The sequence below is a fragment of the Dysgonomonas termitidis genome (genome assembly GCF_054657735.1).
In genome coordinates, this window is the sequence record NZ_BAAHYD010000002.1 from 288358 (window position 1) to 519043 (window position 230686).

A 230686-nucleotide genomic window follows, 5' to 3' on the forward strand; every position below is an offset into this window, starting at 1 on the left:
CGTTTTTAGCTTTTGAATATTAACCGTTAAAAGAATCCATATCAAAACACAGAAAAACAGATACCGGAATAAAAAGAACAGTGTATAAGATATATGTTCTGAGTCTGTCTCTGATCCGGTGGAATGCCATGTGAAATTCACGATGTTCGGATATATCATGATCACAGCTAAGAATAAACTCATAACAAGTATCATTCTGCCTGATAAGAGTTTGCTTAATGAAGGAAATTTGCTTGTAAACTCCATTATTATTATATTTTACACAAATTTAGTCCATCTTTGACAAAAGTGCGGATTTCGTTTCCGTTTGAGATCACACAGGAATATTTTCTTTTATGCAATAATTCAATAATGTGATCCATATTCATAACTGTAAAAATAATCTTTTGTTTGTTTACCTGTTATACATTTACCATTCAAAGTAAAAAAAAGAGGTTAAAGACGAAAAAGCCAGATATTGACTCCGTTTTAAGGCTCCGCAACAATTTTCGTTTATTTATCATTCCTGATTTCTTTTCTTTTTCTTACTAATTAACGTCACACTGAGTAAAATCACAATTAAGCCCGCTATCTGTATCCATGTAACAATTTCTTTACCAAATGTCATCCCGATAACAACAGCTACAAAAGGATTAACATAGGCATGGGTCGCCACTTCGGTAGCCGGACGCACTTTCAATAACCAGATATAGGCGGAATATGCTAAAATGGAACCGAATATGATCAGATAGATTAATGACAGCCACGCTGAGGCCGGTACTGTGTTCAGGTCTGTTCCTGCTATATTTCCGCTGAATCCGGCACATATCCAAAACATAAGACTGGCAAAAATCATTTGCCAGGCAGAGCCGGCAAATGCATTCACTTCTTCTTCACCTGATGAACGGTATTTAGCATAAAGTGTTCCCAATGCCCATGATATGCATCCGAACAGAAGGAGTAATATTCCGTATTCACTATGGTTATTAAGGTTGCTGCTTTGGTTAAATTGCTCGAAATACAACAACGTGACGCCAAGAAAACCAATAACCATACCTGCTATTACAGCCGGATTACGGAAGTTCCTGCTCCACATAGGAGCATCCAGCGCCATAATCCAAATGGCAGTAGAACTTGCAACAATTGCCACAAGACTGCTGCTGACATATTTCTGGGCAAGCATGACCACCGCCATATCTATAAACAGTAATACAATACCACTTACAGCAGATTTCCGAATAAGTGTTTTTTTAAAAACAGGCTCACCCCGGCACCAACACCAGAATAAAAGTACCAATCCGGCAACAGTGAATCGTAAAGCTCCGAGAAGGAATGGCGAAAAGCCTTTCAGGGCTACTCCTATAAAATAGTAGGTGGAACCCCAGACTACATAAATAAGGAAATACGCAATAATAATGCTTACTGTCCTTTTACCCATTCCTTCTTGTACCTTCATTTTCCGTATACATTCCTTATCTTTTCCAAGGCTCTGATCAAATTTTCTCTTTGGGTAGCAATATTGATACGTATAAAACCCTTTCCAGCCTCTCCATACATGGTTCCTTCGTTTACCCATAGCTTTTCTTTCGCCAGCAAGGTTTCTGCAATTTCCTTAGATGTTTGTTGCAAGGCCGAGCAATCTACCCATACCAGATAAGTTGCCTCCAGATTTACTACCGGGAGATGCGGAAGATATTCTTTGAAGAATCCGGTCAGTACGGTATAGTTTTCATACAAATAGGCTTTCAGGCTTGTCAACCAGTCCTCACCATTATTATAGGCTGCAATAAGGGCTTCTACAGCAAAAGCATTAATTTCACAGACCTCGTTTATGTTGAGAGCCTTGTCTATTTTTGCCCTGATCTTCTCATCTGCAGCTACTATATTGGCAACCTGTATCCCTGCCAAATTAAATGTTTTGGTAGGAGCAATACAGGTAACGGAATTTTGCAGAAATTCTTCATTGACAGACGCAAAGGGTATATGTGTATGGCCTTCATAAACGAGGTCGCAGTGTATCTCGTCTGAAATGATAATTACATTATTGCGCAGGCATATTTCCCCGATACGTTGCAGCTCTTCCCGTTTCCAGACCCTTCCTACGGGATTGTGCGGATTGCAAAGCAGCAGCAGCTTAGCCTTTGGATCGGCAGCCTTCCGTTCCAGGTCTTCATAGTCGATGCTATAGGCCCCATCTTTATATATTAGTTCGTTCAGTTCGGCTATACATTGATTATTGCGAATGGAAGAGAAGAAACAATTATAAACAGGTGTTTGTACAATAACTTTATCGTATGGTTCTGATAAGGCTTTGATAATAGCTGATAGCGCAGGAACGACACCTGAGGTAAATAATATCCACTTTTTATCGATGGTGAAATTATGCCTTCTTTGAAACCAGGAGGTTGTTGCATCGAAATATGCCGGAGGTACTTTTGTATACCCAAAAACACCATGTTCCACGCGCTTATGCAATGCATCTATAATTTCGGGTGCCGTTTGAAAATCCATATCAGCTACCCACAGCGGAAGTATCTCTTCGTCTTTTGATGTATCCCATTTGTAGGAATTACTTCCCCTGCGAATAACTGTTTTGTCAAAATTATATTTCATTCGCTTTAGATTTTTTCTTCCAGGCTTATCTTGCAGTCACCCGGATTTTGGCAGTTTTTATCAATGATTATTTCACCAATCCCTTTTGCGTTTATACTTCCTCCTTTTGGATTTTTCACACTAAGGATATGGCCGTTTATGTCAGCTTTCAATATTGAATATTCAAAAGCTAAATCACATGTGTCTGCCATCGTACAATTCTCCATAACTAACCCTGTTGCATAACAGAGAGGCTGCGTTCCGGATATTTTACAGTTAATGAGCTTGAGATTCTTAGAATGCCACCCTAAAAATTCGCCGTTAATTTCAGAGTCATAAACCGTTACATTCTCTGTTTCCCAGAATGCGTCTTTTGTATCAAGATGCGCATTGCGAATGACTACATTCTTAGTACCTTGGAAAGAGTAATTCCCTTGCAGGTACAGGTTCTCAATGTCGATATTTTCACCGTTCATGAAAATATAATCACCTCCATGTGCCTGTACATTCCGGAGTTTTATATTCCTGCAATTCCAGATCGTTTCTCCGGCGTTCGGGAGCTTCACATTTTCAAGATATAATCCATCCACTTCACGGAACATTTTCGGAGCTTCTACAAGTGAGTTTATCATATTTACATTTTTTGAATACCATATAGCAGCCCTGCTATAGATGGTAAACAGGCAATCCTCAATGAATACATTGTCATTATGCCAAAAAGGATATTTACTCATAAACTCACACTTGTATGCTTCTATATTGTTACACTGTTTAACGGCAGATTCACCGGGATAAAATTTTATATTTACAAGACGTAAATTGTCTGTAGCAAATAATGGCCTTTCACCTTCGAAAAATGTGTTGCTGATTACTTCTTTTGTTTTTTCCATTCAAGATTTATTTATTAGTTAGTTTATTTATATATATCATTTAGATTGGGCTATAGTAGCTTATGAAACTTGTTGTTTTCTGATTTTCAAAAATTTTCCATAGGTCAGCATACGCCAGGCCCATTCCAATGGACCGAATTGTAATCCGGATAGCCACAGATGACTGTAAGTTATCTGTAAAAGGAATATTACAGCGGCGATCATCTCCACGTATATTAGTCCTAGTGTAGCTCCCAGTGCGAATCCTACTCCGTAGAAAATTATTATACCGAAAACAGATTGCATGATGTAGTTTGTGAGCGCCATTCTGCCGGGAGCTGCCATCGCTCTAAATAAGATATGCTCTTTACGGTGAATATGCCACAGACAGATGGTTGAAATGTATGCCAGGCTAAGCGGGAATACGCTGACGGTATATACAGCCGAGTGGGCGGCTAATCCCAAAGGATGCCCGTTCATCGCACTCCAGGCATAAAGCAAGGAGGCGGGCAGTCCAATAATATATCCATAAAAACGGATGGTTTTCAACAGACTTTTGTTTTTCTCCAAATTGGCATACACGCGGTTCCTTCCGATATATAAGCCAATCAAAAATAATCCCATTACTTTAAATACACGGTTTCCTTCAATAAACTCCTGCATACGGATAAAAGAGCCTGCAATATTAAATTTAAGTATATCCGCATAATTCTGTTTATCCGCGAGCCATACGGGAAAATTTGTCTCCGTTATCCCATATTTGCCATGAAAATATCCGGTTGCCTTTATGACAGGAGCGGCAAGATTCCATCCGTATATCTGTGTAAATCCATCTATAAGAACAGGAAATGCCAATAATACAACAGACCATATCAACAGCTTCTTATCCGGCATATTCCGGAATAAGGTAAGGGCAAATCCCAGAATTGCATAGAGTAAGAGGATATCCCCTGCCCAGATGAACAATAAATGGAAAAGACCGATTAATGTCAGAACAGCCATTCTCCGGTAAAATACATTCAAATTATTACGGTCGTTCCGGGTAGCATTGGAGAGTATAATCGAAAAACCGATTCCAAACAACAGGGAGAAAATGGTATAGAATTTACCGTCAACAAAAATATACAGCAGATATTTCACCGCCGTATCGATGCCGGCCGTGGGCATGGCTGAAGTTACATCCTTGCTTAGAAAGGAATAGAGCGAAAATTCAGGGTAATTGGCAATACAGATTCCAAATAATGCCATTCCTCTTAATGCATCGAGAATTACATACCTTTCTTTGGGTTTTACCGGACTGATTTCAGACATATCTTATTTTACGGTTTCTTGTATTTCAAATGTTTCATTGATCGATTAAAGAAAGACTTCTTCTACTTCTCAATCCAACTGATTATAGATTTGTCGAAAGGATTGACCTTGGGTTCCGCAAATGCTATCCAGTTACCGTTTTCATCGATCATGAATTTCTGAAAATTCCAGGTTACGCCGGCATCTTGTTTTCCGTTCCCGCTTTTTTCTGTCAACCAGGCATACAGCGGGTCGATATCTTCCCCTTTAACTGATACTTTGGCCATCATAGGAAAAGTAACGCCATAATTCAATGAACAAAATTCTTTTATTTCTTCATTGGAGCCGGGTTCCTGCGATCCGAAGTTGTTGGCAGGGAATCCGATGATAACAAATTTTTCTGGACCGTATTTCTCATACAATTCCTGTAGTTGCTTATATTGAGGAGTAAGCCCGCATTTTGAGGCAACATTTACAATGAGTACTTTTTTGCCTTTCAGGCTGGAAAGATCAAAATCTTTTCCCTCTATAGTCTTCACTTTAAAATCATAGAATGACTTATTCTGTGAAAAAACCGTTATTGACATTACCAATACCGTAATTAAGAATATTACTTTCTTCATATAAATAAACTTTGATGTTATTCTTCTATATCTATATATCACCACTTATCATAATGTATCTTCTGCACGTCAAATTTGTTTTTAGCCAGGATGCAGTTTTAATCCTTTCTCCCATGGTTTTCAAAATAGCTTTGTCCAGGATAAAATGAAAAGTACCGGAGCCAGGAATATTAACAGCTCGTTGAACCTTATCATATTATTTAAATGATTAAAAAAACGGATAGTCCTTTACTTCGCTATATTCTTTTTCTAATAAGGTTTTTTCGTCTTGGGTCAATGGATTATTCAGTATTTCATCAATATGGTCGACTGCAAACGAGAAGCTTTTAAAATCTCCGGGAGGAATAATAACGTCCGGTCCGCTCTGAAATGTATATTTGATAGCTGCTATGGCTAATTCTTTATTGGTAGCGGTATCTATAGGTTTACACCATGCTTTCGTATAGTTTGAGGCTTCCCGTTCGGCATTATCTTTCCAATGGCGATGGATAAGCGGTTTTATCGCAAGGACTCCGACTCCTTTAGTTTTCGCCTGTGTGCATAAGGCTGTGCCCATTTTATTGTGCATATTCATCATCCAGTTTACCGGAAACATAACGGTATCGAAATCATATAAATCCATAGCTTTTATGGCAACTTCTTCCGAATGTGCCGTAAAGCCAAGTTTACGGATACGGCCTTCCTGTTTTTCACGTATCATCATTTCCATAACGCCATCAGGGCCGAATGCCTGGTCGATGTCTTTTTGCGTAGACATGGCATGCATCTGATATACATCGAAATAATCAGTATGCAATAGTTTCAGCGATGCCTCAAATTCATGTTCCGCTTCCGTTTTCATCCGCCTGCCGGTCTTACAGGCAAGGTAAATATTTTTACGGTAAGGGATTAGGGAATTTCCCAGCTTCTCCTGTGCGTCTTCATAGCTGGGCGCTACATCAAAATAATTGATGCCACGGTCGACCGCCCATGAGACATAGTTGTCCGATGCAGGCTGTCCATCCCGCATCGATACAATTCCGCCGTAGACAACCGGAAAAATACTAAACCCTGTTTTACCCAGTACCTTTCTCAACCCGTCAGGGTGGGTTTTCGGTTCACTGGCCGATGCTTTAATCCCTTTCCCCATAATCCCTAAAGCGGAGAGCGCTGCCGCTTGAATAAACCTCCTTCTTTCCATCTTATAATGGTATTTTAGATTATAAAAATAATCTTTTGTTTGTTTATCTGTTATACATTGCTATTTAAAGCGAAAAAAGAAAGATTCAAAACGAAATAAACGATATTGACAGTTTTTTAAGGTTGCAAATGAGGTATATGTTAACTCTTATCACAAATATAGAAAATAATTCCTGTTATGAATCGATTTGTAGAACGTATTTACCCTGAACCCATATACTTATCGCGTAAGCAATCCTTTGTCTTATCCTTAAAATAAATTACATTTGTGCCAAATATAAGATGCTATGGATATCTTCGATCCTGTTACATTCTATTATATATTAACATTTGCCATATCGTTTACGGTTACTATACTGGGAGTAATGTTACTCGGATTGCATATTGCTCCCGATAAAGAACTTGACAATTTACGTTTTTCAAGAAACTATCTGGCTATTTCTTACTTCGTTCTGGGAATATCCGGATTTGTGAGTTTCCTCTCGCAACAAGAGACCGAAAATGAGTTGCTAATGGCATCCTGCACCCTGATTATAGCATCATATCAGGCCTTACTGTTTACTTACACCATATTGACTTTAATACAGCCTCTTTATATTAAACGCAAACAAATATTTGTTCAGTTAGGAATCATTACCTTCGTTGCTGTCCTTCTACTTCTTACTTTATTTTCCACTTCGCACTTCATATATAACCTTGTTTTTTATATAGTTGTGGTTGCATATCTTTCCCAGCTTTCTTTTTATACATATTTATTCAGGCTCAAATATAATGTGTGTTTGCGCTCGTTGGAAGAATATTACGACGAGGATGAACATATTCGCCTGAGATGGGTGAATCTTTCCTTTTATGGGGCATTAATAATTGGTGTACTCGCTTTAACATCCTTGTTTCTCAATCTTTATTTTTATATATTGTTTTCAATATTATATACAGCCTATTATGCATATATGGTCAGCCGGTTCTATAATTACCAGATAGATTTTAAATTTGCGATTCCTGTTATCAATCAAAACGAGAAAATAAGTGAAAAAATAAGTGATAAGTGTAACCCTCAATACAAGATAGAAAAAATCGAGAAGTTCAGTTTCATTTTGGATAAATGGGTAGAAGAAAAGAAATTCACCCAAAAAGATATCAGTGTTGATGAAATAGCTGAATCACTTGATGTAAACCATAGTTTTCTTCAATATTATTTCAGAACATACATGCAGACCGATTTTCGTACATGGCGTTCAGAATTGCGCGTCCGTGAAGCACAGTCTATACTCAAAGAAAATCCGGATATATCACTAGAGAAAGTACGTGAACTAGTCGGTTTTAACCACCGTGCAAATTTTCACCAGCAATTTCAAAAAATAACAGGTTTAACCCCTTCCCAATACAAACAACAGCAGAAGCCTGTTTAAATTCCATCTTTTCATAAGTTGTTTTGTTATTTTTTGAATTGTCAAACGAAAAATAACAAGCTATAAAAAGATATTTATTACAAAACAAATAGATTTGTTCTGGATATATCTCAGCCTGTACAGCAAAAGCTATGGTTGTAAATTAACATATATATATCCAGAAAGCCCGAAGCCAGAATAATCTAAAGGAAGAAGGCATGGTATACGTCAATCTGTTGGCGGCCTATTGCAACAGGGAACAAATGAAAGGCGCGATACATCAGGCTTCGCCTGAAAGAATCAGTTATTCTGCTTGAACAGTCAGACTTAACTATCGAAGAAATAGCTGAAAAGGTAGGCTTTGGGACAGTACGCACTTTTCAACGGCAGTTTATGGCCATGTACAATACTTCCCCTACAGACTATAGAAAGATAAAACAGGGGCAGACCGATATTAACTTTAATATTTAACTAATAAAAAAAGAAAACAATGAAAACAAACCAAGAACAAAATTACTCACACAAAGAAGCGAAAGAGGCTTACGAAAAACCGCAAATCGAAGTTATCGAAATGGAAATGGAAAGCAGTATCCTTGCGGGGGGCGGCGGAGACTACAATCCCGGAGGCGGAACCCCATGGTAATGAAAATTTGGAATGTGAAAATAATATCTCAATCAAAAAAATGAAAAAACTACATATTCTATTTGCTGTTAGTGCGATACTGTTTGGATCATGTAGCAATGATGAAATTATCACAGAGCAGCCCGAAAGGAAAGGCTCGGCTCCACAACTTATCGCCACTGTGGAACAAGAAAGTGTAACCACCAAATCAGGTGTAATAGAGGACAACGACTACATACTCGGCGAAAAATTCTATTGGAGCAATGGTGATGCCACCACCGTTCTTTTCAGGAGTCCGAGCATGTCTAATATTTCTCAATATAAAAAAGCGGAATATGCGGCGGAAGTTTCGGCAGGCGTACAGAGCAGCAGCACCGCATTCAATGTTGTCCAAGCTGATATTATCGACAACGGCGAATACACTGTTTATGGTTTTTTCCCTGCTTCGGCATGGAAATTTGTTGGAAATCCTATGATAAACATGCCTGCTAATCAAACTCAAAATGAGGCCAATTCAATGCATCTGGGAGCATATATGGCGATGAAAGCAACAAATAATGTAGCAGTGGATGGCGTCAGCCCCATCAATCTTAGCTACAAGCACCTTGGCTCGGTAATCCGTTTTGCCGTTTGGAACAGTTCCGATAATAATGATCTTAAGTTAGCGAATATCAATGTCAGGTTGAGTTCCGGCAAAGCTGTATTTGCTACCCAGGGCGATTTGCATATCAATGAGACTTCGCTAACCTATTATGCTCTTGATATGATGGTTCCCGCTTTGAGCCTGCAATTAACCGGTGATGCTCAAAATTTTGCAACCAAAGAGGGAAAAAACCAGTGTGAAGGCTACATGGCTGTGCTACCCACAGCCGCGAATGCGTTTGAAAGTTCAGATGACTTGATTATTGAACTATCCTTTACGGACGGAACAAATAACTATCTTACCAGTAAGACATATAATATCGGAACCGACCTCGATTTTCTTTCCAATGGCATAGAGCAGGGCAAAAGTTATTATTTCCAGCTGAAAGTGGATAACAGCGATCTTAATGCAGCAGGGACATCCTACGCCCTTGGCGACTACTGGCCTGACGATGACAACCCCGAAGGAATCGTATTCTGGGTAAAGCCCGGTAGTTTCGGCACACAAGGCAAGGTAGTAGGGCTGGGAGAAATACCCGTCCCTAACTGGATATGGGGTTTGGTCAATGATGAGCAAGCAGCCGGAGTAGCCGGCATTCGTAGCTATACAGCCGGGGTACTGGCAACAAGGAGCATGATCGCCAAATATAAGGGTAATTTGACCACCTTCGATGATGACTATCCTCCGTTCCAATATATTTATATTGTAATAAACGACAGTGACGAGAATGGCCCCTGGTATCTGCCTGCCCGTGATGAATTAAAAATGCTTTTCGCAGGGTATAGCGGCAAGGTTTATGATCCTTGGATGAGTAGCATGCCGGATTTTGATTCGGCAGAGTGTGCAGCAGCTCGCACAGCATTCAATGCAAAGATTACGGCAATAGGCGGAAAGGCTATCGGAGTAACCAACGATTTTTTTTCTGGATTTTATCTGTCTTCAACAGAAGCATCCTCAGATAGATTCTTTTATATTAATTTGCTTGATAGTAGTACCGGCACTAGTCCTAAAGGCAATGCTTGGGGTATGAATTTCCGTTGGATACGGGATTTTTAAGTGTCGAATGAATAAAGATGAAAAGCATGAATTACCAAGTAGCCGGACACAGTTTCCGGCTATCTTTTTCAAACAGTCAATTCCCGGCAAACGGGTTAGGTAACTATCATCCTTTTCTCTTGAATGAAGAGGCGGAAAGTTACCTGTTTCATCTGTCGGTAACAGATAGCTTATCAATGGCATGCGCTTATTCGGAAGTCGGCCGGTTCGATGATGACATAGCATCGACAGCTATATCCAAGTCGGAAGAAGGCAATTTCCGTTTCCGGATAGCCTATCCCGGGAACAACCATTATTGTACGATGGATGTAGATGCCTCTTTTAAAGAAGCACAAGTTCAGTTGCCCGGTGACGAACGACACCGTTTTTTCTGTCTCAATAACTGCCTGATGCTGCTCTATGCCTTTGCGGCTTCCAGTCTCGGCACATTACTGATCCATGCCTCCGTCATTAAGAACAGTAACGAAGGTTTTGTTTTTCTGGGTAAAAGCAGGACAGGGAAAAGTACGCATAGCCGCTTGTGGCTCGACCATATAGAGGGTAGCGAATTGTTGAATGACGATAATCCCGTGATTCGTATTATTGACGGTAAAGCATACATTTTCGGTTCGCCGTGGAGCGGCAAGACACCCTGCTATAAAAGCGAGTCGGTTCCGCTGCGAGGTATTATAAAACTTCGGCAAGCACCTGAAAACCAAATAGAATCGCTATCTTCATTGCAGGCATACGCTGCCGTGCTTCCATCCTGTTCATCTATGCGGTGGGAGGAGCAGGTAGCGACGGGCGTACACTGTTCCGTGGAGAAGTTGATTGCAACCGTAGGATGTTACCACTTGGATTGTCTACCCGACAGCGCTGCCGCCAGACTATGCTACAATACGATACGATGAGGACGGTAACCCTGCCCGACAAAACATTAATGTCCGAAGTTGCCGTCCTGCTTGCCGGAGGCAAACAGGTTACGCTGAAAGTGAAAGGGAACTCGATGCTGCCGTTTATCGTTGGCGGGCTCGACAGTGTGGTATTACAAAAACAAGAGAGTTATCGTCGCGGCGATGTTGTGCTGGCTGAGGTCGGACAAAGCCGGTTTGTGCTGCATCGTATTATCAGGATAGACGGCAATGTTGTTGTTTTAATGGGCGATGGCAATTTGACCGGAACAGAACAATGCGGTTTATCAGCCGTTCACGGACGGGCTATTTTTATTGTACATAATAGCAGGCCTGTCAACTGTGGCAGAGGGCGTATTTGGCGCATGCTGCTACCTGTGAGGAAATATTTATTGGCAATATACAGAAGAATATGAGAACAAAAAAAGGATTGCGCCTGCGTACCATAGGCAGGGAATATATTGTTTCGGGTGAAGGACTGGAACAGGTGGATTTCAACAAATTGATTGCGCTGAACAAATCGGCGGCATATCTCTGGCAGGAAGTCGAAGGGTACGATTTTGAAGTACAAACGCTTACCGGTTTGTTAATAGCAAAATACGATATATCAGACGAGCAGGCGCTTGCGGATGCTGCTGATGTGGCAGACAGTTGGATCAAAGCAGGAATAGCGGAAGAATGATGAATAAAACCGAACAGCAATTATTCGCCTTACTTCGTTCGGGTCTGTGGGGTAGTCCGGTAGATGCAGATCTGTTCTCTGATATTGTCGATTGGGAAGCCATGCTAAAAATGGCAGCTATGCAAACAGTCACAGGAATAGTATATGATGGTATTGATAAATTGCCAGTGGATAAGCAGCCACCTATACCTTTAATGCGTAAATTGTACCAAACCGTTATGCGTATTGAGCAAAGCCATGAACTGCTGAATAAACAACTGGCAAAGATTGTTTCCAAACTGCAGATGGAAGGTATTAATCCTGTTTTACTGAAGGGGCAGGGTGTGGCGCAAAATTATCCAAACCCATTGCGACGGCAATGTGGGGATATCGACCTGTATGTGGGTAAGGAAAATTGTGAGAAAGCGGTTGAAATTTTGCTTGGCACAGGTGCTAGTCCTGAGAATAAAACAAAAAAGAAAAGTCCCAAACATGAGAGTTTTTATTTGAGAGGAGTAACTATCGAGCTTCACTTTTTAGTGGAAAAATTACATAATCCGTTTGCAAACGCCGAATTCCAAAGATGGACGCAAAAACACCTCAGGGGGAATGAATTACAAACATGGAACCTGAATGGAGTAAATATATCCCTGCCACCTGTCAATTTCAATGCCTTATATATTTTCAACCATGCATATCATCATTTTATAGCAGGAGGTATAGGCCTTCGCCAACTATGCGATTGGGCGATATATCTCTATATTTTTCACGGGCACATAGATAGACAGGAGTTGATGAAAGACCTGAAAGCCCTTGGTTTATTAAAACCGTGGCAAGTTTTCGGCTGTATTGTTGTAGAAGAACTGGGATTACCCAAAGAAGATTTTCCTTTTTATACGGAAAAGTATAAGGGAGACTCACTGCTAGTATTAAGCAAAATTCTTCAAACGGGAAATTTCGGGTATTATAACACGGAGTATGGCAAACACCCGGCCGGATATCTGGCCGGTAAGCTACACTCGCTGTATATCAGGCAGAAATGGATAGGCGGTTGCCTTTCTATTTTTCCAAAAGAGTCATTATTGTTCTATATATATTATTGGGGTAACGGTATAAGCAATATCCTCAAAGGCAGATAAGCAGGATGGGGTTAAAGCAGCACATACACTGGCTCTGGAATGCTACTGAAGGATTACGCTTGCCTATCCTCTTCAATAGTATAACAGGCATATTGCGTGTATGCGTATCCCTGTCATTCGTATGGGTATGCAAACAGCTTATAGATATTGCCAGCCATACCACAGATGGCAGTATCGGGTATTATACAGCTTTGTTGATTGTAATTGTCGCCATAGAATTATCGCTTTCGGCATGGAATAATTACTTGGAAAACAAGAATGACATATGCCTTAAAAACAAGTTGAGGCATAAACTGTTCACGAATGCGATGTTGAGTGCTTGGAGCGGGAAAGAAGGTTTCCACAGCGGAGATATACTCAACCGTATGGAAGAGGATGTACGGCTTGTATCCGAGACATTCTGCAAAATACTTCCTTCTGTGATTGTTGCCTGCTTCCAGCTGTTTGCCGCCTTTCTTTTCCTTACCCGCCTGGATACACAAATGGCTTGGATAATGATTTTTATAATGCCTGTTTTTTTGCTGTTAAGTAAATATTATATGAAAAGAATGAGATATCTCACAAAAGATATACGAACCTCTGAGAGCCGGATACAGTCGCACATACAGGAAAAGATACAGCACAAGGTACTTATACAAACCCTCGGGCAAAATGATATGGTTATAGGTAAACTGGGATTGCTTCAAAATATACTGTATGGGCAATCCCTGAAACGCATTGGCTTCACACTCTTCTCGCGCACACTGGTTATGGCAGGTTTTGCCACAGGATATGTCATTGCATTTCTGTGGGGAGTAAACGGAATCTATGAAGGCTCGGTCCCTTTTGGGGTTATGACTGCTTTCCTGCAATTGGTAGGACAGATACAACGCCCAATGGTCGATCTTGGCGGTTACATTCCATCAATAGCACAATCTGTTGCATCGGCAGAACGGTTGAAAGAGTTAAGCGACATTCCTTTGGAAAAGCAAGGGGTACAATTAACCCTTGATGGAAGTACGGGTATTCGCATCGAAAATATTTCATTTACTTATCCCGGTGGTACCCGGCAGGTAATACAGGGTTTTTCTTTCGATTTTATTCCGGGCAGCCGCACGGCAATTATCGGTGAGACAGGTACGGGCAAAAGCACCCTTATCCGGTTGATCCTTTCCTTGCTTTACCCGCAGAAGGGGAAGATATACATATACAACCGGCAACAGGAGATAGTAATAAGTCCGCTTACCCGTTGCAATATGGTTTATGTACCGCAGGGAAATACATTGCTTAGCGGAACGATACGGGATAATCTCCTGTTGGGTAATCCGGATGCAACGGAAGAAGAATTAAGAAACGTATTAACAACCGCAGTGGCTGAGTTTGTCTATGGCCTGCCTGATGGTATAGATACCGTTTGCGGGGAAAAAGGAGCGGGGCTGAGTGAAGGACAGGCTCAATGCATCTGTATTGCCCGGGGATTGCTTCGTGCCGGCAATATACTGCTTCTGGACGAGTTTAGTTCATCACTGGACAAAGGAACGGAACAGTTGCTGATGGAAAGGCTTATCTCAAAAACGAAAGACAAAACATTAATTTTTATTACCCATCGTGAGACGGTTGCGGAGTATTGCGATTATATAATCCAACTGGGACGGAAAGAAAAATGATTTGACAGTCTCCAAAAAACAATTAAAATCCCAGACCATTTTTCTTCTCCCTTTTTTGAGCAATATTTTGATTCGGCTTTCGCTGTTTATTTTCCGTGTTATCTTCCGGCAGCCTTAGGTTGCTCCAGCTTTCCTTATATTCTGTGTCTGCTTTATTTACTTTCCAGAGGTATAGGTAAGCAAAAGTATCGCCGCCGTACCATTTGACTTTAGCTTTGGTTATATAGCCATTTTCAACCCGTATTTTATCCCGGATACGCATGTCATACTTGCCGTATTTGACAAAATCATCCGGCTTTTACCCGTGATATTTTTGCTTTCGGTTGCCTGAGTGGTTGACAGATATTTGCTAAATTTGCAGTGATTATAAAGGATAGAGGTAATGAAAGAAGAATCCATAATATCAAATTATAACAATTTTGATGAAAATAAAAGGGCGTTTGGTTCAAAAGCCGAGCAGATAGAATTTATTTATACGCAAAAACTGCTCGACCAATATATTAAGCCGTATATGTCTGTTGCTGAGTTAGGCTGCGGGACAGGTTATTATGGCTTCTATTTATCAAAGAAGTGCCAATCCTATCATGGGATTGATATAACTCCCAGACATGTTGAGCAGTTCCAAAAGAAAATCAAAGAACAAGAATTGTCATATTTAAGTGTATCTGTCGGTGATGCCACGGACTTACCTGATATTGCAGACAATACTTTTGATGTCGTTTTAGTTTTTGGGCCAATGTACCATCTCCCGAGAGAAGAAAGGATAAGAGTAATTCAGGAAAGTAAGCGCATTTGTAAGACAAATGGTCTTATAATGTTTGCATATATCAATAAAATTGGCGCATATCTGAGAGGTTGCATTGACGAAAATTTGAAAGCGAACTATCCAAACAAGAAAACGAACGAACTTGTACTCAGTCAAGGTGTTGATGATGTTTTGCCTGATGTCTTTTTCTTTACTATGCCGGAAGAGATAGAGCATGATGTCACAACAAATGGATTGACAGTCATTCAGAATGTGGGGGTGGACTTCACTTTTAACGCTTCTGATATTAATGTCATGGATGATGAAAAATATGCCGCTTGGACGGAAGTTATGGACTATATGTTCCACTGTAATTCTTGTACGGGGGTTAGCAATCACGCAGTTCTTGTATGCCGGAATCTTTTATGAACAACTTGAAATGTATGCTGTATAAACATTATATTTGTATCTTTTTTCCAGTTATCCGAGTGCTTTGAAATATGGTGCAAACCGCAGAAATTAAATAGTTTCCAAATCATTACCCATACTTTTCTTCAAAGTTATACAACTCATTGGTTATTATTGCAAAAGCCCAGTAATCTTTGTTTTTATTTACAATTATGTCCGCAGTCAATTTTTGTCTTTTTATGTCTGCACATGGAAATAAAAAAAGTCTGACTATCTACTGATAATCAGACTCTTTGTCTTTTGTTGGCTTTGCTTGTCTTTCGACATTTCCACCTTTTGGTGGGCGTTGACGGATTTATTTTTAATCAACTAACCCGTATGCTGTCAGCATATTAGCTATGTAGTATTTTTCTCTTTTCACTCGATTTTCACTTTGTTTTGAAAGTGATTATCAGAGGACTTTTCCTCCCTAAGCGATAGTGTAAAGATAGCATTTTTGTTTTTATATTTAATAATCTATTTTGAAATAGTTAAGTATGTCTTTATATTTATCTTGGGCTGTCAGGCAGGTATCAATTAAATAACCATGTGCTTTTTCCCATTCCTGCAACCCACGATAATAAAACCACTTTAAATCTTCATCAATGATAAAGGGTACAATGTTATTAGCCAGACATTCCTTAAAAATAATGAGGCGACCTACACGCCCGTTACCGTCCTGAAACGGGTGTATACATTCAAATTTGTAATGAAACTTAATTATATCTTCAATCGTCTTATCTTTTTTGGAATGATAGCTATTGAGTAATTCTTTCATCGTATTTTGGACTTCCTCGGGTGGGCATGTTTCCATTCCCCCGACCTCGTTAGGCAGTTTTTTATAATCGCCTACCCTGAACCAATCTTTTCGGCTATCCGATGTACTGGATTTAAGTATATAGTGCAATTCTTTTATAAATGATTCAGTAAGTTTTGACTTTGCTTTCTCAATAATCAGGTCGATACAACGGAAATGATTGGATGTTTCTATTATATCATCTACATTAATGGTTTCATTGGTTACTCCTATTGTATTTGTTTCAAAGATATAGCGGGTCTGTTCCTCGGTCAGCTTACTTCCTTCTATACGATTGGAATTGTAGGTTAAGTCAATTTGTGTACGATGATAGATCCCCCCTTTCAACTTCATATCCTTTTGTTCTTTAAGGATATTGAGCAAAGGATTATCACTGAATAAACTACTACTTTTCTGTGGTAAAAGGGCATCTTCTGGAATATTCCATGTTTTACCTGTTAAGAAAGCTCCTTTTATTCTTCCTGTCGCACAATAGTTGCGAATAGTTCTTTCAGGTACACCCCATTTCTGCGCAAACTGACTGACTGATAAATATTGCATAAAGTATATAAATTGCTGTTATCGGCAAATTTCACTTGAAATAAGCTTCAAATATAGCCACTTTTGCCGATATAGGCAAGAGCCTTGTTAGCAGAAAATGAATTATAAGATAATTTATCCAATAGTGAACTGAAAGAATCTCAATAAAAAATTCAATATCTAATAAAGAAATTGCGGAGATAGTGGAATAATTATTTTCCATATTTTCTAAAGGCCGTAATAATCTGATAAATGCCTACACTCACAAAGATACGAGATAGCAATACTATTAAATCAACAACCCAATTTTCTTTTAGTCCATCTAATTTTAGAATAGGATAAGTAGAGAGATATGAAATAAAATATTCAGCATTAAATCTTATTGCTTCAAATGTATCTTCAAGTGAAGCATCTGTAGTCCAATGAAATAAGGGCTCTTTCATTTGGAAATTAAGACACAAAAATGCTATTAGAGCACAAGTTAATGTGAAAAATATTCCTCTAATCCAACTGATTCCATTGTTGTTTGATAAATAATTAATGTACAATAAGATTTTGTCCCATCCCCAATTCAATTCTTTTCTATGATAGTACATCTCTTTAGACTTATAGAGTAAAGCATAATACCGATTGCCCATCTTTTCCATCGCAAGTTTTAGTTGCCGATAAGAATCTCTGAAATATAAATTATCATTAATTTTATCTTCTATTGGAACTTCATGGAAAATCCAGTGAGCGTTGCCCCCTCGTGCCAAATCTAAATTGACCCCTGAAAAAACTTTATGATTACCCCTAAATTATCCTGGTCGACGGGGTCATTTTTATTTTAGATTTACTTGTTTTTGTCTACCTTCATTTTTCTCACACTCTCACCGGTAAGTTCTATCTGATGCGCCGAGTGGACGATGCGGTCAAGAATGGCATCAGCGACTGTTGGTTCTCCTATTGCATCATACCAGTTGGCAACCGGTAATTGTGAGGTCACAATGATAGATTTGCGCTCATGACGATCTTCGATGATGTCAAGCAATATTGAACGTTCTTTAGCGTCAAGAGGAACAAGAAAGAGATCATCAAGTATAAGTAACTGACATCGTTCTATTTTCTTGAGTTCGGCCTCGAAGATCCCCTTTGTCTTTGCAACTTTTAGCGCTCCCATAAGTTTGGATGCATTGGCATAGTTAGTTCGTATTCCGTTCTTACACGCCTGATACCCAATGGCTGTTGCAATATAACTTTTGCCGGTTCCGGATGAACCGGTAATGAACAGATTCTTTCCTTGACGGATAAAGTCAAGCGACGAGAGCCGTTCTATATGGTTGCGGTCGAGACTTCGATTGATGGTATAGTCTATATTCTCAAGATAAGCCTTGTATCGAAAGCCGGCCCCTCGAATCAGGCGTTGTATGGAGGCATCCGAACGATAGTCCCATTCACGAGCCAATAGTAATGAGAGGAAGCCGTCAGCAGTCATAGACTCGGCAACGGTGGACTGCAGGCTTTCCTTAAAGGCGGCAGCCATACCATGCAGCTTCATACGGTTCATCAGATCCAGAGAAATGATATTTTGGTCTTTCTCCTGAGTAACGGGTGCGGTTTTATTATTTGTTTCCATTGTTGTTGTTAGTTTTTGTTGTTGATTTTGAGAAGTATTCACGTCCACGGATGTTCTTGTGGTGCGGAAGTGATAAGTTGGTGTCCGAGTCCTGATCAGCCTGTGGCAGAAAGTCTGCATCATCGCCCCGGTTCAGGATACCGATAACATCTTGATATCCGTAAACGCGCATCAATGAAGCACAGGCGCATGCCGCCACAAGCCTGTCCTGTCCGAAGGTCTTTTCCAAGGCTAGGATACCTCTGCATGAGCGGAAGGCCTGAGGCATATATTTCTTCTGCGATGCTACATCCTTGAGATAAAGCAAGACGATATTATCTATCTGAGTAGCTCGTTCAAAAACCTCGTCCAGATCCTTTTCGTAGCTACCATGCCTACCGGGAAGATTGTGTGCCTCCTTCCGAGTGTAGCCATAGGGAGTGTCATCACGCTGGTGGGTTGTTACCAGCCGCAGGCCATAGAAGATATCGAGAGTATCAGCATCGTAAACAATATCGACACGCTTGCCTACATATTCCTTTGGCACGCTGTAATGATGCTTCTTGAGAGTTACATAGCTATTACGCATCACGGTCACAGATTTGCGTTCCTTCATCTGATACCGCACAGAGGGTAAAGTTCGTAGATAGTCTTTTTCTACCTCTTCAAACAACTGCCTGCGAGACTGATTGCGTCCGGTAAGTTTTCTCTCGTTGAAACGACTTAGAGATTGGATAATGCAGGCATTGAGTGATTCCAAATCATGGAACATCAGACCTTCGAGATCGGTATAAACAGACTTGTACATCAGTTTTACAGCGTTCTCTACAAGGGCTTTGTCTTTTGGGTGCCTGACACGTGCCGGATATACACTACAACCATAATGCTCGGCAAAAGCGGCAAAGTCTTCGTTAATAACCGGCTCATTGCGATTGCTCCGAGTTACCGCCGACTTCAAATTGTCAGGGACGATTGCAAAGGGCACACCCTCATAGAAGTGTAGTGCATTCTCACATGCTTTTATAAGGTCTTCTTTCTTCTGCGACCAGACTGCCTCACAGTAGGTATAGTGGCTACAAGGAAGGATGGCTACAAAAACTTCAACGGATCTGACTTCGCCTGTTTGCTCATCAACAACCTCTAGACGGTCGCCCGCAAAATCAATATACAGCTGGTCTGCGGCGTAATGCTCAACGTGACCCACCGGACGTGATACAAGCCGATAACGTTGTATGTACGCGCCGAAACTTGCATGACGGAATCCACCCGGATGCTCTCGCCGGTACTCTTCATACAAAGATTTTACTGTCACTCCTTTGCGTGTAAGTCTTGCGGCATACTCAGGTAAGAGCGCCTCCAGTTCCAACTGACGCACTGAAGGGGTACGTTCCCTCTCACCGCTGCTTCCAAACATCTCCTCAAGGCGCTTCGCCGGCATGGACTGAAGCTGCTCCATTGGCATACCACTCTCTTGAAACAAACGCACATACTTGCGCACTGTGTTACGGGATAGCTCAAAGGTCGCGCTGATACCTTTTATACCCATCCCCATTGCATAGCAATGAAGAATGTTTGCTAATTTTGTTGTCATAGTAATTTTAGTTTTAACCCATCGACCAGGAGGGTAAATCTAAATTACATAAAAATCCCCTGTTGGTTTATATTCCGACAGGGGACATTTTTATTTTGGCGAAAAGGGTCAAACATATTTTGGTACATGGGGTCAATTTAGACTGGCACGAGGGGGCAACGCTCACTGGATTTTCCAGGTGGATCTTAGGTGACTATAATACGCATAAACGGATGGTACGCGACTTAGTCGTAGAATCGGGATATGCCGCTGTTTTCATAAATTATAACCCTTCGCCAGAGGCTAAATATCCACAGGCTATCAATGAAATTTATGCAGCTACCAAGTGGATATCAAAGCATGGAGGCGAAATAAATATAGACAGTAAGCGTCTGGCTCTGGTCGGAAATAGTGCCGGAGGAAATATGGCTATTGCTACCAGCTTATTGGCAAAGAAAAATAATGATTCATTTATCAAAGTTCAGATTTTATTATGGCCCGTGACAAATACTGATTTCGATACAGAATCGTACAAAATATATGGTGAACAAAGATTTTTGACTGCATCATTGATGAAATGGATGTTCGATCAGTATACAACCGATTTGAAACAATGTAAAGAGATTTACCTTTCTCCACTTTTGGCTTCTATTGATGAACTTAGGGGATTACCACCGACCATCGTACAGGTGGCAGAAAATGATATATTGAGGGATGAGGGCGAAGCGTTTGGGCGTAAACTCGATGAAGCAGGAGTCGATGTTACAACTATCCGTTACAATGGTGTAATTCATGATTTCGGGCTATTGAATGGGTTAGCAGCCTCACCCCAAACACGTTCGATGGTCATATATTCGGCAGGTATATTAAAATATTATCTCAAATAAATAAAAAATAGTTATGAAAAAAGTATTATTTGGTCTAGTAATTGGCTCTTTATCAGGGTATTTGATTCGTAAGCTGCAAGACGATGGGCAATTTGACTGTATTTATGACAATGCCAACAAATTTTTCAGGAAATCAAAGAAAGATTTAAAGAATATAACCGATATTGTTAAAAACGAAGCCGGATATTTAAAAGATCGAGTAGAGGTGAAAACTGAAAAATAAAAAAGAATGTTTTTTTCGATTCTTCCGGTAAATGAAATACGGTAAATAAAAATACCATTTAGGGAAATTATTCCTTAAATGGTATTTGCCGTATGTTTTACAAAGATTAGGAATGAAGCTAGAGACCTCTGATCTATACCCATACGATCAAATTTCATATACATATATAATAGGAATTACACATCTAACGAGTCCATAAAGGTATATAATCACACAATGGTATATCTGTAATATACCTACATAGAGCTTCCTATTGCTTTACCCTGTTATTGGATACAATAAATACTTTCATTTAATGCTTATTTACTCCATCTGTCATATTTTAATCGTTTAAACCACAATAAGGAATCTACAATGAAAAGTAGAATGAAAGGAAGCATAAGTAAAATACTTATAAATGTTTTTATCCCCAATCCATTGAATTCTCATTCGGATGTAATCTCTTAGCAGGCACAAATACCGAAAAATTTCTATAGATATAAAATGGGGTTGTGTTTGGTAGTTAAAATATTTGTTATTCGTATAAAAAAAAACAATAATTAACTATATGTCAGTATTTTACAGCAAAAAGGCAGTGATCTTTAAATACTTAGACGTATCTTTGTATTAAAGATTTGAGTTTTTATTACAAATTTCATACTTATCCTTTAATTCCGCAGATTTTTAGTTTAAAGTGCTTATTTGCCGTAATTCTCTTCTGATTATTTATTTTATAATTTTTTTACAATGAACATTTTTATCGCAGGTTTGAGTTACGATGTTAACGATGCCGATTTAAACACTCTTTTTAAGGAGTATGGAGTTATTAATTCAGCTAAAGTTATTATGGATCGTAGTACCAGCAGGTCTAAAGGCTACGGGTTTGTTGAAATGGACAACAACGAAGATGCAAATAAAGCAATTTCAAAACTGAACGGAGTTGAATATGATGGAAGAACTATCTCAGTCTCAGAAGCAAGACCTCGTCAGGAAAGAAATAACAACTCTTATGGTAACAATAGAGGAGGTTATAACAACAGATATTGACAAATATTTTACAGATTCAATATAAAAATAAGGTAGCTCAATCGGGCTACCTTATTTTATTTACTCTCGATCATATTTTTATCTTAGTAAAAAATATCTATAGAAAATAAGTTGCTGATAGATGGATTTTAGATAAGATCTTTCAGCGTAGAGATACAACATTGAACAATATGTACTCCAATATTTTGAACTCTGTTTTTTATAAGTAGAGCTGTATATTGATCTACAATACCACACTTTTTTAGGTGTAGAAACAACTATATTTCCGATCCTGATTTTTTGTTTATTTGTCAGATCAGGAGGAGTACTGGTCATAACCTAATTTAAAAAGATATAGGAAAACGTGATGAAGAAAACGCTTTTAATAGATGAGAGAGGTGATCGTCTTCCGGCGGGCCTCTCTCTACGAAATGTAATATTATGCAAACATCTTACACTCGCTATATTAAAACAGTAATTACATATATTTCGTTTAATAAATTACTGTTAATTAACCTACTAATAATTTAAACTTCTTAAAGAACGACACCTTCCTTGATTTGAATTTCTTTTATTTTACGATCAGCTTTTTGTCGGGCTTTCATTTTTGACTTTTCTGCTTTTTCGATAGCCTTGAGAGTAGATTTTTCTAATTTTTGTTGATCTTTATTGGCTCTTTTCTCTACATCATTACTTGCATCTTTTCTCGCTTTTTCAGATGATTTTTTATTGTTCTTTTCTTGTTGTTTCTTCACCTTTTCAATATTTTTTTCTTGTTGTTCCTCTGCGTTCTTAATTTCTTTTGCTTCTTTCTCCTTAATTTTAGTTATTTCAGATGATGTCTTTTCACTGATTACCACATTTTGCCCGTGAAGAAAAACAGGTAGCGATATGCCTATCAGCATAATTGTAAAAATGATAATTTTTTTCATTTGTTTTTGTTTTGAATAATATATTCCTATTATAATAAACATTTGAGAGAATTATTAGTTGGTTATTTCACAACAAATTAACGAATATTGTTTATCAGTTCTAGATTGAAGTACAAATAGTTTATAACCTTATTCAACAGAGTAATTCACTATAAATCTTTCATAAAGAAACGAGTAAAATAAAATTCATGGAAATTCATTTCAGCCGCTTACATGATAGGTGTTTAACTATTAATAACTTGTAGATAATGACAAAATATAATAATTTACTATTAGTGCTTGAAAATAATTTTACCTTTACAATACATCAGCCTTTTACTGCGAAAGATATACTCCTCTCAGAAACATTTGAGAAAAAGGAAAGATCAGATGTAGAAGGCATTAATTAATATAGTACAATGTCAATTACAAATATCCGTTTAGAAGTTATGCACTTCTTAGAAAAAAATGTAGATCATTTTATTACTCAGTTTTTGGTTCCTGTTGAAAAAATATGGCAACCGTCTGATTATCTCCCCGACTCAGAAAAAGAAACTTTTTTTGAGGATGTAAAAGAATTACGCGAACTGGCCAAAGAACTTCCTTACGACTTTTGGGTCGTATTGGTCGGGGACACCATCACCGAGGAGGCTTTGCCCACTTATGAATCGTGGCTGATGGATGTAGAAGGTATAGACAATGTAGACGGAGAAAAGCGCAACGGCTGGTCAAAGTGGATCAGGCACTGGACAGGAGAGGAAAACCGTCACGGCGATTTATTAAACAAATATCTTTATTTATCCGGCAGAGTGAATATGAGAGAGATTGAGCAGACTACACAACATCTGATCAATGACGGCTTTGATATTGGAACAGGAAGAGATCCTTACAAAAACTTTGTATACACCAGTTTTCAGGAATTGGCAACCTTCATTTCACACAATCGTGTAGCAGAAATGGCTCAAAAAATGAGTAATGATAAATTGTCGAGAATGTGTAAACGTATTGCAAGTGACGAAATGAGGCATCACCATGCTTACAGCGAATTTGTAAGGCGCATATTTGAGGTGGACCCTAGTGAAATGATGCTCGCTTTCCAGTATATGATGAAACAAAAGATTGTTATGCCCGCTCATTTCCTGAGAGAATCGAAAGAGAAAATAAGTACTGCCTTCGAACAGTTTTCAAATGCTGCACAGCGCATCGGGGTATATACTGCCACTGATTACGTAGATATTATGCAAAAACTGATAGATAAATGGCAGATAGATAAAATTTCAGGATTAACAGACGAAGCAGAACGTGCCCGTGATTTTCTGATGAAGCTTCCTGCACGTATGTCTAAAATATCAGAACGATTGGTTATTCCAGTCGATTCTTATATTTTCAAATGGGTACAACCTGCTGTGAAATAATACCATTGGACGAAGTATTGTCATTATTCGTGGCAATACAGGTGAAAGATAAACTCTTATTTAAGAAGTTATTACAGAAAGTCGAATTTGAATAAATAAAGTCAATCAAACACAGATAAGAGCATATTAAAGAATTCCATCATGTATAAATGTTAAAATACGTCGATTCGCTTATAATTGTAGTTAGCAGAATAGCGCAAAACGAAGAAGTATAATTGTTACCAACTATAAACAATGCCCAGACCCTAATCGTTATTTTTTCAAGTCATCCAATCCTTTACGATTCTTTTCTGCTCGCTTATTAGCCTTATCCGCTCGTTTCTCTTTTAGATTCTTTTGAGGAGCTTTTCTGTCTGCTCTATCTTTTCCTTTTTCTTCTTTTGACATAGTTTTTTTGTTTTAAATAGTTTTTCAAGATCAGGATTTCTTATCGAAAATATATTACATAATTAAAACTATAAGTTATATAATTAATAGTTTCAACACTTTTGATGACTTTACCTAAGAATTATGTAACTTATTGAAGATATTATGTAACACAAACACCCATAAATCAACATACCTTTTAAAATAAACAGAAGAAACAAATATGTTAGATTTTAGAAGTTATAAGAAATTCCAAAACAAAGTCAATAATAAACCTTTTTACGGTGAATTGTTTAATACAGAACAGTTGGCAGAGTATTCGAAAGCACTTGGAGAGGATCATCAGGCAACAGGGAGTACACAGAGTAATTATCTGCGAGAGCAATTAGATTATAATGATGGTGTTCTGCACGATTTCAATAATGAAATGTTAACAAGTAGCAATCGAAGTTATGTAACTCCCGCTATCGAATGGATGATCGACAATTTTTATTTAATTGAAGAGCATATTTTATTAGCCCGACATCACTACCCCAAGGAGTATAACCAAGAACTTCCTTGTCTCTTAAAAGGTGAATATAAAGGGATACCCCGTATATATTCTTCAGTCATAGAACTCATCTCCCATACGGATTCTCAGATTGATATAGAATCGCTTTCTGCTTTTTATAAGACATACCAAATAAAATCTGCCCTCAAGATAGGAGAGTTATGGGCAATTCCTATCATGTTACGGTTGGCGTTAATCGAAAATTTGCAACGTATTGCAACTCGATTACAGTTAAATACGAAACATCGAGATATAGCAAAACTGTGGGTCGACAAGTTGGAAGATACCGCTCTCAAAAAGCCCTCCAAATTGATTGAGATAGTAGCTGATATGTCCCATTCCGATATTCCGACATCCGGTTCTTTTGTATCGGAATTCAGTCAACGGTTATCGTCTCAAAATTCGACATTACAGATAGCCCGGAATTGGCTTGAACAAAAACTGGCGGAGGACGGGCTTTTTATAGACGAACTGATCTATCAGGAAAATCAAAATCAGGCAGCAAATCAATTATCTGTTAGTCATATCATAAATAGTCTCCGGTTTATAAATACAACCGACTGGAAAATATTTGTTGAAAAACAAAGTATTGTAGAGCAAATCTTACTTAAAGATCCCTCCGGAACTTATGGATCTATGGATTTTAATACTCGTGACCATTATCGACATATTATAGAATCATTAGCACAAAACAGCCTTAGATCAGAGATTGAAATCGCTCAATCTGCAATTACATTAACCCAATTGTATAAAGATACAGGCACACAACAAGCTCATGTGGGCTATTTTTTAATAGGTGATGGAAAATATTTACTCGAAAAAGAAATTGATGTAAAAAAGACTGTCTCGACAAGAATAAAAAATGTATTAAGAGGTGCTCCCTTAGCTATTTATGCCGGATCTATAGCTATATTATCTCTACTAGGATTTATCCTATTTGTTTCTGTCTTTCAATCTAAAGAAATATCAATAACACATTGGCATTTCATAATTTTATCATTTCTCTTTCTTATTTTCATTAGCCAGTTTGCAGTATTCTTCGTCAATTGGATAATTACACTTTTTGCAAAACCGGATATTCTACCTCGGCTCGATTTTTCCAAATCGATACCGATCGAATGCCGTACAATGGTTGTTATCCCAACCATCATTTCGAATGAAGAAAATATTGATAATCTTATCTCCCAATTGGAACTTCATTATCTGTCGAATAGAAATACCAATCTTCATTTTGGATTATTGACAGACTTTCCGGATGCTGCTAACGAGAAAGAGGCCTCCGATGATCTCTTGCTCAACCGGGCACGTTTGGGGATTGAAAATCTCAATAAAAAGTACAGGATTGATAACGGCACTTTGTTCTATCTATTTCACCGTCCTCGTCAACGGAATCCGAAAGAAAAAACATGGATGGGATATGAGCGAAAAAGAGGTAAGCTAATGGAATTTAATTCATTACTAAGAGGAACAGAAAACAATTGCTTCTCACGCATTGAAGGAGAACTGTCTATATTGCTAAGCTTTAAGTATGTGATAACCTTAGATGCAGACACACAATTATCGCCCGACACTGCTCATAAGCTGATAGGAACAATGGCTCACCCACTGAATCAGGCAGAACTTGATGTGAAACGCAATGTTGTAATTCGGGGTTATGGTATTCTTCAACCTCGCGTTTCGTCCAATCTTGTCAGCAGTCAATGTTCCCCTTTCTCACGCTTGTTTACAGGCGACTCGGGTATTGATATTTACACACGAACTGTATCCGATGTCTATCAGGATGTGTTTCACGAAGGTTCTTATATGGGTAAAGGTATTTATGATGTAGATGCATTTGAAACCAGCTTAAATAACCGTTTTCCTGAGAACAAAATACTTAGCCACGATTTGTTGGAATCATCCTATATCCGTTCCGGACTTGTTAGTGATATAGAAGTTTCCGAATCATTTCCTTCGGGTTATAATATGGATGCAAACCGTCGTTTTCGCTGGATACGGGGCGACTGGCAAATCTTACAATGGATATTGCCTTGCGTTCCTAATTCGGGTAAAGGTTTTTCCCGAAATCCTATTTCGAGTTTAAGCAGATGGAAAATACTTGATAATTTACGTCGAAGTATAGTCTCGCCTGCAACATTGTTATTTTTGATCGGATTTGCAACATTGTTTCCTCAAAAACTTTGGTCAGGTCTATTGTTGATTCTTCTCATTATCGCTCTTCCTTTTGTATTGGAGAATATAACCAACTCTTTACGCAAAGCAAAGGACCAATCGTGGAAACTCCATTTATGGGAGGTCTTAGAAAAAAGCATGCATCAATTTAAACAGGTTTTATTTGCATTAGTTGTTCTCCCATACGAAGCCTATCTATGTGTAAAAGCAATTATTGTCACTCTTTGGCGACTTACTATATCTCATAAACATCTGATGCAATGGCAAACCTCTGCCGATGTAGAGAGAAAAGCAGTTAATACGCTATCGGGATTCTATAATAGAATGTGGTTTTCGCCCGTAATGGCTATCTTCTGCGGAATATCGTTAGGTATGTACAACCCTATCATGCTATACGTTTCTCCGTTTTTATTTATATGGATAATTGCTCCATATATCGCTTGGCGTGCAAGTTGTCCCACAATCCCCAAAATATCTCACATAACAAATGAGCAATATCTTCTATTACACCGTATAGCCCGTAAAACCTGGCATTTTTTCGAGATATTTGTTAATGAAAAGGAGAACTGGTTAGCACCCGACAATTTTCAGGAGACACCCAATCCTGCTATTGCTTCCCGTACTTCTCCTACCAATATTGGTCTGTCGTTATTAGCCAATTTATCCGCCTTTGATTTAGGATACCTGACAGCCGGAAAGTTTGTAGAGCGAACTAAGCTGACCTTTGATACTATGACAAAACTGCAAAAACACAAGGGGCATCTGTATAATTGGTATAATACCGAAACACTTGAGCCTATGTTCCCGCTGTATGTTTCGAGTGTCGATAGTGGTAATCTGGCAGGGCATTTGCTTACACTCGCCCAAGGGCTAAGGGAATTAGAAAAAGACAATATTTACAAGCCTGTTATTTTCGAAGGGATGCTTGACACTGTACAGACAATGAGAAACATTGACTGCAAAAACAAGGCTTTAATTCTATTCGAAAAGGAATTATCTAAGTCTTTGCCCGAAACTTTAACCGCCGCGTTTGCCCTTTTAAAATCCGCAGAAGAACAAATCGAACAGATCAATAATACTTTATCATCCGACGATGCCGTACTAAACTCATGGGGTGCGGTATTAAAGAAAAACTGCAAGGAGTATGTTGACGAAATGCTTTTTCTTGCCCCTTGGCTTGCCATATCACTTCCTGTTCCTGTTGAAAGATCGGGAGAAAGTATTGCAGATAAACAGATGAATCATGTAATTTCTACACTGGAAGCTTTAGATTATGTGCCTACGTTAACACAAATAGCCAATTTAGAAGCTATCGGTATTTGTTCACAAATTCAATCTGTATTAGAGCAATTGTCCGGCAAAGATAATTTATCAGCAGATAGAGAAATAAAATACTTAACACAATGGCTGGCTTGTCTGAAGGATGCAATAAGGAATGCAAAACAAAGAATACGTATTGTCAATGTTCTGGCACAGCAAAGTGATAGTTTTGCCAAAATGGATTTTGCCTTTTTGTATGATCCAGTAAAGAAGTTATTCTCGATCGGATATAATGTCATCGAACAACGGATGGATCAAGGTTCGTACGATATGTTAGCTTCCGAAGCACGCTTGTGTAGTTATGTAGCCATAGCTCAAGGACAAATTCCGTTAGAGCATTGGTTTTCGCTCAGCAGATTACTTATTTTTTCGCAGGGCAAACCTATATTAGTCTCGTGGAGCGGTTCTATGTTCGAATACCTGATGCCACTGTTAGTTATGCCAAATTATGAGCAAACATTGCTCGACCAAACCTACAAAGGAGTAATCTATGAACAAATCGAATACGGTAAAAAATTCAATATTCCTTGGGGAATTTCAGAATCAGGATTAAATCGTACTGATACTCAATTCAATTATCAATATAAAGCTTTCGGGATACCAAGTTTGGGATTGAAGCGAGGTCTGTCAAAAGATCTGGTGATTGCACCTTATGCCACTCTTCTGGCTCTGATGGTTAATTCGCGACAAGCGTGCGAAAACTTGGAACGCCTTACTGATGACGGCTTTGAAGGCATGTATGGTTATTACGAGGCTGTGGATTATACACCATCTCATCTGCCGTTAAATGAAACAAGCATAGCTGTTCACTCCTATATGGCACATCATCAAGGTATGGGACTTGTATCGATATCCAACATAATGAAAGGAAATAAGATGCAGGAGCGTTTTATATCTTGCCCGATGATTAAGGCTTTTGAGCCTTTATTACAGGAAAAAAATCCTCATAATATAAAGATCGATGTTATATCGGATGACTCTAAATTTGAGATCGAAGGGACTAATCCGTTATTATCTAACAGTGTAAGTTATACTCGAGTTTTCGATAATAAAAACATACCACCCGAAATCAACTTGCTATCTAACGGACGTTATCAGGTAATGATAAATAACAGTGGTGGAGGCTATGGCCGATGGAATAATTTAGCTGTCACCCGTTGGCGTGAAGATGCAACCGCAGGTTGTCATGGATTATTCGTTTATTTACGCGATGTTGATACAGGAGAATACTGGTCGATCGGAAACCAACCGATACCAAGTCCTTCTGATGATTACAGCGTAAAATTCACTCAGGCTTATGCCGAATTTAAACAACAACATTCTAAATTGGAAGTAAGAACAACCATCTGTGTTTCACCCGAAGATGACATGGAACTGAGGCGAATAACCTTAACCAACCATACCAATAAGTCACGGAGAATAGAACTGACTACATACAGCGAAGTGGTTATATCGTCACAAGATGCAGATGAAGCACACCCTGCTTTCAATAACTTGTTTGTACAAACCGAATTTAATGCAGCAGCTTCGTCCATATTGTGTACCCGACGTCCCCGTTCACAGGATGAAACCCCACCATACTTACTGCATTTGCTTTTATCCGGGCAAGATCAGGAAAATGACGTTACGTGCGAAACTGACAGGGCTTCTTTTGTTGGTCGTGGACATTCATTGTCAAAGCCTTTGGCAATGAGGCAATCCGGAGCATTATCAAATAGCGAGGGTTCTGTTCTGGATCCTTGTATTGCATTGCGACGATCGATCGTTATCCCAGCCCGAAAGAGTGTAAATGTATATGTGCTACTAGGTATGTCCAACACGCATTTAGGAGCATTGTCCCTATCGGATAAATACCAGAACATCCGTATGACCGATCGTGCCTTTGAATTGGCATGGACTCACAGTCAGGTGGTTCTTTATCAACTTAATATTACCGAGACCGAAGCTCAGGTTTTTGCGAAAATGGCAGGATCTTTGGTTTATGCTAATCCTTTATTCAGGACAGATCCGAATACCATAAAAAACAACAGACGCGGACAGAGCGGATTGTGGAGTTATGGGATTTCAGGTGATATCCCGTTAGTGTTATTACGAATAAAGGATATAACAAATATAGAATTGGTACGTCAATTGATTTTGGCGCATGCTTACTGGCGGATGAAAGGTTTAGTGATCGACCTTGTTATATTGAACGAAGACACATCAGTGTATCGCCAATCGTTGTATGATGAGATAATAAACCTGATACATAGTGGAGTAGATGCTACGTTCTTAGAAAAGCAAGGTGGCATTTATGTTCGACGGATAGAGCATATGCCACATGAAGATATAGTGCTCCTTCAGTCTGTTGCCCGAATTGTAATCGATGATGAGCAAGGAACATTATTCGACCAAATGGAAGGTAAGTTAACTACGGATGTTCAAACTCCAATATTAAAACCAATACTTGCTATTGAAGACGTCAGTACAATAAAATTTGTACCCGATGATGTTATACTTTCAAATGGTGTCGGTGGATTTTCTCCCGATGGGCAGGAATATATTATTACATTAAAACCGGGAGAATCGACACCGGCTCCTTGGTGTAATGTATTGGCAAATGAACATTTTGGAACGGTGGTATCTGAGAGTGGAAGTGCTTATACTTGGGGCGAAAATGCACATGAGTTCCGTATTACATCTTGGCATAACGATACAATACTGGATTCATCGGGTGAAGCCTTTTATGTTCGCGATGAAGAAACGGGGCAGTATTGGTCACCAATGCCTTATCCCACGAGAGGAAATACCCCTTATGTCATTCGACATGGTTTTGGTTATACTGTTTTTGAACATACTGAAAACGGAATAGAATCAGAACTATGGATGTATGTAGCTTTGGACACATCCATAAAATTCACAATCTTAAAAATAAAGAATATATCGAATCGCCCTCGGAACTTATCTGTTACCGGCTATTATGAATGGGTATTGGCAGAGAGAAAATCTAAAAGCCTTTTGCATACGCAGACAGTGGTAGATATAGAAACAGGAGTGCTTTTTGCTCATAATTTTTACAACTCAGATTTTGCAGGAAAGATTGCTTTTATAGATGTCAATGAGCCCCGAACGGTGACAGGCGACCGAAAAGAATTTATTGGGCAAAATGGAAGTTTATCCGATCCGGAAGCGATGACGCATACTCGGCTATCCGGAAAAACAGGAGCAGGTATAGATACTTGTGGAGCTGTGCAAGTTATTTTTAATTTGGCAGAAGGGAAAACTAAAGAGACTCGTTTCAAGTTAGGTTTTGCTCAGAATAACGAGGAGATGAAACAGTTAGTGCGTCGTTATCGACAAATAGGATCTTCGCAACAAGCATTGGATGATGTTCGTAATTATTGGAATCGAACACTTGGAAAAGTCAAGGTAGACACTCCTGATTCTTCTGTAAATGTAATGGCTAACGGTTGGTTACTGTATCAAACATTGAGTAGTCGTATTTGGGCACGTTCAGGATTTTATCAATCAGGCGGAGCATATGGTTTCCGCGATCAGTTGCAAGATGTAATGGCTCTGGTTCATGTTGAACCTAATATAACCAGGAAACAAATACTTCGTGCAGCCGCGCATCAGTTTACGGAAGGTGATGTACAACATTGGTGGCATCCACCAATGAACCGAGGAGTACGAACACATTTTTCGGATGACTATTTGTGGTTGCCTTATGTCACATGTCAATATATTTTAGCTGTTGGAGATAATGATATTTTAGACGAAATCATATCGTTTATTGAAGGACGAGAGCTACGGGCAGACGAAGAATCATATTACGATCAACCCAATCATTCAGCCGAATCTGCATCTCTTTATGAACATTGCGTGAGGAGTATTAAGTACGGTCTTAAATTCGGCGTGCATGGTTTACCTCTCATGGGATGCGGTGATTGGAACGATGGTATGAATCTGGTAGGAAAAGAAGGAAAAGGTGAAAGCGTTTGGCTTGGTTTCTTTTTGTACGATGTATTAGTCAAGTTTTCGGATGTGGCAAGGCTTCGCAATGATGAATCTTTTGCTCAGTACTGTGTAGATCAAGCAAAAGAATTGCAAAAAAACATCAGGTTACATGCTTGGGATGGCAAATGGTATCGTCGAGCCTTTTTTGATGACGGTAGTCCTCTCGGTTCTGTCTTGAATGAAGAATGCCAGATTGACTCTATTGCTCAAAGTTGGTCAGTAATTAGTGGTGCAGGAGATAAGGAGCGTTCGGTAATGGCCATGAATGAAGTTGATATGCAGTTAGTTGAAAGAGAGGCCAAACTTATCCGACTGTTTACACCTTCATTTGATAAATTATCTCTAAATCCGGGTTATATAAAAGGATATATTCCGGGAGTCCGTGAAAACGGAGGGCAATATACTCACGCAGCCATCTGGACAGTGTTGGCTTTTGCTATGCTGGGAGAAACGGATAAAGCATGGGAACTTTTCGATTTACTGAATCCTATACAACATGGCGCCACTGCAGAAGATATTGCCATTTACAAAGTTGAGCCTTATGTGGTAGCTGCAGATGTGTACACAAACCCTCAGCATCTCGGACGAGGAGGCTGGACATGGTACACTGGTTCAGCATCATGGATGTATCGTTTGTTGACAGAAACATTGTTAGGCATCAATCGTGTGGGAGATAAACTATTTCTAACTCCCCATTTGAAGAAAGAATGGAATAGTTACAAAGTACATTATCGTTTTCAAGAGACTGTTTATCATATTACGTTCAATCGAGTCGAAGATTCTATAGAACTCTATCTTATTTTAGATGGGCAGAAGCAGAATGATTTAAACACTCTACATATGAAGAATGATTGTACAGAACATTTTGTTGAGGTTTGGATTAGGTAGTAAAACATGAAATTGTTTAGCCTCAATAAGATAGAAAAAAGCTTCTCTAAAAGGTCAAATCAAAGCCTTTGGAGGGAGCTTTTATAAGTTTTCAATATTATTCCGGCGTTTATTCTTAAGGTTCTTGTAAAAAGTAGGAGTCAATCCGGTCACTTTTTTAAATTGATAGGATAAATGGGCGAGGCTACTATAATGTAATTTATAGGAAATTTCGGTAAGGTTCAATTCATCATAAAGAATTAATTCTTTTACCTTTTCTATTTTATGTATAATAATAAAATGTTCAATAGTAACACCTTCTGCCTCCGAAAATAAATTGGCTAAATAGGTGTAGTTGTTATTTAGTTTTTCACTCAGATAGTCAGAAAAGTTTACCTTTAGTTCTTCTCTAGCGTGATGTATCAGTTCTATAATGATAGTTTTTATCTGTTCTATCTGGATTACCTTTTTATCATCCATCAATTCAAGTCCCGATTTCAATAGTATTGTCCGAAGCTGCTCTTGCTGTTCAATTGAAATTTTCTCTAAAGTTTCTATTACTCCCAACTGAACACTGGAATATTTGACTCCGATCTCATCAAGATTGGATTTCACCATCATTATGCAACGGCGACTAACCATATATTTGACATATATCTTCATAGGAGTGCTTATTTGATTGTAATATCCTGATTTATTTAGGTCTGCTTGCGCAGAAAGTTTTTTTACCCAAGTATAGATTAGGAAACATAGAACAGACCCTGATATATCTATGAATTGTGTAACATTCATATAGAACTATATAACTACATTTCCTTATTGAAGTTGTATCTTTAGGTTGAACGGTAAATAATAATAAAGAGAAAAACTATGACAACAAAATTAATACCACGCACTACCAAAGACATAGCAAAAGCAGCTTCTTCTTTGTGCTTTGGTCAGATATTTTCTTTCAATAGTGCCCTAAAGCTTTATCATTGGTATGTAACAGGGAAAGGGAGCTATTCGCAACATATGGCTTTAGACGCAGCTGTAGACAGCTTGTTAAAGGCAACAGATAGTTTGGTAGAAACTACCATTAGTATGCATGGAGATATTGAAATAGTCATTCCTGAAACTTGCATCCCTGATGATATTATCAAATACACCAAGGACTTTTATGCATACATGGAAACTCAGAGGGAATTGTTTTCCGAAGCTTTTACCCAATCCATTATCGACGATTATCAAGAAACTGTACAACGACTTCTGTATAAATTGCAGCGATTGCAATAATTATTGAAGAGAGTATGAAAAAGTGTTATCTCTATCATATTCTAAATGAGCAAAAATAGCGGGTAAGTAATTATACTTACCCGTTTAATATTATACTTCAGTTCATTTGATTAGTAACGATTCCCATTGTAGCCACCATTTCCACCACGGTTGTTGTAACCTCCGCTAGCTCGATCTGTTTTAGGACGAGCAATAGTTACAGTGATCGTCTTGCCTTCATAATCAGCATTGTTTAGCTCATTGATAGCTTTTTGCCCTTCTGCATCATTAGGCATTTCAACAAAGCCAAACCCACGTGATCTTCCGGTTTCTCTGTCTGTAATAATCTTAGTAGATTCTACTTCGCCATAGGCTGTAAATAATTCTTGTAAACTCTCGCTTGTTGTGCTAAAGTTTAGATTCGATACGTAAATGTTCATTCTTTTTATTATTAATTATTATTGGAGACATCATTATTGGTTAGACAGATCCTTACAGCATTCATCATGCCTCTTAGACCACATTCAAAATTGGATGTTACCATGATTATTTCTAAAATATCTTTGTTTATATAGGAATAGCTGTTCTGTGATTTATATTTTTGATTTATGCAATCTGATATATTTATCCACTCGGGCGTCTATTTCCTCCTGAGACAAATGGGCCGGGAGTTCGATTGTTGTCCTTTCGCTAATTATAACATGAATAACAGACCCATTTTTTTCCTTTACATTTTTCAATACAGATTCAGCCTGCTGAGTGGCCGAAGTTCTTTCAGAGCGGGTTATCTCGCCCTCTTTCCTGTTTATCGAAGAGCTTTGTTTTGCTGCCATTTTTGTTTTGTTTTAACCTGCCTTTTCTATTTTTACAAATACGAAAGTGTTGTTCAATAGCTATCATTTCATCTGTTTTTCAGAAACCAAATCTTTATATATTTGAGCTATTCGCAATAAGCGGGATGAACGATCACTTTCCGCAATAACAGGGTGATCTTTAAGTATAGTTGTAAACTTTTTTCTTAATAGAACCAATAACAAGAGGTCAGAAGATGTTTTATCTATTGTTATATTTATATTTCTTCTTGCTATATATTGGGTCACTTTGTCATATTCATATTTTGCAACATCAATCAGAGTTTCGTCTTTATCGAGAAGTTCTGAAATAATTATTTCAGGAGAATCTAATTTTAGATTTAAAAACTCATCATATAATAACCCCGCATTATTTGCAAATAGTTCTCCAACATTCAGTAATTCTCCCATTCTCACAGTAAAATCATGTACATCGACAAACTCACCTTCCTGAAGTTTCAATCTTTCATTTGTAGCTTCCAATAACCGTCGAATAGTTATATCTCCGGATTTTGTTATAAGCCCTAACTGATCGATCAAAAGTTTTTCATCTTTTGATAAATTTCCTGTTCGTGGCTTATATTGCAAGTCATGTTTAATTTCATTATATACATGCGACAACAGGCTGCAAACCTGAATTTCGCACGTCGTATTTTTTAGATTAAGATTATCGATAAAATATTCGGAAGGTAAAGCTACCTGACAGTGAGTCGCTTTATAGTATTTGCCATTATCGCCATTCTTATCTTTAACTTCAATCCTGATTTTATCATTACCCTTGCCAATAAAAATTCGCCGAATCTCCTCTACGACTTTCGGCCTGTCTGTTTCCTGATAAGTTATAATACGCACACCTGCAAGGTCACTAATTTCTTCAAAAACACTGTTTACTGATTCGTATTTTATGCTTTTCCTTAGTTTCTCGGCAAGGCTTGTCGGACCTTTTACCCGGTGCTGAACTGTTGCCCGGACAGTCAGATTCTTTTGAACAATACTCTGACATATACCGGAAACTATATCAGTCAATTTTTTATAACGATCATATTCCCTGATATATCTTTTGACGGTTTCTTCTATCAAATTATCATCCATGAGATAGAACTATTGCTGATAATGCTACTTTTTCTGCTATAGCAAATTCTTCTTTCAATTTGCACACAACTTCTTTAACGCTACTTATTTTCTGGGCCAGATGAGCATTTATTCCGGCAAAAGCATATCCTTTTTTCATATCTCCTTTTGCAGCATTAAATAATGCTTTCATAATACAGTAAGGGCTCTTCGTATAGTCACAAGTCTTTATACAATGTACAGGACAGTTTTTAGGAACTTCTAATCCTTCGGCAACACGTTTGAGAAATTCTCCTTTAATGGCACGCCCCGGCATTCCTACCGGACTGTTGATTATCGTAAGATCATCTTTCTGAGCAGTAAGATAAACCTGTTTGAAGGCTGTCGAAGCATCGCATTCGTCTGTAGTAACAAATATTGTACCCATCTGTACAGCAGATGCACCCAATTCTATAAAACGATACATATCTCCGCCTGAAGATATCCCCCCTGCTGCAATAACCGAGATCGTTTTTATTTCTTTGTATGAAGCTACCGTTTTTATAACTTCCGGAATTATTTGTTCAAGAGAATACTGCTCATCATCAAGCTGTTCTCTCTTAAATCCTAAATGTCCTCCGGCTTTTGGTCCTTCTACAACTATCGCATCCGGCAAATAACTGTAGTTGTTATACCATTTCTCACAAATTATCCTTGCGGCACGGGCTGAGGAAACAATTGGCACTAATTTAGTTTTGCTATCGGCAGTTTTATACGATGGTAAATCTAATGGAAGTCCTGCACCGGCAAATATTATATCTGCTTTTTCTGCAATGGCGGTACGTGCCATATCTGCGAAATTAGATAAGGCAACCATTATATTGACGCCAATTATACCTTTTGTTTTTTCTCTGGCTAAACGCAATTCTTCTTTCAGGCCCCAAATACTATTCTTTATGAAATTTCCGTGACCTTTATGAATGAGACCTAAACCTGCACATGATATAACACCTATACCTCCTTCATTAGCAACCGCCGATGCTAAGCCGGATAAAGATACTCCTACCCCCATTCCACCTTGGATAACCGGAAGTTTAACTTCCAGATTCCCTATAAAAAATGATTTCATCTTATTTACAAAAATGTGTTACGACAAAAGCATTACACATTCTCGTAACTGATTAATACCATAAACAAGAAAGTTGATTTTGTTGTCGATTTTGACGATGGGAAGATCCGCTAACCAGCGCGGAGCAAAACATTGAGAAGATAGATACAATAAAAACTAGATTGCTCAAGTTCTAAAGATACGAAAGAAAAACGACTTATTTATTGTTTTACAATATCTTATTAGAATATTCCTTATATTTCTTTATTTGTAACTTTAGCATAAACATTGATATATTCGATCATTTTGGCAATACTCTCAACCTAAATTTCCCCGAAAACAATAAAATTCTGAAATAATAAGGAGTCATATAAAAGGATATATTCTTATGAAAGCCAAAAAAGACACGCAGAATCCCCATTGATGCAGTAATGATTGTATAGAAAAAGCTTGTTCAAATATAACAAAATTCTTATCTATAGTTTTCAACAACTATTCAATGATAATTAGAAAAAAAGTACAGAAAAACAAACATTAGTATAAAGCATTTTATATCTTTACAAAAGATAAGTCGCTCTTTGTATAGTGAGGAAATTAAGCATATCTAAGAACCAAGCTGGTTTCTAAATCGTTACCTGTCAAGAAAAATATCTTTATAGCTTGCTTATTTTCAGACAGAAAGAATAACTCCTATGTCTTGCAGTATGGAAAGAAATCCTCTTGCTTATTCCGCACAAATTAGCAATTTCCTTCAAATAGCAGTCGAATAGATTTTATTTACTCTTTATCAAAGAGTTACGGAGAGCAAATTTTAGAGAGGTAATGACTTGGTAACGGTTCTTTTAACTGGTCTATGCACAGTTTTACACATGTCAGATAACTTTCTACAAAGGTATGTGTTTTTTTTATCTGGCAAAATAATTAGCAGATATTCCCTAAAATCAGTTCATTAAATTCTATCGTTCATTGACACTGAACAACCATAATTAATGAACATCTCTGTGTGTTGTAATTTTACATATCCATTAATTATAAGCATATTAACGTAGAATACACACTCTCTTAGACAAAATTTGTCATAGAAATATTCAGAATCGCTTGCTAAATCCATATTTGTTCAATATATTTGCATGTTCATTGACACTGAACGCACGTTATTTTTGAACAAAATCAGCCATGTATAAAAACAATGACTATATCTACGATGCAGCTTTAGCTTTGGAGCAACTAACCGGATTTCCGGTGAGTCTCGAAAGCCAAAGGAAAGAATATGATGCTATAATGCATATTGACGGGTATCAATTCTATGTAGAAGCAAAGAATGAAATTCGAAAAGAAAATGAAGCCGCTCTTATAAACTTGATGACTTCATCTGATGAGGGATCAAGTAATAAAATAATAGTAGCCAAGTATATCGCAATTGAAACAGCAAAAAAACTGAAGACATATTATATCAACTATTTAGATGCTTCTGGCAATTGCTACATAAAAAGCAATAGTTTACAAATTTATGTCTCCGGACAAAAAGTACAACGCAAACAAAAAACGAATCAAGCAAAAGCCTTCCAAGAGACTGGGATACGATTGTTATTTCATCTATTGTCTGATCCAAAGAATCTTCAACTTTCTTACAGAGAATTGGCAGAATTGGCAGAAATTTCTACGGGTTCTGTAAGTAACATAATCACAGAATTGGAAAGTCAGCATTTTATATTGAAGACAAAGAAGAAACGAATTTTAAAAAGCAAACCTGAATTACTGGAACGCTGGATCATGGCATATCACGATGTACTTCGCCCTCGTTTGGTAAAAAAACAAATGAGGTTTATCAAACCTGATAACTTGTTAGATTGGAAATCTATTAAATTAAATAATCTTGCATGCTGGGGTGCAGAACCTGGTGCGGCAATATTAACTAAGCATCTAACTCCTGAGCAATTTACCTTATACACAAATGATCAATGGCAAAATATAGGAGCTTCGATTGGGTTAGTTCCCGACAACAATGGGAAAGTTGAAATATTACAGCAATTTTGGAAGAATGAAGAGAAACAAAAGAACGAAAATGAAGCACTCATTGCCCCTCCATTATTAATTTATGCCGATTTAATGGGAAGCGGATATGGAAGAAACATAGAAACAGCTAAAATAATTTTAGAAAATGAGTTACAACATATCAAGTGATCAACTACATGACCCAATTATAAAAGAGCTCTTGACAAAGCTGCGTGAATATTTCGATTCTATTCATTCGGAATTTTATATTATTGGGGCTACTGCTAGAAATATTATCTTGTCAGCCATTCATAATCTTGAGATAAAAAGAGCGACCAGCGATTTAGATATAGCAATTGCGATACCTGATTGGAGTCAATTCGATAAGATATCTTCTGACTTAGATGCCATGGATGGATTTCATAAATCAAATAAACAGAAGCAACTTTTTTGGTACAATAAAGTATATCAACTTGATATTGTTCCTTTTGGAGAAGTAGCCAAAGAAGATCATAGCATATACTGGCCACCTGAAGAAGAATTTGCAATGTCCGTAATAGGATTTACTGAAATTGTAAAGGATGTGATTTCTGTAATTATTGATGATGAGCTAGAGGTAAATGTAGCATCCTTACCCGGTATTTTTATCTTAAAATTAGCAGCATATAAGGATCGTGGTTTTGAACTAAATAAGCATGCAGACGATATCGCTTATATTATTGCCAATTATCTCGAAATAAACGAAGAGAGAGCTGTTTCTGATCATTATGACATATATGGTGCCGAAAATTTCACAATTTTCACTTCAGGTGCAACTTTATTGGGACGAGATACAAAAAGAATCTTATCTGAAAATGCTGATGCACTCAATTATTTTATAGATATCCTGCAAACAGAAATTGATGCTGAGGAAGAAAGCATTCTTATCAACCAAATGTTAGAAACACATACAAGCTTGAAATACGACGAAGTTTTCGACGCATTACAAACTCTACTCAACGAATTGAAATAAATCATAATATGGAACAAAGTACAAACAATACCATTGAAGAGGTCGTGTTAGAAGACAATCAATTAATCTGCGTCCTCACGAATGAAGTCAAACCGGCAAAGGTTAAAGAACTAACTTTGCAATCTCTCATTTCGATGCTGAATGAGGAATATGGCTTCGACCTCTCAGATATGGAACGAGATTTTACCATTTCATACATCAACGATGAAGGTAAAAACAAACGGATAAAAGTGGATTTGGCTATGTTTGAAGCCGGGAAGGTACATAATCTTGATCACCTGATTCGTATTTGTATTGTACAAGATGATAAAGTAAAAGTCACAGACGACAAAAAAGGAGTAGTCGCTGCATTAGAAGCCACATTATCCGCTGTGGAAAATTGTGAGTTTGGCGTATGGACGAATGGAGAAGTTTTCCACTTTCTGCAAAAACATGTAGATGATTTTTATAATACGACCTATTTGGATATTGCCGATTTCCCCGGTGAAGGACAAACCATGGAGGATCTGGAAAAATGGTCGGATAAAATAGCACCTCGCAAACCAGCCAACGATTCTTTGGTAAGGACATTTAAGCGTTGCCACGATTATATTTACGGAAACGAAGGGCAAATAAAAGACGCTTTTTGGGAATTGCTCAACCTGATTTTCTGTAAAATATATGATGAGAAAAGGAAATTTATGCCTTCGAAAGATGGTATGAGCTATCGTCGAAAATTTTGGGTAGGAGTAAAAGAGCAAAACTCGAAAGAAGGACTTGAAGCTATTGCCAAACGGATAAAAGGAATTTTTGATGAACTCATGGGAGATGATCTCTTTAAAGAAGTATTTGAGGGGAATGAACGAATTGGACTTAGTGATAAAGGGTTGGCTTATGTGGCAAGCGAATTAGCGAAGTATTCTTTTTTGGATGCAACTGTAGATGTAAAGGGAACCGCTTATGAAACCATTGTTTCCAATACATTGAAACAAGCCCAAGGACAATTCTTTACACCAAGAAATATCATCAAATGTATGGTTGAAATGCTTGATCCGGAGGAGAATATGCGGGTACTGGATCCGGCTTGCGGTTCTGGAGGATTCTTGGTAATGGTACTCGACCATGTAAGAAAAAAGATTGCAGCAAGAGAAAATCCCAATTTGAAGGGTTTGTATCTGGAAGAAACTTACAATTCAAAGGAAATTAACGATTTGGTAAAAGATTATGCGGAACGAATGATTTTCGGATTTGATTTTGACCGTGATTTGAAGAAAGCTGCCCGAATGAATATGGTAATGGCAGGAGACGGTCACGCCAATATCTTTAATATCAATTCTCTTGATTATCCTAATGGCCCCAAAACAGAAGAATTGGAGAAAATAAAAGAAACGATACAACGCAGTATCCAAACAAGTTACGATAGAAATGACCCATTTGAAACAGATGATGCCCGTGAAAAATTCGATTTGATATTTACCAATCCTCCCTTTGGAGCTAAAGTTACGGTGGATAAAGAGATTTCCAAACGATACGCATTAGGACATAACTGGAGCAAAGATACTTATGGTAATTTTCAGAAAGGGAATGAAAGTAGCAGTGAGGCTCCTGAAGTGCTTTTTATTGAACAGTGTTACAATTTCCTGAAGCCGGGAGGCCGAATGGCAATCGTTTTGCCAGACGGAATATTGGGAAACCCCAATACTGAGTATGTGCGTGCTTGGATTCTGGAACGCTTTAAGTTATTGGCTTCAATAGATTTGCCGGTAGAAGCATTTTTGCCACAAGTAGGCGTACAAGCATCATTACTATTCTTGCAAAAAAAGACATCAAGAGAAAGAGATGCTGCTCAGACAAGCGAAGATTATGAAGTTTTCATGGCTATAGCCGAAGCTGTAGGGAAAGATCGTCGTGGTGTTCCTATTTATCTTCGCGACGAAGATGGAGCCGAATTATTATTTGACGGTGAAAAGAAAACGCTCATTCGAGACAATGAAGGGAAATCGAAAGTGAGAACCCGCCAAACCCTCGAAAAAAGGTTGAACGATGATTTACCTTTGATTAAGGATGCCTATTTGAAATTCGTAAAGGAACAAAAGAAATGAAAACCATAATTGCAAATAAGAGTTGGCTTGCCGAAAGCGATTTGAGGTTGGATGCATCGTTTCATTTGAGTGATGGTCGATTAACGAGTATTACCTTTAAAAAAGCCAATATAAAAACATCTCCCCTTCACGAGGTTACCCAAAGAATTTTTTATGGAGGGAGGTCTCGACGAATATATGTAAATAGAAAAGAAAATGGCATACCGTTTATTAAAGGAGCTGATATTGTAAAAGCTGATTTTTCTCCTCTAAAAATGATTTCTCGTAAACGAACCGCAAATTTGGATGAATATTTTTTAGAAGAAGGATGGACTCTTATCACTCGTTCAGGGACAATTGGCAATACAGCATATGTAAATAAAGATTTCATTCATAAAGCTGCATCTGACGATATAATAAGGGTGGTTCCAAAATCAATACCATCAGGTTTTCTTTATGCATTTCTTTCTTCAAAGTATGGACAAGCATTAATTAAACATGGGACTTATGGAGCAGTGATCCAACATATAGAACCTGAACATATTGCTAATCTACCTGTTCCAATTTTCACAACCGATAAGCAAGAAGAAATACATTCACTAATTGTTCAAGCAGCGGATTTACGGGTTGAGGCAAATCGGTTGTTAGAGGAAGCAATAACTTTATTTGAAGAAAAAATTGGAATTCATCAAGTGGTTTCATCCCATCAAACAGAGGTGCTTCAAATTAAGGAAATCAAATCTTTCTTATTAAGGTTAGATTCTCAATATCAGATAGGAATGAATAAGATTAAGAAAGAGAAAAAAACTATCGATTATAGAACTATCAAATCTCTTGCAGCAAATATAACTGTTGGAAACAGGAGTAAAAGAAATTATGTGGAAAATGGGATTCCATTTTTATCTTCTTCTGATATGATCCTATTTAATCCCAAAAGATATGCAAAACAAATTAGTATAAAGACCGGTGGAATAGAAAATCTATTAGTTAAAAGAAACTCAATATTGATATCTCGTTCAGGAACTGTAGGTAATGTTGTTTTTGTCGGGAATGATTTATCACAAACGGCAATTTCTGAGCATGCTATGAGATTAGAGATTGATTCCTTAAAAATTGATCCTGCATATATTTTTTGTTATTTATCTACACAACAGGGCCAAAGCTATATGAAATCATCAGCTTTTGGATCCGTTATAATAACTCTAAATGAAGACCTAATTGGGAATATAGAAGTTCCAATCTTAGACACGTTAACTCAGAAGAATATTTCTGATAAAATATATCAATATCAAGAAAATTTGGATTCAGCTACGATAAAAGAAAATAAAGCTATCCAACTCGTTGAAAAAGAAATAGACCAATGGCAACAGTAATACATCCCAAACACAGTTCCGGAGCAGTCAATGCAGGTGAAGACCGCTTATTGAAATATTTGGAAGTAAATCTTCCGGATGGCTACTTCGTTGTTCCTAATGTGGAATTTGCCAATGCAACTCCCCGTGGACAAGTACAATATTTGGAGTATGATTGTCTGGTTATTGCTCCTCATGCTATTTACCACATTGAAAACAAAGATTGGGGAGGACAGTTGACCGGAGACGATTCTACTTGGTACCTCAACGATAGCGAAAAATCCAATCCGCTGAAAACAGTCCGTTTCAAAACAGCGGTATTAGTAAGTAAACTCAGGCAACACAATCCCGTATGGGCAAACGCTTGGGTAGCTTCATTGTTAACGCTTTCAAATCCTCGCCAAAATAAAAGCGGATTGTATGGCGATTGTGAAAAAGCAACTTATTTGTTGAACGACAAACTCATTCAATTTATCACTTCCCCTGCTGCTGTGCGAAAACAGCCCAATGACATTGCTGATATATCTGCCGACATAAAAGATTTTGTATGCGGCACATTGAGCGAAGTTATTAATCGGGAACGGAAAGAAATTGAAGGGTATGAAATCATTGAGACTTTAGTTGTTGACAAATGCTATTCCGAATATTTGTGCAAACCCAAAGGAATGCTTACCGCCAACAAGAAACGAATAAAAGAATACATATTGGATATGGCAGGATTAAGCCCCGCTCAGGAGGAACAAAGATCCAACCAGATTAGGAATCAACAATACGCACTCAATCAAATCAAACCCTGTCCTTTTATTCTAAACGCTCAATTCAGAGTGAGTGACGATAATCGTTTTTACGAAATAACAGATTATCTGGATGAGAATTCGTTACGAGCAGAATTGCGTCGCAAGACCTTTACACAAGAAGAGAAACTCAACATTGTCTACAACTTAATTGAAGCACTCAAAGTAGCCCACGAAGCAAATGTTTATCATCGCGATCTAAATCCCGAAAACATCTACTTAACAAATGGGTATGCAGCTTTAGCCAATTTTGGAAAAGCCTATTTTGCCGATCACGGAGAAATGGGATATACAGTTGCCATAACCATCGACAGCAATAATGCTACTCCTTATCATGCCTTTGAACTGTTAGCAAAAGATGCTTCCCGAGCCAGTGATATATACTCATTGGGAGTTCTTATATACGAACTATTTACAGGGAAGCTGCCTTTTAACTCGCCTTACGAATTAAATAATTTGGGAGGAAAACTCCCCGATAGATTATTACCCACTGCAATTAATCCTTCACTTCCCGCTTGGTTAGATGAATTATGTCGCAATACCATTCTGACCAGTGACGAAGCCCGATGGGACAATGTGGAAACAGTAGAGAAATTCTTGAAGGAAGCCATTTCACAATCACAACCACCGGTACCTGCAAATCGCGCTGCAATTGTAGATTCAGAAGACCTGAAACCCGGGAAGAGGCTGAAAGAATATACCCTTTACAATGAATTAGGTAAAGGAGGTTATTCTAAAGTATTCAAAGTGAAGCACTCTTTACAGGGCGAAGAATATGCTATGAAGATATTCAATGAAAGCATTAATGCTCAAACCGTTATTGACGAATATAGTGCATTGAAAGATTTGGACAACGACCATATAGTAAAATTTAAATTCAACGGAATATTGGATAATGGTCAGTTCTATACCCTCATGGAGTATTTGGACGGAGAAAATCTGAAAAGGTATACCAAAGAAGATGTAAAACTACCACTACAAAAAGTCTATCAGGTAGCTAAAGAGATTTTGCATGCCTTAGTGTATATGCAACAACAAAAGCCTCATCCGATCATCCATCGGGATATCAAACCCCAAAACATCGTATGGGATCAAAATAAAAATCGGTTTGTATTGATAGATTTTAATGTAGCAACTGTATTGGAGGCCAATACTGATTTTGTAGGGACAAATCCTTATTTGGCACCTGACTTAATAAAAAGCAGTACCAAAGTCGACTGGGATACGAGTGCCGATACTTTTGCATTAGGAATCACCCTTTACGAATTGGTCTGCCAAAATTACCCATGGAGCAACATGCAGCCCAGAGTGGGAATTTCTCCCTATCGACCACAAGATTTCAATGCTGAAATTTCGGAGAGCTTTGCTGCATTTTTAATTAAAGCCATTGCATGTAAAAAAGAAGACCGATTTGCAACAGCTGCAGTGATGCAGGAGGCCTTGGGCGCTATAGGTGAAGAAAATTTGTTAAAAGACAGGGAAAAGCCAATTACTGATGAAGTTAACTTTATAAACAGTGATTTTGTTGATTATCTGAATTCTCTATATAGTCAAAGCCGCTATGGTAATTCCGGAACACGAGCAGGACATTCGCCAATAACTTTTGATAATCTGACTTATACTAAAACCAAATTAGATACAGAATTGGTAGAAGCAATAAATAATGGGATGTTTCGTCTGGTAATCATTACCGGAAATGCAGGTGACGGAAAAACCGCTTTTATCAAGAAAATTGAAAGTCAATCAAAAAATCTTCAACGCTTAGACAACTGCAACGGAGCAAAATTTCAATTTAACGGAATTTCTTTCCAAAGTAACTATGATGGTTCACAAGATGAAGATGATCGAAGTAACAATGAAGTATTAGCTGATTTTTTTCGTCCATTTGAATATGCCAAAGACTTCAGTTCAGTTGGAGAAGGACGAATCATAGCCATCAACGAAGGGCGTTTAGTCGATTTTCTGCAAAGTTCAGAACGATTCAAAAACCTGTATAACATCATTGATGAATATTTCTACAGGGAAGGGCATACCGAATTACCGGCAGGGTTAATGGTTATCAATTTAAATCTAAGATCAGTAACTGCAAAAAACGGACATGACAGTCTATTTCGTCAACAAGTAAAAGCATTGACACAACCAATGCTTTGGCACAAATGTGCCAATTGCGAACATGCTTCCACTTGTTTTATCAAATACAATGTAGATAGCTTGACTGACACCGCAGCCGGAGATGAAATAGTCAATCGGATGGAATGGCTGTTACGCACAGTTAGCTACAAGCGAGAATTGCATGTTACAATGCGGGATTTGCGGTCTTTCATTGCTTATATGATTAGTCGGGATTGCTCCTGTGATGATATTCCGGAATTATATCAACGATATAACAAACAACCTGAAAAATACTGGCAGTATTATTATTTCAATATTACATCTCCTTTAGGGCCTGAATCTAATGACCGCTTGATCAAATTAATGCGAGAAACAGATATTGCTCAGGTATCTATGCCATCTATCGATCGGGATTTGTATTTTGGCATTCATAGCGCCAAGAACTATCTGGATTTTGCTCAACGAACAGATGGTCTATTAGAGGCTTTCAACACCAACAAAATGTGGATCCCATCTCACGAACAAACAGATGAGATAAGATCTATCTTGAAAAGTCGCCACGAAACCTATGTGCGGCATCAATATTTTGAAGGGAAATTTAATTTCACAAAAAGACTACCCTATTATTCGTTGAAAGATTTTCATAAAATATTGACTGCCGGAGAAAATAAGTTGGAAGAAATTGAAAATGCCAAACAAGCTTTTGCAAAAGCTATGTCTATCAGTGAAGGCTGTACGAATACTGATTTTGCAAATAAGTTTCTCCTTTTAGCATCTTCCCGGGTAATTGATCCGATAAGTAAAACCTACCGCCGTTTCCCCATAGATGAATTTGAATTATTTGTGAACAAAACATCACATTTGATTAAATACATCGAATATGAAAGCGACAGTTTGATATTCAGACACAAAACAGACAAATATATTTCCTTGACCATCTCATTGGATTTATATGAAATGTTACATTTTATACAACAAGGATTTAGCCCCTCAGTCAATGATCTAAGAGGGCGCTTTGTCGAACTGCAAATATTCAAAAATTTGCTCGAAAACCGCAGCTATAAAGAAGTGATCGTAACCAAAGACAATAAATCTTTCTTTGTAATTAGTTTGGATCAACAAACAAACCAATTGACTTTGTCTTCCTTAAAAACAGCAGAAGTATGGCAATAAAATTAGATAAACAGGAAAAAAACTTTCGCAACGAATTGGTTTTTGCAGCCGATGCTAAGGCTGTAAATTTGGATCATACCCTTACTAATCTGTTCATGCTAATGCGTAATGACGGCAAACGGGTTAAAGTAAAGGTAACCAAAGAGCATACCTTTGAGACCATGCACAAATACCTTGAAAGTTTAGAAAACAGAGGAGTGATCTCGGGATTCAAAGAAAACTTCGAAGCTGCGGATTGTTGGCTGAGAAGTAATTTATTGACCTTGGTTAATAGAGGTAATATTCAGAATGAGAAAATTGCCTCTTTACGTCCTGTACACTTAGAAAATTATAGGATTAGAAATATTGCTCAGGCTCGTGATTATAATACGGCAGACCAAATATTTCTGATGCTCCGTAAACAGCCTGGCATTCTCAACAGTCTAAAAGATTATTTGAATAAAGGTTGGGATAATGCAACCAAAAACATTGCTAAAAATATAGAATTAGATGTTGACAGCGTAGGTATTCTTCATTTAATAAAATACATTGAAGTTGATCTTAAAACCTCTTCCTTACTTAAAAATGTAAGGCCGGTATTGGAGGCACAAGCAGATTTGTTATGCGATGATATTCTTCGTCTATTAGTCTACAAGGATGATATTCCCCGCAGTGTATTTATCGAATATTTGCGTACACTTATAGGTTTTCATTTGTCACTTTATACCCAAAAATTAATTCATCTTCTTCCCAAGATGATTGAAGCCGGCACTCGTAACATACAAGATGATTGGTCTATTATTGTTGATGTTACTGACAACTTAGATAGTAAAGTCTCCCTATATGCATGTGAAGACATGGAAATGACTTTAAATGCTCTTTATGAGTATGTAAAATCGACATTCGAGATTAATGCTGTATACTGGCGTTCGGAATTCTCGTCTCAACCCAACATGGATACGATAGATGATATTCTTGCTGTGTTGAAAAACAGACCGGAGAATTTTGATATGTATTATGAATCCAAATTGGATACAATCCTTCACAACATGGATGATGAAGACGACAGAAAGTCTGTTCTAAATCATATCCAATACGAAACTTCAAGCTTCGATAAATACGTACAAACATTAGTGAAAGCCAAGGGAGCATACCAATATCGCTATTATCATCAATTTATCGACAACATCTCTCAAAAAAATACCGATTATGGTTTTTTAGCAGATGGAAGAAGTCGAAGACATACCCGCAGGGCAGTCTTAGGTTCCCGACTATTGGAAACATTAGTCCAGTTATTGGTATTGGAACCTCAAGACTCAGGAGGATTTAAATCTCATTCTCTATCAATTGATGAATTAATAACAGCTTTACGCAGACGCTATGGAATCATCATCAATGGAATGTTGGAACCCCGATTTAAGGATGCTGATGTGCAAACCTTAACAGCTTTTCGTGAAAATGTAGAGGCATTTAAAAATAAACTGAGACAAATCGGCTTCTATACAGACTTAAGTGACGCGTATATTTTACAAAAAATCAGACCACGATATAATCTTGATGTATGAATATGGACTTATCAACAACATACTACAATAGGTTTCTTGCTCTTATTCTTCACGAATATGAAAATGAATTCAAATTAGCAAGACCCGGACATTGCATGAAAATAGCGGGATTAGCATTGCAAGAATTAATTCCATTGTGTCAGTCCATAAGAGATATATACCCTGATATTCAGGCTTATATTCTATCGGAGGAACAAACCGGGGAACTTTACATAAGTGCAACGAAACTGATCGAGTTTAGAAATGCACTTACATTTCCTTTGCTCGTTTTAATTCCCGCTAACAGTAAATCAACGACTGAAGATTCGTACGGAAATGCTACTTTTAAGAATTTGTCCATACAACATTTGGATGAGAAATTATTATCGGAATTAAAAAACGAAATTCCTGTTCACGCCAGAGCCTATATTTATGAACTATTCAGCTATCTTAAATTACAAGGAAGAAGAACCATTCAGTATATTCAATATTTATTATCGGTACAACTTTCAGAATGGGATTTGGCTGAAATCGGGAACTCATTATCTTGGCTGACATTAATTCCTGATGCCGGATTAACTACGAACTCCGATCAAGTTAGACAGCGACTTTCGTATAATCTTAAGTGTATTGACATTTTAGGAGATTTCTCCCGATCTATTCCTGATCGAATAGCGAGCCTTCCTATTGAAACCAATACTCTACAAAAAGAAATTGCAGGATTTCTTCGGTTAAATCCAATTGTGTCTAAATCTGATATTTGCAGGACGATTGCAGTTGAGTATCCTCAACTAAATTTTACCCGGTGGGAGATTCCTGATATTGATAAACGTTCAGATTTACGCGTCTTTGTAGATAAAATCTCCTCAAGTGATCTCAAAACTGACGAGGGTGACCTAACACTGATTATCCCCAAAGGAAAAGTCTCTAAAGTAAAAATAAGAATCTCAACAAAACCTATCCCAATTGATTTCAGTGACTTGAAATACTTTCGAATAGTATTGATGGCTATTGATGGTTGGTATCCTGTAACTGATGTAAAAAAAATCAAAGTCTCGGAAAACAAGCAAGCATATCGAGATATTACGGTGATGCTTTCTGAAAATATGTTTGAAGAAGGATCTTATTTTTTTCGCATTATTGCAGAGGATGAAAATGGGGGAATACTCAATACACAAGATAGTTTTATTCCAATTGACCAAGAAGAGCATTGGAAAATCCGACATGCTCAGAATCCTAATCTGACAAGGGATGAGTTTGAATTGGAATACAAAATTAAGTATACAAGCGACTCTGATGACTTTTACTTAAAAATTGGAACCACAGAGGACGAAGGCGATCAAGGTATTGATACTGGGATCCAGCGGAAAGATAAGTTAAATAACCTTCTTCAGGCATATTTTCGCTATCGAATTACCCAACTTCGCCAAAATGATGATCTGTCAATGCCTTTAGCAATTGATGATTCTGAAGTTTGGCTAAAAGATTCTCAATCTGCTCCGGTAAGTATTTTTCATGCAAAGTACTCAAGCTCTCATAACTATCAAATTAGCATTGCCAGTAAACTTTTGAAATTGGAGTCATGCTTGTTAAGCCATTCCCACGAATTAGGACATGTAGAGGCAATACTGAGTAAAAATCCTATTGAAAAAGGGTTTCAGTCTCTTCGCTTCATTTCGACAACCTCCATTCTCGAAATTCCACCGACATTATTAGAATTAAGAAAAAAGCTTTTTACTGAAATAAGAAACTCAGCACCCAATGAATCGGGAGTCTTTGAGACCTTTGGTTTATTTCGTCATATTGAACTTATAAAAAGTTATTTGAACGAATTGACCAATTGGAGTGAAGAACTAAAAGGCAAAATAAAGCAATCCCTAGAAAATTCAGCTAACCCAATTGAGAACTTGCCAAATCAGCTAATTGAGCTTCAAAATCTAGATTTGATGATCGTCAAGACAGAAATGCCTGATGGACAGCCAATATCTGTAAAGTTAATATCTCCTCTTCATCCGTTACGACTATATTGGTTTATAGACTTATTTGATCTATTTCAAGATTGGGAAGAAAAAACGAAAAATAACGAACAATATAAAAAGGCTTGGTACAGAAAATTAGAGAATTTATTTCTGGGAGAATTAATACCTGACATCGCCCTGCCTGTAATTGTGAATGGAACAGGATCCGACTATTTTCAATATTTAGGAGAATTGACTTTCGGTTGGGGGATTTATGCCAAATCAACAGTAAAAACTGATGATGCTTTCTCATCCATCTCACGCCAAATAAAAACATACTTATCTCTTTTGCTCAACATCTCGAACGAGTATCGGATGGATACTGATGTTAATGAAACTTTAGTTAGGAGGCATATTCAGAATTACCTGATACAGCACCCTTATACCAATAAATTAATAATAAATCTTTTTAATGCAGGAGATGCTCAGGTATTTGCAAATACGCTGGTTCAACTGGAACGCCACCCTGAATATAAAAAACTGAAATATGAGATTCGGCTCTTTGCCGATGATAAAATTATCACTCCCGGAGAAGCGTTTCAGAATTTGATAAATCCAGAATATTCTATATCCGAAGATGCTGAAGCGTTTTCTCAAGCCTCTGGAAATCGTTTATTCCCTAAATTAAGGTTTTCTATAAACAGCATCAATAGTTTTACCCAAACACCTCAAGACTATAATGCGCATATTAGTTTTTTGGTAAGTCCTTTTCCTGTGAAAACGACTCTCATTCGACCTAACCGAAAGAAAAGGTCGTTCTATTTGAACGGGTTAATAAACAAACAAATAATTGATATTACTCAAAAGTCAGATGCCATTGTATGGAATAAATATTTTGTCGCAAGGCCTCTTCAGCATTCATTAGACAAATCATCTAATAACGGAATAAAGCTATTTAGCAACATCCAACTTTTTATTGCAAATGCATTGGCTGCAGGCAATAGTGAATCAGTTCCGACTTCATCTTTAAGCTTAAATGAACCCGATAAGGTTTTATTATCCTTTATTCATGATGTTTCTGATTGGGTTGTAACATTCGATAAAAATATGGGGCCGGAAGTTTACGATCTCCCTGGTAAAAATGGAGAAGTTCCATTTTTGTTAGATTATGTTCCGGGGCAAGAAATATCCGGTATTTCATCTTATCTGACCACCCGTCCTACATCGGAAATTGTTGGTCTGTTAGGCCCTCATTTTGCCCAATTTGGAGTTGATGTCAGAACGGATGAGGAAAAGTTAACAATCCTTTTGGAAGATGTTCGAACCATCAGTAGCTCATTAATATTGCAGTTTAACTCCACTGAGAACAAAGCATTTGAGGTATTAGGAACAGCCTTTACAAAGAGAGTATTGGAAAAGAAACGCATACTCGAAAATTCGTTCCTTATTCCTGTCGACTTACATAAAGAATTATTTGATAATTTACCCGAAGAAAATAAAAGTAGAGCTGATACCCTATTGGTAAAAATCAACCCTGAAACGAGCGAAATAACATTCACTGTTATTGAAATTAAGTGTAGAAAATCATTATCTGATTCAGAAAAGGAGTCTCTAATTGAGAAAATGGAGAGCCAAATTGACAATACAATTAATGCCCTTCGGTTTCATTTTGATCCCGATTATTATTTGTCAGACGACAGACTTGATAGAGAATTGAAAACTTTAGAATTCAAGCAATTGCTCGAGTTTTATATTAATCGGTCAGCACGCTATAATCAACTTTCACAAGAAGTGCGAACTGCGTATTTAGACGTATTGGAAAATCTGGATAGAGGATATGCTATTTCATTTAAACGTTGTGGTATTATTTTTGATTTTTCAGCATCTCAGATACATAAAAAAGAAATATTTTCTGAGGATTCGATCTATTTTACTTTTGGGAAAGGCCTAATTGATGATATTTTAGACCCCAAATCAGATCTCAATACTCATCGTTTAGAGCATATCACTGAAGAAGATAATTTATTTTCTTTTTTTGGAGCTCCGGAGGTTTCTGCATTTATTCAAACTCTGGAAGTTAAACCGTATGAAGAACCAGAGCAGGATACCTCAATAGTAGTTGTTCACGAGCCGTCAATAATTGCATCTGAAAAGACAGAGAGAAAGAAAGACATTAATGAAGATACGATATTATCTACTGACAATAAAATATCATCTAATGATGCAGCAACGATTTCTATAAAAGAAGAAAATGATGTTCCTGATTATGATATATTAGTCGGTAAAACATCTCAAAGCGAACAATATGGAATTTTAGGAAAAGTTTCCTCCAATAAAAGAACTGTGGCATTGGATTTAAGCGAAACGAATACAATTAGTTTATTTGGAGTTCAGGGAGGTGGTAAAAGTTATACAATAGGAACAATTACCGAGATGGTGCTGAAACAATTTTCTAAAATCAATAAACTTCCGGCTCCACTTGCAAGCGTTATTTTTCATTATAGTGAGAGTAAGGATTATGAACCGGAATTTACTTCTATGGTAAATCCAAATGACAATGATAAAGAATTACAAAAGTTGAAAGAGGAATTTGGCGCAAATGCTAATAGTTTGAGTGATATTATTTTATTGACACCCAAAGATAAGGTAGTAGAAAGACAGCAACAATATCCCTCCATTGAGGTACGTCCTATATCATTTAACTCAAACGAATTAAATGTAAAAGATTGGATGTTCTTATTTGGAGCCATAGGGAATGATTCCGTTTATATTAAACAATTGAAGTTTATTATGAAGGGAATGCGTGAAAATATTAATCTGAAAGATTTTAGGGCTAATGTTGCCAATTCTCCATTATTATCTAATTCTCAAAAGTTGTTAGCAGAACAACGAATTCAGTTTGCCGAAGAGTATATTGATGATAGTTTTGAATTAGGTAGCCTGATACAACCCGGAAGATTGATTATTGTCGATTTAAGAAATGAATATATAGAGAAAGATGAGGCTCTTGGACTCTTCGTTGTCATGCTCAATATTATATCAAGTGTCGGCGTTAAAGAATTTAACAAGTTTATCGTATTTGATGAAGCTCACAAATACATGGATAACAAAGATCTTACAGGCAGTATAGTGACAGCAATCAGAGAAATGCGGCACAAAGGTGTCTCAATCATGATTGCCAGCCAAGATCCATTAAGCCTCCCGAATGAGATCATTGAACTAAGTAGCATCGTTCTTTTACACAAGTTCAATAGTCCGCAATGGGTAAAACACGTTCAAAAGTCTATTACTCAATTAGCATCATTAACCCCTTCCGATTTATCTTCATTGGTTCCCGGCGAAGGATATTTATGGGCAACAAAATCAACAGATAAAGGAGTGATGAATCGACCAGTAAAAATTTTCACACGCCCTCGTGTCACAAAACATGGAGGAGAAACCATTAAAGCCATTTAACTATGAAAATATATTCTTTTTCAGGAAAAGGGAAACGAGAAACAAATGAGGATATCTATGTAAACATTGAATTTGAAAAACATTCTTCTCTGCATATAATAGCAGATGGAATGGGAGGTTATTCTTTTGGCGAAATAGCGGCTCATACGGCTGTAAACTCGATCGTAAATTATCTATTAGAAAGATATCAATCTCCTGATATTGAAAAAAATATCAGGGAATCCTTAGCCATAGCTAATGACGAAATAAAAACCAAACAAAAAGAGCTACATTCGAAGTTAGGAGCTACTATTGCCGGAATCTATATCAATCAAGGGATTACATACGCTTTCTGGCTAGGAGATGTTCAGATTTATCATTTCAGAAATCAGGAGTTAATTTTTATCTCAGAAAATCATTCTTTGATCAATGAGATGAAAAAGAATGGATCTGTTTCAAGTAGAGATATCGAAAGATATGGAAATGTTGTAACCAAATCATTATCCGGGACTGTTGTGGCAGAGGCGGTTGAAGTTGTGGCACTAGAACTGAAGCAAAATGATATTATTTTCATTTGCTCCGATGGTTTATATAATTCAATCAATCCTAAATCTCTGGTGTTATTATCGGATAATGAGCTGGATGAGAAAATGAAATTAGTAGAAAATTCCATTGATGATAATTACACGTTAATAAGATTGGTAGTCTGAGTTATTATTTTAGCTCACTTAATCTACCTTTTCCTCCCCCGATTAATCTTTATATTTTTATATAAATCCGGCTTTTTCTCTACCTTTTCTTCTTTCGGCAATCTTGGGTCACCCCACGATTCCTTATATTCTGCATCGGACGTATTTTCTTTCCAAAGATGCGGATGAGCATAATTCCCGATTCCGTACCATTTGACTGTAGCATGGGTCACAAATCCAGCATCAATCCGTATTTTATCCATCAAACGCATCTCGTATTTACCGTATTTGACAAACGATTCAGGATTGTTCCGGGTATAAAAAGGCTGATTCATTTGGTCGTCAAAAAACAGGTAGGCGGAAACATTCGAGCCATCTTTTAATTGCATGTTTTCCAGATAAATATACCCGCCATCCTCCAACGTTTGCTTCTGTTCAGGAGTAAACTTGATACCCCCGACACCTACTAATTTACCCGTTTTTGGTTTATTTGTGGCTTCTTGTTCTACCTTCTTTGCTTGCATTTCTTGTGCAATTTTGTTTTTATCGAACTCTTTTTTCAGATTGGCATAACTAAATTTCCTGTCAACCTGCGAGCCTTTAAAGCTGATATCGCCTTGCCGGAATGATATTCCTTCAATCTCCCCAGTTGTCCGTTTGAGTTTAAATTCGGTCTCAATATTTGATTGGCTGAGTAGCGACTTTAAGTCATTTGGATTTTTACATTGAGGCAAAACAGCTTTGATTGCATCATAAATCTTGTACTTTACCTTATCCGGATCGTTGAGTTTCTCCCGTTTGACTTTTTCTTTTCCTTCGCCATAAGTCAATCCGTGTCTATCTTTTAGCTTCTTGCAAACCTTGATATTCCGCTTATAATCATGGTTGACAGAGATTAATTTCAGGTCGTTGTCGATACGGTTATAAACGATATGCAAGTGTGGATTATCCGTATTATTATGCCGGACAATGATGTATTGGGTGTTTTTGATTCCCATCTCCTGCATATATTCTTTAGCGAGTTGCACCATAAATTCATCGGTCAACCGTTCCTTATCTTCGGGCGAAAATGACAAGGGAATATGCCCCACAGGCTGCTTGATTTCTTTCCTGCCCGAACGTTGCATGGCAAAACTCCGAATAATATCTTTAGTCGTATCCGTCAAAACTCCTTCGGCTTCGAGTAAGGTTGCGCCCTCATGCATCACATAAGAAACGCAACCCTTGAATGATTTCCCTTTGATATTTTTAGCTATCATGGAACAGTTTTTTTATTTCATCGGCAATCATTATTACATCCGTAGCAGAACTAAAGAAGCCAGATTTATTAACCTGTTTAGCAATCTGGTTCAGGTTATTTGACATACCGGATAACTTACGTATCAAGTCAAGTTCTTCGATTGTAAAGCGGGATTTAATACCACCTTTGAGTGTCATTTCCCGGGCATATTGGGTCGGTTTCATTCCTAATTTTCCTGCTTTTTCTTTCACAGCATTAAAATCCACTTCGGTCAATTTCAGGTTAATCGAACAAGATAATTTCGCCTTTTCCTTTGCCGGGCGACCCTTTTTGGATTTATTATCTTCCTTATTTTCCATAACATTTGCATTTAGGATGATGGAAAATTCGGGGTGCAATGTAGCACCCCAGCAAGCCGTAATGGAAGCGACCATCGGGAGAAGAAGTACAGGCTTGCCCTCGTAGTCCGGCAGTTTTGCGACCATCGGGAGTGAAAACAAAAGGGCTGCGGGTGACCTCAAAACTGGCGACCTTCGGGAGTGGGTTTTGAAGTGAAAGAGAAATTCAAGGCACGCCGGATTTATCTGTAACGTGGTCACAGCCCCGCAGGGCAAGGTATGCACGGAAGGAACCGGAAAGAGCGATTAGCGAATTTCGGGTTACCCGTGCGATTACCTTGCTTCTATGACGATAAACAAAAAAAGAAGAGACAAAAGTCTTGATATTTTTTTGGTTGACGGCATCGTTAATAACTAAAGTTGGGCTTAGAACTAAGATGCCCCAACTTTGCAATACTAGGAATGTATTGCCTGTTGCTCTTCAAGGGTAGGCAGAGCAGTTAGCTGTAATAACCGGAGATGACTCTCCTGTTTTGATAATTTCAATTAATCGTTTCATCATACAGATATTTATGTTATAAACCGAGGTGTCCGGCTTGGACACAAATACAAATATATACTGTAATTATGATAGTTATGTACTAACTATACTTATGCAGACATCATTGCATAAGCTTGCATTTATTTGCGACCTATACAACTAATTCATAGTCACTTTGTCTACTTCTGTTGGTAATATGGGTAATATTACTTTGGAAATATCTATCTTAGTGGTAGATAATAATTGAAAAGTAGTCCACTATGGTAGAGTTTGTTGAAAAGTTGGATTATGACGGCAATATCCCCGAAGCCTTTCGGGAGGTACAACAATGTCTGGATAGTTTTGTAGAAGTGAACTACGAAACAATGTTGAGTATGATTTCTGAAACAAAGGTTACCGAAACTGATATTAAGCATTATCATAGCAAAGCAATTGATATTATCCGCAACAATCCTCTCTTTATGAGCATTCCCAAATATCTCCGGGATGGTCGTGAGGACTATCTTTGGTATAGCGATTTTTATGATGATATTCCCAAAGATATTTATCATACATATAGGATATTCGTAAAGCCGACAAATAAGATAACACCTGCCGATTATGCCGAGAAACTGACAAAGATAGATTTGCCCTATTTCAGAGAATTGGTAGATCTGGTCAGCCTTGAAAAGCTATGTATAAAGTATGAGAAACTATTTCCAACTCCCAAGCCGACTCCCGAACAAGACATTGTTCAGAAAGAACAGCCGGCAAAGGAAAGTACAATCGTCAAGGAATCTAAGAACAAAGTTGCCAAACGCTCCTATATCCCTAAATTGACCAACGAACAATATAAATTATTAGCCGACTGTATAGAAGCAATCAAATTGTTTCGACGAAAAGTAAAAGTTTCCGAACTAAAGAAACTTTTATCGGGAAAGCTAACCGAACCGCTACAAGTGACGAACCAAAAGTCATTGGTTTACCTTTTCGATCAACTGATGGACTCCGGCTATATCAAAGATACATGGATGTCGGTTACCGATGGCAATAAAGACTTTATATCTTTTCGCACAGAAGGTAACAAGGAAAGATACGGAGATAACACGCACTACATCAATATGACACAGCTCAATAATTGCCGCAACCGAAATAAAAAAGAGCTTATACACGGACTAGAAAACATAGACACTTTGATTGAACAAATACAGGGAGATTTGGCAGAATAGTTAAAAAATCTTATTAGCCATATTTACCCCTATATATTTCCATTACTTACCAAAATATATTGATTGACTGAATATCAGCTAATTGATATTTTCGTACAGTTTGATAATAATTATCAAACTGCTCCTTCTCACATAAGCATGTTAATCGTTATTGTCTGACAATTAGCCCCATACAACTCTCACCTGTTAGGTAAGGCTGTTAGCTAAACAGCGCAGGCATTGGGGAGGGACTATCTTGCACCCGATTTCGGAAGCCCCGATATGCAATGTCGTATATATGGTTATTCTCCGGGAGCGTATAGTTATGGGTAAATATAATAGAGCCAACCGTGTCAGGGATGTTTGAGTGGGTAAGCACATTCCTCTAAAAAATTAATAAACCGTATTTATAAACATTAAGAAATAATCATATGAAAGATGAAACAACGTTCGACGGAGCAAAGCGTAATCAATTAGAAAATGAAAGCCAAGATCAGGATAAGGGACAGGACAAAGACATATCCCAGTTTATCGGAAATGACAGCACATGAGCTTCCTCTTCTGCCAAAGCTAAGCTCTCCAAGAAAAAAGACGAGGAAGAGTATGCCCGGCGGTTCTTAGGTATACAGAAAGTCAAGGATTATACCCCGGTGTATATTGATGTTCGGATGAAAGAAAAGCTGCAAACGCTTGTTGCCTCACTGCAACACATCGCATCGGAAATAACACCGACTATTCTGTTGTCAAATATCCTTGCCGATCATTTGTTACAAAACAAAGATCTGATAACCCGTGCAGCCAACGAAGGATTGAAGCGTTCACTGGCAAGCACATTTAATAACGAAAACAATTCAAAAGACTAAAATTATGGAGATTGTATGTATAGACCTGCACGCATGGGAACTGCTGAAAAGGCAGATCGGTAAACTAACATTTGAAGTGGCTGCTTTGAAAGAATTGTATTGTTCTAATCCCCGTGACGACTGAATGGACTCGGCAGATGTCTGCCGTGCGTTAGGCATATCAAAACGCACTTTACAGACTTGGCGAAATAACGGAAGGATTCCCTTTTCGATGTTGGGAGGCAAAGTGTATTTTAAGGAGTCGGATATTGATGAGCTGCTTCAGGCTGGGCTAAAACCTAAAAATAAATAGGTATGGATAAGTTTATCAATTATGAGTCCGAAGAGTTCAAGGAACTTTTGGGACAGGTTGAGTCAGCTTTTGATGATGTTGCCGATGTAAGGGAAAAGCATTGTCCGACATTGGCAGATAAGCGTTACCTGAGTGGGGACGAAGTGATGGAATATCTCCATATCTCGCCCCGAACGCTTCAAACTCTGCGAGATAAGCGGATGATTTGTTATACGACTATCGGGGGCAAGATACTTTACCCGGAGGAAGAGCTGATAGAAGTGTTGCATCAAAACTATCGCTCTCCCGAATTACCCTTTTAGAGAAAAGTAAGATATATCTCAATTATATTTCTGAAATATGTTATCTATGCAGATTCCGAAGAGAGGGAGTTGAGTTGCTCTACGCATAAAATGAAAACAAGCATTTCTGATATCAATCAGGGATGCTTGTTTTAGTTTAATGATATGCGTCATCGTCAGGTCGGTCGTTTTCGTTGCAAGGAATAATTTTTACTTCGGCAGGGGAAACAGGTAAGTCTCGGAGCAAAAATACAACCTGTAAGGTGGAGATTTTTGTCTCCGACCTGAAAGGCTTCGGACTTGATGAGTTTGCTCTGTAAGAAGTTCCTTCCCCTGCAACAAAAGGGCTGACTTGACGATCATTATTTTCATTTTATTCCACTTTATCCCATTTTCGTATCATGTAAGTCGATGGGTTAACCGGATTGTTCTCCCTTTTCTTTCTGATAAACATAGCTTTCTGTTTTTTGCCGATACGTTTAATATTTCGATAGTCTGATTCATCTCTGTCGGTATCGAGTTGATAGGTATCGCCAATCTTATCTGTTAGCACTGCCATGTCCTTACTGATTTTATCATTGGTAATTTTGGCGTATATTTGGGTCGTGGTAATGCAAGAGTGTCCGAGCATTTGCGAAACAGTTTCTATTGGTACACCCTTTGATAAACAGACTGTTGTGGCAAACGAGTGCCTGGCTGTGTGAGTAATTTTGAGAAAAGCGAGCAAAAACAAAATGGTGAAACTATATGGTATTCGGTTGTTAGTTAGCTGTTTGACGACTATTCAAGGTCTGAATAGAAAGCGAGCAATTACAAAATATCAGGGTATTTCAGTTACCAAACCGTTATCCGCTTGTTACCGGAATACAAACAGGTAACAGAGTGTAAACCATAGCACCTCAATCTGTTTATTATCCACTGATTTGAAGCATTTTGCATAACAAAGAACGCTTATAAAACAGGTAATTTCACCAGTTAAAACATAAGCGTATGAAAGTAGAAAAATTCAAAGTGCTGCTCTACCTTAAAAAGAGTAGTTTAGACAAGTCGGGTAAAGCCCCCATCATGGGACGCATTACCGTAAACCAATCAAAGGTACAGTTCAGCAGCAAGCTATCCTGTACCCCCGCCTTGTGGAATCCCCGTGAGAGCCGGTTGGACGGCAAAAGTAATGAAGCGGTCGAAGCCAATGCCAAAATAGATAAATTACTATTGGCAGTGCACCATGCATTTGACAGCCTTGTGAAACGCAATAAGCCATTTGACGCTGAGTCAGTGAAGGTTTTATACCAGGGAAGCATGGATGCTCAAATGACCCTGCTTACCCTTCTCGACCGGCACATGGAGGGATTAAGGGCCCGTATCGGAATCGACGTTGCCCCGACCACGCTGAGTACCTATGTGTACACGCACCGTTCGCTCGGTAAGTTCATTCAAAAGAAGTTCAAGATGAAAGACATTGCCTTCGGGCAGCTGAACGAGCAATTCATCCGGGAATACCAGGATTTTGTGTTGAGCGAAGGGTATTCGATGGATACCGTCCGCCATTACCTGGCTATCCTGAAGAAAATCTGTAAGATTGCCTTTAAGGAAGGCCTATCCGAGAAATTTCATTTTGCCCATTACAAGCTGCCCAAACAGAAAGAGACTACCCCGAAAGCATTAAGCCGGGAGAGCTTTGAGAAAATACGGGATTTGGTGATTCCCCCGAACCGTCCTTCAACACGCTTCACAAGGGATCTGTTCCTGTTCGCTTGCTATACGGGCACATCCTACGCGGATGTGATCCGCATTACGGGGGAGAACCTGTATACGGATGAAGAGGGCAGCCTGTGGCTCAAATATGCAAGGAAGAAAACGGACTACCGGGCGCGTGTCAAGCTGTTGCCCGAAGCAATCGCCCTAATTGAGAAGTACAAGGACGAAAACAGGGATACCCTGTTCCCGATGCAATCGGCCGACATGGTAAAAGCGAATATGAAAGGCTTGCGGGTTCTGGCGGATATAAAAGAGCCAATGACCTACCATTCAGCAAGACATGACAACTCTTCTTACCGTCTGAAAACGAGCAAGTTGTAACATTCTTTTTTTTTGACAGGTAACGATTTAGAAACCAGCGAACCTCAACACTTTACCCCATTTTGCACAAATACAAAGAACACTTTTTGATTACAGACTACAAAAATAATCGAATATTATTTATTTGAGAAAACTATTGAATCTTTTCTTTTTACATATCTACAGATAGAGAATTTTTTTCCCGGCACAAAAAAATAAGATTCGAACAGGTCATGCAAGTTTTCTCTTAAAAAAATATTTGTGAATATTTTTTTAAGAGAACCGCAGGTTTGAACTTGTCTTGACCGTAAATGAGAATCTTTACCTTGTGCAGGGAAAAGAATTCTAATATAAAAACCATAGTAGGTAAGTGGTGGGTTGATTTGTTCTTTTTGGTTTAAAATAAAAGCTTTTAGGAAGCTCCTCCGGTTTGTGTTTTTCCTTTCTTTTGCATAAATTGTTCCACCTCTGAGGCTTTATAATATACCCTTCCGTTATTATATGTATAAAAAGGGAGTAGTTTCTTCTGACGGTACCTGGCGATAGTTCTTTTGGTAACTCCAAGAAGTTTGCACAAATCGTGATTGTCAAGGAGAGCATCTCCCTCGAAACAATCTTTGAGCTTATTCATCTGGCCAAGCGTTTTGTCTATCTTGTCAAAACGGCCTAAGATGATTCGCATCCAGTCCTCGAAACTTTTATTTTTATTATCATCCATATGGCCTATGAAAATTATTATGATGCAAAGGTCAGCAGGAAAAAGAAAACGGTTTCATTAGTTGTACCCTACTTGGGTATGATTTTTATGAAGAAATTTATTATATGCTTGATATTCAAACCAAATGGGCGTAATAATATATTGGAAGTGAAAATTGTAAGGGAAAGACGCTGGATTTAAATCTTGTAATTAGGTTAGGAAATACTCAACAATTCATAAAAAAAGGAAAAACAGGTCATGTATAACTAAGGTATTTCCATAAATCCGGAATAATCAAAATAAAAAAGAAAGCGTGGAACTTATTCCTTCCGACACAGTGGCACTGGTTACCAGAAAAACGAAAGTCATAAGTCCACGCTATACTTGCGCATAGCATGAACATTACACTTTTCATCCCGTTTTTCTTGAAAATTACCAGTTTTCTGTGCCGAGACGTTCAGTGAACGTTATGTTATATACTCATAAAGTATTCGAAAAATACTTCTGATCGTTATTATTTTTACATCTGTAAAGATAATAGATTAAAACGAAATTATTTATTATCGTCTTCATCCATTCTTCGGCTTAATGCATTGATCATACGATTCAAATATTCGGTCCTGTCAACCTTTCTTTTACGGATATCACCATATATCTGGAAAATGTTACTCATATCCACATCAAACAGATTTCCTAACTTTTTAGCCAGTACTTTGATATCTATATTGCCCAAACAGACACTTCCTAAAGAATCAATCCCATAGATTATTTCTCCTAAAGCTGTTTTCTTCTCCGTCCATTTTAACATGGAACGATCTTGAAGTGGGTCGATCTCAACATCCTCCTGCAATAACTTTGCAAGTTTAACATTAATATAGGCTGATAGTTTTTCGTTTGTAAGGATTTTAGTCATTTTAAAATCATAACATGTGGAAAAACAGCAATCCCGTTCAAAATAAGAACTGTCAAATGGCAATTGGATACACGGTCTTCTCCGCAGGAAATAAATATGGTCTAAATGTGTATTGCCCGAACGAAGGTATTGATAAAAATCAGGATTCATATCGAAGTAGAATTTAATTTGATTTTGAATCTGTTCCAAATACTCTTTTTTTCCTTCAATACTACCTGCCGGCATTCTTATCTCAATGTTATAAATCTCATTATAGTACATTAACTGGCTAAATAATTGTGGTTTAATTTCTTTAAAGAAAAGGATCTCTTCATCATTATTCTTAAAAGAATAATTGCTTACAAAAGACTTTAACTCCTCAAAAGAGCCTTCTAATCGAGGAACAATCAACTTTGACTTATGTAGCATGCTACATTCCATCTTTTCTACTTCCTGAATATTCTGAAAGATTTTATCTTTCAGGGATGAAATATAATTCTCCATGAATTCATTTTTATTAAATTAATACTAAATGACAAAAACATGGCAAATGCACAGCAACCATCACTGCCTGTTAAATACTCTTTCCCGGATTGCAAAGACAATTGGATGTTCGGAGGCTTATTTGATTTTAATAGCTAAACGAACAAACACACAAACGAGGTTGCAACAAAAGAGTATCTGAAAATACCGGGTTATTTATTTCGCAAAGAATTTGCAGGCGTTTGACAACATCAGATATATGCATAGCGTCCTATGTAAACTCTGATGCCATCATTACTATTGTCAGCTTTTGTTTTTATTATAATTGTAAATGACATACTGTTGATTTTTTATTTTTAAGTGTAAATAATAATTGAAAAGTAGTTCTCTTAGCAATGTAAATCAGCAATTGAAACTGCTAACTAGTTAAAACGCTAACAATCATTAGCATAATTATAGTCCAATCCGTTTTTCAATTGCCCGTTCTCCTGATCGATCCTGAAGCCTATTGCAATTGGTTTACGGAAATTGAATGGAGTACTCTCAACTAGTAGAATCTCTAGTCGGAATCAGTACGCTATCAACAGGTGTAATATTTTCGGCATTTATCATTAACACATGATCTGTGATAGTTCCACCACCGTCTCCTTTCAGATTAAAATATGCATGATTTGATAAGTTGACAACCGTTGGCTTGTCAGTAGAGGCTTTATAGCTGATCTTAAATTCATTATCGGGGGTTACCGTATAATTGACATGGATAGAGAGCGTTCTGGGGAAACCCTCTTCCCCATCAAGGGATATATAAGAAAAGTCAATGGAATTATCTGTAACCTTATCTACATTCCATACCCGTTGGTACAGGCCTTTCAGTCCATCATGTAAGGTTTGACCGTTGTTATTAACCGGAAGCTGATACTCTATGCTGTCCAATTTAAACCTTCCCTTTGCAATACGGTTAGCGTAACGTCCCACTATGGTTCCCCTGAAGCGATTTTGGTAGAAGTCTAATTATACCGCATCAATCCTAAGCGTGTGCCAACCCATATAACGCCAGAGCGGTCACTTTTTATACACCATGCGGCGTTTGGTTCAAGAACCAGCCCCGCAACCTTTACTTTACGCAGTATGTTTTTGTTGGTATCGGACATAAATACTCTCTGATTCATTGTAGCCGACCATAACATACCTTTGTCGTCGATCAATATGCTATTAACCCCTGACGTTACTTCCATCCCATCAGCGGTTTTGTTGTTCAACTTGGTAAATTTATCCTCAACCATATACATAATGTAAAGGCCTGCATCAGTTCCTATATACATTATATCAGACTTCCCTTCGAATAGGCTCCGGATATAGTTGTTTCCCAAAGAGAGATTTTCGTCGGGATCGTTGGAATAGACCTTGAAACTGATCCTGTCGTATATGTTTAACCCGTCTTTAGTACCCAACTACATAAATCTTCTCGAATCCTATAATATGCAATGTATGGTATTCTCCGATAATCCGTCGTCAACATCTATTTTACGAAAACGGAATTTCGGTAAATTTTGTGCATAAATGTCGCTTACAGGCCGAGTATTAACAGCAATAAGACAATAATAATTTTCTGCAAATATACCATAGGGTTTATATTCAATAGACTTATGTATATCTTTATCAATGCTTTTATTGTTTCACTTTTAAGTGGAGCAATAATGATAGTAATCAGTGAAGGGCTTTAGCCAAAACAGATTCAACTAAAATCGCATTCTATATCATATCAGTTACCCACGACTTTTAAGTCGTGGTAATTAAAATGCCTGAAATAAGGCTCTTAGAATTTTATTGTATATAAACTCTATTATAGATAAAATTTACAAGAAATCTTTACTGTCTGCTATTGAGTGGAAGAAAGCACATATCTGTATTTATTCCAAATATTTAATCAAATTCTTCGGCAGATAAAATGTATCATTCTTATCTATATAGACTACTACGGAAGGCAGTGCAATAGGCTGATTATTTAAGTACACTACCGATTTGAAGGCGGGAACAGATAGAGTCACATTCCCTTTCTTTACTTTCAATACGGGAAAATCGGCAGACTTATCTATTGTATAGTCCATACCTTTAAATACATCCGTGTGCTTTGCAAATATTTCCTGTCTCATTTCGGGTAAAGAGGTTTTCAATCCCAGTGCAGCGCACAGATACTGATTGATCTCCACATTTGTATTCATACCCACAGGTATGTCTCCATTGGGATGATAAGCTGCAAGAAATACTTCTTCTCCGGTGTGTCCTCCGGTGGTAAAGCCAAAGTAAGTATGTGAATCCATAATGTTAATAATGCTGGAACCCATATTTACGCTGTTGCTGACTTTTATATAATCTGCTTCTTTATAGTTCTTTGAACTCAACAACAGATTTAATTCTTCCTCGTTCAGATCAATATCTGTGTATTCTTTGAATATCGCTTTAAAATCTTCCGGTTTAGATTTCAGCAAGATTCTTTCCAGCCCTTCGCCTGTCTTCTTGAATTTCGATACATTCTTAAACAAGTCGTCAAGGGTTGCTTTATTATAGCTTTTCAAGTCTCTGCGACCGATAGTGAATCCACTGTTTCCATGATCGGGAAGTACTATAACTGTTGTTTCACCGTTTTTCTTTGCAAAGTCCATTACTGTAGCTACTGCTTTGTCAAAGGCGAGGTATTCTGTAATACATCCCACAGCATCATTACCATGTGCCGACCAGTCTACTTTGCTGCCCTCCACCATCAGGAAGAATCCGTTTTCGTTCTGAGACAGCCTGTCTAATGCTTTTTGGGTCATCTCCTGTAACGATGGGATTACTTCAGGGTCCCTGTCCAGATCGTACGGTAATTCCCTTTCATTGAATAATGCCCATACTTTTTCTTTTCCATTAAAAGACCTGAAAGTTTTGATGTCATCCTGAATCAGCGTGGTGCCAGTATTTTTGAAATGCTGTTTGATATCGTCTGTCAGTATGGAATTTCCCCCTCCAAACATTACATCCAGATTCTGGTATGCCATTTGAGACGCTATATATTCGTATTTGCCACGTGCGTAATAATGTGCCGAACAATCAGCAGGAGTAGCATGAGGAAACTCCACTGTTACTACCAGGCCTGTCGCTTTATTTTGTTGATATTTAGCAGCTTCTAATACAGTAGGCAAAGGCTGGTAGGCCATAGCCGGGTCTATGGGTATCAGATCGTTTTCAGGATCAGCAACCGGATAAATAGCTACATTACCGGTCTGCTGTGGCATTCCCGTCATATAACATGAGGTAGTAGGGGCAGAATCACCAATAGGTGCATTGGATGAAAATGTTTTCACCGTACCGCACAGATAAGGGTCAACAGCCAGATTATCTCCACCCAGTTTATTATAAATCTGATACCAGCGTGCAGCCGAAACAACTCCGATAGATGTTCCGTCGGGTATCATAACTATGACATTCTTTGTCGGTTTTACAGGTCTTCGATACTGCTGCTGGGCAAAGACAGTTATCGAAAATACAAAGAAGAGCAATAAGCTCACACTTACTTTTTTCATTATACTTACTTTTTTCATTTTTACTACTTTATTATTGAAGTACGGATACAACAGATATCTATGCCGGCTTTTGCATTACCGACACAGAGAATTCTAATACTAAGACACTTCGAGGCTGTATTGTTAAAGACCCGTTACTTAAGTTTACAATATTTTCACTTATAACATCCTTTGCCTGACTCTTCGGCAACACTTCTTTATATGGTGAAAGGTCTATCGTTTTTTCACTATCCGATCCGGACAGGAATACAACAACAGACTTATCATTGTATTTACGCTCATAAACATAAACACTATTATTTGTCACAAAATGCTTTAGAGTTCCTTTTGATATAGCCTCATTCCCTTTTCTCCATTGCAACAATTTGCGGAGGTAATTGAAAGCCTCATTCTGCTGTGAAGTTCTGTTAGCTGGAACGAACAGGTCTGTCTTATCATCCTGCCATCCTCCGGGAAAATCGCGACGCAGATAGCCGTCTCCTTCTCCCTTATCGGCAGCCATTAATATTTCAGTTCCGTAATATATTTGCGGGATTCCACGGGTAGTCAACAGGAATGCAAGAGCCTGTTTGTAACGGTTCAGGTTCGAAGTTTGTTCTTCGGTACTGTAAAAACGTGATGTATCATGGTTATCAAGGAAGATAAGCAATTCCATAGGATCGGCATAAACTATATCCTGAGCCAGATATTCATGTATGCGCGACAGGCCTTGTCCCCAGTCTGTGGTTTCCTGATCAAATGCGCTATTCATTATATCCTTAAGAGGGAAATCCATCACCGAACGCAGATAGGAATTTTTCGGATAAGCCAGCTTACTGTCTTTCTGCCAGAAAGCGATGCCTACATGCATAGTGATCGTATTGATCCATGTCTCACCCACAATATTAAAATCGGGATATTCCTCTGTAACTTCCCTGCACCAGCGCGACATCATATCATAATCGGAATACGGATGAGTATCCTGACGAATGCCGTCGATACCGGCATATTCTATCCACCAGATACTATTCTGGATAAGGTATTTGGCTACATGCGGATTTCGTTGGTTCAAATCGGGCATAGACTCTATAAACCAACCTTCTGCTGATCTCTTCACATCGTATGCGGAAGCATAAGGATCAAATTGAGATATAGTTTGATAAGAACTCTGCACATATCCGTCAGGGTAATTGAACCAGTCTTTAGACGGTCTGTCCTTAAAGAAAAAGTGTTCACTGCCACAGTGGTTGAAAATCATATCCATCACCACTTTTATCCCTTTAGCGTGAACCTTATCCACTAAGTCTACAAACTCCTGATTGGAACCGAAACGACGGTCTACTTTATAATAGTCCGTTGTTGCATATCCGTGATATGATTTCTCCGGCATATCATTCTCCATCACCGGATTGAACCAGATAGCGGTTACACCGAGATCGTGTATATAATCCACACGGTCGCTTATTCCTTTAAAATCTCCGCCATGACGGGCATACTGTCCGTTACGGTCTATTTTGGCCTCGTGCATCCCTGCAATTACATCATTCGATGTATCTCCGTTTGCAAAACGGTCGGGCATAATCAGATAAAATACATCCGAAGCATTGAAGCCTATCCTGTCGGATGAGCCGGCCTTACGGCCTTTAATTTCATAAGGAACTACCTTTTTGTCCTTTCCCTGTTGCAATACGATATCGAACTTTTCGGGTTGAGATGCCGATAGGTCGAAATATAGGATAAGGTAATTAGGACTCTCTAACTTTACAGTTTCTTTCAGCCTTACCGATTTTGAGGTAATACTTACGTCCGATTTAGCCACACCTTCTCCGTGTATCAATACCTGCAATTCAGAATTTTTCATCCCTGACCACCAGAAAGCGGGATCTACTGTTTTTATATCTTCGGCTTTGATCTGGATAGCTATAACCAGAAACATGATAACAACCGGCAATTTATATTTATTCATTTTCATTTTTTTTATTTTTTTCATTTTTTTTATACGAAAACAGCAACAAAGAATCCGGAACCTTATTTCCCCAAGAGGAATATTAAAGGTTTATCAATTCGTTTACTCCAAGCTGTTTTGGAATGATCCTCGCCTTCGAAATATAACGTAATCCAATTTTTTGAATCAAAATGAGCTAATTGCATTAGTTTATCCACCTCCCTTTGATAGGGAGGATAGAATGCATCAAGTCCCTGATCTCCCGTATCAAAATAGATTTTATGATTAATCGGATTCGGTATATTATTGCTCATGTATGATAAAAAAGCGGCAGGTATTTCTTTATTGTTTTTGAATATTCCAATCCAATGTGTTGATAAGCATGCAGCTCCTCCAAATACAGTCGGATATTCACAAATTGCGTACATTGAAATTAATCCGCCCATACTTGAACCCATTATAAATGTGTGTTTGGAATCGGTATACACTTCAAAATTTGAATCAATAAAAGGCTTTAATTCTGTCACAACAAACTTGAGATAATTATCCGCCAGATAGCCTTTGGGTATAAGAGAATCAAGCAATTGTTTTGTACTGTCCGGTAAAAAGGCTAATGCTTTTTCAGGAAGGTACTCCGAAGCTCTTTTCATACCATTATTGTGGATACCTATAACAATGGTATTTTTCAACTTCTCTTTTTTCAATAAATCCGACACATTTTCATCAATCTTCCACTCTTGATTGACCCATATTTTGGAGGAATCAAACAGTGATCCGCCGTCATTCATATAAATGACACTGTATTTTTCTTCCGATGGATAGCTGTCAGGTAGCCAGACATCAACCGGTCGCTTATCAACAAATTGTGATGGCATATTGATTCTTACAATTTTACCTGCTGATATATCGGGTAAATCCAATCTATTAGGAAACGATAACAACGATTGTCCATTTTGAGCAAAAATCGAAGAACAGAAAAACAGGATGAATAGTATATATATATTTCGAGATATCATATGATTAAGTAGTCAATAAAAATTAATAATATATTTTTTCAGAGCGGGAATGCTCTGGAATATTTTTAAATAATAATAAAAATATGGAGTTCTATAAGGGTATTCATATCTTTTAAATAAATCTAAGATAATATTTTAAGGTAAACCAGAATAGACCAAAGAGATTTAGACTTCGGTCTATTCTTCTTTTCTCAATATTAAAGTTAATCAATAGGCTTCACAGCTTTTAATCTTTTCATCTTGTTGTATACTTTATTTATAATCAGAGTTTTGCACCAAGTTTGGATTTGCGCTCAAATCGGATTCGGGTATCGGGAAAAGGAGATATTTATCATCCACATCTTTTCCCCTGAGTACATTTCCTTTCCATGACCAATTATAGTTCTTCGTAAACTTACCGAAGCGAATCAGATCTGTGCGGCGGACAAGTTCCGTACTCAACTCCCGCGCACGTTCATCCAACAGAAAATCAAGTGTAAGCTGATTATCATTGATAGAGCCGGAAACACCTGTTCCGTATTTTCCTGATTGATAGGCCCGGTTGCGCACTTCATTCACATAGCCTAATGCTTCCGTCCGGGTTCCTCCTCCGTTACGCAAGATAGCTTCGGCTGCCATCAGATAGGCATCAGCCGACCTGAACAGAGGGATATCGATCTCCGCGTATGCGGCAATGCCGGCAGCCTGCTCATCCTTGCGTACATTACGCCATTTAATAAAGGCATAACCATCGGTAAATACTGTGGAAAATTGTCCTGATGTTGTCGCAACCTCCTTTTGATGTCCCACTGTAAAGAACTGGGCTCTCTTATCTTTTTTCTTTGTGCCCCATACATCGTTGACATCAAAAGTCTGGTCCGAATCCTCAAATTTGTTTACAAATTCGGGGCGTACACGTACATTAGACCAGCCACCAGCACCAATTCCCGTTGTGAAATAACCATCCATGCTACCGCTGTAAAAAGCCCTAACAAAGAAATTAGCTCCAGTTTGTGTTTGCGTATTGGTTCCATCCTGTACCAAAGGCCATATTATTTCCGGAGAAGTATCATTGTCTGCCATAAAGTTATACCTGTATTCGGCAGCAAGAGGAAAGCCGGCGTCGATTACCATTTTAGCATATCTGTATGCATCCGCGTTCCTGTCGGCATTCACATAGACTTGAGCATTCAGGTATAAGCGTGAAAGGAGAAGCCATGCTGCAGCCTTATCTACACGTCCGTATTCATTCTGATGCGGATCTTTCAGTTTCAGGGAAAGGTCTGACAGCTCCGTCTCTACATAATCGAAAATCTCTCTACGGGATTTCTGCTCCGGCAGGTTTCCTACCCTGTTTTCATCCGTAACAAATGGTATGTCTCCAAACAGGTCACAAAGCACAGTGTAATAATAAGCACGGATAAAACGGGCCTCGTCGCGATAAAGAGGCAGATTGTTCTTTATCTCCGGGTCATTGGCTACTCCTCTCGATTGCAGCATATTATCGGTAGTCTGCCGTAGAAATTCGTTACAGTAGCCAATATTAGTATAGAGACGACTGTAGCACCCCCGAATAACAGCTGTATTAGGCGTCCATCCTGTAACAACACAGTCGCGCAATCCATTTGTAGCTGAAGGCATAAGGATCACATCCGTTGTCAACTCCTGCAAATAAAACAGGGCACGCAAATATCCCCCGTAACCCTCATCGAACGATGATCCCAGATCGTTGTCACCGCTAGGACCTAACTGTCCGGGGAGGATAAGGGAGGCGTAACATTTAGCCAACACTCCTTTATAATTTGCGGGATCGGCATAAAGCTTATCGGCCACAAGCTGGTTATCGTCAATCGGCAACGTATCCAAATCACCCAGACAGGATGAAAATAGAAATACCGATAATAGTATAGCTGATATGTATTTTAAAGCATTCATATTTTAAATCTCCTTTTGATTAAAAGTTTAAGTTTAAACTAAGTGTATATACTCTTGGACGCGGGTATGTATTACGGTCGATACCGGAATATATCTCAGGATCGAGTCCCGAATAACCGGTGATAATGAATACATTCTGAACCGCTCCTGACAAACGTAACGACATATCCGATTTACCCAATTTAGGGAAAGTATATCCCGCTGTAATATTATCCATTTTGAAGAAAGAGCCGTTCTCGAGAAAATAATCGGAATATAGCCGCTGGACTTCAAATCCTTTATCTCTTGTTACCCTAAGAATATTCTTGTAAGCACTTAAATCATACACCCTGCCTTTATAATCATCGGCCACAAGATGGTTATAGATATAATTACCAAACGAAGCATGGGCGTTAAAGCCTAAATCCCAGTTTTTATAGGTCACTTTGGATGAAAGGCCCATATATACTCTCGGATTCGGGGATTTGGCCTTGCGACGATATGTATCATCTGACGAAATACTTCCGTCGGCCTGTATATATTTTCCATCCAATGCGTTGCCGTCCTCGTCATATGCCTGTTGTGCCAGATAGAAAGTATATGGCGCATACCCTACAGCATGTATCTGGACTTCCTTTCCTGATGAAACAGCCCCTACTTTCACGACATATGTGTCGGAGTCTATCATATTCAACTTTGTGATTTCAGATTTATTATAAGTCAGATTCACGTTAAAGTCCCAATTCAGATCTTTCGTAGACACAGGTACGGTATTCAGAGCGAACTCAAATCCGGCATTCTTCATCGAGCCTATATTGGTGTATATTTCAGTGGACAGATTGGAACCTGCCGCAACCAATATTCTGTTCAGCAGATCTTTTGTTTTACGGTAATATACATCGATACTGCCATTGATACGCCCTTTAAAGAACCCGAAGTCGATTCCGGCATTATATGTCTCGGTACTTTCCCATTTTATGTCCGGGTCGTATCCGTCAGCCCTGTAAGTTGTATACCACCGGTCTCCAAACATATAACGGACATTGTCGTAACTTGCTGTATATGTAGACATATAGGGATAGTCGGATCCAATGTCCTGCTGGCCTGTTTGTCCGTAACTCAAACGGAGTTTGAGGTCAGACAGAGCCCTGACGTCTTTCATAAAATCCTCCTGATCGATACGCCATGCAAAAGCTGCCGAAGGGAAGTATCCCCAACGGTTGTCTTTAGAAAAACGGCTCGAAGCATCAGCCCGCAACGTTGCGGTAAACAGATATTTGGATGCAATGCTATAATTGAGCCGTCCGTAAAATGACAGAAGATAATATTCAGATTCGGAATGAGTCGGGGGAAATAACTCCTCTCCTTTATGATTCAGGTTCTCTTCATTAAATTTTGTCCAGAAATGTTGCCATCCGTAACCTCCCATCACATCTATATGGTGAATTCCGAGTTCCTTATTATAATTCCCATAAAAGTCGATTAGATAATTTCGCTTCTTCTGAATATAAGTACGATCCTGTCCCTGCCCGTCTAACTTTATAGTTACATATGTTTTCGGGGCATTATCCGGTATCAGTTCGCGACCGTCACTCTTCAGTACATCATAACCAAGATTGAGGTTGAAACGGAGATCTTCCAATCCATGCACTTTATAGTCGATGGCTGCATTACCTATACTTCTCTTTATTTTAGCCACACTGTTTCGAAGATCAAGGATAGAAACAGGATTGAGCCCCACTGGTCCCAGCGGTTTCCCTCCTGACGACAACCATATAAAATAGCCCAGTCCGTAATCACTGTTGTTTACATGTACAGGACGTGTAGGATCAAAAAATACTGCTCCAGGTACAACAGAGCTGTCAATATCCCTGTTTTTCTCATAACTGCCCTTCACATTCAGGTTAACAGTCAGATGTTTGTTGAAAAAAGACGGGCTTAATCCAAATCCTCCGGTAAAACGTTCATAATTATTCGTTTTGATTATCCCCTGTTGATTTGTATATCCCAATGAGATACGATACGGCGTATCCTTCAGGCTTCCTGTTGCGCTCAGGTTGTGCTCGTGACCGAAAGATGTCCGGTAGATCTCATCCTGCCAATCGGTATTGTCCGTACCTAAACCTGCAACAACAGAAGGAGAAGAGGCATTGTGTTCCGCTACGAATGCACGAAATTCATCTGCGTTGAGCACATCTATCTTTTTTGTGGCAGTGCCCACTGTAAAATGATTATTGTAGTTCAATTTTACGGATGAGCCGGCAGCGCCTTTTTTTGTTGTGATAATAATAACCCCGTTACTGGCACGGGAACCATATATAGCTGTAGATGAAGCATCTTTTAATACTGTAAAAGATGCGATATCATTCGGGTTTATAACACTCATGATATTGGATGAACCTTGGATAGACGAATTATCGATAGGTACTCCATCGATGACAATCAACGGATCGTTACTTGCCGACAAAGAAGAACCGCTACGGATACGGATAGTTCCTCCATCGCCGGGGGCTCCGCTCCCCGGAATAATATATACACCCGGTATTTTACCTATCAATGCGTCTTGAGCACTAATCTGGCTACCTTTATTCAATTGGTCGGGCTTAATAGCCAAGACAGCTCCCGTAGCATCGTTTTTCTTTACCCCACCATATCCAATAACGATAACTTCATCCAATAGTCCCATATCTTCCTCCAGCGTAACAGACAGAGGTGCTGCATCTTTAATTAAAATCTCACTGGGCTTAAATCCGATAAATGAAATTGTCAGTATGGCATTATCCGGTACTTTGAGGCTGAAATTTCCGTCAGCATCGGTTACTGTACCGACAGTAGTCCCTTTTACTACAACACTGGCTCCGGCAACAGGTGTTCCCTGATTATCTTTTATAACTCCTGTCACTATTTTGTCTTTTTGCTGAACAACTTCCTCTATGGATTCGTTTTTAACCTTGATAAGAATTTGTTGTCCAACGACCTGATATGTATATTCTGTATTCTGGAATATTTGTTCCAGAGTATTCTCTACTGTTGTATTTTTCACATTTACAGAAACTTTCTTATTCCTGTCCACCTGATTATCATTGAAGAAAAAAGTAAAATCGCTGTTATTTTCTAAATCTTTCAAAATATCCCATATGCTGCTGGTTTTCTTCATCGAAATCTTACCGGATTGCCCGTAAGTCGAAGCAGCAATATTACATACCGCAAGAATTAATAGCAAAGTCGTGATTTTCATAATTAGAAGTATTTTTCTTAATAGAGGGACATTATAATCCCTTTCTCTGATTTTTTTCATACTTTTATGTGTTTTTAGTATAGTTAGCAGTTGTGGCTTGGACTCCTGATACTGCTGATTAATTAAAGACTTGATTTCAATATCGGGGTTGGAGACATTGTTCTCCAACTCTTTTTTTAAGTGTCGTCGGTATACATAAGCTGATGGTATTAGTTTGGTTTTTATTGACTTATTTATTTACTACTTGATATATATCTGATAACCTGTATTTCCTGTTTTCCTGTAACGTACCGGTGTAGACTTTTTCATCATATCAAAAATTCGTTCTATGGATTCATCCCTTACTTTAAAGGTAAAACGATAATGATTAGCTACATTTTCGGGACATGATATTTTACAACCGAACCATTGTTCCAACCGTGGCAGGATCATTGCCAATGTCTCATTCTCAAAATTCAGGATATCCTGCTCATGCCAGGAGGTATATTTTGCAGCATCTACTTTTTCTACTGTCACCGATTTGTTCGCACGGTTGTATGTCATCTTCTCGTTAGGTGATAAATAAACCGGTTCTGGGTTGGCTTTCTCCGGATATGATATTTTAACTTTACCGTTCAATAGAATTGTTTCAATTTTGTTATTCCCATCATAATTGAATATCTCAAATGCAGTACCCAAGGCTACAACATCCATTTGAGGCGTATGTACGATAAAAGGCTTCTCTCTATTTTTCTTCACATCGAAAAATCCCTGCCCATACAATGTTACTTCTCTCGATTTTCCGCTGAATTGCTTGGGATAGGTCAGTTTACTCCCCGGTCCCATTTTTACCTGCGTGCTATCGGGTAATATTACGAGACTGATATCCTGGTGCCCGGAATGAACAATATAAACCTCCTCCCGAACTATCCTATCAGGTTTGAGATATGTGAAGAGTCCCAATCCGATAATTATCAGAACAGATGCGGCAACACTATATATTTTATAGAAACTGAATTTATGCCGGCCTCTTTCCGGCTGATATGCTTTTTCGATTGTATTAGCTTTGATTGTTTCCCATAGCGTCTGTTCATCAATGCCGTCGGTATCGGCACTCTCCGGCGCATCATCCCATTGCTTACTCATCTGAGTGGTAACCGAAGGCGAGTGCAACAAATCGGCCTGCTCCTTCTCTGTCAGGTCATCCTTAAATATTTTTTCCACAATTACTTTGGGATCCATATCTTCTGGTATTAGTTTCTATATATAAATACAATCGAAAAGAGAACATCCCCCATTCAACGATGAAAAAAATATGGATTATCAATTTATACGACTGTATATAAGTATATTATAAATAACAAATTCTGACGGATAAATTTTATGGCTTCACTTATCTGGCGCTCAACTGTCTTCTCAGACAGATTCAGTTGTTCTGCGATTTTCCTATATGATTTGAATTCTTTGCGGCTAAGATTAAAGATAAGACGGCGTTGCGGAGGCAGTTCATTTATCAACAAATCAATATAGCGACTTAGGTCTTTTGCATCTATTTCACCTTCTATATCGTAAGATTCTTCCATGGCCCTTAAAATGGTCATTTTATAAAAATCTTCATTGACTTTTTTACGATGTTTATTAAATATAAGGTTACGGGTTATAATAAATAATAATCCTTTAAAATTATCATTTTCTTTTATGAATTCCCGCGATTCCCAAACCTTGATGAATACTTCCTGAACAATTTCTTCGGCATAGTCTTTATCGCGCAGGTATAATTTACTAAAATCATATACCTGCCTCCAATATTGTCCGTATATTGCTGTAAAAGCTTCGGAACTTCCAAGACTTAGCTGCCTTATCAAGGATTCATCGTTTAGCATTTTTATTTTTTAAAAGTCCAAAACAATTCACCAAAATATACTTTTTTTCTGACTCAGAGCACAGTTTACCAAAGATAATTGAAGAAAAAGCACGGATTGCCTCTTATACCGCAAAACAAGTTTGTTTTATATGCAATCGTTTGCAAATATCCACTCCATCAAATTTGAGTTTACATACATCAGTAGAAACTACCCCCACAAAATAAGAATAAGATTGATAATACTAACAACTAATCCTGTTCTTTCAAAACCACTTCAAGAATATCTATCTAAGTAATGAGTTTATGATCTTTCTTTGCTCCTGAAAAAATTTATGTATATGCATTTCCCCTCCATGTGTTATCAGTATCGAATATCTCTTTAGTGAATTGATCCACTCATTGTGATTCTGACATATACTCTATAGCTCTGATATACTTTAGATAGGAAGTTCGAAGACTCTATTGTTTAGAAAGATTATATCTTGTATGACCTCATTGTGAATGATTGGTTATCTGCAGATTGATTTGTACGAAATATTCAAAGAACTAACTCTCGGTCGCAATATTAGCAAAACTAAAAAAGAGATTAAAATTTGAATGAGTAAAAATTAAATCGTATATTATTCTCTACACCCCGATCGGATTCACTTTCATGGTTTCCAGATTCAGGTATAATCCCTGATATTCGATCATCCCCAGCCGGAACATTTTCCACAGGATGTTACATCCGAGTTGAGCAAGCATCGAGTTGATGAATAAATCCTGCTTTTGCAAAGCCTCGGCGAGGGAACAGCTCGGCCCCGAATCCTCCACTTTGACGGCAGAATATTTCACATACTCGGTTATTACCTTTAACGATCCAACCGTTTGGTATTGCTTCGATTTGGGTTGCGGGATCTTTTTCTGTACCGTTCCCATGATTACCTGCCCTGTAGCCTGCGCGTTCCCGAAATCCATCCAGTAGAGCGGCGTCCTGTAATCCGTGTAATTCCCTATTTCCCGGACTGTCTTTAAGAAGTTCCACATATCCAGGCGGGATTTCACGTTATCGGTACAGGTGATGGTGATATTCGCCATATTCCCTTCCTTCGCGTCTTTGGCGACTGCCGGAAACAATCCGGGTATGGCCCGCCAGTCATTCCCGAAGAAGTTATTAATCCGGGAGATAAGGCATACCGCCTTGTTCAGTCCGAAATCGGAATAACCGAACAGCTGCCTTCCGGTATTGGCCTCTGTTACTTCATCCGGATCATAGAGCGTCACAAACAGCCCCGGATGGTTCAGCGCCCTTAATGTCACATCCAGCCTTGCCAGGCAGGTCAACACCTGCGATCCCGTACCCCCTCCTCCGATCAGGTTTACCGTCACCGGGTGCTGAGGATTTATCAGGTAATTATCCGTATAGTGTACCCTTTTCATTCCAGTATGTCTTTTAGTTTTTTATTTAGCGGTTTTAACTCATCCGTATCGAATTCCTTGTCTTCTGCCGCTTTGGTTACAAGTACGAGGTTGCTTTTAGTCGGGTTCCCTGCACCGCCGAGGTGGGAGAATTCCGTCAGCCAGAATTTCTTCTCCCAATATTCCAGTAATTCATGGAAAGCCGGGTTAACCGGCTTTTGCAGCTTTGCCGTTCCGAGGCACACACTGTTCTCCGAGGTATTGAAGAACGGGGCCCGGAACAGTTCCGTCCCTTCCGATGGTCTTATATCCTTGTAAGCATATACGGACAGGCCGCTTTCTCTGGCGATATAGACAATACCCGGCACATGGTACTCCGCGCTTTCAATACCCAGGTTCCGTACAAAATACATCATCCGTTTACACGGAGGATTCCACCAGATATATTTTTCATGCCCTTTCCGCGTATCGGCAAACAGGAAGTTTTCCGGCAATACTCCCGAGGGTATCCAGCTGTATGCCTCTGAAAAGTTCGCGGCTATATCATTCATAAAACTGTAGGTCACGGGTATTGCTTCGCCCATGGTCCCGTTTTTATCTATCTGCCTTAATTCCAGGAAATACTCGTCGTTTTTGGTATTCTCCCCCTGGTATGCGATCAGCGCAGCTTTCGGCCTGTAAAGGGATTTCAATTGTTCAGTCAGTTTATTCATAGGTTATTTTATTAAGCGATTAATGTACACAGTCTATCAAACCATTTGAAAAAGTTGTCGGGGTATCGATCCATCGAGAATAATTCAGTTGTATCGGGAGAGATCGCAAGTTGTGTCGCGGGAGATATGTCGTAAGACTCCCTCAGTTCGCTGTTCGCCCAGTCCATCATCCATTCGGTCACAAAATCATCGAGGTCGTAAACAACCCTTATCATACGCTCCATATCTACCGGATGATAGTCCCTGTCTTCATCATCCAGGGGGTCATACCCGTATGACATGATGGACGGCTTATCCTTCCCGATAAACTGCAGGCCCTCCCTGAATATCCCGGCCAGTTCCCCTTCGAATTCGTTATTGGGAACATACCTGTCCAGTGCTGCCGGCAGATTCTTATAGCAGGATTTTGAACCGATCCGCTCCATCAGTCTGTATATCTTTCCCGACTTATAGGAAGCCAGCAGCCCCGCGTTTCTTTTTCTGTCCCCGGGATCGCATTCCTGCAGGCCGTCTTCCGCCCATTCCTGTATCCATTCCACATCGAAGGCTTCATTGGTTGTCACCATGCCGTTGCTGTGCATGAACCGGTGGATAAACGAGCGGGCTATTTTCCTCAGCTTCGGATTCAGGGTCTCCGTAAACTTCACAGGCAGCCAGTAAAAGGTATAATCGCCCCAGGTATGGTATTTCCACAATACGAATTGCAGCTTATCTTCAAAGGGTTCTATATTGAGGTTAATTTCCCCTATAATACTGTCCAGCTCGTCATAGATATTCGAGATCCCTTCACCGATACTGTTCCCCGGATTATGTACCAGCGGGACTCCCATAAGCGAGGCATACCTCATTGCCGATTCCAGCAGGTAGGTGTAATTTCCTTTGGTGACATAATTAATATCCTCCCCCTGCCAGTTCCGGGTAACGGTTGCGGGCGCGATCGGGGTGAATGCCGTTTTCAGAAAAGCATTACAGCGCCGCTGGGCGCCGTAATCCGTTTTTTCCTGTTCACTCCGCTGTGAACGTCGCGTTCTGTCTGGCCTATGATATACCTGGCCAGGGAATGTAGCTGCGAGGGTTCCAACTGTTTGCATGGTTTCTTTGTTTTAGCTGTTTCCATTCGGTTAACCTTTTGTCCCGATTGTGGTTTTGAACTCATAAACCGCTTTGTCTTCCCTTATTTCCGGCCCGTGTACCGACGCGGTGGTCAGCTCCGGGTATATATTGGAATAATAGCTCATTACTGCTTCCGGGGAGTCGGAAGGGTTCGGATCACTCAGTTCAACCTGTTCCGTACCTTTCTTAAAGGCGAAGGAACGTTCCATTCCATTAACTACAAGTGGCATAGCTTATCTGTTTTGATGGTTATACATGTTATTATTTTCAGGATATCCGGGAAAATCGGGATACTGGTCGTATTCGCCTTCCCTGTGCGCCGAGTAGTCTGCGCTGACGACGAAGGCGGGTTCGGTTTCCCCGAGTTCTTCCGGTATGACCCGCCCGTTGTACGGATTATTATTGTATGCAGGCTGCCCATAGTATAGGGGTTGTCCGTTATTTCCGGGAGAATAATTCCCATTCATATGGCCGTTTGCCTGCTGTCCCACAGCTTGTTGTCCGGTGTTGTAGACAGGCGGGTTAACCTGTTGCCGGATTGGCTGTTGAACAGGTTGCGGTATGGATTGCCGGACAGGTTGTGCCTGGGTAGATTGTACCTGCTGTGCCTGTTGTTGCGGTTGTTGCGGCTCCGGCCCGAACAAACTCCCCTGGTTCATCTTCATCCGTACCGCGTTGATTTTCTCATCAACCGTTTTGAGAGCCTGCGATGCCGCGAAAGTCCGCGCCTGTTTAAGGTTTGCCAATGCTTCCGCATATTTCTGGCCGGATTCGAGTTCTGTTGCCGTTTTCATCAGCTTCTCGAATTTCTCCTTTTTCTCTTTGGCTTCTTTCGTCTCTTTATCTTTCAGCTCTTTGGCAGCTTTGGAGTTTGCCGCCGCTTTATCGGCCTGCTGTTCGAACCGGCTCATATTGGCCAGCAAACCTGCCGCTTTTTGGATCGGCGTGCAAATCGTCGGCAGGAATCCCCTGTCGAGTTCTTCGGGTGTTCCGGTGACGGTCAGCGGCACGATGTGATTTTGCGCCTCATCCTTCAACCCGTTTGTTTTCGGCATGGCCGATACCATTAACAGTCCTTCTTTTTTGCGGATGACCAGCGTGATGTCTACCGCCTGGTTCATCATTTGATTGATTTGGGTAAAAAACATAATTGTAATTTTAAAATGATTATTAATATTAAAGTCTAAAAAAAAGCCATAGCCGGATATGCTTCCACATCCGGCTACGCTTTCTTTAGCTTTTCCATCTTCGTTTTACCTGTAGTCCCTGAATAATTCCGCTATCAGCCTGTTACGGTCGGGATGGTTGATAATCTGCCGTAGCGGTTCCAGCAGCTTACCAACCCTGACGGGGCCGCTGCCGCTCCTTTCAGGCATACCGGTTTTGATTCCGGGAGTTTCTTTTACAGGAACTCTTTGCTGCGGGACGGACATACCAGCATTTATACCGTCAGCCGTGATATTATATACCTGTACATTCTTCTGTGCTTCCATATTTCCTATAATCAGATGATAATGAAACGGATGATGGCAATAAGGATAGCCAGCGCTACCAGGAAGCACACCACTTTGTATATGAAGCGGAAAATACCGGGAAAGAGGACAATGAGTATTGCCGCCCATACCGGGGATACGCCGTGGCGGTATAAATAGCTGAAGCCCAATAAGGCTATGATAAGGACGGCGCCAGCCTTTATCCATTTCTTTGCTGAAGGAAAATTGTTATTTGCATTCATATCTGTTCTTTTTTTATGGGAACTCCTTGTTGTTCCCGGTTCAGGGGCAGGCAAAGCGCAGTGTCCCCACAGGCAAGGCTTTTCGTAAAAATACCGGAGCATAGCGAGGATGATTTTTGCGAAAACCCTTCGGGGCCCGGCCTTGCCTGTGGATAAGGACACGAAGCTACATTTGCCAATGAACCGGGATAACAAGGAGTCTTTTTTCTTCCTTCACTTTTTTACCTTGGCAGCTATAAAAAAAGCACAGTTCAATACGCCCTGTGCTTTTTACCTGTTCCAAAACCGTTCTGCTTACATTTTCTTTTTACGGCTGCACCCGGACGGCTTCACAGCCTTTTTCCGGTCGTTTTTTTCAGTTTTGGGGAAGGAAAAGGTGATGTCGTACTTTTGGTCGAAAACCAGCCTGGCATCGAACGTATCTCCCTTTTTGCCCTTAAAACCCCTGATCAGCTTTGTCGATCCGGTGGATAGCAGCTCCCGGATATGGCTGTCTGAAAGTTCCCTGTTCAGGCATTTCCTGTATATAAGCAAGCCGCATTTTTCGTTGCCGCACTTAGCCTGCCTTGCATGCAGGGTTACTTTTCCTGTCCCGCATTTGGGACAGGGTATCGCATTATCTGACTGCTCCGGGAATCTCAGCGACAACACCTCTGCGGTTATCCGGCGGGTATAGGCCTCTATCGCTTCCATAAAGGTCCCGGGTGCCCCGTCCTTCGTTTCCATATCCGCGAGCGCCTTTTCCCATTGGCCTGTCATTTCCGCATCCGCTATCCGCATATCTTTGACGGCATCATAGATAAAGAGCCCTTTTTGGGTAGGCAGCAGCGATTTGCCGGAGCGTTCGAGGTATTCCCTTTTGAACAGCGTTTCTATGATTGCCGCGCGGGTTGCCGGAGTACCCAATCCCTGCCCTTTCATCGCTTCACGGAGCGCCTCGTCGGAAATGTTCTTTCCCGCGGTCTCCATCGCCGCCAGCAAGGCGGCTTCCGTATATAGCGGCTTAGGCATCGTTTTTTTCCGGGCCAGGCTATACCCGCCCGCCTTCGCGTTTTCTCCCTCTTCAAATTCAGCGGGATTTTCATCCGCGTCCTTTTCGTCTTCTTCCTTGTCCTCCGGGTAATCGAATACGTTCCGCCATCCGCGGGAAAGTACCTTTTGGGAACGGGAACGGAAGAGCAAGCCTTCGAAAGATGCTTCGATAAGGAACGATTCTTTTTCGCACTTTGGGGCAAAAGCTTCCAGCATCCGTCCGGCAATCATGTGGTACACATTCTTTTCCGCGGAGGATAATTCCTGCGGGTAATCCCCGGTTATGATAAGCGCATGGTGGTCGGTTATTTTCCTGTCATCGACGGATCTTGTTTCGGGGTGAAGCGTATCTATTCCTCCCTCAAAATGCCTGAACCTGTCCATACGCAAAACCATGCGTAATAAGGAAGGTATTTCCCGGAACACATCCTCCGGTATATAACGGGAAGATGTTCTCGGATACGAAATAAGCTTCTTCTCATACAGGCTTTGGGCTGTCTCCAGTGTCTTTTCCGCGGAGAGGCCGAGGTGAATGTTGCAATCCTTTTGCAGCGCCGTCAGGTCATATAAAAGGGGTTGTGCCTGGAAGACCGTTTTGCGCTCCACTTTTGTAATCCGTGCCGACGGGCAGGCTTTCAGGCGGGCAAACAGTTTCTCCGCCTCTTCTTTCTCTTTGAAGTCCTCCGTATAACGGAACCGGCGGCGGGCGTCCGCTTTTTCGAGCGTGACATGCAGCTGCCAATAGTCCGAGGGAATGAAGTTCCTGTTTTCCCTGTAACGGGCGCATATCATGGCAAGCACCGGGGTTTGTACCCTGCCGAGTGAATTATTACCCGTCCCGGAAGAAACGGCAAGCGCCATACTCGCGTTTAATCCGATAAGCCAATCGGCTTTCGCCCTGCAATCGGCCGCCATGTACAAGGCATCATAGTCGCTGCCTGCCTTGAGGCTTGCCATTCCTTTGGTTATGGCTTCATCGGTGAGCGAAGAGATCCACAGGCGTTTGAAGGGTTTTGTACATCCCAGGTAACGGTATATGTACTGGAAGATCAAACAACCTTCACGTCCCGCGTCCGTAGCTGCAATAATGCTGTCGCACCGGTCGAATACCTTGCCGATGACACTCAGTTGTTTTGCCGCGGCTTTGTCGGTAACCATCCCTTTGTCTGTCTTTTTGTGGCGGATAACCAGTCGGAACGGGTCCGGCAGGACGGGAAGGCTGGCGGCGGACGTCCTCGAATGCCCGTAGTGTCCGGGAAGGGCGAGCGAAACAAGGTGTCCCAGGGCCCATGTAACCATATACCCGTTTCCGCTCATGTAGCCGTCATGTTTTTCGTTTGCCCCGGCTATACGGGCAATATCCATGCCTACAGAAGGCTTTTCTGTCAATATTGCGATCATAAATTGATTTGTTAATAAGTTTAATGCTGTGTTTTAAAGTTATAACTGATGGTAACAGCTATGCCTGAACGGACAATAAACAGGTCTGTGACCTTAAAAAGAAGCCGTTTCCCGCAGCAGTTTTGGTACTGGCTGGGAAAACGGCGGGTCAGTGAATTGTTAAGCGGCGGGTTGGATGCCGGTGATTTCAAGTAAGGGGGAGTCCCCTTCGCGAACCAGTTGCAGGGTCGCGTCCATGACCACATCGATCCCCAGCAGGACAAGGCTGAGCGGTATCACATTGGTTTTATTGCCGCTCAGCAGCGTGTCAAGTTCGCCCGAGTGTTCCAGGTCGTCCTTCCTGATGCCGATTCCGGAAAGTTCTTCCCAGTTCACATCTTCCGCCTTGAAAGGCGTATTATCGGTTTTTGTTTTCATAAATTTTATTTTATAAATGAATAATGGAAATGCTTATCCTACACTCTTGCCCTGCGACTTTTTCTTGTCCTGCCCCTGGTTCTGTCCCTGATTGACCACATTGCGCTGTGAGGCGTCTTTCTTCCTTTCGGGATTCTCGTTGTAATAATCGAGCCTGCCCTGGTTGAAATTGGCTTTGACGTATTGGGAGAACTGTTTGCCGTCATAGCCTTTCATGCCCTCCACCAGCACGGCTTTGCCGTCCTGTAATTTCCCGCGTTGGGTAGCCGTCAGCGTAACGCCCCAGACCTCCGCCGGGATCTTAAACTCCTGCCGTTCGCTGAATCCGTCCGGTGTCCTGGAGTAGCTTGGGCGTCCTGTCTCAAGGTCAAGTTTGACGAAGGATGAGTATTCTTCCCCTTTGCGGTTGACCATATTTTCGAGGAATACGGGCTTGCCCTGCCTCAACTCTTCCCTGTCCTGTGGGTTAAGAGCCACTCCGTTCAGTTCTTTAGGTACGTAAATCTCCCTGGCTCCTTCGGGTGAATCGGGGTTGTAACGGGTATAGGCGGGACGCCCGCTGGCTTCGTCGAGCTTGACGAACGCCGAGAATTTCTCCCCGTCCTTGCGTACCATATCCTCTACAAAGATCGCCCTGCCGTTATTGAGGTCTTCCGTTTGTTTGGGGGAGAGTTCCACGCCGCCGAGTATCTGGCGGTTGAATACCTTGTCCGTTTCGAACCGGAACTCAATTCCCCTGCGGTCGGCATTGAACTGCACGTGGGCATTGAATTCATTCCCGTTGGCGGCGGTCATTCCTTCCAGGTAAACGGCCTTGCCTTCTTTCAGGTCGTTTTTCTCCTGTTCGGTCAGTTTTACATTCTTGATCTCATCCGGGATGTAGGCATTCTCCACTTTCATCGCCACAATTTCATTGGTCGTCTTATCCAGACTGACAAACGAGGGTGCATATTCGCCCGAGCGGAGCCTGAGTTCTACTACGCGTCCCATATTCCCTGTTTCACGCAGGTTTTTCTTGTCTTCCTCCGAAAAGACATGCCCGAAAAAGGCTTTGTCGAGTTCGGGTTGCTGGCGGATGCCGTGGATGCCGAGCACTACCGGGCCTGCCGCCGATTGCTGGAACGACAGCCTCGCGTCTGTGCGCAGCACTGCCGAACCGAAGTTCATGGTGATGGGTACTGCCTGGTTTGTCTTGTAACCGCGGAGCATCTGCTCAAGGAGCCCTTTTTCCTGGAGGAACTCCTTGGACAGCCCGAAATTTTTTAGCTGCTCCCAGTTGATCATCGCTTCATTGTAGCGTTTTCTTGGCTGCTTATCGTCAGCGGGCGGAGCCTGTTGTTCTTGTCCTTCTGTCTTTTTTGCCATCATCTCATCTTTTTTACTGTTAATACTTTGTTCATTGGCGGTATTTTTCGGCTTTATCTCGTATTTCTTGAGAAATTCAGCCACCGCGTCGGTCTGCTTTCCTTCGGCGAGGTCTTTGATCGCCTGCTTGTTCTCCGGCTTCTCCATCTCTTTCTGTTTCATGCTGAGAATCCCGAAACGGGCAGGGTCTTTCAGCTGGCTCCAAAAATTCTTAAAGAAGTTTTCCACGATATTGGAATACTTGTCTACCTTCAGGAAAGAGTTCCCGTGCTTTTTGTCGGCAGGCACGGTTTCGTATTTCCCGTCCTTGCCGAGTTTGGAGACTGCCTGCAACAGCAGTTCCATCTTATCGAGAATGAGGATAATGTCGCTCAACTGCTCATTCTCCCGGATTGGTTGTTTGGGGGTGTCGCCCCGGATGTTTCCTTCCGCCATATTTTTTGTTTTTTGACTGGTGAATAAATAAGTTTATCGTTTCAAAAATAAGCGGGATTATTATGTAAATCGTTAGTTTGCAATAAACTGGCTAATTGTTTCATCGGATGTCGTCTTGTTTCACCGTTTGGGAAAGAGGATGGTAAACGTCTCCGCGATGGCATATAGTTTGTTTGGATAAGTGCTTCTACCTTTGCATAAACAATTAAAAAATGAAACCATCTTCAAAAGGACTTCCGAACTTCAGTTTGAATTTTTCTTCCATGATGAAATTGATTTAATTATTCCGCATTACTATTAATGTAGAACGGAAGCATGCATAAGTAACTGAATAATAGTGGCATTTGTAGTGGATGGCAATTTGTGATACCGATTTGGACACATGTGGTGTTGAAGTATGGAGTGGATAGAAATGAAAAACCGCCCGGAGGCGGTTAATGTGAATTATGTATTGGTAGTATTTTTTAAATTTGTTCACGCTTGGTATATACGTACTGATTTAAATCATCTTTACTAATATCTTCCCGCTTTACGGTATAGTGTTTTAATACTTTACGTATTCTACGGTTTTTAGTCAATTCATTTATATTGGTAAATTTATTCTTTTCAATTATTTTTTTTGCTTCGACTAATTCATCTTCATTCAAAGCAGTAAACTCATTCCACCATTGTTCTGTATCGCCTCTACCTTCAAACAAAAAACGATATAAGATATATGGTTCAGGCATATAAAGAATCTTTTCAAATTCTTCTTCATCTTTACCAAAAGCCTTCTCAAAAAAACTTTGACCTTTTCCTATTTTGCCTTTTGTTGCATTCAAAACTGCCTGTACGGCTCGTATAAACTTTCTGTTCCAATGTTTACCCAAATAATCCCGATTGAATCTATCGGGGCCTGTGATGGGATGGAACTTCATTGGAAAAGAGTAGATATTTATACCTAAACCATCACATAAACTTACGTTAATTTTCAATCTTCTGTACAATTCGACAGGATGGTCTTTTTCATTATAAAGTAGATAATTTGAAAGATGGTTAATGCCATGTTCAGCAGCTAATTTAACAGCATTCGTATATTGTTTCTCCCACTTCATACTGTCAAAGGCAATACGTAAAGGATGTATTGGTATTTCACTAAGTAGTTTGATATTATCTTCATTGATTAAACGAGCATCGACACCCTGATTGAAATCAACATAACGAAGGCGTGGCAATCGTTTATTATGCTTTTGATACAACTCTGAAATAAGTGAGGCCAGTTCTAAAAGTTTTTCTTTAGTTACATTATCAAAATGTAATAAATTATGCTCTTCTAACAAATTGTAGAAATTTTGCTGGGTTTCTCCTCGTAACTTTTTAAGCAATTCAGAAATCAATTCAAATGTTCGCCTAATATAAGCCCTATCATTTATTCCATCCGACAAATTCTTTACAGCAATATCAAACTGATTAGGTTCAATATAGGTTGCCCCTTTTACAAAGCCTGCTTTTTTGATGTCGTTTATAATTTGGGGAAAACGCTCTGAAGCCAGAACATTATTGTCAAGTAATAAAAGATTACGCTTCTCTCCGTATTTTTCTGTTGTTTCTTTTATTCGTTCTGTAATGGAAATGTACTCACAATAGTTAGGTTCCAGTGTTGGAACAGCACAAAAACTACATTTACGAATACATCCACGTGTCATATAGCCATAATATGCTCCATTTTCAGGATATTTGTACTCTGTTTCTTCTAAAATAGAGTAATCTAAAGGCAATGTATCTATGATAATTTGATTTTTATCAAGTATTCCCGGCTTATCTAATAAACCTCTATGAGGAATGATATTGGTGGCTTTAACAACATCGTCAAACAAGACGGTGGCAGTAACGCCACCAACTTTCAGTTCTTTCACATTCTTGACCAACTTTTTCGCAAAGTTAATCGTGTCAATAGTAATTTTCCAATAGAATGTAAATAGTGAAGTAACATATATTCTATCGTACAAAGGCTCTTTTTCATATTGCTTTTTCCAATAAATTTTTTTATAGTCATCAAGGCAACCTATGATTAAAAATTCGTATTTGGAATTTTCTAAACAGAGAGCTTCAACATACACAGATTGCTTTGTTCTTATGTATTGGGTAATATTATCGCGTTTTTCTCGCCATGTTATAGTATGATCTATCTTATGCAATTTATCAATACATAAGTCTGTAATATCTCTCAATACTAAATCTTGCATATTGCCTTTGAAGAAAGTAACATTATCACCCAACATTCGGTGATATGTTGCTATCTTCATTAACCCAATAGGTGGATATTTATTTTTATAATTAGGCTCTATTAAGAGTATATTTCGTTTCATTTTCGTAAGTCCTCGTCGATCTTATCAATCAGGTTTTTTGCTAGTTCCTTTGATAACACATTGTCTATCACGGTAAAGATTCTCGAAAGCATTTTGCGTTCACTTTTTGGTAGCCATGTGTATTTATCAGTAACAAAATTCCCCTTCTCCTTTTTAGGTTCAACTGATATTTGTTCTGGATTGACGTTTTCAGTAGTAACAACTCTTTCAAAAATTTTTGCAGCAGGAGTGTCCGCTTGGATAGTTTTTAGTTTTATTCTTTCTAACTTTTTCTTTGCTTCTTCTGCTTTCTTCTTTTTTGCTTCAAATTCCCCGTAAATCTTTTGACGGTCTTCCTTATTATTAAAGCCTTGTTCTTCTTTCTCTGTAACGGTTTTTTCAAAATCCACCAATGCTTGTACATCTCTATTTGCACTTCTCATTGTGGAAGCATCTTGGTAAAGTCGATATAGCTCTTTTGAAAAAAAGTCACTTAAATGCTGTTCAAACTTATGGCAAGTAGTATTTTCCCCAAAATAGTCCCGTCTGGAATTGGGTAATAAATTAGGGTGAATAGCAAAGATTTCTCCCAAAAAGTAGAAATTTCCTCTTTTGGCTTCTCGATGTAACTTTGATAAAGTTGTGTTATCGCCAATTTGAATATTGTTCTTTCTTAGCCTTAGACCTGCTGCCAGATTTGCATCATCATCAATAACTCCGACATAATTTGAAATCCCATACCATCCCCAATACAATAACTCATTTTTTTCTTCACACTTAAAAAAACTCAATTCAAAAATATCATCTACTCGTTCTTTATTGCCATTTCTTCCTTTATAAATAGTAGTGGTATAGCCTTTATGTAATAAGTCACGATTCAGATATATTTTATACTCATCAAGGTCAAGATTATTTTCTCTTATGAACTCATAAATTTTTTGCCTGAAAATGAATCCTGTCGGATATCCAATAGGGGCAACCATTTTTAAATAATCCTCAACAGATTTTTTGTCTAAAAGCATATCATTTGTAACACCTTCCAGTATTACTCTGAAATAATGCTTGTCAGAACCTTCTTTTTCCTTTTCAAGTTTGGTGACTTTTTGAATTACCTCACCGGCATCTTCTTTGGAATGACGGTCATTTATAATTTCTTTTAGCAGATGTGCATCCCAAGTCATTATTGATTTAGTAGTCTCTTCTTTGAATGAGGTTTCAAAAATTAATTTTTCGCAATAGCCTAATCCTCCTAAACGTCCAATTCCGCGAAATCCCTTATCTTTTCCTCGTTCTTTTGTTGATTTTGCTATATTTTGAAGTATGGGAATAACATTTTTTTCTGCGATTCCTGTTGCATTATCATAAATTTCAATACGTCGGTTTACATCATCAATGGTAATGTGTATTTCTTCTTCGCTCTTATCCATTAATCCCTGTTCTACCGCTTTGTCAATCTGGTCGGCAGAGTTTTGTATATACTCACGATAAATAAACCGCGAATCTTCATACATTCCTAATGTAAGGGATTCGATAACGTCTTTCCCAATAACTGGTGTTGCCTTATCCATGAAACTACTTATATTTATGTATTGGTTTGGGGAACTTGATATTTAAAAGTGAGCGGAATATCGGATTTTGCAAAATATATTCACCTTGTTTTAAACGAGTGAGCATTGATTTATAAACCGATGGAACAAACTGAAAATCACCTTTGGAAATTTCAATTACATTGGTTCTTCCATATGCAAGTGTCGCACAGTTCCCTTTTACCCGTTTATGGATGTCGCTGATGAACTGTTCTGCTCCGAATAAAATTATACCCAAGGAACGTCCCCTTTCTGTTATATCAAGTAATTGTTTCAAAATAGGTGAATTTTTAGGTATCTCACTGGAAGCATACTTATTTAATTCATCAATGAAAATAACTATTTTCGAAGGAATTTCCGCTTCTTTCTTATCAGTCGCTCCTAATTTCAGGTCATAAATGGCACGCATCACATCCCCGAAAACAAAGCCTTGTGTTTCTTCATCCAGTTTGGCAATATCAATTACAAATACGTCATTCTTCTTTATTTCCTGAATTTGCTCTTTCAATCGAACTTCATGCTGGTCACAACAGCGGTTAGCAAAAAGAGATTTATTCTTTTCGTATGATTTGTTGAATAGTCGATAAAATTTGCGCCAACTCAATACGGTTATTTCTTTACCGCTGCTATCCTTGTTTCCAGTTTGAGTATGCTCGTAAAGCGTTCTTTTCAAATCTTCCCAAGATGTAATTCCATTGAATTTACCCTGACCGGTTGATATATAATTCACAATGGATTCCATTGTTTCATTTGGGTCATCAACATTAGCAAATAATAAGTCAATGCTATCCCTATCATCTTCAAATACGTATTTGTATTGGAATGCACACCCTCTCTTTATTTGGTTCTCAACATCTACTACTGCTGCGTAAGTTGTAGGGGCAATTTCCTTTGAGTAAGGATAGAAGTATTTCACATTGTCAAACGGTTTCTTTTCCAGTCCCAACAGTTTATATATAGGAGCAATTTCTTCCACTTCTTTTTTATCTGTATTCAATTCATCAATAGACAACAAATCGTGTCCTTTTACATTAAGTAGAACAAATGCAACGGATTCATCCTTTCCCGAATTTAAAACTGTATCTTGAATGGATTTCATCAGAAACATAGCATACGAGGTCTTCGCTGCCAAACCGGATATACCGGATATATTCAGATGAGCACCTTCGGGGCCGATTAAGAAATGTGAATTGAAATGAACCGGAATAGTTTTTTTGTTTTCTCCTTCATACATTTCAATATATCCCGCTGGTAATGGATTCTTTACATCTGACAAACCTAAAGCCTCTTTTATCTGGATTTCGTCTGCCAATAATACAGGTGAGCCATCAAGTACGGGAGTATAAATATTATTAGTATTTCCAACAACACGACATTTTACATAATTCATACCTATTCGTTCGGTAAGAGGCTCATGTTGAACATCGCCAAAATCATTAGAAATAAAACCTGCCAAATAACTTGGTGCATCGGTTATGTGTGATATTTCTTCGATAACGCCATACGTTATTGTATTTTCAATGTGTTTTACTACAACTACATCGAAAGGCTTTAATTGGCATTTTTTATCCGTCCAAAAATAGAAATCATCTATTGTTGTAGGATTTTTCTCTGTGGCAACAACTTTCCCTATTAATGTCATATCTTAGAATAGATTTAAAAGATGTAAATCACTTATGTACTGACTTTTTATGTATTTTTCCGTAAGGTAAATCGGATATAAGTGATTTGCCCAACGATTATCGCTTCCATAGCAAACGGGATTCCGTTCATTAATAATATTTGCCGTAATTGCATCTATTTCGTCTGTCTCCAAGCCATTTTTACTTTCTGAGCCTGTCATCAGCATCTTCTCTACCTTTAATATTCCTGAAAATGGAGTATTGGTATATTTGGTATCACGAATACGAACATACCAAATAGCAAATTTCACATCACCAAACTGGGTTCCTGGCTCATACATAAATGCCGGTGTTCGATGATATAGATCTAAATGAGCAATGGTGCTGGCATTACTTTTGTTATTTTTATCTTTAAGCAATTCAGGATTAAATTGTTTTGAAACACCAATAACGCATCGATAGTTATTTCGGATTTTAGAGATTTCTCTATAATCTCCTGTTTTCATTGGTTTGTACTGCAACGAGCCATCTTTAATGAGATAACTACATTCATTCAGTAGATTTTTAGCAGTCAGTTGTGAAACGATTTTTTTTTCACATTCAATCATTTCGTCCTGAATCTTTGCAATCCCTCTGTTCTCAAAAGTTTCACCTTCCTGCAATCCTTTTGAAATGTATGGTAAGATTTTTGAAAATTTTAAATTATATTTTGTCAGACTTGATATTTGATTAATCTTTTCAGCAAGAGAGTTAAAAAATAACTCAGGCTTGTAACCATCTGCGTGAGCATAGTCGGGTAGGGATAAAACAAGATTGTGTTCAAGTGCGGTTTTACAAAATGTTGATTTATCAATACGTTGACAACAACCCACTCCAATTTGCCCTGCTACAATTGGAAATATTTTTTTCTGATATTCAATATCATCTACTTTATAGGTTCTTCGAGAGCCATCAAGAAAAAAATTAAATAGAGGCGTGCTTCCTTCGATTTGTTTGGCTCGTTTGGTCATATCTCTCGTATTTGGCGAGTGGTCTGTTTCCCCGTATTCTTTCAAACTGATTTTCTCTCCGGGCTTGTCTTCATATGCAATTGAAGGTACTGCTACTCCATCGTGGCAAAATTTAAACGATGTGTAGCATTTTCCATTGGTTTCTTTTGCAATGAACGACAGGATTTTATCCATATCTAAACTCCTCTTATTTTCATATAAGTTATCTGATCCAAACGCCCATAAATAAGGCAGTGCGAAATTACTAATAAAATTTGATCTTCACAAACGTAAGCTATTGTATATTACGCTTGAAACAAATCTGTTAATGATATTTATCCGCTCCAACTCGTCGGCGACAATTTGCTTGGATTCAACTTTGATTCGGTCGTAATTCTCTTTTATCATTTCTTTCATTCGATGAACGCCTTGCTCATCTATAAAATTGGAGATAACGGGCATTTTCTTGTAGTCTAAAGTTTCGGCGGCTACCCGCTCGTTATCAGCAACAATCTCACAATGGAAAATCTTCTGCTCTATCCGCTCATCTAAATTATCGGCGACTGCCCCGACAAACAACCCCTGAATCAGGTTGAAAATTTTGATGGGGATATCAGGCTGTCCAGTCCTTTGAAGTAAATATCAATCACTTCGATATGGATGTTCCACTCTTTAATTACGCTGCAGAAAAACTAATAAATGCTTTTCACGATAAACAGGATACTTTAATGCTTACATAAAGTTCATAGCTTTTGTCCGACCTCTCAAATCTTCTTCTTGCATAATCAATTTGTTTTTAGTTGTTTGACAATGGATTGAAAATGCGAAAGTAGGAAGATGAAAACGTCCCGAAATCATACTTTCGGGGCGTGGCAGCTTGTAGCAGTTATCACAATGAAAATTAGCCAAGAATACTATAAATACCTTATCTTTGCAAATGTGTTAAAGTTTAGTGAATAATCAACCATGTTATAAGCATCAATAAAACTATGTATATAGAAAAATTCATCATAAAAAATTTCAGAGGAATTGCCGATTTAACCCTTTATTTTTGCAAAGGGCTAAATGTGTTAATCGGAGAGAATAACTCCAGTAAGACGGCTATTATTGATGCTTTGCGCATTTGTTTAAGTTATGGTAATCAGAAAAGGGACATTTATGTTTCGCATTCTGATTTTCATATAGACAAATCTGCCATAAACGATGCTTTAAATGATATAGAATTTCATCTGCATTTTAAGATAGAAGACCCGGCAGAAGCAGGCTGGTTCAACGACTTGTTGAGCGTTCAGGAAGATGGGACGCAGGATTTGCAATTACATTTTCGATATTATCTTGATGAAGATGAAAGAATCAGATACAAGGTATGGGGAGGAACAAATGAAGGACAGGCGATTGCACCGGAAGTTTTATTCCTCTTGTATCATGTTCATTTGGACGCATTGAGAGATGCGGAAAACCATTTGCGACCGATACGGGGGAATCGTTTGGGACAACTATATGCGAATATTCAAATCGACCCTAACACTGAAACCGATAAAGAAAAGAAAAAAGAGATTGCCAAAAAGGTTCGTGAAGCGGTCGATGGAGATGATGATTGGACGCAGCACATTGGTAAAGGAAAGGAAAAAATAAATGAACATTTGAGGGAAACGAGTTTTAGCAGCAAACAACAGCAAATTGAAATTCTATTTCTCCCATTTGATTTTAACCGTTTGGTAGATAATTTGAAAATTCAAATGCCTATCTATTCGGACGATTTACTTGCAGGAGATACGTCAAAACAAAGGCATTTTGAACTCTATCAAAATGGTCTTGGCTATAACAACCTTATCTACACAGCTACCGTCTTAGGAGACTTAAAGCAAAGGAAGGAATTAAATAAAGAATGCTACGCTGCTTTACTCATAGAAGAACCCGAAGCCCACTTACACCCGCAACTTCAAAATCTTTTCTTTAAATATCTGGATAAACTTGATACGGAACAAGGGTTTCAGATATTCATATCATCACATTCACCAACAATCACGGCAAAGTCAGATTTAAAATCCGTTGTGGTTTTACAGAATCAGGACAACAAAGTCTCAGCTCTTTCTCTTGATAAATCAGGCTTGTCAGGAGATAATCGAAAATATCTGCATAAATTCTTAGATGTTACGAAGTCCCAGCTATTCTTTTCTAATGGAGTAATTTTGGTTGAGGGTATTTCCGAATCATTGCTACTACCCATATTCAGTAAAATTATGGGGGAAGGTGGAAAATATGATATAGAAAATGTAGGAATTGAATTGGTAAACTTGAATGGAGTTGCATTTTCTCATTTCGCCAATATGTTTAACAATGATAATGATGAGAAGAATTTGAAGACCAGATGTTCACTTGTTACCGATGATGATAGAGCGGATGAATCGGACGAAATTGCATCAAGAGCAAAGACTGCCTGTGAACTTGAACGAAAGAATTTGAAAGTCTTTTTAGCAGAACGAACATTTGAATTTGAACTTTTCATCGCTGGGAATAAGGACATTTTAATAGAAATATTCAGGGAAATGCACCCTGTTGCTGCGGGTAGAATTACCGAAGATACTGACGTAAAAGTTTATGCAGCAAATTTTTTGGAAAAAGTTATTTCAAACAAAGCAAAATCGGAATTGGCGCACAGGTTGGCTGTAAAATTGGCTTCGGATGAAAATGCGAGAAATGCGTTTGTTGTACCTGCATATCTCCAAAATGCTATAAGGTATGCCACGAAAGGAGAATAATTGAATGTTTAGAACGCTATCTGATAGTCAACGGGAAATCGTCTTCAACAAATCAGGAAAGTTTATAGTAAGAGCTTGTCCGGGTAGTGGTAAAACTTATTGTGTGGGAGCTCGATTAGCTCGACTAATCCATGATTGGGAAAAGAAGAATGAGGGAATAGCCATACTTTCCTTTACTAATGTTGCATGGCAAGAAATAGAAAAAAAATGTAGCGAGAAATTTAATATCGAAAAAATTACTTATCCTCATTTTCTTGGAACTATCGACAGTTTTGTAAATAAATATATTTTTCTTCCTTTTGGGCATTTAGTTTTAGGCTGTAAGGGTAGGCCAACTTTGGTTGGTGAGCCTCATGGAACTTGGAGTGGAAAAGACTTTAGCAGTGCGCTATTTGATAATATAAGTTATGCAATTGATGGTAGCATGTATGCCATTCAAGCTGCAAAAATGAATGCCAATTGGCAGCAAAACAACTATATTACTGGTGCAAAAAAGCGTTATAACAAAGCGGGATATGCTACACAAAATGATGCAAATTTCTTTGCCATGAAACTTCTTGAAAAATATCCTCAAATCGCTAAAGCAATTGCTAATAGATTTCCTTATTTGATAGTGGATGAAGCCCAAGATACATCCGATATTCAGATGAGAATAATAGATATGCTCATAGAAAACGGATTAAGTGAAGTAATGCTTGTTGGCGACCCAGACCAAGCTATTTTTGAATGGAACGATGCAAGACCGGAATTACTTACTCAAAAATATGATGAATGGGAGAATTCTATTGTGCTGAATGAAAACAGAAGAAGCTCTCAGAATATCTGTGATTTTACCTTTGGAATTTCCTCTTTAAACGGAACGTCTGTTTCCGTAAACGAGCAAGTCCGGGAATTTACCCATCAACCTAAAGTTATTACATACAGCAATAATTTACCTCAAATTGTATCTGAATTTATTGCGGAATGCCAACAACATGGAATTAATGTTTCGAAAGAATCAACTGCAATAATCTATCGAAGTAAAAATATCATTAATGAAGTTCTTAGTATTCCTGAAATCGCTTTTGGCACTAATGTTTGGATAGATAGCCATACGCGAGAATTTGCAAGAGGAAAGTTCTTATACGATAACGGTCGTTTTAAAGATGGATTTAAAATAATAGAAAGAATTTTATTGAAGACCCTGAATGCACTATCTTATTGTTCAGAGGATGATATTAATGATGCTATTGCCCAAATGGGATTTATTGCCTATAAAAGTCAAATCCAGACTTTCATAAACTTGCTCCCTCAAACAAATATTTCTATTGGAGAATGGGTTGTCTCAACAAATAAAATTCTTAAAGAAAATAGTTGTGGTTTTGAACTGCATGTTCATAAAGACGGCCTGCGTTTTTCTTTTCCTCAATTATTCTTAAACGAAGACAAACAGATTATTGAGCAAAATTATAGATATGGAACAGTACATAGTGTAAAAGGAGAAACATTTGAAGCTGTTCTTCTAATATTAAAAACTAAGGGCATTGGTAGTGCATATAAAACATTACTCAATAAAAATATATCTATTTCGACGAGTGAAGAATTAAGAATCGCATATGTTGGCATGACTCGGCCAAGCAAAATCTTAGTTATTGCTGTCCCAAATGAGGAAAATAAAAGTGCTTGGGAAAATAGATTGGTCCGCAATTAATCGTTTCTATACTTGTTTCCCAAACCTCCGTTTTTCTTTCGCGTAGACATAGGCTGGTTATTGTCGATCCTTCAGAGGGAAGTTCCGCACTAATTGAGGCTATCTCCACAACGGCTCCTGCTGCCAACCGGCGGTGAATCCCATCGCGTTAATATCCACACCGGGATACTTACTCAGCAAATCAACTAATTTTTCCCTGAAAGTATTGTGGGGAGAAACAGAGAATAACAAATACCGTATCATACAAAGCCGGAAATATACACGTTGCACATCAACGGTTGAAGGATTGTTGAGCCAAAGGAATTGAGTGTTTTGCGGCAAGGATGTCCGAAGTGGCAAAACCCTGTTCCAAAGGCGGCTATGATGGCAACACATATTTCTTAATCCACCGATGGTCATTATCCATGATTCAAAGGCTTGCGGTTGCATTCCGAATTGCCTGGCTATTTTCTTTTTTAATCCGGCATCATTCAGGTTTTTATAAATCCGGCAAATATTACCTAAAGGTAGTATTTCGGCAAGCATCCATGCCGGAGGATATACATCGGAATACGTATTTTTGAAATGTTCGATGAAATCTTCTTTACTTTTAAGTAATTCTGAATCTATTTCGGCTATTGAACTGTTAAAATAGTTCTGATTGTAAAAATACCGGTTTTGTGTTATCCAAAAAGTATCATTGAAATGCCGGCAAGCCGTATTTACCATAATGCTTCTAACGGCGACTTCAATTTTTTCAATTTCGTTAAATACTAACAGGCGGAGTTTCCGGTCAAAACGATATAAGTTCAAAACTTGCTCAAATGTGGAACCTGTTTTATAGTTATGAGCCGTTTTAGGAAGTTGGAGCAAGGGATAAAAATAAGCGCTTAACCGGAAATAACCAATATTGGTAAGGTAGTTCCGGGCTTTAGGTTCATCGTTGATTGTCAATCCCCTTGTTCTCAAAAGAGAAACTAAATCAGGAACATCCTGATAGTGCTTAGCATATGGTATAGTCATAAATAAAAATAAAACGACCCGCCGATTTGAGCATTGTTAAGAGGCTTGGCGGGTTCTATTGCTACAAAAGTAATCATAAAAGCTCAAAAAACAACTATTATGCGAATATTTTTCAAAATTAAAGCGTTTTGGTGATTTATGCCAGCTTCCTGTATAATAACAACAAAACCTATTCCAAATGAACTATATTTAAAGTACCTTGATCTTCTGAAGGCTGAGTTGAATGAAAATATTTACCAAAAATTTACGAATTTCTGCGTTTGCTTAACTTAATTGTGGTCTACAAAGAGGAGACAAGCTAAAAAAGACTGAAGTTGAGAAAAAAGAGAAAGCCTGCCGGAGTAAAAAGGAGGGACAGGCTAACGAACCGGAAAAAATAAACAAACGAGAAAAAAAATTGCAGGGAACGGGTGGAGCCACATAACTTAAACGAATATGCAGATTCGTGAGGAGAGCAGCTTTAGTCCCCCGGCTTAGGGTTTCTTATAAGGCAGGATGCGACAGGCAAATGGAATATAGTATTATATTGTAAAGATTTTAAAATATCCGGTAAAGGTATTGCCATAATATCCCCCCTCCCGCCATTTTAATATGCGTCATCGTTTCGGCTTCGCATGCTAAGTCCCTGACCATACCCGCAACTTGAATCCTGCTTTTGGAACGTTTTTTACGGGGAAAATTTACAAGCGGAGCGTCCGGAAATTTTTCCCTAAAACCCTTCAGGGCCTGAACGTGGAAAAAGCGGGATTCAAGTTATCTTCCTTAAAGGGACTGCATGGGAAGCCAAATATGAGGTGGTCTGGTTGAAGCAGGATGGGAGTATTCTGTTTCTATAATTATGTATTTTCATGTGAAAAAACAGAACGCATGCCTGCTTGAATAATTTAGCCTTCCTCCTCTTTTTCGTTTTTCTCACCCAGCAAATGACAAAGGTCGGGGTCTTTACGGATGCGCTCCTTCTCATTCTCTATTATATTAAGGACATCCCGTTTGATTTGGTTGTAGTTCCGTTCTATCTGCTCCCTCATAATATCATTTCCGTTCTCATCCTTAAAATCATTGATAACAGGAATCTTTTTATAGGCTTTGGTTTCCGTTGCTACTTTTTCATTGTCCACGACAATCATCGCATGGAAAATTTTCTGGTCTATCTTCTCCCCGAAATTATCGGCGACCGAACCCACGAACATACCTTGTGACAGGTTGGCGATCTTGGATGCCGGAATCAGGGAATCCATCTGTGTATTGATAGAGGTGGATGTATCCTGCCTGTTGATCGAAATAGACTGCCTTTTTTGAAGAACTTTCCCGAAACGTTCCGACAGGTTCTTAGCCGTTTCCCCGACAACCTGTCCCGAAAAGATATTCCCGACCGTATTTTGAATCACCTTGCTTTCCTTGTCCCCATAGTCGCGGTTTAACTGTGAATAATCCTGGAAACCGAGGCAAACCGCCACTTTATTGCTGCGGGCGGTAGCTATCAGGTTATCCAAGCCCCGGAAATAAATAGTTGGCAACTCATCAATGATAACCGAAGATTTAAGTTGCTCCTTTTTGTTTATTAACTTCACAATACGACTATTGTACAAACCCAATGCCGCCGAATAAATATTTTGCCTGTCGGGGTTGTTACCAACACAAAGTATTTTTGGTTCTTTCGGATTGTTGATATCTAACGTAAAATCGTTACCTGTCATTACCCAATACAGTTGTGGGCTTATCATTCTGGATAAGGGAATTTTGGCACTCGCAATCTGGCCATAGGCTAAGCACCCGGCGCCTTGCCACTTTTCACGGTGGTAGGTTTCCAAGCACTCGCCTCCGAACCGTACGTACACATTCCTGCGTATACGGCTCTCCATTAATTCATTCAGTCTAATGTACCTGCGTGTATCTTGTGATGGCATTTTATACATACTGCTAACGTTTTTCGTTTACGAGCAATCATCTTAACTTCCCATTCGGATTTGCCTTTCAGGTCTTTGAGTTTACGGACGTGGTGCATTTCGAGTTCGTCGGTCGAACCGCAAAGTTCACAAACTCCGGCTTGCAGCCTCGTTATAAGTCCATTTCGACCTCCTGTTATAGCAATCGTGTTAGGAAGACTGTCATTTAGATTCACATCAGGTGTTTCGTTACGTTTGAAACCTTTGTCGTAAAATTCTCGATAAAAAGTGTGCCCCCTCTTATTGGTGTAAGGAATAGCAAATACACCTTTCTTTTTGTATTTTGCTATTATCTTTTTCTTGGAAGTACGGTATTTGCCTGCATACGTTTTATACATGCTGTACTCCATGATATTATAGAAGGAGTCGATAATACAGCTATTATTTGCGATTGAGTAATAATTGTAGAAGCCTATGATTTCCGAATTATACTGGCTAATGATTTCCAGATCATCCAGATTTCTCATATAGCTACGTCCTGTGGGCTTCCAAAACTCCGTGCCATTTTTCTTAGTGATTTTCACTGCGTTATAGGCTAATAGTTTGTTTCGCATCACTTCGGTTGTTACATAAAGAACGATCTTGTGATCGTAGCTTCTGACTAGATGCCCGTTCTTATCCCTATGGGTATCATTGGAATTGCGTACAAAGATGTCGTATCCAAGAAATTTAGCTGATTTCTGTGCATTGGTTATCAGTGTCTTTTCGTCCGACAGTTCCAACTTTAAGACATTATACAAATAATTTTTGATATCATCTTTAATTTGTTTACAGTCTTCTTTACTTCCAATAACGCTTATTAGAAAATCATCTGCATATCTCACATATTTCAGACGTTTGATATTGCTATCCATTTCATCACCAGCAGGATATTTCAGGCGTTCTTTTATTATTTCTCGTATTTGCTCATTAAGCTGTTTTCTTTGTGTTTCATCGTTTACATTTTCGAGTTTCTTTTTCAGCTTTGCTTTCTGATGTCCAAGTCTTTTGGCAATAGGATTTTCTTTTCTCCTTGTTCCCTTATCAAATCTAAGGATATATTCTTTCATGTATTTGTCAAACTTGTCTAGATAGATATTAGCCAAAATTGGGCTGATAATTCCACCTTGCGGAGTTCCACTATACGATTTGCGAAATACCCAATCCTCGATATATCCGGCATTAAGGAATTTACGGATAAGTCTTATGAACCTATCATCTGCTATGCGCTCTTTCAGCATACTAATCAGTATTTCGTGATTAATATTATCGAAGAATCCTTTAATGTCGCCCTCGATAAACCACCTTGTACCATTACACGAATTCTGAATGCTTTTTAGAGCAGTATGGCAACTCTTCTTAGGTCTGAACCCGTGAGAAGATTTCTCAAAACTACCTTCATAAATTGCTTCCAGAATAAGTCTGATTGCCTCTTGCAGAAGTTTATCATAAAATGCAGGAATGCCCAAAGGACGTTTCTTTCCATTTTTCTTTGGAATATATGTCCTTTTGGAAGGATAAGGATGATACGTTTCATCTTTTAACGTATCAATCAACTGTTTAACTTTGGATATACTAAAGCCGTCAATGGTTTTCCCATCGACACCTTTGGTCATGTTGCCTGGTTTAGCATAAATGCGCTCATAGGCAAGATAATACATTTCCTCGTTAAACAGAATCCTGTACAGCCTTTCAAACTTGTAAGTCAAGTCGCTGCTGTGTTCGGTTAGACTGTTTAATACTTTTTCCGGATTTCTCATGTCTCTCACAATTTCCTTTAATCATATTAAACTGAATTAACTGCCCCCCTTCGCCGTGCAGTTTTACCTGCGTGTACAAGGCTTTCCCTTGCTCAGACTACTACGGAGGCTCTGTTACCATGTCGGATATTCAGGGGCAGACCCCATAGCCTTACAACTGGCTTTCCGATTTAGGTAATCCCCGTTTAGGTACACAATAACATAATCTGAAATTCAGATTAGTTTGGCAGATAGATTGTCGGATACGACTTTCGTCCTTTACTATGTATGTAGTTGCGTCGTAGTAAGTTCTTTTGCTCAAAGCCCCTGCAAGGTGAGCTTGAGTACCACGATATGACGGGTTTCGATTCTTTTGAAATCGTATAACTACCTTACGTCAAAGCCTAACCATCTGACCGCTCAGACTATCGTTCAATCAATACAGACTTTATCCTCATATCTATCGTTTCATCTAGCCACTCAGTCGAGACAGGGTAGTTTGTCCACTTGTGGCGTTCCCGAGCATGCTACACTCCCCGTCGTCTTTCGTTGACGGATAAGCCGGGTGATGATAGGTTATTTTTTCAAAGAACGCGAACCTAATCTCTTGCCAAAGAGATATTTATTGAGTACCCTTACGGGCGCACCTGGAGTTGATCCTGGGCGCCTGATTGCCATGCGTCCATAAAGGGAGAAAGGTAATTTTCGAGGGCCGGATAAGAAGTGAGGATGGTGAATATATCGGCATAGGGTTTATTCAGAAATTCTATGGCATGGGGAAACGTGCAATATTTTCCTTCCTTATATATTTTAAGGTACCAGATAATAGCTGCCAGTAGGATAATCGGCGATTCGACAAAGAAGTCACCCTGTTTCTGAATCCAGCTGCGGTTCAAATTTAACATAATTGTATAGGCCGATTCATATGCGTCGCTGATGTCGGTCATAAATTCCGGTGCAATCGGGTTACAGCGGTGGGATTTATGCGGGTCATCGAAATTGATCACATAGAATTTAGGTTTTACCTCATAATTGTGCATATTCTTAAGAAGCTCGTTATAGGCAATCACCGACAAATCATCGAACTTATAGTCGTAGATATAAACGGCAAAGCCTTTGGAAATCTGCTGCCTGATAAAATTATTGACCACGGCGTAGGATTTTCCCGAGCCCGGCGTTCCTAGTACCGTTGTAGCCCTGAACGGATTAACGACGTTGATCCATCCGTCCCATGTCTTGCCCTGATAGTAAAATGTTGTCGGGAGGTTTACCGAATATTCGTTCTCTATCAGCCTGGTTTCCTGCATAAAGCTCTCGTTCTCTTCATTGAAGACGTCTTTCATGAGATCGTGCTTAAGCATCCGGCTTACCCATACGCCAGCCATCAGTAACAATATGTACCCGGTGGTAAGCGTAAGCGCATACAGTCCCATATTTACCACAGGGGGGAAAGGCAGGTGCAGTATCCACCAGTTCATGAAAAAGAATACCAACCCGGAAAGCAGGGCCGCGTATATTTTCTCCCATGTAATCTTTTCGTTCTTGACTCCTTTTGTTCCCAGGCAGCTAAGCGCAAGGAAAATGACGGCGAACATTTTTGTCAGCAGTAAATTGCTGAACAGGCCTGCCGTCTTCTGAAAGTTCAGGAGTATTTTATCGGCTACCCCGATGTTGATCCCCATACCGAGTACCGCTTCATAGCAGTACCAGTAGATATGGATTACACAAAATAAAATGGATATGGCCCGCATGAATTCCATCACTTTGGCCAATCCCCTCAAATCGTCTTCCTGTTGCATAATAAAATCAATTAGTTAATTTGAAAATGTGCCGATGTGCCAATAATGTAACAGCATATCAGCGAATTAGTTAATTTAAAAATTTACAGCTTTGGACCACGCGGCTTTTTCTTCCTGTGTTTCATCCGGTTGGTAAAGGCAATTTCTTCGTAATTGTCCCCGTGCTGTTCAAAGCTAAATATGCCGAATGCCTGCTCGATAGCCGATTCCATTTCCGAAGCAGCCGAAGGGAAGTCTCCCGCAAGGGTGTCTTTCCAAAGGTTGCCGTCCCCAGCCCGGTTAGTGAGCCGGGGCTCGTCCGAAGGCACGTTAAACAGGCTGTTGAACCGGTTGGCTGAAAATTCTTTTCCGAAGCGGGAACCGTTGTAGACCTCCTTTGAATGATGGTCGATAAATGTTACCCCGTATATGCGTCCTTCTTCATTCTCGCGGAGAACGGCATCGATACCGTATCCCTTGAGTACAGATGCAAACCTGTTCCGGTCTCCGCCGGAGCCATGCATTGCCAGGGCAACTTCATTTTTTATCCGGGGTTTCCATTTTCCGGCCCTGAACTCTTTGCTGTTATGCTTCATGCGTTTGTTCAAGCCATCATAACCGAAACTGTTTCCAACGAGTGAAGACTTGACCGGTTTGCTGACAGGCTTTCCCGTATCATCCGTAATTGAATAAACAATACCGGTGAAGGGAACACCTTCGTGTTCCCCCTTTACCTGCCTGGCTTCTATATTGAAGCACGAAAGCAAAGCGCTGTATTCCCCGAAAGTCTGGTAACGGTAGGAATTCCTCACGCTTTTAAGGATATTGGCAATCTGGGTTTTGATATCGCCTTTACCATAATCAGCCTTTTTCAGGTAAGGTTCGAGCAGTTCGTTCTTCTTATCGGCGACATTTTTAAGCCCGTACTTCTGTTCCAGGTCCCGGCAGGCTTTCATCGAACGGTTCCATTCGTAGGTGTCGGATATTTTATCACCCTTTTCATTTACACAGGTCGAAACGATATGTATATGCCTGCGTCCGGTATCTTCATGTATATATACGATGTATGGCTGGTCACCGTATCCCATGCGGTCCATATAGTCTTTAGCCAGTTCCGAAAACTGCTTGTCCGGCAGGTAATCTTCCGGCGACGGATTCAGGGAAATATGTAAAATCGGCTTTTCGGTATTCTTATTGGCAAGCAGGTAGTTTTCGAATGAAAGCATTGTTTGCTGAATGACTTTATCCGTATTCCCGGTCATATCCGTAATCATCCGGTGCCCGGAAATGACCCTTGCCGCAGCATTGTTTACCTTCTGCTGGTTGTAAATCAACGCACCGTAAAGCGAGCTTCCCCTGTTTATTTTAGCAACCATCTTTCTTCGTATTCTTTCGTTAGCGCTATGATTTGTTTGCTTAAAAGGATCAGTCCGATGGTCGCTTTTTCCAGTTTATAGAGCAAAGCGAGCGCTCTTTTTTCACTGAAATTGGTCTTCAAAGCCTTCACCGTCTGGTTATAATTGTTCCCTATCATTTGGAACTGGTGGTAGAAATTGGTCAGCCGGATGTAATAATCCATCGTCGCCTTATCCACTTTTACTATCTTGATTTCCTTTGAAAAGAGGGCATGATGGATAAAACGGCTTATATTCTCGACTCCCGATTGTTCCAGAAGGAGGCGGAATTTGTCGTTTTCTTCATCGTTCAGGTTGACTGTATACCTGTATTTCGATGGGTCCTTTTTAGGCTTCCGTCCCACCGTTTTATTTTTCCTGCTCTTATTATCGTCTGTCATACCGACAATATTTAGTTACTGATAATCATTCATACACGATTTACGACTTTGGAGTAAATCGCCCCGAGCCGAAAGGCGAGTGGCAAGTTGTTTCGCGCTGCAAGAAGTATTTCGTGCAGCAAGAAACACAACTTGCCATGTTCGCTTGAACATAAATTTGCCTGCTGCAAATTATTGGCCGCCGCGCATATCTTCCTGTTTTGTAGGGTGATTTTGCCATTGTCGTAACTGTATATCATTTCAAAAGCAAAGTTAGGCCCGATCATCTGCGTATAAAATAGATCGTATTATGTAACAAGACGACATACGGTGTCATATATCGTCAGTGAAGAAAAAAAGGGAGGTAAAAAGGAGAATTCGGCTTTTATTTGCGGCAATAATGCAAACGTGCATCAGGGCAATAACAGAATAATGCCGCAGGGCTATAAAGCAATCATGTGACGGGACAAGGATGCCGCGGGGCAGTGATATACTATTGCAGTCATGCAGGATGGTGACAGGGTAGCAGCGCTTCAACATAATAATACGATACCGCAGGAGTGCAATCATGCAATACTATGCTATCACAACAAAATAGCAAGGCACTGATGTCTTACCGCAAGAATGCAACCGTGTGACGATGCAAGGTAGTAATCGTGCTTCGATGCCATAGGGCAATAATACATTCCTGCATGACCGCTTCGATGCACGGGCGCAAGGTCACATGCCTGCAATATGATAGCAATGCTTTACTGCCATGCCACGTCATTGCATGGATGCGGCAAGGCAATGCAACAAAACAAATTATTTTTTTTACTAAAAACAATTTTAAGATGAAACAGACATTATTGGTAGCCATGTCCAACCAAAAGGGAGGCGTAGGCAAATCGACGGTAACTATCCTGCTGGCTGGTTACCTGCATTATGTGAAAGGGAAAAATGTGGCAGTCGTCGACTGCGACACGCTCCAGCACAGTATAAGCCACATGCGTAAGAGGGATATGCAGACGGTCGGGAAGACAGACGAGTACAAGCAATTGATGATGGTTCAATGGGAACATATCCGGAAAAAGGCTTATGCCGTTGTCGATTCCTCTCCTGCGGGCGCGAGGGATAAGATAGGAGAATTGCTGGAGGCCGATCCTGATCTCGATATTATCCTTGTGGACCTTCCGGGAAGCCTTTCCTCGGACGGTGTATTCAAGACCATTATCAATATGGACTATGTCCTGACGCCGATTGTAGCGGACAGGATCGTTATGCAAAGCACCATGTCGTTCGCTACGGCCGTTCTCGATTACCTGAAAGGAAAGCCCGGGATACCCCTGAAAGATTTCCTCTTTTTCTGGAATAAGGTAGACCGGCGTGCCAGTACGGAGGTATATGACGCCTACCGCGAAATAATGGAACGGCTTAACCTGAAAGTCATGGAAACGGTACTCCCCGAATCGAGGCGCTTCGATAAGGAACTATCGGTGAAAGGAAAACCATTTTTCAGGAGCACCCTTTTCCCGCCTCCCCCCAAATTGTTGAAAGGCAGTTGTATCGATGATTTAGCGGAAGAACTGTGTAAAATACTAAACTTATAACGGTATGGCAAAAAGAAAAGAAGTCGATGTGGACGAAGAGCTTATCAAGTCCATGATGACGGGAGATATTCCCCGCCTGGGCAGTGAGCCTGTAAAGGAAAAACCGGTAGATACGGAAATAGATGTTCCGGCAGGAAATATTGAAGAAGAACCGGAGAAAGAGGCCGTACAATCCAAAGCAAGGCGCAGGCGTGAGCCGAAGGATTATATGTCCCTGTTCTTAAAAAAGAATACCGGGACAAAGAGGCAGACTTATGTCAATGCGGATTTATACGATAAGATTTCAAAAATTCTCAGTATTGTCGCCAAAGACATCAGCGTCCCTAATTTTATTGATAATGTATTGGAGAACCACCTGAAAGAATACAGGGATGAGATTAACGATATGTACAGGAATAATACCGATTTATTTTTATAGTTATGACAGAGAATTATATCCATTTTACAGTCAGGCTGCTTGCATGCGGTTATATCCTGTACAGGTGCTGGATAATCGTATTTGATGAAAACTTATTCGGCATATGGGATAAAATCCCGGTCAGGCCTCCGAAGGATGCCCCGGAACCTGTTATTGCAGCGGTAACGGAAAAAGAAGTATCGGATGTAGTCGGAAAAACGGCATTTGTTTATCTGGAAGATCCTGAATTGGCGGCAAAAGTTCCCGCATATAGCGAGAAACTGGAACCATCCGGTTTTATGGGGGAAGAGCCGGAAATATCGGATGATGACGTGGAATCGGCTTTGTCTGCTTCATCTGTTACACAGGAAGAATTGGAGGAAGAACAAGAACGTTTTGAAGCGATGGATGACCTGGCTCCGGGACTCGATCCGGACTTCTCAGCCGGACTCACTTATGAAGAAATGGCAAATGCCGTAGGTGTATTGACTGTAGCCACAGACGATGAAAAGCAAATTATCGAGGCTGCAACGACTATACACCGTATCAAGGATACCGACCTCTTTGAATTCTTCACCAATCAGGTAAGCAACCTGGATAATGTGGAAAAACTAATGGGTGACTGTCTGGATGATGACGGAAAACCTTTGGCTATAAGAAAATCAAAGAGAATGACGGAAGGTATGGAATCTTTTGACATGGGAAAGTATGTGTGAACTGATTGACACAAAAGTAGTCTAATCTAATCCCCAAAGAAAAAAAAGAAAAAACCGCCTTTCTTAGATTTTTTATATCTTTTTTGGAAATCGTCTCTATCTTTTTTGCTATGCACAAATCTCTTAATTTCTTTGGCTTCCATATTGGCAGATATCAATTTCTCTGCTATTGTCATACGCAATCGTTCCCCTTTATCCCAATTATGATATCCGAGATCAGGAGTATGCTTATCTAATAACTCCCAATTAGGAGTATACAATTCAGCGTTCATTATTGTCGTATATACATAATTAAAACTAATTTCAAGAAGGATGATGGATTCTTTAATTGGAAAATTAAATGCTATTGCAACCAGAAAGAAATTAGCTTTTTCTTCTAGGGGAGACCTTCCGGAAAAGTCTATATCATTTTTTTCAATGATCTTCATCCAATGAAGAGGTGAAATCTCCAGAGTTAGACTATCGTTAGGGTTTATTAAATCTATAATGAGGAAGAATAATCTTGAACTTATTTGGTCATTATCCTTAATCCATTTTACAACCTGTTTCCTAGATTTTTCTAAAACAAGATAATAGTTATCGGGTAAATCTTTTTCATTTTCATTAACCCAATTTAATATATTTACGGCTGCATTTGGTACATAATCTACTATAAGAGAGTAATCAATTGGAATATTCTCATTCAAGAAAAGATTAAGCATCTCTTGCCAATTAATATTGAGATCTTTTATAGTTACTAAGTTTTTGAAATTCTCATATAATAATTGTTTGTTTGTATACCAATATTCTGACATAGATACAATATCAGGATTCATCATTACACAAACACTTAATAACTCTCGGTATTTACTATTCATTATTTGTAATAAATCAGGAGTTAGGTGCTTGCTTAAAAGCAACAAATATTTATGTAACTCGGTATTTGGGATTATCTCTGATTGTGTTATTGCATTTGAGAAATATTTTAAGCTATCAATCGAATTATCTGATATAAATCTAACTAATCGTTGTTCATAATTTAAATCAGTTAAATTAAATGATTTAAGATAAGGGCTGGTTAATAACCCAAATAACAATTTACCTTCATCAAAGAGATTAAGATTATTATTTCCAATTAATGAAAATTTGAGCTTTCTTGCCTCAGTTGGGGATATAAAAGACTCTCCTAGTAATTTTATAATTTCAGTTTCAGATATTTTTATATTCTTGTCTGTTAAGAGTTTGTAAAATTTACAAATGGATAGAGATTGTTGTTTACCTCTGCTTACATCTTTACTAAAATTTTGCAAAAATGCAAAATATGAAGCAGGGATTTTTTCTGATAATCTCGTTAAATATAAAATATTATCATCAATACGAAGTTCTTTATTATTTAAATTGGGAATTACTTCAAATATAGAGCTCTTTATGAATTGTCTATTATTTGATGACTTTAGAATTTGAATATCAGGATTAACATCTTCATTCAATTTTATTAATTCAGTTGTTCCCATGGTAAAAGAAAAACTATTCTTTTGATTATAAGGAAGTATATTCCATAGAGAAATAATATATTCCTCCAAATCTGTTTCTCTTGCATATTGAGCTATAATAGGCTTATCAGTTGCAAAATATGAAAAGAATATATTGTACAATGCTTGATTGAGAATAGAAGATAAAGATTGAATCTCAGGATTCATATTCACCAGTAAATTGTCTCCTATATCTAATGATTTATTGTATGACGAAAAAACTTTACCTGTATCAGGGCGTACAAATAAATTCCTTATTATATATTTGAAATTGTTTATTTTGAAAAGACTTTCGAAAGGTATTAATAATGAATGCGTCCACACGCAACCAGGACGTTTCATTTCAGGAGCATACCATGTAGTAGCTATTACATAGAATTTCTCCTCTAATAAAGGATAACCTTTTAGATAATAATCTTCAAGAGATAAATTACCAGAAATATCGCTCTGAATACGCATATATCTAGCATCTTTAACTGATAATGATATGGATGAAGCTAGTAACTCATGCCCATCTTTATATCCATGTAAGACCTGTTCAATTTTCATTTTGCTCAATAAGCCAATTTAAAGGTAAAGATATGTCATTATTCTCTCCTTCGCAATCTACAATTCTTATTCTCTCTGTTAAATCTTCGTATTCTTGAATTTGTCGCATGTCTTGATTATTTTTATAATCTCCCCCTTGAGCACTAACTCCCCATATTTTGTATTTAATACCAGAGTTTTTAAGAAACATGTGGAATAACGGACAACTCTCTTTTATATATTTTTCTGGTGTAAAGTCTTTAATCGTGTCCCAAGCAGAGACAATAACTGCAATGTTTTTTATTTTATTTCTATTTTTCAGAGCAATGATTAAATCAGTTATTATTGCTTGCGATTGTGATATTTCAAAGTTAGTTAAATTGCTTAAGTCTTGCTCTTCTACATGCGCTTCGTCAATCTCATTTGGTTTGACTACATCTCCAATATACCGATCGACTTTTAATGAATTTGGATGAATAAACAATAAAATAGAATTTGTATTCATCATTTTTTTCGATAAATTACTACTTATTGTTCTGCTATCGTAAATATCCTTATATAACTCCCCTGAAACATCGGGGAAGTTTAGTTTTAAAACTTTACTATCATCTTTTATGATATCTAATTCAATAGAATAAAATGTTCCAGTATTTGAACGTTCTATCTCTTCAAACACAGCCCATTTAGCATGAATTTCCTCTAAATATTTTCTATCAGATTGCCGAATGTTTAATTTCAAAGAATGCTTCTTTTCATTCAAAATATGCCATAGTGCAGCGATAAAAGACGTTTTACCTGAACCTGGTAACCCCACAAGAATTGTACTAATTTGCTCACTCATTATTATTTTATTTTTGAAAAGTATCGTTTTACAGATGCCTGTTCGGCTTTATTGCCCTTTATTTCAGCACTATATTCCCAATTATTTTTTTTCATTACAAATGATTCAAAAAAAGAATCAATGTCTATAGCTTCATCTAAATTTTTTCTAAAAATATTATCTCTTGTAAAATCTTGGAAGACTAGCTCAAACATAGATAATTTATCTTCGATTTGTTTCTTCATATTATCTATAAAAGTTTTATGTTTGGCATCCCCTTTGATTCGAGTGTTTATAATATCCCATTTCGTAAATATTATATGAATTTTTGTTCTGTAACTCAGCATATTTTCCTCAATAAAAATGTCTAATAGTTTTAGGCTGTTTACTTTTATGTAATTACGCTTAGACAAATCTGTGATTTGGTCGCCATCAATTAATAAAGAAAAAGAATCAGCTCTCTTTAATAAAGTAAATTCTTTGCAGAATATTGAAGATTTTAACATGTCCTTAAAATCTTCACCAGATAAGTCTGTAATTGCTAAATTGATAGTGTTATTTGGATTACATATCTCTAAATGTAGAATGTCCATTTCTCCAGATTTAGTCCTCACAAATGTGGGCTCATTATTCCCTGAAGACATTCGGCATAGTGCATCTCTTCGTTCAAAACCAGCTAACGTTAAAGATGATTTAAACTCATACTCTGCAATTGTACCCTTTTTCACCAATGGTTGATAAAGTGCATTCAATAATGTTGTTTTACCAGCATCAGGTAAACCAGCAAAAACTATTACTCTTGTCAATTTTTCTGACATTAACGATTTTAGTCCATCAGTGTCTAGTCGAAGTCCGTTATGGATAGTACTAATCTCCTCCGAATCTCCTTCTGCTAGTTCTGTACTATTTTGTTTTTCTGAAATGTTTCCCAATTCATCATCATCTTCAGAGTCGTTTTCCCCTTCATCCAGTTTTGATGTTATATCTTCGTCCTCTGTAACAGCATTCAACTTTGATAATATATCCTCAGGCATTGTTTAATAATTTATATAATAGACATTCGTTGTAAACCTCTTTAGCATAAGAGCTAATAGTTAATTCCAACTCAAAATTAACTCTAAACTGATCTTTAATTAACTTTAGAAAAGAATCTTTTTGCTCAGTATCGGCAAGTGATTTCAGTGCAGACAGAATAGGACAATATAAATTCGCAGCATCAGAAATATGAAGATTATTGAAATCTAAAGTTGCATTAACGAAATTATTAAATAGTATTTTCGTTTCAGTTACATCAATTTTACAAATCTGGTACTTCTTTTCTATTAATACATCAACTTTAGCCATGGGCAAGTTAATAGTTGTACAATCACTAAGTTCTTTACCAAATATCAAAGCTAACTCAACTTTATTACGTCCTTCATATTTTTGCTGGTCTCCTGCATAAATATCGCTAATGAGCCATCCATAGCAATTTAATTCATCTCCCAACACTTGTTGGTTTTTGTTTAATTTATTAAAGGCAGATATAACCTTTGATATTGTCTCATTAACTTCTTTTTCACTTCTCAAGTTAGAAACAGACTCTATTTCCCTATTGTTAAGTATTGTTTCAGTCAATGTACTCTTTACTTCATCAACAATACTTTTATTTAAATATTCAAGGTTCGTTGAGAACGTGAGAGTATCGAATACTAAACCAATACATACTTTATAATCTCTCCTATTCTTCAATACAACAGAATTGTATAATATTGCTCCTGCAAGAATTCTTTGCTCAGTTTCTTTACTTTCAATAGTATATATAGGACTTTTACTATCAAAATATTTTATGAACTTTGTGAGAAATTCCTCGTTCGTTTTGTTTAGCAGATAATACCGAGAACATGATAGAAGAAAATCTAATTTTTCATTTTTATAAATCTCCTCAAGAACTTCAATTCTGCTATTGAGTTTATCTTGATCTAATGATTGTTCACCTAATACCTGATACCAGCTAACTAATTTACTTTCCAGCATATTTTGTTCCTATTAAAGTTAATAATTCAACAAGTCTATTTTGTTCCCTTAAACGTTTATATATCAGATCAACTCTATCCAACATAGGCAATAGTTCATCTTCATTAGAAGTAACATTGAGCTCTTTTCCTATTTGAAGTTGTTCGAGTGGATTTTTCATGCTAAAATATTCATACCAAACTTTAGATTCATCAGTCTTTTTAATATTTTGAGACTGTTTCCTGTTATTAATTATACTTTTTCTCAAATCTGGCTCTAGTTCATATATAACTTTTTCTGCTTCTTCAAATGTACGTGTATCAATACTCCATCTTCGAGAATTTATCGCAACTTTCATTTTTTCATTTTCAATTGAAATATCAATTATGTTATATACAGGTTCATAAGGATGCTCACTTCTGGATGGCTGCATTGCTCCTGAATATATTTTAAGAATATTTTCCTTGCATTCAGTCTTAGCATTATGTTCGTGCCCAAATAATTGAATTGAAGCTCTACTATCTAGTAGTTTTTTTATCGTTTCTCCATCCTTTAACCATTGTATAGGGTGGTGACACATTGATAAATGTATTACATTTTCTTCATGGGTTGATATTAAGGCTTGAATCTCCCCAATACATAATTTTGCCATATCATGATTTGGATCATCATCAAGTTCAGGAATATATGACAGAAGTGCACTATTGATCCCCCTAATTTTTAGTTTATACACTCCGTCAATATCTAGAATTCTATCACAGCAAATATGATCATGCTCTATCTGATACTTTTTAACAAACTTATAATAGGGAATAAAAGGCAATAATAATACATCTTTATCTTCTTTTCTTAACCATGCTTTTTCTAATAAATCATCATATTTTTCAATATTCTGCTCCCTTAATACTGAACGCAATTCATTACATGCAAGACTAATTTGGCTTCTATTGACATCATGGTTTCCAGGTATTAAAAAAATGTTTTGGTTTTCACAACCTGTTTTTAGGCAAACATTGTTAATCCATTGGCTGGCATCCTCATATTCTTCATCTTTACCCGAAAATGCAATATCTCCACAGATCAAAATATGATTTATCTGTGTACTATCATCTTTCAATACTCTAGATAAATCCTGGATTATTTCGTTTTGAATTTCTCTATCCTTATCCCACCTAGCATCTTTATAATTATAAAAATGAATGTCAGAGAAATGTAGTAGTCGTAAAGGCATATTTTTATATTTTATACTCAAATCATATTTTACATTAAAATCCACATATAACCTAGCTTAAGAATCAAGGATATAAAATAAATAAGCCCAAATTTACATAGATATATTCAGCAATTAATCAGAAAGTGTAAGAAAATAATTATTTCTATCTTATAAAAAATCATACTTGACTGATTTTAAATAAATGCCTCTTAATTGAATCATATTAATATATGAGCCATAAATTGTAACTTATAGAATCTTTATTGTAATTAAGAGTCTTTATTCCTCCGATAAAATAGTTCAATCTATTTTTCATATCGATGACACGTGATGACATACGGTGTAACATATCGTCAGGGCTTTAAATCAACATTTTATACACTATATATTCGCTGCCGGATTCATTTTTTTGTATCACTTTTTAATATTTCGACAATGAAAAAAAGAGTATTGTTTTCAGCAGTATTACTGTTAAGTATGTTGGGAGTATTTGCCCAGGGCAACGGCATGCAGGGCATCACCGACGCCACCAATATGGTGACATCCTATTTCGATCCGGCCACCAAACTTATCTATGCCATCGGGGCCGTTGTAGGACTCATCGGAGGGGTAAAAGTCTACTCGAAGTTTTCGAGTGGCGACCCCGACACCTCCAAGACCGCCGCCTCGTGGTTCGGGGCGTGTATCTTCCTGATTGTAGCCGCTACAATTCTTAGATCTTTTTTCCTGTAAGGGTCACAGATCCTCTTATTAATCTTTTAATAACGAAAAAGAATGGCAGCATATTCAATCAATAAAGGAATCGGCAAGCCCGCTGAGTTTAAGGGCCTCAAATCGCAGTACCTGTTCATCTTCGCAGGCGGGCTGCTGGGCGTATTCGTAGTCTTTGTGATTATGTATATGGTCGGCATCAGCCAGTTGATCTGCATCGGGTTCGGGGTTGTTACCGCCGGGACACTGGTCTGGTGCACTTTTTACCTGAATGATAAATACGGGGAATTCGGGCTCATGAAGTTGCAGGCTATCCGTAACCATCCCCGCTATATCATCAACCGCAGGCGCATTATTCGACTTATCTCCCGTATCAAAAGAAAGGAGGATCTATGCGGAATACGCTAACAGCAGCTACATTAGAGAGCAAGTTTCCGCTACTGGCAGTAGAGCATGACTGTATCCTGAGTAAAGACGCGGATATAACGGTCGCCTACCGGATAGAACTGCCCGAACTGTTTACCGTCACCTCTCCCGAATACGAAGCGATCCACGCGGCTTGGGCAAAAGCGATAAAAGTATTGCCCAACTATTCGGTTGTCTGTAAACAAGACTGGTTTACCGAAGAGGATTACAAACCGGAGTTGCAAAAGGAAGACATCAGTTTCCTGTCCCGCAGTTTCGAGCGTCATTTCAACGAACGGCCGTTTTTGAATCACACTTGCTACCTCTTTCTGACCAAGACAACCAAAGAGCGGGCTAAACAGCAAAGCAGCTTTACAGCTCTTACCCGTGGCTTTATCGTCCCAAAGGAAATGCAGGACAGGGAAACGGCGCAAAAATTCCTGGAGTCAGTCGGGCAGTTCGAACGGATTATTAACGATTCGGGATTTATTAAACTGCATCGATTGACTACCGATGAGATTGTAGGCGGCCAATCCCCGGCCAATCCCGAAGGGACGGGAGCGGCAGGCATTATCGAAAAGTATTTTTCCTTATCGCAGAATGACACGACCTGTCTACAGGATATGGCGCTCGGTGCGGGCGAAATGAAGGTCGGGGACAAGTATCTGTGCCTGCATACCCTTTCGGATGCGGATGACCTGCCGGGCAAGGTAGAGACAGATACCCGTTATGAACGGCTATCCACGGATAGAAGCGACTGCCGTTTGTCTTTCGCAGCCCCTATCGGGGTATTGCTGACCTGTAACCATATGGTGAATCAATATATCTTTATCGATGACCATGCGGAGAACCTGAAACGTTTTGAAAGGCAGGCAAGGAATATGCACTCGCTGTCAAGGTACAGCCGTTCAAACCAGATAAACAAGCAGTGGATCGAAGAGTATCTCAATGATGCGCATAGCTTCGGCTTAACCTCCGTGCGTTGCCATGTCAACGTAATGGCATGGAGCGAGGACAAAGAAGAACTAGGCCGAATCAAAAACGATGTGGGCAGCCAGTTGGCTTTGATGGGATGCAAGCCCCGGCACAATACGGTCGATACGCCGACCTTGTTCTGGGCGGGTATTCCGGGTAACCAGGGGGATTTCCCGGGTGAAGAGAGCTTTTACACCTTTATCGAGCAGGCCTTGTGCTTCTTTGTGGAGGAAACAAACTACAAAAGTTCACCTTCTCCATTCGGTATTAAGATGGTAGACCGGGTAACAGGCAAGCCGCTCCATGTGGATATATCCGACTTGCCGATGAAGAAAGGGATTATCTCCAACCGTAACAAGTTCGTGTTGGGGCCTTCGGGTAGCGGCAAGTCCTTTTTTATGAACCATATGGTCAGACAGTATTGGGAGCAGGGCACGCATGTCGTCCTTGTCGATACGGGAAACTCTTATCAGGGCTTGTGTGAGATGATCCGCAGCAAGACCAAAGGGGAAGACGGGATTTACTTTACCTATACCGAAAAAAAGCCGATCTCGTTCAATCCGTTCTATACCGACGACGGGCAGTTCGATGTGGAGAAAAAGGACAGTTTGAGAACCTTGCTGCTGACCCTTTGGAAGAGCGAGGACGATAAGATCACCAAGACCGAATCGGGAGAACTGGGCAGCGCTGTGGATGAATATATCACAAAGATCCAGACCGATAGTAGTATTGTCCCAAGCTTCAACACTTTTTATGAGTTTATGCGGGATGAGTATAAGGCCGCGTTGAAAGAAAGGGAGATAGAGGTAAGCAAGGCTGACTTCAATATCGATAACCTGCTGACTACCCTCCGGCAATATTACCGGGGCGGGCGCTTCGACTTCCTGCTGAACTCGGACAAGGAACTGGACCTGCTGAACAAACGCTTTATCGTCTTCGAAATCGATGCTATCAAAGAGAACCGCGACCTTTTCCCGGTTGTAACGATTATCATTATGGAAGCTTTTATCAATAAGTTACGCCACCTGGAAGGCGTCCGGAAACAGTTTATATGCGAAGAGGCCTGGCTGTGACATGTAAGTCTTGTGAGTGATTGTTCAACTGGTTATTGCAGGAGTGCGATAATTTGATTGAACCTGCTGTTTCGTCAGCAGTAGCCTAGGGCACATGCGATAGTAAGTAATGAACTCGTGTGAGAGCTGTCCCGACAATGAAGCCCTTCCGAAAGGAGAAGCCTGAACCGTGAGGGAATGGCAACGAGCGTAAGCATTATATGCTCTGGGAGCTAGGCTGAATGGTATGAATAACATAATGTGAACCGTTGATAAACGTCGTCACTTCGAATGAGCCGTTAACGATGCTGGGCTCAACCCAAAAGGGACGCAGTCGGCTAACCTTCTCCACGCTAAGGTTACACGAACATAATGACTGCCGGCGGATAGACGGATTCTAACCCATTCATTTGTCACTTACAGGGAACATGGTAAGCCCGTATTTCTCCTGCCAATAGCAGGTAAGCCGACCGTAAGGAACGCCGAATGGGATGCGGGTATAGGAATGTGGAAAAAGCGAACGCTTCCCTTGTAATGAGGGAGATACGGATTGAGCCCTGCTCATGGATTGAGCAGGACAATATCATTCGGCACGAAAGTGGGCTGACTTCCACAAGGTGACTTTTTACAAGAAACTTTTAGAACTTATTTAAAGAAGAAAAGCAAATGAACGACATTAAAACATCGTGTGCATCTACTGACCAAAAGTGGGACACCTGGCTCGATATCAATTGGGACAAGTGCCAAACTTCAGTTGATAAGCTACAAGCGCGTATTGTAAAAGCTCAGAAAGAAGGCAGATACGGCAGGGTGAAAGCTTTGCAGTGGACGCTGACGCATTCGTTTTACGCCAAAGCATTGGCTGTAAAACGTGTTACATCTAATAAAGGCAGTCGAACTGCGGGAGTAGACCGTGCAACATGGTCAACTCCGAATGCTAAATTTCAGGCAATCAGTGAACTGAAAAGACGGGGGTACACTCCCCAACCGCTAAGACGGATACATATTAAAAAGAGTAACGGTAAATTAAGACCTCTTGGAATTCCTACAATGAAGGACAGGGCGATGCAAGCATTATATCTGCTTTCATTAGAACCTGTTGCCGAAACTACGGCAGACAGTAATTCTTACGGATTCCGCAAAGGAAGAAGCACATTTGATGCAAGGCAACAATGTTTCTGCGTATTATCAAAGAAAACTTCTCCCGAGTGGATTTTGGAAGGGGATATTAAAGGATGCTTCGACCATATCAGCCATGAATGGCTTATCAACAATATCCCAATGGATAAGGCGATGTTAAAGAAATGGCTCAAATGTGGCTTTGTATTCAATAAAGAACTGTTTCCGACAGAAGAAGGAACACCTCAAGGCGGAATTATTTCTCCAACTCTGGCTAATATGACCTTGGACGGATTGCAGGTAATGCTTGCAAAGAAGTATCACAAGAAGTTCGTAAACAGGACAACGACCTATTATCCCAAAGTTCATCTGGTACGCTATGCGGATGATTTTATAATCACAGGCAGGACTAAAGAAGCTTTGGAAGAAATCAAACCAATGGTGGAGGAGTTTCTTCAGGAAAGAGGGCTTACCCTCTCAGAAGAAAAGACGAGGATGACTCACATAACAGAAGGTTTTGATTTTCTGGGGTACAATATCCGTAAATACGACAATGGGAAACTTCTAATCAAACCATCGAAGGAAGGGCTAAAGAAATTCATGAAGAAAATCCGTGGAATTATAGATTCCAACAAGGGTAGCAAACAGGAATCTCTAATACGGCTCTTAAATCCAGTAATTGTTGGGTGGGTAAACTACTACAAAAGTTGTGTGGCTTCTGAAACTTTCAGTAAAGCTGATTACCTGATATTCGAAAAGTTATGGCAATGGGCAAGAAGAAGGCATCCAAAAAAAGGTAAAAATTGGGTTGCAGACAGGTATTTCACAAGAATTAGAAATAGGAACTGGTGCTTTGTGGCGAATTTCAAGAAGAAAGGGAAAGATGATAGAATCGTCCTTAAACGCCTGTATGATACAAAGATTACCTTCTATGTTAAAGTGAAAGCCGAATCGAATCCGTTTGACCCCGAATGGGATACATATTTCAAAGAGAGGGAAGAGTACAAGATGCTCAAACATCTCGATGACAAGAAGCCCTTGCTACACCTATGGAAAAAGCAGAAGGGGATATGTCCTTTATGCGGAGAACCGATTGACATAAATGATTACTGGGGAACTACTGAAAAGAAAACGACTCCAGAAAAACAGAATCATTTAGTGCATGATAGCTGCCGCAGAAAGAATGACCAATTAAAAAGATGTAACAATGAGCTGGTTTCTAGCAAATAGAAATTTTAAGTTGCTTGAGCCGTATGAAGGGAAACTTTCACGTACGGTTCTTAGAGGGGAAAGCTCCCGCAAGGGAGCTGACCTACTCGACAAAGCCTTGTCTTCTCCGAATATGGCAGCCTACCTCAAATACCTCTATAAAACCGTTCGGAAATACTTCGGGGAGGCCATTGTTGTGACGCAGGAAGTGGACGATATTATCTCATCCCCGATTGTCAAGGAAGCCATTATCAATAACTCCGACTGCAAAATTTTGCTCGACCAGCGGAAGTATATGAACAAGTTCGATTCGATACAGGCACTACTGGGTCTGACTGATAAGGAGAAAGCCCAGATACTCTCGATTAATATGTCCAATAATCCAAGCCGTATATACAAAGAAGTATGGATCGGGCTTGGCGGTATGCAGTCGGCTGTGTATGCCACGGAAGTCTCCGCGCAGGAATACCTGACGTATACGACCGAGGAAACCGAAAAACTCGAAGTGATGCGCCTGGCGGAAAAACTGGGAGGGGATATAGAGTTGGCGATTAAGCAGCTATCAGCCCCCTAATTGCCTCGCCTTCGCTTCGGCGAATTAAAAATCGACGGAATGTAATGTAGTCAACAGATGTTTCCCACAAGGGGGACTTTAGGTAAACCACGATAACAAAACGAATAATTTATTCTATTAACGTATTAAAAATTAGCTGAATATGAGAACAAAAATCTTCATATTGTGCGTAAGCTGTATGCTTATGGCAACGCAGGTCAAGGCCCAGTGGGCGGTATTTGATCCGAGCAACCTGGCCCAGAGCATCGTCAATACGACCCGCAACGTCACCCAGACAACCACGACGGCCACGAATATGGTCAAAAGTTTTCAGGAAGTTCAAAAGGTCTATAATCAGTCGAAGCAGTATTATGACGCGTTGAAAGCTGTAAACGGCTTGGTAAAGGATGCCAAAAAAGTGCAAAAAACCATCCTGATGGTAGGCGAAATATCCGATATCTATGTGCATAACTATCAGAAGATGCTGTCCGATCCCAATTACTCTGTAGAGGAACTGGGCGCCATTGCCAACGGTTATGCAAAGCTGCTGGAGCAAAGCAATGATGTGCTGAACGAACTGAAAGGAGTAGTCAATATTTCAACGCTTTCCCTCTCGGATAAAGACCGTATGGATGTGGTCAACAGTTGCCATGACTCGATGCTGGAATACCGGAACCTTGTCCGCTACTATACGAATAAGAATATCGGCGTTTCGTACCTGCGGGCCAAGAAGAAAGGAGAAACAGCCCGTGTGAACGCCTTATACGGTAATCCTTCCGAACGCTACTGGTAGAATCCCACCCCCTCCAACCTCCCCCAAAAGGGGAGGCTTATGGCTTCCTTAGAGGGTTTGGAGGAGATAGGTATTTCAATTTTTCACTTTTCACTTTTAATTTTTCATTTAAAAACATGGATTTCGATCAATTTCATCAGACACTGCGCACGCTCTATGACCAGATGATGCCCCTGTGCGGCAATATGATCGGTATCGCCAAAGGCATTGCCGGGCTGGGAGCCTTGTTCTATGTGGCATACCGTGTTTGGCAATCCCTGTCAAGGGCTGAACCGGTAGATGTATATCCTTTGCTCCGTCCCTTCGCCATCGGTTTATGCATTATGTTTTTCCCGTCCGTGGTGCTCGGAACGATCAACAGCATTATGAGCCCGGTCGTACAGGGAACCAACGGGATGCTGCAATCCGAAACGCTGGATATGAAAAAGTACGCGGAAATAAAGGACAGGCTGGAATATGAGGCTATGCGAAGGAACCCTGAGACAGCCTACTTAGTGGATAACGATATTTTTGAAGAAAGGCTGGACCAACTGGGAATTACCGATGTAGGCGAAATAGCAGGGATGTATATCGAGCGGGGTTTGTACCAGACCAAGAAATGGATACGTGAAGCTTTCCGGGAAGTATTGGAGATTGTCTTCAAGGCGGCAGCCCTGATAATCGATGTGATACGCACCTTTTTCCTGATTGTCCTTGCCATACTCGGCCCGCTGGCTTTTGCCATATCCGTCTGGGACGGCTTCCAATCGACGCTTACCCAGTGGATCACCCGCTATATCTCCGTGTACCTGTGGCTGCCTGTGTCAGACCTGTTCAGCACGATACTGGCAAGGCTGCAATCCCTGATGCTGCAATCGGATATCGAACGGATGCAGACCGACCCTAACTTTTCCCTGGACAGTTCAGATGCAATTTACATTGTCTTTCTCATCATCGGCATTGTAGGCTACTTCACAATCCCTACTGTTGCCGGATGGATTATCTCGGCAGGCGGCATGGGCAACTTCGGTAAGAATGTGAACAGTACGGCGACCAAAGGTGCTGCAATGGCAGGAGGTTTTGCCGGAGCTGCAGGCGGAAATATTGTAGGAAGATTAAAGGGAAGCGGCAATTCCGGTAGCAGTAGTAGTGGTTCTGTTGGTGGTGGCAGCCAGCCACAAGGACGGAACTATTCAACGGGGAACGAAGGACAACCCGGCTCTTCAAGGAGGACTCCTTAATAATTAGCAAATGAGCAGTTTCGGAGATTAGCAAATGTGTTTCCATTTCCGAATTTACTAATTATCAAATTTTCAAATCAGAATTTATGGAATTTAAATCATTAAAAAATATCGAATCGAGCTTTAAGCAGCTCCGTGTATTTGGCGTTGTCTTTTTGTGCCTGTGCGCTGTTGTCGCAGGTTACTCCGTCTGGAGCGCCTATGGCTTCGCGGAAGCGCAGCGGCAAAAGATCTATGTGCTGGATAACGGTAAATCGCTGATGCTCGCCCTTTCGCAGGACTTGTCGCAAAACAGGCCTGTGGAAGCCCGCGAGCATGTCAGGCGGTTCCATGAACTGTTCTTCACGCTGTCTCCCGATAAGTCGGCTATTGAAAGCAATATCCAGCGGGCATTGTTCCTTTCGGATAAATCGGCTTTCAACTACTATAAAGACCTGTCGGAGAAGGGATTTTATAACAGGATTATTTCGGGGAATATCAACCAGGCCATACAGGTCGATAGTATTTCCTGCAATCTGGATACCTATCCCTACCAGGTGAACACTTACGCAAGGCAGATGATAATCCGTGAGAGCAATATCACGGAACGCAGCCTGATAACAACCTGCAAGCTTTTGAACTCCGTCCGCTCCGATAATAACCCGCACGGGTTTACCATCGAAGGATTCGAAATCAGGGAGAATAAGGATTTAAGGGTACTGGACAGATAATAGCCCCTCTAAATCTCCCCGGAGGGGAGACTTGGCCCCTCCTTTGGAGGGGTTGGGGAGGCTAAATAGGATACAATATGAAAGAACGAATAAAAGAACTGGGCTATTGGCTTGAAGACAGGCTCAAAGGCCTCTGCGGGGAGATTACCCCTGACAAGCGGCTGACTGTGATTTTGATTATGCTCCTGGGCTTTACAATCCTTAACCTCTACTTCACATTTACGACTATCAGGAATTTTGGAAGGGAACAGGAACGGAAGGAACAATTAAAGATAGGGCATATGGAAGGACTGGAACTTGAAAAGACAAGACCGAAAGATTTGGGATTGGATTTTTTAGACTCTGATATCGATACTCCGGTTTTGGATAGTATGAATATTGAAAAGAAGAAAAATTATGGCTGATAAACCGAAACTAAGCGAAGGACAAAAGCAAAAGCTGAAGAAATATGCGGTTTACGCATTGATGGCTGTTGTCTGCGCGGGATGTATGTGGCTGATCTATTCCCCGTCGGAGAAAGACAAGGCCGGAGAGCAGGCAGGCACGGGCTTTAACGCCGATATACCCGACCCGAAGAAAGACGGTATCGTCGGCGACAAGATGAGCGCCTATGAACAGGAACAAACAGAGCAGCGGCAAAAGGAAAGGATGCAGTCCTTACAGGGTTATGCCGATATGCTGGAGAGTTCCAAAAATGAAAAGGTGACAATCGATTTGGGAAACGCGGCAAAGGAAAGCAGGCAGGTTCCGGAGAAAGAAAAAGCCCCGGTCAGCAACTCCGTTTCCGCCTATAGGGACATCAACCGGACTTTGGGTAACTTCTATGAAAAACCGAAGGACGATCCCGAAAAGGAAGAGATGAAGAAAAAGCTGGAGGAACTGGAGGCCAGGATGCAGGAAAAAGAGAATGCCAAGAGTTCGGTGGACGAACAATTAGTATTGATGGAGAAATCCTATGAGATGGCGGCCAGGTATATGCCGCAGGCACAGAATCAGCCTGAGCCTCCCTCAAACAGTCCGAATTCCCTGAAAAGCAGGATTGAGAATTACGGCAAGGAGGCTTCCTCCAAAGATGGTAAGGCAAGGGTCAGCCCCGTCCGGCAGATACAAAAGCATACCGTATCGTCACTGGCTCAGGACATAAGTAATGAAGACCTGTTCCGGATGTATGACCAGCCGCGTAATACGGGCTTTCATACAGTAAGCGGTGAAGCCGGAGTAAGCGCCAAAAACACGATTTCGGCTGTTATCTATGACGACCAGACCGTGACCGACGGGCAAACAACACGCTTGCGGTTGACAGAGCCTTTGATGGCGGGAACAACGCTTATCCCCGAAAATACCATCCTGACAGGTATCGCCAAGGTACAGGGCGAGCGGCTGGATATACTTGTCTCCTCGATAGAGCATCAGGGTACGGTTATTCCTGTGGAGATGGTTACATACGACACGGACGGTCAGAAGGGTGTCCATATCCCCGGCTCACTGGAGCTGGACGCGGCCAAAGAGATCGTCGCCAATATGGGCAACAGCGTGGGAACAAGCTTTACCATGACGCAAAGCGCGGGGGCGCAAATCACATCCGACCTGAGCAAGGGAGCCATACAGGGCATATCGGCTTATATGCAGAAAAAGATCAGGCAGGTGAAGGTAACGCTCAAGTCCGGATACAGGGTTATGCTAATGCCAAAACAGTAAACAGTCAGCAGTGAACAGTAATCAACCGGATTAACTATACTTTTTTTAACAACCCATACTTATAACTTATAACTCATCACTTATAACTCATTTATACTTATGAAGCAGTTATTTTTAACGCTTGCCTTTATAGCAGGCATCTTTATAACAATACAGGCGCAGGAAACCCCGGACAGGCAAATACCGAAATCCTCGACGGGCGACCTGTTCAACGGACTTACACGGCCTTTGACCTTTAGCCGGATGATACCGCCATACGCTTTGGAGGTGACATTCAGTAAGACGGTGCATATTATTTTCCCTTCCGCTATACGCTATGTGGATCTGGGCTCTTCCGACCTGCTGGCGGCTAAAGCCGACGGTACGGAGAATGTGCTCCGGGTGAAAGCCGCCACACAGGGTTTTAGTAAGGAAAGCAACCTCTCTGTCATTACCGAAGACGGCAGCTATTTTTCCTTTAACGTCAAGTACGCGGACGAGCCGGTAAAGCTCTCTATCGAGATGGCCGACTTTATCCGTAACAGCGAAACCGTGAACAAGCCGGACAATACCCTCGACATCCGTATAAAGGAACTGGGGCAGGAACCGCCCGCGCTTGTCCGCCTGGTCATGAAATCCATCCACAAAAACGACCGCAGGGAAATAAAGCATATCGGATCAAAACGCTTCGGTATCCAATATACGCTAAAAAGCATTTATTCGAATGGCGGGCTACTGTATTTCCATATGCAGTTGAAAAACACGACAAATGTGCCGTTTAACGTGGATTTTATCACATTCCGGATTGTGGATAAGAAGGTTGCCAAACGCACCGCCATACAGGAACAGGTGATCCGGCCGCTCAGGGACTATAATAACCTGACGGTTATCGGCAGTAAACGCACTGAACGCATAGTCTTCGCTTTGCCGCTGTTTACCCTGCCGGACGATAAGATGCTGCTGGTAGACCTGCATGAGAAGGACGGGGGACGCCATCAGCGCTTTACAGTGGATAATGCCGACCTGGTACGGGCAAAGGTGATTAACGAACTCAAAGCGGAATAGCCATGAAGCGGATAACAGTACTATTGAATATGCTGGTGTTATTCCTGCTTATGTCAGGTAACGCCCTGGCGCAACGCGCCCTGCCGGGTATGAAAGGCATACAGGTAACGGGCGGTATGGTTGACGGAGTTTACTCGTATTCTAATCAAAGCAAAGCGGGGTATTACTTCGGAGCGGCAATGGCAACCTATGCAGGTAATGGCAATAAATGGGTATTCGGCGGGGAGTATTTGAACAGGTATTACCCCTATAAGGATACTTGTATCCCTGTGGCGCAGTTTACAGCCGAAGGAGGATATTACCTGAATATTCTCTCTGATCCCTCAAAGACTTTTTTCCTTTCATTGGGCGGCTCTGCCTTGGCAGGGTATGAAACATCGAACTGGGGTAAAAAGGCTTTGCCTGACGGGGCTACGCTTATAAACAAGGACGCTTTTATCTACGGGGGAGTTGTTACGCTGGAACTGGAAACGTATTTATCCGATAGGATTGTACTACTTCTTAATGCACGGGAGCGGGCCTTGTGGGGAAACACCACAGGCCGTTTCCATATGCAGTTCGGTGCGGGAGTCAGGTTGATGATAAACTGACCTGATACAATCTATTAACTATGTAATTATAACCAATCGATTATTCATTATCAATCATTAATTATCCATTCTAAACAATTTATAATATGAGAAAAAGAATCTTTTTTATGCTGATCCTTGCGATAGCGGGGATAGCGATTACGAGCGCACAGGTGCGTATCAGCGGTAAGGCGGCTCCCAATAGTTCCGCCGTGCTGGACTTAAACCCGGACGATAAGATAAGTGAGGGTAACGCTACACTGGGGCTTGCCTTACCGAGGGTCAAGCTTAAAGGTAGCGCAAACGCCTCTCCCCTCCAGTCGCATGTAAAAGGCATTATCGTCTATAATGTGGCGACGACAGGCGATGTCGTTCCCGGACTTTACCAGAATGACGGGACAAAATGGCTACGCCAGCCTGACGCCGTATTTATGGACGAATCGCTTAAATCGCTGGCCAGACTGCTGGCGGAAAAGGACAGTATTGTAGGCAATGAAGTGTTAAATGCGACAAGCGGAGGAGGATTAATTCGGGCAGGAGCAGGGACAAATGCTTCGCCTTATACGCTCGGCATTGCTCCGGGAGGTGTTACAAACGATAAAATAGCGGACGGGGCTATTACCATCAATAAGCTGTCCAATAAAACAATCATACATCTGGGGGATAGTATCGCCTCCAATATCTACAGCACAATATTAGGTGATACCATCATTAATTATATTACTCAAAATATAGATAATTCCGTATTGATGGACAGCGTAGTAAACGCTATCAGTAATAATAACAGCTATATCAAACAATTGATAGATAATATAGCCGTCAATGAATACAACACCGTACTGGGGGATAGTATTATCAACTATATCACAAAGAATATCGGCCTGACAAACTTAGGTGACAGCATCAGCTATTATATTACGAATAATTTCAGCACGCAATTAGGCGATACCGTAATGCAGCATATTACGAACGGACTGGATGGTTCCGCCCTGATGGATAGTATCAGTTACCATGTCAGCAATAACAATGCTTATCTCAAAGAATTGATAAACAATATTGCAAGGAATGTATATAATACGACATTGGGGGATACGCTTGTCAATCATATCGCGCATAATATAACCAACACGGTATTAGGAGACAGTATCCTGCAATATATCACGAATGACATCAGGAATACAATACTTGGCGATAGTATTATTAGTTTGGTACATGAAAACGAAAGGGACGGGGTGATAGGCAATGAAGTGACTAATGCGACAACAAACGGTGGATTAACCCGCTCCGGTTCGGGTACTGCCGCATCCCCTTATACGCTGGGAATAGCCGACAGTGGTATTACATCATCCAGGCTTGCCGACAAAAGCGTTACCGTAGGAAAGGTTAATGCCACGGGTACAGCATCAGCAACAACCTTTTTACGTGGTGACGGCTCCTGGTCTGCGCCTGTGGGAGACGGACAGGGTGTAACTTCCGTTAATGGGGCAAACGGTATTACTGTCACCAACGGTACAACGACGCCTACAGTCAGTCTTCCAGCCGGAACAACGACAGGTAATGTCTTAAAATGGAATGGTACGGCCTGGGCTTCCTCTACTGATGCGGGCATAACAAGCGAATCAGACGGTGTTATAGGGAATGAAGTGACAAACGCAACGGCTAATGGCGGTTTAACCCGCTCCGGTTCAGGCACTGCTGCCGCTCCTTATACGCTGGGAATAACAGATGGAGCCATAACCACAGCCCGGCTTGCTGACAATGCCGTTACAACAGCCAAGATTACAGATAAAAGCGTTACCATAGGTAAAGTCAATGCCACAGGTACAGCATCAGCAACAACTTATCTTCGTGGAGATGGTTCCTGGTCTGCTCCTGCCGGAGATGGTCAGGGTGTCACCTCTGTCAGCGGGTCTAATGGTATTACGGTAACAAATGGTACGACAACGCCGACTGTTAGCTTACCTGCCGGAACAACTACAGGCAATGTACTCAAATGGAACGGTACAGCTTGGGCTTCCTCGGCCGATGCGGGTATAACATCCGAATCAGACGGGATTATAGGTAATGAAGTAATAAACGCAACAACGAATGGAGGATTAACAAGGGCTGGTTCAGGCACTACTACATCTCCTTATACGCTGGGAATAACAGATGGAGCCATAACCACAGCCCGGCTTGCTGACAATGCCGTTACAACAGCCAAGATTACAGATAAAAGCGTTACCATAGGTAAAGTCAATGCTACGGGCACAGCTTCCGCTACAACTTATCTTCGTGGTGACGGCACATGGTCTGCTCCTGCCGGTGACGGTCAGGGCGTCACCTCCGTCAGTGGGGCAAACGGTATTACGGTAACCAACGGAACGACAACGCCGACTGTCAGTCTGCCAGCCGGAACGACAACCGGTAATGTACTCAAATGGGATGGCACGGCTTGGGCTTCTTCTGCCGACGCGGGTCTTACATCCGAATCAGACGGTATTATCGGTAATGAGGTAACAAATGCTACGACTAATGGCGGTTTAACCCGCTCCGGTTCAGGCACTGCTGCCGCTCCTTATACGCTGGGAATAACAGATGGAGCTATAACCACAGCCCGGCTTGCTGACAATGCCGTAACAACAGCTAAGATTACAGATAAAAGCGTTACCATAGGTAAAGTCAATGCTACAGGCACAGCTTCCGCTACAACTTATCTCCGTGGCGACGGTTCTTGGTCTGCTCCTGTGGGTGACGGACAGGGTGTAACCTCCGTCAGCGGGTCTAATGGTATTACGGTAACAAATGGTACGACAACGCCGACTGTTAGCTTACCTGCCGGAACGACAAGCGGGAATGTCTTAAAGTGGAACGGTACGGCTTGGGCTTCCTCTGCTGACGCAGGTATTACAAGTGAATCAGACGGAGTTATCGGCAATGAAGTGACAAATGCGACAACGAGTGGAGGACTAACAAGGGCAGGTTCAGGCACTGCTGCCGCTCCCTATACATTGGGAATATCGGATGGAGCTATAACTACCGCCCGGCTTGCTGATAACGCCGTGACAACAGCTAAGATTACAGATAAAAGCGTTACCATAGGTAAAGTCAATGCTACGGGTACAGCTTCTTCAACAACTTTCCTTCGTGGTGACGGCGCTTGGTCTGCTCCTGCTGGAGACGGACAGGGCGTCACCTCCGTCAGCGGAGCAAACGGTATTACCGTAACTAACGGTACAACAACACCGACTGTTAGCTTACCAACCGGAACAACTACAGGCAATGTACTCAAATGGAACGGTACAGCCTGGGCTTCTTCTGCCGATGCTGGTCTTACATCCGAATCGGATGGTATTATAGGTAATGAGGTTACTAATGCAACAACGAGTGGCGGTTTGGTTCGGGCAGGTTCAGGCACAGCTACATCTCCTTATACATTAGGTATCTCAGACGGGGCTATAACCACAGCCCGGCTTGCTGACAATGCCGTTACAACAGCCAAGATTACAGATAAAAGCGTTACCATAGGTAAAGTCAATGCTACGGGTACAGCTTCTTCAACAACTTTCCTTCGTGGTGACGGCGCTTGGTCTGCTCCTGCTGGAGACGGACAGGGCGTCACCTCCGTCAGCGGAGCAAACGGTATTACCGTAACTAACGGTACAACAACACCGACTGTTAGCTTACCAACCGGAACAACTACAGGCAATGTACTCAAATGGAACGGTACAGCCTGGGCTTCTGCTGCCGATGCTGGTATTACAAGCGAATCGGATGGCATAGTAGGCAATGAGGTGACAAATGCAACAACGAGCGGAGGACTAACAAGGGCAGGTTCGGGCACTGCTGCCGCTCCCTATACATTGGGAATATCGGATGGAGCTATAACTACAGTACGAATTGCAGATAATGCTGTAACATCCGCAAAAATATCGGATGGCACAATTGCCGATGCTGATATAAGCGCAACTGCAAATATTACGGGAACGAAACTTGCCGACAAAAGTGTAGCGGTTGCAAAGGTTAATGCTACAGGTACTGCATCAGCAACAACCTATCTGAGAGGCGACGGTACATGGTCTGCCGGAGACGGCCAGGGTGTCACTTCCGTTACCGGGGCAAACGGTATTACTGTTACCAATGGCACAACGACGCCGACTATCAGCCTGCCTGCCGGAACAGCAAGCGGGAATGTACTTAAATGGAATGGTACAACCTGGGCTTCCTCTGCTGAAACTGGTATCACAACAGAGGCAGACGGGATCATAGGAAATGAAGTTGTTAACGCCACGACAGATGGCGGACTTGTGCGTGCAGGTGCGGGGACAGCCACTGACCCTTATACTTTGGGCATAGCAGACAATGCTATTACATCGGCCAGGATAGCTAACGGCACGATCAAGGCTGAAGACTTGAACGGTATGGGCGCAAGTAACAGGCAGGTACTTGCCTACAACGGTTCGGCCTGGGCTCCTTCTACAAATTATGCCTCGCCGACAACGATTACATCCGGCTCTACAGCTACAGGCAGCATCACCTCCGGCGGTTACAGCGATATATATACATGGAGCGACCTTGTACCGGGATTATATAACCTGCGCGTCAGGACAAACGGAAACGGCACGGCCAGGTTCAAGCTGGCATCGGATGTGGCCTTCGGTACTTCCGTCCTGTTCGAGATCAATGGCGATTCAGCAGACCATACGGCGGAGATCATGTTCAACTTTGTTTATACGGGCACATTAAGGCTGAAAGCGGATTGTACGGGCAACTGTCCGACCCGCCTGTTTAATTTATACCTGGCGCGGTTTTAATAAACAAAATGTATAAAGTAAAAGATATGAAACGAGGATATATTATAAAGTTTACCTGTCTGCCGCTTTTATGCTTTTGTGCAATGGCAATATCCATCCCCATACAAGCTCAGGACGTACAGACGGCATGGCATGGAAAGATCAGTATCGGGGACATTCCGGTACTGATGCATGGGGATATAGCCCTGCAATCCGACGGCGAGCTGTTTACAAACAACGGGCGGCTGAAACTCGAAGGCAGTTACTATGGCGAGCCCGGCTCCAGGGCTTACCGTTATGTTGCGGGAACAACTATTGATACCGGTATAGACGCATCCCTTTTCCTTGATGCTTCCACAGCCGGAGGCTCCACCGAAATTATCCCTGAACTGGATGAAAACTGGGACGGCTCCCCTGTAGCGCTGGTAAAGGCAAGGCAGGCTATTACAGAATCCGGCACAGATACTGATATTGACACAGGTATCGGTACAAAAAACAGCGTCTTTTATATCGAGCCTGTAATACCGGATTGCGGAGACTATTATGTGCAGTTGCTACATAAGGGGGATGAAAGCAACTCCGTCTGGTCTGTCACGGGAACTACCACTTTACCGCTTATAAAGCAGCTGCGTAACCATACCCTGCTGATAAACAACAATCCTAACGCCAATGACGGGCATAGCTTCAATTATTATAAATGGTATAAAGACGGGCGGTTATTGAAGGAAGGCTCCCATGAAGAACACGGTGGAAGTTATTACACAGGGGGAGGCAACCTCGACGCGAATGCGGTTTATATGGTCGAAGTAACGGACGCAGATGGCAAGCGTTACTTCTCCTGCCCGTACAACTATATCCCTGTCGCATTGCCTGCCAGCGTAAAGGTTTATCCGAATCCCGTCAGCAGGGATAACAGCCGGGTCTATGTGCAGGTGGGGACAAGCAATGAAAAGCTGCTTGAACACGCGGAAGTAGAGGTTTACAGCTATACGGGACGCTATTACGGTAAAGTGCAGGCTAAGGGACAGCATACGATCCCGGTAGACCTGCCGCAAACTCCCGGTGTTTATATCCTGAAGTTCAAGGCAAAGGAACTGGAAACAGGACTCAAGGCGGTGGTACAGTAATCAATGTGCTAATTTGAAAATGGGCCAATGTGCCAATTTAATTAGCAAATTAGCAGATTTGAAGATGAGCAAATGGCGCAAAGCGGTAAATTGTTTGCCGTTAGCTTATAGCTTTCGTCGCTTCGCGCTGCCAATAACTAACAGCTTTTTTTACTGAATTTAAAAACAAAAAGAAATGAAGAATATAAAAGATAGAGAAAAACGGACAGGACAGCCCAAGATACCTAAAATATGCCTGCACAGGCTGTATCCGCTGTTGCTGGCCTGCCTGATGGGATTCCAGACAGCCTGCGCCCAGACAGGGGAGAACCAGGAATGGAACGATACGGAAGCGGTAATAAGCGACAGCCTTTTATTAGCCCGGTACCTGGAGGGTGCTTATGTCCCCCATGAGCTGAACCTGTGGATGGCAGGCGGATTGTCCGCATTAAGCTACCGTCCCAATATCGGAAAGGCTCAAACAGGCACGGGATATGCCTTCGGTATCGGCTATACACGTTACATAAGCCGTAACTGGGGTGTTTCCACGGGACTGGAATATGCCTTCTACCGAGGGAACATAAGCATCCGGAACGTAAAGACTTCCTATGCAACCCATGACGCGGACAGCAATCCCATCGAATACCGTTCGCTGGTAGACCACTATAAGGAATACCAGCGTAGCGGGCTGCTGAATATCCCTATTTCCCTGATATACCGCATGGGAAAGGATAACAGGTACTATGCCTCGCTGGGCTTTAAGCTGGGCATTCCGGTTTACGGCAGGTACACGGCAAGCGGCGGTACAGTTACCACTTCCGGATACTATACGGATTATTATCAGGAAGAAATCTGGCAGGATGATTTGGGCTTCGGCACTTTTCCCGTAAGGACAATGGAGAAGCCGTTGAAGATGGGATTATCCTATACCGGGACACTGGAAGCAGGTATAAAATGGAATATCGGCATTGGTACAGACTTATATACGGGTGTCTATATAGACTATGGCTTGAATAATGTTGTCCGGGGATACGCTAAGGAGAGGTTTGTCGGGTATAATTATGAAAATCCGGCAGAGCCTCATATAAACGGCTTACCAACCTCTGTATATGGAGCCCATGACAATAGATTGTCCTTTATGGAGAAAGTATCGCCACTGGCCATAGGCATAAAGCTGAAGCTGGCCTTTGCCATCGGTAGCGGCGACCTGCTGGCCGAAAGGCGGAGGTACAGGGAAATGCGGTATTCCGGCGGATGGGACGATATATATGGTTATCCGGCAGGAAATACGGATACCGGAACAAAAGACAGGCCTGCGGAACCAATCCGGATACGGATGCAGGAACGAAAGAAGGAGCAGGAAAAGGAACAACAGCAAACACCGATTCCGGAAAAAGATTCCGCAACAGCAGACAAACCCGTCGAATCTATTACACCTGCCACAATCATAGCAGTAAAAGATACGGAAGAAACAGTTGGCAATACCCAAAACGATTCCATACTCTCCCCGACAGGTACTGTTATCACTGATACAACGGTAGAAATAAAGGGGACGGGGGAACAAACAGGTACAAAAGGGTGTGATTGCGGTCCGAACCTGCCATCCATAATAACCATAGGCGGTTACAAGCTGGGGCAAACTATTATGTCGCCTGAGCAAAAAGCCATACTGGACGGATATATCAGCTTATTGCAGGCAAACCCACAGGCGCATATCGAAATCACCGGGCATACCTGTAATATAGGAACAAGGGAAGGCAACTTCCGTGCTGGACAAAAGCGAGCGGACATGGCAAAGGACTACCTGATCAGCAAAGGCATATCATCCTTGCATATCAGTACATCCAGTAAAGGCGACACTGAGCCTGTCAGCCCGGATAACAGTGAAGAAAGCCGCAGCAGGAACCGCAGGCTGGAAGTAAGGATAAATAAATAATTTTTGACAATATAAAGTAATAACTAAAATATAAAAGAACAGCAATGAAAAATATGCTAACGAAAATAAAACGCGCCTGTGCGCTTATAATCTGGCTGGCGGCGATAATGCTGCTGGCCTGTGCCTGTAGCGGCAATCTTGATATTGTACAGGATTATGAATTCAAGGTTACTCACCTGCCTGTACCGAAAAAGATAAAGAAAGGTGAGACCATTGAAATCCGCTGCCAATTGGAGCAGGCCGGATATTATAAGGATACCGGGTATGTAATGAGATATTTCCAGACAGGAGGCCGCGGCCTTTTAAGGATGGGAAACAGTGAGCCTTTCCTGCCGAATGACCTGTATGAATTGAAAGAAGATACATTCCGCCTGTACTATACCTCACAGTCGGAAGAACAGGCTGTCATCGACATATACTTTTTTAGTTCGGAAGGCAACAGCTTCATGCTCAGTTTCAGTTTTAATAATGACAATTCGGAGGAGGAACAGCCATGATGACAATGATGATCGTATCGTATATCCTCAATTGGGTATTTATAATTTATTCACTGGCGACTGCGAAAACGGATGTAGAACTGTGGAACGAAGAAATAGAATGAGAATATATTAAAAATCAAAATTTAAAAAATTATGTTATCAGATTTTTTTAGAATAAACCTGCCGTATGGTTTGGCAAGAAATGAAAAAGGGGAATGGATGGCTTTCAACAGGGAATATAAACCGTTGGGCTTCAATACGACAGAAACATCGACAGATGCCCGTACACTGAAAGGAAACAGCAGGGAACTGCCCCTGTTCTCTTTGTTCTTCGGCTTAACAAACCGTTTTATCCAAGAAATAACGGAATATGACGAGAGCGCTGTCAACAGGGATGAACAAGGCAATATCCATCGCTTCTGGCTTTATAACGACAGTACCAATCCGATGAACCAGCCGGATAAAGATAATGAATATTGGAGTATCTATTGGAAGAAGCTGGAAAAGATAGCCCGGTTGAATGTGCATCATAACACCAGATGGTAATACGGGTTTCCTTACCGCACATCTACAATTCGGGGAGGAAATCAGGTGCCGGGCAAAAATACATTTGTTTATTTTTGCCCGGCTGCCCACTGTCTATACAGTAATTAACCGGATGATATACAAATACCAATATTTATATTGCGGGTCCAATGCGGTTTAAGGGAAAATAAGTTTTTACATTGAGATCCGTTATTCAAAAAACTTTAAATTAATTATCTATGTCGGTTGAGAATCCGAAAAACGGGTATGACGGCTATAACGCTATTGAAACAGATAAGGGCGTATTGCTGTTCTCCAGAACAAAAGGAGGTTCCAGGCTGTTTCACGACTGTATGGCTTTATTTATGGACAACCTGTACAATCCCTTATGCAACAATACTTACTTCAATATCCACTATATCGAATCGGATAATCCTTCACTGCGGGAGAAATGCGATATCCCCCTGAAGTTTCCTGATAAGCATCTGCCGTTACAATTTCCGCTCAAAGACGAATGTTTTACGGATACGGGTGTCCTGCAAGACAGCATCGGTATAAAGATAAACGGCTGGGAGCCAAACCCGGAACAAATACAACGGATCACGAATCATGTTGACGGCGTACATATTCCCGTCAGGGGGGATACCTTCCATATAAGTACGTTGCAGGAAATAGTCGACGGGATTTCATATAACAGGGTTCTGTTGAACGGAGCAATGCCGGACTTCAAATACGAAAAAGAATTTCTGGAGTTGGTAAAGAAAATGGAAGGGTGTTCCGGCGCCACGGCAAATAAACTTATGCAGGATATAAAGGAGCTGGCTTCCGGTATACTGAAACGCGATTATCCGGATATCCGGAAAGAGGCGGCAATACCGCTCAAAGAGAGACGGTATGGAGAGTATGACCATCTGAGAAAGGATGGACCGGGCTGTTATAATGCCATTGAAACGGATAATGGCGTACTGTTATTTTCCAGAACAGCGGAAGGAAAGGAACTGTTTCAAAAGAATCTGGAAACATATCTGGATAATTTTTATAATCCGGTATGCGATCATACCATTTTTAATCTCCATTATCTGGAATGTGACAGCGGCGTTTTAAGGGGGATGAGTGATCTAGCCATCAGGTTCCCGATGGTACAGCAGGCCGGGTTTCCACCTGACCGGAGCTTCTTTTTGGATAAAAGTGTATTGCAATACAGCCTGCAGGAAGCGAAATTCAGTTGGAACGCGGAACCATATGCGGCAGACGGTTTGATAAACAATATCTGGGATGGAAAACATTTACCCGTGAAATTGGATGGGGATACCTGTAATATCAGTGTCTTGAAAGAAATAGCCTCCATGGAATTTTATTATTTCACAAGTCTTTCCGGCCTTGCGGGCCATGGCATTTTGGGTATCGATCAGATGCCCGGCTTTAGATATAAAGATGATTTCAGGGAGTTGGCCGGTAAGGCATTGGATTTTTCAGGGCATATACATGAGTATAAGGTATTAGGCGCGATGCGGGATAAAGCCAATGAGATATTGAAACGTGATTATCCGGACATCAGGAAGTCTAACATGCCTTCTGTCGAAAATAAGAAACCGGTAGTCCATAAGCCGCCTCAAAATAAAAAAGGGCGTGGATTATGAATATGCGAATCAAATAATAATTGTAATTTTACAATGCTTATGAATCCTGCGAACCAATATCCTGCAATCCGGCATTGCCCGGGGAGCGATACCTTTACCACCAAGGTATTGCAGCAGATAAAATTAAAGAATCCCGAGCCGCAGATCGCGAATATTGTTTGCGGTACGGGAGAGCAAGCCTTGTTGCTGGCCGGGACATACAGGAAAGGAACCGTTACAGCTGTCGATAGGAACGGATTGTTCTTTCCATCTATCCGGGCCAAAGCAAAAGGGAGTCGTATCGGGGACAGGATAAAAACACATTTGTCCTCATATACCGATTTGCCTTTTACGGAAGAAAGCCTGGATCTACTCCTATCCGAAGGCGCCTTTGAAGAATTGGATTTTGGTAAACGCCTGTCCCTGTGGAGAAAATATATCAGGCCCGGAGGTTACCTGGCTATGTCTGAATTATGCCTGCTGACAGATAAAGAGCTTCCCGGTGAAGTGTATGATTATTTTGACAATGCCTTTCATAACCGGGAGTTGGAAAGTATAGACTATCACCTTGCCCGGATAAAAGAAGCAGGCTACAGGCTGCATACTCGTTTTACCCTGCCGGATGAATGCTGGTACGGTTATTTCGATTCAATGAAAAAGGGGATGGGCAAACAGTTTGCTTCCGCTATAGAGGAAGAACAGGAATTTTACCTGACATATAAGGACTGTTTTGCTTATGTCTATTTTGTTATGCGCAGGACTCCGCTTATCTCCGGCAATTCCGTTTATGCTACTGTCCTGGATAAGAAACAACAGGATTCCTTCCCGGATCACCCGGTTGAAAAACTATCCGGCAAAGAGTGTAACAATACTTACGCTATACGGAAAATTGGCTTACGGATAATATTGTCTACGAAAATCATGCGGAAATCCTGTCCGGACTCAGGGAAGAAGGCGGATCCTGCGATTGTGAAATCCTTGCCAATGTCTTTTATACGGTTATGGCAGATAAGGACGAATAGTATTATCTGTGATAATAGAATAAACAAGAAATCCGGCCTTTCCAATAAGTTTCGGATTTCTTATTTTTCACGAGTTCACTTATTTTCCATACTATCCAATATTTTACCTATAGGAAATATAGCCGTATAGAATTCTTCGCCTGTATATTTACCGTAAGCCTTGTAAAATCCGCTGCCGTCTTTGTACAGGACCAGCAACCCCTGTTCCAGCCGGGTTTCAGGTTTTTCGAATGATTCTTCTTCATCCTCGTTAAGCGTAACAAATTCCCATTCCTTTTCTCCTGATAATAATTCAGCTTCGTCATCTTTCGATTGGTAAAATTCCACGCTGCTATCATAGAATCTGAAAGAGATGAAACTGTCCGGAGCATTGAATGCCCCGATAGCGTCCAGTTTTTTCCTGAGTCCTTTTTTCCAGGAATCGTCACAGGTGATGACGGCAAAGTCGCAGCAATCCCACTCGCTTTGGCAATTAGCCTTTACCAGTATGTGTTTTGTCGGTTTTGATGAAAGTTCCATCGTTTTTTAGTTTTTTTAATTAAACATAGCCGCCTTACGGCAAGGCTGATTCTTTATTCTTCTGCCCGGAAATATGCCTCTGCGCCGCATGCCGGATGCTTTGATAAAGCAGATTGTAGTTCTCTTCTTTCTTTTTGAGCTTTTCCCTGAATTTAATCAGGTCTTCGTCGGTATTCTCATCAAAAAAGAGATTATTCTGCTTTTGAAAACAGAGGTATTCCTGTTCCCGTTTCTTTGCTATTGTAATCCGGGCTTTGGATGCTGCCAGCTTTGACAGGCACGAATTGAAACCCGTATTCATTCCCGTTCTTTTATCATAATAGGAATGGTAAAGCTCTATTGACTCACGAGGGTACAGGCATTGGCACCTGGCCTTCCTCCACCGGATGACCCATCCGTATTTCTCATGGAGATCCTTTGGGAGGTCGTAGCGGTGAAGGACTATGCGCTCACCGCCTTTCTTCCGGTATTCGATGGATATAATTACCCATTTGTCAATTTGGAGTTCCCGTTCAGCTTTAGCCAGTTCCCTGGCTTCTTCCATCCAGTCGCTGACATCCTCCTGCTTATGCTTTTTCATTTTGGTATTTTTTACATTTGACTTTTACTTTTGCTGCCGGCTTATATTCAAGAAGGGACCGGACGAAAGATAAGAACTCCGGCGCATCGAATCCGGACAGAAGGCGGTCGATTATATCCGGCGTGTCTTTATCCTGCTGTATCATAGTTTTTATGACTTGTTTATCAGTTCATACCGCTATAAATAAGAAGAGAGCCTTGAGGCTCCCTCCGCTTCCATATTTTCTTCATTCCCGTGTTCCAGATCCCAGGCTTTCTTCGCTTCAATCCACTCCTGCCTTTCCTTTTCGAGCAGCGCTTCCGTTTCGGGTGTATAACCGGTAAACCGGATGTATCCGCCATTCCAGCCTGTTGTTTTACAAATGATACCCGCAGCCTGGAGTTTGTCTATCCTTTTCCGGGCCATTTTCCCGCTTGAATAGTTAAGCCCCCAGAAATGATGTTCGCCACCATCGCTGTAATGGTCTTCCCCAAGTATCAACATTCCACTGTATTTTTTACTTTCAATATAGCTGAAGCGTGCTTTCCCGAGCGCCTGCCTGATCGCTTTATGGGTTGCCCCTTCGGGATGTTTGAACACCGGAGGTAATGTTCCTTTCTTCGCTTGCAGCTTTGGTATCTCTATCTTATATGGTTTTTCCCAGGTGCCGATACCCATGTTCAGGTAGAAGTTGCAATGGAAATAATCCGTCATAGCGTCGCTATCATCAAAATTATATGAATTAACAAAGCGATATACATTGTCCATTACCTCACGGGCGCGATCTGTCAGGTCCTTATCTTTTTCTATATGGTAATGGTTAAGCTGCTTTGAGCATTTGCAGGCGGATTCTTTGAAGAATGCTTCAAAGTCAGCCCTTATCAAATAAATACCGATTGAATCATAATGCTTTCTGGTTACGGAGAACTTATATCGCGGGTAAGTTTCTTTCAGCCATATATGCAATATATCCACGACTTCTTCCGGGGATTGACCTTTATAGTTGCTTCCCCGGTAGCGGTACTCATTATAGACATAATCGGTATATTCTTTTGCCGATGCTTCCGCATAATCGCTTTCGTAGCCTGTGGCTGTATCTGTGGTACCCGTGTCGTTTTTCCATACGGCAAACAGCTTCTCAAATTCCAGGTTTATCTGTTGCATTGCTTCCGTTGTGCCGCCCTTATCAGGATGGTTTTCGATCGCAAGTTTCCGGTACTGCTTTTTCAGTTCCGCAAGGCTGCTTATAGTTGTAAAATATTTCATATGATAATAATTTTGTTTTCAATTGATAGATGGGACCTGCATGGTTTTTATTATCATGGACTTTGGTGATTTGACAATAATCAGGCTTCGGTTCATGGTAATTCGTTTTTAATGATTTCAATCAAGTCCAATTCCCGTGACCGGATGAAGATACCGGACTTGCCTTCGTCGCTTTTGAATACCAGCCCGAATCCGTCATACCCATTGAGGGTGTGTGAAAAAACGGCCGTTTCTCCGGCTCTCTGATGTCCTTTCTTTATCCTGATTCTTTTGCCTTTCCAACGGGTATCTATATCTTTGAAAAAACTCATGGCTATTTTAATTTAGGGTTAAGACGCTAAGGCGTTGATAAAATACGCTATGTAGTCGCGTTCCAGTCCAAGGTTATCGCACGCTGTTTCCATATCGCTGTACCTCAGATCACCCAGATCCCTTAACTCCCGGAGGTTGCCGGTCTCATCATCAAGGTACTCCTGCGCCTGTCCGTTATCACAGCCGCATGAGTTGCAGATAGCGGAAATAATTGATTCTGTCATCATTGTATTTTATTTAAGTTGTTTTATATGTATAATCTTCCTTATCCCTGTTTTCAGGTTTCATATCAATGGGTTAATGGCTTGTTATACTTCAATGGTCAGGATATCCGTAAATACATTTATGGCTTCCCGGCTTGAATGCGATTATTTAAAATTTACCGAACCCGTAAAAGAACCGGCAGCTTTTCTCATCACACTCTGCATCGAAGGCAACCGTTTTATAATGCTGCCATGTGTGGAGGGTATAAGGCTCCATCTCCCGGATGCCGAGAAATTTCATCCGGTTCTTTTTGCAAAACTTTTTTGCTTCCGCTTCCGGATGATCTGTTTCCTTATTAAAAAAGAAAGTTTTCTTCTTATCTGCCGGAATATTGAATGTAGTGACCAATTCGTCGCTTGTCATAACTGTCGTTTAAATGATGGGGTTAAGTATGTATTTGCCAGCCTTTTGCAGGATCGAATGTAACCGCCCGGGATTCATCCGGGTTTCCATGATAGAGCAATCCTCCGTTCATCACCCGCCTGCCGGATTGGTCGTTCATTTCAAAGTAAAATGACAGGGGTGCGTGATCATAACAGAGTGTAATCACGCATTTTTGGTTTATCTCCCATTGCCTGAGCCTGTCTAAACAATCCTGCAATGTTTTATCTCCGGTTTTCTCCGCATAAGCCACTGCTTCTGCATATCTTGCTTCGCATTTGATTTCCATAATTCGTGTCTTTATTTTTTTAAGTTCATATTGCTATAAATAAGAAGGGAACCTTCCGTCACGAGTGGCCGGAAGGCTCCCTTCAATACTTATTGTCAGGAAACTAATACAGCCTCCACATCTATCACTTCTTTATCCTTAAACTGACAGAAGCTGTCGAGCGCTGATACGAACGCGACGTTCTGATGTACCAGGGATGGGATCGAGGTCTTTTCCGGCTTGTAATATTCTGTCGCTATATTGTAAAGCTCCCATGCCGAAATGGTATCGCGTCCCTTCATCTTTTTAAGCACATCTTCTGTAAACGCTGAGATTTGCGATTGATTCAACGGGTAGTTTTCCACTCCGGCCGAAAGTGTTTCATCCGGACTGTCATGGGCTACACGCAGGGCTGTAAGCAAACCGATATAGGTATATACTTCCCGCTGGTTGATGCTTGTCCCTTTCAAACGCCTTATCCGCTCACGGTCTTCGGTCATCTGGGTTTCAAATTGGCTCAGCCACCCGTCTACCGTCCTGAATAACTCTTCCGTGCCAACCTTATTTTTTCCATAATTCGAAACGATACGTTCGGCGCTCAGGATACATTGGTTATGGCAAGCCTTTACACATGGTCCGATTGCAGCCTGGATACCGTCCTGATGGTAAGTCAATACAATTGTGGTAGTTAATTCGTCAGTCTCATAATCATTGATCCGGATGGTGGTAAATATCCGCCTCAGGATATGGGCGACTACCGATTTCTCCCCGTGGGCAATTTCCTCTTTCTTCAAAACGGTAACGCCCGGAAGATGCTTGCTGTTGTTATGCGCCGCAAATATTTCTTCGACATCATAATTAAGGTTGTACTTATCACAGATGCCGATTACATTTTCAATTGCTTGGAAATGATAGAGTCCGCGAAGGGGATTGCCTTCGTAATCATCTTCCATGTGGGTACGCTTCAGTGTCGGCAGATCCATGATCTCTACTTTGTTTGTCTGGAAATCGAATGTTTCCTTTCTTGTCATTAATTCGTTCATAATTGTAATTTTTAAGATTGTTAAAAAATGATTTATATATTCTCTTTATTGTTTGAGGAAGTTTAACCGGAACCGTTACAGGATGCTAAAACATTTATGAAATATTTTATTTATTTGAGTTGGTTATTTTTCTTCCCGATTCGCTTTACACCTGCTATTTCCGTTTCCGGATGAATGCCAAAATCCCAGTCAACGTCTTTTTCGTCCAGGGTTGTATGAATATTACCACCCATTACCAGGCCGCAGTGTTTTTCAACATTTTCGCGTGCCTTTTCCCGATTCTCCGCGTTCACCCGGAATATCCCTTCAAAGACGAACCTTGTTTTTACTTCATATTGTTTCATACTGTTTGAGGTATCTGAGGTTGATTAATAATGTCCAGGGGCTTACCATAGAATGAGTCAATGACCCCATACACCTGCCTGATGGAATAATCATAGCCTTTACCGTCCTCTTCCACCCTTAGCCGGAAACGGGGATATCCGCCTGAGGCGAGGTGTAATTTCACATCGTCCCGCAATTCCATTTCCATCAGGCTGCCGCCTCCCTGCATGGAGCTGAACAGGCCGCAGGCATTGCCTTTGGGTATTATGATTCCCGGCAGGTTGAAATCCGCTTCATATAGTTTTTGCAAATCTATTGTCGCGGCATAGGTCAGCAGGTTCGCCCCGCAGCAGGAATTTTCCAGCTCTATATAAAACTGTTCATAGGAAACCTGCTCTTTTCCGTTTCTTGAACATTTGTCAGGAAATTTGCCGGTCGTTTTCTCTCCGCGCCCTGTTAATACTTCTTTCACTTTCGCCGGGTTAAGGTTCAGGGCATCGACCATATCCCCGAAGTAGGATTCCTCGTAGCTGTACCCGCCGGATGATTCCAGCCGGTGCGAGTTGATGCAATCGTAATTGGATAACAGCTCTGCACGGACAGGTATTTTACCTGTATTCCCCAGGAGGTCTTTTAGCGGATTCGAGTCGTCCCGGCTGTAGATAGCCTCTTTGATCCCTTCTACGTTCTCCTCAAAGAATTTTTCGGCTTCCCATTTCTTATAGCCCAGGTCAGCCAGGTCCTTTTTGAGGCCTTCCATAATATCCGATACCGATTCTTCCATTTGCGGGAAATACCATTCCTCCACATCTTCCAAAAGCGCGTCGCCGTTTTTTGCCTCGAGGCATTTTGCAATGGCAGCGGTTTTTTTATTAAGGTTTTCGTCATAACCGACATAGGCCAGTGAATAGCTTTCATCCATTAATCCGGTTACCATATCCATATCGATTTCTTTTTTCGTATCCATTGTTTTTTATCTTTTTAAGTGTTGTAAAATGAGAGAAGAGCAGCCTTGCGGTCACTCTTCCGTGTTTATTTCCTTTATTCGACATCCTTTTATGTGTTATTAATGAGTCGTTATATTTGCCCTTCGCCGGTCTTTGCATACCAGCGTCACATAGTGCAATTCAATCAGCTTATGCCCGAAGCATATATCCGAACCGGAACCTACCCGCTGCCATAAACTGAATGTATAGTTTGCAAACGACCAGGAGAAATGGGCGGATAACCTGCCGGATCGGTTCCTTTGCAACAGGTTCCTGTTAAACTCCACAATGTTATCCGACAGGAGTATCATATTCAGTATATCCGTAAACGCGTTCACCGCTTTCCGGCTTGTAGGGTAAACCGGCCCTAAGAATTCTATCTGCATGGCTGTATTTGTTAATCGTAATTATCATTGAATATTTCAAACGAATTGCGTTCAATATCAAAGAAGCTGCTGTTAAATATTTGATAATCAGAAGTATCATCCGGTATTTCTATCATGTCATAGTCAAATTCAGGACAGGATGTGTGGTTGTCCCGGTAATTCGTAACCAGCAGGTGAGGATCGTCCACAGCTATATCATGCCCGTGATAACTGCACCAGGCAAGGAAATGATCTGTTTCCGATTCATCCAGGCGTTCCAGCGCGTCCCTTATCTCAAAGAAATTCGGGCAGAACCATTCTTCATTTATCAATATATCCGGAATATTTTCCCATGCCGGATACCTGAACACCGGATTGTTCTCTTCCGGGAAATACGAACAGTACGCGCCAAAGAATTCACCCATATCCCCGTAATCGGATAACAGGAACCAATCGCCGGCGTGACTGCCGTTATCTGTTTCTTTCTGTGTAGTTACCACTACTTTCGCTTCGGATAGATTCATAATCCAGATAGTTTATGATTACACTTATTATGAAAGCGATTCCAGGTATCCGGCAATAATATCTCCATGACAGGGATGCGGCTTACAGAAACAGCCCAATCTTTTCCCTTTAAGGGCGTGAACTTTTTCCCTGAACTGCGGATCTGCCTGAATACGCTTATGGAAATATTCCTTATACTTTTCAAGTGTCGAACCTCTGGCTGACTTATCTTCTAACGGAAACGGATTGCCGAAATATCCGTCTTGCCCTTTTCCCGCCCTGCCGATATATACGTCATATTCATTCTGCCGTATATTCACTACTGTTGTTTTTTTCATATCATGCCTTTTTTAATGAATACTCATGTGGAAACCGTCGTTTTTCAGTCCACAGGCTTTAAAGGGCGCGGGTCCAGGCGGTGCAGGGCTTTCCGGAAAAATACCGGAGCGTAGCGAGGATGATTTTTCCCGGAAACCGCTTTAGCGGCTCCGGCCTTGCTCCGCCGTTAAGGACACGCAGGCTACCTTTGCCTGTGGGACTGAAAACGGCGGTCTTTTACATCTTCCCCTTTTTCCCGTTTATCCATCAAAAGGGGGAACCTATAATTATGAATGGGCTATCTCTTATTTTTCTATTTTTCCTTACCTTTACAGCAAGAAAAAACACAAGGAATGACAGAGCGTTTTTATGATATAAAACATTTGACGACAGGACAGCTGCGGGAGTTGTTTTCATCCTACCGGAAACAGGGTTGGATCGATTTTGAATACTGGCGGAAAATGAGGAGAACTATTAAGCCAAACATTATGGTTGTAAAACTTTAGGGGCAATCTATGAGAAATTGGACGGCTACGAGGTGATACAGACAGGAATAAAAGGAATTTATAATGTTGTCCGGAAGAAAAGTAGTTTACAGTGAGGAGCGGCAACCTCCTGTTTTTATTTATGAATGCCCTTTTTGGGATAATTGTTATCAAATAAAAAAGGTTATTTTGATAAAAAAACAACCTTTTACAACTACAGATAAGAATGGGGATTACTTTTTGGATGCATCCAGTGAGGCTTTGCGGAATTCTTTCAGTGCCTTTTCGATTGCCAAAGATGTTTTTCTGGCGCGTTGTCCGGCTGCTTTGTTTCCACTTTCCACCTGGGAACTTGCATCTTTCCCAAACTCGGCAAATAGTTGAGCTAAGTTCTCTGTTAAATTTTTCATTGTTGTTTTGTTTAAAATTCACGCAAAGATAATGTCAAGTCTTGTATTCATAAAATTTGCATGCTGCTTTTTGAAAAAAATAAGCGCCATATCCTATGATGATGGCCTGAAAATATTATTTTGTATTTATGGTTTCAACAAAATCAAGCTTGATTAAATCCCAGTATTTCCCTTTCAGACACACCGGATCCGGATCGTTTTCAGCAAAATCGAACTGTGTGAGGTTATTAATAACTTCCTGCTCGTTTTCGGCATAAGGGTAACGTTCCGTATAGAATGAAAGCATCCGGTCGATGCTGTAGCTGTTTAATAACTCATGCAAGTCCCAGAAATCTTTTTTCCGACCGTTGCGCGAGAATATATCCAGTTTCATCGCTATAATATCCTCGACATCCGTTAGCCGGATATTGTCAACTTCTTTTACGGGGCGGATAAAAGGATCCGTGTAGTATAAATCCAGCTTAATATAATTAGAAGCGGATTCTCCTATATAGTAAGATTTTCCGAATCCGACCAAATCAATTTCCGATGTCGAAACATAAGGAAATACCCTGTCCAGATAATCCTTTATAGCCTCAAAATCAATACTGCCGTATTCAGAATCCGTAAACAGGTCAATATCGACAGACTCCCTGTGGCCAAGCTGCAAGCTTAAAGCTGTGCCGCCGACCAGCCTGAACGGTTTCAATATACCGGCCTGCATCAGTTTATTTAACGATGCGAGCAGCAAAGGCGTAATCGTGTTATAGTATAGCATAATCTTATACTTTTGATAGAAACTTATTTGCCTTATCCCTGACAGAAGGCTTAATATCGGTATAAAAATTCAAAGCCTCATTTATAGTGTCTTTTCCATAGAAGCGGAAAATTTCTGCTTTTTCCTGCTCGTTTCCCCGTTCAAAAATCCGCCGGATAACCGAGCGTTTATTTTTTACCCAGTCGATATTTTCTATTCTCGTATCCCAGAACAGGGTCGGATTTATCTTTGTCAAATCCGGATGATAGTCCTTGCACTTTTTCTTTTTTAAGAGAGCAATATCATGATACACCTGTAATATCATGAAAAATCCCTCTTCAATATTCAGGGCCTGTTCTATCTTTAATGCAAGCTCAGGATTCATCCGTCTTTTTCCCTTAGTTATTGCTACTAAAGTCTGCGGATATTCATCAATAGATAAGGCAAAGCGGCTTTTGGCCATCTTTCTCTTCTTTAATTCCCGGTCAAGATAAATACCGGGATGGATACCTTTTATTAGGTCTATTATTGGATTCATAAGAATACATTTACTCGTTTTCGTTACAAAGATAATAAAAATAAACACTTCTGTTTTCTTTATTTTGTTTCTTTTTTGATTCTGTTATAATAGAAAGGGCAGGCTTAATCCTTTCTCAGTAGCCATTATTTAACACACCAGCCTCTGGCTACCCCAGCTGATATGGAATTTCCCTTCACTGTCCTGTTCGCGGGTAAGCAGGCTTTCGATTACGGACATGGTGATGTCGAACTCCTCGAATATCTCCGACTGTTCTTTTATTTCGCCTGATTTGATAAATTCGTTCAGCCGTTCCTTTGTCAGTACCAGGGCCATCAGGTTCTGCTCAATCGAGTCTTCGTAAGATACAAAATGCACCCGCGTCCGGTCTCTGGAGTCGAGCCGGATAAAGCGGAAGTAAAACTGTTCCATCTTCGGGATATTCCATTGCAGGGATTCGAGTATCACATCGTTGCAGGTCGGGATATTCGCCGAACTCTTCAGCGATTGCTGCGTACAGATAAGGATACCGTTCAGGGTATCCTCAAATTCGGTAATGATGCTTTGCCGTTTTTTGAATGTGACATCCCCCTTGATAATAAATACGGGCCTGCCGGGAAATTGTCCGGATATATATTGCCCGTACATATCCAAAGCGGCCAAAGAAGTACATCCTATAGTTACCTTGCCGGGTATCGACTTTATCATATTCCGGATATATCTTGTTTTGCCTGGATACGGATCGCCGAAGTAACCGTCTATCAGGTTGGGTACGGAACAGGCTTTAATCAATAGTTTTATTTGCCTCATCAAACGCAATCCGGCTTCCTTTTTTGTGTCCCCGGTACTGTTATAGTATAATTCGCATATCCGGCAGAATTCCTCGACAATGACGCGGTAAACCTCCCGTTCTCCATCGGCGGGAGTTACCGGATGGGTACTTACCTCATATTTCTCCCCGGCGAAGTCCCTGAACTTGCGGGTGATAATCGTTTTTCCGATCAGGTCGAACAATTCCTCTTTATTGTAGATATCCTGGTTCTGCTTTTCAATACCGAATACACTGGCCTTGCCCGGACAGAAGCAAACCTTGAACAGGTTATGTCCCTGGTATGCAGGAAAAGGTTCGCCGTAACAGTCATTGACCTTCCTGACAATATCCCCGCCTTTATCCTGGTGATAGATCCTGTCGCACCAACACATCATATTGATGGAGTTGTTATACAGCAGCTCAAACTGGCTGTATAACTCGGTGATGTGGTTCCGGGTGGTGGTTCCCGTATCGAGTATTTTGTAATTCAACCTTCGGAATATACTCAGCGCCGCTTTGGTTCGTTGTGATACCGGGTTGGTGATCTCATCCGATTCGTCGAATATCAGGCAGAATTTCCGTGAATGAAGTTTTATCAGTTTACTCAAATCCCGTTTCAATTTACCGAGCATGGATATACTGACCACGAGAAAGGTTCCTTCGGGGATGTTCCTGAAGTCCTTATAGCTTCGCAAGGTATAATACCGCTCCCTGTTCACTTTCAAAAATGTTTCCCATGTGAGATTGGTTGCTATTGCCGGGGCCAGCACGATCGCATTCCTTACTTTCCGGTATTTGAGCAGGCATTTCGCATAATGGTATACCGCCGCCGTTTTACCCGAACCCTGCTGCCAGTTCAGCAGGGAGTACCTTTTCTGGAGGATCAGGTTCAGGTCATGTTTCTGTAAATTGGTAAACCGGCAAACCTCCCGTTCCTTATTGATAAACGTCGCGTTATCCAGATAGTGTTGAATTTCGGGATCGGTATCCATTTCAGAGAATATACGGCTCTGAATCTCATATTCCCGTTGCTTCCTGCTAATCAGTTTTTCGGCTGCTTTTATCTGCTTTCTTATCCCGGGAGTATATCCGGGAGGAACCGGAAGGCTTTCCCTGCCCAGAACGAGGTCGTTTATATTGGCAAAACGGTGCTTTATCCCATCCAGCAGGCGGGGAGCATATTGCTTCAACTTGAAGCCATAACTTGTTTTAACCAAGGCGACCTCTTTACGGGGTATTACATATTGGCTGGTGATATACTTGCGGATGATGCCCAGTACTTTGGTTGTCGTCAGTTTATTTCTCTCCCATTCCCTGTACTGTTCATTGGTGCAATCCGCCGGAGGTTGCTGGTTGTGGAACTTGGCAACAAGCGCGACCGCTTTGTCATAGTGCTTTTGGAGATGCCTGTGCGTCTTCAACTCAAAGAGGTACTTATTTAACTTATATTCGAATCGCTCCAGTTCCTCCCTGTTTATCGAATGCATCTCCCTTATCAGGTTCACCTTCAGGTTGGCTTTGAGTATTTTGGCCGCATCGATCCGTTTACCCAGCTCTTCCCATGAAAGAAACTCCTCTGCATTGTACGGGGTCATTTCAATGTGCCGCGATTCACGCATAAACACCATTACCTTGGTATTGAAATTATGTACTCCGACTGAGGCAAAAGCATTGGCGTCCAGTTTGGCCTGTCCTATAAAAGAAAAATCACGGTTTACGGCCGTGACTTTTGTTTTCTCCCAAAATTCGTTTTGCAGGAAAGAGCAGGGGACGATTATCATCAGTATGCCTGCCGGATTCAGGACGGAATGGGCTTTTCCCATATAATAGAACTGGGATAGCTGCCGGTTTGTTTCCAGATTGAACGGCGGGTTTCCAATTATCATATCAAAGCGTTTATCCGGCTTGTATTGGACAATGTCGCATTTTTCGATATGGGCGTCGGGATATAAGTAACGGGCGACTGAAACAGCCTTGCCGTCGATATCGAAACCATATATATTATGTTGGTTCGGCAGATGGTTAAAGAAATTCCCCATACCGCAGCACATATCGAGTACCATATCCGATTCTCCGGGCTTTATCAATCCTGCCATATCCCTGCAAATCTCGTGCGGCGTAAAGAACTGTCCCATCTCGAATTCTTTCTTAGCTTGGGAATATTCATGATAGCTGGCAAAATCTTCCTGCTTGAGGTTATGCAGCCCGCCGACGCCTGTGTAGCAGTTGTAGATAGTTTCAGGCGGCAACTCATTCTTGCCTGTGTCGATGCAGAATAAAATCTTTTCATTGATCTCCGCCCGCCTGTCCTGCGGTATCTGTTGGGGAATTATCCGGTACATAGTGGTTCCTGTTTAAAAGTTAATCTTCATCATTTTGTAATTCAATAGTATCCAGTTTCAGTTTATAGAAACAGGCGTCTGCCTTTTTAGCATCTTTAAACTTGACGTCGATACGCCCGTTCTTGAAGAATTTCATTTCTTCGGCATTGCTTATTGACAAAGTATATGGGCTTGAGATGTCCACATTATCGTCATCGAACCGGATTATCATGGATGTGCCTCCATGCAGCGTGTTATCCGCGCCGAAGGCTATTCCGGCGCAAAGGTCTTCGAGCTCCTTCCGGTAGTTATAATGCAGTTTGTTTTTCTCCGTCCAGAAACTGTCAAAACTGATTACATCGGGAAATACGATTTTGTCTTTCTTCAGTTCGGGTTTCACCTTGCTCCAGCGGCCGGGACTTACCGCGTGAAGGAATCTCCTGATCAGTTCATCTTCCGCCGTATCCCGGAAGCTGCGTCCTCCCAGATGTTCGATTACCTGGTCCACATAGCTTTGATAAAGCGGACGGAATCCCACCGGCAGCTTCTCCTTATCTATTTCAGGGTAAGGCGCCGACACATTATATGTGTTGTTAAAATAGGCGACGATTGATTTGGCAAAAGCCAGTATGGCGTTGTAGTTCTTTTCAGCCAGTTTGTCGATGTCGTCAAACGGCTTGAATTCAAAATCCGTATAGTCCGTCCTGATAGTTTCATAACCGCGGTAGGGTTCATGTATTTTGACTTTCCCGTTGGCCAGGTAGGTCACTTTATGGCTTTCCGTGTATTTGGCGGCTTCCCCGGCAAAGATGCCGTACCAGCGGCCGATTTCATCCAGGCTGCGGTAGAGGCTTGCCTGTTGCCTTTCGCAGAATATGCGGTCTGCATCCGATATTTTCTCCTCGTTACGGATTTGAATTTTGTAGATTGAAGAAAGCAGGTCCAGTTCCGCACCTTCTGCTGCATTACGCTTTGTTTCTTTCTGTAGCATATTTATTTTTCTTTTTTTGTTAATCCGGCTTGTGGGGCCGGAGATACCCATAGCTACAGGCCGGAAAAGGCCGGGTCCAGGCGGGGCAGGGTTTTCCGGAAAAATACCGGAGCAAAGCGAGGATGATTTTTCCCGGAAACCGGAAGGCCTGACCTTGCCCCGCCGTTCAGGACACGGGAATACCTTTGCCTGTGGCTATGGGGATTTCCGGTTTTATTTGACGGAGCTTTTCCCCCTCTCAAAACCTCCTGCCCGGTGACATATGATGATAAAGGATGCAACAGGTCGTCAGCGGCATACATCCTTTTACTTTTTGTATTTTGTTTGCATCAGGAATAAATTAAAAGAGGAATGTTATGGAAATTGTAAATATCGACGCGGAACTATTTGAGAAAATGCTCTCGGCTTTTGAACGTTTTATCACCCGCATGGAAACCCTTTGCCGTTTACATGCCGGTAAGGAAGCCGGCGAATGGCTGGACAACCAGGATGTATGCCTGCTGCTTAGCATATCCCAAAGGACTTTACAGACGCTCCGGGATAACGGTGCGTTAGGCTTTAGCAAGATCAGCCGCAAAGTCTACTACAAACCGGAAGATGTGGAGAAGATTATTCCACTGGTGGATTATCTGCGAAAAGCGGCTGTTAAGAAAGGGAAGCAGATATAATCACGAAAGGAAAATGTTAATCGTACCCCAGGTATGAGTTTTAGAATATAATATAAACCGGAAAATATGGGTAATAAATTAATTACATCTGAAAATGAACGGATAAAATCATTGTTCCATTCATTGGATCGCCTCTCTTCGTCATTAGAGCGCTTGTTTTCTGCCCGGAAGCCGACATTGAACGGGGAGAGCTTTTATACGGACGAGGAATTGTCGAAAAAACTGAAGGTCAGCCGGAGCAGTTTGCAGGATTACCGCGACCAAGGGCGTATCCCGTATATCAAGCTGGCCGGTAAAATCCTTTACCGCGCTTCTGATATCGAAAAACTACTGGAAGATAATTACAGGGAGAAGTTCAGGTAATTTCCGTCTGGTAAGTATTTTGCAGGATACTATGATACTGTGAAACGGCAGGCTATTCATGTGAAGCCTGCCGTTGGTATTATAGTTTGGATATGTCATTGGTTGTCATGTGTCCCTGCTGTCTTATCCCGGCCTGCATCTGTTCCCGGAGCGTCTTTTTTCCTGCGTATCATTAACCTGTCCATATCTTCCGATATTTTCTGTTCCGTGATTTGTGCATAACCCTGTGTCGTGGAAATATTCGCATGCCCCATCATTTTGGCAAATAAAAAAGCGTATGGAAAATCATCCCGCAGAAAAGAATACATCATCGGTACAGATGAGAGTTCTTGAAGGTTATAAGGAATGTTTGAAGACAACCCCGCATTTATCATTCAAGTCATATTGTGAGGATAATAACATTAACTATGAAAGGCTCTTAGACTGGGCTCAACGCCATGGAATCTTTATAAGAGAGCTTCAAGCTGAGGCCAGATGCGAGGATTTTGTAAATGGCGATAATCCGCAAACCTTTATCCAGTTCAGGCCACAGAGTCACCCTGTCATGGCAGGTAGTGTTCTCAAAGGTATCAGCATTACCTTTCCCAATAATGTCAATCTGACCTTGCAGGAATGTACGGCAGAGAGTTTAATTTCGTTACTATCATTATATCATCCTGAAAAATAATGCTCTATGTTTGGTCTTAACGATAACACGAGGTACTTTTGTGTCAACATCCTGTGCGTATGAATAACGGGATTGACGCTCTGTTCAATCTCATCAAATCGGAATCCCCGCTTTCTCCAATGAACGGTGATATTTATATGTTCTTTGGTAAGAATAGGCAAAGCGTAAAGATATTAAAGTGGGATACCGATGGCTTCCTGTTGTATCACAAGCGCTTGGAACGGGGTAGCTTTGAACTGCCTAAAATAGATCCGGCTACAGGCTATTATGAGCTGTCCCGGGAGACTTTTAGCTTCATAATGTCAGGGGTCTCACTTGAAAGCGTACGCTTCCGTAAACGCTACAGGACACGCTTTTTATTAATTTAATGATTTGATAATCAATTAAATGAATCACATAAATACTTGCTTATGTCCATATTCCTTCGTACCTTTAAGGCATGGTAAGAAACAGGATGGAAGCTAATATTGACGGCACAATTGGAAGCAGCCAATGTGTTCAACAAGCAGTTATTAACCCAGATAGAAACGCTGTCTGCGACGATCAAGTCCATGGAGGAAACTATTGCTTCCTTACAGGAAGCCTTACTTCAGAAAGACGAATCCCTCACTAAATCGGCAAATAAAATCAGAGGCATATCCAAGCTTATATCCAATAAATCTGAAAAGCAGTCCCGAACAGGACAGGAACAGCAAACAGCTTCCGGGCAAGCCAGGCCGAAAGCAGACCTGAAAGCCCGTAAGAATAATGGTGCGAAACGGGATATGCACAATGAACTGGAAGAAGTGGTTAAAGATGTGTACCCTGATGATACGCAGTTTGATATACGGACAGCCATTTTAATAGGCATCCGTGAATCTGTCAGGTACCGGATGATCCCGGTGAAGTTCCAGAAGATAGGCTACAGGCTTCACACATATAGGCAAGACGAACGGGTCTTCTGTTGTAAAGCAAGCCGAACTCCGCTCCAAAACTCAAGTTTTGAGGGTTCCTTCATCGCCGGCATGGCACAACTCAGGTATATCTACTCAATGCCTGTTGAACGTATAGTAAGGTACTTCAATGACAACGGCTTTCATATAAATAAAGCAACAGCAAACGGATTGCTGTCAAAAACAGCCGGTATATTCGACAACCTATCAAAGCTCTTGGCCAGGCGGTACTGGAAGATAATTATATAAGCTGTAATGAGACCTATTATAAAGTGATGGCTAAGAGTGAAAATCCGGATGCGCCGAACATCAGCAAAGAATATATCCGGGCCATGTCCGCAAAGAATCTTAACCTGGCATACTACTTCTACGGGAATGGTTCAAGACAGGGCACTGTTATACATAAGAAACTGGAAAAGTACATAACATGATTTTTGCCTGTCTGAATCCTGCGGACGTTCTATTGGCCTTTCTGTTCCATCAAGCAATATATTTTCACATTGGCCTGCCGGATATTTTACCCTTAAATGATTCCTGTCGGGTAGTTCACCCAACGTTTTAAGGTTTTATCCAAAATATCAGATAAGCGATGTATCCATTGATTGCATTGGGGTTGAGTCATATCGAATAACGTTGCATGATAATCCTGTAAGGGGTTATTCTTCATATAGGATAGAATAAACAGCAATTTATCTGTTATACAGGGTAATTGACTGCTCTTTCTCCCATAAGAAACCCGTATGCGGGGCTGACCTTTTAACGTAAAATGAGAATGATATTCTTCCCAATGATACTTAAAGGTTGGCAAAAATGCTTCAAACTCCGATAAATTAAAACCCGTTAATGATAATAATTGCTTCGGATTTTTTCGAATCTTGTCGTATTTCATTTGTGATTAATGAATCGCAAAGGTATGTAAAAGAACGTCTTAATAAACTATTAAATATAAACTCTATTACAAATAAAACACATCAATTGATTTCTCCAAAAGACAAAGCTGCAAGAATATCCATATTGTACGATAAAGTATATACTTCCCCATATTTTCTAAATATATTCTTGGCATAGAAATATTTCATTAGATTTGCATATCAAACAATCTTAAAATAAGTGAATATTCAAAAAAACTTAATAGGGTAACGCCCTAAAAAAATATTTATGGTAAATACCAATAAGTATGAAAATAATTCGAAATTGTCTGATGAGGAAGATATAAAGTATATCAAATCTTTTCTTTCCGGGGATGACAAGGCTTTCTCATTCATGTATACTAAATATGTGGATGAGTTGCTTGCTTATGGAATCAGTTTAGGATTTGACCGCGAAACACTTAAAGACATCATTCAAGATGTTTTTTACAAACTATATTTCGATAAGAAAATATTAAAAAATGTTATCCGATTGAAATTTTATCTTTTCAAGATATTCAAAAATAAGTTATTCGACTTGCATCGTTCTTCTGTAAAAACAACAGCTATCTCATATTTTGAAATGTCTTTTTCCATAAAATCCACAATACTCGATTTTCTCATTGGCGAAGAAGAACGAAAGGATATAGAAAATCATATAGACCGCCTACTAAATAAAATTACCGACCGCCAACGCGATGCAATCTACCTGAGATTTATACAAGAGATGGAGTATGAAGAAATTGGAGAACTTCTAGATATGACTGCCCCCGCAGTCCGAAAATTGGTATCTAGAGCCATAAAACGAATGCGTGAATAATTTTTTTTGAAAATATTTCAAAAAAATGGGAACAAAAAATACCCAAATATGTCTTATCTTAAACTAATATATTCTATGAACAAAGAGTACATACATTATAAGACTTATGAACTTTTATGTGATGATTCTTTTTTATGTTGGAAACTTTTTTCATCAGAAGAAGATTGCATTTTATGGGAAGGATTGCTCGAAAAGAATCCCGAATTAAAAAGTGAGATCGATAAAGCAACTAAAATATTAAAGTCTGTGACATTAAACAACTATAAACTTTCCCCTGACGAAAAAGACGACATACTGCAAGCGATCAAGGAAAGAATTAATATACAAAAAAGACAAAAACGCCGACGTACCCTTTACAGCATATCGGGTATAGCCGGAGCCGCAGCTATTGCTTTATTTATTGTTTTCAATTTCTTTTACTTTAAAGAAAGTTCTGAAGAAAAGACTCTTGTAGCAGGATTGGCCGAAAAAAAACAGAATGGAAAAGATATTCTGCTTATCCTTGCTGATGATGAGGTTGTGACGTTGGAACAAAACTCAGATATACAATATAAATCTGATGGGAATATAGTTATCTCAAATGGTGATAATGAAAAGACAACAAAAGCTATTGATAAGAAACAAATCCGGTTCAATAAGTTGGTTGTTCCCAGCGGGAAAAGATCATTCCTTGTATTGGAAGATGGCACAAAAATATGGATTAATTCAGGATCTACACTAGAGTTTCCTCCGGTATTTCAAGACAATCATAGAGAGATCAGAGCAGAAGGAGAGATATATATAGAGGTGGCGAAAGACGAAAATAGGCCTTTTTATATAAACACCACTGAAATGAAAGTAAAAGTCTTAGGTACTCGTTTCAATGTTTCTGCTTATAAAGATGAATCAGCACAGTCCGTAGTCTTAGTCGAAGGAAAAGTAGCTGTAACCGCTTTCGATCAAGAAGTAGAATTGAGGCCCGATTTGAAGCTAACTGTAGCAGAAGGCAGAGTAAAGACCGAAAAAGTGAATGTTTACAATTATATAAGCTGGAAGGATGGTTTACTGCAATATTCCGGCGAATCGCTTGCTTCCATTCTTAACAAGCTATCACGCTATTATGATATACCTATCACTTATGATAAGGGGATTGAAAACATGAAGTGTGATGGTAAACTTGTCCTTTTTGATAACATTCAGGATATTATGGAAACTATACATAACACCAATCCTATAGAATATAATATAAAAGACGGACATATTACTGTTCAAAAAAAATAATCGAACCTTATTTCTAATAAAAAACGATCACACTATGAGTAATTACAAAAAGGAAATAACAACTTCTATACTAACACTAACACATTAAAAACAAAAGGAAAAACTATAGTAATAACCTTATTTTCTTAAACCAAATCATGTTTAGGGTAGGATGAAAACACATAAAATATAATTCCTTGTTATAATTATAGAAAAATTTATTATGTATCAAAAATTGTAAAGCTAACCTTATGTTTAACCAAAAATAGAGACCTTATGATAGACACCCTGGATAAATAAGTAATCGGGTAATACTGCCATATTACCCGATCTTCTTGGATTTTAAATAAACTATGAGTTATTAATTCTTTAAAATCGGTATAAATATATGAAATTAAAACATTTCAAGGAAAAGTTATATCTAAAAAACTTCTCCAAGACCTTACGTACTATGAAATTAGTTATAATATTAATGCTATTAGGAGTAAGCTCAGCCTTCTCCAATACATATTCACAAACCACACTTCTCACATTCGATGTTAGAAAAGAATCTATAAAAGAAGTAATAAATGTTATTGAAAAGAAGTCCGAATACGTTTTTTTCTTCTCCAATGATCTCAAAAAAGACATACAGAAAAAAGTCAACGTACATGCTGATGCTAAAACGTTGGACAAGATTCTTGATGATATATTTGCAGGAACAGGTCTATCGTATAAAATCAAAGATCGCCAAGTGATGGTTTTCAGAGATGACAAAAAATCCCTCAACACAACAGAATCGGCTGTAATACAGCAGAAGAAAACAGTAAAAGGAAAAATCATTGATAATCTCGGTGACGAATTACCTGGAGCTACAGTAACTGTGGAAGGTAGTACTCGCGGAGTATCGACCGACACTGACGGAACGTACAGTATAGATGTAGAGGACGAGGACAAGTTGGTATTCTCCTATTTGGGGATGGAATCTCAAACTATCCTAGTTGGTACTCAAACTGAAATAAATGTTACACTGAAAGAAAAATCTGATATGTTGAATGAAGTAACAGTAGTTGCTTTCGGTAAGCAAAAGAAGGAAAGTCTAATTTCTTCTATTCAAACAGTGAATACAAAAGATTTGAAAGTACCATCAAGTAACCTTACTACTGCTTTCGCCGGCCGGATAGCAGGACTTATTGCTTATCAGACTAGTGGAGAACCGGGACAAGACAATGCCGATTTCTTTATACGTGGTGTCACATCTTTCGGTGCAGGAAAAGTAGACCCACTTATCCTCATTGATAACGTTGAAGTCTCAAGCAATGACTTATCACGTCTACATCCCGACGATATTCAAAGTTTTGCCATCTTAAAAGATGCCACAGCTACAGCCCTATACGGTGCTCGTGGCGCAAACGGTGTAATCTTGGTAACAACTAAAGAAGGAAAAGAAGGAAAGGTAAAAATCTCTGTTCGTTTAGAAAATTCATTCTCTTCTGCCACTAAGAAAGTTGAAATGGCAGATCCTATTACATATATGAGATTGGCCAACGAAGCTGTATCCACTCGTAATCCTTTGGCTCCTATACCTTATTCAAACAGCCAGATAGACAACACCATTCGTGGAGGGAACCCGTATGTATACCCTGCTGTGGACTGGATGGATATGTTGACTAAGAGTAGCACGATGAACCAAAGAGCAAACATAAATATCTCTGGCGGGGGTAGCGTTGCCAGATATTATATTGCAGGATCATTCTCTCAAGACAATGGAGTATTGAAGGTAGATAAAAGAAATAATTTTAATAATAATATTGATTTAAAGAAATACCTTATCCGGTCTAATATCAATATAAACTTAACTTCTTCAACTGAAGCCATTGTGCGTTTACACGGTACTTTCGACGACTATACGGGACCTGTCAACGGGGGTACAGACATGTATAAGAAGATACTCCAAGTAAGTCCGGTTCGCTTTCCCGCCTATTTTGCTCCTGACGATAAATATGCTAATGTATCACACATTCTTTTCGGAGGATATCAGGGTGATCAATATATGAATCCTTATGCAGAAATGGTTAAGGGATATAAACAAGAGAGCAAGTCGGTATTGATGGCTCAAATGGAATTGAAACAAGACTTAGACAAATGGGTAAAAGGTCTTAGCGCACGCCTATTAGGAAATACCACTCGCTCGGCCGGATTTGATGTGACTCGTGCTTATTCTCCTTATTATTACGAAATTGGCAGTTATGACAGATTCACTAATAAATATACCTTAACGGAATTGAATCCGGCTGGCGGAACTGAATTCATTGATTACAATCCGGGAGAAAAAACAGTTTCAAGTTCATTTTACGGAGAAGCTTCCGTAGCATATAACAGCGACTTTGAGGAACATAATATGAGTGGTATGCTTGTAGGTATAGTCCGTAATTCACTGACTGGCAATGCTAAAACTTTATCAGAGTCTTTACAGAAAAGAAATTTAGGTATTTCCGGACGTTTTACTTATGGATATGATAGTCGTTATCTAGCAGAGTTCAACTTTGGATATAATGGTTCTGAGAAATTCGACAAAGGACACCGCTGGGGCTTTTTCCCTTCGTTTGGTATTGGATGGTCTGTCTCCAATGAATCTTTTTGGTCAGACAAGTTGAAAGAAGTGGTTAATAAACTAAAACTACGTGCAACATATGGTTTGGTAGGGAATGATGAAATCGGTGACCAACGCTTCTTCTACCTTTCTCAAGTCAATATAGGAGGAGGAGACAACTATACTACTGGATACGAATTTAATGGAATATCCCATAATGGAGTGAAGATAAATAATTACCCTAACCCTAAAATTGGATGGGAAATCGCATATAAAACTAATTTAGGATTAGAAATAGGATTACTTAACGGTAAAATTGATATTATAGCCGATATCTTTAAAGAAAAGAGGACGAATATTCTTCAACCACGTGCAGATATTCCAAGCTCTATGGGACTATGGGCAACTCCAGATGTGAATGTAGGAGAAGCAAATGGTAAAGGTATGGATATATCTGTCGATTACAATCATTCGATAAATAATGATATGTGGTTTGTAGGAAGAGCAAACTTTACTTATGCACGTTCTACTTATCGCTATTACGAAGAACCTGACTTTAGCGAAACACCTTGGAAATCTAAAATAGGACAGTCTGCTAAGCAACAATGGGGATATGTTGCAGAACGCCTCTTCATTGACGAAGCAGATATTGCAAATTCTCCACGCCAAGATTTTGGCGAATACTTACCGGGAGATATTAAATATAAAGATATTAATAGCGATGGTGTTATCAACGAAATAGACATGGTGCCTATTGGGCATCCTAATACTCCTGAAATCAATTATGGATTCGGTCTTTCATTTGGATATAAAAATTTTGATATCTCTGCTTTTTTCCAAGGATCGGCTCGTTCTTCTTTCTGGATAGATTTTAAAGCAATGTCTCCATTTGCATCATCGACAGATGAAAAATTACAAAAGACATTAGAAACTGGTCTTGCACAATTTATAACTGAAGACTATTGGTCACTTGACTCTCAAAATCCTTATGCAGGATGGCCTCGATTAGCTAATACCGTAATAGCAAACAATAATCAAAAAAACACAATGTTTATGCAAGATGGTGCTTTCTTGCGTTTCAAAAGCGCAGAAATAGGTTACGCATTACCAAACCATCTTATACACAAGCTAGGATTGAGTTCGTGCCGTGTTTATGCAAATGGAACAAATCTTTTATTGTTCAGTAATTTTAAACTCTGGGATGTGGAGATGGGAGGAAACGGATTAGGTTATCCACTTCAACGTGTAATAAATTTAGGTCTTAATATTTCATTTTAAAATAAACTTTTATGAAAAAATATATATTTAATAAGCCTCTCAAATCCATCTCTGTGGCATTATGTCTGTTTTTATTATCTTGTGCAGACTACCTTGATGTAGTACCTGACAATATTCCTGCAGTAGAGCATGCTTTTAAAAATCGCCAACAAGCTGAAGCCTTTCTTTATGGATGTTTTTCATTCTTGCCCAACTTTGGCGAAGGCGGTTCTAACCCCGCAATGTTGTCAGGTGACGAAGTATGGTACATAGATCCAGTACAGGGAATGAGTGCCAGATATTGGCATGTTGCCCGAGGTACTCAAGGAGCAAATGCACCTATCGGTGATTACTGGGCGAGCAAGCAAACCTCATACGATTTAAAAGGAGGAAAAGCTATGTTCACTGCATTGAGCGATTGTAATATTTTCTTGGAAAACATTCACAAGCCCTTTGATCTAGAAGATTATGAACGTGACAAATGGATTGCGGAGGTGACTTTTTTGAAGGCTTATTATCATTTTTGGCTTTTTCGTATGTATGGACCAATTCCTTTGATAAAAGAAAATCTGTCTATAAACTCTCCTGCAAGTGAAGTTCAGCGCTATCGCGAGCCGGTGGACGAAGTGGTTGACTATATTGTAGAGTTACTGGATGAAGCTGTTAAAGGATTGCCATTGGAAATAGTAGATGTGATGAACGAGATGGGACGACCAACCAAATCTATTGCACTGGCTGTTAAAGCTCAATTATTGACTATTGCCGCCAGCCCACTATACAATGGTAATACCGATTTTTCAGATATGGTTGATAATCGTGGAATTCAATTATTTCCACAAACATATAGTGCTGAAAAATGGGAAAGAGCAGCAACAGCTTTAGAAGAGGCTATTAAAGTTGCCCATGAGGGCGGACATGAATTGTTCGATTTCAAAACAACCAGTTATGTGGCAAAACTGAACGAAAAAACGATATTGGCTATGCAAACCAGAGGCGCTGCTACCGAGCGCTGGAACAAAGAAATTATCTGGGGAGATTCAAATTCGAATACAGATAACTTGCAGCGGGCATGCCATCCGGTGTTCGCATTTGCACATAGCAGTGGTAGCGTCCGTAAATCTTATGCTCCGCCTCTACATATTGTAGAACAATTCTACACTAAAAACGGTGTTCCTATCGAAGAGGATAAAGAATGGGTGAATGTAGATCTAATGGGGCTAAGAAAAGCTGGTGCAGAAGATAAATATTATATAAAAGAAAACTTTGAAACTATCAATCTTCATTTCGATCGTGAAGCTCGTTTTTATGGTTCTATTATATTCGATGGTGGCACACTATATGGTAATAGTAGAGTGAATGAAGACAATGACCTCTGGGTTACAGAATTGAAATATGGAAAAGTAGGGGGAGGGAATTCGCCGACCAACAGATATTCAAGTACCGGCTACTTATGTAAAAAAATGATACATTATCTTTCTTCACAATCTCAAACCAGTGACAGTTTTACTCAATATCGTTATGCTTTCCCTATCATACGGCTAGCAGACCTTTATTTGATGTATACTGAGGTTTTGAACGAAATAGGAGGACCCGGAACTAAAGCATATGAATATATTGATATCGTTAGAAAACGTACCGGACTGAAAGGTGTAGTAGAATCTTGGGAAAAGTATTCTTCCAATCCGAATAAACCAAAAACTAAAGACGGATTCAGAGAAATTATTCAACGAGAAAGGATGAATGAATTGGCATTTGAAGGTGCACGCTTTTGGGATTTGAAACGTTGGAAACTAGCCAAGGAATATATGAACCGTCCTATCAGAGGATTAAATATATTGGGAGAAACATCTCAGGATTTTTATCAGGAAACAATGGTCTATCAATTAAAATATGAGGTTAAAGACTATTTATGGCCTATAAAGCAAAGTGTTTTAATGAATAACAAAAACTTATTACAAAACCACGGCTGGTAATTTTTCTGTTTTTTTATTGTAAACAAAAAATGAAATGAAAATGAAAATACGATCTATTTTAATAGCAATATTTGCCACACTGTTTTTGTGGAATTGTGACAATGTAAAAGATTGGAGTGATCCCACAGATAGTATTCCACCGGGAATTGTCACCAATATTAATGTAACGAATATTCATGGAGGTGCTATTATAACATATAGCCTGCCGTCGGATGATGATTTACTAGCAGTAAAAGCTGTCTATACATATAGTGAAAACGGAAATAAAAGAGAGATTTTTTCAAGTGCAAATAACAATATTATAAAACTGGAGGGATATCCTGATACAGGAGAATATACTGTATTTCTATATGTATTGGATAAAAGCAAAAACGAATCTTCTCCGGTTGAAGTTAAAATTAAGCCACTTCTTCCTCCGGTAGAACAGATTAAGCAGTCTTTGAATATAAATCCTACCTTCGGAGGAATATATACTTTATGGGAAAACTTGCAACAAGATGAAATCTCATTAACGATGTATACTAAAGATGATGATGGTGAATATCAGTTCTACGATGCTTATTATTCTAAAACTCTGGTAGGAAAAACAACTTTCAGAGGATTAACTGATAAGCCCCAGGAATTTCGTTTTCAGATTCGGGATAAGTGGGGAAATCTCTCCCAACCTCTCGATACGATCCTTACACCGTTATTCGAAGAAGAGATAGTGGGACGTAATCAGTCTGGATACATCTGGCAAAGATGGGGATATACCGATAAAACATGTCTGTATAGAGGAGACTTAGCTGGTAATAATACAACAGCGAAACGTGGATTTGAACAGGTACACGATGGTGATACTTGGAATAATAGTGAGTGGTGGCATTCGAATGATAATAAGTTAAATGACTTTGTAGATTGGCCCGAACCAAATGCTTATATTCTTCCTTATTACTTTACAATTGATATGACTAAGAAAGCTTCTTATAGCCGCCTTAGGTATTGGATGCGTAGTAGAAGTCCTATATTTTCCGCTAATACTTTCATTAGTTTAGAGGTTTGGGCTACAAATAGCCCTAAACCATTGGATCAGATTGGCGATGGTAGTAAAGAACAGAATCTGATGTATTGGACCGATTGGAAAGAATTAGGTGGAACTGGAGAATGGCGAAACGACTGGATGAAACTAGCAGACTATGATCTGGTATTACCTTCAGGAGGAACCGATCCTAACTTTTTGACAAATGAAGATCATGAGTTTATAAAAGTCGGATTTGAGGTTGAATTGGATCCTCAATATGCTAATACGCCATTCCGTTACATCCGTTTTGTAATACGGAAAAACAGAGAGGCTAATTATCATACTCAATTGAGCGAGTTAAAGTTTTGGGGATCATACCAAGATTAACTTTAATTAGGTATTATACCATAGGAAACAATAATTGTTTCCTATGGTCTTCTTTTTTATTATATTTTTAAGGTTAAATAAATCATAATATAAGAAAACCATTAAATGAAATCTAGCATATCATACTTATTTATTACAATTCTACTTTTTCTTTTCAGCAATAATGTATTAGGCAAAGGATCATTAAATGACAATGAATTTGCCTATGAAAATGGATTGATGAAACAGGTGTTGTCCTTTAAGAATAATACCATTTTGGTCAAATCAGTTTATGAAAAAGCGAGTCAGACTGAGCTGATTGCAGGCAACGATACACCTTTCTTTGAATTCCAGATTAACAATAAAACTGTAACCTCTTCAATGCCTGTATGGAAATTCATAAAATACAAAGAACGAAAAATGGTTAATGATGGTGTCGAATACACCTTCTATTTTGAGGGAAAGGGGACTTATAAAGGCTTGAAATTGGAATTATACCGTCAATATTTTGAAAATTCAACCCTTATCAGAGAAAAAATACAACTACAATCAAGCAAAGGACATATTTTTACTTTGAACAAAAAAAAAGGAAAATTATACTTCGTATATCCACAATACGCTTTAAATAGCGATACCAAGACCGATGTAGAGGAAATACAGATTGCAAACTTCCTTTCGTGGAATCATATGTTCCATCCGGCTATAAAAAAACATAATGTTAAGAGTAATGAAGCGCTATTATTAAAAGGCCCGTTCTCGGTTGTTCATACTCAAAATCATAAGATCATTTCTACATACGAACATGCATCACAAGATGGTGCTGCCGGATTCAGATTGTCAGAAATTACCTCCAAGAAGAAAGGAGATGTAGATGAAAGTCAAGGAGTGGAAGGTGATGATACCGAACTTCATGACGAAAATTTCTGGTTTATTGCCCACAAACATACCAGAAACAAAAATACTCATACAGTTGCCACAGAAATGCAGAGAGGCGGATATCTTGACAATGAAACTATTCCATATGATTCTTACTATGAAACAGTTTGGAATAGCTTGAGCTTTATTGATCATAAACAACCGACAGAACCCTTGATACATGACTATCTTTTTTCAAAAATAACTGAACACCTTAAATCAAGAGATTCACATTTCTACTACAATACATGGGCTATGCAAAGGGAATCTCAAAAGCGCGGGCGCGGGCACGATTTGAGAGGTGTTCTTACAGAGGAACGAATACTTCAAGAAATTGATGCGGCTGCCGAAATGAATATCGAGCTTTTTGTCCTTGATGACGGATGGGAAGAAGAGTTAGGTTTTTGGACTCCCCATTCAAAACGTTTACCCAATGGATTAGCCCCTCTCGTTGATCGCATAAATGAGCACAATATGATTGCAGGCATTTGGCTATCCCCTATGGCAATAGACAGTCTCACAGAAAGGTACAAGAAGCATCCGGAGTGGATAATCCGCCGGTCGAATGGAAAACCAATTGTAGCACAATGGAACAGGCCTGTATTCGATATTGTAGGCCCTTTTTCAGAACTGTTTCTTGAAGATTGTAAGGCGTTAATAGATAATGGCATTCGCTTTTTTAAATGGGATGCAATGAATACATTCAACAGTTCCTTGGCGGGATTAGATCATGGAGACGACAGATATAGCAAAAAGGAAAGATTAGATAGATATAATTACCTTTTTCCGTTTTATGTAACACGCATCATGAGAGAGCTACATGAATATAACAAAGATGTAGTTGTAGAAATTGACCTGACAGAACCTGAACGTTGCGTCATAGGCTTGATGCCACTACAAGAAGGTATATTCTTTTTTATAAATAACGGAGGTTCTGCCTATGGCGATTATTCGATATACAGGACTAAATGCATGCGTACGGTTATTAACGAATATGGACATCTTTTTCCAAAAGAATTATTTACTTATGCTGTTTATCCAAACAATGTTTCTCCATATTGGGCACAACAATATAATGTAAACTCCAGTCTGATTTCGGGCCATGGTTTTTGGGGCGATTTAACTCAACTATCGAAAAGAGATAGAGTGAATATAGGGAAAACACTTAATAAGACAAAACGTGTAAGACCTTATGTAAAAGGAAAACAACTAAATTATAACTCTAAAGTAGGAGCATCCCCGGAGATATATACACAAATGGACTCAACTGCTGCGTTCGGACAAGTAATAGGTTTCAGTGCCGTACCAGTAAATTATTCCTGTACCCTGCTTGTGAATACATCTCAATTGCTGGGAGTTTTAAATTCTCCTTATACAAGTGATGCGAAAAATGTGTATCTGGAGTTCAACTTCATACAGCCAGATGATACATCAAAAGCTTTTCTGATAGGAAATATGGGAGAAAATATATCTGTAATTTCATCAACAGGGCAGTTGGACGATATACAATTGGAGAATAACCGACTAATGATTAAGACTGTATCAACTTCAACTGTGTTTATAAAATATAAAGATAAGAAACTGATAAAAGTTACTGGAGGGAGTGTGCTATCTCAAAACACAGATGAAATCACTATACGCTCGGAAGCAGGCAAGGGTCTACTCATTGCATTTGAAAATATTTTATAATGCTTTTAACTGATTATAATATAAAATGAAAAAAACATTTATTCCTTTATTCTTGGCTACCGGAACAAGCTGTCTGGCATTTTGCAGACAGGCAGAAGAAAAACAACGTCCCAATATCCTGTTCTGTATCGCAGACGACGTATCCTATCCCCACATGCGAGCATATGGAACAGCCTGGCTCAATACGCCTGGTTTCGACTGGGTATCACAGGAAGGTTTGTTGTTTCATCGCATGTACACCTGTAATGCCAAATCAGCACCTTCTCGTGCCTGTATTATTACAGGACGCAATTCCTGGCAATTGGAAGAAGCTTGTAATCACTGGGCTGATTTCCCCGCTAAATTCAAATCTTATCCCGAGGTATTGGCTGAGAACGGCTATAAGGTAGGGGCAACGGGAAAAGGCTGGGGACCCGGGTTTACCAATGACTCGTTCGGAAATCCACGGAATATGGTTGGGAAAATGTGGAATCATATCAAGTTAACACCCCCGACAAAGGGAATATCCAATATTGATTATGCGGCTAATTTTAAAGAGTTTCTCAAGAATAAACCAAGAGATCAGCCTTTCTGTTTCTGGTATGGAGCCTTAGAGCCGCATAGAGGATACGAATTCGGATCTGCTTTAAAAGCCGGAAAAAATATCAATCAGGTCGATTCCGTTCCTTCTTTTTGGCCGGATAACGAGATTGTACGCACGGACATGCTGGATTATGCGTTAGAAATAGAGCATTTTGATAAACACCTAGTTGCTATCCTTCAGGCATTGGAAGAGAAGGGAGAACTGGAAAATACAATCGTCATCGTTACAGCCGACCATGGAATGCCGTTTCCCCGTGCTAAAGGACAAGAATACGAATATTCCAATCATATCCCTTTCGCCATGATGTGGAAAAAAGGAATAACGAAAGCCAGTCGGGAGATAAAGGATCTTTTAAGTTTTATAGATCTGGCACCGACATTTTTAGCTGTCGCCGGAATACCGGAAGAAAAATCAGGGATGCAACCGATAGAAGGAAAAAGTTTTCTCGATCTATTGACAAAAGAGAACAGTAAGCCCCAAAGGGATTATGTTTTGATCGGAAAAGAAAGACACGATGTAGGACGCCCAGATGACCAAGGATATCCGATTAGGGGCATTGTAAAGGATGACTTTCTTTATCTGGCAAATTTTGAAACCAGTCGCTGGCCGGCAGGAAATCCAGAAACAGGGTATATGAATGTCGATGGCAGTCCGACAAAAACAGAAGTATTAAAAGCACGGCGGAATTCCGAAACGGAGATCTACTGGCAACTTTCTTTCGGCAAACGGCAGGAAGAAGAACTCTATAATATTTCGGAAGACCGGGAATGTATGACGAATCTGGCAGAAGATGCCAATTATAATACATTAAAAAAACAAATGCGGAGCGAACTTATGCAAAAACTGGCAGAACAAGAGGATCCAAGAATGTTTGAACAGGGTTTTATATTTGACGCATATCCTTACATGGGTACTGCCCGAAATGCATGGAATCGCATGAAAGAAGGTAAAAAGGTTCCAACGGATTGGATAAATAAATCTGATTTTGAACCAAGAGCATCTGGATTGAACGCTGATTTTTTGAATTAATATATAAATAATACTATGAAATATCTATCTGGAATAGTTTTACTCTCCCTTAGTTCGGGGATCTTTGGTGCATGCAAACAACAACAAAAAGAAAGGATAAAACAGCCTAATATCCTTTTTGTGATCAATGACGATCAGACATATATACATACAAGTTTTGCCGGAAGTAGGTTTGTTCATACTCCCGGTTTTGATAGAGTGGCAGCCAACGGAGTTTATTTTACAAATTGTTATGCCGGATCACCAGGAAGTGCACCATCACGGAGTGCATTGGTAACGGGGCGACATCATTGGCAGAATAAACAAGCAGGACAACATGCTTCATCATGGATGAAAGAATTTGTCCCGGTTGTAGACCTCCTCAAAGCGAATGGTTATCACACCGGATTTACCGGAAAAGGAGTCGATCCTTTCCGTTATGCCAGAAATGAGAGAGATTCGCTATGGAGAAAAGAGAACGCGGCGGGACATGTCTACAACAAACATCGGTACACAAAATCCAGTTTGTCGGACCCAAGAACAGCCAAGGGTATTGGTCTTGTAGACTATTTTAGCAACTTCCGTGATTTCATGCAGCAACGCAAACCGGAACAACCATTCTATTTTTGGTACGGTTCCACCGAACCTCACCGTGCTTATGAAAAAGGGTCATGGAAACGTAACGGAAAAGAACTTGCCCAAGTTGAAGTTCCCGGTTTCTTTCCCGATACAGAAGAGATAAGAGGAGATATGCTTGATTATACCGTTGAGATAGAATGGGCAGATTCTCATCTTTATAAAGTATTGAATTACCTAGACTCTATAGGTGAACTTGACAACACTATCATTATAGTAACTGCCGATAATGGTATGCCTTTTCCGCGAGCAAAAGCAAATTGCTTTGAATATGGTGTACATGTTCCTCTGGCAATCAGTTACCCAAAAGAATTTCCGAGTAAACGTCAGATAGAAGATCCGGTAGGTTTTGTGGATATTGCACCTACTATTCTTGAACTTGCAGGAGTAAAGTCTGATGGAATGCTTCCTATTTCAGGGCGAAGTATCGTGAATATTCTACGGTCGCAAAAGGAAGGGATAGTAGATGAAACCAGAAAATATGTGTTTATGGGTCGGGAACGGCATTCCTCTTCCCGATGGGAAAACCTCGGATACCCTCAGCGCGCCATACGTAGCCGGGAATATCTCTTTATCTGGAATATGAAGCCCGAACGTTGGCCTGCTGGAGCACCTCAAGCAATCAATAATAAAACAGGCCAGGTTTATCCGATGTACGGCATCGATGAAAAAGGTATCCATCATCCTGAACAGGCATTTACTGATGTCGATGATGCACCTTCAAAGTCATTCCTGATCGAGAATTATAAAGATCCTGCCATCCGTCCCTATTTTGACTTGGCGTACAATAAACGTTCTGAATTCGAATTATACAATGTGAGCAACGATCCATTCTGTTTACACAACTTAGTCGGTAATGCTAATTATATATCAGTCGAAAAAGAGCTTAAAATAGCTTTGCTGAACGAATTGGAGCGCTCAGGAGATCCTCGTATTATTGGTCCCGATAAAGAGATATTCGAAACTTATATCCGTTACAGTCCGGTCCGGCTATTTCCAGAACCGGACTGGAAAAGATAAAGATTTATTATTGATGCGAATCAGTAGTTAATATTTATTGTTTTGTTTATTAGCCCCGACTTGAAAGTCGGAGTTAATAAAATTTTGAAAGTAAAAGAATTATAACATGTAAAATCCATTGTGATAATAAAGATTAGTTAGCCGTGGGAAGCTAACTAATATCTCGAAAGCTAATTGAATATAGCTAAAAATGAGGGCGTTTCTCAACGGCTTCATTTTGTTTTTCTAAGACAAGTTAAGGTAAAATTGAACGGGGAGAGCTTTTATACGGACGAGGAATTGTCGAAAAAACTGAAGATCAGCCGGAGCAGTTTGCAGGATTACCGCGACCAAGGGCGTATCCCGTATATCAAGCTGGCCGGTAAAATCCTTTACCGCGCTTCTGATATCGAAAAACTACTGGAAGATAATTAGGGTCTGCTGAAAAACTCAGCAGACCAATTCATATTTAATTCGGTTTGCGTCCGCTATTTCCCGGTTCCGATAACTATTATTGCGTCCATCCGATTTATTAGCGATTATCTCCAACAGCAATGCTGAAAAACTAAACCATAAGTTCTGAATAAGACACGGGAGTGCCATCCCCGCCAATTTGACCAGGTTTAGCACAAGGAAGATGCAGGCAATCCATGATTCGCTTGTTTGTCGGAGTCTGGCTTTGATACGGTTTAAGCCATAACCTGTTTTGGCTTGTCCAAACTTTCCTTCTATTGGATTACGCTCTCCCGGACTTACATGAATTGACATGGGCGAAGGCCTGCCCAGTGGCTTTGCTAAAAGTTTGATGCCTTTTTCCTTGAGCATAACCCGATTGGGACGACTACAGTAAATCTGATCAGCGAGTACTTCGCGGGGGTAGCATCCGAACCGTTCACGATACTTTTCAACATAGTGCTCCATGTGACTTCCCTCGTTAAAAGCATCCCAGGAAAGTTCATCCAGAAACGAGATGCCATCAATAATGGAAACATGTATCTTGGAACCAAACTCTACCTTGGCTTGACTCTTTCCTCTGACTATGGGGCGTACATGAGGTTGATGGATGCTTACTATCCGGTCTTCCACTGTATGCGTCCTGGACTTATACATGTACAACTGTTGATCAAACAAGGTCTGGATAACATACAAATATTTCCGATCCTTCTTCTTTAAGGGAAGGTTAGGATAAGCATCCAGCAACCGATGGATAGAATTTATATTCCGCTTGAGATACCCCAATTGAATGCGAACGGAGTTTCTGATCTCTTTCTTGCTCTTTTTCTTCTTCTGGGCTGTCTTCAGATAGCGTTTGCGAGCAACCTTGCGGTAGCTACGCGGCTTTTTATCATGTAACAGATGGGTATAGAGCTGATCAATCAGGTTTTCCGATATTTCACGAGCTTCGTTGAGCAGATTCAAATCCGTTGGATAAGCAATATCCTGTGGACAAGCAGTAGCATCAAAAATGATCCGGCCTTTGTTCGCTGAGCCACCGGATAAGGAATCCTCATCAGGATCAATGCCGGAATCGTCTTTATCCGATTCTTTTTTCACAAACTCCATCCCTGTCTTCAACTGAACAATCCGCTCGTTGATCGCATTGATCGTATCTAGACCCAAGCGTTTTCGTAAATCCACAAACAGTGAAGCATCAAATGGGGCTTCATGGGTGAAGCTACAGTACCCCAGAAAGTATTGCATATAGATGTTTTCCGAAATCTGACTCACTGTCTCCCGATCATCCAAATTGCAAAGATGCTTGATCATTAGAGAACCCAAAACCACACGAGGACTCAATCCCGGTCGACCCGTTGAACTAACCCCTACATGTTTGAGGTAAAGATTGCAAATCTCATCCCAGGGAATCAAATGGGACAATACAACCCAACGGTTTCCCGGATCGAGTTGCTGATCGAATGGATTTTCAAATCCCGATAAAACCAACTGATTCGGACTCGCATAATTGGGACTAAGTGCACGACTTTTGCGCTGTTTCTTCATATATCCTTGCATTTGGAAAAAACAAATATAAGTATTTTCACTCATCCTTAACGAATTATCAGTTTATCAGCAGACCCTAAAGTAGTTACGAGTTACTTCGCCCTTCGGGCAGTTACGAGTTACAAGTAAACAAGATACAAGTAGACAAGATACGAGATATAAGTTGTTAACTGAAAAGACTGTTACTTTTGTTACTTTTTAACAGTTACGAGTTGCTTCGCCCTGCGGGCAGTTACAAGTTACAAGTTAGTTCACTGTTTACTGCTTACTGTTTACTGTTAACTGACATATCTGTTACCTTTGTTACCTTTTTGGAGAAAGATACGAGAGACAGGTTGTTAACTACTCTCTGACGAGATGCTTCGTTTCCCTCAGCATGACAGACCACGATACTGTTTACTGATGACTGTTTACTGTTAACTGATATATCTGTTACCTTTTTACGTTTTTGCGTCTTTACAAGCGGTTTTTAAATTATGGAGAAAGAATGGTAACAGGGGTTTCTTTAGAAAAGTGACAGGTGAAAAAATATGAAAAAAGTGTCAAGTTTGTCAACTTCTAATAGTTGCGAGTAGCAAGTGGACAAAATACAAGTTGTCCACTGTCATCTGAAGAACAAACTTCTTAACTACCCGATAAATAACCGGATTTATAATATATTGACTCATTTACTATCCTAATTTGCCCTATCTATACCCCATCATATTCTGTCATATATTGTATTTTTGTTAACGCGGAAATTAACAAATTTAATATATCATGAAATTATCAAGATTACTTTCGAGTACCGTTCTATGCTTACTGACATTATCGTTGGCCGGTCAGGTGGGTTTCGGTGAACCGGAGAAGATTAACTCCGGCTGGAAATTTACTTTAAATGATGTCAAAAACGGCCAGACTCCGTCATTGGATGACAAAAGATGGAAAACTGTTGACCTGCCCCATGACTGGAGTGTAAAAGGTCAGCTCAGTCCGACACTTGCCAGCGCCACAGGTTACCTGCCCGGGGGTATAGGCTGGTACCGCAAGATAATTAACGTACCCCAGTCAAAACAAGGGGAAAAAGTATACTTATACTTCGAAGGAGTGTACAATCGTAGTGAAGTGTTTATCAACGGTCAGTCGTTAGGTAAACGTCCGAATGGTTATGTTTCTTTTATGTACGATGCCACTCCCTACATTAAATACGGGGAGGATAATGTGATAGCCGTTCGCGCGGACCATAGCCAGTCGGCAGACTCCCGCTGGTACACAGGTTCGGGTATCTACCGTAATGTATGGATGGTATATGCCAATCCTCTGCATATTGCTCAATGGGGTGTATTTGCCTATCCTAAATCGGTGACGAAGAAACAAGCCATTGTATCCGTAGAGGTGGAAATAGATAATTCCACTGTGAAAGATGCAAATCTGACCATCACGAACGAGTTGTTATCGGCAGACGGGAAAGTAGTTGCAAAAGATTCGAAGAAGTTGCAAATGACAGCCGGAAACAATAAGATAGCGGCGGAACTGAAAGTAAATAATCCTCAGTTATGGGATTTGAATAACCCGAATCTGTACCAGTTAAAGACGGCAGTACTCAAAGATGGCAAAGTTATAGACCAAACCACTACCACTACAGGTATCCGCAACTATACATTCGATCCGAATAAAGGGTTTGCCCTGAATGGTGAATGGATGAAAGTAAAAGGCGTATGCATCCACCACGATGCAGGCGTATTAGGTTCGGCAGTACCAAAAGATGTATGGAAGCGCAGACTACTTACACTGAAAGAGATAGGAGTCAATGCTATCCGGACAAGTCACAACCCTCAGGCGCCGGATCTGTATAGCTTGTGCGATGAGCTTGGCTTGTTAGTGCTCAACGAAGCCTATGACGAATGGGAATTTCCTAAGCGCAAATGGCTGGAAGGCTGGAATGTAGGCACACCCGGATTTCAAGGTAATTTCGATTATTTTGGAGAATGGGGAGAAAAAGACTTGGCAGATATCGTTCGCCGCGACCGTAATCATATATCCGTATTCGCATGGAGTATCGGCAATGAAGTGGATTATCCGAACGATCCTTATTCACACCCGGTATTAGACGGAGGGGCAGCCACAGGCTTTACGCAAGCGATGTTTGGAGGATATAAGAAAGATGCGCCTGATGCCATGCGTCTGGGGGATATAGCTAAACGATTGGTAGCAGTAGTTAAGAAATACGATACATCACGCCCTACAACAGCCGGGCTGGCCGGAGTAGCCATGTCTAATCAGACGGCATATCCCGGAGCGCTGGATATTGCAGGTTATAACTATACCGAGGGTATGTATGCCAAAGATCATCAGACATATCCTGAACGGGTAATTTATGGTAGTGAAAACCGTCATGAACTAAGTGCATGGAAAGCTGCAAGGGATAATGAATATATATTCGGACAATTCCTGTGGACAGGTATAGACTATCTGGGAGAGTCGGGACGCTGGCCGTCAAGAGGCTTTTATTCGGGACTGCTAGACTTCGGAGGCTTTATCAAACCCAGAGGCTATTTCCGCCAGTCGCTTTGGTCGGATAAACCGATGGCTTACCTGGGCACCTATCCTACACCAGGAAAAGGTAGCAAAAGCCAGATGAAAGATGTATGGTCTCAATTGGATGCTGAAAATGAAGGCAATTATGAAGAGAAAACCCCGTCGATGGATGCATGGCCTATATGGAATTATCAGGAAGGACAATCTATCCGTGTAGTAAGCTACACCAATGCGGCAAAAGCCAGACTGGAACTGAACGGAAAAGAGATAGGACAGGCAAAGGATTATGATGATAATACCGGTATTATCTACTGGGATATCCCTTATCAGGCAGGTAAGCTGGAAGTTATAGGAATGGATAAGGATGGTAATGAAACAGCCCGTTACGCCATACAATCTTCCGGACAGCCATATGCACTGACTATTGTCCGATCAGAGAAAGAGATATGCAAAGACAAAGGCCTTGCCCAAATAGTTGTGCAGGTAGTGGACGGGAATGGTGTACCTGTGATGTTGTCCGACAATGAAGTTACCTGCCGTATAATCGGCCCGGCAAAACTACTGGGGCTGGAAGCCAGCAATAACGAAGATATGAGTGACTATACAGATAACAGACACCGCGTCTTTCATGGTCATATACTTGCTTATATACAGTCTACAGGTGAACAGGGAGAAGTTAAAGTCCAGTTTACTTCCCCTTGGTTGAAAACGACTGAAGAAACGATCCTGGTTAAGTAATAAAGTAGCTTATAGTAAAATCGGCGTCAGTAATCCAGTTACTGACGCCGACTTCTATCATACTTTTAATGGTTGCTTATTTAGGGATATCAATCAATTCCACTTCGAAAATGAGATTGGAGAAAGGCTTTATTGAGCCTTGTTCCCTTGCTCCATAGGCCAAATCGTAAGGGATATACAGCATCCATTTTGAACCGACAGGCATCAACTGCAATGCTTCTGTCCATCCCTTGATTACCTGGCCTACGCCAAATGTCGCAGGTTCTCCTCTGTCCAGGCTGCTGTCGAATACGGTTCCGTCAAGCAATGTCCCTTTATAGTGAACAGTCACGCGGTCTGTTGCTGCCGGTTTAGCTCCCGTGCCTTCGGTTATTATCTTATACTGCAAGCCACTGGGTAGTGTCACCACTCCGTTTACGGTCTTATTCTCTGCCATAAATCTATCGCCTTCGGCAATCTGGCTGGCATACTCGGCTTTCATGTCCTCCGCTTTCTTCGCTTCGTTTACCTCCTGAGCTTTTTGAGCGGCTTCCTGTATAATACCTTCTGCTCCTTCTATGAGCAGTTTCTCATCTTTCAGGCTATTGGAAAACGCTGAAACAAAGGCATCGATATTCAGTTTACCGGGTCCGCCTAATATTTCTTTCGAGAAATTATCGGTCATAGTCGAAAGCTGGCTGCCAATTGCCACACCCGAATTGAATGCCGATTTGCTTTTATCTTGCTTTATAGTTTGGGCAAAACCAACCAAAAACTCTTCTAAATTGGCTGTATTGGCTTTGGTCAGGGAATCCAGCTTGGAGGTCATCTCTGCCTTCAGCTTACTTTGTTTTGCGCTATCGTCTTCTTTTTCTATTCTGGATGTATAGTCGGCTCTCACCGCAGCAGTATCCGCTATGACTCCCATCTGTGACAAATAAGGTTTCAACCCGCTTTGTACCATGTTTACACCAAGAGCATAAGAGATGGTATCAGCATGTGTACTGAGGACTGGCTCTGCCGCCGCAACTTTTTTAGGGGTTGTTTTTTTCTGCGCAGGCAAACCTTCCGGGCTTAATATTGCGCACGCAACCAAAGAGAACAGTAATAATTTCTTCATATGACTAATTTTATTTGTTGATGTTCTATGTTTATAGTTTCTGAGAATGTGTATATTATATCGAGATGCAAAAGTAGTATTTTTTATCCGTCTATATCATAACTTCAACAAACTTATTGTGAAATCTTGTAAAAACTTGAAAACTAATCACTACCTTTGCGCGTCCTTAACGGCTGACTCTCTTATGTCGAATATTCTTTGGGGTGGGAGTAGGCCTGTTGAAGGGTTAATTACCACATAAGAATATTTAAAATTTTTAATGAAAACATTTGAAGAATTAGGGGTCGCAGCGAATATCCGCAAAGCGATCGAAGAAATGGGTTACGAGAATCCCATGCCCGTGCAAGAAGAAGTGATTCCATACCTGCTGGGCGAAACAAGCGACATAATTGCATTGGCGCAAACAGGAACCGGCAAAACAGCGGCTTTTGGATTACCTGTACTACAAAAAATAGAAGTAAAAGAAAACGTACCTCAGGCATTGATCCTGTGTCCTACCCGTGAATTATGCTTACAGATAGCAGGCGATCTGGCAGATTATTCAAAATATATTGACAACCTGAGAGTCCTCCCTGTATATGGCGGTTCGAGCATCGAGAGCCAGATTAAATCACTGAAAAGGGGAGTACAGATTATCGTTGCTACTCCGGGGCGTCTGATAGACCTTATCAACCGTAAAACGGTAGATTTGAAGAATATAAAATATGTAGTGCTCGATGAGGCGGACGAAATGCTGAATATGGGCTTTACGGAAAGCATCGATGAGATATTATCTAAAGTACCTGACGAAAGAGTAATGCTGCTTTTCTCGGCTACAATGCCTAAAGAGATTGCCAAGATTACCAAAAAATACATGCAGAGCCCTAAAGAAATTACGATTGGCCGTAAGAATGAAGGGTCGAACAATGTAAAGCATGTATATTATATGGTACATGCAAAGGATAAATATCTGGCGCTAAAACGTATTGCCGATTACTATCCGAATATATACGGTATCATTTTCTGCCGCACCCGCCGCGAAACACAGGAGATTGCCGACAAACTGATACAGGACGGATACAATGCCGATTCCCTGCATGGTGATCTGTCTCAGGCCCAAAGGGACTATGTAATGCAAAAATTCCGCATTCATAATATTCAGTTATTGGTTGCGACCGATGTAGCTGCCCGCGGACTGGACGTCGACAGTCTTACGCATGTTATCAATTACGGATTGCCTGACGATATAGAATCATATACCCACCGTAGCGGACGTACAGGCCGTGCAGGTAAAACAGGTACATCCATCTCTATTGTCCATGTAAAAGAGAAGGGTAAAATCAGGGAAATTGAGAAAATCATCAATAAGAAATTCGAACAGGGAGTAATTCCTTCGGGAGAAGCCATTTGTGAAAAACAATTGTTCAGCCTTGTTGACAGAATAGAGAAAGTGAAGGTGAATGAAGATGAAATATCGAACCTTCTCCCATCTGTATACAGGAAACTCGACTGGCTGGAAAAAGAAGATATTATAAAGCGTGTTGTGGCCCTTGAATTTAACCGATTGATCGATTATTATCGTGATGCGGATGAAATAGAGGCCCCTTCCGACCGCTTCTCCAAAGGAGATGATAAATCATATCCCCGTCGCAAAGACCGCGAACGTTCCGACCGGTCTTCGGGAGGTACACGTTCGGCGGAAAGAGGTTATTCACGGCTGTTTATCAATATCGGACGTACAGACAGTGTAAATCCTGCAACGCTCATGGGATTGGTAAACGATTTTGTACCCGAGAAGGTGAACATCGGACGTATCGACATCATGCAAAACTTCTCCTTCTTTGAAGTACCCGAAAAGGATGCCCAGAAAGTGATAAGCGCAATGAGCCGTCAGGAACAGAACGGCCGTCGCATATCTGTAGAAGTAGCCCAAGGTGGTGGTGGCGGAGACCGGGGAAATTCCGGGGCTTCCCGTTTCGAAAGAGGTGGCGGTTATCGTGGAAACAGCGGTTCTTCACGTTCTGATAAGGGATCGAAAAGAAGCTCGGATTTCAAATCGTCAAAACCATCGGACAAAGGACATCGTAAAGGAGGACGCAAGCCGAAGTTTTCCTGATAGAAGCCTAAGTTGACATATATATAAACGTCAGTTACTTTATTAAAATAGAATAAGTAACTGGCGTTTACTTATATTTGCTATTACTTATTCGGTAACCTCATTTCTTAAAGTTGTCTGTAACAGATAAACCCTCTTTCATTTTCTTATACCTGATCAATGCTTCGATGTAATAATAATCGGCATAATTGATAGAAGCATCCACTTCCGATTTATTAGGCCAGTGACCTACGCTGTGCAATAAGAACGAAGGTTTACTTCCCCTGCTTTGATACTTATCTGAAGATAGTTCGATTAACATTTTTGTAGCTGCAGTTTTATACTCTTCAGCTTTCACTCTGTTATCCTCCAATTGAGAGAGTTCGAGTAATGCAGAGGCGACAATGGCTGATGCTGATGCATCTTTCGGTTCATCCGGTATATCAGGTGCGTTAAAATCCCAATAGGGAACATATTCATTCTCAGGCAATCTGTTTAGATAAAGATCCGTTACTTTTTCAGCAAAGCGCAGGAACTGTTTGTCTCCCGTTTCCCTGTAAACCATTGTATAGCCGTAAATAGCCCATGCCTGCCCCCTGGCCCATAGTGTACTGTCGGCATAACCCTGATGAGTTACTCCTTTAATAAAATGGCCGTCAATGGTATCATATACTGCTACATGGAAATTGCCCCCATCTTCACGGAACTGATATTTCATAGTTGTTTCCGCATGCCTTGTCGCTATATCGTACAATCTCTTACCGCCTCCATTTCTTGCTGCCCAATACAACATTTCCAGATTTATCATATTATCCATAATTGTATTATGAGGCCAGTTATTAGGTTCCACCTCACGCGGCCATGACAGTATTGTTCCGACTCTGGGGTTGAACAAAGTAGCCAATGTGTCTGCAGCATTAAGCACAATCTGCTTATATTTTTCATTACCCGTAAGGCGGTATCCATTTCCATAACTGCAAAATATCTGGAAGCCTAAATCATGATCATAGGCCGGAAGCATTGTCAATGGTTCTAATAAATCAGTATAAAATAAAGCTGCATCGGAGTCGCTGATATTTCTGGTATTTTCATAGTTGTACCAAAGAATTCCCGGCCAGAAACCGACCGTCCACTCGCTTATATCTATAGGAACAAGTCTCCAGTGGGAGAGGCTATCCATGATATTACGGGGTATCATCTTCCGATCTCCGATTTCGGACAGCGTCTTTTGTATCTGCACATTACAATACAAAAGTTCTTTATCTACAGCTAAAGTACCTGCTATTTCTTTTTCTGAACAGGACATAAGTAACGCGGCACAGCCAAGTCCCCAAATGATTCTTTTTATTTTCATGTTTTATTGAATTTCTTATTTTTCTATCCTAAACCAGTCGACATCCATCCATGAACGTGGAGTATCCGACACTTGATTCATTATAAACATTCCAACTTTTGCTCCTATCCATTTTCCTTGCCTGGCTTGGAATGGTTCTCCTATTTCTTTATATTTCCTTCCGTCTGTACTATATGAGAAGGAGCATTTCCCACCTTCTTTGACAATTATGCGAAAATAGAATTCCGTATTTTCCAATTTGGTCTGGTAATTATACTTTATATCTGTCTCCAGATTATCCAATGATATTTTCGCCAGAATTTTTTCTCCTGTTTTTTGCTCTGCATCCGTACATCCGACTTGTTGCAGTTCATAATCATTACCTCTCTTCACCAATGCGATATATGAGTAATCCCATCCCATCATTATCAGGCCGGCTTTATCTCCTTCATTCTGAAGGACAGTTGTTACCTTCATCGTTGCTGTAAATTCAGGAGCCGAGAGTTTTTGCATCAGGAGATTGGGGATATCCCATACATTAGTAAAATTGTCAGGATAATATTGTCCGTACATACGGATATATCCATCGGCAGAAGGGAAAGCCCATCCTTGCCGGGGATTGGCGTGCCACGACCATTGTAGTCCCAGTTTTGCTGTATTGAATTCATCACTCTCTACCGGAGTTTCCACCGGATGTACTTTACCTGTATTTGGCTTTCTATAAGAGAAAACAGGTTCACCGCAATAATTTTTATCGTTTATACCCATCACAGGCCAACCATCTTTCCATGTCACAGGCTGCAGATGTATGATGCGTCCGTATGGTCCTTTGTCCTGAAAGTGGATAAACCACGATTCTCCTGTTTGTGTTTCTACCAGCCCACCCTGATGCGGACCATTTATACTGGTGTTGCCCTGGTCAAGAACTCTCTTTACCTCGTACGGGCCATATATATTTTTTGAACGGAGCGCTATCTGCCAGCCCATTGCAACACCTCCGGCAGGAGCCAGCAAATAATAGTAACCATCTTTCTTATAGAATTTCCCGCCTTCCACTGTATGATTTACTCCGTCGTTTCCGTTGAAAATCAGGGATTCTTCACCTATAACCTTTGTTCCGTCTTCATTCATTTCACATACGGTCATCACACTATTGAAACCGGCCCGGCTACCGGCCCATGCATGGGTAAGGTAGACCTTTCCATCGTCATCGAACAGAGGGCTGGGGTCTATCCTTCCTTTTCCGGGAAGTACAAGTACCGGCTTATCCCATCTGCCTAAGATATCTTTTGTCTTAACTACATATATGCCGAAATCGGGATCACCCCAGTAAATCATATACTCACCTTTATGATAGCGGATACATGGAGCCCAGATACCTTTTCCGTGCTGTACCCTGTCAAAGAAACCCGCAGGTTCCACTCCTTCCATATAGAGATCAGAGAGAGCATAGTTTATTATCTTCCAGTTCACTAAATCCTTTGAATGGAGAACAGGCAATCCCGGAACGCAATTGAAACTCGATGCGGTCATGTAAAAGTCATCGCCTGTACGAATGACATCGGGGTCGGAGTAATCTGCATAAAGAACAGGGTTCTTGTATGTCCCATTGCCTTGGTCAGATATCCATACCTGCGATTTGTAAGTTTGAGAATTGGCTATTATACAAGTGAATAAACTTATCGTCAATATTATTCCCTTCATAAAGTAATCTTTTGATAAACAGTTTTCTCCATCGCTTTTTCTTTTCCTCTCGCATTGGTTATTGTGACTGGCTTATCACAAGTAAAATAGTATTCTCCGTTTTTATATTCCAATATGGCATTTGTTTTTTTATTAGCTTCGATAGTAAAACCTCTTGCCTGTACCAGTGTTCCATTGCCTAAGAATATGATAAAGTCCTTTCCACCCTCACTTACCATTACATAAGTTGCGTTTGCAGACATATTATTATATGATACTTTTTCATCTTTTACCGACGAGAAAATATAGTCCGTCCTGCCCGGTTTACTTTTTACAATCAATCCTACAAAATCATTTGATGCAGTATCCGCTTCAAATGATTGGACAGACTCAATTGATTTTCCCCCATTTTCAGTTGTCGGTTCAAATATGGAAACAAACGGATGCGTCCAGGCCTCCCCATACTGACGGGCAGCAATAGTAAGAAAGGGCTCTTTTCCCACTTCGTAGGGAACACCATGATTCCCCCTGAAATTATCGGTTGGAGGAGCTTTGATCGAAAATACTTCTCTGTCAGGGTAGCCTTTCATCCAAAGATTCATATAGATATGATTATTATCCGGGGTCGACATCTTCCATACGGCCTGATAATCTTTATTCGTTTTTACCGATTTCTTGTCCCACATATAATCGAGGGCAAAGAGATGCCCTCCGGCAAATGCCATATCATCGCTCGGTAGTAAGTTTAATGGTTGTCCTTTGGAATCTTGAATAAATAATTCTTGTCCGAGATTATGATAGAAATAATCGTGATATTTATCTCCTTCGCGCTGTTTTCTGGAACGGAATATATCTATATAATATCCTGTTGTTTCACTGGTTCTTACAATGCTAAGGAAACGGTTTTGATCGCTGCGGCTCTCAGGTTCAAGGAAATAAGCGTCGGAATAGGTGATATCCGGATAATACCCGGTCAATTGCCCTGATTGCGGATAGCAACCAAGCAGATCGAAAGGATGATTGCTTAACATCTCAGGGTATTTGGATATGCCGTCTACCATTACCGTATTATGGGCCGGGAACTGCGAATAATATTCCAGATAGGGCGCCTGAAAATAAGACGATCCCCTTCCGGATTCAGCCCCCAGTATATAGCCCTTTCCATACAATTCCATCGAAATACCGTTTGAATGCATATGATTTCCTAAAGAGGCATACTGGGATATCATCAGCCCGTTCTCTTTATTATTATATCCGCTACGTTGAACAAACCAGCTTACATTAGGAGCATAGAATGTCTGAGTCACATAATCATCAAGTTTTCCTCTTTCGATGTTCGTATCCAGTACAAGAGGTTTACCGGTAAAGAACGAGTAAATCTGAGGCGGAAGTTTTTCCGGTTTCTCACTTTCCCGTTCTGCATCAGGATCAAAGAGCCTGTACATTTTAGTATATAAATTTTCATTCTCTTTGTCCCCATATTTCTGCGACATGCGTATCATATCGCTGAAAGCCTCTGTATTAATAGTATTGTAATGCGTGTCGCCAAATGCGGTTATCATTCCATTCGGGAACAGATATTGAGGCAGCATTCTTACAGCTTTTCCCATCACAGGAGTGTAGGGGAGAAGATTCTGATTAAATGTATTGTCATAATCCCGGATAAAATTAGTCAGGTCCTTTGTTACTCCCTGCGCGTATCCGGGACATTCGCTCCATACCCCGTTATCAGGATCATAGCCATATTCCATGAATTTGGTTAAAGACCACTGGCGGGCTGAGGATTTGTTGAGTATATAGTCGATATAATATTCCCGGCCTTTGCTGTCGGCATAAGCCTTATTATCTTCCAAGACCATTGCCACTTTCAGTATAAATTTGGCCTGATGCAGGTTCCAGTTGTTTTGAGGCACACCGTTCTTTATGGTTATATCTATCCATTTCTTGAATGTAGCCGTATACAGATCCATTTTATCCTGATGATTTGCCTTTATATAAGGATATAGGAAATCATACAGACAGGCCAGTTCATTCAATATACGTTCCTGTATCACCTCAAAAGTAGATAGTCCCACAAGTGTCTGCACATGCCCATTATTCAGATCGACAGGTTCATTACGGTAATACATACCTGTCATGTAAGTATCGAAAAGGTCGAATGCGAACTTTGCATATTTCTCATCATCAGTCAGCCAATAGATAAAAGCTGCATCTTTGCCTATACCCATTATTTGTTCATTGATACTTTCTATCCCCGAAGCGTTTGATTGTTCTCCCCATTCGAGAGGCCGCCCTTCTTTCTTTGTATTATGAAAATAAACCCCTTTGGTATCGTCCATGTAAGGAATGATATCTTCTATTTCAGGCCGGCTGTAAACCGATGCCCCTCCGCGCGAACTACCGAAACGTACTGTTGGCACAGGTGCTTTTCCATCAGCATGTGAATATACTCCACCCCGTATATATACATTGGTAGCCTTGCTCTTCCAATACATCATCAGACGGGAATAAAGCCAGTCGGGTTGTATTTGTGTATTAGCTACATATGGATCGATACGGTTCAGGATGCCCAGCTTTACCTCTTTAGCCCAGGGCTCTGTTTCAATTTGTTTTTGCACGACAGGTTTATAACCGGGTGTTGTCAGCAAACGGGGATGTGTCTGCGGCAGATTCTGAGGCAAGGGTATCTGACTATAAGACAAATGGCAAATAAGACTGGTAATAAGCAATATATATAATCTTTTCATTGTCCTCTTTATTTACAGTATCGCATTCTTTTTATATACTTTATATCTCTTCATATCTTCTTTTACTGCAGGGATTAAGTGGATTGTACAGCCCCCTTTTTCCTTTAACTGAAATTGAAGGATAGTCGTACTATCTACTATCAAACGGGTTACTTTGACTTTCGTAACAGTTTCGGCATTATCATCATCTGTATAGATACTTGCAACATATCTCTGCCCTGTTTGAAGAAAATCAAGGGGAGTATTAATCATACGTGCATCATTATTACCTATCGTACCTAAAAACCATTCTTTTCCGTTGCGACGCGCAATTGTCACATACTCCCCTATATAATCATGGATAACCTTTGTATCATCAAACGTCACCGGTATGTTGTCGAAAAATTCCAGCTCCGGAACTTCTTCTATCCGTGCAGGTGTATCGTACCAATATAGAGTTTGTAGTGGGCTGTAATATATTACGGGAAATGCGAGCTGGTGCGCATGTGTGTTCTTAATACGCGGATCGAAATAACAAACCGTATAATCGGCCGCTCCTGCAATCATTCGGGTGAAGGGCAATATTGTATTGTGTGTTGCGTCCGGGAACTCTTCATTCCCGCGGATGCCTTCCTGTGTCAGCAGATTGGGATATGTACGGCTATACCCTGTGGGACGGTATTCGTCATGGATATTTACCATCAGATTATTGTCCGCAGCTTTCTTCACCAATTCATGCAGCCATGCAGACCATCCTTGTGTCTGATACTGGACAAAGCCAAATTTAACCCCAGCCAGTCCCCATTCTTTATAAACCGGAAATATCTTATCTGCTTGGTGCTGTAATGCATGTTGATTGACATATACCCATACACCTATTCCTTTCGATTTGCCATATCTGACAACTTCTTTCATATCCAGATCCGTTACTGTCACTTCACTTGCATCTGATCTGAAATCCATAGACGGCCCGTACCATTTCCAATCGAAAAGGATATATTGCATCTTATGCCTTTCGCAGAAATCGATACAGGCTTTTGCATTGGCTGTAGTCAGGGTTGTTTCCCGCATTATTTTACCCGGTTTTACCCAGTCGGTATTTGTTATTTTATTGGATTCGTTCAGATTCAGTATGATATCGTTGTTTTCCAATAATTTTCCGATTCTCTCTGCTGCCATTACGACTCTCCAAGGTGTCCCGAATGGGGTTACCATATCGGAGATACTATAGAGCGATACCTGAACCGTATTCTTTTTATATTTCGATAGTTTGAACATGGCGCGGGCAAAGTCTACTTGCTGTGCCTCGGTAATACATGCATACAGAGAATCGGAAATCCTCATCGTCAAAGGGCGTTCACTTTCATCGTCCCAATCTGATAATGGCTTCTCATAATACGGAGCTTGTGCCCATTGCGTCCACCATGCAGTAGTCCTCTCCGGCATGGTAAATTCGGTATTTTCTGCAGTAATTTTATGATAAATAGCTTCGGGATGCATTGGAAAATAATAACGGAAAGCGATTCCTTCGTTATATGCACGCACCTCTATACTCATCTTATATTGCGATTTATCTCTGCGTGAGAAATGGATCTTAGCACCATTATAATTATCCTTTATTTCCGAACGTTCTCCATATAGGGGCTTCCATGTTTCGTTATGTGAAGAGGTTTCTACATTATCAAAGACCATCACATCGTTCCATGATTCCGGTTGTTTCCAGAACTTGGCTAGTGCACGTTCCCAGATATGATTATCGAGCCGGATATCCAGCTTTGACTCCAATATTACAGGTTGGTTATTGTAGCTGACGGTATAGAATATAGCCAGAGTTCCATCTGTATTTTTCTTCTGGTAAAGCCCGAATATATGTTTGCCGTCAGGTGAAACAACCTTTGTGCGGGTGGTTTCAATTATAGATTGAGCCGAAATTGTAGCTGCTGATAACGATATAAAAATAAGGAATATCAATAATGCTTTTTTCATGGATATTAATATATAGTTTATTGTACGTATAGATAATCCGGTTTACGATCTTTCACAAATTCTTTATAATGTTGTTTTTACCTTTGTTATTCTAATGTTATTTCATCCGTAAATTTTCCAATTCTGAAATTTCCGTCCTCAAAGCTTTTAATCCTTTTTCCATTGATTACAATATTCTCAAAACTTATATTTCCAACTCGCCGGCTATCATCATACCCTTCTATAACGGAAGGATTTTCTCCGTATCCATTGTAGTATATATTCTTGAAAGTGATATTTTCAATCCCTTTTCCCGGTCCGGTATTATATTTTTTGTTATACATTACACGTACATGAAAGAGTTGTCCCTCCTGAATATTTTCTACACGGATATCTTCGAAATGTATATTTCTTGCCAGATTATGATCCCCGACATTAATAGCCATACATCCCTGGTAATCCCTGTCGTCTTCATCATGTTCTAAAATGTCAATATTGCGAAATATTATATTTTCCATTACTTCATCTCCCGTCTCGGTATTTCCATGTGTCCCCAAATTGATAGGGTGAGCTATATCTGCCCATAATGTGGAATTTTGAACAACAATATTGCGTGAATCTCCGTAAAAATCCCATCTATGATTGTAGACGGCAATACAATCATCTGAGTTGCGCATGAATACTCCATCGACAAGGACATCTTCACAGCAGAAGAAATCGAGCCCATCACCCCATCCCTGATAGCTGAATGATTTTATATTTTGTATGGTTATATTTTTTGTCATTCCTGCTGCAAGAGAATTGTACCGGGGATTGAGAATTATTATACCGTCGACAGTTATATTTTTACAATAATCGGCACTGATACCATTGGCCGATGGTGAAAATATAATTCCCCGGCCATATATCTTGACATTTTCGGAATTACTACAGTCGATTTTGCCATTCAACACGGCACCGCCTTCCAGGAATACAGTTGTATTTGAAGCAACTTTAAATACTCCTGTAGAATCGGGTTTATGAAGACCGGCATCGAAATATATAATATCGGGGGCGTTCTTATCGGGTATCTCCTTGATGATATCGCCTGCAAACAGATGTAAATTATGTAGCCTGTCTCCGTTAAACTCTATTGATAAGTTCTGAGGCTTATCGAGCGTAAAGGTTATTGAATTGCCTTTTATCTCGGGTACGATGCCTTCTGCCAGAGGGCGGATAACTGCAGATAATAAATTGCCGTTATTTAACTGAACACTGACTTCTACTGTTCCGGAGAAATCAAAATAGACCATTGATGCACGGCTACGCGTATCCGCATCCACCATAGCATAATTTTCGAAAAGGTCGACCCATTCTTCACCCTGATGTCTCACCTTTACTGTAAAATCGTCATTATGCCATGCATAATAGAATTCCTTTGGTACAGAGTAGGTTATTATCTCTGCTATGGCAACGGAAGTACAAACAAAACAAAGTAAAATAATAATCCAAATGCTTTTTAAATTCATATTTGTTCTTTTTAGGTTACAGACCTGTTTATTAGGTTTATATGTATGCAACAATAGTTCTTTATAATTAAATATTGTCACACTAGATTTAACTCTTATTTACTTCTAATTTATTTTTAAGAACCAGAACTATTATCTATTCCGGCTATAGATAAAATAATAAAGAAAATCAATTGTAGCCTCCACATTAAGGATGGAAGCTACAATAATCCTTATTTATTATCATGCGAAAGATATATCTTTATTTGTTACCATCCCGGGTTTTGCTTTAACGCCGGATTCAATCTCATCTGATTGAGAGGAACCGGACTAAGATAGTCCCGTTGCGAATAAAGCAGATTACCAGATAAAGTTGCTATTGAACGCCCGTAATCAGGGTCGTTCACACCACTACCTTCATATACACCATGCGCCAGCGGATATTCTTCGGGATAATAAGCCGGCTGCCCATGATATACGGCGTCATTCGCTTTTGCGGTCATATATTCAGTTCCGTATACATGCCGTCCCAACTTTTGTCCTTTAAGGTTGATATGTGCTATTCCCCAACGTTTCAGGTCATCTTCACGAAACCCTTCTCCATATAATTCACAAGCCCGTTCGCGGCGAATCTCATCCAGCATGTTCATTTTTTTACATACTGTTTTACCTTGTGCATGATCCCACCATCCGGCATCCCAGACATTGGCTATCAAGGCATTTGTCAGAGGGGCTACTCCTGCTCTGGCTCTGTTCTTATTAATGGAGAAATTAAGGTCATTATCTGAAATCGTTCCTTCGCCCAGTTCTACTGCTGCTTCGGCATATATCAGGTGTACCTCGGCCAGACGAATGAGAGGGTAATCGGCAGACTCTGTATTGGTAGCCCTATTCGCTCCTTCGATGGCAAACTTACGGCTGCCATATCCATTATGCGTGCTATTTCCCCGGAGGGTAGGGACATAAATAGTATGTTTGTTGCCAAATGCAGGATCGTTCGGATTGTATGGGACTTCGGGATATGCAGGGTCGGGATAAGGTTTTCCCTGCTCTTTCAGGGCTCCGCCGTCTTCAGTCCTGCTACTCCAGTATGGACGGTCAGGCATAAATGTACTACCGATAAACCTGTAATCGCGGTTACGGAATTCATCATAAAAGCGTTCAAACCCTAAAAACTGGGGATTATTCTGTGCGTCAGTGATATTACCTGTATAGCTGACGCGTACCGGCAATCCGTTTCTACACAGGAAAGATTCACCAAACACAGCGCTGATACCCGCTGCCTGCCATGTAAATACAGTGTGTGAAAGATTGATACCACCTTTAAGAAGGTCATAGTCATACTTCTTGCTAAAGATAAACTCTTTGTTTGTTGCTTTTCCTGCCCCTTTAAAGTTTGGCATATTACCACCCTTATCATCTATATTGAGAAGATAGTAATAGCTTAAAGAGTCACACTTATTCCAAAGTTCGAAGGTTCCTGTCTCGGCTTCTGTAATGACTTCCCCGGCCAGAGTTTTAGCTTCGGTCAGCATTTGCTGAATAGATGGGTAACTTGCCGGCCTGGCATTACCGGCCCCTATGGAACTACCATCTCCATCGAGGTCGTAACCAATACCCGTAACGTATTTTTCCCAAGTTGCTTCATAAAGCAGTACCCGTGCCAAAAATGATTTTGCGGCTTCATTGCTGACTTTACCCTTATCTGCCGCGGCAATATCTTTTTCTTTAGGGAGTAAAGGAATCGCCGACTTCAGATCGGAAATGATAAAATCCGCAACTTCGTAGCGGCTGTTTCTTGCACCATAAAGAACCGGATCATTCACATCCATTACATGATCTGCGACAGGTATCCCGCCAAACTTCTGCAAGAGATAAAAATGCTGCCATGCACGGAAGAAATAGGCGGTACCAATTGCTGCGCTGATTTCCGATTTATTTCCTGCATATTCGTTGGCTTTGGTCAATAAGATATTGCAATTGCGAATATAACTATAGGGTTTATCCCATTGAAAGTTACTTTCTACGGCAGAACCGCCCCCGTTATTGCCAAGACCTGAAATATCGAGATTCTGATCCATTTTATAATATGTAGGTTTATCGTTATAATCTTTCCATCCTTCCAGATTATACAGACCGTTTGCTGCCTGCTTAAAATGATCCGGAGTAGTAAAGAAGATAGCCTCAGTTCCTTGTGACAGCGGCTCTTTATCAAGGAAATCGCTACATCCCGTCAGTAATGCCAATAACATTACCGGTGAAAATATTTTACTTATAATAGATTTCATTTGTTCAAATTTAATGATTAATTAAAATGTGATGTCTATCCCCCAGGTAAGCATGCGGTTGAAAGGAAAAGTATTATTAGATCCCTCTCCGTATTCAGGGTCATAACCGTCTTTGATCTTACTCCACTCCCAAAGGTCGTCTCCTGAAAAGTAGACCCGCAGCTTATTCAGTCCCATTTTTTTCGTTACATTCTGAGGTAGGGTATATCCTACTACTAAGGACTTTAGCCTGATATATCTGGAACTCTGAACGGTTACATCTTTGTTCGCATAATTCCAGTTGTTAAATGCATTATCCCGTGATGCAACTGTATAGCTCGTATTCGGATTTTCTTCTGTCCACATTTTCCCCATAAATGTATTATTCTGGTATGTGAAATTTGCTACCCAGGGATATGCAAAATATCCGCTTCTCAATACTGTCTGTTTTCCAACCCCCTGGAAGAATGCCTGCAAATCAATTCCTTTCCATTCTGCTCCAAGCTTGAATCCGAAATTAATACGTGGTGCCGCGTCTCCCGCATAGTAGATATCTTTTGTTGTAATAGCTCCGTCACCATCGAGATCGACCAGTTTACGAGCTCCCGGACGAAGACGGTTTGTACCGCTTTCCACCGGAGCCGGAATTATATTGCCAGCCTTGGGGCCTGTATGATCTGCATTCCAGTAATACTGATTATAGAATGCGTCGACTTCTGCCTGTGTCTGGAAAATACCATCGGTCTTATAAACATAAATCGCATCTCTCGGCATACCTACCAGACGGTTGGAGTTCTTTCCGGGATTAGGTACATTCTCACTATTTTCTAATGTAATGACCTTTGACCATGCATCAGCTATGAAGCCCCCTATATTATAAGAGACATCTCCTATCTTATCCCTCCAGTTGAGGGAAAACTCCCATCCTTTAGCCCTGAATTTACCATTGTTTGTTTTTGGTGCGGATGCTCCCAATATAGAAGGGTATGTTACAGGAATGAACATGCCGTTATTGGTCTTTACGAAATAATCGAATGAACCCGACAGACGGGATTTTAAGAATGAAAAGTCCAGTCCGGCATCGTGACTGTTAATCGTCTCCCATGTTCTCAGGTTTGAGGTCATACCACCAAGAGTCAATGACGGTTGGGATGCCACATCTGTACCAAAAAATGCATTTCCTGTATTTATTACTGCATATCGTTCGTAATTGTCGATTCCTTCAACACTTCCTGTTTTTCCGTAATTGTACCTGATTTTCAGATTAGTCAGCCATTTAAAGTCTTTCATGAAATCTTCGTTAGAAATAACCCATCCGCCGGAGACTGAATAAAAGTTCTTCCAACGCTGGTCGACAGATAATTTGGATGAGCCATCACGACGACCCAGCAGGTCTAAAAGATATTTTCCATCATAATTGTAGCTGACACGCCCCAGATATGAAACGAATCCCCACGAACTTTGCCCGCCTCCGGCTCCATTATTTGTTCCGTTTACCATCACTTCGAGGTCAACAAGATCAGAACCTGCGTATAAAGGTCCGCTATTACGCGAAGCAAGTATTTTCTTATAGTTTTCCTCTTCGGCTGTCATACCCAGCATAGCTGATATATTATGTACCTGATTGAAACTACGCGTATAGTTGATAAACCCGCCGAAAGTCACATTTTTCCATTCATATTTTTCTTCTTTTAATGAACCGGGAGATTGTCTTTTCCCTGTTTTGTTCCCTTCCCAGTCGTAATATTGGACTTCTTTCTTTAGTTCCTGAATATCTTTTTCCACCCTTTTAAACGAACCTGTTCCGGACAAGGAGAGTCCTTTTACCAATTGCGAAAGATCTAAAGTCGCTTTTATATTGGAGCGGAAAGTATTGAAGTCTGTTTTTGTCTGGCCGCCGCCTACCAGCCCTCCCACAGGATTACGCGCGCCATTGAAGGTATCATAAAATTGTCCGTATTGGTTGTAGACCGGCCAGAACCAAGGATCGTACCATCCTGCCCCCACATCGGTATTGGGTGCAGTTATATTGCGTATTTCATATGACATTCCGGTTTCTACCTTCAGCATTTTGGTTGCCTGGTAATCCATATTCAGACGCCCGCTATATTTTTTTTCCCCGTCCTCTGCAATTTTTAATTGTGAATTATTATCAGCATAACCCAGGGATGCCATATAGCTGAATTTTTCATCAGCTCCTGATATGTTTATTGAATGCTTATGCGAGAGAGACTGTCCGTACATATAATCCAGCATATTGACAGCATCGTAGCGTCCAATCTGACCATTACCTTGCTTCAAAGTAAAAACTTCTCCTTTTCTCAATGCATTGAAAAACGTTTCTCCTGTTATCGTCTCCCCAATTCCAAAGCCATCAATCGGAGTTTGAAGCGTGCCTCCGAAAGAATTGAAGATCCACCAGTCCACTCTTTTGTGAATTTCTGCAGGGTCCGTAATAGTCGGATTCTTAGCCCGTGCATCCTGGTATTGCGCTTCATAAAACATATCCAAAAATTCGAAACGGTTGGTTACTGGAGATTGAATTCCATCTATAGTTGTGCTTAGGGAACCATTATAGGTTATCTTAGCAGCCCCCTTCTTACCCCTCTTAGTAGTTACTAATATGACACCGGATGCAGAACGCGCACCATAAATAGCTGCAGAAGCGTCTTTTAGCACTGAGATATTTTCAATGTCATTTGGCTCCATCTGATTCAATTCGTCTAATGATCCGCTTACTCCATCAATGAGAACCAAAGGGCTGGACTTACCGTTGACTGAAATATCTCCACGAATTTTCATTTCCGCTCCTTCGCTGCCCGGGCGGGTAGAAGTACGTGTTACGATAAGTCCGGGTATTTCTCCCTGAAGTGCTACCGATACATTGTTTATACCACGGTCTTTAAAAACTTCATCACCGGAAATCTGGCTGATGGCACTGGTTAGAGAAGCTTTCTTCTGCGTACCGTAACCGACTACAACAACTTCGTCAAGGGTATTGGTTTCTTCAATTAATGTTATATTTATAGTACTTCTATCGTTCAGATTTACCGTTTGAGGTTCAAAGCCTATATACGAGAATTTTAATTGTGTTCTTCCTTCTGGTATATTAATGGAATAATTTCCATCGGTGTCCGTCATAGTTCCTACTGTAGTTCCCACGACACTAACACTTACTCCTGCCAGAGACTCGCCACTGGAATCGTTGACAGTTCCTTTTACCGTTTTAGTGGCTTGAGTTTGTTGAAAACTCTCTTTTACATCCATGTTCGCATACAAACCGGAATAATATGTCCCTCCCATTAATAATGCAAGGGTTAATAATAATCCTTTTTGACATGGGAATTTCGATTTTCGCTTTCTTTTCATGTGATTAGATTTAAAATGAAATTATAAACAGATTCGTTAACAAAAGTAAATGAGTATTGTGCTTTCTTATCGGAAGAAAGTACCGAAAAAGTCCGGAATAACTATTCTGGATTAAAATAGCTAAAGCCTGATTAGTGCAAAATTAATTTAAGACTCCCGAATGGCAGGCAAGATCAAAAGATTATTCACGGCTGAGGAATAATCGGTATTATAATAAGGTAAGAAGTCTATTTACTTGCTACATCTTTATCTATATAATATTATTGTTTGTGAAGGTAATCAGCGATAATCACTATTTGTATCCGTAGTATTAAAAATGAACAGAACTTAATATATATTATCAATAAATATTTAAATTTGTTGTACCTTAGTCTATACTATTCTGAGAATTTCTAAATGAAAAATAAACTATATATATTCTTTTTTATCCTGGGCTATTTTTGCAATATAGCACATGCCATTAAGCCATTCCGGAATATTAACGTCGACAATGGACTTAGTAGCAATACTATAAACTGCATATTCAAAGATAGCAATAAATATATCTGGCTGGGGCTGCCGAATGGGCTGAACCGGTTCGATGGCGTGGACATCATGTCTGTAAAACATTTTGAAAATCAATTTATAGTATCAATATCTGAAATAGACTCCGTGAACTTTTTTGTGGCATCCGATAAGGAACTTTATAGATATAACCGGAGAGAAAATACAGTCATCAGGTATCAGCAAGAAACCGATCAGAATATAAAAATAAAGAAAATACTCCCGGATAAAAGACAGAATCTACTTATAGCCACTGATAAAGGCTTATTTGTTCTGGCAAATAACAAAGTCCGGAAAATACATACCATAAGCTCCGACATTACGGATATAACTGTCGACGATAATAATATCTATTGGTTAACTACTACTTCCGGGCTGATCGGCTATAATGTAATATCGGGGAGACTTGATACATATTACTTAGTTAATAATAACGAGTCAAACAATAGTTTTTCATCCCTCTGCTTTAGTAATAATAATATCTATTTGGGATCTCAGAACAGTATATACAACTTTGATGTCAAAACAAAGACATTCAGTAAACTGACAGACCTGGATAACAATTATATCCTTAACATATATTATAAAAACAATAGATTATATGTCGGCACAAACGGGGGAGGACTTAAAATCATTTCTCTGACTGACCACACTGTAGTTTCCCTCACGCACAATCCGTCGAATCCGGAAAGTATAAGTTCGAATGCTATATATTCTTTCCTTCTCGATGGGAATTCATACTGGATTGGCACTTTTGTCGGGGGCCTTAATTACACGCCTTCTGTAAAGAATACATTTGGTATTTATAACAAAGCCGGTATATTTGATAGCCGGGGGACTAATATAAGATCGATGAACCTCAACGAGAACAGGCAAATACTGGGGACCCGGAACGGATTCATCTATTTTGCAAAGGATAAAATATATACCTTCGGCACGGAAAATACTCAAGTCCTCAAATCAAATATCATACTTTGTATATATCCGTTTAAAGATAAATACCTCATCGGCACATATGGTGGCGGGATATACCTCTTCAATCCGGACAAGCTTACTGTAGATATATTCAAAAAAGATAACATATTCGTAGACAACTCGTTCTATTCCATAACAAATGATAACGATGGCCATATCTGGTTCGGGACCTTAAATGGTTTGATCAAATATGATATAGAGGAAGACAAGTATGAAGTATTCACAACTCTCAACTCCGGATTAATCAATAAAGACATCTATTACATAACTGCCGATGCAAAAAAACGGATATGGATCGGTACTAACGAAGGCATCTGTTACTATGAGAAAGGTAAAATATATGTCCCTAAAAACATTGACTTATCTTTTATTAAGACAGTCCGTTATCTATTCTCCGACAAAGCCAGTAATATCTGGATAGGCAGTGAAAAAGAAGGGCTGATCAAAGTTTCTCCTGATATAGATTCTTTTGAGCATATCACTACCAGCGATTTTCTGCCCGATAATTATGTGTTGAGTATTATCGAAGATCAGGAGCAATACATTTGGATATGTACGCCTAAAGGAATGGTAAGATATAATCCTCAATCGGCTGACTACCGTATATTCTCTCTTTATGACGGCATCCCCTGGTATATATTCAACTCTGCTGCCCAAATGACAGACGACGGCACATTGTGGTGGGGTAATGAGAAAGGACTGGTATACCTGAATCCTAAAAATGGGCTGTCAAAGAGCAATTCGGATAGCCGGATTATTATAACTTCCGTTTACATTGATGGCAAGCTTGAAGAAGTAGGCTCCAAAACACTGCCTGTGTCTTCCGAGTGTATGAAAGTAATAAAGCTGAATTCATCTCAAAACAGCATCGGAATACATTTCTCCGACCACCTGTACACTATCCCCCAATCAGAAATCTATGAATATAAGCTTGAAGGACTGGATGACAAATGGCAACGGATTATCGGACGCAACGATTTATATATATCCAACCTCCCCAGCGGCTCTTACAAACTTCTGTTAAGAAAAGCAGGGAGCGAAGAGCCGATACAATCTATATCCATAGTCAAAACCAAATCCTACACGATTTATGTATGGCTGTTGATTATAACCGTCCTGATAGTTGCTTCGGTACTTGCTTTCAGAATGAATATACTCAAAAGCAAAAGATTGAAAGAAAAATTCATCCAGTCATCATCGAAAGTCAAGTATCAGAACATCAAGATAGAAGAAGATGAGATATCCCAGATAAAAGAAGCCCTGCTTGAATACTTCGAAGAAGAAAAGCCATATCTGAATTCCGATCTCAAACTGGAGGACGTTGCCAATGCAATACACCAGCCTAAAACAAAGGTATCCCAGGTCCTAAACCAGTATCTGCAATCTAATTTCGCCGACTTCACAAATACATACCGTATACAGGTATTTAAAGAGAAAGCAAAAGAAGGCTTAATCCAGCAATATACCCTCAGTGCTTTATCTAAAGAATGCGGGTTCAGCTCGCGTAGCTCCTTCTTCCATAGTTTTAAGAAAATTACAGGTCAAACCCCTTTGGAATATCTGAAAGAAGCCGGAATAAAAATAGATAAGCCCTGAAGTCAGAATAACAATGAAACTTTAGTCCCTGTATTAATCTCCGATTCTATTTTATATTCGATCCCGTTCTTATCCAATATACGCAACGCTATCGACAGCCCAATACCGCTCCCATGCACCTCGTTTGTGTTGCCAGCCCGATAAAAGGGCTTGCTTATATCCGCCAGCTGTCCGGAGGGAATACCTATTCCCTTATCGGCAATAGATAAACAGAGCCTGTTCTCCTCTTTATATAGATGTATTACGACATTTTCCTTAAGGGAATATTTCACTGCATTCTCTACCAGATTGAAAAGGGCAATCAGTAATTGAGTCCTGTCTTTATCTACCGACATCAACTGTTCATCCTCCGCTTGTATATCCATGTTGACCAAAATTTTAGAGTTTGGATACAGGCTTTTCGTCTTACTTATGATCTCCCATATCAGCTCATCTATCCGCATATAAGATGCCTCCTTTTCATCTTTCTTCAGGTCGGAAATGATAATAAGTGTGTCTAATATCTCTTCCATCTGCACTATCTGCTCGATGAGCTTTTCCGACAACCGCCGGTATTCTTCGGGGCTACGGTCTTTTATTGAAAATAGGTCTATATTTCCCATCATAGAAGCCAGAGGTGTCTTAAACTCGTGGGAAACATACCTCACAAAATTCTTCTGTATAATAACTGTCTCTGATATTTTTGCCAGCAGATCATTAAACGTTTCTATCAGGTTTTGCAATTCATCTTTCGTCTCAGGCGATTGTATCCTGACATTCAGATTATTTGTAGATATATTCTTTACCTGGCTTATCACATCGCTAAACGGACGATATGCGATACGGGATACCCAGCGGCTGAGCAGGACAATAGCCAGAAGACCGATAATAAAAGAAGATGTCAGTATCCACAACAGCAGATTGACCTGCTCTGTCAATCCACTTTTCAGACTTTTTGCGATAACGACAAAATCCCCCTGATTGTCTTCATAGAATATACCATAGCAAAGATATTCGTCTGTGGTAAAAGACAGATGCCTGCTAACCCGGACCCTATCGAGAATAGAAACCGGAACATCGGAAACACCTACACCGTACGCTATGTTATTGTGAATGTCATATACCTGATAATATGAATCGGTCACAATATCCTCAAATTGCGCCTTGATTTTTGCGAACTCCCTGTCATTCAGTTCATCTTCTTCAAGGTAGAACAGAGCCGATATATGGGCCGTTTTCTCAAGATTACTATAAATAGACTTCTTTGTGTTGTTGTAAAACAAGCCGTATATAAGCAGGGATATAATCGCGAAGATTATACCAAAGATAAGCGAACAATACAGGCTCAGACGATTCTTTACTTTCATATATTACCTTTATTCATAGGATTCTATCATATAACCGCGCCCTTTTATCGTTTTGATAAGTTTTGCATACCCATTTGTATCTATCTTATTCCGCAGGTAGGAAATATATACATCCACCACATTCGTATTCGTATCGTAGTTTACACCCCATACAGTATCCAGTAATTGGGTGCGGGACAATACTTTATCTTTGTTTTCCATCAGTAATTTCAATAATTTGAATTCCTGCATTGTAAGTTTAATCTCCTTCCCCGCCCTTTCCACTCTGTGCCTCTCTTTATAAAGCTTCAAATCATCGCATTCTAATATATCGGCCGGAACATCATATTTCAATCCGGCCCTACGGGTCAGTGCATTGATATGGGCGATCAGTTCCCTTAGTAAAAAGGGCTTGGTCAGATAATCATCGGCTCCACAATCTAATGCTCTTATTTTGTCCTCTGCATCTCCTAAGGCACTGATAACAAGTATAGGAGTGTTGATCTTTTTATAACGTGTGTATTGCAGCAATTCAATACCATCTATATCCGGCAACATGATATCCAGCAGAATCAGATTCCATCCTTTTTCACTGATCAGACGGCGGGCATCTACCCCATTCTCGGCAAGTACGACGGAATATCCGGTTTCTTCCAGACCTTTTAGCACAAATTCACTGATGCGGTGGTTATCTTCTATTAATAAAATCTCCATAACACATAACTTTAGAATTATAAAAGTAACGATTTTCAATTAATGCGAAACTGATATTGAATCGAAACATCCTATTGTTTTTCCTGTAAAGGGTCAAAACTTCAAAAAAGGTAACAGTTTTTTCAGTGAACAGTAAACAGTAAGCAGTAAACAGTGAACTAACTTGTAACTTGTAGGTGCCCGAAGGGCGCAGAAATAACATTCGCCGAAGCGAAGGCGAGGCAAACTCGTAACTGTTAAAAGGTAACAAAAGTAACAGATATATCAGTTAACAGTAAACAGTAAACAGTCAGCAGTTAACAACTCGTATCTTGTATCTCGTATCTTGTCTACTTGTAACTCGTAACTGCCCGCAGGGCGCAGAAATAACATTCGCCGAAGCGAAGGCGAGGCAAACTTGTAACTTTCAAAAAAAGGTGACAAAGGTAACACCTTCCCTCTTGTTACTTTTTCCGGCTTTTTAGCTATCAGCCAACAGATAATCTTTTCAAGGATCGCTTTTGTATATAGATAAAGTATTCTGCTTTCTCTAACATATTTTCCGCTTATTCGCTCTATTCTGCCACTCTGTATTTTATCAACAATGATTGGTTAGGTTTATCCAAAGTCAAAACAAACCGCGCGGCAAGCTCACTGCCGTTTACAATAACAGATTCTTTTTTATCAAGATCAGTTACTTCATATTTCTTTTCGGGCTTAATAGCCGAAAGTTTCACCGTGATATTGTTTTTTTTCGACGCTTTGCGGCGAAAAGCGACTATAACGCCGCTATCATCCGACGGACGGTTCAGTTGATATGCCAGCCAGATATTATCGAGGGTTGTATCTTCTATTCCCGTTAATGGATAATAGTCTTCGTAATAATAGGGGCGGATGTTCTGAAACTCATTTAACCGGGCTTGCATTTCGTATATCGAAAAGCTCTTATCCGTTATTTTCCAGTTGCAGGTCAGACAGGTGCTCATACTCGAACGGAACGCATACGGGTCGGTCTGTAAAATACCCGTTCCATGCAGGGGAAGGAAAAAGTTCAGTCCGTAAGTATGGCATTGATAGCCGTCGGGGTCGTCGTAATGGTAATAATCGCTTCGCCATAGAGGCGCGCTTCTCGGAATTGTCTCCATGTCGATACGTTTTCCTCCACTGGCACAATTATCTATAAACAGGTTCGGGAAACGCTTGAGCAGATAGTCCCAGAATTTATACAGATTTTCGATATGACGTATTTCTTTCATCCCGGTTCGCCCTTCTTCCTCATTTGCCGCCCAATAAATATCGGGATGCATATTAAAATCCTGGCGGTAATGATCCACTCCGTTCTCTTCTATCATATCGCCGATATATTTGCAAAGCCAGTCGCATGCTTCAGGGTTTCCCAAGTCAAACATCAGGTAAGTATCATCGTTGTGCCCGGAGATATCCAGCATCCATTCGGGATGCTCTACCGCCCATTGCGTACCCCTTATCACACGTTCGGGTTCGAACCATACCATGAATTTTGCGCCTAACTTGTGAGCTTCTTCCGAAATAGGCTTCAAACCGTTGGGGAAACGTGTGGTATCTACTGTCCAGTTGCCTACTGTGTTAGCCCAGCTTTTTCCGTGTTCCCAATCTGCGGCTCCGGTATTCCATCCGGCGTCGAGCCAGAATACTTCGGGCATTATGTTGAATTGTTTGTAACGCTTCATCATGGCTGTCGCGTATTCTTCGGTCAGACCTGAATATTCGGTATAAGGAGCAGGGTCTTTGTAGTTGAATCCTGTAGCCAGAGGGTAGGGGGCATTCTTACCGTTTATTTTGTGTGCCTTGTGGCTCAATACAAATCGGCGGAACTGATTATGCCCGTCCATCCTGTCGTCGCTGTTCCAATACATGAGTGTAATGCCCGGCGTGCGTATACTTTCTTTTCCATACAAATAGAGGTCCATTGTTTTCATCCCCGATTCTATGGATATTCTCTTCTCTTTTTCGCAGCGGATATCGGCATACCAGCTGCCGCTCCATCCTATACCTACAAATACGCCCTGCGAGGAGGCCGACTCTATATTGAATACAGGCAGATAGTCTCCTTCGGATGAACGGCCGTTGATCGGCTCCATGGATTTGCTATCACCCGGTTTTAGTATCAGTGTACGGGGATGGAAGTCATATTTGGATATATGATTTCCATCCGCGTAATGCAGGTTGAAATCTCCTCCGGTCGGATATTCCATCTCCATATCTATGGCTTTCACTTGTTTGAGGTTTTTTGAATTGGCGGCGCCCATATTTGTGAAATGGATTGTCCATTCCAACGCCTTAAAGGCCGGATATCCTTTAATTTCACATTCAACCTTCAATCCGGTTTCCGATTCTGTATAAATTGCCAGATACCGGACAACCCCCGGTTCATTACCGGGTTGTTTCTCTATGGACTGCTTCCATTTGCGGATAAACTCTTTCGATGAGATTCCGCCGTATATAAAGGAGAAAGGAGGAGTCTTCCCTTTGGCAAACAGAGTTGATACCAGATTCTCCACATTTACGGGAGCCTTTGTTATCTTAGCCGTAGTTTGTCCTCTCGAACTGATTGTTGCGCAGATAAAAATGAGGAATATAACGATTGTTTTACTGCAAATATTTTTTATCATGAAACGTTTATTTTGTACAAGAAATTTGTAATGTTTTTTATTGATTCCAATTTTTTCTATTGACTGGTTTTTCTGACAATGCTGATCAGCCACAACATATAGCACCATATGGCAGCTATGAGAATGATCGCCGATACCTGAGTCTTGAACGCATCTGTGACAACGCCGAGAACAGGAGGCAGGATAGCTCCTCCCGAAACTCCGACAATCAGCAGGGCCGATATTTCATTTGCCTTTTCGGGAATGCGCTTCAATGCCAGCGAGAATATGATCGAGAACAGGTTGGCGTAGCCCAGACCGAAAACCGCAACACAGGCCAGCGTTGCCCACAGATTGGCGTTGATGCATAGAAGGACTAATCCTGCTAAGGCTATCCACACACTGTAGATAAAGAACTTCGACTCGGAACTTTTCATTAGTAATATCCCGCCTAAGAAAGCGCCCACTGTACGGGAAAGAAAGTATATACTATTACCCATACCGGCATCTTCGACCGAAAGCCCGGCTTTTTCCATCAACAGCTTAGGGAAAGTCATGTTCATTCCTACATCGACACCCACCAGTACCAGTATCCCAATAAAAAAGGCCACGATATATTTGTCCTTGAACAGCTCGAGTGTGTTTTTTATCGAAATATTCGATTTTTCACTTCGCCTGTCTTCTATCGGGGTAAGGCTCAGCCAGATGAAAGCGAGGAGAGAAAGAGCGGCGTATATAGGGAATATCATTCTCCACCCCAGAGTAGAACCTACTACCGATGCTGCCAGAATAGGGCCGATAAAGGAACTTACCGCTTTCACAAACTGCCCCAGAGTAAGGGTCCCGGTCAACTTATCGGAGTTTACAACATCGGCTACAAGAGGATTGAGCGATACCTGTAGCAATGTGTTGCCGATCCCGATCAACCCGAACATAATAAGAACAGTAGTGAAATCGTAAGCGGCCAGTGGCAGGCACATAGCCAGCACATGGAACGCAAAACTTATCAGCACTGTCTTTTTGCGGCCTATCTTGTTCATCAGCATCCCGGTTGGGACAGATAAGACCAGAAACCAGAAAAAGCAGGACAATGATATGAGGTTCACCACGGAATCGGTAAGATGACTAAAGTCATTTTTTACATAATTTGTGGATATTCCTATAATATCTACAAATCCCATGATGAAAAAACCGAACATCACTGATAGAATTCTTATGGCGGAAGTATTATTTTTCATCCTTTACAAATTCGTTTGATTAAAGCTATCCCGGAATTAGTCCGGGATAGCTTGGAATGTTTTAATTATACTTTTAGTTGACGGTTTTTAATAGCTCTCCATAGTTACCCGTAGCGGCATTTGTCCAGTTATAGTATTCGACACGCACGCCGGCTTCGATTGCTTTCTGTACAGGGTTTACTCCTGAATTCCAAGTGCTGCTCCAACCTCCGTTTTCGGCAGTTTCTACTTTCAGTATGCGCGATTTGGATGTATTTGCCGTAAAGTCGAAAGCCAGTTTATCGCCACTCTGTCCCCATGTAGACCAGGCATATCCATTGCGTATATCGAGATACTCTATCGGACATCCTGTAGCTATGAACCGGATATCATAGTTGCTAAGCAATGAAATACCTCTCATATCTATATATGTTAATGCAGTATTGTTACTTAGGTCTATATCTCTCAACCACGGCTGGTCTTTTGTTACGAACGAAGTCAGTCCTGCATTTTTCGCCGATATGGTTGTCAGGTTGAACCATCCGGCCATATCTATCTCGCTTATATTGTTGTTGTCGCATACCAGATGCCATATATCATCGAAATATTTCAAACCGTCCAGCGATGTTATATTTTTGTTCGATATATCCAGCTTGTTAGCCAGGTTTGGTGGCAATTTGGCATTTCTGGCTTCACTGATTATAATATCATTCCCACTGAAAGCCTGAGGACAATAACCTTTCATTATAGTGCGCAGATTGGCGTCAGGCATTGCTGCCGTACCTGTATTCCCCCAATTAATTTTGTCGAATACAACTTCCCGGTCGAGACCGATTGCCGTTACCTTCACTCCCGACAAGCCGGCAGTTTTTACAGCAGTCGACCTATTGAACATATCCATGTGCCAGAACCAGATGTTGCTCACCAGTAATTGGCATTCCTGGCTGGTATCGAAGTCAAACTTGAAATTATCGAACGAACCAAAGCACATACAGTTACTGATATCCAATTTGCGGAACTTGATATTGTCCAATACAATACTAAGCAATGCCGGGCATTTACTCAGGTCAAGTTCTGTCAGAGGATTGTTGCCCATGTATAATGTCTGCAATGTTTTAGACTGTATATTCATGCTGGTAATATTGCTGCTCCATGCAAAGATGCTGACAATACCATCCATTCCTGTTAATTCGATATTACCAAGGTTATTGTCGGTAGCCCAGAGTGTTTTCAGTTTAGGGAAGTTTTCCAAACCGCTTAAGTTGGTAATTCCTTTACCCGAAACATTCAGAGTTCCGCCTTCGAATTCGAAGGCAGCCGCTACGGAAAGTTTTAAACTGTCCTGAGCGTCGAAAAGCTGTGGCCCTATTACTTTCAAAGAATTTCGCAGGTTTACATCCGCCACCCATCCTTTAGGTAACCATTGTTGCATACTGCCGAGCGATATTTCTTTGTCCCCTCTTATCAGGACTAATGAATACCCGCTTTCCTGTGCATTGAGAGGGAATAAGAACTTCAGATGGGAAGATGTCACTTCTTTTATTTCCACATCTATGTCGAAAGAATTATCAAGCGGTTTGAGCAACGGGCGCAAATGCAGGCGGTCACCGGACTGAAAACCCCGTCCTTCGATTGTCACTTCCGTACCTTGAATACCATCTTCATATTCGGGAATAACAACGCCGGATATACCGAACGATAAATCATATTCGGTCACATCATCGCAACTCCAAAAGCAAGTTAGCGAAACCAATAATATTAATAATCTAAACTTATACATCTTATTCGGTTTTAATTATTGTTTATTTTTGAACTAATATTAATACACTGGAGCGCGGAATGCTGAGTGAAGCCCTGTCTTTAATATTTATAGTTTCCGAAGATTGTATGAGATCATCCCCGGCGGGAAGACTTCCTTCAATGTATTTGTATGCAGCATATTCTCCACTTGCCTGAGATTTGCTGTTTATGATTTCTACCGGTTTATTGTGTTCCGAACCATTGGCAAAAATATACACCCATTTGTTATTTTCATTCAGAATGGCCGTTCCGGCAACAAGGTCTTCGTTCAGATCCAACGGGAATACTTCCGCGTTCTTTTTGATAAAGCGGGTCAACATGCCATATGCATAATAATGCGGTCTGACCTCATAGTCTTCTGTTATAGCGTTATAAATTTCCGGGTCGGGTTCATAAGCTTTTTTTACATATTTCCACAGGCCGAGCTGCTGCATTTCCGAATAACTGCCGTTTCTGCTATAATATTGATCTATCAGCGACCAGTAGCTTACGCCTGCTGCGCTTCCGTTAAGCAGGTTGATGGCAATGCGGGTTAACAATACTCCCCGTTCGTATTTATCAATATCCAATTGACGGGAAGACCCCGAAGTCTGATTGGAGCCGAACTCACCGATGAAGTGTTTTTTTCCGTTCGACATGGCTACATTATTTTTTTCCCAGTTAACGATGTCTGCATTCGGCGTTGTATATCCGAATATATAAGTATGGGTGTTGAACAAATCCGCTTCTGTCTGTAGAGATTCTGCACATGATTTCAGGTAATTGGGGCTGCCGTCCGTATTATCGGACAGGTTAAACCGGACTTTATCCCGGACACCCATAGCCTTAAATTTTGCATCCAAAGCCTTTGCCATAGGAGCGTATTGATCGGGATGGCTGTCGGGCTCTCCCTGCCACATTGTTCTTCCGTAATTGGCTGTATGGCTGTCGGGCTCATTGAATGGAGTTATCGCTTTCACGCATGTAAAACCTTTTGTTTCGATCAGGTATTTGACCAATACCGAAAAGTTTTCTGCAAATTCTTCATATTTGTCAGTTCCGCATACCCAGGGTGCATTCGGCCTGCTGTCGCAAAGGAAATGCTTTCCGGTCGGTGTCCCTGCTATCAGATCCATGTTCACAGGACATCCCCATAAAACAAGTGTTACTTCTCCGTCGTTCTCCTGTGCCAGTTCCAGCACTTTGTACAATGACTGCATCTCCTGAGAGTCAAATGTGAATTTACTCATATCCGCAACATTGGGATCATCGTTGTCGTTCAGCGGTTCCCACCAATGAGGCTGTACCATTACGCGGAAGTTTTGGATACCCATTTTCTTTACGCGTTCTTTCACTATATTCCAATCTTCGGCTTTAGATCCGTCCTGCGGGCGGGTTAAGTTCTGAGAGAAGAAATGCGGGTCCAGCTCGACGCCCATTCCCACCAGTTTTACACCTGTCGATTCTTTCACTTCCACCGGATAAAAATTAGATGGAATGCTGTTATAGCCTTCATCTATATTCGAGCAGGCACTTGAAATAGTTACCATGCTTAAAGTCAAACCTATAAGGAAGGTCTGTTTAAAATATTTCAGTGTTTTCATTGATTATCTTTTTTATAAAATTCAGTTATTCAAGACTTAGTTGTTTTTCTATAGCTTGAATCAAAATATGTATAACCTGAATATGTATCTCCTGTACCCGGTCGGAATAATCGGCCTTCGGCGCGGCCACCACAACATCTCCCAAAGAAGAAAGACGATTATTGCCGGTAGAGGTCAGAACCAAAACTTTCATCTTTTTCAACCGGGCGCTTTCAGCGGCTTTTACGATATTGCCCGAGTTGCCGCTGGTACTGATCGCCAATAATACATCTCCTTCGTTCCCGACTCCTTCCACATAGCGGGAATATATTTCATCGAACGAAAAATCATTCCCTACACATGTTATGTATGCCGGGTCATTTATTGCAATGGCAGGCAGGGATGTTCTGTTTTTGCGGTAGCGTCCGGTCAGTTCTTCTGCAAAATGTGTGGCATCGCAGAGTGAGCCTCCGTTTCCGCAACTGATTATCTTATTTCCGTTCGCCAACGCTTCAGACAATAGTGCGGCAGCCCGTTCGATTGTTTCTATTGTTCCCGGACTATTCCAGAATATATCAGCTTCTTTCAGTATAGCTTCAGAGCTTTCTATTATCAGATCTTTCATAAAATTGTTTTTAATCGATTAAATTGGCAGCTATGGAAAGGGCTGCATAATCTCCGATATTTTCGCCAAGGGCAGACGGAACTATCTTACAAACTTCTCTTGCACCTTCCAGCGCTTCCTTTGATATTTGTTCCAGTGCATAAGGCTCCATCATATCCTTGTTGCGGGCATATATGCTGCCGATGGCAATAAGCTCGGGATTTAGAATATCTATTAAAATAGCCAGCCCTTTTCCCAAATAAGAAGCAGATGTTTCATACACTTTCAGCGCGAGTTTGTCTCCGGCATCGGCGGCTTCAGCAACCAGCTTGGCAGTTATCATATCTAAATCTTCACGGGACGGGCACCATGAAACATGGCCTCCCCGGTTCATTTCATCTTCTGCTATGCTACGGGCCAATTGAGCAATTCCGCCTCCACTGGCATATCCTTCAAGCGAACCTTCTTTTCCATATCCAACAGGCCCGTTTTCCGTCAAACGGATATGTCCTACTTCTCCGGCATTGTCGTTTGTCCCCGAATATAAAGAGCCATTAAGAATGATTCCCGCTCCAAGTCCTGTTCCGCATGTAAGAAAGATCATATTCTCGGTTCCTTTTCCCGCACCGAATTTCCATTCGGCTAATGCACATGCATTGGCGTCATTTTGTAATCCCGCTTTTATGCCAAGTTGGTCTTCGATGATTTTCACGATGGGGATACTGTCCCAGCCCGGCAGGTTGGGCGGAGACATAACCGTCCCGGATTTGCTGTCGAGTGGTCCGCCACAGCTAATGCCTATGGCGCGGACTTTATCAGCGGTGAGATTATAGCATGCCATCATTTTTTCTGCTTCGCTTATTATACTTCTTATAGTTTCTTCAACTACAGTAGTTTCAATTCTTATTTTATCTACTATCTGTAAATCGGAACCTATTCTTTTACCGTAAACGATGGCACATTTAGTGCCTCCTATATCAATTCCTAATAAATTATCTTCCATATCACTGCTTAATGTCAGGGTACAATCCTGTCTTTTTCAATAACTTCTTATATTCTTGCAAATTGAAAGGGGCTTCCCCATATAAATAATGGTTACTATATTCCTTTTGTCCTATTTTATATTTAATGAGGAGTATTCCTTGTCCTTTTTGGAGAGGTAATGAAGTTATTTTGTTCATACTATTTGCCGATACCTCAAAGTTTCCCGTATATATTTCTTTATTGGATGCGACGTCAATTACTACTACCTGCCCTTTTTGAGCATTGCGGGTATCATTGGTAACAATCAGGGGATAAGCGTTATCGACAGGGTCGTTTATGAGTACACAAAGGTCTGTCTGTGCGTTTTTAATAAAATAGTATGCCATCTTTTTCGAGTTGTAGTAATCTACAATGGCATCTGAAATTATTGGCCATCCGTCACGCAGATTCCACCAGATTATACCGGTTTTAGGGCTGAACTTCTGCCCGCGCCATAGCTCTACAAAAAATTTCATGGCTTCGGCCTGTACGGCTTGCGATGCGAAAGCGAAATCTTCGAGCTTAGTTGGTACTTCACCAAATAGCAGATTCACCTGATTGAGCATCAAATTATTGCGGTCGAAAGTTTTTCCCTGAGATGGAAAGCGGCGTGTCGATTTTGTAACCCATTCGTCATTCCATTCTTTGTTTTTAGTCCAGGGATACACGGCATCTTCAGTCATCATTTTGTTCAAGCTTTCTACGTTAGGACATCCGTGATAACCGATTTCGCTGACAAAGCAACAGCTGGCCTTCGTGTAATACGGATCTTTATAATAACCTCGTGGTCCCCATAAATGGTTTTCCGGCAACAATTCATCACCTCCTCCGTGTTCCCATACAGCTTGGCTGTAATAAGGAGAACTTGGCAGGTAGGGACGTGTCGGGTCAAACTCGTAGAGAACGCGGGCAATAACCTCACGGGTTATGACATCCTTATTCGGGTTGATATTCAGTGGTTGCAGCGTCCAGCGCATCGCCAGGTCATTTTCATTATTGCCCGACCAAAGGATCAGGGATGCATGATTGCGAAATTTGAGCACCACAGAAGTAACCTCCTGTTCGATCATTTTAGCGAAATCGTCTCGCTGCGGATAGAATGTACAACCCATCCCAAAATCCTGCCATACGAGGATTCCGTTCTCATCACAAAGGTTAAAAAAGCCGGTATCTTCGTAAACGTTCCCACCCCAACAGCGGATCATATTGCAATTGATATCCACGGCCATATCGATCATCATATTCAAATGTAATTTGTCCCTGCTATGCAACGCGTCCATCGGTACCCAGTTGGTTCCGTGAATGAATATCGGTTCATTATTTACTATGAAACGGAATTGTCCGGGTTTACCGGGAAGATTGATATCGTCCATATCCAGTTTCACGGTGCGGATTCCGATTCTGCAATTATTAGTATCCAACTCTTTACCATCCGGACCGATCAACTGTACACTGGCATCGTAGAGGGCAGCTTCACCGTAACCTCTGGGCCACCAGAAATCGACATTATTCAGTTCGAATATGTGGCGGAAAGCCGGAGTACTTACTGTCTGCGAATTTTGATATACGACTTTCCCTTTACGGCGGAGAGTGAATTGAGCTTTGACTTTATCAAATTTGTCGAAGGGCATGATTAGTTGCACATCAGTGAAAATACGTGCAGTGTGGGCTACTGTATCTATGCTGATGGTCATCCAGTTCACATCTTTCAGGCGGGTAGGATTCAGTACCCGAAGCTCAACATCGCGCCACAATCCGGCACTGACCAGACGGGGCATAATATCCCATCCGTACATGTGCGGAGCCTTTCGGATATAAACAGCCTCCTCGGCAGGAAAATTGCCGATGCTGAATGTGCCTAGTGTATATTTCTGGGCTTCCATAACCGCCGACCTGATTATAACCTGCAGAGTGTTTTCTCCGCTTTTCAGATGGTCGGTTATATCGAATTTGTGTTCGATCAACATATTTGCAGCTTCTCCCACTTTTTCCCCGTTCAGCCATATATCGGCCAGACAGTCTATTCCTCCGAAGAACAGTTCGAGCCGTTGACCGTTTTGTATTGATGGCGCCCCGAATGTTTTTGTGTAACACCACTGATAGTTTTCATATTTTCGCAGGGCATTCACATTACTTCCTATCATCGGGTCGGGAATCAATCCGGCAGCCATCAGGTCCAGTTCTACATTTCCCGGAACAGTCGCTTCTATCGTTCCCACCTGCATATCATTGATAGTTTGCGGAGTAACAATTGCTTCGGCCGGCTGTTCCCAGTACGAAAGCTGCCATTTCCCATTCAAAGGAATGTTGCCTGAAGAGGCTGCCATATTTCCCAGATATAGGATTGCGGTTAATAGGGTTAATAATCTGTATTTAATTATAGTCATAATTATTTTTTTCTTATTCACCCGGCTGTAGCATGGCATCGTTGCTGTTCCACCCCGGTGTTTGAGTCAAGACTCCATTCGACAATGTTATTTCGGCTTCCGGAATGGGAAGGAATCCTCCTGTCTCCGGACGGAATTTTATTTTATATGTGGCATTCTGGCTATTATTTTTCAAGGTTATGCCATTCATATCGTTGACAATGGTTTCTACGTCTCCCCATCTCAATATGTCGAGCCAGCGTATGCCTTCGAATGCAAGTTCGTATTTACGTTCGTTTTTGATATTTTCCAATGTTGCCGGAACAGTTGGAAGGTCTACACGTCCACGCACACGGTCCATATATACCTGCGCTTTGGAACCACCGAGTTCCGCGCCCATTAACAGGAGATCGGCAAAACGGATTAGTACAATATCCTGAGTGCTGTTGAACTGCGGATCGTTTGGCATATTCCACAGGATAGAGCTGTAGGATACAATATTTCCTTTATCGTCGTATACATTGACCGGCATATATTTTTTTGACCAATAGCCCGTTTCATTCCATTGATATGCTTGTCCCCATTTATACTTAGTGGTGGAGCCTTCGCCTTCGTGTGTCGCGTCCGAAACATCCAGAACCGAGCCTCTTTTCCGCACATCGCCATTAGGCCATTCATTGTAGAATTTGCTGTTGACAGGCCCTTTACCCCAACCTGAGCCAAAAGGCAATAAATCTTGGTTCCCTCTGAATCCGAAGTGCAGATTTACAGTGTTCCGGCGGTCGTAATTATTGCCCTGAGCGGCGGTTGAGCATTTGATAGCAAAAATAGTTTCATAATTGTCTCCGTTCTCGCCTATCCACTTCAGGTTATTGTCCGCCGCATATTTGTAATCGGACCTTGTTTTACCGGACATTACTATCGAATATGGCCATAAGTTTCTGAAGTCGGGAAGCAGGTCATGCCCACTGTTGGCAATACAATCATCCACCCAGCCTATTACCTGATCTTTTGTTATATCTCCCATCCGGGGTTGTTTGTAGTAATTGGTGTAGAACAAGAAAATACGGGCCATCAGAGCCTGAGCGGCCCAGCGTGTGGCTAATCCGTTTTCGGTTTTAGGTATATCCTGAAATTTAGTGGCGGGTAATATCTCGATTGCACGTTTCAAATCAGCTCCCATCTGCGCATATATATCTTCAGCCGATGCCCTTGGAAAGTTCACAGGCTCGGGGCTTGTGACTAATTGTACCGGTCCGAACATGGAACACAGACGGAAGTAGGTGAAAGCACGTAAGAAGAGTACCTGACCCTCTATTTTGTTTCTGGATTCGGGAGTTGGCCATTCTATATTGTCCAGAGAACTGAGTAATAAATTTGCCCTGTAAACCGAACGCCATGTGCATTCCCAGAGGTCGGTGTACATTGTTCTGGATGTCAGTTTAAACAGGTCGATAGCATGGGCCGTAAGGTCGTCTTTTCCTCCTCCCCCCAGCATATCGTCGGCCATGAGGTTTAGAACAATGAAGGAATGCTCGGTCTCACCACCCCCCACACGGGACCCGAAAGCGTTGTAGACACCCATCAGCGCGGTATATGCCTCGTCCGGAGTTTGGGGATAGTTTGATGAGTCTTTCTGTGTTAATTGATCTGTGTCCAGGAAATCGGAACAGCTAACTATAAAAACAGAAATTAATATTATAATTATCTTTTTCATTTTGCCTTAGATTTTAAAATTTGAGATTAAGACCAAATAAGAATGTACGGGAGTTCGGGTAGAATCCATGATCTATACCGCTCATCCATCCTGTAGGGCCGGCGCCTATTTCCGGGTCGAGCCCTGTATATTTTGTCCATGTAAACAGGTTTTGCCCTGTAAGATAAAGCCGTACTTGAGAAAAGATATTTTGTTTCTTTAGTAAGGTTGCGAAATCATAACCAATGGTAAGGTCGTTCAACCGTATATAATCCCCATCGTATAAATGAAGGTCGGAAACGATATTGGTATATGCCGATTGTCCCAGTCTTGGCCATTTGTTGGAAGTGCCTTCACCATGCCAGCGGTCCAGCGGGTCATGCTGACCTCCGTATATCTGGTTACCGTACACTCCTGAAAATGATGCCCGGAAATCGAATCCCCTCCATGCACCGCCGAATGAGAAAGAGAATATCCCGTCGGGGTTAGGGTCACCGATCAATACACGGTCTTCTTCGTTGATTTCGCCATCGTCATTCTGATTCACATATCTGACGTCACCCGGTACGGCATTCGGCATAACTAACTCTCCTTTCGAATTGCGATAAGCGTCGATCTCATCCTGATTCTGGAATATACCATCGGTTTTCAGTCCCCAGAAGTAGCCGATAGGATAACCTACCTGTGCCCGATAGAATTCGGGGCTCCACGTGCCGACAGTCCGTGCACTGCCGTGAATGATTCCTTCCTCGTTAGCAATGCGGGTTACCCGGTTTTTGTTATACGCCCAGTTGACGTTTATATCATAGCTGAAATCACTGATCTGATCTCTCCATACTACAGCTAATTCTACTCCTGTATTTCTTATATCTCCACCGTTTATATCGGGCGCATTGGCTCCGTATGAACCAAGTACAGGCGCTGCTACCAGCCAGTCTTTTGTCGTCTTGCGATACCAATCGAAGTTGAATGATAATCTGTTTTTCAGTAATAAGGCATCAAAGCCGATATTTAGCTGTTCCGAGGTTTCCCATGTAATATCGGGGTTGGGCAGATTGATAGGGTATGAAGCAATCGTATAACTGTTTTTATCCACTCCCGGATAATAATAGCTGTACTCTACACTTGAATAGTCACCTGTGTTTTGTCCGCCTACCCGCATTTTTGCTACATATTGGAATGGGGAGATTGCTTGATTTCCGTTCTGCCCCCAACTTGCTCTGAGTTTGAACATATTAAGATGCTTCTTAAATGGTTCCATGAACTTCTCGTTGCTTATAACCCAGCCGGCTGAAACTGAAGGGAAAAATCCCCAGCGTTTTCCCGGAGCGAAGTTTGAAGAACCATCCGAACGTGCAATAAGGGACAGCATATAGGTCTCTTTGAAGTCGTAATTGATACGTCCGAAATATGAAAGTAATGCCGACCTACTCCAAGGCGAACCGCCCAGACGTGTCGAGGTTTCGCTTACTTTAGGTGTGTTTACAAGATAGGCATATTTGAATCCTTCGAAAATGGAGTTGGTATTAAATCCGGAAACACTTGTTCCCAACCCTCCTTTTTCTGCGCTCGTACCAGCTAATACATCGAAGTTATGTTTGTTTTCATCCAGTGAGAATTTATAGTTCAGGGTATTCTCGAACGTCATGCGGCTAAAACCCAGTGATATATCCTGACTTACTTTTGTTTCCTGGCTTGTATATTCGGGAGCCAGATTATATTGAGGTATATAAGACCGGCTTTCTTCACCATCCATCGTTAAACCGAAATTTGAGCGGAATACTAGATTCTTAATTGGTTCGATTGTTATAAATGCATTTGTATTTAACTGGTAATTCTTTTTGGTATTGTTACTGTTATAAACCAGATATGCAATCGGGTTAGGAGCATATGGGGCATATGCGATAGGTCCATGATAATTTCCATTGTCGTCATATATAGGCATAAAGGGGCTTCCTCCCATTATCATACCCAACGCGCCCAATCCTTCGGTAGATCTTCCGCTTAACGACCCGTCTTTGTTGGCATACACAAAATTGATTGTTTCTCCCATGCGTACGATGTCCCGTCCGTTTGCGGAAAAAAGAGTCTGGTCTGCATTCAGGCGAAAAGTATATCTATCCTGTTTTGTTTGTACAGGCTTGCCAAGAGTACCTTCCTGTGATGAATATGAGAAGCTGGTAAAATAGGACGATTTTTTACTTCCTCCCGATATTGTTATAGAGTGGTTTTGCGAGAATGCATTTTTGTTCTTTATCTCTTTGTACCAGTTGGTACCTTTCCATTCCCCCGATAGTATTTTGTCCCAGTGGGGAACCATCTGGGAAAAATTGATTCCGTACCCGTAAGTGTTTTTCGAATACTCATCATCCAGCATTGCCTGTGTGGTGGCATCGCTGTACCATTTATAGTCAGGAGCATTCGAAAAGCCCAGATATGTATCGTAAGCGATGCGCACTTTGTCTTCGCCTTCTCCGCGGTGTGTGGTTATCAGTACTACACCATTGGCTGCACGCGCTCCATAGATTGCAGCGGATGCCGCGTCTTTCAATACATCTATAGATTTGATATCCGCAGGATTTATATTTGATATATTTCCGGGTACACCATCTACGATGTAGAGCGGATCGGCGTTTCCGATTGTTCCCATCCCCCGGATATAAACTTTGTATGAAGATCCGGGTTCTCCGGATGTCTTGGTTATCTGCATACCCGGAGACATACTTTGCAAGGCTGTCAGTGGATTAGGCGTATGCAATTCTTTTATTCTGTTCCCGTCTACCTGTAATGTCGCACCTGTTACCAGTTTCTTCTTTTGGGTCGCATATCCGATAACAACGACTTCATCCAGCAGCGAGGTATTTTCTTCTAAAACTATTTGATATTCTTTTTCAGTTCCAATCCGTACTGTCTTGGAATTGAAACCTATATAAGATATAGTGAGCGTTTCACCTGGTTGTGCGGCAATAGTAAACAGTCCATCAAGGTCTGTAACGGTCCCTGCCTTTGTTATACTGTTTATTATTGTTGCACCAATAATAGGTTCCCCTTTTTTGTCAAAAACGGAACCTTTTATATTGCCATTTGTCGATATATTTTGAGCATGTACAATGTTTATAAACAAAAGGGACATAAACATTACCAAAAATACCTTTCGATAACAATTAAGCTTGTTTTTCATTGATGAAGATTATTTAATTTATTTTTTACTGATGTAAATTGCCTTTAATATTTTTGCATTCAGGTTACTTATACTTTCATATCCTTACCTCCTTTCATTTATTTATTTCTTAAAATTTGAACGTATGTTTGCCTCCTTCAACAGAAATCTTCTTATCCATGACTTCGATTGTGGCAGTAGTGTTGATAGGAATCTCTACTTCAAGCCGGACTTTACTTCCCTCCCGTTTCCATTCGGACCGGATAAGTCCTTTGACGGAATTATATTCTCCTTTCACCCAGTCCAACCCTTCGACAAAGTGAGGCCGGATAAGTATGTGTTTGAATCCGGGGCTGTCCGGGTCATAGTTTATGCCTGCCAATACATTGTACATCCAGGCATTAATATCTCCCAAAAACATATGGTTGATAGACGCGTCCCTGAATTCGGGGGACAGAGTCCATGTCTCGGGCATTGTATTGAATCCTTTTTTTATCCAGGCTCCCCATGATGGTTCATCTTCTTTAGAAGCCATTTGGCAGGCCATATCCGCATATCCGTATTTTGATAGCATTCTCAGTACGGTTTTGCTTCCTAATACACCGAAGTCGAGATATCCGTTGTTTTCTTTTACTATCCTGTACAAGTTGTCCGCTACGTTCTGTTCCAGTCCATCGGGTACTATTCCCAGATAAAGGGCTACAGCCAGCGACGTCTGTGATCCGTTGGCATAGATGTTTTTCTGCGAATCGAAGTATTTCTTGTTTATCAATTGTTTCAGCCTATCGGCTTTTTCTTTATAGGCCGACCCGTCACGTCCCAGTATATCAGCAAATCTGGACATATAAAGATTATCCAGGTAATAGTAACACGATGTCGTATATTCAGTCGGCGTTTGGGTTTTGTATGGTACCCAGTCTCCGATTCCATAAGTGACACAGCCGTCTTTGTCTTCACGGGCTGCCAGATATGCCAGATACTTCTGGCATGTGTCATATACTCTGCTTATACTTTGTTTGTCTCCGTAATAGTCGTATAGAGCCATTGGGACAATGAACATGGCCGCGTCCCACACCGGGCCGATCCAGTCGTCATATCCCCAACCTGAGCTTGGGATAATTCCGGAGATGCGTCCTTCCGGAGTCTGATTGTCTATTAAATCTTCGATCCATTTTTCATAAAAACGGATACCGTCGAAATTCAATAATCCGAGATCCATTGTGATATGGGCATCTGCTGTCCACCCGTTCTTCTCCCGTTGAGGACAATCTGTCGGGATACTCATTATATTTGATAAATACGACCTGTTTGCAGCTTCCCATATCCGGTTCAGTAAGTCGTTGGAGCAGCTGAAGTGTCCGGCTTTTTTCAGGTCGGAATGGAAGTTAAGCGCTGTTATATTCGTTTTATCGAGTTTTACCGGACGGTCTGAACGTACCTCCACATACTGAAATCCTTTGTATGAGAACTTAGGAGTGAAAACATGCTCCCTGCCATCAAGAATAAGGACATCTGTCTGGAAAGCCAGTCCCGGAAGCGGTTTGTAGTAGATGTCGAGATTCCGCATTTCTATACGCCCGTCAGGCTTCAGGAGTTCACCATATTGCAATTCAATTCTTGTATCTTTCTCCCCTTCTACTTTCAGTTGGCATACACCTGTCATATTCACTCCAAAATCATACACAAACACAGTGTCGCCAAAAGACTTTACCGATATTGGTTGTATATCCTTTACTTTTCTTATTACGGGTTCTGTTTCAGCAACCAGGCGCTCTGACGGAGCCTTCATTATTTTTGCCTGTGGCCACGCAGAGTCGTTGAATACAGGTTTGTCCCATCCGTCGATCTCTTTATTTGCGTCGTAGGTGTCTCCGCTATAAATATTGTTTTGCATATAAGGTCCTGACGGGGAAACTTTCCATGTGGAGTCAGATACTATGACATCTTTTGTATTGTCTGTATAAGTAATATGTAATTCACAGATCATGGAAGCGCGATTGCGCCAACGCGCTTGTTCGAAACTCCATGTTGCAACCGGGGCAAACGCATTGTAGAATCCATTGCCCAGAACGCATGTTATGGCGTTCTTGTCGGATTGTAGCAGTGAGGTTACATCATAAGTGTTGTACAGGTTGCGTTTGTTATAATGCGTGTACCCCGGTGCCAGAAATACGGATGTATCGACAGGCTTTCCATTGATCGATACGTCATAGTATCCTGCTGCACTAATATATAATCCGGCCTTTTCTATTTGTTTATTGATGTTTGCCTCAAAAGATTTCCGCAACATGGGCGCCCGCGGGTTATCTATAGCTTCGTTGTCCGATATCCATTTTGCCTGCCAGTCTGAAGACTGCATGAAGGCTGTTTCAAACTGAGCTATAGGTGATATTATTTCCTCTTTGTTTTCCTTGTCCCATGCTATAACTTTCCAGTAATAAGTGGTACTTGGTTCGAGCCTGCAACCGGAGTCTGTAGTGATAAAAGATTCTCCGGTACTGACTACTTCCGAACGCCATACGTTACCGGAAGCCTTGTCAGAAAGGGCATCCGGACTTTTAGAAACAAGGAGTCGTATGCTTCCCTGCTTGAAATCGTGGCCGGAAATTGTTTTGTAGTTCCATGTAAATCGAGGGGCAGCGGCGTCAATCCCTATAGGGTTGTACATATATTCACACCTTAAATTGTCTATTTCTACCTTTTTGCTTTGGCATGATTGTAGAGCAAGAATTAAAAGGAGACTTGCCGGCAATAAAACTGCTGCGGTTGATTTGGGTTTAAACATAGTCATTGTTATTTTATAGATTATCAACTTTAACGGTTCAGTAATAAGATCAAAAAAAGAAAGTTTCATTTTCTAATTGTCCGCAAAAGTGAGGAATCCTGACTAAGAAACTGTTTCAATGTTATTAAATTATGGTTTTATCGTGCTTTCACGTGTATTATACTTTTGGCATCTTTAGATTATATAATTAAAATATTCAGTTATGCCCCCCCTCCTTAACATTGCTTGCCACGAGTGGATTGCACTTTTTCTTTCTTTCTCAAATGAATTTTTCTATATAAATAGTCAGCATATGGCTTTATACCTTTATTCCACATGCTTTAAATGTAACTTAAACGGTTAAATAATGCAAATTTAATTCTTATTTTAATAAATCCAATAGTAAGGTTGAATTTCTTTTATAATTAACTTTTGTTAAAAATAAAACAGTCTCTTTGTATAAATCTAAAATTAGCTATAAGTATTTGATATACATATTATATGGCTAAGTAAAATGTAAGATGCGTTTGTATTGATAAGCACCGGACTCGAGTCAATCATCTCTTGTAATAGAAAAAATGGAGAATTTAATTTTAACGAGAAAGTAAAATAATCTACATTTGCAGAAATATAAATCGAATATTATATTTGTAATAACGAAAATAGAATTAATATTCTGTTATATGCCTTGAAGAAGGGCTGGAAATATTGATAACTATATGCAGGAAGAATTTAAGGTAAAGAATCGGTCGAGGCTACTATGTCTGCAAACTTGATAAAAAAGAACCGGATGATGGAGACCAGGCGGGTAATAATGATAACTCATTGCTATATTTAAATATCTAATTTACTTGCATATCGTTTGAAATAATCCAATATTTAATCGTTTAATAAAATAAAAATATTTATTTGGGTATAGGATATGAAAACCAGGGCATCCCTCAAGGATATAGCAGAAAAACTGAATTTGTCTAAAACCACAGTTTCATGGGTGTTAAACGGGCAAGCAGAAAAGAAAGGCATCAGTAAAAATACGCAAGAGGTCGTACTGAACTGCGCTAAAGAGATGAATTATCAGCCGAACTTAATTGCCCGGAGCCTCAACTTGGGTCAGACTAAGACTATTGGTCTTATTCTTCCTTCTATATCGGATTTCTTCTATTCTTCTGTAGCCAGAGAAATAGAAAATCAGGCCAACCAACATGGATATTCTCTTATGATAGCGAGTTCTGAATCTGATTTTAATAAAGAAGAGCTTGTAATACAGATGTTTAAGTCTAAAGGGGTAGATGGGATTATCATAGCTCCGACAAAACGGTCGAAGGTTGAGATTGAGCGCCTTGTATCGGAGAAATTCCCTTTGGTTACATTCGACCGCTATTTTCCTGAATTACAAACAAGTTATATTATCATTGATAATAAAGAAAGCAGCTATAAATTAACTAAGCATCTTATAAGCAAAGGTTGTAAAAATATTGCGCTTATTACAACCAACCCGCACCTTACCACAATGGGCGAAAGGAATGAGGGGTATAAACAAGCGTTGTTAGATTCCGGGATCAAGTTTAATTCTACATTGGTAGGAAATGTGGAGTACGAAGATTACGAGAATAAGATTGTAAAGATATTGGATAATATGTTTGAAAAAGTACCGGATATAGATGGCTTTTTCTTTACCACACATATTCTAGCATTGGAAGCTTTTCTTTATTTTAATAATAGGGGGATTGATTTTAACCGGCAATTTCAACTGGCGTGTATTCATGGAGTATCTTTATTTAAAATATTGGCTCCCAAGATCAATATTGCAAAAATGCCGGTTGCCGATATCGGTAAGAATGCGGTGGATATCTTACTCGGAGAGATTCGTTTGAGAAATAAACAGTTGGGAGAAAAAGGACAATACAAGATCGTTTTACCTTGCACTCTTTATTTAAATAATTAGGTTAATTGATATTATAGACGGAACTGAATTCTTTTTTTGGAGTCCGATGCTATCGGACTATTACAATCTATACATTCTTGTGTCTATTATAAAATGAATACTAACCCAATACAAGCCGGCATTGAGTTAGTATCTGATATTGGATGAGTAAATATTTTATTCAAATACTCTGGTCTGTGAGATAGTCAATGCCCAGGGTGCGACTGTAACCTGCACATTTAGGGATGAAGGCGCGTCGGAACTGAAAGGATTGCTTGTGCCTAAGCCTTTTACAATAGTTTTGATATTGTATGTATTGTTCCGTTTTACATACTGGTGGTGGTCCGAGGCACCGGATATAGTGGAATTAGTCCCTTCCAGGTTTATAATTACCGGAAAGTATGTGTATCCGTTAGCATCTACACGTCCAGGTATATTATTGATGTATTTGTTGCTTTGCTTAACTTTGGCTCTCAATACGATCATTGTAGGATATATTTTGCTTTCTACCGGTTGATTTTCGTAAAGATAGAAGTATGTACTATTATTTGATGCAGGTGAAGTTAAGAAGTTCTCAGCACCGGATAATATTGTGCTTGTTGAAGGGTATAAGTCTCCATTTCCCGAAAATCCCTGATAGTAATCGACAGGTGAAGATGATAATAGGGGATTGGTAACATTTGAATTTCGAACCGCATTCAGGATGAAAGCTGTAGGCTCTTCAAAAGTATATTCGGAACTTTGCCACTGCATATCCTCTATTTTCACCCTTGCAGCCAATCTGCTAAGGACGAATGTATGAGGTTCCAGAGAAGTTCCATCGGATGGGCTTGTAGAATAACCGATGTAATTTTTACCCGGAAGAACGGAGATTTCAATCACATCTGTTGACATTGTCAGTTGGCCGTTTTCTTTCTCATTTTTAAGATCTGATGTTATTTTCTGCAGTTCGCCAAGAGTCTTTACTGATGATACATCTCCCGCGTAGTTAGCCAGAACGAATACTTTCTTGGACCCACTTGTTACAGCGATGTTGTCCAGCTTGGTTATACTGTTGCTTTGGCTTGTAAGGCTTTTCAGAGCTTCTAGTGTCCCGTCGGCATTAAAGACGAATGCATCCAGTTTGAGTACTTTATCTTCTTGAGTAGGATTGCCTGAAGCTTTTGTTTGTGGTGTTCCTGAAATTTGTAAACTTATACTTGCTTTTTGTCCTGCGACTACAGGTACATCGCTTTTTTCTATTTTATCGCATGACACAGTGAATAGTGCAATAATAATTGCAAATAGGAATAGTCTTTTTGAATTCATTTTTAGTAGGTTTAATAGATACTTTTTTGATTTTCCTTGTGAGTTTTGAGACAATGACTTTCCAGAGATGAATGGCCGGTTCTTCTCTATTCCTTTTATTAACGGATTCGGAAAATGTTCTCTTTTATGATTTGTAAAGAGGGTTACAGTTTGTCCGCAAAAATCAATACGCTTACATTTACATTACGTCACAAAAGTAATGCGAATACTTATGCCCCATAATAAGAAAAAGGGACAAAATATCTATTAAAAGGGACAAAGATGAAAAATATCTATTTGCTTAGTAACTTTGTCATTAAGTTATGCTTGTCGCAGAACTGGAGAAGCTCTGCCATATTGGAGAAATGGAATTCAGACAGAATATTGTCTATCGATACGGTTTGATGGGCCAGGTAATATTCCAGTCCTTTCACTTTCTGAAGGACAATCCATTTATGAGGCGTGGTCCCGAATTCTGACTTGAATTTTCTCGTAAATGTTTTGGTAGTCATAAAGCAATTCTTAGCCAGGCTTTTTACCGTGCTGTTATGTGTGTAATTAGTTAGTACGCCTATCCTGAAATGATTCTGGCTAAGCAGCACCGGGGAGAAGAATGCCGCAAGAGTCTGCTTGTCATATAATGTACGCATCAGGAAGACGAACTCTTTTTTCTTGATATCATATACATACTTTGAGAATATCTTATTTCGTCTGTAATAGATAATTCCAGACAAGAAATAACGTAAGGTCTTTTTTATAAGTAATTTATTTAATTCTACCGGGTCCGGGGCGTATAGTGATACGATCTGATTCAGTAAAACCTGATCGATAAACGGCAGAAGGTTATCGGACTTTAACTCTATATATATGGTGCTTTCTTTGGTCGTACTTTTATACGGGCCGAATACTTTGGATATGAAGAACATGCTGTTATCATCGAATAGCTTATGCTCAGAATCGTCTTTTTGAATCAGTATCTTACCTTTCATAACGAAGATGATACTGTTTTCCCCGGGTATGCCTATCGTAAATTCCGTGCCATTATCTATATAGTGTACCTTAAATGAGTCGTCTTTTTCTAAAGGTAAAATATAATTTTGCTGAGAATTCTCATATTCGGTCAAGGCCTTTTCAATATTAGGAGTTCGTATGGTCATATATGTAAATTGAACGTATTTATTTCTTTAACAATCAATAAATATGGAATGTTCTGGCCCGGGAATGGGTTCGCAGGTAATTTCTGCCTTATTTGTGATATGTGTAGTGGGTTATGTGCTGATTATTAGTGATATATGAGTTTGTGCCGCCTCTTGTTCAGGCTTGTCTGTTATCTCCCATATCTTTAAATCTGGCACTGAAACTCTTTTCCTTTCGATAGTGAGACCAGTGGAGGAATAGACAAAATTATCCGGATTCTTAATTTAAAAATCCGGATAACTATCTAAATCGTAAATTTTACCGTCAACTTTTTCTTATATCCGGGATATGCTTAATATACATTCCTCAAGGCTCAATGAATCTTGTTCTCCGGTCATCATATTTTTGAGCGTTATTTTGCCTTCGTTCATTTCGTTTTCCCCGATAATGGCTACATAAGGGATTTTATTGGAATCGGCGTACGACATCTGCTTCTTCATCTTGGACTGCTCCGGATAAATCTCTGTAGATATATTTGCCCTGCGCATTTTAGTGATAAGAGGCAATATATAAGCTTCCTCCTTTTCCCCGAAGTTAACAAAGAGTACCTGCGTATTTTGGATTGAATCTTTCGGATACAGATCCAGTTGGTTCAATACATCGAAGATGCGGTCTGCGCCGAAAGAAAAACCTACGCCGGATACACCGGGCAGTCCGAATATACCGGTCAGGTTGTCGTAACGTCCTCCGCCTGTGATGCTTCCTATCTGTACATCCAGCGCCTTTACTTCTATGATCGCACCCGTATAATAATTTAATCCGCGGGCAAGGGTCAGGTCCAGTTCCAACTGGGAGCGGGTTCCTACGACCTTTAGCTTATTCAGGATAAATCCGAGTTCTTCGACACCTTTTATGCCTGTCTCTGAATCCTTGAGTACTGTTTTTAGTGTGTCAAGTTTTTCTTCATTACTACCCTGCAGCAAGATAATCGGTTGAAGCTGCTCGATGGCTTTTTGTGGGATGCCTTTCGATGCCAGTTCTTCATTTACCTTTTCCAGACCGATTTTGTCCAGTTTATCTATGGCAACTGTAATATCTGTGATCTTATCCGACTCACCTATTATTTCGGCTATGCCCGACAGTATTTTGCGGTTATTCAACTTTATACATACCCTGATGCCAAAGCGGTTGAATACTTCATCTATAATTTGTATCAGCTCCACTTCATTGATAAGCGAATCAGAACCGATAATGTCGGCATCGCACTGGAAAAATTCGCGGTAACGCCCTTTTTGCGGCCGGTCGGCGCGCCATACAGGCTGTATCTGATAACGCCTGAAAGGAAAAGTTATCTCGTTGCGGTGCATAACCACATAGCGGGCAAAGGGTACGGTAAGGTCGTAACGGAGTCCTTTCTCACTCAGTCTGGTTGCAAGACGGTTTACGTTTCTTTCCGACAATTCTTCGTCAGAAATATCTTTCAGGTAATCGCCGGAGTTCAGTATCTTAAACAAAAGCTTGTCGCCCTCTTCACCATATTTACCCAGTAATGTAGACAGGTTCTCCATTGCCGGGGTTTCTATCTGACGGAAACCATATAGTTTAAATACTTCGCGGATGGTATCGAAGATATAGTTGCGTTTCGCCATTTCTTCCGGCGAAAAATCTCTTGTTCCTTTTGGAATAGAAGGTTGTGACATAGCTTTATTGTTGATATGTATTATTAGGTTGCAAAGATAGGATTTTTTTAGTAATCAGTCATGCATCAGGATAAACGGGATTTTGTTTTTTCGAAAGAAGTTTATCTATATAATAAGCTGTTAGCTCTTTGACGTATTGATTAAAGCGGTTACGAGTTTGCCTCGCCTTCGCTTCGGCGAATGTTATTTCTGCGCCCTGCGGGCAGTTACGAGTTACAAGTTGTTAACTACTCTCTGACGAGATGCTTCGTTTCTCTCAGCATGACAAACCACGATACTGTTTACTGTTAACTGACGCAAGTGTTACCTTTTTTCCTATTGAGTGTAGATTTAGAATTTTTCTTTGTCAATCATTGTCCGGTAATATTCTACTTGTTAATCTATGTTTAATTAATGGGGTTAAATCTTTCCGTAAAGCATATTCGTTATATTTTTGTATATAGGTTGCGGTTACCTGCAAAATACCTTTAGACGAGAAAAAGAATGAAAGTCAAATACATAACAGCACTGGCTGTATCATTTACAGTTTTTTGCTCATTCGGACCGGTCACCGAAAATAAAAAAAAGACCCCGACACTTTACAAAACAGCCGACACTGTAAAGATGAACAGGTGGGTAGATTCTGTATATAACCAAATGTCGCAGGAAGAGCGTGTAGGGCAATTGTTCATGCCCGTCGTTGCAGGCGATAATACTGATGCAAACAGGAGTAGGATGCTCTCATTGGTGAACGACCAGCATGTGGGAGGCATTCTCTTTTCGAAAGGTACTCCCGTCAATCAGGCGGAGTTGACCAATCAGGCACAAGGTAGTGCGAGAATCCCCCTTATGATTTCTCTCGACGGAGAATGGGGATTATCCATGCGCTTGTCCAATACAACCCGTTTTCCCCGGAATATGATGCTGGGTGCTATACAAAACGATTCCCTGCTTTACTATTACGGGTTGGAAGTTGCCCGTCAGTGCAGATTGATGGGTATTCATGTGAATTTTGCTCCGGCTATGGATGTAAACAGTAATCCGGCAAATCCGGTTATAGGCAATCGCTCGTTTGGGGAAGATCCAGCCAATGTATCTAAACTTGGAGTGATGTATGCTAAAGGATTGGAGGCCGGAGGAGTAATGGCGGTAGCGAAGCACTTTCCGGGGCATGGCGATACCTCCACCGATTCTCATAAAGTGCTGCCTTTGATAACACATGACAAAGATCGGCTGGAAGATGTAGAATTTAAGCCGTTCAGGGAGTATATACGGAACGGCCTTTCGGGAATGATGATTGCCCACCTGAATATTCCGGCTCTGGATGACAGGAAGCAGCCGAGTTCTTTGTCGGAATCGATAGTTACCGGCCTGCTTCAGGATGAACTCGGTTTCACCGGACTAATATTTACCGACGGGTTACAGATGAAAGGGGTTTCCGGCGAAGAAAATTACTGTGTAAGGGCATTGCAGGCAGGAAATGATATATTAGTAGGGCCGCTGAACCCGGTAAAGGATTATGAATCCGTAAAAAAAGCCGTGGAAGATAAAGTTCTCAGTGAGGATCTAATAGCAGCCAGGTGTAAAAAGGTTTTGGCCTATAAATATATTTTAGGTGTGAAAGATACCAGGCCTATAGATACAAACGGTCTGGTGCAACATTTGAATACATCTCATGGCGAATGGATCAACCGGGAGTTGCACAAGGGTGCTGTTACATTGTTGAGAGATGATCGGAAGATCATCCCCCTGAAAGAACTGGATAAGCGAAAGATTGCGGCTGTTTCGATCGGGGAACGGGCGGATAATACCTTTCACAATACATTGAAGCTATACGCGGATGTAACTTGTTTTAGTGTAGCCAATGGTGACGAGCTATTAAGGCTGAAGGATAAATTAGCGTCATTCAATACACTTATCGTGTCCGTTTATAATAACAGGGGGAACGCTAATGCTGCGATCCAGTCTGTGGGCCAGGGAAAAGAGACGATTATGGCTTTCTTTGTCGTGCCTTACCGTATGTCTTCTTATACTGCCTCAGTCAAAGCCGCCGATGGAGTTGTCCTTGCTTATGAAAACTCTGATCTGGCTCAGGATTATACAGCCCAGGCGATATTTGGCGGGAATAAAGTCGATGGTAAAATACCTGTCACGGTAAAAGGACTGTTTAAAGAAGGGAAGGGTATCGATATAAAAAAGACCAGGCTTAGTTATGATATGCCTGAAGCTGCCGGGATCTCTTCCGGGCGTTTTAATAAAATAGATACAATAGTACAGGAAGGGATAAAGGCGCAGGCCTACCCCGGTTGTCAGATACTGATAGTTAAAGACGGTATCGTGATATATAGCCGCTCGTTCGGTTCGTTTGAATATAACGGTAACCGGAAGGTGACAAATGATGATATTTACGATTTGGCATCTATGACCAAGGCGACAGCTACGGTTCCGGCTATTATGAAACTATATGACGAATCGAAGATAAAGCTGAGTACGCCGGTCAGTACCTATGTGCCTGCGCTGAAAGGGACGGATAAATCACAGATAACCATTCGTCAGGCTTTGTTGCACGAGACAGGTCTTACTTCTTTCATTCCGTACTATATGGATGCCATCGACCAATCGAGTTACGATGGTAAGTTGTTCAACAGAAGTGAGACCAGGCTTTATTCCGCGTTGTTCGATACCAATACATGGGCGCGTACAGATTATAAATATAAACCGAACCTGGTATCCACATCCGAAAAAGCAGGCTTTGTCCCTCTGGCAGACGGATTGTTTATAAATAAGGCTTATAACGATACGATTATAGCGGCTATAGCCGCCTCTAAATTAAGGCCGAGGAAAACCTATTTGTATAGCTGCCTCAATTTTATGTTATTGAAGGAAGTGGTGGAAAAAGTGTCGAAGGAAGACTTGGATTCTTTTGTTCAGGATAATTTTTTTAGCAGGCTGGGGGCTGTTACATCGACCTACATTCCCCTCTGGAAATTCGACAAGAGCCGTATTGTCCCTACCGAACAAGATGATTTTCTTCGTAAGCAGTTAATTCAGGGGTATGTACACGATGAGGGAGCTGCTTTTATGGGAGGTATTTCGGGAAATGCAGGACTGTTTTCCAATGCAAATGATCTGGCTAAGTTATATCAGATGTGGCTCAATAAGGGAGAATATGGCGGGGAAGAATATTTATCGGAAAAAACCTGGCAGCTATTCACCAGGACCAAAAGTGCTACTTCGCGCCGGGGATTAGGCTTTGATAAGCCCGAAATGCGGACAAACAAATCGAGTCCTGCATCGGCAAGTGCGCCGGCAAGTGTATATGGACATACGGGATTCACGGGAACTTGTTTCTGGATAGACCCCGATAATGATTTAATTTTCATATTTTTGTCTAACAGAATAAATGACAAGCGTACACATAAACAGCTTATGAGCATGAATATCCGCCAACACATACAGGAGGAGATGTACAGGGCAATAAGGAAAGTCGGTAGCTTGTCCGAACTGACGGAATCAACTAACATAAATACTAATACTAATATTGACACTGATGACGATGACCAGACTGACGCTGAATGATGAGGTAAAACCTTTTTTCGAAACGGATGATAAAGAAATATGGGACTTAATCATTGAAAATAGAATTGATGATTTATTAGCCGCCTTACCCCGTGAAGAGGATAATGAATTAGACACGATAATAAAAGAATTATTACCGGCAGGCAAAAGTGAAACGTTAGAAACATATGACTTTATAAAAATAGGAGAAGGTAAGAACGCTCTTTTCAGGGATTTGGTACGCTTGGTGTTTGCTTTGGATATAAACGGGAACTTCGAAGAAGTCCGTCTTGGGCTGGTTGACAGGATGTTTGATGTTATACCCGCTATGGTTGAGCAGATTCAGAAGGAGTCGGCCGGATATCCAATGAGGAGGGTAGATGAAACCATTCTGGTAGAAGGTTCCACATTGCGGGCTGCCCTGATGAGTTTTGTTTACTATTATCGGCAGAAGGATGATACGGAAGCCCTGCATTTTGTAATCGTAATGCGTTCCAAAATCACGCTGGCCATTATGAGCAACTACAAAAATGTGCTGGGGCATGACATGATTGAATCGGCGCAAATAAAGGAGAAAGTAGGCGAGCGGGACGCAGCACTGAGTTTTTATAATCTGGTGAAGGAGAATCTTAAAGGAGAATTGCACTGGTTTGTAGAAAGTCCCGAAATGGGTGCCAACGAAGACGATACTGTCATGTTGCGCTCTCTACGCGAGGCGTATGCCTCTATCGACAAATTGAAGGGGACATCTGAATTTGAAAAAGTATGTGCTGTGATAGATGAAGTATTGAGCAGGGAATACGAGGAATTCGATTTTGACGATGAAGAAGAGGAGGATGACGAATAGGATAATATATCTCCTTTTATTCCTTTGCCCGCTATGGCTCTATGCACAAGGGCAAAGGGGTGTTTCCGTACTCGAAAAATATTTACAGACAAAAGAACTTGTAAATATTCACACGTTGGATACTTCAATCCGTGCGGACCTAAAGTATGCGACAACAGATAACTTTACAAAAACAATTCTCTACGATACCTTGTTTAATGTGTATGTGCATCCCGTTGCGGCAGCCAAATTGGTTAAAGCGCAGAAGTACCTGAAGGTGCTTCGTCCCGGTTTAAGTTTATTGGTTTATGATGCCGTCCGCCCATTAAGTGTACAGAAGAAAATGTACAAAGTTGTACAAGGTACGAAGTATGCTGCTTATGTGGCGAATCCGACACGCACAGGATTACATAACTACGGAATGGCTGTAGACCTGACTATCTGTGACAAAAACGGTAAACCTCTCGATATGGGAACTCCTTTCGATTTTTTCGGGCGTGCTGCCGGAATAAATAAGGAAACAGAACTGGTAGAACAGGGTGTATTGACCGGGCAGCAGGTAGAAAACAGAAAGTTGCTGCGCAAGGTAATGACACAAGCGGGTTTTTTGACTATAAGGGGCGAGTGGTGGCATTTCAATGCCGTATCGCTTGCCGAAGCCAAGCAATTATACAACGTAATAGAATAGCGGTTATGAAAAAAACTTACACAATTTTACTCATGTTATTTTTCCTGAGTGTTTTTGCATATGATGCATCCGCACAGTTTGTGGTGGCTCAGGATACGATCAGGGGGAGGATCGATTTCAGTCCTCGTTTGGGAGATCTGAATAATACGACAATCGTACCTAACGATTCCGTGTTCTACATGTTTCCTCCTGTTCCGGAGGCGGACCCATGGCGTTATGTAGATTATTACCTGCCGTCGAGGGATACTAAAAGGGGCTATATACAAGGGACTAAACTGATGCGTGTAGATGATTATGATATCGTAGAAGTGGAAAGGCTTTCTTCTCATGGAACGATCTCTTTCAAGAATGATGAGGTACGGGTTCATATTGCGGTGGTAAATGTAACGCCAAAAGACACTTTTATAAAGTCCGGCAACAATGGAGGTTATACCGTAAATGGTAAACCCGCTAAAGGAACCTCGAAGTGGGCCGCACCGAAATTGCGTTACCAGTCTATATCGGTAATGATAAAAGGGAAGAATATCGTTTTTCCTAAAAAAGTTTACGGGCATCTGTTCGAACCTGAAATTGATAATATGGTGGTATATTACAATGAGCAGAAAGATATTGTA

At 40.5% G+C, this 230686-nt stretch carries 176 protein-coding genes and 6 pseudogenes (2 of these 182 running past the window's edge); 76 read left to right on the forward strand and 106 right to left on the reverse strand.

The annotated features are described in order from the left end of the window. The 7 genes from ACYQ3L_RS05410 to ACYQ3L_RS05440 form a co-directional block, all read right to left on the reverse strand. Nucleotides 1-183, reverse strand: partial view of a sensor histidine kinase gene (locus ACYQ3L_RS05410; RefSeq protein WP_379993768.1) — the 5' end (the start) only. Its footprint begins 795 nt before the window's first position; the window shows 183 of its 978 coding nt (coding positions 1-183); it begins with the start codon at nt 181-183; its stop codon lies off the left edge, out of view. Nucleotides 184-499: 316 nt separating this feature from the next. Next, nucleotides 500-1435: an EamA family transporter gene (locus tag ACYQ3L_RS05415; RefSeq protein ID WP_379993767.1), complete on the reverse strand. Its 936-nt coding sequence runs from the start codon at nt 1433-1435 to the stop codon at nt 500-502. After that, nucleotides 1432-2592, reverse strand: a complete 1161-nt coding sequence (locus ACYQ3L_RS05420) for a MalY/PatB family protein (protein WP_379993766.1) — start codon at nt 2590-2592, stop codon at nt 1432-1434. The genes ACYQ3L_RS05415 and ACYQ3L_RS05420 overlap by 4 nt, the downstream gene beginning before the upstream one ends. 5 nt (nt 2593-2597) lie before the next feature. Beyond that, nucleotides 2598-3461, reverse strand: coding sequence for a DUF3737 family protein (locus tag ACYQ3L_RS05425; protein WP_379993765.1), 864 nt, complete (start codon nt 3459-3461; stop codon nt 2598-2600). A 60-nt stretch (nt 3462-3521) separates the two neighbouring features. Next, entirely contained in the window at nt 3522-4103 is a 582-nt protein-coding gene (locus ACYQ3L_RS05430) for a DUF418 domain-containing protein (protein ID WP_459952360.1), read from the reverse strand. 710 nt (nt 4104-4813) lie between these two features. Then, complete coding sequence (locus tag ACYQ3L_RS05435) at nt 4814-5353, reverse strand: glutathione peroxidase (RefSeq protein WP_379993763.1); 540 nt, start codon at nt 5351-5353, stop codon at nt 4814-4816. 208 nt (nt 5354-5561) lie between these two features. After that, nucleotides 5562-6533 (reverse strand): aldo/keto reductase, encoded by a 972-nt coding sequence (locus ACYQ3L_RS05440; RefSeq protein WP_379993762.1) that lies wholly within the window; start codon nt 6531-6533, stop codon nt 5562-5564. A gap of 286 nt (nt 6534-6819) precedes the next feature. On the opposite strand from ACYQ3L_RS05440, the gene ACYQ3L_RS05445 reads away from it, so the two are divergent. The 9 genes from ACYQ3L_RS05445 (at nt 6820) to ACYQ3L_RS05485 (ending at nt 14577) form a co-directional block, all read left to right on the forward strand. After that, the gene (locus ACYQ3L_RS05445) at nt 6820-7941 is read left to right on the forward strand and encodes an AraC family transcriptional regulator (protein ID WP_379993761.1); all 1122 of its coding nucleotides are present in this window, start codon (nt 6820-6822) and stop codon (nt 7939-7941) included. Between the two features lie 270 nt (nt 7942-8211). Then, nucleotides 8212-8391 (forward strand): helix-turn-helix domain-containing protein, encoded by a 180-nt coding sequence (locus tag ACYQ3L_RS05450; protein ID WP_459952466.1) that lies wholly within the window; start codon nt 8212-8214, stop codon nt 8389-8391. A gap of 19 nt (nt 8392-8410) precedes the next feature. Further along, nucleotides 8411-8563: a hypothetical protein gene (locus ACYQ3L_RS05455; RefSeq protein WP_379993760.1), complete on the forward strand. Its 153-nt coding sequence runs from the start codon at nt 8411-8413 to the stop codon at nt 8561-8563. A gap of 40 nt (nt 8564-8603) precedes the next feature. Then, a complete protein-coding gene (locus ACYQ3L_RS05460; RefSeq protein ID WP_379993759.1) occupies nt 8604-10241 on the forward strand; it encodes a hypothetical protein in 1638 nt (545 codons plus the stop codon). A gap of 26 nt (nt 10242-10267) precedes the next feature. Then, on the forward strand, nt 10268-11131 hold the full coding sequence (locus ACYQ3L_RS05465) for a hypothetical protein (protein WP_379993758.1): 864 nt from the start codon (nt 10268-10270) through the stop codon (nt 11129-11131). Beyond that, complete coding sequence (locus ACYQ3L_RS05470; protein ID WP_379993756.1) at nt 11128-11547, forward strand: S24/S26 family peptidase; 420 nt, start codon at nt 11128-11130, stop codon at nt 11545-11547. Before ACYQ3L_RS05465 ends, ACYQ3L_RS05470 begins: the two co-directional genes overlap by 4 nt. Continuing rightward, complete coding sequence (locus ACYQ3L_RS05475; protein WP_379993755.1) at nt 11544-11813, forward strand: PqqD family peptide modification chaperone; 270 nt, start codon at nt 11544-11546, stop codon at nt 11811-11813. Before ACYQ3L_RS05470 ends, ACYQ3L_RS05475 begins: the two co-directional genes overlap by 4 nt. Continuing rightward, on the forward strand, nt 11810-12931 hold the full coding sequence (locus ACYQ3L_RS05480) for a nucleotidyltransferase domain-containing protein (protein ID WP_379993753.1): 1122 nt from the start codon (nt 11810-11812) through the stop codon (nt 12929-12931). Before ACYQ3L_RS05475 ends, ACYQ3L_RS05480 begins: the two co-directional genes overlap by 4 nt. Nucleotides 12932-12936: 5 nt before the next feature. After that, nucleotides 12937-14577, forward strand: coding sequence for an ABC transporter ATP-binding protein (locus tag ACYQ3L_RS05485; RefSeq protein WP_379993751.1), 1641 nt, complete (start codon nt 12937-12939; stop codon nt 14575-14577). Nucleotides 14578-14599: 22 nt separating this feature from the next. Here the strand turns inward: ACYQ3L_RS05485 and ACYQ3L_RS05490 are convergent, their stop codons facing one another. After that, the gene (locus ACYQ3L_RS05490) at nt 14600-14839 is read right to left on the reverse strand and encodes a hypothetical protein (protein ID WP_379993749.1); all 240 of its coding nucleotides are present in this window, start codon (nt 14837-14839) and stop codon (nt 14600-14602) included. Between the two features lie 120 nt (nt 14840-14959). On the opposite strand from ACYQ3L_RS05490, the gene ACYQ3L_RS05495 reads away from it, so the two are divergent. Beyond that, on the forward strand, nt 14960-15751 hold the full coding sequence (locus ACYQ3L_RS05495; protein ID WP_379993747.1) for a class I SAM-dependent methyltransferase: 792 nt from the start codon (nt 14960-14962) through the stop codon (nt 15749-15751). A gap of 487 nt (nt 15752-16238) precedes the next feature. Here the strand turns inward: ACYQ3L_RS05495 and ACYQ3L_RS05500 are convergent, their stop codons facing one another. From ACYQ3L_RS05500 to istA, 4 genes are all read right to left on the reverse strand, one after another. Further along, nucleotides 16239-17126: a Fic family protein gene (locus tag ACYQ3L_RS05500; RefSeq protein WP_379993745.1), complete on the reverse strand. Its 888-nt coding sequence runs from the start codon at nt 17124-17126 to the stop codon at nt 16239-16241. A gap of 191 nt (nt 17127-17317) precedes the next feature. Beyond that, nucleotides 17318-17860, reverse strand: a complete 543-nt coding sequence (locus ACYQ3L_RS05505; RefSeq protein WP_459952361.1) for a hypothetical protein — start codon at nt 17858-17860, stop codon at nt 17318-17320. 77 nt (nt 17861-17937) lie between these two features. Further along, nucleotides 17938-18720 (reverse strand): IS21-like element helper ATPase IstB, encoded by a 783-nt coding sequence (gene istB / locus ACYQ3L_RS05510; RefSeq protein WP_459952321.1) that lies wholly within the window; start codon nt 18718-18720, stop codon nt 17938-17940. Next, nucleotides 18707-20290, reverse strand: a complete 1584-nt coding sequence (gene istA, locus ACYQ3L_RS05515; protein ID WP_380002093.1) for an IS21 family transposase — start codon at nt 20288-20290, stop codon at nt 18707-18709. Before istA ends, istB begins: the two co-directional genes overlap by 14 nt. A gap of 119 nt (nt 20291-20409) precedes the next feature. On the opposite strand from istA, the gene ACYQ3L_RS05520 reads away from it, so the two are divergent. From ACYQ3L_RS05520 to rbp (ACYQ3L_RS05530), 3 genes are all read left to right on the forward strand, one after another. After that, nucleotides 20410-21156, forward strand: a complete 747-nt coding sequence (locus ACYQ3L_RS05520; RefSeq protein WP_459952467.1) for an alpha/beta hydrolase — start codon at nt 20410-20412, stop codon at nt 21154-21156. Nucleotides 21157-21169: 13 nt separating this feature from the next. Further along, nucleotides 21170-21379: a hypothetical protein gene (locus ACYQ3L_RS05525; RefSeq protein WP_287612316.1), complete on the forward strand. Its 210-nt coding sequence runs from the start codon at nt 21170-21172 to the stop codon at nt 21377-21379. Nucleotides 21380-22105: 726 nt separating this feature from the next. Next, entirely contained in the window at nt 22106-22405 is a 300-nt protein-coding gene (gene rbp / locus ACYQ3L_RS05530) for an RNA-binding regulator (RefSeq protein ID WP_194225803.1), read from the forward strand. Nucleotides 22406-22920: 515 nt separating this feature from the next. Here rbp (ACYQ3L_RS05530) and ACYQ3L_RS05535 read toward each other — a convergent pair. After that, a complete protein-coding gene (locus tag ACYQ3L_RS05535; RefSeq protein WP_380001566.1) occupies nt 22921-23316 on the reverse strand; it encodes a hypothetical protein in 396 nt (131 codons plus the stop codon). A gap of 428 nt (nt 23317-23744) precedes the next feature. Between ACYQ3L_RS05535 and ACYQ3L_RS05540 the strand changes: the two genes are divergently transcribed. After that, entirely contained in the window at nt 23745-24710 is a 966-nt protein-coding gene (locus ACYQ3L_RS05540) for an acyl-ACP desaturase (protein ID WP_380001564.1), read from the forward strand. A gap of 252 nt (nt 24711-24962) precedes the next feature. Here ACYQ3L_RS05540 and ACYQ3L_RS05545 read toward each other — a convergent pair whose 3' ends face one another. Continuing rightward, nucleotides 24963-25097, reverse strand: coding sequence for a hypothetical protein (locus ACYQ3L_RS05545; protein WP_006844260.1), 135 nt, complete (start codon nt 25095-25097; stop codon nt 24963-24965). Between the two features lie 838 nt (nt 25098-25935). On the opposite strand from ACYQ3L_RS05545, the gene ACYQ3L_RS05550 reads away from it, so the two are divergent. Continuing rightward, complete coding sequence (locus ACYQ3L_RS05550; protein WP_459952362.1) at nt 25936-34002, forward strand: GH36-type glycosyl hydrolase domain-containing protein; 8067 nt, start codon at nt 25936-25938, stop codon at nt 34000-34002. A gap of 81 nt (nt 34003-34083) precedes the next feature. Here ACYQ3L_RS05550 and ACYQ3L_RS05555 read toward each other — a convergent pair whose 3' ends face one another. Further along, nucleotides 34084-34644, reverse strand: coding sequence for a helix-turn-helix domain-containing protein (locus tag ACYQ3L_RS05555; RefSeq protein WP_380001560.1), 561 nt, complete (start codon nt 34642-34644; stop codon nt 34084-34086). A 207-nt stretch (nt 34645-34851) separates the two neighbouring features. Here ACYQ3L_RS05555 and ACYQ3L_RS05560 point away from each other — a divergent pair, with 207 nt between their 5' ends. After that, a complete protein-coding gene (locus tag ACYQ3L_RS05560) occupies nt 34852-35256 on the forward strand; it encodes a DUF5856 family protein (RefSeq protein WP_380001558.1) in 405 nt (134 codons plus the stop codon). Between the two features lie 110 nt (nt 35257-35366). Here the strand turns inward: ACYQ3L_RS05560 and rbp (ACYQ3L_RS05565) are convergent, their stop codons facing one another. The 4 genes from rbp (ACYQ3L_RS05565) to ACYQ3L_RS05580 all read right to left on the reverse strand — a co-directional run bounded on the left by rbp (ACYQ3L_RS05565) (nt 35367) and on the right by ACYQ3L_RS05580 (nt 38265). After that, a complete protein-coding gene (gene rbp / locus ACYQ3L_RS05565; RefSeq protein ID WP_380001556.1) occupies nt 35367-35675 on the reverse strand; it encodes an RNA-binding regulator in 309 nt (102 codons plus the stop codon). 153 nt (nt 35676-35828) lie between these two features. After that, on the reverse strand, nt 35829-36068 hold the full coding sequence (locus tag ACYQ3L_RS05570; protein ID WP_006844264.1) for a hypothetical protein: 240 nt from the start codon (nt 36066-36068) through the stop codon (nt 35829-35831). Between the two features lie 63 nt (nt 36069-36131). Further along, complete coding sequence (locus ACYQ3L_RS05575) at nt 36132-37178, reverse strand: GTP pyrophosphokinase (RefSeq protein WP_380001554.1); 1047 nt, start codon at nt 37176-37178, stop codon at nt 36132-36134. After that, entirely contained in the window at nt 37171-38265 is a 1095-nt protein-coding gene (locus ACYQ3L_RS05580) for an NAD(P)H-dependent flavin oxidoreductase (protein ID WP_380001552.1), read from the reverse strand. Before ACYQ3L_RS05580 ends, ACYQ3L_RS05575 begins: the two co-directional genes overlap by 8 nt. Nucleotides 38266-39420: 1155 nt before the next feature. Between ACYQ3L_RS05580 and ACYQ3L_RS05585 the strand changes: the two genes are divergently transcribed. From ACYQ3L_RS05585 to ACYQ3L_RS05620, 8 genes are read left to right on the forward strand one after another with little or no spacing between them, the layout of a single operon-like run. Further along, entirely contained in the window at nt 39421-40428 is a 1008-nt protein-coding gene (locus ACYQ3L_RS05585; RefSeq protein ID WP_380001550.1) for a type IV toxin-antitoxin system AbiEi family antitoxin, read from the forward strand. After that, nucleotides 40406-41251: a nucleotidyl transferase AbiEii/AbiGii toxin family protein gene (locus ACYQ3L_RS05590; RefSeq protein ID WP_380001548.1), complete on the forward strand. Its 846-nt coding sequence runs from the start codon at nt 40406-40408 to the stop codon at nt 41249-41251. Before ACYQ3L_RS05585 ends, ACYQ3L_RS05590 begins: the two co-directional genes overlap by 23 nt. A gap of 8 nt (nt 41252-41259) precedes the next feature. Further along, complete coding sequence (gene mads2, locus ACYQ3L_RS05595; protein ID WP_380001546.1) at nt 41260-43332, forward strand: methylation-associated defense system DNA methyltransferase MAD2; 2073 nt, start codon at nt 41260-41262, stop codon at nt 43330-43332. Then, nucleotides 43329-44684 (forward strand): methylation-associated defense system restriction endonuclease subunit S MAD5, encoded by a 1356-nt coding sequence (gene mads5, locus ACYQ3L_RS05600; protein WP_380001544.1) that lies wholly within the window; start codon nt 43329-43331, stop codon nt 44682-44684. Before mads2 ends, mads5 begins: the two co-directional genes overlap by 4 nt. Next, nucleotides 44672-48742 carry a methylation-associated defense system protein kinase MAD6 gene (gene mads6 / locus ACYQ3L_RS05605; RefSeq protein WP_380001542.1) on the forward strand — a complete coding sequence of 1357 codons (4071 nt, stop codon included), beginning with the start codon at nt 44672-44674 and terminating at the stop codon, nt 48740-48742. The genes mads5 and mads6 overlap by 13 nt, the downstream gene beginning before the upstream one ends. Continuing rightward, entirely contained in the window at nt 48733-50286 is a 1554-nt protein-coding gene (mads7, locus tag ACYQ3L_RS05610) for a methylation-associated defense system protein MAD7 (protein ID WP_380001540.1), read from the forward strand. Before mads6 ends, mads7 begins: the two co-directional genes overlap by 10 nt. Continuing rightward, nucleotides 50283-55679: a methylation-associated defense system ATP-binding protein MAD8 gene (gene mads8, locus ACYQ3L_RS05615; RefSeq protein WP_380001538.1), complete on the forward strand. Its 5397-nt coding sequence runs from the start codon at nt 50283-50285 to the stop codon at nt 55677-55679. The genes mads7 and mads8 overlap by 4 nt, the downstream gene beginning before the upstream one ends. Before the next feature lie 2 nt (nt 55680-55681). Beyond that, the gene (locus tag ACYQ3L_RS05620) at nt 55682-56368 is read left to right on the forward strand and encodes a PP2C family protein-serine/threonine phosphatase (protein ID WP_380001536.1); all 687 of its coding nucleotides are present in this window, start codon (nt 55682-55684) and stop codon (nt 56366-56368) included. A gap of 23 nt (nt 56369-56391) precedes the next feature. Here ACYQ3L_RS05620 and ACYQ3L_RS05625 read toward each other — a convergent pair whose 3' ends face one another. Beyond that, nucleotides 56392-57606 carry a relaxase/mobilization nuclease domain-containing protein gene (locus tag ACYQ3L_RS05625; protein ID WP_380001534.1) on the reverse strand — a complete coding sequence of 405 codons (1215 nt, stop codon included), beginning with the start codon at nt 57604-57606 and terminating at the stop codon, nt 56392-56394. Beyond that, complete coding sequence (locus ACYQ3L_RS05630; RefSeq protein ID WP_380001532.1) at nt 57596-58072, reverse strand: MobC family plasmid mobilization relaxosome protein; 477 nt, start codon at nt 58070-58072, stop codon at nt 57596-57598. Before ACYQ3L_RS05630 ends, ACYQ3L_RS05625 begins: the two co-directional genes overlap by 11 nt. A 654-nt stretch (nt 58073-58726) precedes the next feature. Here ACYQ3L_RS05630 and ACYQ3L_RS05635 point away from each other — a divergent pair. The 4 genes and pseudogenes from ACYQ3L_RS05635 (at nt 58727) to ACYQ3L_RS05650 (ending at nt 61110) form a co-directional block, all read left to right on the forward strand. After that, the gene (locus tag ACYQ3L_RS05635; protein ID WP_380001530.1) at nt 58727-59674 is read left to right on the forward strand and encodes a hypothetical protein; all 948 of its coding nucleotides are present in this window, start codon (nt 58727-58729) and stop codon (nt 59672-59674) included. Nucleotides 59675-60240: 566 nt separating this feature from the next. Beyond that, a pseudogene (locus ACYQ3L_RS05640) lies at nt 60241-60516 on the forward strand (DUF3408 domain-containing protein); the annotation flags it as partial. A gap of 124 nt (nt 60517-60640) precedes the next feature. Beyond that, complete coding sequence (locus ACYQ3L_RS05645; protein ID WP_380001528.1) at nt 60641-60808, forward strand: helix-turn-helix domain-containing protein; 168 nt, start codon at nt 60641-60643, stop codon at nt 60806-60808. Nucleotides 60809-60810: 2 nt separating this feature from the next. Further along, nucleotides 60811-61110, forward strand: coding sequence for a helix-turn-helix domain-containing protein (locus ACYQ3L_RS05650; protein ID WP_380001526.1), 300 nt, complete (start codon nt 60811-60813; stop codon nt 61108-61110). A 352-nt stretch (nt 61111-61462) separates the two neighbouring features. Here ACYQ3L_RS05650 and ACYQ3L_RS05655 read toward each other — a convergent pair. Next, nucleotides 61463-61795: pseudogene (locus ACYQ3L_RS05655) on the reverse strand (tyrosine-type recombinase/integrase); the annotation flags it as partial. A 284-nt stretch (nt 61796-62079) separates the two neighbouring features. Here ACYQ3L_RS05655 and ACYQ3L_RS05660 point away from each other — a divergent pair. Then, the gene (locus ACYQ3L_RS05660; protein WP_380001524.1) at nt 62080-63168 is read left to right on the forward strand and encodes a phage integrase SAM-like domain-containing protein; all 1089 of its coding nucleotides are present in this window, start codon (nt 62080-62082) and stop codon (nt 63166-63168) included. Nucleotides 63169-63559: 391 nt separating this feature from the next. Here ACYQ3L_RS05660 and ACYQ3L_RS05665 read toward each other — a convergent pair whose 3' ends face one another. From ACYQ3L_RS05665 to ACYQ3L_RS05790, 26 genes are all read right to left on the reverse strand, one after another. Beyond that, the gene (locus tag ACYQ3L_RS05665; RefSeq protein ID WP_380001522.1) at nt 63560-63865 is read right to left on the reverse strand and encodes a helix-turn-helix domain-containing protein; all 306 of its coding nucleotides are present in this window, start codon (nt 63863-63865) and stop codon (nt 63560-63562) included. Nucleotides 63866-64397: 532 nt separating this feature from the next. Next, nucleotides 64398-65240 carry an RteC domain-containing protein gene (locus tag ACYQ3L_RS05670; protein ID WP_380001520.1) on the reverse strand — a complete coding sequence of 281 codons (843 nt, stop codon included), beginning with the start codon at nt 65238-65240 and terminating at the stop codon, nt 64398-64400. Nucleotides 65241-65762: 522 nt separating this feature from the next. Beyond that, nucleotides 65763-66152, reverse strand: a complete 390-nt coding sequence (locus tag ACYQ3L_RS05675; protein ID WP_488193108.1) for an aldose epimerase family protein — start codon at nt 66150-66152, stop codon at nt 65763-65765. Nucleotides 66153-66226: 74 nt separating this feature from the next. Then, complete coding sequence (locus ACYQ3L_RS05680) at nt 66227-66670, reverse strand: two-component regulator propeller domain-containing protein (RefSeq protein ID WP_380001516.1); 444 nt, start codon at nt 66668-66670, stop codon at nt 66227-66229. A gap of 459 nt (nt 66671-67129) precedes the next feature. After that, nucleotides 67130-68782, reverse strand: a complete 1653-nt coding sequence (locus tag ACYQ3L_RS05685) for an alkaline phosphatase (protein WP_380001573.1) — start codon at nt 68780-68782, stop codon at nt 67130-67132. A 58-nt stretch (nt 68783-68840) separates the two neighbouring features. Next, entirely contained in the window at nt 68841-70727 is a 1887-nt protein-coding gene (locus ACYQ3L_RS05690; RefSeq protein WP_380001571.1) for a glycoside hydrolase family 13 protein, read from the reverse strand. Nucleotides 70728-70789: 62 nt separating this feature from the next. Further along, entirely contained in the window at nt 70790-71626 is an 837-nt protein-coding gene (locus ACYQ3L_RS05695) for an alpha/beta hydrolase (RefSeq protein WP_380001514.1), read from the reverse strand. Between the two features lie 348 nt (nt 71627-71974). Further along, nucleotides 71975-73636, reverse strand: coding sequence for a RagB/SusD family nutrient uptake outer membrane protein (locus ACYQ3L_RS05700; protein WP_380001512.1), 1662 nt, complete (start codon nt 73634-73636; stop codon nt 71975-71977). A 19-nt stretch (nt 73637-73655) separates the two neighbouring features. Beyond that, the gene (locus ACYQ3L_RS05705; protein WP_380001510.1) at nt 73656-76913 is read right to left on the reverse strand and encodes a TonB-dependent receptor; all 3258 of its coding nucleotides are present in this window, start codon (nt 76911-76913) and stop codon (nt 73656-73658) included. Between the two features lie 180 nt (nt 76914-77093). Further along, nucleotides 77094-78074: a FecR family protein gene (locus ACYQ3L_RS05710; protein ID WP_380001508.1), complete on the reverse strand. Its 981-nt coding sequence runs from the start codon at nt 78072-78074 to the stop codon at nt 77094-77096. Nucleotides 78075-78160: 86 nt separating this feature from the next. Further along, nucleotides 78161-78715 (reverse strand): RNA polymerase sigma-70 factor, encoded by a 555-nt coding sequence (locus tag ACYQ3L_RS05715; RefSeq protein ID WP_380001506.1) that lies wholly within the window; start codon nt 78713-78715, stop codon nt 78161-78163. Between the two features lie 608 nt (nt 78716-79323). Next, the gene (locus ACYQ3L_RS05720) at nt 79324-80115 is read right to left on the reverse strand and encodes a PRTRC system ThiF family protein (protein ID WP_380001504.1); all 792 of its coding nucleotides are present in this window, start codon (nt 80113-80115) and stop codon (nt 79324-79326) included. Then, on the reverse strand, nt 80112-80807 hold the full coding sequence (locus ACYQ3L_RS05725; RefSeq protein ID WP_380001502.1) for a PRTRC system protein B: 696 nt from the start codon (nt 80805-80807) through the stop codon (nt 80112-80114). The genes ACYQ3L_RS05720 and ACYQ3L_RS05725 overlap by 4 nt, the downstream gene beginning before the upstream one ends. An 11-nt stretch (nt 80808-80818) precedes the next feature. Then, the gene (locus tag ACYQ3L_RS05730; RefSeq protein WP_380001500.1) at nt 80819-81898 is read right to left on the reverse strand and encodes a hypothetical protein; all 1080 of its coding nucleotides are present in this window, start codon (nt 81896-81898) and stop codon (nt 80819-80821) included. 30 nt (nt 81899-81928) lie between these two features. Beyond that, on the reverse strand, nt 81929-82150 hold the full coding sequence (locus tag ACYQ3L_RS05735; RefSeq protein WP_380001498.1) for a PRTRC system protein C: 222 nt from the start codon (nt 82148-82150) through the stop codon (nt 81929-81931). Nucleotides 82151-82153: 3 nt separating this feature from the next. Further along, nucleotides 82154-83068, reverse strand: a complete 915-nt coding sequence (locus tag ACYQ3L_RS05740; RefSeq protein WP_380001496.1) for a PRTRC system protein E — start codon at nt 83066-83068, stop codon at nt 82154-82156. Between the two features lie 105 nt (nt 83069-83173). Then, on the reverse strand, nt 83174-83413 hold the full coding sequence (locus tag ACYQ3L_RS05745; protein ID WP_380001494.1) for a hypothetical protein: 240 nt from the start codon (nt 83411-83413) through the stop codon (nt 83174-83176). Nucleotides 83414-83424: 11 nt separating this feature from the next. Beyond that, nucleotides 83425-83655 carry a hypothetical protein gene (locus ACYQ3L_RS05750; protein ID WP_380001492.1) on the reverse strand — a complete coding sequence of 77 codons (231 nt, stop codon included), beginning with the start codon at nt 83653-83655 and terminating at the stop codon, nt 83425-83427. 294 nt (nt 83656-83949) lie between these two features. Next, nucleotides 83950-86088, reverse strand: a complete 2139-nt coding sequence (locus tag ACYQ3L_RS05755) for a type IA DNA topoisomerase (RefSeq protein ID WP_380001490.1) — start codon at nt 86086-86088, stop codon at nt 83950-83952. A gap of 159 nt (nt 86089-86247) precedes the next feature. Continuing rightward, complete coding sequence (locus ACYQ3L_RS05760) at nt 86248-86505, reverse strand: DUF4099 domain-containing protein (RefSeq protein ID WP_380001488.1); 258 nt, start codon at nt 86503-86505, stop codon at nt 86248-86250. Nucleotides 86506-86538: 33 nt separating this feature from the next. Further along, the gene (locus tag ACYQ3L_RS05765; RefSeq protein ID WP_380001486.1) at nt 86539-88305 is read right to left on the reverse strand and encodes a DUF3945 domain-containing protein; all 1767 of its coding nucleotides are present in this window, start codon (nt 88303-88305) and stop codon (nt 86539-86541) included. A gap of 464 nt (nt 88306-88769) precedes the next feature. Beyond that, nucleotides 88770-90653, reverse strand: coding sequence for a radical SAM protein (locus ACYQ3L_RS05770; protein ID WP_380001485.1), 1884 nt, complete (start codon nt 90651-90653; stop codon nt 88770-88772). Further along, complete coding sequence (locus tag ACYQ3L_RS05775; protein WP_380001483.1) at nt 90650-92200, reverse strand: ATP-binding protein; 1551 nt, start codon at nt 92198-92200, stop codon at nt 90650-90652. Before ACYQ3L_RS05775 ends, ACYQ3L_RS05770 begins: the two co-directional genes overlap by 4 nt. 4 nt (nt 92201-92204) lie before the next feature. Then, nucleotides 92205-93860 carry an ATP-binding protein gene (locus ACYQ3L_RS05780; RefSeq protein WP_380001481.1) on the reverse strand — a complete coding sequence of 552 codons (1656 nt, stop codon included), beginning with the start codon at nt 93858-93860 and terminating at the stop codon, nt 92205-92207. 3 nt (nt 93861-93863) lie between these two features. After that, nucleotides 93864-95024 carry a hypothetical protein gene (locus ACYQ3L_RS05785; RefSeq protein ID WP_380001479.1) on the reverse strand — a complete coding sequence of 387 codons (1161 nt, stop codon included), beginning with the start codon at nt 95022-95024 and terminating at the stop codon, nt 93864-93866. Between the two features lie 87 nt (nt 95025-95111). Further along, the gene (locus tag ACYQ3L_RS05790) at nt 95112-95408 is read right to left on the reverse strand and encodes a hypothetical protein (RefSeq protein ID WP_380001477.1); all 297 of its coding nucleotides are present in this window, start codon (nt 95406-95408) and stop codon (nt 95112-95114) included. Between the two features lie 410 nt (nt 95409-95818). Here ACYQ3L_RS05790 and ACYQ3L_RS05795 point away from each other — a divergent pair, with 410 nt between their 5' ends. Beyond that, entirely contained in the window at nt 95819-97591 is a 1773-nt protein-coding gene (locus ACYQ3L_RS05795; RefSeq protein WP_380001475.1) for an ATP-dependent nuclease, read from the forward strand. 4 nt (nt 97592-97595) lie between these two features. Next, nucleotides 97596-99281 (forward strand): UvrD-helicase domain-containing protein, encoded by a 1686-nt coding sequence (locus tag ACYQ3L_RS05800; RefSeq protein WP_380001473.1) that lies wholly within the window; start codon nt 97596-97598, stop codon nt 99279-99281. A gap of 99 nt (nt 99282-99380) precedes the next feature. Here the strand turns inward: ACYQ3L_RS05800 and ACYQ3L_RS05805 are convergent, their stop codons facing one another. The 6 genes and pseudogenes from ACYQ3L_RS05805 to mobA all read right to left on the reverse strand — a co-directional run bounded on the left by ACYQ3L_RS05805 (nt 99381) and on the right by mobA (nt 107520). Then, complete coding sequence (locus ACYQ3L_RS05805) at nt 99381-100283, reverse strand: Abi family protein (protein WP_380001471.1); 903 nt, start codon at nt 100281-100283, stop codon at nt 99381-99383. An 884-nt stretch (nt 100284-101167) separates the two neighbouring features. Next, nucleotides 101168-102046: pseudogene (locus tag ACYQ3L_RS05810) on the reverse strand (TraM recognition domain-containing protein); the annotation flags it as partial. 107 nt (nt 102047-102153) lie between these two features. Further along, nucleotides 102154-103968 (reverse strand): reverse transcriptase domain-containing protein, encoded by a 1815-nt coding sequence (locus tag ACYQ3L_RS05815; protein ID WP_380002105.1) that lies wholly within the window; start codon nt 103966-103968, stop codon nt 102154-102156. A gap of 626 nt (nt 103969-104594) precedes the next feature. Continuing rightward, nucleotides 104595-105746: pseudogene (locus tag ACYQ3L_RS05820) on the reverse strand (YWFCY domain-containing protein); the annotation flags it as partial. 83 nt (nt 105747-105829) lie between these two features. After that, nucleotides 105830-107101: a conjugal transfer protein MobB gene (gene mobB, locus ACYQ3L_RS05825; protein ID WP_379997301.1), complete on the reverse strand. Its 1272-nt coding sequence runs from the start codon at nt 107099-107101 to the stop codon at nt 105830-105832. Beyond that, nucleotides 107086-107520 (reverse strand): conjugal transfer protein MobA, encoded by a 435-nt coding sequence (mobA, locus tag ACYQ3L_RS05830; protein ID WP_379997299.1) that lies wholly within the window; start codon nt 107518-107520, stop codon nt 107086-107088. Before mobA ends, mobB begins: the two co-directional genes overlap by 16 nt. Before the next feature lie 812 nt (nt 107521-108332). On the opposite strand from mobA, the gene ACYQ3L_RS05835 reads away from it, so the two are divergent. The 3 genes from ACYQ3L_RS05835 to ACYQ3L_RS05845 are packed head-to-tail and all read left to right on the forward strand — an operon-like array spanning nt 108333 to nt 110201. Continuing rightward, nucleotides 108333-109088, forward strand: coding sequence for a ParA family protein (locus tag ACYQ3L_RS05835; protein ID WP_379997297.1), 756 nt, complete (start codon nt 108333-108335; stop codon nt 109086-109088). 4 nt (nt 109089-109092) lie between these two features. After that, the gene (locus ACYQ3L_RS05840) at nt 109093-109506 is read left to right on the forward strand and encodes a DUF3408 domain-containing protein (protein ID WP_379997295.1); all 414 of its coding nucleotides are present in this window, start codon (nt 109093-109095) and stop codon (nt 109504-109506) included. Nucleotides 109507-109508: 2 nt separating this feature from the next. Then, nucleotides 109509-110201 carry a DUF4122 family protein gene (locus tag ACYQ3L_RS05845; protein ID WP_379997293.1) on the forward strand — a complete coding sequence of 231 codons (693 nt, stop codon included), beginning with the start codon at nt 109509-109511 and terminating at the stop codon, nt 110199-110201. A 26-nt stretch (nt 110202-110227) separates the two neighbouring features. On the opposite strand, the gene ACYQ3L_RS05850 is transcribed toward ACYQ3L_RS05845, so the two are convergent. The 5 genes from ACYQ3L_RS05850 to ACYQ3L_RS05870 are packed head-to-tail and all read right to left on the reverse strand — an operon-like array spanning nt 110228 to nt 116331. Next, nucleotides 110228-112261, reverse strand: coding sequence for a GAP1-N1 domain-containing protein (locus ACYQ3L_RS05850; RefSeq protein WP_379997291.1), 2034 nt, complete (start codon nt 112259-112261; stop codon nt 110228-110230). After that, a complete protein-coding gene (locus tag ACYQ3L_RS05855) occupies nt 112251-113081 on the reverse strand; it encodes a TRAFAC clade GTPase domain-containing protein (protein WP_379997289.1) in 831 nt (276 codons plus the stop codon). The genes ACYQ3L_RS05850 and ACYQ3L_RS05855 overlap by 11 nt, the downstream gene beginning before the upstream one ends. 2 nt (nt 113082-113083) lie before the next feature. Next, complete coding sequence (locus tag ACYQ3L_RS05860; RefSeq protein ID WP_379997287.1) at nt 113084-114094, reverse strand: TRAFAC clade GTPase domain-containing protein; 1011 nt, start codon at nt 114092-114094, stop codon at nt 113084-113086. Continuing rightward, a complete protein-coding gene (locus ACYQ3L_RS05865; protein WP_379997285.1) occupies nt 114087-115076 on the reverse strand; it encodes a hypothetical protein in 990 nt (329 codons plus the stop codon). Before ACYQ3L_RS05865 ends, ACYQ3L_RS05860 begins: the two co-directional genes overlap by 8 nt. Beyond that, a complete protein-coding gene (locus tag ACYQ3L_RS05870) occupies nt 115063-116331 on the reverse strand; it encodes a metallophosphoesterase family protein (RefSeq protein ID WP_379997283.1) in 1269 nt (422 codons plus the stop codon). The genes ACYQ3L_RS05865 and ACYQ3L_RS05870 overlap by 14 nt, the downstream gene beginning before the upstream one ends. Nucleotides 116332-116703: 372 nt before the next feature. Here ACYQ3L_RS05870 and ACYQ3L_RS05875 point away from each other — a divergent pair, with 372 nt between their 5' ends. Genes ACYQ3L_RS05875 through ACYQ3L_RS05885 form a run of 3 tightly spaced genes read left to right on the forward strand, consistent with a single transcriptional unit; the run spans nt 116704 to nt 119432 of the window. Beyond that, entirely contained in the window at nt 116704-117000 is a 297-nt protein-coding gene (locus ACYQ3L_RS05875) for a DUF4134 domain-containing protein (protein ID WP_379997281.1), read from the forward strand. Between the two features lie 42 nt (nt 117001-117042). Continuing rightward, entirely contained in the window at nt 117043-117387 is a 345-nt protein-coding gene (locus ACYQ3L_RS05880) for a DUF4133 domain-containing protein (RefSeq protein WP_379997279.1), read from the forward strand. Next, nucleotides 117372-119432, forward strand: a complete 2061-nt coding sequence (locus ACYQ3L_RS05885) for a TraG family conjugative transposon ATPase (protein ID WP_379997277.1) — start codon at nt 117372-117374, stop codon at nt 119430-119432. The genes ACYQ3L_RS05880 and ACYQ3L_RS05885 overlap by 16 nt, the downstream gene beginning before the upstream one ends. Nucleotides 119433-119817: 385 nt before the next feature. Here the strand turns inward: ACYQ3L_RS05885 and ACYQ3L_RS05890 are convergent, their stop codons facing one another. Then, nucleotides 119818-119976, reverse strand: coding sequence for a hypothetical protein (locus ACYQ3L_RS05890; RefSeq protein ID WP_379997275.1), 159 nt, complete (start codon nt 119974-119976; stop codon nt 119818-119820). Between the two features lie 101 nt (nt 119977-120077). On the opposite strand from ACYQ3L_RS05890, the gene ltrA reads away from it, so the two are divergent. The 16 genes and pseudogenes from ltrA (at nt 120078) to ACYQ3L_RS05970 (ending at nt 139915) form a co-directional block, all read left to right on the forward strand. Beyond that, nucleotides 120078-121760 carry a group II intron reverse transcriptase/maturase gene (ltrA, locus tag ACYQ3L_RS05895; protein ID WP_379997273.1) on the forward strand — a complete coding sequence of 561 codons (1683 nt, stop codon included), beginning with the start codon at nt 120078-120080 and terminating at the stop codon, nt 121758-121760. Nucleotides 121761-121848: 88 nt separating this feature from the next. After that, nucleotides 121849-122313: pseudogene (locus ACYQ3L_RS05900) on the forward strand (TraG family conjugative transposon ATPase); the annotation flags it as partial. A 142-nt stretch (nt 122314-122455) separates the two neighbouring features. Continuing rightward, entirely contained in the window at nt 122456-123085 is a 630-nt protein-coding gene (locus ACYQ3L_RS05905) for a DUF4141 domain-containing protein (protein ID WP_379997269.1), read from the forward strand. Nucleotides 123086-123201: 116 nt separating this feature from the next. Next, nucleotides 123202-124305: a conjugative transposon protein TraJ gene (gene traJ / locus ACYQ3L_RS05910; RefSeq protein ID WP_379997267.1), complete on the forward strand. Its 1104-nt coding sequence runs from the start codon at nt 123202-123204 to the stop codon at nt 124303-124305. A gap of 86 nt (nt 124306-124391) precedes the next feature. After that, a complete protein-coding gene (gene traK / locus ACYQ3L_RS05915; RefSeq protein ID WP_379997265.1) occupies nt 124392-125015 on the forward strand; it encodes a conjugative transposon protein TraK in 624 nt (207 codons plus the stop codon). A 77-nt stretch (nt 125016-125092) separates the two neighbouring features. Further along, on the forward strand, nt 125093-125419 hold the full coding sequence (locus ACYQ3L_RS05920) for a TraL conjugative transposon family protein (protein WP_379997263.1): 327 nt from the start codon (nt 125093-125095) through the stop codon (nt 125417-125419). Then, nucleotides 125412-126713, forward strand: a complete 1302-nt coding sequence (gene traM / locus ACYQ3L_RS05925; protein WP_379997262.1) for a conjugative transposon protein TraM — start codon at nt 125412-125414, stop codon at nt 126711-126713. The genes ACYQ3L_RS05920 and traM overlap by 8 nt, the downstream gene beginning before the upstream one ends. Nucleotides 126714-126812: 99 nt before the next feature. Then, a complete protein-coding gene (gene traN / locus ACYQ3L_RS05930) occupies nt 126813-127757 on the forward strand; it encodes a conjugative transposon protein TraN (RefSeq protein ID WP_379997260.1) in 945 nt (314 codons plus the stop codon). Between the two features lie 2 nt (nt 127758-127759). Further along, the gene (locus ACYQ3L_RS05935; RefSeq protein ID WP_379997258.1) at nt 127760-128347 is read left to right on the forward strand and encodes a conjugal transfer protein TraO; all 588 of its coding nucleotides are present in this window, start codon (nt 127760-127762) and stop codon (nt 128345-128347) included. An 86-nt stretch (nt 128348-128433) separates the two neighbouring features. Beyond that, nucleotides 128434-133119: a beta strand repeat-containing protein gene (locus tag ACYQ3L_RS05940; RefSeq protein ID WP_379997256.1), complete on the forward strand. Its 4686-nt coding sequence runs from the start codon at nt 128434-128436 to the stop codon at nt 133117-133119. Between the two features lie 26 nt (nt 133120-133145). Further along, nucleotides 133146-134225, forward strand: a complete 1080-nt coding sequence (locus ACYQ3L_RS05945; RefSeq protein ID WP_379997254.1) for a T9SS type A sorting domain-containing protein — start codon at nt 133146-133148, stop codon at nt 134223-134225. Between the two features lie 175 nt (nt 134226-134400). Continuing rightward, nucleotides 134401-136140, forward strand: a complete 1740-nt coding sequence (locus ACYQ3L_RS05950) for an OmpA family protein (RefSeq protein ID WP_379997252.1) — start codon at nt 134401-134403, stop codon at nt 136138-136140. 44 nt (nt 136141-136184) lie between these two features. Then, nucleotides 136185-136637: a TraQ conjugal transfer family protein gene (locus ACYQ3L_RS05955; protein ID WP_379997250.1), complete on the forward strand. Its 453-nt coding sequence runs from the start codon at nt 136185-136187 to the stop codon at nt 136635-136637. Between the two features lie 135 nt (nt 136638-136772). Then, nucleotides 136773-137165, forward strand: coding sequence for a hypothetical protein (locus ACYQ3L_RS05960; RefSeq protein WP_379997248.1), 393 nt, complete (start codon nt 136773-136775; stop codon nt 137163-137165). Nucleotides 137166-137383: 218 nt separating this feature from the next. Continuing rightward, the gene (locus ACYQ3L_RS05965; protein ID WP_379997247.1) at nt 137384-138784 is read left to right on the forward strand and encodes a DUF6047 family protein; all 1401 of its coding nucleotides are present in this window, start codon (nt 137384-137386) and stop codon (nt 138782-138784) included. A gap of 39 nt (nt 138785-138823) precedes the next feature. Further along, nucleotides 138824-139915, forward strand: coding sequence for a class I SAM-dependent methyltransferase (locus tag ACYQ3L_RS05970; protein ID WP_459952363.1), 1092 nt, complete (start codon nt 138824-138826; stop codon nt 139913-139915). Here ACYQ3L_RS05970 and ACYQ3L_RS05975 read toward each other — a convergent pair. The 20 genes from ACYQ3L_RS05975 to ACYQ3L_RS06070 all read right to left on the reverse strand — a co-directional run bounded on the left by ACYQ3L_RS05975 (nt 139861) and on the right by ACYQ3L_RS06070 (nt 153467). Continuing rightward, nucleotides 139861-140304, reverse strand: coding sequence for a hypothetical protein (locus ACYQ3L_RS05975; protein ID WP_379997245.1), 444 nt, complete (start codon nt 140302-140304; stop codon nt 139861-139863). The two genes, ACYQ3L_RS05970 and ACYQ3L_RS05975, sit on opposite strands and share 55 nt — an antisense overlap. A 34-nt stretch (nt 140305-140338) precedes the next feature. Further along, nucleotides 140339-140884 (reverse strand): fibroblast growth factor, encoded by a 546-nt coding sequence (locus ACYQ3L_RS05980; RefSeq protein ID WP_379997243.1) that lies wholly within the window; start codon nt 140882-140884, stop codon nt 140339-140341. Then, entirely contained in the window at nt 140871-141029 is a 159-nt protein-coding gene (locus ACYQ3L_RS05985; protein ID WP_379997241.1) for a hypothetical protein, read from the reverse strand. Before ACYQ3L_RS05985 ends, ACYQ3L_RS05980 begins: the two co-directional genes overlap by 14 nt. 32 nt (nt 141030-141061) lie before the next feature. Continuing rightward, nucleotides 141062-142129 (reverse strand): LPD29 domain-containing protein, encoded by a 1068-nt coding sequence (locus tag ACYQ3L_RS05990; RefSeq protein ID WP_379997239.1) that lies wholly within the window; start codon nt 142127-142129, stop codon nt 141062-141064. A gap of 92 nt (nt 142130-142221) precedes the next feature. After that, on the reverse strand, nt 142222-142440 hold the full coding sequence (locus ACYQ3L_RS05995; RefSeq protein WP_379997237.1) for a hypothetical protein: 219 nt from the start codon (nt 142438-142440) through the stop codon (nt 142222-142224). 18 nt (nt 142441-142458) lie between these two features. Beyond that, complete coding sequence (locus tag ACYQ3L_RS06000) at nt 142459-142665, reverse strand: hypothetical protein (protein ID WP_379997305.1); 207 nt, start codon at nt 142663-142665, stop codon at nt 142459-142461. 148 nt (nt 142666-142813) lie between these two features. Next, entirely contained in the window at nt 142814-143068 is a 255-nt protein-coding gene (locus ACYQ3L_RS06005) for a hypothetical protein (protein WP_379997235.1), read from the reverse strand. Between the two features lie 22 nt (nt 143069-143090). Continuing rightward, nucleotides 143091-143375, reverse strand: a complete 285-nt coding sequence (locus tag ACYQ3L_RS06010) for a DUF4120 family protein (RefSeq protein ID WP_379997233.1) — start codon at nt 143373-143375, stop codon at nt 143091-143093. A 95-nt stretch (nt 143376-143470) separates the two neighbouring features. Continuing rightward, entirely contained in the window at nt 143471-144397 is a 927-nt protein-coding gene (locus tag ACYQ3L_RS06015; RefSeq protein ID WP_379997231.1) for a DUF932 domain-containing protein, read from the reverse strand. 110 nt (nt 144398-144507) lie between these two features. Continuing rightward, nucleotides 144508-144741 (reverse strand): hypothetical protein, encoded by a 234-nt coding sequence (locus tag ACYQ3L_RS06020; RefSeq protein ID WP_379997229.1) that lies wholly within the window; start codon nt 144739-144741, stop codon nt 144508-144510. Continuing rightward, a complete protein-coding gene (locus ACYQ3L_RS06025; protein WP_379997227.1) occupies nt 144738-145688 on the reverse strand; it encodes a hypothetical protein in 951 nt (316 codons plus the stop codon). Before ACYQ3L_RS06025 ends, ACYQ3L_RS06020 begins: the two co-directional genes overlap by 4 nt. 99 nt (nt 145689-145787) lie before the next feature. Further along, the gene (locus tag ACYQ3L_RS06030; protein WP_379997225.1) at nt 145788-146093 is read right to left on the reverse strand and encodes a hypothetical protein; all 306 of its coding nucleotides are present in this window, start codon (nt 146091-146093) and stop codon (nt 145788-145790) included. Between the two features lie 11 nt (nt 146094-146104). Then, on the reverse strand, nt 146105-146596 hold the full coding sequence (locus ACYQ3L_RS06035; protein WP_379997223.1) for a hypothetical protein: 492 nt from the start codon (nt 146594-146596) through the stop codon (nt 146105-146107). A gap of 27 nt (nt 146597-146623) precedes the next feature. Further along, complete coding sequence (locus ACYQ3L_RS06040) at nt 146624-146914, reverse strand: DUF4326 domain-containing protein (RefSeq protein ID WP_379997221.1); 291 nt, start codon at nt 146912-146914, stop codon at nt 146624-146626. 698 nt (nt 146915-147612) lie between these two features. Next, entirely contained in the window at nt 147613-147789 is a 177-nt protein-coding gene (locus ACYQ3L_RS06045; RefSeq protein WP_379997219.1) for a histone H1, read from the reverse strand. Nucleotides 147790-147904: 115 nt separating this feature from the next. Then, nucleotides 147905-148546, reverse strand: a complete 642-nt coding sequence (locus ACYQ3L_RS06050) for a nucleotidyl transferase AbiEii/AbiGii toxin family protein (protein WP_379997217.1) — start codon at nt 148544-148546, stop codon at nt 147905-147907. Between the two features lie 4 nt (nt 148547-148550). Continuing rightward, a complete protein-coding gene (locus ACYQ3L_RS06055) occupies nt 148551-149063 on the reverse strand; it encodes a helix-turn-helix transcriptional regulator (RefSeq protein ID WP_379997215.1) in 513 nt (170 codons plus the stop codon). 129 nt (nt 149064-149192) lie between these two features. After that, entirely contained in the window at nt 149193-152195 is a 3003-nt protein-coding gene (locus tag ACYQ3L_RS06060) for an N-6 DNA methylase (protein ID WP_379997213.1), read from the reverse strand. 19 nt (nt 152196-152214) lie between these two features. Continuing rightward, entirely contained in the window at nt 152215-153165 is a 951-nt protein-coding gene (locus tag ACYQ3L_RS06065; protein ID WP_379997211.1) for a hypothetical protein, read from the reverse strand. Nucleotides 153166-153218: 53 nt separating this feature from the next. Then, entirely contained in the window at nt 153219-153467 is a 249-nt protein-coding gene (locus tag ACYQ3L_RS06070; RefSeq protein WP_379997209.1) for a hypothetical protein, read from the reverse strand. Between the two features lie 54 nt (nt 153468-153521). Between ACYQ3L_RS06070 and ACYQ3L_RS06075 the strand changes: the two genes are divergently transcribed. After that, nucleotides 153522-153833 (forward strand): helix-turn-helix domain-containing protein, encoded by a 312-nt coding sequence (locus tag ACYQ3L_RS06075; protein ID WP_379997207.1) that lies wholly within the window; start codon nt 153522-153524, stop codon nt 153831-153833. Nucleotides 153834-153899: 66 nt separating this feature from the next. Further along, nucleotides 153900-154196 carry a helix-turn-helix domain-containing protein gene (locus ACYQ3L_RS06080; RefSeq protein ID WP_379997205.1) on the forward strand — a complete coding sequence of 99 codons (297 nt, stop codon included), beginning with the start codon at nt 153900-153902 and terminating at the stop codon, nt 154194-154196. 95 nt (nt 154197-154291) lie between these two features. On the opposite strand, the pseudogene ACYQ3L_RS06085 reads toward ACYQ3L_RS06080, so the two are convergent. Then, a pseudogene (locus ACYQ3L_RS06085) lies at nt 154292-154459 on the reverse strand (site-specific integrase); the annotation flags it as partial. A 14-nt stretch (nt 154460-154473) separates the two neighbouring features. On the opposite strand from ACYQ3L_RS06085, the gene ACYQ3L_RS06090 reads away from it, so the two are divergent. From ACYQ3L_RS06090 to ACYQ3L_RS06105, 4 genes are all read left to right on the forward strand, one after another. After that, nucleotides 154474-154863, forward strand: coding sequence for a hypothetical protein (locus ACYQ3L_RS06090; protein ID WP_379997203.1), 390 nt, complete (start codon nt 154474-154476; stop codon nt 154861-154863). A gap of 38 nt (nt 154864-154901) precedes the next feature. Then, nucleotides 154902-155231 (forward strand): IS66 family insertion sequence element accessory protein TnpB, encoded by a 330-nt coding sequence (gene tnpB, locus ACYQ3L_RS06095; RefSeq protein ID WP_379997201.1) that lies wholly within the window; start codon nt 154902-154904, stop codon nt 155229-155231. A 99-nt stretch (nt 155232-155330) separates the two neighbouring features. Then, entirely contained in the window at nt 155331-156044 is a 714-nt protein-coding gene (locus ACYQ3L_RS06100) for a hypothetical protein (RefSeq protein WP_379997199.1), read from the forward strand. A gap of 26 nt (nt 156045-156070) precedes the next feature. Continuing rightward, nucleotides 156071-156226, forward strand: coding sequence for a hypothetical protein (locus ACYQ3L_RS06105; RefSeq protein WP_379997197.1), 156 nt, complete (start codon nt 156071-156073; stop codon nt 156224-156226). A 92-nt stretch (nt 156227-156318) separates the two neighbouring features. On the opposite strand, the gene ACYQ3L_RS06110 is transcribed toward ACYQ3L_RS06105, so the two are convergent. Then, nucleotides 156319-156684, reverse strand: coding sequence for a transposase family protein (locus ACYQ3L_RS06110; protein WP_379997195.1), 366 nt, complete (start codon nt 156682-156684; stop codon nt 156319-156321). Nucleotides 156685-156953: 269 nt separating this feature from the next. Here ACYQ3L_RS06110 and ACYQ3L_RS06115 point away from each other — a divergent pair, with 269 nt between their 5' ends. The 9 genes from ACYQ3L_RS06115 to ACYQ3L_RS06155 all read left to right on the forward strand — a co-directional run bounded on the left by ACYQ3L_RS06115 (nt 156954) and on the right by ACYQ3L_RS06155 (nt 172195). Beyond that, nucleotides 156954-157523 (forward strand): RNA polymerase sigma factor, encoded by a 570-nt coding sequence (locus ACYQ3L_RS06115; RefSeq protein ID WP_379997193.1) that lies wholly within the window; start codon nt 156954-156956, stop codon nt 157521-157523. A gap of 75 nt (nt 157524-157598) precedes the next feature. Next, on the forward strand, nt 157599-158783 hold the full coding sequence (locus ACYQ3L_RS06120; protein ID WP_379997191.1) for a FecR family protein: 1185 nt from the start codon (nt 157599-157601) through the stop codon (nt 158781-158783). Nucleotides 158784-159150: 367 nt separating this feature from the next. Then, nucleotides 159151-162612: a TonB-dependent receptor gene (locus ACYQ3L_RS06125; protein WP_379997189.1), complete on the forward strand. Its 3462-nt coding sequence runs from the start codon at nt 159151-159153 to the stop codon at nt 162610-162612. An 11-nt stretch (nt 162613-162623) separates the two neighbouring features. Next, nucleotides 162624-164564 carry a RagB/SusD family nutrient uptake outer membrane protein gene (locus tag ACYQ3L_RS06130; RefSeq protein WP_379997187.1) on the forward strand — a complete coding sequence of 647 codons (1941 nt, stop codon included), beginning with the start codon at nt 162624-162626 and terminating at the stop codon, nt 164562-164564. 40 nt (nt 164565-164604) lie between these two features. Beyond that, on the forward strand, nt 164605-165951 hold the full coding sequence (locus ACYQ3L_RS06135; RefSeq protein ID WP_379997185.1) for a DUF5126 domain-containing protein: 1347 nt from the start codon (nt 164605-164607) through the stop codon (nt 165949-165951). Between the two features lie 105 nt (nt 165952-166056). Further along, nucleotides 166057-168534, forward strand: coding sequence for an alpha-galactosidase (locus ACYQ3L_RS06140; RefSeq protein ID WP_379997183.1), 2478 nt, complete (start codon nt 166057-166059; stop codon nt 168532-168534). Nucleotides 168535-168559: 25 nt separating this feature from the next. Beyond that, the gene (locus tag ACYQ3L_RS06145) at nt 168560-170146 is read left to right on the forward strand and encodes a sulfatase family protein (protein ID WP_379997181.1); all 1587 of its coding nucleotides are present in this window, start codon (nt 168560-168562) and stop codon (nt 170144-170146) included. Nucleotides 170147-170161: 15 nt separating this feature from the next. Continuing rightward, nucleotides 170162-171781, forward strand: coding sequence for a sulfatase family protein (locus tag ACYQ3L_RS06150; protein WP_379997179.1), 1620 nt, complete (start codon nt 170162-170164; stop codon nt 171779-171781). A gap of 180 nt (nt 171782-171961) precedes the next feature. Further along, nucleotides 171962-172195, forward strand: a complete 234-nt coding sequence (locus tag ACYQ3L_RS06155; protein ID WP_379997303.1) for a helix-turn-helix domain-containing protein — start codon at nt 171962-171964, stop codon at nt 172193-172195. Between the two features lie 15 nt (nt 172196-172210). On the opposite strand, the gene ACYQ3L_RS06160 is transcribed toward ACYQ3L_RS06155, so the two are convergent. Then, a complete protein-coding gene (locus ACYQ3L_RS06160; protein ID WP_459952245.1) occupies nt 172211-173761 on the reverse strand; it encodes an IS5 family transposase in 1551 nt (516 codons plus the stop codon). Between the two features lie 759 nt (nt 173762-174520). On the opposite strand from ACYQ3L_RS06160, the gene ACYQ3L_RS06165 reads away from it, so the two are divergent. Continuing rightward, nucleotides 174521-177016, forward strand: coding sequence for a glycoside hydrolase family 2 TIM barrel-domain containing protein (locus ACYQ3L_RS06165; protein ID WP_379997709.1), 2496 nt, complete (start codon nt 174521-174523; stop codon nt 177014-177016). A gap of 76 nt (nt 177017-177092) precedes the next feature. Here the strand turns inward: ACYQ3L_RS06165 and bamJ are convergent, their stop codons facing one another. Continuing rightward, a complete protein-coding gene (gene bamJ, locus ACYQ3L_RS06170) occupies nt 177093-178115 on the reverse strand; it encodes a BamJ family beta-barrel-assembly machinery protein (RefSeq protein ID WP_379997707.1) in 1023 nt (340 codons plus the stop codon). Nucleotides 178116-178374: 259 nt separating this feature from the next. Here bamJ and ACYQ3L_RS06175 point away from each other — a divergent pair, with 259 nt between their 5' ends. Next, a complete protein-coding gene (locus tag ACYQ3L_RS06175) occupies nt 178375-180210 on the forward strand; it encodes a DEAD/DEAH box helicase (RefSeq protein ID WP_379997705.1) in 1836 nt (611 codons plus the stop codon). Between the two features lie 100 nt (nt 180211-180310). Here the strand turns inward: ACYQ3L_RS06175 and ACYQ3L_RS06180 are convergent, their stop codons facing one another. The 7 genes from ACYQ3L_RS06180 to ACYQ3L_RS06210 form a co-directional block, all read right to left on the reverse strand. Continuing rightward, on the reverse strand, nt 180311-181537 hold the full coding sequence (locus ACYQ3L_RS06180; RefSeq protein ID WP_379997715.1) for a glycoside hydrolase family 88 protein: 1227 nt from the start codon (nt 181535-181537) through the stop codon (nt 180311-180313). A 21-nt stretch (nt 181538-181558) separates the two neighbouring features. After that, nucleotides 181559-183226 (reverse strand): glycoside hydrolase family 43 protein, encoded by a 1668-nt coding sequence (locus ACYQ3L_RS06185; protein ID WP_379997703.1) that lies wholly within the window; start codon nt 183224-183226, stop codon nt 181559-181561. Then, nucleotides 183223-185952, reverse strand: a complete 2730-nt coding sequence (locus tag ACYQ3L_RS06190) for an endo-acting ulvan lysase-like protein (RefSeq protein WP_379997701.1) — start codon at nt 185950-185952, stop codon at nt 183223-183225. The genes ACYQ3L_RS06185 and ACYQ3L_RS06190 overlap by 4 nt, the downstream gene beginning before the upstream one ends. A 12-nt stretch (nt 185953-185964) precedes the next feature. After that, the gene (locus tag ACYQ3L_RS06195) at nt 185965-187917 is read right to left on the reverse strand and encodes a glycoside hydrolase family 97 protein (RefSeq protein ID WP_379997699.1); all 1953 of its coding nucleotides are present in this window, start codon (nt 187915-187917) and stop codon (nt 185965-185967) included. A gap of 86 nt (nt 187918-188003) precedes the next feature. Next, nucleotides 188004-189404: a glycosyl hydrolase family 28 protein gene (locus ACYQ3L_RS06200; RefSeq protein ID WP_379997697.1), complete on the reverse strand. Its 1401-nt coding sequence runs from the start codon at nt 189402-189404 to the stop codon at nt 188004-188006. A gap of 248 nt (nt 189405-189652) precedes the next feature. After that, nucleotides 189653-191671 carry a RagB/SusD family nutrient uptake outer membrane protein gene (locus tag ACYQ3L_RS06205; RefSeq protein WP_379997695.1) on the reverse strand — a complete coding sequence of 673 codons (2019 nt, stop codon included), beginning with the start codon at nt 191669-191671 and terminating at the stop codon, nt 189653-189655. A gap of 21 nt (nt 191672-191692) precedes the next feature. Next, nucleotides 191693-194953: a SusC/RagA family TonB-linked outer membrane protein gene (locus ACYQ3L_RS06210; protein ID WP_379997713.1), complete on the reverse strand. Its 3261-nt coding sequence runs from the start codon at nt 194951-194953 to the stop codon at nt 191693-191695. 462 nt (nt 194954-195415) lie between these two features. On the opposite strand from ACYQ3L_RS06210, the gene ACYQ3L_RS06215 reads away from it, so the two are divergent. Then, complete coding sequence (locus ACYQ3L_RS06215) at nt 195416-198133, forward strand: ligand-binding sensor domain-containing protein (RefSeq protein ID WP_379997693.1); 2718 nt, start codon at nt 195416-195418, stop codon at nt 198131-198133. A gap of 2 nt (nt 198134-198135) precedes the next feature. Here the strand turns inward: ACYQ3L_RS06215 and ACYQ3L_RS06220 are convergent, their stop codons facing one another. From ACYQ3L_RS06220 to ACYQ3L_RS06275, 12 genes are all read right to left on the reverse strand, one after another. Further along, nucleotides 198136-199479 carry a sensor histidine kinase gene (locus ACYQ3L_RS06220; RefSeq protein WP_379997691.1) on the reverse strand — a complete coding sequence of 448 codons (1344 nt, stop codon included), beginning with the start codon at nt 199477-199479 and terminating at the stop codon, nt 198136-198138. A 9-nt stretch (nt 199480-199488) separates the two neighbouring features. Next, entirely contained in the window at nt 199489-200172 is a 684-nt protein-coding gene (locus ACYQ3L_RS06225) for a response regulator transcription factor (RefSeq protein WP_379997689.1), read from the reverse strand. A 554-nt stretch (nt 200173-200726) separates the two neighbouring features. Next, entirely contained in the window at nt 200727-202802 is a 2076-nt protein-coding gene (locus ACYQ3L_RS06230) for a glycoside hydrolase family 36 protein (RefSeq protein ID WP_379997687.1), read from the reverse strand. 56 nt (nt 202803-202858) lie between these two features. After that, a complete protein-coding gene (locus ACYQ3L_RS06235; protein WP_379997685.1) occupies nt 202859-204019 on the reverse strand; it encodes an MFS transporter in 1161 nt (386 codons plus the stop codon). A 73-nt stretch (nt 204020-204092) separates the two neighbouring features. After that, a complete protein-coding gene (locus ACYQ3L_RS06240; protein ID WP_379997683.1) occupies nt 204093-205778 on the reverse strand; it encodes a leucine-rich repeat domain-containing protein in 1686 nt (561 codons plus the stop codon). A gap of 22 nt (nt 205779-205800) precedes the next feature. Beyond that, nucleotides 205801-207381, reverse strand: a complete 1581-nt coding sequence (locus ACYQ3L_RS06245; protein ID WP_379997681.1) for a glycoside hydrolase — start codon at nt 207379-207381, stop codon at nt 205801-205803. Nucleotides 207382-207406: 25 nt separating this feature from the next. Continuing rightward, the gene (locus ACYQ3L_RS06250) at nt 207407-207985 is read right to left on the reverse strand and encodes an SIS domain-containing protein (protein WP_379997679.1); all 579 of its coding nucleotides are present in this window, start codon (nt 207983-207985) and stop codon (nt 207407-207409) included. A gap of 10 nt (nt 207986-207995) precedes the next feature. Next, a complete protein-coding gene (locus tag ACYQ3L_RS06255) occupies nt 207996-208967 on the reverse strand; it encodes an ROK family protein (RefSeq protein WP_379997677.1) in 972 nt (323 codons plus the stop codon). A 1-nt stretch (nt 208968) separates the two neighbouring features. Next, on the reverse strand, nt 208969-211374 hold the full coding sequence (locus ACYQ3L_RS06260) for a glycoside hydrolase family 2 protein (RefSeq protein WP_379997675.1): 2406 nt from the start codon (nt 211372-211374) through the stop codon (nt 208969-208971). A gap of 13 nt (nt 211375-211387) precedes the next feature. Then, nucleotides 211388-213070 (reverse strand): RagB/SusD family nutrient uptake outer membrane protein, encoded by a 1683-nt coding sequence (locus ACYQ3L_RS06265; RefSeq protein ID WP_379997673.1) that lies wholly within the window; start codon nt 213068-213070, stop codon nt 211388-211390. 13 nt (nt 213071-213083) lie between these two features. Beyond that, complete coding sequence (locus ACYQ3L_RS06270) at nt 213084-216230, reverse strand: SusC/RagA family TonB-linked outer membrane protein (protein ID WP_379997671.1); 3147 nt, start codon at nt 216228-216230, stop codon at nt 213084-213086. A 109-nt stretch (nt 216231-216339) separates the two neighbouring features. Further along, on the reverse strand, nt 216340-218994 hold the full coding sequence (locus tag ACYQ3L_RS06275; protein WP_379997669.1) for a family 78 glycoside hydrolase catalytic domain: 2655 nt from the start codon (nt 218992-218994) through the stop codon (nt 216340-216342). 901 nt (nt 218995-219895) lie between these two features. Here ACYQ3L_RS06275 and ACYQ3L_RS06280 point away from each other — a divergent pair. Continuing rightward, entirely contained in the window at nt 219896-220918 is a 1023-nt protein-coding gene (locus ACYQ3L_RS06280) for a LacI family DNA-binding transcriptional regulator (protein WP_379997667.1), read from the forward strand. A 156-nt stretch (nt 220919-221074) separates the two neighbouring features. Here the strand turns inward: ACYQ3L_RS06280 and ACYQ3L_RS06285 are convergent, their stop codons facing one another. From ACYQ3L_RS06285 to hisS, 3 genes are all read right to left on the reverse strand, one after another. After that, nucleotides 221075-222205, reverse strand: a complete 1131-nt coding sequence (locus ACYQ3L_RS06285) for a fimbrial protein (protein ID WP_379997665.1) — start codon at nt 222203-222205, stop codon at nt 221075-221077. Nucleotides 222206-222477: 272 nt separating this feature from the next. Then, the gene (locus ACYQ3L_RS06290) at nt 222478-223341 is read right to left on the reverse strand and encodes a helix-turn-helix domain-containing protein (RefSeq protein WP_379997663.1); all 864 of its coding nucleotides are present in this window, start codon (nt 223339-223341) and stop codon (nt 222478-222480) included. A 315-nt stretch (nt 223342-223656) separates the two neighbouring features. After that, on the reverse strand, nt 223657-225021 hold the full coding sequence (hisS, locus tag ACYQ3L_RS06295) for a histidine--tRNA ligase (protein ID WP_379997661.1): 1365 nt from the start codon (nt 225019-225021) through the stop codon (nt 223657-223659). A 483-nt stretch (nt 225022-225504) separates the two neighbouring features. Between hisS and ACYQ3L_RS06300 the strand changes: the two genes are divergently transcribed. The 4 genes in view from ACYQ3L_RS06300 to ACYQ3L_RS06315 are tightly spaced (at most 5 nt apart) and all read left to right on the forward strand, a layout consistent with a single transcriptional unit that may run on beyond the window. After that, nucleotides 225505-228579 (forward strand): serine hydrolase domain-containing protein, encoded by a 3075-nt coding sequence (locus tag ACYQ3L_RS06300; protein ID WP_379997659.1) that lies wholly within the window; start codon nt 225505-225507, stop codon nt 228577-228579. Then, the gene (locus ACYQ3L_RS06305; RefSeq protein ID WP_459952364.1) at nt 228557-229405 is read left to right on the forward strand and encodes a hypothetical protein; all 849 of its coding nucleotides are present in this window, start codon (nt 228557-228559) and stop codon (nt 229403-229405) included. Before ACYQ3L_RS06300 ends, ACYQ3L_RS06305 begins: the two co-directional genes overlap by 23 nt. Beyond that, nucleotides 229395-230072, forward strand: coding sequence for a M15 family metallopeptidase (locus ACYQ3L_RS06310; RefSeq protein ID WP_379997655.1), 678 nt, complete (start codon nt 229395-229397; stop codon nt 230070-230072). Before ACYQ3L_RS06305 ends, ACYQ3L_RS06310 begins: the two co-directional genes overlap by 11 nt. A 5-nt stretch (nt 230073-230077) precedes the next feature. Beyond that, nucleotides 230078-230686, forward strand: the 5' portion of a protein-coding gene (locus ACYQ3L_RS06315) for a hypothetical protein (RefSeq protein WP_379997653.1). Its footprint extends 108 nt past the window's final position; only the first 609 of its 717 coding nucleotides appear in the window; it begins with the start codon at nt 230078-230080; its stop codon lies off the right edge, out of view.

Excerpts from the sequence above, each read along its gene's own strand:
- ACYQ3L_RS05415 (WP_379993767.1), bottom strand. The coding sequence starts at position 1,435 with ATGAAGGTACAAGAAGGAATGGGTAAAAGGACAGTAAGCATTATTATT.
- ACYQ3L_RS05420 (WP_379993766.1), bottom strand. The coding sequence starts at position 2,592 with ATGAAATATAATTTTGACAAAACAGTTATTCGCAGGGGAAGTAATTCC.
- ACYQ3L_RS05425 (WP_379993765.1), bottom strand. The coding sequence starts at position 3,461 with ATGGAAAAAACAAAAGAAGTAATCAGCAACACATTTTTCGAAGGTGAA.
- ACYQ3L_RS05430 (WP_459952360.1), bottom strand. The coding sequence starts at position 4,103 with ATGCAGGAGTTTATTGAAGGAAACCGTGTATTTAAAGTAATGGGATTA.
- ACYQ3L_RS05435 (WP_379993763.1), bottom strand. The coding sequence starts at position 5,353 with ATGAAGAAAGTAATATTCTTAATTACGGTATTGGTAATGTCAATAACG.
- ACYQ3L_RS05440 (WP_379993762.1), bottom strand. The coding sequence starts at position 6,533 with ATGGAAAGAAGGAGGTTTATTCAAGCGGCAGCGCTCTCCGCTTTAGGG.
- ACYQ3L_RS05445 (WP_379993761.1), top strand. The coding sequence starts at position 6,820 with ATGGATATCTTCGATCCTGTTACATTCTATTATATATTAACATTTGCC.
- ACYQ3L_RS05455 (WP_379993760.1), top strand. The coding sequence starts at position 8,411 with ATGAAAACAAACCAAGAACAAAATTACTCACACAAAGAAGCGAAAGAG.
- ACYQ3L_RS05460 (WP_379993759.1), top strand. The coding sequence starts at position 8,604 with ATGAAAAAACTACATATTCTATTTGCTGTTAGTGCGATACTGTTTGGA.
- ACYQ3L_RS05465 (WP_379993758.1), top strand. The coding sequence starts at position 10,268 with ATGAATTACCAAGTAGCCGGACACAGTTTCCGGCTATCTTTTTCAAAC.
- ACYQ3L_RS05470 (WP_379993756.1), top strand. The coding sequence starts at position 11,128 with ATGAGGACGGTAACCCTGCCCGACAAAACATTAATGTCCGAAGTTGCC.
- ACYQ3L_RS05475 (WP_379993755.1), top strand. The coding sequence starts at position 11,544 with ATGAGAACAAAAAAAGGATTGCGCCTGCGTACCATAGGCAGGGAATAT.
- ACYQ3L_RS05480 (WP_379993753.1), top strand. The coding sequence starts at position 11,810 with ATGATGAATAAAACCGAACAGCAATTATTCGCCTTACTTCGTTCGGGT.
- ACYQ3L_RS05485 (WP_379993751.1), top strand. The coding sequence starts at position 12,937 with ATGGGGTTAAAGCAGCACATACACTGGCTCTGGAATGCTACTGAAGGA.
- ACYQ3L_RS05490 (WP_379993749.1), bottom strand. The coding sequence starts at position 14,839 with ATGCGTATCCGGGATAAAATACGGGTTGAAAATGGCTATATAACCAAA.
- ACYQ3L_RS05495 (WP_379993747.1), top strand. The coding sequence starts at position 14,960 with ATGAAAGAAGAATCCATAATATCAAATTATAACAATTTTGATGAAAAT.
- ACYQ3L_RS05500 (WP_379993745.1), bottom strand. The coding sequence starts at position 17,126 with ATGCAATATTTATCAGTCAGTCAGTTTGCGCAGAAATGGGGTGTACCT.
- istB (WP_459952321.1), bottom strand. The coding sequence starts at position 18,720 with ATGGAAACAAATAATAAAACCGCACCCGTTACTCAGGAGAAAGACCAA.
- istA (WP_380002093.1), bottom strand. The coding sequence starts at position 20,290 with ATGACAACAAAATTAGCAAACATTCTTCATTGCTATGCAATGGGGATG.
- ACYQ3L_RS05525 (WP_287612316.1), top strand. The coding sequence starts at position 21,170 with ATGAAAAAAGTATTATTTGGTCTAGTAATTGGCTCTTTATCAGGGTAT.
- rbp (WP_194225803.1), top strand. The coding sequence starts at position 22,106 with ATGAACATTTTTATCGCAGGTTTGAGTTACGATGTTAACGATGCCGAT.
- ACYQ3L_RS05535 (WP_380001566.1), bottom strand. The coding sequence starts at position 23,316 with ATGAAAAAAATTATCATTTTTACAATTATGCTGATAGGCATATCGCTA.
- ACYQ3L_RS05540 (WP_380001564.1), top strand. The coding sequence starts at position 23,745 with ATGCACTTCTTAGAAAAAAATGTAGATCATTTTATTACTCAGTTTTTG.
- ACYQ3L_RS05545 (WP_006844260.1), bottom strand. The coding sequence starts at position 25,097 with ATGTCAAAAGAAGAAAAAGGAAAAGATAGAGCAGACAGAAAAGCTCCT.
- ACYQ3L_RS05555 (WP_380001560.1), bottom strand. The coding sequence starts at position 34,644 with ATGAAGATATATGTCAAATATATGGTTAGTCGCCGTTGCATAATGATG.
- ACYQ3L_RS05560 (WP_380001558.1), top strand. The coding sequence starts at position 34,852 with ATGACAACAAAATTAATACCACGCACTACCAAAGACATAGCAAAAGCA.
- rbp (WP_380001556.1), bottom strand. The coding sequence starts at position 35,675 with ATGAACATTTACGTATCGAATCTAAACTTTAGCACAACAAGCGAGAGT.
- ACYQ3L_RS05570 (WP_006844264.1), bottom strand. The coding sequence starts at position 36,068 with ATGGCAGCAAAACAAAGCTCTTCGATAAACAGGAAAGAGGGCGAGATA.
- ACYQ3L_RS05575 (WP_380001554.1), bottom strand. The coding sequence starts at position 37,178 with ATGGATGATAATTTGATAGAAGAAACCGTCAAAAGATATATCAGGGAA.
- ACYQ3L_RS05580 (WP_380001552.1), bottom strand. The coding sequence starts at position 38,265 with ATGAAATCATTTTTTATAGGGAATCTGGAAGTTAAACTTCCGGTTATC.
- ACYQ3L_RS05585 (WP_380001550.1), top strand. The coding sequence starts at position 39,421 with ATGTATAAAAACAATGACTATATCTACGATGCAGCTTTAGCTTTGGAG.
- ACYQ3L_RS05590 (WP_380001548.1), top strand. The coding sequence starts at position 40,406 with ATGAGTTACAACATATCAAGTGATCAACTACATGACCCAATTATAAAA.
- mads2 (WP_380001546.1), top strand. The coding sequence starts at position 41,260 with ATGGAACAAAGTACAAACAATACCATTGAAGAGGTCGTGTTAGAAGAC.
- mads5 (WP_380001544.1), top strand. The coding sequence starts at position 43,329 with ATGAAAACCATAATTGCAAATAAGAGTTGGCTTGCCGAAAGCGATTTG.
- mads6 (WP_380001542.1), top strand. The coding sequence starts at position 44,672 with ATGGCAACAGTAATACATCCCAAACACAGTTCCGGAGCAGTCAATGCA.
- mads7 (WP_380001540.1), top strand. The coding sequence starts at position 48,733 with ATGGCAATAAAATTAGATAAACAGGAAAAAAACTTTCGCAACGAATTG.
- mads8 (WP_380001538.1), top strand. The coding sequence starts at position 50,283 with ATGAATATGGACTTATCAACAACATACTACAATAGGTTTCTTGCTCTT.
- ACYQ3L_RS05620 (WP_380001536.1), top strand. The coding sequence starts at position 55,682 with ATGAAAATATATTCTTTTTCAGGAAAAGGGAAACGAGAAACAAATGAG.
- ACYQ3L_RS05625 (WP_380001534.1), bottom strand. The coding sequence starts at position 57,606 with ATGATAGCTAAAAATATCAAAGGGAAATCATTCAAGGGTTGCGTTTCT.
- ACYQ3L_RS05630 (WP_380001532.1), bottom strand. The coding sequence starts at position 58,072 with ATGGTCGCAAAACTGCCGGACTACGAGGGCAAGCCTGTACTTCTTCTC.
- ACYQ3L_RS05635 (WP_380001530.1), top strand. The coding sequence starts at position 58,727 with ATGGTAGAGTTTGTTGAAAAGTTGGATTATGACGGCAATATCCCCGAA.
- ACYQ3L_RS05645 (WP_380001528.1), top strand. The coding sequence starts at position 60,641 with ATGGACTCGGCAGATGTCTGCCGTGCGTTAGGCATATCAAAACGCACT.
- ACYQ3L_RS05650 (WP_380001526.1), top strand. The coding sequence starts at position 60,811 with ATGGATAAGTTTATCAATTATGAGTCCGAAGAGTTCAAGGAACTTTTG.
- ACYQ3L_RS05660 (WP_380001524.1), top strand. The coding sequence starts at position 62,080 with ATGAAAGTAGAAAAATTCAAAGTGCTGCTCTACCTTAAAAAGAGTAGT.
- ACYQ3L_RS05665 (WP_380001522.1), bottom strand. The coding sequence starts at position 63,865 with ATGGATGATAATAAAAATAAAAGTTTCGAGGACTGGATGCGAATCATC.
- ACYQ3L_RS05670 (WP_380001520.1), bottom strand. The coding sequence starts at position 65,240 with ATGGAGAATTATATTTCATCCCTGAAAGATAAAATCTTTCAGAATATT.
- ACYQ3L_RS05685 (WP_380001573.1), bottom strand. The coding sequence starts at position 68,782 with ATGAAAAAAGTAAGTGTGAGCTTATTGCTCTTCTTTGTATTTTCGATA.
- ACYQ3L_RS05690 (WP_380001571.1), bottom strand. The coding sequence starts at position 70,727 with ATGAATAAATATAAATTGCCGGTTGTTATCATGTTTCTGGTTATAGCT.
- ACYQ3L_RS05700 (WP_380001512.1), bottom strand. The coding sequence starts at position 73,636 with ATGAATGCTTTAAAATACATATCAGCTATACTATTATCGGTATTTCTA.
- ACYQ3L_RS05705 (WP_380001510.1), bottom strand. The coding sequence starts at position 76,913 with ATGAAAAAAATCAGAGAAAGGGATTATAATGTCCCTCTATTAAGAAAA.
- ACYQ3L_RS05710 (WP_380001508.1), bottom strand. The coding sequence starts at position 78,074 with ATGGATCCCAAAGTAATTGTGGAAAAAATATTTAAGGATGACCTGACA.
- ACYQ3L_RS05715 (WP_380001506.1), bottom strand. The coding sequence starts at position 78,715 with ATGCTAAACGATGAATCCTTGATAAGGCAGCTAAGTCTTGGAAGTTCC.
- ACYQ3L_RS05720 (WP_380001504.1), bottom strand. The coding sequence starts at position 80,115 with ATGAAAAGGGTACACTATACGGATAATTACCTGATAAATCCTCAGCAC.
- ACYQ3L_RS05725 (WP_380001502.1), bottom strand. The coding sequence starts at position 80,807 with ATGAATAAACTGACTGAACAATTGAAATCCCTTTACAGGCCGAAAGCT.
- ACYQ3L_RS05730 (WP_380001500.1), bottom strand. The coding sequence starts at position 81,898 with ATGCAAACAGTTGGAACCCTCGCAGCTACATTCCCTGGCCAGGTATAT.
- ACYQ3L_RS05735 (WP_380001498.1), bottom strand. The coding sequence starts at position 82,150 with ATGCCACTTGTAGTTAATGGAATGGAACGTTCCTTCGCCTTTAAGAAA.
- ACYQ3L_RS05740 (WP_380001496.1), bottom strand. The coding sequence starts at position 83,068 with ATGTTTTTTACCCAAATCAATCAAATGATGAACCAGGCGGTAGACATC.
- ACYQ3L_RS05745 (WP_380001494.1), bottom strand. The coding sequence starts at position 83,413 with ATGGAAGCACAGAAGAATGTACAGGTATATAATATCACGGCTGACGGT.
- ACYQ3L_RS05750 (WP_380001492.1), bottom strand. The coding sequence starts at position 83,655 with ATGAATGCAAATAACAATTTTCCTTCAGCAAAGAAATGGATAAAGGCT.
- ACYQ3L_RS05755 (WP_380001490.1), bottom strand. The coding sequence starts at position 86,088 with ATGATCGCAATATTGACAGAAAAGCCTTCTGTAGGCATGGATATTGCC.
- ACYQ3L_RS05760 (WP_380001488.1), bottom strand. The coding sequence starts at position 86,505 with ATGAAAACAAAAACCGATAATACGCCTTTCAAGGCGGAAGATGTGAAC.
- ACYQ3L_RS05765 (WP_380001486.1), bottom strand. The coding sequence starts at position 88,305 with ATGGCGGAAGGAAACATCCGGGGCGACACCCCCAAACAACCAATCCGG.
- ACYQ3L_RS05770 (WP_380001485.1), bottom strand. The coding sequence starts at position 90,653 with ATGAAACGAAATATACTCTTAATAGAGCCTAATTATAAAAATAAATAT.
- ACYQ3L_RS05775 (WP_380001483.1), bottom strand. The coding sequence starts at position 92,200 with ATGGATAAGGCAACACCAGTTATTGGGAAAGACGTTATCGAATCCCTT.
- ACYQ3L_RS05780 (WP_380001481.1), bottom strand. The coding sequence starts at position 93,860 with ATGACATTAATAGGGAAAGTTGTTGCCACAGAGAAAAATCCTACAACA.
- ACYQ3L_RS05785 (WP_380001479.1), bottom strand. The coding sequence starts at position 95,024 with ATGGATAAAATCCTGTCGTTCATTGCAAAAGAAACCAATGGAAAATGC.
- ACYQ3L_RS05795 (WP_380001475.1), top strand. The coding sequence starts at position 95,819 with ATGTATATAGAAAAATTCATCATAAAAAATTTCAGAGGAATTGCCGAT.
- ACYQ3L_RS05800 (WP_380001473.1), top strand. The coding sequence starts at position 97,596 with ATGTTTAGAACGCTATCTGATAGTCAACGGGAAATCGTCTTCAACAAA.
- ACYQ3L_RS05805 (WP_380001471.1), bottom strand. The coding sequence starts at position 100,283 with ATGACTATACCATATGCTAAGCACTATCAGGATGTTCCTGATTTAGTT.
- ACYQ3L_RS05815 (WP_380002105.1), bottom strand. The coding sequence starts at position 103,968 with ATGAGAAATCCGGAAAAAGTATTAAACAGTCTAACCGAACACAGCAGC.
- mobB (WP_379997301.1), bottom strand. The coding sequence starts at position 107,101 with ATGGTTGCTAAAATAAACAGGGGAAGCTCGCTTTACGGTGCGTTGATT.
- mobA (WP_379997299.1), bottom strand. The coding sequence starts at position 107,520 with ATGACAGACGATAATAAGAGCAGGAAAAATAAAACGGTGGGACGGAAG.
- ACYQ3L_RS05835 (WP_379997297.1), top strand. The coding sequence starts at position 108,333 with ATGAAACAGACATTATTGGTAGCCATGTCCAACCAAAAGGGAGGCGTA.
- ACYQ3L_RS05840 (WP_379997295.1), top strand. The coding sequence starts at position 109,093 with ATGGCAAAAAGAAAAGAAGTCGATGTGGACGAAGAGCTTATCAAGTCC.
- ACYQ3L_RS05845 (WP_379997293.1), top strand. The coding sequence starts at position 109,509 with ATGACAGAGAATTATATCCATTTTACAGTCAGGCTGCTTGCATGCGGT.
- ACYQ3L_RS05850 (WP_379997291.1), bottom strand. The coding sequence starts at position 112,261 with ATGAAAATTGAACAGGTCTTACATGGATATAAAGATGGGCATGAGTTA.
- ACYQ3L_RS05855 (WP_379997289.1), bottom strand. The coding sequence starts at position 113,081 with ATGAGTGAGCAAATTAGTACAATTCTTGTGGGGTTACCAGGTTCAGGT.
- ACYQ3L_RS05860 (WP_379997287.1), bottom strand. The coding sequence starts at position 114,094 with ATGCCTGAGGATATATTATCAAAGTTGAATGCTGTTACAGAGGACGAA.
- ACYQ3L_RS05865 (WP_379997285.1), bottom strand. The coding sequence starts at position 115,076 with ATGCTGGAAAGTAAATTAGTTAGCTGGTATCAGGTATTAGGTGAACAA.
- ACYQ3L_RS05875 (WP_379997281.1), top strand. The coding sequence starts at position 116,704 with ATGAAAAAAAGAGTATTGTTTTCAGCAGTATTACTGTTAAGTATGTTG.
- ACYQ3L_RS05880 (WP_379997279.1), top strand. The coding sequence starts at position 117,043 with ATGGCAGCATATTCAATCAATAAAGGAATCGGCAAGCCCGCTGAGTTT.
- ACYQ3L_RS05885 (WP_379997277.1), top strand. The coding sequence starts at position 117,372 with ATGCGGAATACGCTAACAGCAGCTACATTAGAGAGCAAGTTTCCGCTA.
- ACYQ3L_RS05890 (WP_379997275.1), bottom strand. The coding sequence starts at position 119,976 with ATGAGCAGGGCTCAATCCGTATCTCCCTCATTACAAGGGAAGCGTTCG.
- ltrA (WP_379997273.1), top strand. The coding sequence starts at position 120,078 with ATGAACGACATTAAAACATCGTGTGCATCTACTGACCAAAAGTGGGAC.
- ACYQ3L_RS05905 (WP_379997269.1), top strand. The coding sequence starts at position 122,456 with ATGAGAACAAAAATCTTCATATTGTGCGTAAGCTGTATGCTTATGGCA.
- traJ (WP_379997267.1), top strand. The coding sequence starts at position 123,202 with ATGGATTTCGATCAATTTCATCAGACACTGCGCACGCTCTATGACCAG.
- traK (WP_379997265.1), top strand. The coding sequence starts at position 124,392 with ATGGAATTTAAATCATTAAAAAATATCGAATCGAGCTTTAAGCAGCTC.
- ACYQ3L_RS05920 (WP_379997263.1), top strand. The coding sequence starts at position 125,093 with ATGAAAGAACGAATAAAAGAACTGGGCTATTGGCTTGAAGACAGGCTC.
- traM (WP_379997262.1), top strand. The coding sequence starts at position 125,412 with ATGGCTGATAAACCGAAACTAAGCGAAGGACAAAAGCAAAAGCTGAAG.
- traN (WP_379997260.1), top strand. The coding sequence starts at position 126,813 with ATGAAGCAGTTATTTTTAACGCTTGCCTTTATAGCAGGCATCTTTATA.
- ACYQ3L_RS05935 (WP_379997258.1), top strand. The coding sequence starts at position 127,760 with ATGAAGCGGATAACAGTACTATTGAATATGCTGGTGTTATTCCTGCTT.
- ACYQ3L_RS05940 (WP_379997256.1), top strand. The coding sequence starts at position 128,434 with ATGAGAAAAAGAATCTTTTTTATGCTGATCCTTGCGATAGCGGGGATA.
- ACYQ3L_RS05945 (WP_379997254.1), top strand. The coding sequence starts at position 133,146 with ATGAAACGAGGATATATTATAAAGTTTACCTGTCTGCCGCTTTTATGC.
- ACYQ3L_RS05950 (WP_379997252.1), top strand. The coding sequence starts at position 134,401 with ATGAAGAATATAAAAGATAGAGAAAAACGGACAGGACAGCCCAAGATA.
- ACYQ3L_RS05955 (WP_379997250.1), top strand. The coding sequence starts at position 136,185 with ATGAAAAATATGCTAACGAAAATAAAACGCGCCTGTGCGCTTATAATC.
- ACYQ3L_RS05960 (WP_379997248.1), top strand. The coding sequence starts at position 136,773 with ATGTTATCAGATTTTTTTAGAATAAACCTGCCGTATGGTTTGGCAAGA.
- ACYQ3L_RS05965 (WP_379997247.1), top strand. The coding sequence starts at position 137,384 with ATGTCGGTTGAGAATCCGAAAAACGGGTATGACGGCTATAACGCTATT.
- ACYQ3L_RS05970 (WP_459952363.1), top strand. The coding sequence starts at position 138,824 with ATGAATCCTGCGAACCAATATCCTGCAATCCGGCATTGCCCGGGGAGC.
- ACYQ3L_RS05975 (WP_379997245.1), bottom strand. The coding sequence starts at position 140,304 with ATGGAACTTTCATCAAAACCGACAAAACACATACTGGTAAAGGCTAAT.
- ACYQ3L_RS05980 (WP_379997243.1), bottom strand. The coding sequence starts at position 140,884 with ATGAAAAAGCATAAGCAGGAGGATGTCAGCGACTGGATGGAAGAAGCC.
- ACYQ3L_RS05985 (WP_379997241.1), bottom strand. The coding sequence starts at position 141,029 with ATGATACAGCAGGATAAAGACACGCCGGATATAATCGACCGCCTTCTG.
- ACYQ3L_RS05990 (WP_379997239.1), bottom strand. The coding sequence starts at position 142,129 with ATGAAATATTTTACAACTATAAGCAGCCTTGCGGAACTGAAAAAGCAG.
- ACYQ3L_RS05995 (WP_379997237.1), bottom strand. The coding sequence starts at position 142,440 with ATGAGTTTTTTCAAAGATATAGATACCCGTTGGAAAGGCAAAAGAATC.
- ACYQ3L_RS06000 (WP_379997305.1), bottom strand. The coding sequence starts at position 142,665 with ATGACAGAATCAATTATTTCCGCTATCTGCAACTCATGCGGCTGTGAT.
- ACYQ3L_RS06005 (WP_379997235.1), bottom strand. The coding sequence starts at position 143,068 with ATGACAAGCGACGAATTGGTCACTACATTCAATATTCCGGCAGATAAG.
- ACYQ3L_RS06010 (WP_379997233.1), bottom strand. The coding sequence starts at position 143,375 with ATGGAAATCAAATGCGAAGCAAGATATGCAGAAGCAGTGGCTTATGCG.
- ACYQ3L_RS06015 (WP_379997231.1), bottom strand. The coding sequence starts at position 144,397 with ATGAACGAATTAATGACAAGAAAGGAAACATTCGATTTCCAGACAAAC.
- ACYQ3L_RS06020 (WP_379997229.1), bottom strand. The coding sequence starts at position 144,741 with ATGAAACAATATGAAGTAAAAACAAGGTTCGTCTTTGAAGGGATATTC.
- ACYQ3L_RS06025 (WP_379997227.1), bottom strand. The coding sequence starts at position 145,688 with ATGGATACGAAAAAAGAAATCGATATGGATATGGTAACCGGATTAATG.
- ACYQ3L_RS06030 (WP_379997225.1), bottom strand. The coding sequence starts at position 146,093 with ATGCAGATAGAATTCTTAGGGCCGGTTTACCCTACAAGCCGGAAAGCG.
- ACYQ3L_RS06035 (WP_379997223.1), bottom strand. The coding sequence starts at position 146,596 with ATGAATCTATCCGAAGCGAAAGTAGTGGTAACTACACAGAAAGAAACA.
- ACYQ3L_RS06040 (WP_379997221.1), bottom strand. The coding sequence starts at position 146,914 with ATGAAAAAAACAACAGTAGTGAATATACGGCAGAATGAATATGACGTA.
- ACYQ3L_RS06045 (WP_379997219.1), bottom strand. The coding sequence starts at position 147,789 with ATGAAAAATTTAACAGAGAACTTAGCTCAACTATTTGCCGAGTTTGGG.
- ACYQ3L_RS06050 (WP_379997217.1), bottom strand. The coding sequence starts at position 148,546 with ATGCTATACTATAACACGATTACGCCTTTGCTGCTCGCATCGTTAAAT.
- ACYQ3L_RS06055 (WP_379997215.1), bottom strand. The coding sequence starts at position 149,063 with ATGAATCCAATAATAGACCTAATAAAAGGTATCCATCCCGGTATTTAT.
- ACYQ3L_RS06060 (WP_379997213.1), bottom strand. The coding sequence starts at position 152,195 with ATGTACCGGATAATTCCCCAACAGATACCGCAGGACAGGCGGGCGGAG.
- ACYQ3L_RS06065 (WP_379997211.1), bottom strand. The coding sequence starts at position 153,165 with ATGCTACAGAAAGAAACAAAGCGTAATGCAGCAGAAGGTGCGGAACTG.
- ACYQ3L_RS06070 (WP_379997209.1), bottom strand. The coding sequence starts at position 153,467 with ATGTATGCCGCTGACGACCTGTTGCATCCTTTATCATCATATGTCACC.
- ACYQ3L_RS06075 (WP_379997207.1), top strand. The coding sequence starts at position 153,522 with ATGGAAATTGTAAATATCGACGCGGAACTATTTGAGAAAATGCTCTCG.
- ACYQ3L_RS06080 (WP_379997205.1), top strand. The coding sequence starts at position 153,900 with ATGGGTAATAAATTAATTACATCTGAAAATGAACGGATAAAATCATTG.
- ACYQ3L_RS06090 (WP_379997203.1), top strand. The coding sequence starts at position 154,474 with ATGGAAAATCATCCCGCAGAAAAGAATACATCATCGGTACAGATGAGA.
- ACYQ3L_RS06105 (WP_379997197.1), top strand. The coding sequence starts at position 156,071 with ATGGCTAAGAGTGAAAATCCGGATGCGCCGAACATCAGCAAAGAATAT.
- ACYQ3L_RS06110 (WP_379997195.1), bottom strand. The coding sequence starts at position 156,684 with ATGAAATACGACAAGATTCGAAAAAATCCGAAGCAATTATTATCATTA.
- ACYQ3L_RS06115 (WP_379997193.1), top strand. The coding sequence starts at position 156,954 with ATGGTAAATACCAATAAGTATGAAAATAATTCGAAATTGTCTGATGAG.
- ACYQ3L_RS06120 (WP_379997191.1), top strand. The coding sequence starts at position 157,599 with ATGAACAAAGAGTACATACATTATAAGACTTATGAACTTTTATGTGAT.
- ACYQ3L_RS06125 (WP_379997189.1), top strand. The coding sequence starts at position 159,151 with ATGAAATTAAAACATTTCAAGGAAAAGTTATATCTAAAAAACTTCTCC.
- ACYQ3L_RS06130 (WP_379997187.1), top strand. The coding sequence starts at position 162,624 with ATGAAAAAATATATATTTAATAAGCCTCTCAAATCCATCTCTGTGGCA.
- ACYQ3L_RS06135 (WP_379997185.1), top strand. The coding sequence starts at position 164,605 with ATGAAAATACGATCTATTTTAATAGCAATATTTGCCACACTGTTTTTG.
- ACYQ3L_RS06140 (WP_379997183.1), top strand. The coding sequence starts at position 166,057 with ATGAAATCTAGCATATCATACTTATTTATTACAATTCTACTTTTTCTT.
- ACYQ3L_RS06145 (WP_379997181.1), top strand. The coding sequence starts at position 168,560 with ATGAAAAAAACATTTATTCCTTTATTCTTGGCTACCGGAACAAGCTGT.
- ACYQ3L_RS06150 (WP_379997179.1), top strand. The coding sequence starts at position 170,162 with ATGAAATATCTATCTGGAATAGTTTTACTCTCCCTTAGTTCGGGGATC.
- ACYQ3L_RS06160 (WP_459952245.1), bottom strand. The coding sequence starts at position 173,761 with ATGAAGAAACAGCGCAAAAGTCGTGCACTTAGTCCCAATTATGCGAGT.
- ACYQ3L_RS06165 (WP_379997709.1), top strand. The coding sequence starts at position 174,521 with ATGAAATTATCAAGATTACTTTCGAGTACCGTTCTATGCTTACTGACA.
- bamJ (WP_379997707.1), bottom strand. The coding sequence starts at position 178,115 with ATGAAGAAATTATTACTGTTCTCTTTGGTTGCGTGCGCAATATTAAGC.
- ACYQ3L_RS06175 (WP_379997705.1), top strand. The coding sequence starts at position 178,375 with ATGAAAACATTTGAAGAATTAGGGGTCGCAGCGAATATCCGCAAAGCG.
- ACYQ3L_RS06185 (WP_379997703.1), bottom strand. The coding sequence starts at position 183,226 with ATGAAGGGAATAATATTGACGATAAGTTTATTCACTTGTATAATAGCC.
- ACYQ3L_RS06190 (WP_379997701.1), bottom strand. The coding sequence starts at position 185,952 with ATGAAAAGATTATATATATTGCTTATTACCAGTCTTATTTGCCATTTG.
- ACYQ3L_RS06195 (WP_379997699.1), bottom strand. The coding sequence starts at position 187,917 with ATGAAAAAAGCATTATTGATATTCCTTATTTTTATATCGTTATCAGCA.
- ACYQ3L_RS06200 (WP_379997697.1), bottom strand. The coding sequence starts at position 189,404 with ATGAATTTAAAAAGCATTTGGATTATTATTTTACTTTGTTTTGTTTGT.
- ACYQ3L_RS06205 (WP_379997695.1), bottom strand. The coding sequence starts at position 191,671 with ATGAAATCTATTATAAGTAAAATATTTTCACCGGTAATGTTATTGGCA.
- ACYQ3L_RS06210 (WP_379997713.1), bottom strand. The coding sequence starts at position 194,953 with ATGGGAGGGACATATTATTCCGGTTTGTATGCGAACATGGATGTAAAA.
- ACYQ3L_RS06215 (WP_379997693.1), top strand. The coding sequence starts at position 195,416 with ATGAAAAATAAACTATATATATTCTTTTTTATCCTGGGCTATTTTTGC.
- ACYQ3L_RS06220 (WP_379997691.1), bottom strand. The coding sequence starts at position 199,479 with ATGAAAGTAAAGAATCGTCTGAGCCTGTATTGTTCGCTTATCTTTGGT.
- ACYQ3L_RS06225 (WP_379997689.1), bottom strand. The coding sequence starts at position 200,172 with ATGGAGATTTTATTAATAGAAGATAACCACCGCATCAGTGAATTTGTG.
- ACYQ3L_RS06230 (WP_379997687.1), bottom strand. The coding sequence starts at position 202,802 with ATGATAAAAAATATTTGCAGTAAAACAATCGTTATATTCCTCATTTTT.
- ACYQ3L_RS06235 (WP_379997685.1), bottom strand. The coding sequence starts at position 204,019 with ATGAAAAATAATACTTCCGCCATAAGAATTCTATCAGTGATGTTCGGT.
- ACYQ3L_RS06240 (WP_379997683.1), bottom strand. The coding sequence starts at position 205,778 with ATGTATAAGTTTAGATTATTAATATTATTGGTTTCGCTAACTTGCTTT.
- ACYQ3L_RS06245 (WP_379997681.1), bottom strand. The coding sequence starts at position 207,381 with ATGAAAACACTGAAATATTTTAAACAGACCTTCCTTATAGGTTTGACT.
- ACYQ3L_RS06250 (WP_379997679.1), bottom strand. The coding sequence starts at position 207,985 with ATGAAAGATCTGATAATAGAAAGCTCTGAAGCTATACTGAAAGAAGCT.
- ACYQ3L_RS06255 (WP_379997677.1), bottom strand. The coding sequence starts at position 208,967 with ATGGAAGATAATTTATTAGGAATTGATATAGGAGGCACTAAATGTGCC.
- ACYQ3L_RS06260 (WP_379997675.1), bottom strand. The coding sequence starts at position 211,374 with ATGACTATAATTAAATACAGATTATTAACCCTATTAACCGCAATCCTA.
- ACYQ3L_RS06265 (WP_379997673.1), bottom strand. The coding sequence starts at position 213,070 with ATGAAAAAGATAATTATAATATTAATTTCTGTTTTTATAGTTAGCTGT.
- ACYQ3L_RS06270 (WP_379997671.1), bottom strand. The coding sequence starts at position 216,230 with ATGAAAAACAAGCTTAATTGTTATCGAAAGGTATTTTTGGTAATGTTT.
- ACYQ3L_RS06275 (WP_379997669.1), bottom strand. The coding sequence starts at position 218,994 with ATGTTTAAACCCAAATCAACCGCAGCAGTTTTATTGCCGGCAAGTCTC.
- ACYQ3L_RS06280 (WP_379997667.1), top strand. The coding sequence starts at position 219,896 with ATGAAAACCAGGGCATCCCTCAAGGATATAGCAGAAAAACTGAATTTG.
- ACYQ3L_RS06285 (WP_379997665.1), bottom strand. The coding sequence starts at position 222,205 with ATGAATTCAAAAAGACTATTCCTATTTGCAATTATTATTGCACTATTC.
- ACYQ3L_RS06290 (WP_379997663.1), bottom strand. The coding sequence starts at position 223,341 with ATGACCATACGAACTCCTAATATTGAAAAGGCCTTGACCGAATATGAG.
- hisS (WP_379997661.1), bottom strand. The coding sequence starts at position 225,021 with ATGTCACAACCTTCTATTCCAAAAGGAACAAGAGATTTTTCGCCGGAA.
- ACYQ3L_RS06300 (WP_379997659.1), top strand. The coding sequence starts at position 225,505 with ATGAAAGTCAAATACATAACAGCACTGGCTGTATCATTTACAGTTTTT.
- ACYQ3L_RS06305 (WP_459952364.1), top strand. The coding sequence starts at position 228,557 with ATGACCAGACTGACGCTGAATGATGAGGTAAAACCTTTTTTCGAAACG.
- ACYQ3L_RS06310 (WP_379997655.1), top strand. The coding sequence starts at position 229,395 with ATGACGAATAGGATAATATATCTCCTTTTATTCCTTTGCCCGCTATGG.